Here is a 230,686-nt window from a genome sequence, read left to right as displayed (position 1 = left end):
ACTTCGGCGATGTCGTCGCCGGAGGTGCGCATCGCCGAGGTCCCCCACACCGAAAGGCCGACCGACGGCGGCCAGATCCCGTGGTCTGCGCGGTACCGGGCCAGCAGCGAATCGGCCAGGCCGACACCGGTTTCCCAGGCCAGCCGGGACGGCACCGCCTTGGGATCCACGGAGTAGAAGTTGCGCCCGGTCGGCAGCACGTTGACCAGACCGCGTAACGGGGAACCGGACGGCCCCGCCGGGATGTAGTGACCGTCCACGGCCCGCAGCACCGCCTCGATCTCCCCGTCGGTGCCCCGCAGCCTGGGCACCACCTCGGTGGCGGCGAAGCGCAGGATCTGCGCGATCACCGGGTCATCGGTGAGACCGTCGACGGCCCCGGCATCCCAGCCGCTGTCCTGCAGGCCGGCCACCAGCTTGCGGGCGGCCGTCTCCGCGGCGTCGACGGCGGTGCGTTCGTCGGCGCCGTCCTCGGCGAGTCCGAGGGCCTGACGCAGGCCGGGCACGGTGTGCTCACCGCCGAACAACTGGCGGGCGCGCAGGATGGCCAGCACCAGATCCAGTTCGGATTCCCCGACGGGCGCCTGCCCGAGGATGTGCAGGCCGTCGCGAATCTGTACGTCCTTGATCTCGCAGAGCCACCCGTCGACGTGCAGCAGCATGTCGTCGAAGGAATCCTCGTCGGGGCGATCCTCCAGGCCCAAGTCGTGGTCCATCTTCGCCGCGCGCATCAACGTCCAGATCTGCTGACGGATGGCGGGCAGTTTCGACGGGTCGAGCGCCGAGACATTCGAGTGCTCGTCGAGCAGCTGTTCCAGCCGGGCGATGTCACCGTAGGTCTCGGCACGTGCCATCGGCGGGATGAGATGGTCGACGAGTGTCGCGTGCGCGCGGCGTTTGGCCTGGGTGCCCTCGCCCGGATCGTTGACCAGGAACGGGTAGATCAGCGGCAGGTCGCCCAGCGCCGCATCGGTCCCGCAGTCCGCGCTCATGCCCAGCGTCTTGCCCGGCAGCCATTCCAGGTTGCCGTGCTTGCCCAGATGGATGACGGCGTCGGCCTTGAACGCGCGCGAGTCACCGAACTGCCCGTCCAGCCAGCGGTAGGCGGCCAGATAGTGATGGCTCGGCGGTAGATCGGGGTCGTGATAGATGGCGACCGGGTTCTCGCCGAACCCGCGCGGCGGCTGTACCAGGATCACCACGTTGCCGGACCTCATCCCGGCGATGACGATCTCGCCGTCGGGATCGTGGCTGCGGTCGACGAAAAGCTCGCCCGGCGGCGGTCCCCAGTGCCGCACCACCGCGTCGGCCAGTTCGGTGGGCACCGTGGCGAACCAGCGCCGGTAATCGGCGGCCGAGACCCGGATCGGGTTGCGCGCCAGCGTTTCCTCGGTGAGCCAGTCGGGGTCCTGTCCCCCGCGTTCGATCAGCGCGTGAATCAGCGCGTCGCCGTCTTCGGCATCGACACCGGGCACCTCGCCGATATCGATACCGTGCTCGCGCATGGCCCGCAGCAGGGCCACCGCCGAGGCCGGGGTATCCAGGCCGACGGCGTTACCGATGCGCGCGTGTTTGGTCGGGTAGGCCGAGAACACCAGCGCGACCTGCTTGTCGGCGGCCGGGACGTGGCGCAGCCGGGCGTGCCGCACGGCCAGACCGGCCACCCGGGCGCAGCGCTCCGGGTCGGCGTTGTACGTGATCAGCCCCTCGCCATCGATCTCCTTGAACGAGAACGGGACGGTGATGATCCGGCCGTCGAACTCCGGCACCGCCACCTGGGTGGCGACATCCAGCGGGGACATGCCGTCGTTGTTCTGCGACCAGGTGGACCGGGAACTGGTCAGGCACAGCCCCTGCAGGATCGGGACGTCCAGCGCGGCCAGATGCGCGACGTTCCAGCTGTCGTCGGTCCCACCGGCGCCCACGGTCGCCGGGGTGGCGCCACCGGCGGCGAGCACCGTGGTGATCAGCGCATCCGCTGTGCCCAGCAGCTCCAGCAGTTCGGGTTCGGCGGTCCGCAGCGAGGCGCAGTACACCGGCAGCGGCCGGCCGCCGGCCGCGACGATGGCGTCGCACAGCGCAGAGATGTAGCCGGTGTTGCCGGCCAGATGCTGGGCCCGGTAGTACAGCACCGCGACTGTCGGTCCAGTGACCTCTGTCTGCGGGCGTTCCAGCACGCCCCAGCCGGGAATGGAGACCGGCGGGTCGAAACCTTCGCCGGTCATGAGCAGGGTGTCGCTGAGGAAGGCGTGCAGGCCGCGCAGATTCTCCGTGCCGCCCTGCGCCAGATAGATGTGGGCCTGCAGTGCCACGCCGGCCGGGACGGTCGAATGCCGCATCAGCTCGGCGTCGGGCGCCTGCTCCCCGGACAGCACCACGGTGGGCACGCCGAGGCCGACCAATATGTCGATGCCGTCCTGCCAGGAGCGATACCCGCCGAGGATGCGGACGACGGCGATATCGACGCCGGCGATCAGCTCAGCGAGCTCGCGGTCGAGTTCGTCCTGCAGCAGCCGGGCCGGATTGGCCCATCGATAGTCGGCACCGCTGGCGCGCGCGGTGATCAGGTCGGTATCGGACGTAGACAGCAGCAGCACGGTCGGCACCGTTCAATCCTGCCTCACCACGCGCGTCGCGTGGTCTGCCGGTCAGCGGTCGGAGCGGCTCCAGCGGCCGTACCACGAGTCCTGGTACGGGACGGAGATGGCAGCGAAAACCAGGGCCACGCCGGCGGCGATGGCGATGAGTGAGGCCATGTCATGGCCTCCTTCCTGAAAAGGTACCGGCGGTACCGGGTTGATGATCGAAACGTAGCCCCCGCAGGCGCCGGCAGCGGCATTCTGTGCCTGAGCAGACAGGAGCCGGAAAAATGTGACACACGTCATATAAGTGCCGACGGCGGCGCCGCCAGCTGCGCATTCCGGACTTCGAATCCCGCGTGGTCGAACCGTTTACCGACGGGGCCACGGCTGGCGCAATGGATTCATGAGCACCCGCACCTCACTGGATGTCGTCAAACTCGGCGCCCATATCGGCGCCCGTCTCGACGGCGCACGGCTGACCGCCGATCTCGACGAGTCGACCGTGGCGGCGATCAACGACGCGCTGCTGACCCACAAGGTGATCTTCTTCCGCAATCAGAACGATCTCGACGACGACGGTCAGCTGGCATTCGCCCAACGCCTCGGCACCACGACCGCCGCCCACCCGACGGTGCTGTCGCGCGGCACCCGGGTGCTGCCCATCGACTCCCGCTACGACAAGGCCAACAGCTGGCACACCGACGTCACCTTCGTGGATCGCATCCCGAAAGCGTCTCTGCTACGCGCGGTGGCACTGCCGGAGTACGGCGGTACCACCGTGTGGGCCAACACCGAGACCGCCTACGCCCAGTTGCCTCCAGCGCTGCGGGCGCTTGCGGAGAACCTGTGGGCGGTGCACACCAACACCTATGACTACGCCGCCGACTATGACGGCCGGCACGAGCAGGTCGCCGCCACCGTGCGCGAACACCGCGAGGAGTTCGAGTCCGCCTACTTCGAGACCGAGCACCCCGTGGTGCGGGTCCATCCGGAAACCGGCGAGCGGGTGCTGTTGCTCGGTCACTTCGTCAAGCGGTTCGTTGGGCTGGGATCCACCGAGTCTGCTGCCCTTTTTGGATTGCTGCAGGCGCGGATCACCAAGCTGGAGAACACCGTTCGCTGGAGCTGGGAACCCGGCGATCTGGCCATCTGGGACAACCGGGCCACCCAGCACTATGCGGTCGCCGACTACGACGACCAGTTCCGGCGGCTCAGCCGGGTGACACTGGCCGGCGATATCCCTGTCGACGTGCAGGGCAGGCCCAGCCGCGTCGTCGCCGGGGATGCCTCGGGCTACTCGGTCGTGGTCGATCCGGTGCCGGGCCGGCACGCACGGGCGAGCTGAGTCGCGCCCATCGTTCACGGGCCGCTGAGTACCGTGGACACGTGAGCCGCACCCGTGATCAGGACGCCTGCCCCGGCGCCCTGCAGTTCCATCAGGCGGCCGACGGTGCGCTGATGCGGGTGCGGCTACCCGGTGGCGTCATCTCGGCCAGCGGTCTGGAGACCCTGGCCCACCTCGCCGCCGACCATGGCGGCGGAACGCTGGAACTGACATCGCGCGGCAGCCTGCAGATCCGCGGCATCACCGACCCGGGACGGGTGGCCGACGGACTCACCGGCGCCGGACTGCTGCCGTCGCGCACCCATGAACGGGTCCGCAACATCGTGTCCTCGCCGCTGTCGGGCCGCAGCGGCGGTCTGGCCGACGTGCGCGACTGGGTGGGCGCCCTGGACCGGGCGCTGCAGGGTGACGAGGCGCTGGCCGCCCTGCCGGGCCGATTCTGGTTCTCCATCGACGACGGCCGCGGCGATGTCTCCGGGCTGCGCGCCGACGTCGGCGTACAGATCGGTGACACAGGTATCGCCCTGCTGCTCGCCGGCGCGGACACCGGCGTCCGACTGTCCCCCAATGACGCGGTGGACACCATGGTCGAGATCGCCCGGCGATTTCAGGCCGTACGCGGAAAGCGTTGGCGTGTAAATGAACTCGACAATTCCAGCGAACTGATCGGCGACCTCGCCGTCACCGTGCCGGACCGGGCCGGCCGGTACCCGCACGACACCGGCCGGCCCCCGGTGGGCTGGATAGCGCAGACGCGCGACCCGGTCCCGGACCGGGTGGCACTCGGCGCGGCGGTACCGCTGGGCGTGCTACCGGCCCGCACCGCGGAGTTCGTCGCGGCCATCGAGTCACCGATCGTGGTGACGCCCTGGCGTTCGATCCTCGTCTGCGATCTCACCGAGGAGGTCGCTGACACCTCGCTGCGGGTGCTGGCGCCGCTGGGCCTCGTCTTCGACGCGAACTCCCCGTGGCTGACCGTGAGTGCCTGCACAGGAAGTCCGGGGTGTGACAAATCTCTCTCCGATGTCCGCGCCGACGCGCGGGCCGCACTGACCGAGGGCGCCGCGGGGGGCCATCGCCATTTTGTTGGCTGCCCACGGGCGTGCGGCAGCCCGCTGGGCGCCGATGTGCTGGTGGCCACCGGACACGGTTACCAGAGGCGTCACCCGTAGGGTGATCGGGTGCTCGAATACACCCGCGACGCTGCGGAAATATACCGGCAATCCTTCGCCACCATCCGGGATGAAGCGGACCTGACCCCCTTCCCCGATGACGTCTCACGCGTCGTGGTCCGGCTCATTCACACCTGCGGTCAGGTCGACGTCACCGGCCACGTCGCCTTCACCCCCGATGTGGTCGCCCGCACGCATGCGGCGCTGGCCGCGGGCGCACCGGTGCTCTGTGATTCGTCGATGGTCGCCGCGGGCATCACCCGCTCCCGGCTGCCCGTCGACAACGAGGTCGTCTCGCTGGTCGCCGACCCGCGCGCCGCCGAGCTGGCGTCCACATTGGGCAGCACTCGCTCCGCAGCAGGCGTCGACCTGTGGGCCGACCGGTTGGGTGGAGCCGTGCTCGCGATCGGCAATGCCCCCACCGCGCTGTTCCGGCTGCTGGAACTGCTCGACGAGGGCGCGCCGGTGCCCGCCGCGGTGCTGGGCGGGCCGGTCGGCTTCGTGGGCTCGGCACAGTCCAAGGATGAACTGATCGCCCGGCCACGCGGCATGTCGTATCTGGTGGTGAAGGGCCGGCGCGGGGGCAGCGCGATGGCGGCCGCCGCCGTGAATGCGATTGCGAGCGAACGCGAATGACTCTCACGGCAAAAGGCACCCTCTACGGCGTCGGCCTCGGTCCCGGTGATCCGGAACTGGTGACGGTCAAGGCCGCCCGGCTCATCGGCGAGGCCGATGTCGTCGCGTATCACAGCGCGCGGCACGGCCGCAGCATCGCGCGCGGGATCGCCGCGCAGTATCTGCGCGAGGGCCAGATCGAGGAGCATCTGGTCTATCCGGTCACCACGGAGACCACCGAGCATCCCGGTGGCTACGCCGGTGCAATGGAGGATTTCTATGCCGAATCCGCCGATCGCATCGCCGTACACCTGGAAGCCGGGCGCAATGTGGCGCTGCTGGCCGAGGGCGATCCGCTGTTCTACAGCTCCTACATGCACATGCACACCCGGCTCACCGCGCGGTTCGACGCCGTCATCGTGCCCGGTGTGACATCGGTGAGTGCCGCCTCGGCGGCCACCGGCACCCCGCTGGTGCAGGGCGACGAGGTACTGACGATCCTGCCCGGCACGCTGCCCACCGCCGAGCTGACCCGCCGCCTCGCCGATACCGACGCCGCCGTCATCATGAAACTGGGTAAGTCGTATCCGGAGGTGCGGCAGGCGCTTTCGGAAACCCATCGGCTGGACCGGGCGTTCTACGTGGAGCGCGCGAGCACCGATCAGCAGCGAGTACTCGCGGCAAGCGAAGTCGACGAGAACTCGGTCCCCTACTTCTCCATCGTGATGGTGCCCGGGGAGGCCGCCGTGCCACGCACCGGCGGCAGCGTCGCGGTGGTCGGGCTCGGTCCCGGTGACCTGGACTGGATCACCCCGCAAGCGCGCCGAGAACTGGCCGCCGCGACCGACCTGATCGGCTACTTCCCGTATCTCGACCGGGTCGGGGCCCGCGCCGGACAGACCCGGCACGCCAGTGACAACACCGATGAACCGGCGCGGGCCCGGCTGGCCTGTGAACTGGCCCGGCAGGGCCGCGCGGTGGTGGTGGTGTCATCCGGTGACCCCGGTGTGTTCGCGATGGCCACGGCCGTCCTCGAGGAGGCCGTCGACTGGCCCGATGTCGAGGTCCGGGTGGTTCCGGCGATGACCGCGGCGCAGGCGGTGGCCAGCCGGGTCGGCGCGCCACTGGGCCACGACTACGCCGTCATCTCGCTGTCAGACCGCCTCAAGCCATGGGAGATCATCGCCGCCCGGGTCAGTGCGGCGGCAGCCGCCGACATGGTCATCGCGGTGTACAACCCGGCGTCGAAAACGCGGACCTGGCAGGTCGGCGAGATGCAAAACCTGCTGCTGGAACACCGCGATCCCGCCACCCCGGTGGTGATCGGGCGCGACGTCGCGGGCCCGAACGAGACGGTGCGGGTGGTGGCACTCGGCGATCTGGATCCGGGTGAGGTCGACATGCGCTGCCTGCTGATCATCGGGTCCTCGCAGACCCGGTGGCACGGAGACACGGTGTTCACCCCCCGCAACTACCCGGGCTGACAACCGTCGAAAATCGTTGACAGTTGTCAGAAGCAGGGATACTGTCCGGCTGGTGCAGCGGGGCAACCATGTCGTCGAGCCGCCGGTGTCGGTTGCGCGCTCGGTGACCGACCGGCGCCAGCCGCAGCGCAGCGATCAGCGTCGCAGCGCCATCCTGGCCGCCTTCGACGAAGCCCTTCGGGCCCGGGGGTTCGAGGCCGTCAACATCGCCGATGTCGCCGCCGCCGCCGGTGTCGGCCGGTCGGCGTTCTACTTCTACTTCGAGAACAAGGCCGCGGCCGTGGCAGCCCTGCTGGAGTCGATGTACGACGACGTCTTCGCCGCCAGCGACATCGTGACCGCGTCCAGCGGCTCGCCGCGGTGGCGCATCCACGCCATGCTCGAAGCACTCATGGAAACCGGTGCGGCGCACCGATACCTGTTCACGGCAATGCTGGAGGCACGCGCGGCGAGCAGTGCGATCCGCGAGATCTGGGACAACTCCCGGGAGGCGTTCGTCCCGGCCATCGCGGCGATGATCGCGGCCGAGCGCGCCGCCGGTCGCGCGCCTGCTGGTCCCGCCCCCGAGGTGCTGGCCGGCCTGCTGCTGGAACTCAACGACCGCATTCTGGAGCGCTTCACCCTCGGTGGACCCCGGTCCCGTGATGAACTCGTCATCGGCGCGGAAACCATCTGGCTGCACACCATTTACGGCACGGCGATCGGAGTGGATGAAATGCGAGAGACGTCATGACCGACCCGATCCCGCGTAGCCCCGAGGACGTGACGCCGGCCTGGCTGGGCGGTGTACTCGACGCCGATGTGCGCAGCGTCGAGACCGTACCCATCGGCACGGGCCAGACCGGAGCCACCTACCGGTTGACGGTGCAGTACGGCACCGAGACCGACCTACCTGGCAGCTTCGCGATCAAGCTGCCGTCTCAGGACGACACGGTCCGCGACCGGGTCGCCATCGGCTACCGGTCCGAGCACGCGTTCTACCGCGATGTCGCCGACCTGGTGCAGGTTCCCATCCCGCGGAACTTCCACTGTGAGATCGGCGGTGAGGGAGCCGAATTCGTGCTGCTGCTGGCGGACATGGCGCCCGCCGAACAGGGTGACCAGATCGCCGGGTGCAGCGCCGAGGAGGCCCGGCTGGCCGTGCGCGCCCTTGCCGGGCTGCACGCACCAAGCTGGTGTGATCCGAAACTGACCGACTTTCCCGGTATCGCCATGCCCAAGCCGGACGCCGCAATGGCCTCTGGCATGGGCGATGTCGCCAAGATGGCCACCGACATCACCCTGGAGAAACTCGGCGACCGGATGACCGCCGAGGACCGGGCCACCCTGTCGGCGTCCATGGCGGTGGTGACGCCGTGGCTGTTGACCGAGCCCGACCGGTTCGCGCTGCTGCACGGGGACTACCGGCTCGACAACATGCTGTTCGATCCGGACCGCACGCGGGTCACCGTTGTGGACTGGCAGACACTGGGATCCGGCCTTCCGGCGCGGGATCTCGCGTACTTCACGGCAACCAGTCTGGACCCGGCGACCCGCGCGGCCGCCGAACGGGACCTGGTGGCCGAATACCACGCCGGCCTGGTGGCGCTCGGTGTCACCGGCTACGACGAACAGACCTGCTGGCGTGACTACCGACTGGGCATGCTGCAGGCGCCGCTGATCATCGTGTTCGGGGTGGCTTTCGCCAACGCCACCGAGCGCGGTGACGAGATGATGCTCGTGATGGCCGAACGTTCGTGCCGGGCGATCCGCGAGCTGGACACCCTCGCGCTCATCTGAGCCCGGTCAGCCAATCGACGGCTGCGTCCACGGTGTGCACGATGCGCACGTCGCCGGGCAATGCGGGTCTGCTGACCATGATGACGGGCACCCCCACCTCGGCGGCGGCATCCAGTTTCGCGTGCGTCATGGCGCCACCGCTGTTCTTGGTCACCAACGCATCGATACCGAACTCACGCAACAGATCACGCTCGCCCTCGACGCGGTAGGGGCCACGCGAGAGCAGCACTTCATGGTGCGCGGGCAACAGCTGGTCCTCCGGTGCGGTCACCGCACGGATCAGGAACCATGCATCGGAGTCCTTGAAGGCCGCGGTGCCCGAACGCCCGGTGGTCAGGAACACCCGCCGGTAGCCGCGGTGTCCGACCACCTCGGCGGCCTCGGTGTCGGAGGCCACCACAATCGCGTCACCGTCCGGCCAGGCCGGGCGCGCCAGCACCAGGTGGGGCAGACCGACAAGTGCGGCAGCCCGCGCGGCATTGGCGGTGATGGTCGCGGCGAACGGGTGGGTGGCATCCACCACGGCGCTGATGTCGTTGCCGCGCAGCCACTGCGCCAGTCCCTGGGCGCCGCCGAACCCGCCGATACGCACCTCGCCGACCGGTAGCGCCGGGTCGGGCACCCGTCCGGCCAGCGAGCTGATCACCGGGACATCGGGGTGCAGCCGGGCGGCCAGCGCCCGCGCCTCTCCGGTGCCGCCGAGGAGCAGGACCCGCACTAGTGCCGGCTTCCGCGCCGACGGCCCGACGAGTACAGGTAGCTGTCGGCGAAGCCCTCGGCCGCCAGCACGTCGCCCACGATGATGACCGCGGTGCGGGTGATCCCGGCCGCGTGCATCTGTCCGGCGATCTCGCCCAGCGAGCAGCGCAGCACCTGCTCCTTGGGCCAGCTCGCGAAGGCCACCACCGCACACGGGGTGTCGGCGGTGTAGCCGCCGGCGGTGAGTTGCTCGACGATGGTGTCGATCTGTGCCGCCGCCAGATGCAGCACCAGGGTGTTCCCGGGCGTGGACAACGCGGCCAGGGTTTCCTTTTCGGGCATCGCGGTGGACAGGGTGGCCACCCGGCTCAGCGTCACGGTCTGCGACACCCCCGGCACGGTCAGCTCACGGCCCACCGCCGCGGCGGCCGCCGCGAAAGCCGGTACGCCGGGCACGATCTCCCAGGCAACCCCCAGGGCGTCGAGCCTGCGACACTGTTCGGCCAGCGCGCTGTAGATCGACGGGTCACCGGAGTGCAGCCGCGCCACGTCCAGCCCGGCAGCGTCGGCGGCCCCGAGTTCGTCGATGATCTGTTCCAGGTTCAGCGGCCCGGTGTCGACGATCCTGGCGCCGTCCGGGCACTCGGCGAGCAGGTCCTCGGGCATGATCGAGCCGGCGTACAGGCACACCTGGCAACGGTTCAGCAGTCGCTGGCCGCGCACAGTGATCAGGTCGGCCGCACCCGGGCCCGCGCCGATGAAGTAGACCGTCACGGCTTGCCCAACACCCACTGGGTGACGGGGTAGGCCGGCCGGAATCCGGTGAATCCGCCGATCGGTTCGCCGTGGTAGTGCTGGAACCGGCGCAACTGGCCTCCTAGCGTCGAGTAGCGAGCGATGACCGCGGCCTCCGATTCTGCCGTGACGACATTGGCCACCAATCGGCCCCCGGCCGGTAACCGGTCGAAGCAGGCGTCGAGCAGACCCGGCTCGGTGATACCGCCACCGATGAAGATCACCGCGGGCTCCGCGGCGCCGTCGAAGTCGGTCGGGGCCGGGCCGCGCACCTCGACGTTCACCCCGAACGCCACGGTGTTGGCGGCGATACGCGACCGCCGTTGTTCGGAACGCTCGAAAGCCACGGCGTTACAACCCGGTGCGCTGCGGCACCATTCGATGGCGACGCTCCCCGAGCCCGAGCCCACATCCCACAGCCGTTCACCGGGGCGTGGCCCCAGCGCGGCCAGTGTCACCGCGCGGATGCTCTGCTTGGTGATCTGCCCGTCATGGAGAAAGTTGTCATCGGGCAGCGTGTGGTAGCGGCGCTCATCGGGCAGGTACTGCACCGCAACGACATTCAGGTCATCGATATCTTCCGCCCCGGCGCCGGCCCACTCACTGGCCAGAGCCGTACGGCGCCGCTCCCCCGGCCCGCCCAGCTGCTCGAGCACGGTCAGCTCGGATGCGCCGCGGCCGGTCTCGGTCAGCAGCGCGGCCAGCGCAGCCGGGCCGGTCGCGTCGCGGCTGAGCACCACCGCGCGCCCACCGCGGCGCACCGCGGTGTGCACCGGTGCGGTCACCAGGCTGATGACCTCGGTGTCCTGCACCGTCCAGCCCATCCGGGCGCAGGCCAGCGTCACCGAGGACACATGCGGCAGCACCCGCACCGCATCGGCGCCGAACCGGCGGATCAGGGTCGCGCCGATACCGTGCAACATCGGGTCACCGCTGGCCACCACGTGCACATCGCCGCCACCGGTCCCGACGAGTTCGTCGAGTGCCGGCAACAGCGGCGACGGCCACGTCCGGCGCTGCGCCCCCACGGTGTCGTCGAGCAGATCAAGCTGGCGGGGTGAACCGAAAATGACGGTGGCCGTGGCCAGTTCGGCCCGCGACAGCGCACCCAGACCCGGCATGCCGTCGGCTCCGATGCCGATCACGACGATCATCTGCGTCCTCTGCTCATCGCGGCAGCCTCCGCCAGATCGGGCCGGGAAGGACCCGGAACACCGCGGCGATGGCCCCGACCTGCCACGGCACCCACACCGTACGCCGCCCACTGGCCAGTGCCTTCGCCGCAGCGGTGGCGACCTGGGCGGGCGTGCTGGAGAACGGTGCCGGCGCCATGCCCTCGGTCATCCGGCCGATCACGAAACCCGGTCGCACCACCAGCAGCCGTACCCCTGAACCGTGCAACGCATCGGCGAGCCCGCTACAGAAACCGTCCAGACCCGCCTTGGCCGACCCGTAGACGTAGTTGGCCCGGCGCACCCGCACCCCGGCAATCGAGGAAAATGTCACCAGGTCGCCACCGCCACCCCGGCGCATCGAGTCCGCCAGCACGGTGAGCAGACTCACCTGGGCCACGTAGTCGGTGTGCACGACGGTGACTGCATGACCGGCATCGGTCTCGGCGCGCGCCTGATCACCGAGCACCCCGAAGCTCAGCACCGCGGTGGCGATCGGGCCGTGCGCAGTTTCGATGTCCTGGACCAGACCTCGGTGGGAACCCGTGTCGTCGGCGTCGAACTCGTGCACGTGAACCGCGGTCGCGCCGGCGGACCGGACCGCCTCGACGTGCTCGGTCAGTTCATGGGCGCGGCGCGCGGCCAGGACGACGGAGCGCCCACCTGCTATACGCCGCGCCAGTTCGACACCGATCTCGCTGCGCCCGCCGAATATGACGACGAGCCCCGTGTCCTCCATGGCTGTGATTATGTCCTGCGCTAGGTTGGACCCCGATGGCCAAGGCAACAACCCGACTCACCAACGACGCGCTGGCATTTCTGACAGAGCGCCATCTGGCGATGCTGACCACGCTGCGGGGTGACAATTCACCGCACGTCGTGGCGGTGGGTTTCACCTTCGATCCGACCACGCACATCGCCCGGGTGATCACCACCGGCGGTTCGCAGAAGGCCGTCAATGCCAAGGAGCGCGGGGTCGCGGTGCTCAGCCAGGTCGACGGCGCCCGCTGGCTGTCGCTGGAAGGCGCGGCCACCGTCAGCGGCGACGCCGATGACGTGCGCGATGCCGAGCTGCGGTATGCCCAGCGCTACCGCACGCCCCGGGCGAACCCGCGGCGCGTGGTGATCGAGGTGCGGATCGAGCGGGTGCTCGGATCCTCGACGCTGTTGGACCGCAGCGAGGCCTGAGCGGTCAGACCGGCACCACGACCAACTCGTGCGGGCGCTGGTTCACCGATTCCACACCGTCCTCGGTGACGATGACGATGTCCTCGATCCGGGCGCCCCACTGGCCCGGGAAGTAGATGCCGGGCTCCACCGAGAACGCCATGCCCGGCTCCAGGGTGATCTCGTTACCGGCGACGATGTAGGGCTCTTCGTGCACCGACAGGCCGATTCCGTGCCCGGTGCGGTGCACGAACACCTCGGCCAGCCCCTCGGCGGCCAGCACGTCGCGGGCGACCGCGTCGACCGAGCCGGCGGTGATACCGGGGCGCACCGCCCCGACCGCTTCGGCCTGGGCGCGTTGCAGCACCGCGTACCGGCGGGCGACCTCGGGGTCGGGCTCGCCGATGCTGTACGTGCGGGTCGAGTCGGAGTTGTAGCCCGGTGCATAGGGGCCGCCGATGTCGACGACGACGATATCGCCGACCCGTAGTTCGCGGTCCGAGCATTCGTGATGTGGGTCGGCACCGTTGGGTCCGGACCCGACGATGATGAACGCCACCTCCGAATGACCTTCGGCGACAATGGCTTCTGCGATATCGGCGGCGACATCGGCTTCGGTGCGGCCGGGCACCAGGAACTCCGGCACCCGGGCGTGCACCCGGTCGATGGCCGCGCCGGCCTTGCGCAGCGCGTCGACCTCGGCCGGGTCCTTGATCATCCGCAGTCTGCGCAGCACGTCGGTGGCCAGCACCGGCACCGCGCCCAGGACGTCGGCCAGCGGCAACAGGTGCAGGGCCGTCATCGAATCGGTGACGGCCACTGTCACCGGTGCGGCGACCGATCCGCGCAGTGCCTGCGCGACCAGCTCATAGGGATTCTCGCCGTCCACCCAATCCTGAACCGTCGCACCGATTTCGGTCACCGCCGACTCGCGCAGCGCGGCCAGCTCCAGACGCGGGACGACCACGGTGGGGGCCGACCCGTCGGCGGGCAGTACCAGCGCGGTGAGCCGCTCGAAGGTCTGCGCCCGCGAGCCCACCAGATAGCGCAGGTCGTAGCCGGGGGTGATCACCAGTCCGGCCAGCCCGGCGCTCGCCGCACCTTCGGCGGCCGCCCGGACGCGCTGGGCGTAGACCTCGGTGCTGAAAAGACTGCTCTCCATGGGCACGAGGCTAGTGGCTGGCCCGATAGGTGGCGACCTCGACCAGGTTGCCCTCGGGGTCGCGGCAGTAATGCGAGGTCATCGGGCCCAGCGCACCGGTCTTGGCGACCGGCCCTTCGATGATCCGCACGCCGCAGGCCCGCAGATGCGCGCCGACATGGGCCGGTGCGGCGTCGACGATGAAGCAAAGATCCAGCGAGCCCGGCACATCGGCGTCCGCGGTCACCCAGTTCGGTGCTCCGGTGGGCCGCACATTGAGCTTCTGCGCGCCGAAGGACAGGGCGATGCGGCCGGCGCCGAACTCCTCCCGGCGCATGTTGAGCACCCGGACGTACCAATCGATGGTGGTTTCGGTGTCATGGCAATTCAGCACGACGTGGTCGATGCGATCCACGGTGAAGGTCATACCCCACGCTACTGTCAGGCGATGCGCAGCGATATCCGGGAGCGGTCATGACAACGAATCCACCGGTGCTGCTGCTGGACGGCGCCAGCATGTGGTTCCGCTCGTTCTTCGGGGTGCCGTCCTCGATCACCGCCCCGGACGGCCGGCCGGTGAACGCGCTGCGCGGTTTCCTCGACGCCGTCTCCACCCTGGTCACCCAGCACCGGCCGTCCCGGCTGGTGGTCTGTCGTGACGACGACTGGCGACCGCAGTGGCGGGTGGACCGCATTCCGTCGTACAAGGCCCACCGCGTCGAGGAGGCGCGTCCCGACGGTGCCCCCGATGTGGAGGAGGTGCCCGACGAGCTGACCCCGCAGGTCGACATGATCATGGCGATCCTCGACGCATTCGGCATCGCCACCGCCGGCGCTCCGGGCTTCGAGGCCGACGACGTGCTGGGCACACTGGCCGCCGCGGAGCAGCGCGACCCCGTCATCGCGGTCAGCGGAGACCGCGATCTGCTGCAACTGGTCGGCGACGACCCGGTCGCGGTGCGGGTGTTCTACATCGGCCGGGGCCTGAGCAAGGCCATCCTGTTCGGGCCCACCGAGGTCGCCGACACCTACGGGGTGCCGGTGGACCGTGCCGGGCCGGCGTACGCCGAATTGGCGCTGCTGCGCGGTGATCCCTCGGACGGACTGCCCGGTGTGGCGGGCATCGGTGAGAAGACCGCGGCGACCCTGATGGGACAGCACGGATCCTTGGCCGCGATCGTCGCGGCCGCCGCCGACCCGTCGTCGAAAATGCCTGCCGCTCAGCGCAAGAAGCTGCTGGCCGCAGATGAGTACATCATCGCCGCCGAACCGGTGGTCCGGGTGGCCACCGACGCGCCCGTGACGCTGTCGCGGCCAGACGACGTGCTGCCACTGTCCGCCGCCGACCCGGCCCGGGTTGCGGCGTTGGCCGAGGAGTACGGCGTGCTGTCCTCGATCGGACGACTGCAGAAGGCTCTGGACAAGCTGCCCTGACAAGCGAATGCCCGCGATACGGCGTATCGCGGGCATTCATCTTCGGCTGGGTGCTACTTGGGACGGCCGACCTCGTAGGTGCCGTTGTCATCCTGGAACGTCACGGTGACCTGACGCTTGGTGCCGTCGATGCTGACCTGGCAGGTGAAGGTGTCGCCCTTCTTCACCTCAGGGCTGACGCCGTCATTGCACCGGACGTCCCTGACGTTCGTGGCGCCGTATCCGTTGGCCTCGTCGGTCAGGATCTGCTGCACACCGGTCTGCGCGGCATCGACATCCAGGGTGGTGGTGACAAAGAAGCCGGGTTTCCAGAACCCGAGGACCAGCACCACCGCGACGATCACCGCGACCAGCAGGCCGACCACGGTGCCGATCACGGCCAGCGATTTCTTCGAACCTTCTTCGGTGCCGGTGGGTCCGTAGGGCGAGTACTGCTGCTGGTCGTACTGACCGGGCTGGCCGTAGGGCTGCTGGGGCTGGCCGTACGGGGGTTGCCCGTAGGGCTGGCCCGGCTGCTGCTGACCGTACTGCTGCGGGTATCCCTGCGGCGCGTAGGCCGTGGGCTGTTGGCCGTACTGGTCGCCCTGCGGCGGCGGGTTGTACGCCGGCTGCTGGTACTGCGGATACTGCTGTGGCGCCTGCGGCTGCTGGTAGGCGGGTTGCTGCCAGGCCGGTGCGTCACCCGCGGGCTGCTCGGGCGTGGGCGGCGGCTGCCAGGCGGGCTGTTCACCCGGCGACGGGGCACCGCCGGACTGCGGCGGCTGACCTGACCACGCCTGCGTGGGGTCAGATCCCTGCGGTCCGCTCATCGTGTCTCCTTGATCCGGGCTCGTTCTACGCCGCCACACTACCCTGCATCAACTGCTACGACGCCTCGTCGAATGTCGGTGATGGCGCGTTTCGCGGCTGCCCGCAGGGCCGGTGTGGGCGCGGCGTTGCGGACCTGGTCCAGCAGATCGAGAACCTGGCGGCACCAGCGCACGAAATCTCCCGCCGACAGCGTGGATCCGCTGCCGCTGACATCCGATGCCGCCAGCGAGGACGCCAGGTCACCGGTGGTGGTCCACTGATGGATGGCCGCGACGAAGCCGTCATCGGGTTCGCGGCTGTACGCAATGCGTTGCCGCTGTTCATCACTGCGGATCTGGGCCCACAGCCGGCGGGTGTCCGCCAGTGCGCGCCGGATGCCTCCGGTGGGGATCTGCAGGCCCTGCGGGCCGGTCCCGTCGCCGCGCGATTCGAACTGCACCGCCGAGACGACAGCCGCCAGCTCGGCCGGTGCCAGGCCCTCCCAGACCCCCTGGCGCAGGCATTCGGCGACCAAAAGGTCACTCTCGCTGTAGATCCGCGCGAGAAGCCGGCCGTCCTCGGTGACCTTCGGCGTGTCGCCCGCGCGATCGATGAAGCCCCGCTCGGTGAGCAGCACCAGAATCTTGTCGAAAGTGCGCGCCAAGGAATTGGTGGCGGCGGCGACCTTCTGGCGGATCTGCTCATTGTCCCGTTCGATGCGCAGATAGCGCTCGGCGGCGCGGACCTGCGCCTCGCGGTCGGCCGCGCCGTGTGCGGGATGGCGGCGCAGTTGGTCGCGCAGGCCCGCCAGTTCCGGGTCCACATCGCGGTCACCGCCCTGGTCGCGGCGCCGGGACAGCACATCCAGGCCGGCGGCCGCAGACCGCAGGGCCGACGCCAGGTCCCGGCGCACCCGCGGCTGGCGGTGCTCGACCCGTTTGGGCAGGGTCATCGCCCCCAGTCGGGCGGACGCCCCGGAGTAGTCCGCCGACGAGATGCGCCCGGCCCAGCGGTGTTCGGTGAGGACGAGCGGCCGTGGATCGTCGCTGTCCTGGGCGGGTTCGAGCACCACCGCCAGACCACCGCGGCGGCCCTGGCTGATGGTGATGATATCGCCACGGCGCAACCCGGCCAGCGCTTCGTCGGCCGCGCGGCGCCGGTGCAGCCGAGACGCCCGAGACTGACTGCGTTCCCGGGCGCTGATATCGGCCCGCAGCCGGGCATATTCGAGCATTTCGGGGTCCAGCCCGGCGGCGATCTCGGCGAGCATCCGCTCGCCGCGCTCGATCCCGCGCACCAGTCCCACCACCGAGCGGTCGGCCTGGAACTGCGCGAAGGAACGCTCCAGCAGTTGGCGTGCCAGATCGGGCCCCATCTGCTGGACCAGATTGATCGTCATGTTGTACGACGGTGCGAAAGAACTCTTCAGCGGGAAGGTGCGGGTGGAGGCGAGCCCGGCCACCTCGGCGGGTTCGGCGGCGTTGTCGTCGGCGTGCCACAGCACCACTGCGTGGCCCTCGATGTCGATCCCGCGGCGGCCCGCTCGCCCGGTCAACTGGGTGTACTCCCCCGGTGTCAGCGGGGCGTGCTGCTCACCGTTGTATTTGACCAGCCGCTCCAGCACCACGGTGCGGGCCGGCATGTTGATGCCCAACGCCAGTGTCTCGGTGGCGAACACCGCCTTCACCAGCCCCGCGGTGAAGAGTTCCTCGACGGTGTGCCGGAACACCGGCAGCATGCCCGCATGATGGGCCGCCAGCCCACGCAACAGACCTTCGCGCCATTCGTAGTAGCCGAGCACCCCCAGATCGGACTGGGCAAGGTCGGTGCACCGCCGGTCGATCACCTCGGTGATGCGGGCCCGCTCGTCGTCGTCCGTCAGACGCAGGGGCGCGCGCAGGCACTGCTTCACCGCCGCATCGCAGCCGGCCCGGGAGAAGACGAAAGTGATTGCCGGAAGCAGCCCTTCGGCGTCGAGGGTGGCGATGACATCGGGTCGAGACGGCCCACGGTTCAGGCCCGGACGGCCCTGCCTGCCCCGGTTGCGGCCCCGCGGCTGCCAGTCCGCCAGCCGGTCGGCCTCGCGGCGGTGCGCGATGTGACGCAGCAGGTTCGGGTCGACCAGCGTGGTCTGCCCGCCGCCCTCGAACAGGTCGAAAAGCCGTTTGCCGACCATCATGTGCTGAGACAGCGGCACCGGCCGGTGCTCGTCGACCACCACCGTGGTGTCCCCGCGGACGGTCTGGATCCAGCCGCCGAACTCCTCGGCGTTGCTCACCGTCGCGGAGAGGCTGACCAGCCGCACCTCTTCGGGCAGATGCAGGATCACCTCCTCCCACACCGCGCCGCGCATGCGGTCGGCCAGGAAATGCACCTCGTCCATCACCACGTGCGAAAGTCCCTGCAGTGCCGGTGAGTCGGCGTAGAGCATGTTGCGCAGCACCTCGGTGGTCATGATGACCACCGGGGCGTCGGCGTTGATCGACTGGTCTCCGGTGAGCAAGCCGACCCGGTCGGCGCCGTAGCGGCGCACCAGGTCGAGGTGCTTCTGGTTGCTCAGCGCCTTGATCGGGGTGGTGTAGAAACATTTCCGACCGGCCGCCAGCGCCAGGTGCACCGCGAACTCACCGACGACGGTCTTGCCCGCGCCGGTCGGCGCGCAGACCAGCACCCCATGGCCGGACTCCAGCGCGGCGCAGGCACGTATCTGGAAGGGATCGAGGCCGAAGGGAAGTTGCGCGGCGAAGCCGAGCAGTTCCGGCCCGGACTCGGGTATCCCGGACTCAGGTGACATCGTCGTCGGACAACGCCTGGGAGGCCACCGCGGTCGGCGGGGCGATCGGTTCGGCCGCCGGAATCGGCGCCGCCTCGTCCTCGGGGACCTCGGCCAGCGCCTCCCGCCTGGCCTTGCGTCTGTCGTGTATCCGGGTGATCTGGATGGCGAACTCGAGCAGCAGCGTCAGCGCCAGCGCCAGCGCCAGCATCGAGAACGGGTCGGAGCCCGGGGTGGCGAACGCGGCGAACACGAACAGCGCGAAGATCAGGCCGCGGCGCCATTCCTTGAGCTTCGCGTAGGGCAGCACACCGATCACATTGAGCATGATGATCAGCAACGGGAACTCGAAGCTGATCCCGAACACCAACAGCAGGTTGATCAGGAAGCCGAAGTATTGATCACCCGACAGCGCGGTGACCTGCACGTCGCTGCCGACGGTGAGCAGGAAGCTCAGCGCGGTGGACAACACCACGTAAGCCAGCACAGCACCGCCGATGAACAGCACCGCACCGACGCCGACGAACGCCATCCCGAAGCGGCGTTCCTTGCGGTACAGCCCGGGGGTGATGAACGCCCAGAGCTGATACAGCCATACCGGGCAGGCCAGCACGATGCCGGCAGTGAGCGCGACCTTGAGCCGCAACATGAACTGATCGAACGGGCCCGTGGCCAGCAACCGGCACTGTCCGTCGGGGGCGATGGTGGCCCGCGCCGACTCCGGGAGCGAACAATACGGACCGCGCAGCCAATCGCCGAGGCTGTTCATGCCGAAGATGCCGTGGGTGTACCAGAGGAACCCGACAATGGTGGTCAGCACGACTGCCGCGGTGGCGATCAGCAGCCGGTTGCGTAGTTCGGCGAGGTGATCGACCAACGACATGGTGCCGTCGGGATTCGCCCGGGCGCGGCGTTGTCGCGGGTCGAATCTCTTGAAAAGTCCAGGGGTGTGCACGGGCAGCCTTAACGTCGATGCAGGCAGGCGCGCGCTATCGACGCGACATCACACCGCGATGGGACGGACTGGGCAGCTATCAGGCCGACCGCTTGTCGCCGGTGTGCTCGGGCGCCGACGTCTCCACGCGCTCCGAGGTGACCGGAGTGGCAGGAAGCGGCGCGGCTTCCGGCTTGTCGACGCCGTCGGACTGCATCTCCTTGATCTCGGACTTGAAGATGCGCATCGACTTACCCAGCGAACGCGCTGCGTCCGGGAGCTTCTTGGCGCCGAACAACAGAATGAAAGCCGCGATAACGATCAGCCAGTGCCACGGTTGAAGACCGCCCAATTCAAACACCTCCGCAAGTTGTGGTCGAGTCTACTCGTTTTCGTAAGCGCGCAGCGCAGCCGCAGCAGTCTCGCGGACCTTCTCGGCCAGCGAGTGTGGAGTCAACACCCGCACCGCCGATCCGAAGCCCAACACGAACCGCGCCATCCACTCATCGGAAGCGTAGGTCATGGCTGCTTCACACGCACCGTCGTCGAGTTCGGCGATCACCCGCAACGGGTAGTAATCGAACATCCATTCCGCGGATCGATCGATGAGCAACGTCGCCGACGGTAGCGAGGGGTCTGCATCGAACAACGCGGTGTCGGGGCCTGCCTGCACCGCCGGCGCCGGTGGCCGGGCGGGCTCGTCGAGCACCCGGGCATCCACGATGCGGTCGAACCGGAACAACCGCACCCCTTCGGCCGTGCGGCACCACGCTTCCAGGTAGCTGCGATCGCTGACGAGAACCACCCGGATGGGGTCGACGACGCGGCTGGACACCGTGTCGTGAGAGGCCGAGTGGTACTCCAGTGACAGCGCCTTGCCCGTGCGCGCGGCATCGCGCACAGCCGCCGCCGATGCACTCTCGGGTTCATCGCCGTCGAGTTCGTCCAGCTCGGTGTTTCCGACCGCCGCGACGGTGCCCGCGGCCGATTCGATCTTGGCGATGGCCGAGCGCGCCGCCCGAGGATCGACCATGCCCGGCACGTCGAGCAGCGCGCGCAGCGCGACCAGGATCCCGGTGGCCTCGGTCGAGGTCAGCCGAAGCGGGTGGTCCACCCCGGCGGCGAAGGTCACCTCGATGGTGTCACCGGTGAAATCGAAGTCGATGAGATCACCGGGGCCGTATCCGGGCAGCCCGCAGAGCCACAGCTGCTTGAGATCGGCATCCAGTTGCTTGCGCGTGACACCGAGGGCCGTGGCCGCCTCATCGCGGGTCACCCGGGGATTGGCCTTGAAATACGGGACCATGTTGAGCAGCCGGACCAACCGGCTCGAGACCTGACTCATCGAATCTCGGCCTGCCCGCGCAACCGCGCCACCACGTCGTCGCGCAACTGCGGCGGATCCAGTGCGACGGCATCGGTTCCATAGCTGGCGATCTCCCGGGCCAACCGGTCATACATCCCGATGTCGACGGTGATCTCCTCCCCGGCGCGCCCGCGCCAGACGCTCGGGGTGGCCGAGGCGGCCTGGCGGCGCAGAGCGGTCGCGCGGCCCTCGGCGATCCATATTCTTGCCCGCTCGCCGGTGGGCACATCGGCGACCACACGCTGCACGATCTGTCGCAGGTTCACGCCCTCCGGCGGGGTCACCGCCCCGGACGGGCCGACCGGTGTGGCACCCGCGATGCGCGAGAGCCGGAAGGTGCGGGTGTCCGCGCGGTCGCGGTCGTGCCCGACCAGATACCAGCGGCCACGATGGGTGACCACGCCCCACGGTTCCACCGTGCGGGTGCGGTACGGATCGTTGCGGGACGGACGGTGCTCGAACTGCACCACCCGGCCGGAGTTGCTGGCGGCCAACAGGACTCCGAGCACCTCCTCGGACCCGCGCAGGCCGGGCAGCGCGGCGGTCGAGGTGAACGCCACTCCGGCGTCTTCGGAATCGACGTCGACGCCGGCGGCACGCAGCTTGAGCAGGGCGCTCTGGGCGGCGGTGACCATCTCCGGGGACTGCCACAGCTGGGTCGCCACTGCGACGGAGGCCGATTCCTCCGCAGTCAGCTCGACCGGCGGCAGCGCGTAGGCCTTCTGGTTGATGCGGTAGCCCTCGGTGGCATCGAAGGAGGACATCTTGCCGGTCTCCAGCGGGATCCCCAGATCGCGCAGTTCGTTCTTGTCCCGCTCGAACATGCGCGAGAACGCCTCGTCACTGGCGCTGTCGGAGTATCCGGCCACGCTCTTGCGGATTTTCTCGGCGGTCAGGTACGAACTGGTGGACAGCAGTGCGATCACCAGGTTCATCAGTCTCTCGACCTTGGATGTCGGCACCAAAGCAGCTTAGGGTGTGCGACCGCCGCGATCCCGGCGCGACCCGCTCACATGCTCGCGATCAGCCGCTTCACCCGCTCGTCCACCGAGCGGAACGGGTCCTTGCACAGCACCGTGCGCTGGGCCTGGTCGTTGAGCTTGAGGTGCACCCAGTCGACGGTGAAGTCCCGGCCCGCTTCCTGTGCGGCGCTGATGAACTCGCCACGCAGCTTGGCCCTGGTGGTCTGGGGCGGCGTGTTGACCGCGGCTTCGATCTCCTCGTCGGTGGTGATCCGCGCCGCCAGCCCCTTGCGCTGCAGCAGATCGAACACGCCGCGGCCGCGCTTGATGTCGTGGTAGGCGAGATCGAGCTGCGCGATCTTGGGATCGGCGAGCTCCATGCTGTAGCGATCCTGGTAGCGCTGGAACAGCTTGCGTTTGATCACCCAGTCGATCTCGGTATCGACCTTCGCGAAGTCCTGGCTCTCCACCGCGTCGAGCTGGCGCCCCCACAGATCGACCACCTGCTCGATCTGGGTGTTCGGCTCGCGGGTCTGCAGGTACTCCACGGCGCGGCCGTAATACTCACGCTGGATGTCGAGCGCGCTGGCCTGCCGCCCGCCCGCCAGCCGCACCGGGCGGCGCCCGGTCAGATCGTGGCTCACCTCGCGGATCGCCCGGATCGGGTTGTCCAGGGAGAAGTCTCGGAACGCCACACCCGCCTCGATCATCTCCAGCACCAAGGATGCGGAGCCGACCTTGAGCATGGTGGTGGATTCGCTCATGTTGGAATCGCCGACGATGACGTGCAGCCTGCGGTACTTCTCGGCATCGGCATGCGGCTCGTCACGGGTGTTGATGATCGGCCGCGACCGGGTGGTGGCCGAAGAAACACCCTCCCAGATGTGCTCGGCACGCTGAGACAGACAGAAGGTGGCCGACTTCGGGGTCTGCAGCACCTTGCCTGCGCCACAGATCAGCTGGCGGGTCACCAGGAAGGGCAACAGGACATCGGAGATCCGGGAGAATTCACCGGCCCGCACGATCAGGTAGTTCTCGTGGCAGCCGTAGGAGTTGCCCGCCGAATCGGTGTTGTTCTTGAACAGGTAGATGTCACCGCCGATGCCCTCATCGGCCAGCCGCTGCTCGGCATCGATCAGCAGATCCTCGAGGACGCGTTCGCCGGCCCGGTCGTGCGTGACGAGCTGGGCGAGGTTGTCGCATTCGGCCGTCGCGTACTCCGGATGTGAGCCCACGTCGAGGTACAACCGGGCTCCATTGCGGAGAAAGACATTGGAGCTGCGCCCCCAGGACACCACCCGCCGGAACAGATAGCGGGCAACCTCGTCCGGACTGAGACGCCGGTGACCATGAAACGTGCAGGTCACACCGAATTCAGTCTCAATCCCCATGATCCGTCGCTGCACATGTTCGAGCTTACGGGTTGGGTATCGGTAACGGTGCGCAAGGTTGGTCGGCGGTTCGTTTCGTGCCGATTCGTTACGCGTTACTCCGCAGCGGGCTGATCCGGTTCCGCAGCGTCTTCCCCGTCGCTGCGCTCGCCCCCGGCGGGTAACAGGGCCTCCAGCGCGGCACCGGTGATGCGCCGGAACGCACGACGGGGCCGGCTCGCATCCAGGATGGCGACCTCCATGGAGGACGGTTCCAGGACGCGAGGTTCGCTGCCGTTGCCGCCGGCGCCCAGGGCGTTCACCGCGATCTTCACCGCGTCGGCCAAACTGGCGTTCTCGGTGAAGGACTCCTCCAGCGCCTTCGCGATGGGCTCGGTGGTGCCACCCATCACCACGAAATGCGGCTCGTCGGCGATCGAACCGTCGTAGGTGATGCGGTACAGCTCAGGGGCTTTCGACTCCCCGTGATGCGCCACCTCGGCCACGCACAATTCGACCTCGAACGGTTTGGCCTGTTCGGTGAAGATGGTGCCGAGCGCCTGGGCGTACACGTTCGCCAGTTGCCGCCCGGTGACGTCCCGGCGGTCATAGGCGTAGCCGCGGGTATCGGCGAACTGGATTCCGGCCACCCGCAGCTTGTCGAACTCGTTGAAGCGGCCGACGGCGGCGAAGCCGACCCGGTCGTAGAGCTCGCTGACCTTCTGCAACGAGCGTGACGGGTTCTCGGCCACGAACAGCACACCGCTGTCATAGGCCAGTACCACCACGCTGCGCCCACGCGAAATGCCTTTGCGCGCAAGCTCGGAACGCTCACGCATCGCCTGCTCGGGCGAGATGAAGTACGGGAAGCTCATCAGCCGTTACCGTCCGTACGTGTCCGGCGCTCGATGACCTCGCGTGCCAGACCGGCGATCCTCGCCTCGGTCACTTCCACGGCGCCGCCGGTCTCGATCAGCACGGCGGTCGGATAGATACCGCGCACCAGATCCGGTCCACCGGTGGCCGAGTCGTCGTCGGCGGCGTCATACAGCGCCTCGATCGCGGCCTTGAGCGCCGTGTCGGCATCGGTCACCTGCGGATACAGCTTCTTGATCGACGACTTGGCGAACAGCGATCCCGAACCCACTGCCTGGTAGCCCTCTTCCTCGATGTTCCAGCCACCGGCGGCGTCGAAGGACACGATGCGCCCGGCGTTGATCGGATCGGCGGCGTCCACATCGAAGGCGACCAGCAGCGGCAGCGCCACGAAACCCTGAAGGGCCGCACCGAGGTTGCCGCGCACCATGGTGGCCAGCCGGTTCACCTTGCCGCGGAAGGTCAACGGGACACCCTCGACCTTTTCGTAGTGCTCGAGTTCCACGGCATAGAGCCGGGCGAACTCGACGGCGATCGCCGCGGTGCCGGCGATGCCGGTGGCCGCATAATCGTCGGCGATGTGCACCTTCTGCACATCGCGACTGGCGATCATGTTGCCCTGGGTGGCACGCCGGTCACCGGCGATCAGCACCCCACCGGGATATCTGAGCGCCACGATCGTCGTGCCGTGGGGCAGGTCGACACCACCGCTCGGGACGGCATGCGTGACGCCGCCCGGAAGCAACTCCGGGGCCTGCCTGCTCAGGAAATCCGAGAAGGAGGACAGATTCAGATGCGATGACGTGAGATCGAGCGGATTGGTGAATGGCTTATTTGACCAGGCCGTCACTGGCCGCCCTTTTGGACATAGGCGCGCACGAAGTCCTCGGCGTTCTCTTCCAGGACGTCATCGATCTCATCGAGCAGGTCGTCGGTCTCCTCGGCGAGCTTCTCGCGGCGCTCTTGCCCGCCTGCCGAAGGCCCGCCGGCGTCATCGTCCTCGCCACCGCCGCCGCCACGCTTGGTCTGCTCCTGAGCCATCGCTGCCTCCTGATTGCTCGTTCGGTTCTTTCACCCTACCGGTCAACACCGGCAATGCCTGGGATAGCGCAGCTTATGTGGTGAGCTGCTCGACCAGTTCGGCGGCGCTGTCCACCGAGTCCAGCAGCGCACCGACGTGTGCCTTGCTACCGCGCAGTGGTTCCAGCGTCGGAATCCGGACCAGTGAATCGCCGCCGAGATCGAAGATGACCGAGTCCCAGCTGGCCGCGGCGATATCGGCGCCGAACCGGCGCAGGCATTCACCGCGGAAGTAGGCGCGGGTGTCGGTGGGCGGGTTGTCGACCGCGTCCAGGACCTGCTGTTCGGTGACCAGGCGCTGCATGGAACCTCGCGCGACCAGCCGGTTGTACAGACCCTTGTCGAGGCGCACATCGGAGTACTGCAGATCGACCAGATGCAGACGCGGGGCCGACCAGGTCAGGTTCTCGCGCTGCCGGAAACCCTCCAGCAGCCGCAGTTTGGCCGGCCAGTCCAGGATCTCGGCGCACTCCATCGGATCGCGTTCCAGCAGATCCAGCACATGCGCCCAGGTCTGGAGAACATGGTCGGCCCGCGGATCCGGATCTCGCGCGGCCACCAGTTTCGCCACCCGGTCCAGGTAGATCCGTTGCAGCGCAAGCGCGGTCAGTTCACGTCCGTCGGCCAGCGCCACGGTGGCGCGCAGCGACGGGTCGCGGCTGACCACGTGCACGGCGTGCACCGGGCGGGCCAGCGCCAGATCGGACAGGTCGATACCGTGCGCGGGGCCCTCTTCGATCAGGTCCAGCACCAGCGAGCTGGTGCCGACCTTGAGATAGGTCGACGTCTCGGCGAGGTTCGCGTCACCGATGATGACGTGCAGGCGCCGGTACTTGTCGGCATCGGCGTGCGGTTCGTCGCGGGTGTTGATGATGCCGCGTTTGAGGGTGGTCTCCAGACCGACCTCGACCTCGATGTAGTCGGCGCGCTGGGACAGCTGGAAGCCGGGCTCATCACCGGCCGCCCCGATACCGACGCGCCCCGACCCGGTGAAGACCTGACGGGACACCAGGAACGGGGTGAACCCGGCGATGACGGCGGAGAACGGGGTCTGGCGTGACATCAGGTAGTTCTCGTGCGTGCCGTAGGACGCACCCTTGCCGTCGACGTTGTTCTTGTAGAGCTGCAGCTTGGCCGCACCGGGCACGCTGGCGACGTGCCGGGCGGCGGCCTCCATGACGCGTTCGCCGGCCTTGTCCCAGATGACCGCGTCCATCGGGTCGGTGACCTCGGGCGCCGAGTACTCCGGGTGCGCGTGGTCGACATAGAGCCGGGCCCCGTTGGTCAGGATCATGTTCGCGGCGCCGACCTCGTCGGCGTCGATGATCGGCGCCGGCCCGGAGGTCCGGGACAGGTCGAAACCGCGGGCATCGCGCAGCGGGGACTCGACCTCGTAGTCCCAGCGGGTCCGTTTGGCCCGCTGCAGCCCGGCGGCGGCCGCATAGGCCAGCACCGCCTGCGTGGAGGTCAGGATCGGATTGGCCGTCGGGTCCGACGGCGAGGAGATGCCGTATTCGACCTCGGTGCCGATGATCCGTTGCATAGGGCCACCCTAGGGGACGTGCTGACGGCGGCTATCGGCAGCTCATGACGACGGGGCGGGGAGCCCGAGCGAGCGGGTCTGCCGGGCCGCCAGATACTCCGGCCGGATCCCGGCCGCCGCGTAGGGCGTGGTGAGCTGGTTGTCGACCGAGTTGAACACCAGGAAGATGTTCGAACGCGGCAGCGGGGTGATATTCGAGCCCGAGCCGTGCAGCAGGTTGCAGTCGAACCAGAGCGCCGATCCGGCCGCGCCGGTGAACTGATCGATACCGTCGCGGTCCACCGCCTTGGTCAGGGTGTTCTCGTCGGGCACCCCGATCTGCTGAGCGACCAGAGAGGACGCGTGGTTGTTGTCCGGCGTGGCACCCACACACGGATAGAAGGTCCGGTGCGATCCCGGAATCACCATCAGCGATCCGTTGTAGGGATAGTTGCGGGTCAGCGCGATCGAGCAGGACACCGCCCGCATCTGCGGCATGCCGTCCTCGGCGTGCCAGGTCTCGAAATCGGAGTGCCAGTAGAAACCGGTACCGGTGAACGCCGGCATCAGATTGATCCGGGCCTGGTGGATGTAGACGTCGCTGCCGAGCAGTTGGCGCGCCACCGGCAGCACGGTGTCGTACCGCACCACCTCGGCAACGAGCTCGCTGACCAGGTGCGGTGCGAAGATCGACCGGATCGACCCGCCGGGTTCGCGGATCACTCTCGGGTCGTCATCGCCCAGGTCGGCTGCCAGCCGCTCGAGTTCGTGCCCGAGCGGCGGCAGCGCGTCCTCGACGACGGTGTCGGGCCGGATCAGATAGCCCTGCGCGGCAAAGGCATCCAGGTCCGCGGCCGGTAACGGGCCGCTGCCGGCATCGCCCCAGACCGCGGGCTCGAGGCGTTCGATCGGTGCGATCGCGTGGTCCAGACGGGTCGGGTACGGGTCATGGAGACGATCCTGTGTCGGCGCGCTCATGCAACCTCCTGCGGGGCCGGGTAGGCGCCGGACTCGTCGTGGACCTCCTTGCCCGTCACCGGCGGATTGAACACGCACAACATGCGCAGCTGCTCATCGCAGGTGACCCGGTGGCGCTCGTGCCCGTTCAGCAGATACATGGTCCCCGGTGCCAGCGGGTGGACCTCACCGGTCTCCAGGTTGGTCAGCGTGCCACTGCCCTCGACGATCCACACCGCCTCGACGTGGTGCTGGTAGTGAAAGTCGTGGACCGAGGACGCGGCGATGGTCGTCTCGTGGAACGAGAATCCGACGCCGTCGCCGGCCAGGATGATCCGCTTGGAGCGCCAGGATTCGGCGGCCACGTCACGGTCGGTCCCGGTGATCTCGGCGGTGGTACGAACAATCATGGTTGCCCCTCTCCTCTTCGGCCTGTCGGCATCTAGACGGTGGCGGCGACGGACTCGGCCAGCATCTCCAGGCCGGACTCCAGATCGCTGCGCGATGTGGTGAGCGGCGGAAGCAGCTTCACGACCTCGTCGGACGGACCGCTGGTCTCCATCAGCGTGCCGCGATCGAACGCGGCGCGACACACGTCGGCGGCAAGGTCTGCATCGTCGAACTTCAGGCCCTGCGCCATGCCCCTGCCGCGGGCGGCGACGCCGTCGTGCGACAGCGCGATCCTGTCCAGCCCGTCGCGCAGCAGCGTGCCTTTCGCGGTGATCTCGGCCGCGAATTCCGGATTTTGCCAATATGTTTCGAGCGCCTTCGTGGCGGTGATGAACGCTGGATTATGTCCACGGAAGGTCCCGTTGTGCTCGCCGGGCGCCCAGACGTCAAGTTCCGGGCGGAACAGCGTCAGCGCCATCGGCAGGCCGTAGCCGCTGATCGACTTCGACAGTGTGACGATGTCCGGCACGATGCCCGCGGCTTCGAAGCTGAAGAACTCACCGGTGCGTCCACAACCCATCTGGACATCGTCGACGATCAGCAGGATCTCGCGCTTCTGGCACAGGTCCGCGAGTGCCTGCAGCCATTCCAGCCGCGCGACGTTCAGACCGCCCTCGCCCTGCACGGTTTCGACGATCACCGCCGCGGGACGGTTCAGCCCGCTGCCGGAATCATCGAGCACACGCTCGAACCAGTGGAAGTCCTCGGTGACGCCTCCGAAGTAGTTGTCATAGGGCATCGGAGTCGCATGCACCAAGGGGATTCCGGCTCCGGCCCGTTTCATCGAGTTCCCGGTCACCGACAGCGCACCCAACGTCATACCGTGGAATGCGTTGGTAAAGCTGATGATCGACTCACGTCCGGTCACCTTGCGCGCCAGTTTGAGCGCCGATTCCACCGCGTTCGCTCCGGTCGGACCGGGGAACTGAACCTTGTAGTCCAGATTTCGGGGCTTCAGGATGACCCGATCGAAGGTCTCCAGGAAGTTCTGTTTGGCCGTCGTCGCGATGTCCAGTGAATGCACGATCCCGTCCCCGCTCAGGTACTCCAGCAGTGCCCCTTTGAGCTGAGCATTGTTGTGCCCGTAGTTCAGTGCACCCGCGCCGGCGAAGAAATCGAGATAGCGGCGGCCCGCGGTATCGGTCACCCATGAGTCCTTGGCGGTCGCCAGAACGGTGGGCCAGCTCCGGCAGTAGCTGCGCACCTCCGACTCCACGGTGGCGAACACCGACGGCAGATCGGCCTCGGTGAGTGATAGTGCGGTTTCCTGCGCGGTGTCGAGCAGCAAGGTATTGTCCTCCAATAGGTTTCAGCAATAGAGCGGTGAGGCGAACACGGGTTGTCCGGACGCTTCAGTCGGCCTGCGGAGCGCCGATGGGCCCGATCCTCAGCAGCGGTTCGTCCTCATGGGCACCGTCGGGGTCGAGCTGATCGGCGGTGAAATGGGTATGCTCGCTCAGCGGCACGCCGTGACGGCGCGCAAAGGCGCCGAAGAACGCCCGCGAATGTGCGTTGCCCGGTGACACGGTCGCCTCGACGGTGACCGGTCCGCCGGCACCAGCGGAGCGCACCCGGTCCACCAGCGCATCCAGCATGGCGGCGGCCAAGCCGCCGCGCCGGACGGTCGGAGCGACGGCGACCTGCCAGACGAACAGCACGCCCGGCCGGGGTGGCGGTTGATATCCGGTGATGAAGCCCTGGAGTTGCCCATCGACGTCCGCGACGATGGATGTACGAGCGAAATCGGTACTCAGCAGCAGGTAGGCGTAGGTCGAATTGAGGTCCAGCACACCGGTTTCGGCCACCAGTTCGCGTATCGCGAGGGCATCAGATCCTCGTGGGGGCCGCAAAGACGCGGCCCAATTATATTTTCCGGCAACGCTTTTCGGAGCCGTTTGGACATCGTTCATCGTGAGTAAAAGTCACCACCGAGCAGTCATCGATCACAATTGGTTTCAAATCTTCGGTGTTTCGACGGTAGACACAGCCGAAGAATCCGATCAAGCCGCGACAGCTGGCGGGTGCCATGGGGCAACTCCGCTCGCCGCGCGCTCACCAGCACGAACACCGGACCCGCGGCACCATTGCCGCCGACAGCAACGTTATCAAATCGTTACCTGCGCAGTGACGTGGATCACGTGAATGCCGGAGTCGGGTGGCCTGTCGCATGGCGCCGACGGTTTCGGCGAATGTGGCACCAACCGGTCACCCCGAGGGCTAGCGTCACTGGATACGCAGGCCCAACAGACCGTCGGCGCGCCACGCACCAGCGCTTTTTGCCTTCATGCTCATCGTTGACTCCCTGGCATGTGGGTCCCACGCGCAGTGTGGCGTGCCGACCTCTGCGGTGAGCCGGTAGACATAGAGACGTTATGAAAGTTCTGATCGTCGAGGACGAACCCCGGTTGAGTTCCACTCTGGCAATCGGCCTGCGCGCCGAAGGGTTCGCCGTCGTGGAGGCCGCCAACGGCATCGACGGACTCTGGCAGGCCACCGAGAACGATTTCGATGTTGTGGTGCTCGACATCATGCTGCCCGGGCTCAACGGCTATGAGGTGCTGCGCCGGATGCGGGCCCGTTCGGTGTGGACGCCGGTGCTGATGTTGACAGCCAAGGACGGTGAATACGACCAGACCGACGCGTTCGATCTCGGCGCCGACGATTACCTGACGAAGCCGTTCTCCTTCATCGTGCTGGTGGCCCGGCTCCGCGCCCTGGTACGCCGGGCGGCACCGCACAAGCCGCCGATGCTGACCGCGGGCACCCTGACGGTGGATCCGGGTCGGCGCCTCGTGCAACGCGGCGACAAGGCGCTGTCGCTGACCCCGCGCGAGTACGGCGTGCTGGAGTACCTGATGCGCAACAAGAACGTCGCCGTCACCAAGGCGGATATCCTGCACAACGTCTGGGACGCGCACTATGACGGCCCGGACAACGTCGTCGAGGTGTATGTCGGTTACGTTCGCCGCAAGATCGACATCCCGTTCGGCACCAACACCATCGAGACCATCCGGGGTGTCGGTTACCGGCTGGCCGCCGACAACTGAACCACCGCCCGCGTACCGCCGCCGGGACGATCCTCGATGCGCACCTGCCCGTGATGGGCGGCGACGATCTCGGAAACGATCGCCAGACCGAGGCCGGTGCCACCTGCACCCCGAGACCGTCCCTCGTCCAACCGAACGAACCGGTCGAACACCCTAAGCCGGTCCCCCGCAGGTATTCCCGGTCCGTCATCGCCGATGATCAACACCGCATGCCCGTCGCTGCGCCGGACATCGACCTCGACCACCGAGCACGCGTGCCGGGCGGCATTGTCGAGCAGATTGCGTAGCACCCTGGCCAGCGCCGCCGGGTCGCCGGTGACCCGTACCGGTTCGATGCTCGCGGTCAACTCCAGGTCACTGGCCCGCCGCACGCGTTCGATCTCGCCGTTGGCGAGGTCGTCGAGATCCACGTCGTCACGACGGATGTTCCAGCCACGCTCGTCGGCGCGTGCGAGCAGCAATAGATCATCGATCAACGAGCGCATCCGCTGCGCCTCGGGCATCAGGGTGTGTTGGGCCAGTTCGGTGTTGAGCAGATCCGGATGTGCCTGCGCGACTTCGAGGGCCGAGATGATGGTGGCCAGCGGGCTACGCAACTCGTGCGAAGCGTCGCCGACGAACCGCTGTTGCGCGGCATGGCCCGCCTCGATGCGGGCCAGCATCTCGTTCATCGTCACCGCGAGCGCGGCGATCTCGTCGCGGCTGTCCGGAACCGGCACCCGCTCCGCCAGATCCGAGGTGGTGATATCGGCGACCCGGGAGCGGATGTCGTCCACCGATCGCATCGAGCGGCGCACCAGCAGGTAGGTCGCGGCCGCCGATACCGCGATCACCACGGGTGCGGCGATCGCCAGGGCGGTGACCACGGTTCCCACCGTCGAGAGCACCAGCGGGCTGCCCTCGCCGACGACGACGGTGTAGCGCGCCGCATCGGGGCCGATGACGGTCTGCGCACTGAAACGGATCTCGCCGAACGGTGAATCATGCTCGGGCATACCGATCCGCAGGCCCGCGCCGATATCTCCGACCGGAATCAACGGCGTGGCCGGCGCTCCCGGGGAGCGCTGCAGTACCGTCCCCTCGGCGTCGATGACCTGCACGGCCAGCACCCGCGTGTCGGTGGCGAGTAATTCGTCACTCATCGCCGCAGGGCCCCCGGCGGCGATCACCGCGGCGGCCCGGGCGACCCGCGCCGCCGCAGCGTTGTCGACCTCACTGAGCATCGAGCGGTACAGCACGCCCGCAAGCACCATCCCGGTGACCCCGAGTGCGACGAAGACGACGCTGGCCGCGACGAACGCGGACCGGGCCGAGATTCCCCAGTCGCCGGGCCGGGCCAGTCCACGTCGCATCTGTCCACTGTGCCTCATGCGGCCGATTGGGCGTGTGGCACACCATTTGCCCGCCGAACGCGCACAATGTTGCGGTGTCCGACAGCAGCCCGACCAGGAACGACGAGCAGGTGCACGAGTGGTTCCTGCACCGCGGTCTGCCGCTGGTACTGACCCGCCGGGTGCGCTCCCGCGGGCTGATCGAGCGCTCGGCACCGATGATCAGTTCGGTCGGCGCCCTGACTGCATTGACGATGCTGTTGGCCGAGGTCACCGGTGATGGCCCGAATTACGCGTATGCGTTGCGGCTAGGGATCATCGCGGCCGTGCTGCTGGCCGCCCCGTTCGTGCTCGTCGCGCTGCACCGGCGATCCACCGTGCTGGGCGAGGCTGCCCGGCGTTGGGGCGCCTGGGGCGTGATGGCGATCTTCGTGGTGGTGATGCCGGTGACGGTGAGCGGCTGGTCGGGCGCGGCGGCCGCCGAGGCGCCGCTGTTCGTGCTGATCTCACTGCTTGCGATCTGGCTGACCTACCTGGGTTTCGGGTCGATCGCGGCCTGGGCCTTCCGGTTCGCCTGGGTCCAGTTGGGAGCACTCGGCACCCTGATGAGCAGGGCGCTGCCCCTGCTGATGCTGACGGTGGTGGTGTATTTCACCGGCGAGCTCTGGCAGCTTTCTGCTCGTATGACGCGTCAGCGACTCTGGGAGACAGTCGGTTTCCTGGCCCTGGTGGCGCTGGTGTTCATGGTGACCACCATCCGGGACGAGGTACAGGCCCTGCGGGACGACCGTGCCGAACAGACCGATGCCGGCCGGCTGCTCGTCGATACGCCCTTCACCGAACCGGCCGGCACTCGCACACCGCTCTCGCGCGCCGAGCAGATCAATGTGGTCGCCGTGATGGTGGTGTCCCAGGCCATCCAGGTGGTGCTGTTCACCGCCGGGCTGTTCGCTTTCTTCCTGGCGCTGGGCATCATCGCCATCCCCTATGACGTCACCGTGTTGTGGGCCGGCGAAGAAACCTGCCAGGTCGGCCAACCCCCCTGTGCGGGAACCTGGTTCGGCGTGCACATCCCCATACCCCAGACGGTGGTGCACACCTCGTTGTTCGTCGCCGTGCTGTCCGGGCTCTACTTCACCGTCAGCACCAGCGTCGACCCGTTGTACCGGCAGCGCTTCTTCGATCCGCTGATCGCCGATGTCGCGGTCAGCCTCGCCGGACGCGACGCCTACCTGGAGATGGAAGCCAAGGTCTGAGTCTGTTCGATCACCGTGCACACGCTGTGAAGTGGCTTTACACTTCCTACGCTGCGCATCACCGGCCAATGTCCGGCGACTGGCATCCACCTGCGCAACACGGGATGAAGGGATGACCACCATGAGGAAGATGTTGCTGCCGGTTCTCGCGGCGACGTTCGCCGCGGGACTTGCCGTCGCGGCTCCGGCCAGCGCCGACGAAACCGGCTATTTCACCGAGCTGACCGATTACGGATACGGGGACACCTCCCAGGAGGTCGCCCTGAATCTCGGTTATTCGGTCTGCGAAGATCTCGCCAACGGTGTGCCCCAACAGGTCACGCTCGACGCGATCTACGAGAACACCAACGAGAACGTCGACGCCGCCGACGCGACGTTCCTGTACAAGGCTGCGATCCTGCACCTCTGCTGATCAGCACCTGCCCGGGAACGGCCCCGTCGTCGTGCCGCCGCGGGGACGTTCCCGCGCGTCCGGAGCCGGCGGCGAAATCATTGCGCTGTCAACGACTCTGCCCCAGTTCGTACCCGCCACGACCAGGACGGCGCCGAGTACCCCGAGCGCGGTGACCGGATCCCCGGCCAGCCCCACTCCGATGGCCGCCGCCCACAGCGGTTCGGTACCCAGCAGCAGGCTCATGCGCGCCGGCGTACTGGACCGCACCGCCCACGTCTGGATGCCGAAGGCGAAGACCGTGCACGCCAGCGCGAGATAGCCGGTCAGAGCCCAGTCGCGGCCGGACATCTGGGGCACCGCGGAGAACTGTCCGAGCACGCCCGCGGGCATCGCCGTCAGCACCGTCACGGTGGCCAACTGCACCAGCGTCACCGCCGCCGGATCCAGTCGGCGCGTTGCCGAGGTCCGTGACAGCACGGTGACGTGCACGGCCCGCAGCACCGCCGCGGCCACGATCAGGACGTCCCCCGCGCCGGGAAGCGCGAACCCACCCGACTGGGTCAGCGCAATGCAGCCGAGTACCACGATCGCCGCCGGTGCGTAGAACAGCGGTGCGACGGCGCCCCGGCCACCCAGCAGCGGGGTGATGACCACCGTCAACGCCATGATGAGCCCCGCATTGGACGCCGATGTGCCTGTCACACCGTATGTTTCACATACGCAGACGGCGGTGAGTATCGCGCCGAACAGCGATCCGGCGATCAGCTCGTCGCGACCGACGCGCGCGATCCGGCGCCCCAGCACCAGCCCGAGTGCTGCGGTGGCCAACCCGAATCGCAAGGCCAGGAAGGCCGGAACGCCGTCCGCGTCGACGACTTCCTTGGCGGCAAGGTAGCTCGATCCCCACACCAGCGCCACCGCCAGCAGTGCAAGGTCAACACGGGAGCGAGTCACGGGAGCAAGCGTGCCGCGGCACTGACCATTCAGTCCAGCTACTTTTTCTACTTCTGATGAGTAGTATCCCTACATGGATGCCCTCCGGTTGCGCATGTTGCGCGAGCTTGCCGACCACGGCACCGTCGCCGCGGTGGCCGACGTACTCGCGATGACTCCGTCGGCGGTCTCCCAACAGCTCAAGACCTTGCAGCGGGAGGCAGGTGTCGCACTGCTGGAGCCGGCGGGCCGGCGGGTACGGCTGACCGACGCCGGGCAGGTTCTGGTCGGGCATGCCGAGCGGGTGCTCGCCGCGCTGGACCGTGCGCAGGCCGATATGGACAGCTACCGGACCACCGCCCGCGGTCAGGTGACGGTGTCCTTCTTCCCGTCCGGTGCTGCGATGTTGTTGGCGCCCTTGATCGTGCATGCCGACCGGCAGGGAGTCCAGGTGATCGGCCGCGATGTCGACGTGCCGGCAGCGCGGGCTCCCCAGCAACTCGCCGATGTCGATGTGGTGGTCGTCCATCGCGATGAGCGTGACACCGAGGCCTGGGGGCCGCGATTCACCTCGACTGTCCTGCTGCGCGAGCCACTGGACGTGCTGCTGCCGCCGGCACACCCGCTGGCGGGCAGGGCGCGCCTAGAACTCTCCGAGCTCGCCGATCAGGACTGGATCGGCGTCGAGGGTGGGCTCATGGTCGATGACGTATTCAAGTCGATCGCCACCATCGCCGGGGTGGCGCCCCGAATCACCCAACGGGTCAATGACTTCCGGGTCCTCGAGGAGCTGGTGCAGGCCGGTATCGGGATAGCGCTGCTGCCCCGCTACGTCGTGCTCGCGCGCGACCTGGTGCGCCGCCCGATCGGCGATATCAAGCTCGCCCGGCGTATCGAGGCGGTGACGCGAACCGGGGCCGAGGCCCGGCCGGCGATCGCGCTGGTGCTCGAGGAACTGCGGGCGATCGCCGCCGCGGTTGCTCAGCAGGACAGCGAGTAGGTGTTGGCCAGGTCGTCCTGGGTCACGCAGGCGTCCTGGCCGACCGTGTCGATGACGATATCGGACTCCGGGATCCGCGTCTCGTAACGCCAGCCGGGCGGCGGGGTCAAACGCGCGGCCAGACCGGGCAGGTCGGCCGGGCTCAGCGCCGCATCGACCGTCTGGCTGTAGGTCTGCATGATCCACCGCCGACCATCCGGGTCGACCAATTCGTAGATCGGCCGGCCCGCGGCAAAGACGAACACCGCCTTCCGGTCGACCCTGTTCTGTTGGTACGGGCCGGGATTCAGCGACGCGAGCCGCACCGTGGCCTGCCGGGTCATCTCCAGGCCGCCGAACGTGGCCCGTGTGGTGAGCTGTTCGGCCGCCTTGACGATCCCGCTCATCAGCCAGTACCGCGGACCGTTGAGAATCGCGGCGACCGCACCGTGTTCGGCAGCGATCGCCACAGCGTCCAACCGATCCCACAGTTCGGCGGGGCAGTCGTTGAGCGGAAACGTGTTGTAGACCGTCGCCTCTAGGTCCGCGCCCATCGCGCGGATCAGCAGCACCTCTCCGTACCGCTTGCCGAACACATTCTCGCCGGACTTCGCCATCGCAGGATCGTAATGCCGGGTCGGCGCCTAGAGGTACTGCCCCAGATTGGACTCGGTGTCGATGGCGCGACTGGCCGACGAGGTCTTGCCGGTGACGAGCGTGCGGATGTAGACGATCCGCTCGCCCTTCTTACCCGAGATGCGGGCCCAGTCATCGGGGTTCGTCGTGTTCGGCAGGTCCTCGTTCTCGGCGAACTCGTCGACGATCGAATCCAGCAGGTGCTGGATGCGCAGACCCTTCGAACCGGTCTCCAGCACCGACTTGATCGCGTACTTCTTGGCCCGGTCCACCACGTTCTGGATCATCGCCCCGGAGTTGAAGTCCTTGAAGTACATGACTTCCTTGTCACCGTTGGCGTAGGTGACCTCAAGGAACCGGTTGTCGTCGATCTCGGCGTACATCCGGTCGACGACCTTCTCGATCATCGTCTTGATGGTCAGCCCGCGGTCGCCGGCGAACTCGTCCAGGTCGTCGGTGTTCACCGGCAGGTTCTCCGTCAGGTACTTGGAGAAGATGTCCTGCGCGGCTTCGGCGTCCGGTCGCTCGATCTTGATCTTCACGTCCAGGCGGCCGGGCCGCAGGATGGCCGGGTCGATCATGTCCTCGCGATTGGAGGCGCCGATGACGATGACGTTCTCCAGGCCCTCGACACCGTCGATCTCCGAGAGCAGCTGCGGGACGACAGTGGTCTCCACGTCCGAGCTCACCCCCGTGCCGCGGGTACGGAAGATCGAGTCCATCTCGTCGAAGAACACGATCACCGGGGTGCCCTCGGAGGCCTTTTCGCGGGCCCGCTGGAAGATCAGCCGGATATGGCGCTCCGTCTCACCGACGAACTTGTTGAGCAGCTCGGGACCCTTGATGTTGAGGAAGTAGCTCTTGGCTTCCCGGGAGTCCTCACCGCGCAACTCGGCCATCTTCTTGGCCAGTGAATTGGCGACGGCCTTGGCGATCAGCGTCTTACCGCATCCGGGCGGACCGTAGAGCAGCACGCCCTTGGGCGGCCGCAGCGAGTATTCGCGGTAGAGGTCCTTGTGCAGGAACGGCAGTTCGACCGCATCGCGGATCTGCTCGATCTGGCGGGTGAGGCCACCGATATCGCCGTAGCTGACATCGGGCACCTCTTCGAGGACCAGATCCTCGACCTCGGCCTTCGGGATTCGCTCGAAGGCGTAGCCGGCCTTGGTGTCGACCAGCAGCGAGTCGCCGGGGCGCAGCTTGCGCGGCGGCTCACCGTCGATATCGAGCGGGATCTCCACCCCTTCGGGCAGGTACTCCACGCCGACCAGCGGTTCGGCCAGCCACACGATGCGTTCCTCGTCGGCATGGCCGACGACCAGCGCGCGATGTCCGTCGTCCAGGATCTCGCGCAGCGTGCTGATCTCGCCGACCGCCTCGAAGGCGCCGGCCTCCACGACCGTGAGTGCCTCGTTCAGGCGCACCGTCTGGCCCTGCTTGAGTCCGCTGGTCTCGATGTTGGGCGACAGCGTGAGGCGCATCTTGCGGCCGGAGGTGAAGACGTCGACGGTCTCGTCCTCGTGGACCGCCAGCAGTACGCCGTAGCCGCTGGGCGGCTGCCCGAGCCGATCCACCTCTTCGCGCAAGGCCAGGAGTTGCTGGCGGGCTTCCTTGAGGGTGTCCATCAGCTTGGCGTTGCGGGCCGCCAGCGAGTCGATGCGCGCCTCGAGCTGCTGGACGTCGCGGGCCGTGCGCAATCCGCTGCCGGCGCCCACCGTCCCCTCGAGTTGTTCACGCAGGGCGGCCGCTTCCCGGCGCAGCCTCTCCAGTTCGGCGGCGTCCTCTGCGGACATGCTGGATTCGTGGGGTGTTCCGAAATTCTCAGAACGCTCGGACTCACTCATGCTGCGCTCCCTCCCGCACCGAATGTTGGTGCAGTAACAACTTCAACGCTACCGGCGATTCAGCCTTTGTGTGCGGTCTAGGAATTCGACACACCAGCAACGCTGTTAACCTCCTTGCTTAGCTTGCCCCATTGAAAGGACCACTGTGATCCTCAAAACCCTCGCAATCGGCTTCGTCACCAGCGCCGCGGCAGCCGGCCTGGTAACCGCTGCGGCGACGGGCGTGTCGTCGGTCGCCGCCGGCAGTGCCCCGGCGATCACCGCCGTGGTGTGGGACACACCGATGCCGCAGGCACCGGCGCCCGAGTTGCAGGCACCGTTGACGCAGACCCTGACCGTGCTCGCCGGACCCGGCTCGTTCTCCGGAAAGGCCGCCTACATCCAGGGCGGTATCGGCCGCATCGAGTCCATCGCCGCCGACCGCGCGTACAGCAACGCCGCGCGGGAAGGCAAGTTCCCGCTGACCTTCAACGTGCTCGACATCGACGTCAACGGCCCCGTCGCGACGGCCAACGTCACGGCCACCGCGGCCACCGGTGGCACCGCCACGCAACCCGTCACCTTCACGGCCGGCCCGAGCCCCACCGGCTGGCAGGTGTCCAGGCAGTCCGCTCTGGCGCTGCTCTCGGCGGCCGGCTGACTCACGCGCCGATGCGCCGCACGTCCGTAGCGGTCCCGAGCGCCACCGCGTTGGTGGTGGCGCTCGGGCTCTCGGGCTGCGGCGCCGAGCCGATTCCACCCGCCCCGCAAGCCTCGGTGTCCGCGCCCGCCGTCGCGGGCGCCCAAGCCGCGCCGCAGGCGCCCCTGCCGGCGCCCCAGGCCCTCACCGATGTCCTGGCCAAGCTGGCGGACCCGTTGGTCCCCGGTGAGCAGAAGGTCGCTCTGGTGCAGTACGCCACTGCGGAGGACGGCGCAGCGCTCGACCGTTTCGCCCAGGCCACCGTCGACGGTGGGCTGGCGCCGCTGACATTCCAGGCGGCCGACCTCACCTGGTCGCCGGCCGACTACGGCGATGTGGTCGCCACCGTCACGGTCGGCTCGGCCAACCCGGGCCCGGAAGCGCGGCCGTTCACCTTCCCCATGCAGTTCACCCTCGACGAGGGTGCCTGGCAATTGACGCGGGTGACCGCGGATCAGCTGCTCGAGCTCGGGCCGGTGCCCAGCGCCTCGTCGGCGGCGCCTCCCCCGGCTGATCCGCCGCGATAGCCGGCTCTAGACCTGCGGGCGTTTGCGGCGCAGCGGGGTCGGGGTCACCGTGCCCGGCGCCAATTTGCGGGCGCTGATCAGAAACGCGGTGTGCCCGCGCATGTTGTGCTGCGGCCGGACCGCCAGCCCGACGACATTCCAGCCGCGCTGCATGGTCTCCCACGACCTGGGCTCGGTCCAGCACTGCTGCTCGCGCAGCGCCTCCACGGTGCGCGACAGCTGGGTGACGGTGGCGACGTAGATCATCAGCACCCCGCCGGCCACCAGCGCCGCAGACACCGTGTCCAGGACATCCCATGGGGCCAGCATGTCCAGCACCACGCGGTCGACCTCTGTCTCCTCCGGAGCGGTCTCCCCCGTCGACCCCGCACGCCCCCCGGCCGGGTAGTCGTTGAGATCAGCGATCCGCAGATCCCAGTTGGCCGGGCGCTCACCGAAGAAGGTCTCGACATTGCGGATCGCGTGCACGGCGTGGTCGTCGCGTACCTCATAGGAGATGACCTGACCGGTCGGTCCGACGGCGCGCAGCAGGGAACAGGTCAGGGCGCCCGAGCCGGCACCGGCCTCCAGCACCCGCGCACCCGGGAAGATGTCGCCCTCGTGCACGATCTGCGCGGCGTCCTTGGGGTAGATGACCTGCGCGCCACGCGGCATGGACAGGACGTAGTCGATCAGCAGGGGCCTCAGCACCAGGAACGGGTCGCCGTTGGTGGACTTCACGACGCTGCCCTCGGGCTGGCCGATCACGGTGTCGTGGCCGATGGCACCGCGGTGGGTGTGGAACTCGCCACCCGGGCTGAGCACCATCGTGTAGTGCCGCCCCTTGGGATCGGTGAGTTGCACGCGATCGCCGATGACGAACGGACCAGTGATTTGCACGGGGTCAGCCTGCCAGACGCGCCGCCGGGGCTACGAATTGTTGTCGGTCTGCACGCCTAGGCTGCTCCTATGAGCGCGCCAGCAGCTGCCCGGACCGGTTGGCGCCCGGCGCTGTCGCCGTCACGGGCCAGTGATTTCAAGCAGTGCCCGTTGCTGTACCGCTTCCGGGCGATCGACCGGCTGCCCGAGCCGGTTTCCCCGGCACAGCTGCGGGGATCGGTCGTGCACGCCGCCCTCGAAGAGCTCTATGCGTTGCCCGCCGCCGAGCGCCTCCATGACACCGCGCTGACGTTGGTCGATCCTGCCCTGGACCGGGTGGTCGCCGAGGGCAGCAAAACAGGACTCGCGGTGGATTCCGATCTGCGCGCCGAGCTGCTGCGCGACGCACGCAAGCTGCTGTCGGGGTATTACCGCCTGGAGGATCCGACCCGTTTCGACCCGCACAGCTGCGAGCAGCGCGTCGAGGTGGAGTTGGAGGATGGCACGCTGCTGCGCGGTTTCGTCGACCGGATCGATATCGCCCCGACCGGTGAGATGCGGGTGGTCGATTACAAGACCGGTAAGTCGCCTTCGGAGCTGTGGGCGCTGGCCGAGGCCAAGGCGCTGTTCCAGATGAAGTTCTATGCCGTCGCGCTGTGGCGGTCGCGCGGTGTGCTGCCGGCCAAGCTCCGCCTGCTCTACCTGGCCGACGGTCAGGTGCTGGACTACTCCCCCGATCTGGACGAGCTGGTGCGCTTCGAGCGGACCCTGACCGCAATCTGGCGGGCGATCCAATCCGCGGGTAGCACAGGCGATTTCCGGTCCAAACGGTCGAAGCTGTGTGGTTGGTGCGCGCACCAGCAGCTCTGCCCGGAGTTCGGTGGCACGCCGCCGGTGTACCCGGGTTGGCCGCAGGAGCCCGCGCCGGAGAGCAGGAGCGACGCAGCGACGGCGGTCGAGTGAGCGACTGTCACTACCGGCGGCTGGCCGAGTCCGAGGGATTCCAGGTGTTCGAGTCGACGCCGGGCACGGCGAGCAACTGGGATTCCGCGATCCAGCACGGGTCACCGCCGCTGGCGCTGTTGACCCGTTCGATCGAGGAGCTCTATCCCGACCGTCCCGAACTGCGGGTGGGGCGGCTGGTGCTCGACATCCTGGGAGCCATCCCGGTCGCCCCGGTGAAGGTGCACGCCTGGGTGGAACGACCCGGCGCCCGGATCACCATGGCGGTTGCCGAGATGCGGACCGTTGCGGGCACGGATCGCGTGCTGGCTCGGGTGAGTGCCTGGTTGCTGGCCACCAGTGACACCGCCGACGCCGTGAGCGACCGTCATCGCCCGCTGGTGGAGGGCGCGGCGATGGACAATCCGCACGGTTGGATGGGCGCGCCCGGCTACCTGGAGACCGTCAGCTGGCGCAAGCAGCGGACCGACCCGGACCAGCCTGCCGTGGTGTGGATGAGTCCGCTGGTGCCGCTGGTCGCCTCGGAACCCACGACCGATCTGCAGCGGCTCGCGATGGTGGTCGATTCCGCCAATGGCGTGGGCGCCGCGCTCGATCCCGACGCGTTCGTGTTCATGAACACCGACACCGCGGTCCATCTGCACCGCGCGCCCAGCGGCAATGACTTCGCGTTGCGCGCCCGCGGCTCGATCGGCCCGGACGGCATCGGGGTGACGACCGCGGATATCTTCGATCGCGACGGATTCATCGGAACGTCGGCGCAGACGCTCCTCGTGCAGCGGAGGTAGAGCGGTGGCCGGACGTACGGTGGTCGGCAGTGACGGTGTGACCTGGACGGTGCGCCGGCGGTGGCTACCGTGGCGCGGACCGGTGTCATTTCGCGAGATGTGGCACAGCCCATCGGACAAGGCACCCGCGGCCGAGGACGCGACGACGGCCGAGGAACCACCCGGCGCCGCCCTACGGTTCCTGCAGTTGACGGTCGGTGTCGTGCTGTGGGTGATCATCTACGGGGGCAAGGCGATACTCATCGCCCTGGCGGCGGTGTTCATGGTGGCGGTCTGGCTCATCAATCTGGCGCTGCAACTGCTGGCGCTGCCGTTCGTGCTGCTGGCACGGGTGACCGGGCTGGCCCGCTGGCCGGTCCAGATCGAGCGTCAGTATGCACATTTCCGCACCGAGCATGCACCGGACTATGCGGCGGCGGCCACCCTGCGCGACGGTCTTGCCGCGCAGCTGGAGGCGGGCACCCTGGACGGCATGCACGAGGCGGCTGCTCCGGAGCCTGCCGCTTGACCGCATTCTTGCGCCAGTTCGATCTCGCGTGGGCGCTGACCGACCTGCATCTGTCGGCGCTGTCCGACGACGACTTCCTCTGGGAACCGACGAATCCGGTGTGGACGATGCATCGGGACGGGTGCGGGCGCTGGTATCCAGACTGGGCCGAGACGGAACCGGAACCCATCCCGGTGCCCTCCATCGGGTGGATCAGCTGGCACATCATCTTCTGGTGGTCGGCGGCGCTGGATGCATTGGCCGGACAGCCGGCGCGACCGCCCACCGAGATCACCTGGCCCGGCCCCGCCGCCGCGGTGCCCGCGATCAGGGCGCTGCACGACCGGTGGCGGGAGGTCCTGATGACGCTGAGCCCGGCCGACCTCGACGCGCCCTGCGCGTACCCCTGGGGTCCCGACGCGAGGCGGACCGTCGCCGACACCGTGCTGTGGCTGAACGTCGAACTCGCCAAGAATGGATCCGAGATCGGTCTGCTGCGGATGATCCGCGCCACCGGCTAGCTATATGCCGTTGCATCTATATAGATCAATTGCAATACTGAGGGCATGGACGTGTTCGAAGCCGTCGCGGAACCCAGTCGGCGCACCCTGCTCGATGCGCTGCGACACGGCGAGCGCACCGCGGGTGAACTGGTCGACACCCTGCCGGGGCTCACCCAGCCGACGGTGTCCCGCCATCTCCGGGTGCTGCGCGAGGTCGGTCTCGTCGAAGTCCGCTCCGACGCCCAGCGGCGCATCTACGCCCTGCGTGCCGACGGTCTCGCCGAGATGGACACCTGGATCGAGTCCTACCGGCACTTTTGGGCCGGTCACCTGGACGCGCTCGAAGGGCATCTGCAACAGACGTTCGGTGAACCGTCATGACCGCCCGTGACGGCCGGGTGGTCGTCGACGGTGACCGCGCGGCGCTGCACTTCGAACGACGACTGCCCTACCCGGTCGAGCAGGTGTGGACCGCGATCACAGATCCGGCGCATCGCGGAAAATGGATGGGCCGCACCGTGATCGACCCCCGCGAGGGCGGCACCATCGAGACCGTGGCCGCCGGCCCGCCGTTGCCGCCCGAGCGCAAGCGGATGACCGGCCGGATCCTGGTGTGGGATCCACCGCACGTGTTCGAACACGAATGGCTGCAGCCAATCGTCGAGCCCGGGGTGGTGCGCTATGAACTCACCTCCGATGGCAACGGCACGTTGTTGCGGCTCAGCCATCGAGGACTGAGCGTCCCGAACGCGAACGGCTTCCGCACCGGGACGCATGCCTATCTCGACCGGCTTGCCGCACTGCTCGCCGGTGAATCGTTGCCCAACTGGGCTCAACGCGTGCAAGCCATCTCGGGCTTCGCGCCGACAGGTGAGGAGTTCTCATGACCGACAACGACTTCGGGAAGCGGCCGGCGATCGTCATCGCCTACCACTCCGGATTCGGGCACACCGCGACGCTGGCCTCCGCGGTCGCCGACGGGGCGCACGCCGACGGGGCCGACGTCACCACGGTGGCCGTCGACACGATGACCGATGCGGACTGGGCGACATTGGACGGCGCCGACGCGATCATCTTCGGGACCGCGACCTACATGGGCAACGTCTCGGCCGGGTTCCAGGCCTTCGCGGAGCAGACCGGCCGGCGTTGCATCACCGGCGCGTGGCGGGACAAGGTTGCGGCGGGATTCGCCAATTCCGGCAGCAAGAGCGGGGACAAGCTGACCGCGCTGATCTCGCTGACGGTGTTCGCCGCCCAGCACCATATGCACTGGGTCAGTTTGGGTCTGGGGCCGGGCTGGAATTCCGCCGCGGGCAGTGAACACGACCTGAACCGGCTCGGATTCTGGCTCGGCGCCGGCGCGCAGACCGACGTCGACGCCGGACCCGAGAACGTCCACCCCGCCGATATCGCGACCTGCCGGCATCTCGGGCAACGCGTCGCTGCGGTGAGCGCCCAACTGATCGCCGGCCGGGCGGCTAGTTCAGCGGCTTGAGGTCCTGCAGCAGGGTGGGCACCAGTTCGCTGACGGTGGGATGGATGTGCATGGTGCGGGAGATCGCGGTGTAGGGCAGCTTGGCGGTCATCACATCCAGGATCGCGTGCACCACCTCGTCGCCGCCGACCCCGAGGATCGAGGCCCCCAGGATCTCCTCGGTGTCGGCATCGACCACGACCTTCATGAAGCCCTGGGTCTCGCCCTTTTCCACCGCGCGACCGACACGGGTCATCGGGCGCGTGCCCACGAGTGCCTTCCGGCCGCTGCGGCGCACTTCGTCTGCGGTCATCCCGGCTCGGCCCAGGGGTGGGTCGATGTAGAGCGCGTAGGTGGGTACGCGGTCGCTGACCCGGCGAGGATCATCGTCGAGCAGGTTGGCCGCCACGATCTCGAAATCGTTGTACGAGGTGTGGGTGAAGGCACCCTTGCCGTTGCAGTCCCCCATCGCCCAGATGTGCTCGACGTTGGTGCGCAGGGTGTCGTCGACCTCGATGTAGCCTCGGCCGTCGGTGCGCACACCGGCATTCTCCAGGCCGAGGTCGTCGGTATTGGGTACCCGCCCGACGGCGATCAGGGCATGGCTGCCGACAATCGGTGCGGCACCGGATCGCGTGGTCACCTCGAATCCGTTCTGCAACTTGGTGAACCGGATATCGTCGGCGCCGGTGTGAATCTCGATGCCCTCGGCTTCCAGGATGCCGCGGATGGCCGCCGAGACATCCTCGTCCTCGCGGGAGGTCAGTCGGGGCCCACGTTCGATCACCGTCACCCGCGCCCCGAACCGCCGGTACATCTGGGCGAACTCCAGGGCGATGTAACTGCCGCCGATGACGACGAGGTGTTCGGGCACCGAATCGAGTTCCAGCACCGACACATTGGTCAGATAGTCGATATCGGACAGGCCCGGCATGTCCGGCACCACGGCACGGCCACCGACGTTGAGGAAGATACGTTCGGCGCGCAACAGCCGGCCGTCGAGATCTATTGTGTGTGGGTCGGTGAACCGGGCATGCCCGCGTAACAGGGTGGCGCCATCCATCCCCTGGAGCCAGTTCTCGACACCGTTGCGGTCTGTCCGCACGATCTGATCCTTGCGTGCCTTGACTTTCGCCATGTCGACGGTCACCTCGCCGGTGCCGATGCCGAATTCGGCTCCGCGGCGGGCTATGTGGGCGGCATGCGCGCTGGCGACCAGCGTCTTGGTGGGGATACATCCGTAGTTGACGCAGGTGCCGCCGACCAGTTGGCGTTCGATGACCGCGACCCGCTGCCCGGCTTCGGTCAGCCTGCCGGCCAGCGGTGGTCCCGCCTGACCCGCGCCGACGATGATGGCGTCGAAGTCGGTCACCGGCCCGGCCATCAGACGAGGCTGACGAGGAACGCGACGAGGAATCCACCGCCCACGGCGATGGCATCTTCGATGAACGCGCCGGGACGGTCGTTTCCGTTGTTGGACGCCGACAATCTGCTGCGCAGTTCGGCACCTGCCAAGGTGCCGAGCACCGCGCCGACCATGCCCGCACCCGTGGCCGAGAACGTGTGGAAGAACGCGCTGCCGATGACCGCACCGGCGAAGCCGCCCGTGATCAGCCGGGCGATGAACTGCGGCGGTACCTTGCGGCTCGGCGTCTTCGGGAGCTGATCGGTGATGAGTTCGCCGACGAGCAGAATGCTGAGCACGGTGACCGTGATCGGATGCCCGACCCATTCCGACCACTTGTCGGTGACGTCGATCCAGCCGAGCATCGCACCCCACGCGACCACCGCCGGTGCCGTCATCGCACGCAGTCCGGCGATGACACCGATCAGTAGGGCCAGAACAAGAACGAGAACCTGCGTCATCGGACCTCCATACGCTGGACGGACATCCGGACGCTAACACGCGCGACGGCATCGCGCGTCACGATCAGAACCGGCAGAACCTGATGTCGGAGGCCAGGATTGCCTTGGCGCCGATGGCGGCGAGCTCGTCCATGATGGCGTTGACATCGCGTCGCGGCACCAGTGCGCGCACCGCCACCCAGTCGGGATCGGCCAGCGGTGCGATGGTGGGTGATTCGAGCCCGGGCGTTACTGCGCTGGCCTCTTCGAGCACGCTGCGCGGGCAGTCGTAGTCGAGCATCAGATACTGCTGGCCGAACACCACACCCTGCACCCGGGCGGTGAGTTGATCACGAGCGGGATCCGCCTCGGTGTCCGCGCGTTCGATCAGCACCGCCTCGGAATCGCACAGCGATTCACCGAAGGCCACCAGATTGTGCAGTCCCAGAGTGCGACCGGATCCGACGATATCGGCAATGACATCGGCGACACCGAGCTGGATGGAGATCTCCACGGCACCGTCGAGGCGGATGACGGTGGCCTCGATGCCCATGTCGGCCAGATTCTTACGGACCAGGTTCGGGTACGCGGTGGCGATCCGCTTACCTGCCAGCGCATCGACCGTCCAGTCCTGTCCCTTGGGCGCGGCGTACCGGAACGTCGACGAGCCGAAGCCGAGCGCCAGTCGTTCACGGACGGGGGCTTCGGACTCGGCGGCCAGGTCGCGGCCGGTGATACCGAGATCGAGTTCCCCGGAGCCCACGTAGATCGCGATGTCCTTGGGCCGCAGGAAGAAGAACTCGACATTGTTGGCCGGGTCGACGACGGTCAGATCCTTGGGATCGGTCCGCCGCCGGTAGCCGGCCTCGGACAGGATCTCGGCGGCCGATTCGCTCAGCGCCCCCTTGTTGGGTACGGCGACGCGCAGTGTTGTCATCACAGGTTCCGGTACACGTCGTCGAGGCTGAGACCGCGCGAGAGCATCAGCACCTGGGTCCAATACAGCAGCTGACTGATCTCGTCGGCGAGCGCTTCATCGCTCTCGTGCTCGGCGGCCAGCCATACCTCGCCGGCCTCTTCGAGGATCTTCTTGCCCAGGCCGTGCACGCCGGCGTCCAGCGCGGCCACGGTGCCGCTCCCGGCGGGCCGGGACTGCGCTTTTTCGCTGAGTTCGGCGAACAGGCCTTCGAAGGTCTTCACGGGCAGCGATTGTTTCACGTGTGCAGGAGAACACCCAAGACGCGGTGACTATCCCGTCGAACCGGAGGTGCCCAGTCTGCCGAGCAACGCGGGTACCTCGGCGGGTGTGACCGGGGTGCTGAAGAAGAAGCCCTGGCCGGTGTCACAGCCGTGTCGTATCAGCCAGTCGGCGGTATCGGCGTCCTCGACACCTTCGGCGACCACCGAGATCCCGAGGCTGTGGGTCAGGTTGATGACGGCGCTGACGACCGCGGCGGCCCGTGCGTCAGAGGTGACGTCGGCGACGAACTGGCGGTCGAGCTTCACTTCGTCGATGGCGAGGTCACGCAGGTACGACAGCGCCGAGTAGCCGCTGCCGAAGTCGTCGATGGCCACCCGCACGCCCCGTTCTCGCAACTCGCGAAGCACCGCTTTGACGGTGCCGACCTCGGTCAGGACGATGTCTTCGGTGATCTCCACGGTCAGCACGTCATGGTTGAGGCGACGGCTGTCGAGTTCCTGACAGAGGCGGTCGGGCAGTCGCGTGTCCCGCAGCATCGGCGCAAAAAAGTTGATCGCGACGGCGATGTCCAGATCCTGCGACTGCCAGTCGGCGGCGTCATCGAGCACCTTGCGGACCACAATTTCGGACACCGGGCCCATCAGGCCGTGTTGGCGCACGAGGGACAGGAAGGCGTCGGGACGCAGTGTGCCCAGGCGGGGATGTGGCCAGCGCAGCAGCGCCTCGACGCCGGTGACCCTTCCGCTGCGCAGATTCACCTTGGGTTGATAGGCCACCTCGATGGTGCCGCGATCGACCGCGTCGCGAAGCTCGCCCAGCAGCCGGATGCGCTCTGCTCCCCCGCCCGGGGCCCGGCGGGGACGGTGCTTGAGATCGACGGGGTCCACAGGTGCGGTGGGCAGGTCGGCGGCGAACGTCCGGACGTCCGCTGCCGACCGTTTGGCGGCGTACATCGCGAGGTCGGCGCGCCTCATCAAGATCTCCGCACTCAGGTCCGGCTCCTTCTCCGAGGCCGTCGCCACACCGAGGCTCGGTCGCAGGAACACCTCGTGGCCGTCGACATCGAACGGCCGCTCGAAAGCCTCGACGACCCGTTGCGCGACCATCTGGTGGTCATCGGCACCGCCCTCCAACAGCATCATGAACTCGTCACCGCCCAGGCGCGCGACGGTGTCGCCGGTCCGGACACAGTCCAGGAATCGTTGTCCGGCCCCGACCAGCAGGCGATCTGCAACCGGGTGGCCAAGGCTGTCGTTGACGAGCTTGAAGTCGTCGAGATCGATCGAGATGACCGTGATGGGCCGGGAATCGCGGACGCGCAACAGCATCGCGTGATCCAGACGTTCGTTGAACAATGTTCGATTTGCCAAGCCGGTCAACGGATCTCGTAGGGCCTGGTCGGCCGCTGCGGTCAGCAACTGCCGGTTGTCCCATGCCGAGAGGATTTGCCGTCCACACACGACGCAGACGATCAGCTGCACCAGCACGCTCTCGAATCCGCGCATCACCACCGGCGGACCGAGGACGCCCGCGAGCAACAACGGCACGTAGGGCAACCACAGCGAAGAATGGGACGGCACCGGCGCCGGGCGGTCGGGTGCCGGCTGTGGGAGCCGACTCAGGACCGCCGCGGCGGCGAACAAGGCCATCGCGGACGCCCACAGCAGATCGATGACATGCCCGGTGCGGTAGCTGCCGTCGACGATCAGGAACGTCAGGGTGACGTCGGCGATGGTGATCAAGGTGATGGCGACGGTGATCACCGCCAGCGCCACGGGCCTTCGGCGGCGCGAGCGGGCAAGGGCGAGAACCGCAATCGAGAGCACCACCACATCGGCCAATGGCGTGACCAGCGCCAGCGTCAACTCGACGTTGTGGTGACGCAGCGTGTCGAACACGCGGTTCAGGCTGAAGATCCACACCAGCAGAAACAGGCACAGTGAGACCGTCAGTGCGTCGAGTGCCAGGTGCAGCCGAGAGACCAGGGTGCCCCTGGCGAGCAGCTGGGACAGCCCGACCGCGACGAGCACACTGAATGCCAGGTAGAACAGATCAGCCGGCGAGGGCGACGGCGGCTCGCGCAGGATGACGTCGTAGACCAACCAGATCACGTCACCGATCGCCCATGTCGCCAGCGCCGTGCCCAGAAAGATCCAGGCGAGACGGGTAGGTCCGTCGGCAGCGCGAGCGGCCAGCGCAGCGCGCGCGGCCGCGAAAGCCGCCAGCAACAACGAGATGGCGTCATTGGCGACGGCGAGGTGAGCGGCGTCGCGTGCCAGCACCATCACCAGCGCCAGCACTGCCACCAACACCCACGGCACCGCGATCGCGGCGATGTCGTGCCCAGACAACCGGCCGGAGTCCAACGGCTCACCCCCCACTGACCATGGCGCTCCCGGCACTCAAGGTAATGCTGGAACGCACGTGCCGCAGATCACTCCGGACACATCCCGAGGGTCAGTTCGTGACGGGTTTGTCTTCGTGCAGCACCTCGGCGTGCATGTCCTCCAGGGATACTCCCTTGGTTTCACGGACCCACTTCGTCACGAACAGGAACGACAGCACCGCGCACAGCGCGTAGAACCCGTAGGCGAGTCCCAGGTTGTTGCGCAACTCCGGGAAGGTCACCGTGATCAACCAGTTGGCCGCCCACTGCCCGGCCGCGGCCAGGCCGAGTGCGGCCGCCCGGATGCGGTTGGGGAACATCTCACCGAGCAGGACCCACACCACCGGGCCCCAGGACATACCGAACGCCACGACGAACAGGTTGGCGGCGATCAGCGCGATCACGCCGGACGCGCCCGGCAGGCTGGGCGTCCCGTCGGGGTTCACGCTGGCGTTGGCGAAGATGACCGCCATGGTGGCCAGTGTGACCGCCATGCCGGCCGAACCGATGAGCAGCAGCGGCTTGCGACCGATCTTGTCGATCAGCGCGATCGCGATCAGGGTGGTGAGCACGTTGATCACCGAGGTGATCACCGTGTAGACGGCCGACTCGTCGGCGCTGAATCCAACCGCCTGCCACAGCACGTTGGAGTAGTAGAAGATCACGTTGATACCGACGAACTGCTGGAAGATCGACAGCCCCAGGCCCACCCAGACGATGCTGTAGATACCGCCGGTCGGCTTCTTGAGGTCGCGCCAGGACGGCTTGTCCTCGCGTTCCAGGGTGTCCCGGATCCTGGTGATCGTGATCTCCAGGTTCTTCTGGCCGAGCAACATGCTCAGCACCCGTCGCGCTTCCGGAATCTTGTGGCTGGCAACGAGATAGCGCGGCGACTCCGGGATGGTGAAGGCCAGCACGCCGTACAGCACGGCGGGAACGGCCATGGCCAGGAACATCCAGCGCCAGGCGTCCAGGCCCAGCCACAGCACCTCGTTGGGCCCGCCGGCCGCCCACTGCAGCAGCCAGTTGACGACGAAGGAGGCGAAGATGCCCAGCACGATGGCCAGTTGCTGCAGGGAGCCCAGCCGTCCGCGGATGTGCGGGGGTGAGGTCTCCGCGATGTAGGCCGGTGCGATGACCGATGCCACGCCGACACCGACACCGCCGACGATGCGGAACAGCACCACCGTCCAGACCTCGTGTGCCAGGCCGGTGCCGAAGGCGCTGATCAGGAACAACACGGCCGCGATCTTCATCACCGCGATGCGGCCGATCTTGTCCGCGATCCGGCCCGCGGTCATCGCGCCCGCCGCGGCGCCCAGCAGAGCCGAGGCCACCGCGAAGCCCAGCTCGGCGTTACCGATGCCGAAGTCTTCCTGGATCGAGGACACCGCGCCGTTGATCACGGCGCTGTCGTAGCCGAACAGCAGACCGCCCAGCGCTGCGACGGCCGCAATCCGCACCGCCGTGCGACCGGAACTGAACCCGGAATCGTCGTCGAGGAACGAGGCTTCGTCGCCTCCGACCGGACCGTGCGTCATGGATTGTCCTTCCACCCCGTGCCGTGATGCGTGTCACATCACAATCGCACAGTCGCGACCCGAAATGGTCTGGATCAGGCGGTGCGTTCGTCCAATTCGGCGCCCAGTTCGGCGTGCACATCGCGGAGCTGATTCACCGTCAGATCGGCCAGTGACTCCGCGTGGCGGCGCCGGGGACCCGCCGGAACCTCGATCTCGTTGGGGATCACCAGCACTGCGCATCCCGCGGCCTCGGCGGCCGCGGTGCCGGTGACCGAATCCTCGATCGCCAGGCAGTGCTGAGGGTCCAGGTCCAGCAGTGCGGCGGCCCGTAGATACGGGTCCGGAGACGGCTTGCCCGCGGGTACCTCGTCCCCGCACACCGTGACGCTGAAGTAGTGGCGGCCGATGCTGTTGAGGGCCTTTTCCGTGAGCCCACGACGGGTGTTGGTCACCAGGGCCATGGTGACGCCGGCGGCAGACAGTTCCTCAGCATCTCGCGCGCGCCCGCACACCACGGCAGTCCGGTCTCGAAAAGCTCACCGACGTAGTCGTGTAACCAATCGGCTGTCTGCGCGAGGTCCACCGGATCGGGTGCCAGGCCCAGGTCGGCGTACACGATCCGCATCACGATCTCGCTGGACCCGCCGATCGTGGTGGCGCGGACCTCTTCGCTGAGCTCCCGCCCGTGTCGGCGGTAGAACTCCTGGAGGCCGATATCCCAAAGCTTTTCGGAGTCGACGAGGGTGCCGTCCATATCCCACAGCACTGCACGCATGTCCCCGATTGTCTCACCGATCGCGGTGGGCCTGAAAACCCGAGGCTGTCGGCGGGCCCGGCTAGCGTGGTCGTCATGACGGTTCTTGTGACGGGTGCCACCGGCAATATCGGCCGCAGGGTCGTGGATCGACTTCTGGACCTGGGTGTCTCGGATATCCGTGCCCTGACATCGGACCCGGCGAAGGCGAATCTGCCCGCGGGTGTGGAAGTGGTCACAGGATTTCTGGGCAGGCCCGAGACCTTGTCGCCCGCGCTCGCCGATGTCGACCAGATCTACCTGGCGCCGTTCCCACGCACCATCGGCATCACCTGCGAGATGATCGCCGCGGCCCGGGTCAGCTATGTGGTGGCGCTGTCCGGTGCCGCACACTGGCAGGAACACGCCGACAGGATCTCCGCCACCCCGGTGCCCAGCACACAACTCGGGCCCGGCGAGTTCTGCGAGAACTTCGCGATGTGGGCACCGCAGATCACGACGGGCGTGGTGCGGGACGTGGCGCCCGAGGCGGTCCAGTCACCGGTGTCCATGGACGATATCGCCCGGGTGGCCGCACACCTGCTGGCCGACCCGGGGGACGCGCACCTGGGCCAGATGTACGAGTTGACGGGACCCGAGGCGATCACCCGTGCGGAGATCGCGCGTCAGATCGGCGATGGCCTCGGCACCCCCGTGCAGATGCAGCGGTGCGACCGGTCCGAAGCCGACGCGCTGCTGCGGCCGGTGATGGGTGACGGCGTGGACTGGTACCTGGACCTGTTCGATGGCGACACCGGGCCGCAGCACGCCAACGATCTGGTCGAGCAGGTGACCGGCGCGCCCGCGCTGTCGATGCGACAGTGGGCGGCCGGCAACCGAGAGCTGTTCGCGCCGAACTGATCTGGGCTGGGGTTCAGTCCTCCGGGTTGTAGCCGAGATTGGGGCCCAGCCAGCGCTCGGCTTCGGCCAGCGTCCAGCCCTTGCGCTTGGCGTAGTCGGCCACCTGGTCCTGGGCCATCCGGCCGACCACGAAGTACTGCGACTGCGGGTGCGAGAAGTACCAGCCGCTGACCGCAGCTCCTGGCCACATAGCCATCGACTCGGTGAGCTCGATGCCGGTGCGCTCCTTGACGTCCATCAGCTCCCACAGCGTCACCTTCTCGGTGTGCTCCGGGCAGGCCGGGTAGCCCGGCGCCGGGCGGATTCCGCGGTACTTCTCCGCGATGAGCGCCTCGTTGTCCAGCTGCTCGTCGGGCTGAAATCCCCAGAACTCCTTGCGGACCCGCTGATGCATCCGCTCGGCGAACGCCTCCGCCAACCGGTCGGCCAGCGATTCCAGCAGGATCGCACTGTAGTCGTCGTGGGCCGCCTTGAACTCGTCGATCTTGACATGGCTGCCGAGGCCCGTGGTGACGGCGAACGCGCCGACGTAATCCCGGAGACCCGTTTCCTTGGGCGCGATGAAGTCACCCAGTGACCGGTTCGGGATGCCATCGCGGTGCTCGCCCTGCTGGCGCAGGTTACGCAGCCTGGTCAACACCTCGGTCCGGGTCTCGTCGGTGTAGACCTCGAAGTCGTCGCCGACCGCGTTCGCCGGGAAGAAACCGATCACGCCGTTGGCCGTGAGCCACTTCTCCTTGATCAGGGTGTCGAGCATCTCCTGCGCGTCGTCGTACAGCTTGCGTGCCGTCTCACCCGAGACCGGGTTGTTGAGGATGTCGGGGAAGCGCCCCTTCATCTCCCAGGCGTTGAAGAACGGCTGCCAGTCGATGTACTCGCGCAATTCGGCGAGGTCGTAGTCCAGGAATTCCCGCACACCGAGGCCCTGGGCCGGCACCGGCGGCGTGTAGCCCTCCCACTCGATCGGGGTCCGGTTCGCCCGGGCCTTCTCCAGGGTGAGCATCGGGCGTTCGCTTTTCTGGGCGTGCCGTTCCCGAAGCGATGCGTAGTCCTTCTCGGTGGCTTCCAGCAGGGCAGGTCGCTGCTTGTCGTCGAGCAGCGCCGCGGCGACCGGCACCGAACGGGACGCGTCCTTGACCCAGACCACCGGACCGCTGCGACGCGGCGACACCTTCACGGCCGTATGTGCCCGCGAGGTGGTCGCCCCACCGATCAGCAGCGGGATCTCGAGGCCCTGACGCTCCATCTCGACGGCGAAGTTGACCATCTCGTCCAGCGACGGGGTGATCAGACCGGACAGCCCGATGATGTCGGCATCGTGCTCCTTGGCCGCGTCCAGGATCTTCTGGGCGGGCACCATCACACCGAGGTCGATGACCTCGTAGTTGTTGCACTGCAGGACGACCCCGACGATGTTCTTGCCGATGTCGTGGACGTCGCCCTTGACCGTCGCCATGATGATGGTGCCGTTGGTGTCCTTCGCCTGCGTAGCGCCGTTCTGCTCCTTCTCCGCCTCGATGTAGGGCAGCAGGTAGGCCACGGCCTTCTTCATCACCCGGGCCGACTTCACCACCTGGGGCAGGAACATCTTGCCCGCGCCGAAAAGGTCACCGACGACGTTCATGCCGTCCATCAGCGGGCCCTCGATCACCTCGATCGGCCGCCCGCCTGCGGCGGCGATCTCGGCCCGCAGTTCCTCGGTGTCGGCGTCGACGTCGGCGTCGATGCCCTTGACCAGGGCGTGCGTGATCCGTTCGCGGACCGGGAGAGATCGCCACTCGGCCGCCTTCGGGTCCTCGGCCTTCTCGGTCTTGTTGAACCGTTCGGCGATCTCGAGGAGCCGTTCGGCGGCGTCCTCGCGACGGTTGAGCACGACGTCCTCGATGCGGTCCCGCAGCTCGGGGTCGATCGAGTCGTACGGCACCAGCGCACCGGCGTTGACGATGCCCATGTCCAGGCCGGCCTTGATGGCGTGGAACAGGAACACCGCGTGGATCGCCTCGCGGACCGGGTTGTTACCGCGGAACGAGAACGACACGTTGGAGATGCCGCCAGAGATGTGCACTCCCGGCAGGTTCTCCTTGATCCAGGCGCAGGCCTCGATGAAGTCGATCCCGTAGGTCGCGTGCTCCTCGATGCCGGTGGCCAGCGCGAAGCAGTTCGGGTCGAAGATGATGTCCTCGGCCGGGAAGCCGACCTCTTCGGTCAGGATCCGGTAGGCCCGCCCGCAGATCTCCTTGCGGCGCTCCAGATTGTCGGCCTGGCCCTGCTCGTCGAAGGCCATCACCACGACGGCGGCGCCGTACTTGCGGCACAGCCGCGCCTCGCGGATGAACTTCTCCTCGCCCTCCTTCATGGAGATCGAGTTGACGATCGGCTTGCCCTGCACGTTCTTCAGGCCCGCCTCGATGACCTCCCACTTGGAGGAGTCGATCATCACCGGGACGCGGCTGATGTCCGGCTCGGCCGCGATCAGCTTGGTGAAGCGGTCCATCGCGGCGACGCCGTCGATCATGCCCTCGTCCATGTTGATGTCGATGACCTGCGCACCGACCTCGACCTGCTGCAGGGCCACCGACAGCGCGGTGTCGTAGTCCTCGGCCTTGATCAGGTTGCGGAACCGGGCCGAGCCGGTGATGTTGGTGCGTTCACCGATGTTCACGAACAGCGAGTCGTCACCGATATTGAGTGGCTCCAGACCCGACAGCCGGGTGGCCACCGGGATCTCCGGAAGCTCGCGCGGCGGCTTGCCCTCCACGACCTTGGCGATCTCGGCGATGTGCGGCGGCGCCGTCCCGCAACACCCACCGACCAGGTTGACCAGGCCGGCCTCGGCGAACTCGGCAATGTAGCCGGCCTGCGCCTCCGGGGACTCGTCGTACTCACCGAAGGCGTTGGGCAGCCCGGCGTTCGGGTAGCAGGAGACGAAGGTGTCCGCGATCCGCGCCACCTCGGCGATGTAGGGCCTCATCTCGGGCGCGCCCAGGGCGCAGTTGAGGCCGACGGCGATCGGCTTGGCGTGCCGGATCGCGTTCCAGAACGCCTCGGTGACCTGACCGGACAGCGTCCGCCCGGACGCGTCGGTGATGGTGCCCGAGATGATCACCGGCCAACGGCGTTCGCGCTGCTCGAACAGTGTCTCGACGGCGAACACCGCCGCCTTCGCGTTCAGGGAATCGAAGATCGTCTCGATGATGATGATGTCGGAGCCGCCGTCGACCAGTCCGTTGAGGGCTTCGAGGTAGGCGCCGACCAGCTGGTCGTAGGAGACGTTGCGGGCGCCGGGGTCGTTGACGTCCGGCGAGATCGACGCGGTGCGCGTCGTCGGTCCCAGCGCCCCGGCGACGTAGCGGGGCTTGTCCGGGGTGCTGAACTCGTCGCAGGCGGCGCGCGCCAGTGCAGCGCCGGCGTAGTTCAGTTCGTAGCTGAGGTCGGCCATGTCGTAGTCCGAGAGCGAGACCGCGTTCGCGTTGAACGTGTTCGTCTCCAGGATGTCGGCGCCCGCTTCGAGGTACTCGCGGTGAATACCCTCGATGATCTGCGGCTGCGTCAGGTTGAGCAGGTCATTGTTGCCCTGCAGCGCGGTCGGCCACTCGGTGAATCGCTCGCCCCGGTAACCGTCCTCGTCCGGACGGTCACGCTGGATCGCGGTGCCCATGGCACCGTCGATCACCATGATCCGCCGTCGCAGGGCCGCCGTCAGTTCGTCGGTGCAGTCGGGGCGGATGTTCGGCACAAAGGTGTCCGGTGCGCAGACTTCCGGCTTCGCGGCGTTCACAGGGCACTCCTTCCGTAGCGGAAGGCGTCCTTAACTCTGCCGAGCGTGGCGGATACCGAGGAGGGACCCTGTCCCCCCGAGTAGCCGTTGCAACGCCTCTCGACGGTGAAAAGTCTACGTCGTCATCCAACAGAGTTTCGGACGCCATCTCGTGGCTGTGTCGGCAATGTGGCGGTCGACACCATCAACCGGATTGCCCCCAGGCGTATTTCATGTGTACACGGTGGCCTTTCCGGAGCTGGGTACCCGGCCATGAAATCGCCGTGCGGGGCGCTGCGGCTCATCACCGCGATACAGGGCTTACGCTGGCAGAGTGACACCGTCGGATGCGAGCGTGCCCGGCCTACCGGACCTGCAGAACACAGTCGTCGTGGCCGCTTTCGAGGGCTGGAACGACGCCGGCGACGCGGCCAGCGGAGCACTGGAACACCTGGACTCCATCTGGGAGGCCGAAACCATCGTCGAGATCGATGACGAGAGTTACTACGACTACCAGGTCAATCGCCCGGTCATCCGGCAGATCGACGGGGTCACCCGCGAGCTGGTGTGGCCGTCGATGCGCATCTCGCACTGCCGCCCACCCGGCAGCGACCGTGACATCGTGCTGATGCACGGTGTCGAACCCAATATGCGGTGGCGCACCTTCTGTGCCGAGCTGCTAGCCATCGCGGACAAGCTGAACGTCGACACCGTCGTCATCCTGGGCGCGCTGCTGGCCGACACCCCGCACACCCGCCCCGTGCCGGTGTCCGGTGCCGCCTACTCGTCGGATTCGGCGAAGTTCTTCGGCCTGGAGGAGACCCGCTACGAGGGCCCGACCGGTATCGCCGGGGTGTTCCAGGACGCCTGCGTACAGGCCGGTATACCGGCGGTGACGTTCTGGGCGGCCGTCCCGCACTACGTCTCGCAACCGCCCAACCCGAAGGCCACCGTGGCGCTGCTGCGCCGGGTGGAGGATGTCCTCGACATCGAGGTTCCGCTGGCCGACCTGCCCACCGCGGCCGAGGAATGGGAGGAGGCGGTCACCGAGATGACCGCCGAGGACGAGGAGATCGCGGAGTATGTGCAGTCCCTCGAGGAACGCGGCGACGCCGAGGTCGACATGAACGAGGCCGTCGCCAAGATCGACGGCGACGCGCTGGCCGCCGAATTCGAGCGATACCTGCGCCGCCGAGGCCGGTAGCGGCGGCTATACCTTCTCGGGCAACGGAGCGGTCCAGGTGCCGTTGAGCGCGTCCGGCTTGGGCCAGTACAGCCGCAGCACCACCGTGAACGGCCCCTCCGGGGCGGGCAGCCAGTTGGACTCGAGGTCCGGACCGGGGGAATCGCGCTGAATGCGCACGGTGTAGCCACCGTCCGGATCGGCCTTCAGGCTGGGCAGCATCGCCGAATTGATCAGATACCGGTCGAGCGGATTGTTGACCAGTCGGCTGGCAGGCAGCTCGTACATGGTCAGCGACCAGAACGCGTTGACCGGCGGCAGCTGATCGGGCCCGAACCGGTAGGTGTACTCCCCCGCACCGGTCAGCGGTGCGCCCGCGGAATCGTTGGCTGCACTCGGGTAGATGGCCTCGGCAGCGGTGTTGCCGTAGATGCCCAGCGCCGCGCCGGCCATCCGGTACAGGTAGTTGCCCTTCAATTCCTGCCTGGTGCCGAACAACTGGGCGGAGGTGACCTTGCCGGTGTCGATCTCGTTCTGCTTGAACGCCGCGAGTTCGGCGTTGCCGTCGGCCATGCCGCCCACGATCGCCTCGCGCATCTCGGGGACAGCTCGTCGGCGTCGAAATCACCGTCCGCACCGATGCCGATCTGCGCGAACCGGTCCCGCAGTGCCCTCTCCTCGGGCAGCGCCGGGGCGAACCTCATGGCGAAGTTCAGGATCTCGAAGAACTGCGGGGATGTGCGCTGCTGTTCGGGAGTCAGCGGGGGTACGAAGTCGATCGCGGGCGCGGGTTCGGGCGACGGCTGGTTGAGGAACACCGATAACGGTGCCACCTGGTAGCCGCCCTGGATCTTCTTCACGTTCTCGATATCGGACGGCCCGAACAGCTGGGTGCGATACAGCACGAAGGCCAGCTCGGTGTCCGAACGGATCACCTCGTCGACGTCCGCAGGCTTTTCACCCTGCCAATCGGGACCGGCGAGCAGATATCTTCCGCCGCCGTTGCCGGTGGTCCGGCTGCCCACATAGGCGAAGTTGCTGGTGTACCCGTCGACGAACTGCAACGAGTAGTAGCGGTCCTGTTCGATCGGCGGCACCGTGAGGACCAGCGGTTCGGCGCGCAGATCGGCGCCGACGGCGGAGTACGGGGTGTCCGAGTTCGGTGTCTGGATCGCCGTGTCGGCCGGGGTGTAGACCCGGGCGGTGTTGTGGATCTCGTTCCACCCACCCTTGTACTCGGGGTTCTGCCTGTCCACGAAGTAGGCGTACTGAACCCGGTAGTTGTCCACCATCGGGAACCCGTAGATGTAGGCGTCCTTGGCGATGGCGCGGACCTGATCGAGCGGTACCGGCTGTTGCTGCGGGGCGGCGGTGTCCGGCGGCGCCGCTTCGGGTTCGCTGTCCTGGGTGCTGCAGCCCGCGAGGCAGGCGATCAGGGCCAGCACCCACAGCAGTCGGGTCACTGCTGTTCCAGGGATTCGATGCGGGCGCTGGTGGAGCGGCCCAGGGCGGCGACCTCGGCGTCGAGCTTCGGCAGGAGCTCCGGGGTGAAAGTGCGGATGTCGCGCTCGCCGATCGGCGTGGACACCAGCGGCCGGATCCAGCGGAAGGCGCCCACCCAGCGCGGGCAGTAGATGCGCTTCTTGCGTCCCTCGATGCCCTTGACGAATGCGGCGCCGCACACGGTCACCGTGGTCGTCCGGTTCAGCGGGGTCGGCAGCTTCGAGAGCATCTCGCGGAAGGCGGACAGATCGGCCTTGGCATCCTGCACCAGCGGGGTGTCGATCCAGCTCATGTGCGCCGACCCGACATCCACGCCGCGGTGGGCGACCTCCAGGCGCAAGGTGTTGGCGAAGTACTCCGCGCCGGCCTTGGAGGCGTGATATGCGGCCAGCCCGGGAGCCGAGGTGAAGGCCGCCAGCGAGGACACCACCAGCACGTAACCGCGGCGATCGATGACCGCGGGCAGCGTGGCGCGCACCGTGTTGAACACCCCGACGACGTTGATGTCGATGACCCGCCGAAATGCTTCGGGATCCACCTGCAGCACCGAACCGAAGCTGGCGATACCGGCGTTGGCCACCACGATGTCGATACCGCCGAACCGCGCGACGGCCGCATCGGCGGCGCGGTGCATCGCCGTCAGATCCCGCACATCGGCCAGTGCCGTCAGCACGTGCGCCTCGCCACCGAGTTCGTCGGCCAGTTCGGCGAGCGGCGCCGGGTCGAGGTCGGTGAGCACCAGCTTCGCGCCCTTGCGGCGCAACCGGCGGGCCACCTCCGCCCCGACACCGCGTGCACCGCCGGTGATGAAGACGACCTTGCCGTTCAGTGAGCTCATGGCGGTCAACGTACCCGCCGCGGCGATCAGAGGTCTATACCGAGCAGCGCGTCGACGATATCGGCCACCAACGCGGGCGCCGCCGCGTCCGAACCACCGTAGGTGAGCGCGTCGGTACACCAACCATCAAGAGCGGCAAGCGCTTTCGGAGTGTCCAGGTCGTCGGCCAGGTACCGGCGCACCCGGCTCAGTAGATCGGCGGCGTCCGGTCCGGCCGGCAGCGCCACCGCGGCGCGCCAGTGCTGCAGCCGAGTGTTGGCCGCATCGAGCACCGCCGGGCTCCAGAACCGGTCTTCGCGGTAATGCCCGGCGAACAGGCCAAGTCGTACCGCGCCGGGATCGACACCGTCGGCGCGCAGCCGGGACACCAGCACCAGGTTTCCGCGGCTCTTGCTCATCTTGTGGCCGTCCCAGCCGATCACGCCGGCATGCACATAGTGGCGGGCGAATCTGCGCTCCCCCGTGACGGATTCGGCGTGCGCGGCGGAGAACTCGTGGTGCGGGAAGATCAGATCGGAGCCCCCGCCCTGGATGTCGAGGCCGGTGCCGATGCGGTCGAGGGCGATCGCGGCGCACTCCACATGCCATCCCGGCCGGCCGGCACCGAACGGTGAGGGCCAGCTGGGTTCACCGGGACGCTCGGCGCGCCACAACAACGCGTCCAGCGGATCGGCCTTGCCCGCCCGGTCCGGATCGCCGCCTCGTTCGGCGAACAGTCGTGCCATGGTGTCGTGGTCATAGCCCGACTCGTAGCCGAACTGCGTCGTGGCGTCGGCGCGGTAATAGACATCGGGGTACTGCGCGTCATCGACGACATAGGCGGCCCCGGACGCCAGCATCTTCTCCACCAGCGCGATCACCTCGGCGATGGCGTCGGTGGCGGCCACGTAGTCGCGCGGCGGCAGCACCCGCAGCGCGGTCATGTCCTCGCGGAACAGCTGGGTCTCGCGGTCGCCGAGCTCGCGCCAGCCGATACCGTCGCGGGCTGCGCGTTCGAACAGTGGATCGTCCACGTCGGTGATGTTCTGTACGTAGTGCACATCGTGGCCGGCGTCCCGCCACACCCGGTTGATCAGGTCGAAGGTGAGATAGGTCGCCGCATGGCCCAGGTGAGTCGCGTCGTAGGGGGTGATCCCGCAGACGTACATGGTGGCGGTCTGACCAGTGGATACCGGTCGTACCTGACCATCGGCAGTGTCGAAGAGCCGCAGCGGCACACCCGCACCAGGCAACGTGGGAACGGTCGGCGCCGGCCAGGATTGCATGACGTCGACTCTAAGGTGTTCGGTCACCGATGCCTTTCGATGGTGTGGTCACTCGCGCCGGGGCGCTCACGGGAAACCGACAAGTTCGACGGCCATTCCATTCCCCCGGCGGCTCAGAATGCGGCGTGGATGGTCTCCAGCAGGAGCCCGGCCAGCTCGGCCCGGCACATCAGCAGGTCGGGCAGATAGGGGTCACGGCGGTTGTAGATCAGTGGTGCCCCGCCGAGCCGGGAGGCGTGCAGGCCGGCGGCCCGTACCACCCCTGCGGGCGCCGCAGAGTCCCACTCCCACTGTCCGCCGGCGTGGATGTAGGCGTCGACATCGCCACGCACCACCGCCATCGCCTTGGCACCCGCCGAACCGATCCGGACCACCTCGATATCGAGATGCTCACGCAGCCACCACAACACGGCCGGTGGCCGGTAGGTGCTCGCCGTGATGCGAATGGGACCCTCGCGGCGCGGTGGCGGTGATTGCACCGTGTCGGTCCGGTACACCTCGCCCACCGCGGGCAGCGCCACCGCGGCATCGGTGATGGACCCTTCCGATGTCCCGTTGCGCTGCCAGAGAGCGATGTGCACCGCCCAGTCGGCGTGGCCGGCCATCGAGAACTCGCGGGTGCCGTCGACGGGGTCGACGATCCACACCCGGTCGGCATGCACCCGGGAACGGTCGTCGACGGCCTCCTCGGAGAGCACCGCATCGCCGGGTCGCAGTTCGGCCAGACGTTTCAGGATGAGCACGTTGGCGCGGCGGTCCCCGGCGTCCCCGAGGTCATAGGAGTCATAGAAGCCGACCTCCTCGCGGACGGCCAACAGCAGTTCACCGGCTTCGGCGGCCACCATGGCGGCCACCGCGGCGTCGGTCTGCTCAGCGGGATTCACCGACACAGTATTGCGTGAGTGGGAAACGCCCCGCGGCACCGCCCGATGAATCAGGATGATGCCGGACACCGGAGGACAGAAAGGCCGCAGCACATGACCGCACCGGAAGCCGGCGAGCTCGCCGTCAGCTGGCAGCGCCGCTTCGCCTTCTTCGACCTCTACGGACTACCCAACTCCAGCCCGGCCGCCAAGGCGGCTTACCGGACGCTGCCGTTCTGGGACAAGGTGCGCCTGACGTCCAATGTGTGGGCGTTCCTGTTCGGTTTCCTCTACTTCTATGTGAAGGGAATGTGGCGCAAGGGGACCACGATCCTGGGCGCGGGTATCGGCATCGGCATCGTGTTGTCGGTGCTGCAGGCCCCCAATTTCCTGTCCCAGGCCGCCACGTTCGGGTTCGCCGGCGCCATCATGACGACCGCCAACTACGCCTACTACCTGCATGTCCGGGGCAGCCGGTCGTGGAACCCGTTCGAGGGATTCGGTCCGCGCGGTTAGAACGCCGGCCAGGGGATCGGACGGTGCCGATCCGGCGTCGGCATCACCGGATGATCAAGCAGGCAGGAGACTCTGGCACGAAGCGCGGCGACCTCGCCGGCGGTGATGTGCGCGGCCAGGTCAGCGGCCAACTCGCCGTTCAGCTTCTCCCGCAGTGTCGCGATCGCGGCCAGCGAGTCATCGTCGACGGGCTTACCGGCCCAGCCCCACAGCACGGTGCGCAGCTTGTCCTCGGCGTGCAGGCTCACACCGTGATCGACGCCACGGACGCTGCCGTCGACGCCGGCCAGGATGTGCCCGCCCTTGCGGTCCGCATTGTTGATCAGGACATCGAAGATCGCCATCCGGCGCAACCGGTCGTCGTCGGCATGCACCAGGGTCACCGGGTCGCCGGCGTAGTCGTAGGCCTGCAAGATGGCCAGGTAGCCGGGCGGTACGTCCCCGGCAGGCAGCAGATCGACGAGATCGGGACCGGAGGCTGATTCGTCGGCGTCCTGGAGTTCCTCGCCGTCGGTCAGCGCGTCACCGGGCTGGTCCACCCAGCGTTGCACCATGCCGGGGCCGGCCGGGCCTTCCCGGATGATGGTGTGCGGCACTACATCCCATCCCAGCGCCGCCGATACCAGATAGGCTCCCCGCTCGCGGCCGGCCAGGGTGCCGTCGGGGAAGTCCCACAGCGGAGCCTCGCCGGCGACCGGCTTGTAGACGCAGTGCACCTGCTGCTCCCCTACCTGTGCCTCACACAGGAAGGTCGCATTGCTCGCGGAGCGGATCCGGCCGATGACGGTGAGGGCGCCGTCGGTCAGCACCTGCTCCTCAGAAAGGGGGTTCATCTTCTTCCACGGCACCGAACGCTCCGCGGCGGTAGCCGTTGGTGCGTACGCAGATATGGCCCTCGGGGTCCAGTGGTTCATCACACAGCGGGCATGGCGGCCGGCCGGCCGAGATGACGCGGTTGGACCGGGTGGCGAATTCGCGCGCCGACTCCGGGCTCAGGAACACCCGGACCGCATCCGGGCCGTCTTCTGCGTCGTCGAGGACCACCGAGGCGTCGAACTCGGTGTCTGAGACGGCGAGCAGCTCGACAACCACGGTCTGTGCCTCCGAGTCCCAGCCCAGCCCCATGGTGCCGACCCGGAACTCCGAGTCGACCGGGGTCAGCAGCGGATGCAGGTCGCCGACCTCACCGGTTTCGGGCGGAATCGGGGTGCCGAATCGTCGGTTGATCTCCACCAGCAGCGCCGAGATCCGCTCGGCGAGCACCGCCACCTGCTGTTTTTCCAGCATCACCGAAACCACCCGCTTGTCGTGTACCGCCTGCAGGTAGAACGTTCGGTTCCCGGGCTGCCCGACAGTCCCGGCCACGAAACGGTCGGGTGTGCGGAAGACGTGGATTGCGCGGGGCATGGCACCTTTCAAAATACCGGTAGCGGGGCTACCTCAATCAGTGGAGCCGCCGACGACCGCATCGGTTTCGGGAGCGGCGGCGGGCTTGGCGCTCAACGCGGCGGTCAAACCACTGCCGGTGTGGTTGACGTGCAACACGAACGGACGGGTGTCGGTGTAGCGGATGACGCTCATGGAGGCGGGGTCGGCGGTGATGCGCTGGAAGGTATCCAGGTGGGTGCCGAGCGCGTCTGCCAGCACGGCCTTGATCACGTCACCGTGTGTGCACGCCACCCAGAGCACGTCACCGTCGTGCTCACCGGCCAACCTGCGGTCGTGCTCGCGGATCGCGGCCACCGCCCTGGCCTGAACCTGCGCCAGGCCCTCGCCGTCGGGGAAGACCGCTGCGCTGGGTTGCTGCTGAACCACCTTCCACAGCGGCTCCTTGACCAGTTCACCGATCGTGCGGCCGGTCCAGCTGCCGTAGTCGACCTCGATGATGCGGTCCTCGACCACCGGTTGCACGCCCAGCGCGGCCGCCAGTGGTGCCACGGTGCGTTCGCAGCGCAGCAGCGGTGATCGCACGATGGCCTTCACCGGCAGGTCACCGATCCGTGTGACCACGGTCTGCGCCTGTTCGCGGCCCCTGTCGTCCAGGTCGACGCCTTCGGAGCGTCCGGCCAGGGTGTGCGCGGTGTTCGATGTCGAGCGGCCGTGCCGCAGCAGGATGACGGTCATGGAGATCCTTTGGTCGTTACTGCGCGGCCAGCACGCCGGTGGCAAGCAGCACCAGGACGAGCGTGCCGAGGATGATCCGGTAACCGACGAACCAGTACATGCTGTGACGCACCAGGAATCGCAGGAACCAGGCGACCGCGGCATAGCCGACCACGAAGGCGATCAGTGTGCCCAGCACGATCTGCGGAACCGTCGCGCTCATTCCCGAGGCGCCGGGCTCGAAAACGTGGCGGAGTTCATAGAGTCCGGATCCGAGCACCGCCGGGATGGCCAGCAGGAACCCGAATCGCGCCGCGGCCTCGCGCTTCTGGCCGAGGAAGAGACCCGCACTGATGGTCACGCCGGAGCGTGAGACGCCGGGTATGAGGGCCAGTGCCTGGGCCGAGCCGATGATCAGGCTGTCGCGCCAGGTGAATTGCTGGATCTCGCGGGTCTGCTTGCCGAAGTATTCGGCGGCGGCGATGACGAACGAGAAGACGATGAGCGCCGTGGCGATGATCCACAGGTTCCTGATGTCATCGCGGATGAAGTGCTGCAAGGTGAAGCCGAAGACGCCGATCGGGACGGTGCCGATGATCACCCACCAGCCGAGCCAGTAGTCCGGGGTCCGCCGGACGGCGTCGGTGAGGCCGCCGAACCAGGCCGTGAGGATGCGGCCGATGTCTCCGGCGAAGTAGATGAGGACCGCGACTTCGGTGCCGATCTGCACGACGGCCGTGAAGGAGGCGCCCGCATCGCCGCCGAAGAAGGCCTCCGAAACGATCGCGAGATGGCCGGACGACGACACCGGCAGGAATTCGGTCAGCCCCTGCACCACGGCAAGTACGACGACCTGCAACCACGACATCTCCGCCACGCGGACGACCGTACCGTGGGGCTGTTGTCAGCGCGCTGTGCGCACCGGCTCGGCTCCGGCGACGGCATCGCGGACGGCGGCGGCTACGCTGCGCTCATCGGTGACGTCGATATCGGTCAGGCGGCGGGTGGCGGTGGCGACGATGTCCTCGTCCTGCGGGACCGGGCCGCTCAGCCGCGGCCGATACACCTCGACGACCAGTAATTGCCGGTCCTCGACGTGAAAGGAGAAGCTACGTCCGCCGCCGAGTGCGCCGAACCCGCTGGCATGCACGCCTGTGGAGATGTCCTCGATGGCAAACTCGTCTGCCATCAGATCCGCTCCCGGGGCACGAGTCATATCTCGCACCATACCGTCATATTTACGTCGGCGTTCGACTTGAGTTTCTTTGCCTAAAATTTGCAAACGGAATCAACGCCACAACGAAATCAGGAGTTTTTGGGGCCATTGCATACGAAATCCGGATTCCACCTCCTGACGGTAGGCGTATTGACACTGGTGACCGCATTCGCTTCGGGGTGCTCATCGAACCCTGCCGATTCGCCACCACCGACAATTCGCGTCGCAGAACCTGCACTGTCCCCGCCGGTCACCGGCGTGTCGGATGGTGTCGTGAAACCGCTTTCCGCACCGGGAACCGCAGCCTTCTTCGATATCCGTACCTCCGCGCTGGTCGTGCTCGGCCCGGCCGACCAGCTCACGGTGCTCCCGACCGACGGTCCGCCCCGCACCCTCGCCCTGCCCGCGGAGGCCACCGCGCTCACCGGTGACGGCAGCGGTGAGGTCTGGCTGTCCACTCGGGGCGGCTATCTGCGGGTCAACGTCGCCGCGGCCGCCGCCACCCCGGTGGAGATCGACGGGCACGCCGACACCGACTTCACCGCCATCGCCCGGCACGACGACGGCCGTCTGGTGCTCGGCAGTGCCGATGGCACCCTCTACACCCTGCGCTCGGACACCGAGGTCGGCGCCACACTGAAGAAATTCGCGCGGGTCGACGTCGTTGTCGCACAGGATGACTCGATGGTGGTCCTGGATCGTGGCCAGACCTCGGTCACCGAGATCGACGGGGACGGTACGGCCGCCGAACAGGCGCTGCGGGCGGGTGAGGGTGCGACGTCGATGGCGACCGATCCGGCCGGCCGGGTGCTGGTCACCGACACCCGGGGCGGTGCCCTGCTGGTCTACGGCACCGAGCCACTGATCCTTCGGCAGCGCTTCCCGGTGCACGACGCGCCGTACGGCGTCACCGGGTCGCCGGATCTGGCGTGGGTGTCACAGACGGCGACCAACACCGTCGTTGGTTACGATCTGGCCACCGGAATACCCGTCGAGAAGGTGCGTTATCGAACTGTGCAGCAACCCAACACCCTGGCCTTCGACGGCGCCACGAACACCCTCTATGTGGTGTCGGGTTCCGGTGCCGGAGTGCAGGTGATCACCGGAGCGGCGCCCCGATGATGCCCGCGGCGAGGAGGAGGATCTCATGAGCACGGTTCAGCGTGGACGGATGCCGGCCGGGTGGGCTGCCGACCTTTCCGACGAATACGACTGGGTTCCGCTGCGGCTTCCTCCCGATGTCACCCGGTTGTCGGCGTCGGTGCGGCTGTCGATCGAGGCGCAGTACCGGGGCTGGGAGCTGACCCGGGTGCGTCTCTACACCGACGGGAGTCGGCGGGTGCTGTTGCGCCGCAAGAAATCCGTGCTCGGCGATCAGCCCGCACTGTGATCTATCGACTGCTCCGGCAGGCCTTCTTCCAGGTCGACCCCGAACGCGTGCACACCTTCGTGTTCGCCGCGCTGCGCCTGGCCACCCGGACCGGTATCGCGCGGCGCCGGCTGGCCGCGACCCTGGCGCCGCACGATCCGGTGCTGGCCAGCACCGTCTGGGGAGTGCGCTTCCCCGGCCCGCTGGGGCTGGCCGCCGGTTTCGACAAGGACGGGCACGGGCTGGCGAGCTGGGGGGCGCTCGGGTTCGGGTACGCCGAGGTCGGCACGGTGACCGCGCAGGCACAGCCGGGAAACCCCAAACCCCGGCTGTTCCGGCTGGCACAGGATCGCGCCCTGCTCAACCGGATGGGTTTCAACAACCACGGCGCCGGCGCGCTGGCCGTGCAACTGACCCGGCACACCGCGGACGTCCCGATCGGTGTCAACATCGGCAAGACCAAGGTGACACCGGCCGAACGGGCCGTCGAGGATTACGCCGAGAGCGCCCGGCTGGTCGGCCCGCTGGCGTCGTATCTGGTGGTGAACGTGAGCTCGCCGAACACCCCGGGCCTGCGCGACCTACAGGCGGTGTCCTCGCTGCGACCCATCCTGGCCGCCGTCCGGAAAGCCACCTCGACCCCGGTGCTGGTCAAGATAGCGCCGGATCTCTCGGATGCCGATATCGACGAAATCGCCGATCTGGCAGTCGAATTGGATCTGGCGGGCATCGTGGCCACCAACACCACGGTATCCCGCGAGGGCCTGCGCACCCCCGGGGTCGCCGAACTCGGAACCGGTGGCGTGTCCGGCGCCCCGGTCGCCGCCCGGTCCCTGGAGGTGTTACGCCGCCTGTACGGGCGGGTCGGTGACCGGCTGGTGCTGATCAGCGTGGGCGGTATCGAGACCGCCGACGACGCCTGGGAGCGCGTCATCTCGGGCGCCACCCTGCTGCAGGGCTACACCGGGTTCATCTACGGCGGTGGGTTGTGGGCCAAGCAGATTCACGACGGCGTCGCCCGCAGGCTGCACGAGGGTGGTTTTGCGTCGCTGTCCGAGGCGGTCGGCGCCGCGACCCGCTAGCCATCCCCCGCGAACGTCGACTTGTTGTCGATGTTTGGCGCATATCTCGACAAGAAGTCGACGCTCGGCGAAGAGAGCTACTTCTGCTCGTAGGTGGCGTGGATGACCGCGCGGGCGATGGCCTGGCCGAACAGGTTGAAGCCGAGGTAGGCCGGGGTGGCGCCGTCGGGCAGTTCCAGGCTCTCGACGGGCAGCGCGTGCACCGCGATGTAGTAGCGGTGCGGGCCGTGCCCAGCCGGCGGCGCGGCACCGATGAATCGCTGCTGGCTCGCGTCGTTGGCCAGCGTGACCGCACCACCGCGCAATGGGTCGCCATTGCCGGCGTCGGCGGGCAGGGATGTCACATCGGCCGGCAGGTCGGCCACCGCCCAGTGCCAGAAGCCGGACGCCGTCGGGGCGTCCGGGTCATACATGGTGACCGCGAAGCTCCGGGTCTCCTCGGGGAAGCCCGACCAGCTCAGCTGCGGTGAGATGTCCTTACCGCCGGCGCCCATGATGCCGCTGACCTGATCGTTGCCGAACGGCTGTCCGTCGGTCACGGTCTCCGAGGTCAGCGTGAATGTCGGCAGTTCTGGCAGGTTGTCATACGGTGAGGCGCTCATTCTTGCCTTTCGCTCAGCAGTGGGTCAAAAAGTGTTCGAGAACCTTCGCCCCGAACTCTAGTGCGTCCACGGGTACCCGTTCGTCGACACCATGGAACAGCGATGCGAAATCCAGGTCGGCGGGCAGCCGTAGCGGCGCAAACCCGAAGCAGCGAATTCCCAACCGCTGGAACGACTTCGCGTCGGTACCCCCGGACATCATGTACGGCACGGTGCGTGCCTCCGGGTCGAGGGTCAACAGCGAGGCGTTCATCTGGTCCACCAGATCCCCGTCGAACGACGTCTCATAGGACGGCAGGTCCCGTTCCCAACTGCGCACCACATTCGGGCCGATGAGCTCGTCGACCTCACGCTCGAACGCCGCCCGCCGGCCGGGCAGCACCCGGCAGTCCAGTACCGCTTCGGCGGTGGCCGGGATGACGTTGGCCTTGTAACCGGCCTTGAGCATCGTCGGGTTGGCAGTGTCGCGCAGGGTGGCCCCGATGATGCGGGCGATGCCGCCGAGCTTGGCGATGGTGCCGTCCAGATCCGGCGAGTTCAGGTCGAACTCGTAGCCGGTCTCCTCGGAGATCGCGGCGAGGAACTGCTCGACGGGCTCGCTGAGCACCAGCGGGAACTGATGTCGGCCCAGCCGGGCGACCGCCTCGGCCACCTCGGTGACGGCGTTGTCATCGTGCACCATCGAGCCGTGTCCGGCCCGCCCGCGGGCCGTCAGCCGCATCCAGGCCAGACCCTTCTCCGCGGTTTCGATCAGGTAGAGCCTGCGCTCGCCGCCGTCGCGGCGCGGCACGGTCAGCGAGAACCCACCGACCTCGCCGATGGCCTCGGTGACCCCCGCGAAGAGGTCCGGTCGGTTGTCGACCAGCCACTGGGCGCCGTAGGTGCCACCGTGCTCCTCATCGGAGACGAAGGCGAACACCAGATCGCGCGGCGGCACGATGCCGTGGCGTTTGAAGTGCCTGGCGACGGCGATCATCATGCCGACCATGTCCTTCATGTCGACCGCGCCGCGTCCCCACACGTAGCCGTCCTTCACCGCCCCGGAGAACGGGTGCACGCTCCAGTCGGCGGGCTCGGCGGGCACCACGTCCAGGTGGCCGTGGATCAGCAGCGCGCCCCGCTCGGGATCGGACCCGGCCAGTCGCGCGAACAGATTGCCGCGCCCCGGGGCGCCCGCTTCGAGGTATTCGGTCTCGTATCCGACCTCACGCAACCGATCACCCACCCACTGCGCACAATCGGCCTCGCCCGCAGTGGTCGCCGGGTCACCGGTGTTGGACGTGTCGAATCGGATGAGGGCGCTGACGAGGTCGACGACCTCATCCGCGCTTGTGGGGGGAACGCTCACAGTCACCATTCGTACCACCGCACCGACTCCCCCGGGCGGGGTGGCGCACCGCCGGCGACGGTCTGGTTTGGGCCAGACCGCCCCCATCCGTTAGCCTTAGTCGCTCCGTGCCGATGGCACGGCGCAATGTCCGAGTGGCGGAATGGCAGACGCGCTAGCTTGAGGTGCTAGTGCCCTATTAACGGGCGTGGGGGTTCAAGTCCCCCCTCGGACACAAAACCCTCAGAAATGCTTCGCCAGGTAAGGCGCAGTACGGCTTCCCTTGGCCGCCGCGACCTGTCGGGGTGTGCCGGTGGCCACCACGGTGCCACCGTCGTCACCGCCGCCGGGCCCGAGATCGATCACATGATCCGCCCCGGCGACCACCCCCATATCGTGCTCGGCGACCACCACGGTGTTGCCGGCATCCACCAGGCGGTGCAGTTGCGCGACGAGCAATGCGACATCGGCGGGATGCAATCCGGTGGTCGGTTCGTCGAGCACGTACAACGTGTGTCCGCGGCGGGCGCGCTGCAACTCGGTGGCCAGCTTGATCCGCTGGGCCTCCCCGCCGGACAGTTCGGTGGCGGGTTGGCCCAACCGCAGGTAACCCAGGCCCACTTGGCGCAAGGTGGTCAGACTTCTTGCCGCGCTGGGGACCTCGGACAGGAACTCGGCCGCCTCGTCGACGGTCATGGCGAGCACCTCGGCGATGGTGCGCTCCCGGTAGCGCACCTGGAGTGTCTCCTCGGAGTAGCGGGCCCCGCCGCACGCCGGGCAGGAGGCGTAGGTGCCCGGCAGGAACAACAGTTCGACGGCCACGAAACCCTCGCCCTGGCAGGTGTCGCAGCGGCCCTCGGCGACATTGAAGGAGAACCGACCGGCACTCCAGCCACGCCGGCGCGCCTCCTCGGTATCGGCGAAGGCCCTGCGGACCGCGTCGAACATGCCGGTGTAGGTCGCCAGATTGGACCTCGGGGTGCGCCCGATCGGACGCTGGTCCACGGTGACCAGACGGTCGACGGCCTCGACGCCTGTCGCGATGACCCCGACGCTGGAATCCGTGTCGATGTCCAGCAGCTCGCTCTCTGCGTCGGTCGCCTCGGCGTCGGACGAGTCGGCTACACCCCCGCCGAGGTGGCGCGCCACCACATCGCCGAGCACCTTGCAGACCAGCGTGGATTTGCCCGAACCCGACACCCCGGTGACCGCGATGAAGCTGCCCAGCGGCAGAGCAACGTCCACATTCTGCAGATTGTGAAAAGAAATATGCTGCAGGCGTAGTACTTTCGACGACGTCCTGGGTGCGCGAGCGGCCGGGACGGCCACGTCGAACAGGTGGCGGCGGGTCACCGACGATTCGACATCGGCGAGTCCGGCCACCGGCCCGCTGTAGAGCACCTCACCGCCGAGCTCACCGGCGCCGGGTCCGACGTCGACGATCCAGTCCGCGCGCCGCACCACGTCCATATCGTGTTCGACGACGAACAACGAGTTGCCCGCCCGCCGGAGCCGGTCGAGGACCTCCAGCAGCGGCTCGGCATCGGCCGGGTGCAGGCCCGCCGACGGCTCGTCGAGCACGTAGAGCACGCCGAACAGGCCCGCCCGCAGCTGAGTGGCCAGCCGCAGCCGCTGCAACTCCCCCGGCGATACGGTCGGGGTGCGCCGGTTCAAGCTCAGGTACCCGAGCCCGAGGTCGACCAGGATGGCGATGCGCGCCACCAGATCGGCGGCGATCATGGTGGCGACCTCGGTGAACTCCCCGGATTCGGTGGACTCGTAGGCGGCGTCGAACTCGGTACGCGCGGCAGCGGGCGTCAGAACCTCGGCGAGCACGGTGAGCGGCATCGCCACCAACTCGGCGATGGTGCGGCCCGCGAAGGTCACCGCCAGCGCTTCGGGGCGCAGTCCCGAGCCCGCGCACACCGGGCAGTCGGTGCTGTCGACATACTGCAGCACCCGCCGCCGCATCATCGCGCTCTGTGAATTGGCCAGGGTGTGGCGGACGTGTCGTTCGGCGCTGGAGAACGTGCCGTTGTAGTAGTAGTCGGCGGTGACGGGGTGCTGGCTGGGATCGATCTCAACCGTCGGCTGCTCCTCGGTGAACAGGATCCAATTCCGTTGCCGTTTAGTGAGTTTGCGCCATGGCTTGTCGATGTCGTATCCGAGGGTAATGAGGATGTCGCGCAGGTTCTGGCCCTGCCAGGCACCGGGCCACGCGGCCACCGCACCCTCACGGATGGTCAGCGACGGGTCGGGCACCAGAGTGTCCTCGGTGACGCGGTGAATCCGGCCGAGCCCGTGGCATTCCGGGCACGCCCCCACCGTCGTGTTCGGGGAGAAGGCATCGGAGTCCAGCCGTACCGTCGCCCCCGGCGGGAACGTGCCGGCGCGGGAGAACAGCATCCGCAACAGATTCGACAAGGTGGTCACCGTGCCCACCGTCGACCGTGAGCTGGTCGACCCTCGGCGCTGCTGCAGCGCCACCGCCGGTGGCAATCCGGTGATGTCATCGACCTTCGGCGCGTCGCTGGGCAGCAGCAGCCGACGGGCATACGGGGCAACGGATTCGAAGTAGCGGCGTTGCGCCTCGGCATAGATGGTCCCGAACGCCAGCGAGGACTTCCCCGACCCCGACACCCCGGTGAACGCCACGAAGGAGTTGCGGGGTGCGGCCATGTCGACGGCCCGCAGGTTGTGCACCCGGGAGGCGTAGACGCGCACCTGCGGGTCGATCGCCTCGTCGGTCACGACTGTCCGATCAAGCGGGCCAGGCGTTCCGCCGCATCGCTATCCGGCAGCGGTAGGTACGCCACGATCTGTATCCCGGGCGCGTCCGCGGGCGTCAGCTGATGATGCTCGAGGAGCAGCTCGCCGACGCCCGGGTGGAAGAATCTGCGCTCCCGGGACGCGAACCGTTCGACACTGCTTGCCTGCCACTCCGCGCTGAAAAGCGCACTTCCTTCGCGGAGTCGTTCGACCAGCTGGATGTAGGAGGGTTCCCCCACCCGCGCCCCGGCCTCGGCACGGAACTCGGCCAGGAACCGTCGGCTGTCGGTTTCCCAGTCCGGCAACAGCTCCCGGATCGCGGGATCCATGAACACCAGCCAGAGCAGATTGCGATCGGGAGGATCGGTGACGGCGATGTTGGGGTACAGGGCGGCATACGCCGCGTTCCAGGCCGCGATGCTCCACGTGGGGCCGATCGCAAAGGCCGGGTAGCCGGCAAGCGCGTCCAGAAATCGTTGGATGTGTGGTGGTGTGGGGCCGCCGGAGACGGCCGGGTCGGACGTGTGGCCGCCGAGGGTGAGCACGTAGTCATGCTCGGCCAAGGTCAGTCGCAGCGCTCCGGAAATCGCATCGAGCACCTGTTTGGAGGGATTGATCTCGCGTCCCTGCTCCAGCCAGGTGTACCAGGTGACGCTCACCCCGGCGGACAGCGCGACTTCTTCGCGGCGCAGCCCGCTGGTGCGCATCCTGGGCACCGCGGGATACCCCAGCTCGTCGCGTTGCGCGGCCTCTCGGCGTGCACGGAGGAACGCACCGAGCGCGAGCCGCTGCTGCGCGCGCTTGTCCATGATCGCCAGCCTATTCCCGGGACCAGGCTGGTAGTACCGGTACTAGCATCAGCGCCGTCTTCTCTGTGGCCACGCTCGATGCGACTGTAGGTGCCATGCCCGAATTGAGGTCACGTACGGTCACCCACGGTCGCAACATGGCGGGGGCGCGCTCACTGCTGCGCGCCGCGGGCGTGGCCGGTTCGGATATCGGCAAGCCGATCGTCGCGGTGGCCAACAGCTTCACCGAGTTCGTACCCGGCCACACCCACCTGCAGCCCGTCGGCCGGATCGTGTCCGAGGCCATCTCGGCCGCCGGTGGTGTGCCGCGCGAGTTCAACACCATCGCCGTCGACGACGGTATCGCCATGGGGCACGGCGGCATGCTGTACTCGCTGCCCTCGCGCGAGCTGATCGCCGACTCGGTCGAATACATGGTGAACGCGCACTGCGCCGATGCCCTGGTGTGTATCTCCAACTGCGACAAGATCACTCCCGGCATGCTGATGGCCGCGCTGCGCCTCAACATCCCGACCGTCTTCGTCTCCGGCGGCCCGATGGAGGGCGGCACCGCCGTCCTGGTGGACGGCACGGTGAAGACCCGGCTGAACCTGGTGTCCGCCATCGCCGATGCCGTCAACACCGATGTCTCCGATGACGACATCGCCCGCATCGAGGAAGCCGCCTGCCCGACCTGTGGCTCGTGCTCGGGCATGTTCACCGCCAACTCGATGAACTGCCTGACCGAGGCGCTCGGCCTGGCACTGCCCGGCAACGGATCGGTGCTGGCCACTCACACCGCGCGTCGCGCCCTCTACGAGAAGGCCGGCAGCACCGTGATGGACATCGTCCGGGCCTACTACGAGCGCGATGACGCGAGCGTGCTGCCGCGCGCCATCGCCACCCGCGACGCGTTCGACAACGCCATGGCGCTGGACATCGCCATGGGCGGGTCCACCAACACGGTGCTGCACCTGCTCGCCGCCGCGCGCGAGGCGGAACTGGACTACACCCTCTCCGACATCGAGAAGCGCAGCCAGATGATCCCGTGCCTGTGCAAGGTCGCCCCCAACGGCCACTATCTGATGGAGGACGTGCACCGCGCCGGCGGTATCCCGGCGATCCTCGGCGAGTTGTGGCGCGGCGGGCACCTGCACGAGACCGTGCACACCGTGCACGCGGGTTCGATGGCGCAGTGGTTGCGCGACTGGGACATCCGCGGCGGATCACCATCAGCGGAGGCCGTCGAGCTGTTCCACGCCGCGCCGGGATGTGTGCGCTCGGCGACAGCGTTCTCGCAGTCCGAGCGCTGGGCGAGCCTGGACACAGACGCCGAGAACGGTTGCATCCGCGACCTGCAGAACGCCTACTCGGCCGACGGCGGGCTGGCGGTACTGCGCGGCAACCTGTCGGTGGACGGCTGCATCGTCAAGACCGCGGGTGTCGACGAGAGCATCTGGAAGTTCTCCGGCCCGGCCGTGGTGCTGGAATCCCAGGAGGACGCGGTCGACGCCATCCTCAACAAGCGGGTGCAGCCAGGCGATGTCATCGTCATCCGGTACGAGGGCCCCAAGGGCGGGCCCGGTATGCAGGAGATGCTCTATCCGACAGCCTATTTGAAGGGGCGCGGGCTCGGCGCGCAGTGTGCGCTCATCACCGACGGCCGGTTCTCCGGCGGGACGTCGGGCCTGTCGATCGGCCACGTGTCCCCCGAGGCGGCCGCCGGCGGCACCATTGCGCTGGTGGCCGACGGTGACCTCATCACCATCGACATCCCGCACCGCAGTGTCCAGATCGAGGTGCCCGACGAGGAACTTCAGCGCCGGCGTAGCGCCTTGGAGGCCTCGGGCGGCTACCGCCCGAAGAACCGCGAGCGCACGGTGTCCGCCGCACTGCGCGCGTACGCTGCGCTCGCGCTGTCCGCCGACAAGGGTGCGGTACGGGATGTCGACGCGGTCTAGCCTGCGAGCGCGACGTCTCCACGGCGCACGTGCACGCACGCGCGCTTGGGTCCCCACACGGTAGGAACGTCGAAGCAGACCACCTTGGGCTGCCCGAACAGCGTCGTCTCCTCGACCGTGCCGGCGGCACCCTCGGGAACGGTCTGAACGTCCATCTCGTCGATCTCGCGGCGGGCGGTCACAACGTCACCACTATGCCAAGCCATTTCTGTCGTCTCCCTGAACCACATCTGCCCATCAATTACGCCTGTGTAACGCGGTAGGAGCGACTTTTATTCGCGGAGATCAATACACGTCGCGGACATAGCGCTTGGTGGCGACGAGTTCCTTCTTGTAGTCGTGGGCGGCCTCGGCCGACATCGAGCCGTACGTGCGGATGATCTTCGTCAAGGCATCATCGACATCACGGGCCATCCTGGTGGCGTCACCGCACACATAGAAGTGCGCGCCATCCTCCATCCAGCGCCACAATTCGGCCCCGGCGTCGAGCATCTTGTGCTGCACGTAGATCCGGCTGGCCTGATCGCGGGAGAACGCCAGATCGAGATGGTTCAGCAGGCCGTCGGCCACCATGTGTTCCAGCTCGTCGCGATAATAGAAGTTCTCGGCGCGGTGTTGGTCGCCGAAGAACAGCCAGTTGCGCCCGGTGTGGCCCAGCGCGCGGCGCTCCTGCAGGAAGCCGCGGAACGGGGCGATCCCGGTGCCCGGGCCGACCATGATCATCGGGGTGGCCGATTCGGCGGGAGGCCGGAAGTTCGGCGAGCGCTGCACGAACACCGGCACCGAGGACGCTCGGTCGGCCAGATACGTCGATGCCACACCGCCGCGGTTTTCTCCGCGGGCGCTGCGGTAGCGCACCACCGACACCGTCAGCTGCACCTCGTGGGGGCTGACCAACGGACTCGAGGAGATCGAGTACTGCCGCGGCGTCAGGCGCACCAGCGCGTCCTGCCATTCCAGCGCATCGGCGCGCAGCGCGAATTCCTCGACGATATCGAGGCCGTTGCGCCCGGCCAGCCACGCGGTCTTGTCACCGGACTTGCGCAGCTTTTTGGCGTCCCGGCTGCGTTCGGCGACGAAGCCCAGCAGATTCGGGGTCACCCGGCAGATGTCATAGGAGAAGGTGAGCGCGCTGCGCAGGTCGGTGTCGGCGCCGTCGACCTCGATGATCTCGTTGCCGGACAACCCGGTGGCGGCCAGCCACACCGAGACCGACTCCTCGGAGTTGGTGACGAACACTCCGAGGGAATCGCCGACGGCGTAGCCGGCACCGTGCTCAGCGACATGCTCGGAGATGTCGAACCCGAACTGGCGCACCTCCTTCGCCGCCGACAGCGGGGTGAGCCGGGTGTTGCGGCACAGCGGTGCGTGCACCGGCGCGTTGCGGGTGAGGGCTACCGGGGATGTGGGTGTCGCCGGGGCGATCGGTGCGGGCGCGGCATCCAGTCCGGCGATCACCTCGTCGGCCCAGGCCGCCATCGGCGCCTCGTCGTAGATTTCGCAGTCGGCGCGGTCGACGGACCGGACGGCTCCCAGCTCCGCGAGCCGGGCATCCAAGGCCTTGGCATGCCCACAGAAATTGTCGTAGGACTGGTCGCCGATGCCCAGCACCGAGTACCGCACACCGTCGAGGGTGGGCGCGTCCGCGGACACCAACCGGTCCCAGAACTCGGCACCGTTGTCGGGCGGCCCACCGTCACCGAAGGTACTGGTGACGAACACCACGTCACCTGCCGCTGGGAGATCTTCCAGGACGGCATCGTTCATCGTGATCAGCCGGGCCCCGGACAACCGGGCGGCCAGTTGGGCGGCGAACTCCTCGGCGTTGCCGGTCTGGGAGGCCCACAAGACCATCGGCCCGGTCCCGGTGAGACGTTCGGGTTCCGCGCGTGAATAGGTCCCGGCCAGCAGGCCGTCCACCCACAGCCGGACCTGGGCGCGCACCGGGGCCGATGCCGGGAGCACCGGCACACCGGGTGTGCCGGCGTCCAGTCCGGCGAGAAAGCCGGACAGGTAGTACTTCTCGTCCTCGGTGAACTCCGGTGTCATCGACGCCAGCCCGAACGGGTCGGGGCGCTCCACCGGAATGGGACGCAGCCGTACCGCGCACACCTTGAGCTCGGGCTGCAGCGAATCGGCGTCGACGGCGTCATTGGTCAGGGCGTTGACCGTCAGGTATTCGCCGTGTTCGTCGTTCCAGTGGAACGGCACCCATACATTGCCCGGCTGCACCCGGTCGGTGATCTGCACGGGCAGCACGGCCCGCCCACGCCGCGAGGTCAGCTGCACCTGCTGCCCCTTGGTGATGCCCTGCGCGGCAGCGTCATCCGGGTGCACCTCCACAAAAGGTGCGGCGTTGAGCTTGTTGAGTTTGTCGACCCGGCCGGTCTTGGTCATGGTGTGCCACTGGTGCTGCAACCGGCCGGTGTTCAGCACCATCGGGTAGTCGTCGTCGGGCAGCTCGCGGGCGTCCATGTGCGGGCGGGCGAAGAACTGCGCCCGCCGGGTCGGTGTCGCGAAGGCCAGCCGCGGCCGGTGCCCGTTCTCCTCGACGTGCAGGGTCTGGGACACCCCGTCGTTCAGGTAGCGGATGGGATTCCGGCCATCTGTGGTCGTGGCCTCCCCCTCGGGCGGGCAGGGCCACTGCAGCGGGGTGTCCCGCAGCCGCTCATAACTGGCCCCACGCAGGTCATATCCGGTGCGGGGGTTGGCGAACCGGCGGATCTCGTCGAAGATCTCCGAGCCCGACTTGTAGGCGAAATCCTCACCGAAGCCCAGGTATTCGGCGACGCCGCAGATCAGTTCCCAGTCCGCCCGGGCGTCCCCGACGGGCGGGACCGACTGCTGCAGCAGTGTGAGGTTGCGCTCGGAGTTGACCATGACGGCATCGGTCTCGGCCCAGAGCGCGGCGGGCAGCATGATGTCGGCGTAGCGGTTGGTGGCCGTGTCGACGTAGGCGTCTTGGGTGATCACCAGTTCGGCCGTCTCGAGTCCGGTGATGACGGTCGCTCGATTCGGCACGGTGGCAACGGGATTGGTGCAGATGATCCAGCAGGCCTTGATCTCCCCGGCGGCCGCCTGCTCGAACATCGCGATGGTGCCGGGGCCGACATCGGAACGGATCGTGCCGGGGTCCAGCCCCCACTGCTGCTCGCAGAATTGCCGGTCCTCGGCCGACAGCACCGCACGCTGGCCGGGGAGCCCCGGTCCCATATAGCCCATCTCGCGACCACCCATGGCGTTGGGCTGTCCGGTCAGTGACATCGGACCGCTTCCGGGCCGACAGATCGCTCCGGTCGCGAGGTGCAGATTGCAGATGGCGTTGGTGTTCCAGGTGCCGTGTGTGCTCTGGTTGAGCCCCATGGTCCAGCAGGTCATCCACTCCCCCGATTCCGCGATCATCGCGGCGGCGGTGCGGATGTCGGCCTCGGGGATCCCGGTGATCTCGGCGACGCGCTCGGGCGGGTAGTCGGCCAGGAAGGCCGGCATCGCGTCCCAGCCCTCGGTGTGTTCGGCGATGAAATCGTGGTCGATGTCGCCGTTCTGGACGAGCAGGTGCAACAGTCCGTTGAGCAGCGCCAGATCGGTGCCGGGTTTGATCGCCAGGTACAGGTCGGCCTTGTCCGCGGTCGCGGTGCGCCGCGGGTCCACCACGATGAGCTTGGCACCGGATTTGATCCGGTCTGCCATCCGCAAGAACAGGATCGGATGGCAGTCGGCCATGTTCGCACCGATCACGAAGAACAGGTCGGCCGAGTCGAAATCGGTGTAGGACCCCGGCGGGCCGTCCGCACCGAGGGACTGCTTGTATCCGGTTCCTGCGCTCGCCATGCACAGCCGGGAGTTCGACTCGATGTGCACGGTGCGCAGATAGCCCTTGGCCAGTTTGGTCGCCAGATACTGCGCCTCGATGGACATCTGGCCGGACACGTACAACGCAACGGCATCGGGCCCGTGCTCGTCGACGATGGCCCGCAACCGCCGGCCCGCCTCGGCCACGGCCGCGTCCACCGGCACCGGCATGGCTTCGCCGCCGCGCGCCCCGCGCACCAGCGCAGTGGTCAGCCGGCCGTCGGTGGCGGCCATCATCTCGGCGTGGGTGGCGCCCTTGGTGCACAGCCTGCCGAAGTTGGTGGGATGCAGCCTGTCCCCGCTGACCCTGGCGATGACGGGGAGCCCGGTCACCGCATCCGGCGCCGTGGTGACCTCGATGCCGCATCCCACACCGCAGTACGAACACGCGGTACGCGTCGTCTCTCCCGCGGTCGGCGTCATCCGACCATCCTGCGCGGGCACTGTTCCGGTTCCTTTGAGCCGACGTTATCGCGAAGAAAACTCGACCTCACAGCGGGCTCACCCCCTCGGTGAGCCCGCTGTGAGGCGTCGTGTTGCCGATGGATCGGCAGGTCAAGCGGTGACTGCCTGCTCGGGCAGCAGGTCATCCTTCGCCGTCTGACGTGCGGCACCCATCCGCAGGAAGACGAACCAGGTGACGAACGCGCACACCACGTAGAAGCCGAGGAACACCCAGAACGCGTTGGTGGCCGATTTGGCGTCGCTGACATAGGACATCCGCAGCACGATGTTGATGAACACCCCGCCCAGGGCTCCCACCGCACCGGCAAACCCGATCAGGGCCCCGGACATGCTGCGCGACCAGGCGGCCTTCTCGTCCTTGCTCCACTCGTCGTGGTTCTGGGCCTTCGCCTCGAAGATCGACGGGATCATCTTGTAGGTGGATCCGTTGCCCAGCCCGGACAGGATGAACAGCAGTATGAAGCCGGCCACGTAGGCGCCCATCTGGGTGCCGGTGGGGGCGCCTGCGGCCGCATCGTCGAGCACACCGGCGGCCACCAGGATGCCGGCAGCGAAGATCATCGCAACGAACACATAGAGCGTGATCTTGCCGCCACCGATCTTGTCGGCGAGTTTGCCGCCGAAGGGTCGCGAGATCGAGCCCAGCAGCGGGCCCAGGAAGGCGATCTGCGCGGCGTGCAGCGAGGCCTGTGCGGCGGTGTCGCCGCCGGCCAGGAAGTTGATCTGCAGCACCTGACCAAAGGCGAACGAGAAGCCGATGAAGGAACCGAAGGTGCCGATGTACAGGAAGCTCATCACCCAGGAGTCCTTGTACCGCATGGCCTCGACCATGGCCCCCAGGTTGGATCGCTGATTGCCCAGGTTGTCCATGAACACGGCCGCACCCAGTGCGGCGAGCCCGACCAGCACCAGGTAGATGGCGCAGACCAGGTACGGGGCGGTGTTGCCGATGGTGGCGATCACCAGCAGACCGATGAGCTGGATGACCGGCACCCCGATGTTGCCGCCCCCGGCGTTCAGGCCGAGCGCCCAGCCCTTGAGCCGCTGCGGATAGAACGCGTTGATGTTCGTCATCGACGAGGCGAAGTTGCCGCCGCCCAGGCCGGCGAAGGCCGCGATGATCATGAACGTGGTGTAGGACGCGCCCGGTTGGGCCATCACCCACAGCGTCAGCACCAGCGGGATCAGCAACAGCAGCGCGCTGACGATGGTCCAGTTGCGGCCGCCGAACCGCGCGGGCGCAATGGTGTACGGAATGCGCATGAACGCGCCGATCAGCGTCGGGATCGCGACGAGGTAGAACTTTCCGGCGGGATCGATGCCGTACACGTCCTGCGGCATGAACAGCACCATCACCGACCAGATCGACCACACCGAGAAACCGACATGCTCGGCGAAGATCGACCAGATGAGGTTCCGTTTGGCGATCTCCTTCCCGGGGGTCGCACCGCCGGTCCCCTCCCAGGCGTCGACATCCTCGGCATCCCAGTGAGCGATGTCACGATTGCGGCTTGTATTTGGCACTAGTTCCTCCCAGCAGCGGAAACGGTTGAGGAGAAACTATGTTTCGGCCATTCCGCCTCCATTGCCCCACCGTGTCGGGTTTGTCAACACCTACTCACACCGGGCGTATCCCGCTTGGTGCGCCACGGTATTCACGGGCGACGCACTTCTGAAACGAATTCGAAACAATGGCCCCTTAGCTTCGCTGAAGCATGAGCGATGGCAGCACACCACAGTTCCTGCAGGGCGCCTTCCCCTTCGAAGGGGCCGGTTTGGACAAACCGGTGCCCATCCATGACACGTTGCGCTATGTGGTGCCGGCGGGCATCGTGACCCAGCCGGTGTACTTCCGCGGCGGCAACTCGACCAAACAGATGGTCTCGGTGGTGCTGATCCGCGACGGGGTTCCGATGCGCTACTTCCCCATTGCCGCCAAGGGCGCCACCCACGTCGCGTTGCGCGTCGTCGAAGATCTGCTCGCCGACACGGTGCTCGAGGTGCACATCGCCGCACCCGAGGGTTGCTCGGGCACCGTCATCCTCGATCTCGGTCTCGTCGAGGTCTAGATGACCGTCACCGAAGCGGTCGCTCGACCCGAACATCGGGCGTCCACCGCGAAGGCGCGCCTGGTGGTGGTCGGCAACGGGATGGCCGGTATCCGCGCCATCGAGGACGTGCTGGCCCGTGGCGGCGGCGAGAAGTTCGACATCACCGTGTTCGGGGACGAACCCTACGGCAACTACAACCGGATTCTGCTGTCGAATGTTCTTGCCGGCAAAGACGATCCGTCAGAAATCTATCTGAACGCACTGGGTTGGTACACCGACAATCACATCGACCTGCGGGCCGGGGTGCGCGTCGTCCGTATCGACACCTTCGGGCATGTGGTGCTCGCCGACGACGGCTCCCGGCTGCGGTACGACAAGCTGATCCTGGCCACCGGCAGCCGATCGTTCTTCCCGCCGATGACCGGCCTGTGGGCCGACGACAAAACCATGGCCGACGGCGTGTTCGGTTTCCGTACCCTCGACGACACCTCGGCGATGATCAGCGAGGCCGCCCACCGAACCAAGGCCGTCGTCATCGGTGGCGGATTGCTCGGACTCGAGGCCGCCCGCGGGTTGCAGAGTCGCGGAATGGCCGTCGACGTGGTGCATGCCGCATCGACGCTGATGAACGCGCAACTCGACGACCTCGCCGGCAACATTCTGCGCACATCGGTGGAGGGCCTCGGTATCGGGGTGCACACGTCGAAGAGAACCACCGAGGTGCTGGTGCAGGACGGCAAGCTCACCGGGATCGTGTTCGCCGACGGGGAGCGGCTGGACTGCGACATGCTGGTGATCGCGGCGGGCATCCGGCCCAATGTCGGACTGGCACAACGAGCCGGGCTCACCGTCGAGCGCGCCATCGTCACCGACGACCACATGCGCTCGGTCGACGATGACGACATCTACGTCGTCGGCGAGTGCGCACAACATCGCGGACAGGTCTACGGTCTGGTCGCACCGCTGTGGGAGCAGGCGAAGGTCCTTGCCGACCATCTGACCGGCACCGACAGCGGGGCTGCCTACCACGGTTCGCGGGTGGCCACCAAGCTGAAGGTGGCCGGTGTGGACGTCGCGTCGATGGGCGTCAAGGGCCCGGAACATCCCGACGACGAGTTCGTCCAGTACTCCGAGCCCAAGCACGGTGTGTACAAAACCATCGTCATCCGGGACGGGAAGCTGGTGGGCGCCACGCTGATCGGTGACGTCAGCAAGGTGTCGTTCCTGACCCAGGCCTTCGACAACGGGCTGCCCCTGCCGGACGAGCGGGTGGCGCTGATGTTCGACATCGGGACACCGGATGTGGCCGTCGGCGTCGCCGAGTTGGCCGATGATGCGCAGGTGTGCAACTGCAACGGCGTGTCCAAGGGCGCGCTGGTGGCGTGTGTGCGGGCCGGTGAGACGTCGGTGTCAGCAGTGATGGCAAAGACCAAGGCCGGCAAGGGCTGTGGATCCTGCAAGGAACTGGTCGGACAGGTCGTCGAATGGGCGGCGGGCGGTGCGGTCACCGAGGATCCGTCGGCCTCCTGGTACGTGCCTGGCGTGCCGTACGCCAAGCCGGAGCTGATGCGGTTGATCCGGGATCTGCAACTGCATTCGGTCTCTTCGGTATTCAACGCGCTCGCACCCGACGGCAAACACGACGCGGGATCGAAGATGGCGCTGGCGTCACTGCTGGAGATGATGTGGGCCGACGAGTTCGTCGACGAGAAGGATTCGCGGTTCATCAATGATCGGGTGCACGCCAACATCCAGCGGGACGGCACCTTCTCGGTGGTACCGCAGATGAAGGGCGGTGTGACGAGCGCGTGGCAGTTGCGGCGCATCGCCGATGTGGCCGACAAGTACTCGATCCCGATGATCAAATGTACCGGCGGACAACGCATCGACCTGCTCGGTATTCGCAAGGAAGATCTACCCGGGGTGTGGGCTGATCTGGAGATGCCGTCCGGCTATGCCTACGGCAAGAGTTTCCGCACCGTGAAAACCTGTGTGGGTAGCGACTTCTGCCGGTTCGGCGTGGGCGACTCCACCGCGTTGGGCATCGCCCTGGAGGAACGGTTCCAGGGTCTGGCCAGTCCGGCCAAGATGAAGCTCGCCGTCACCGGGTGCCCGCGTAACTGCGCCGAGTCGCTGTGCAAGGACCTCGGCGTGGTGGCCGTCGACGGTGGCCGCTGGGAGATCTACGTCGGCGGTGCCGCGGGCGCCCATATCCGCAAGGGTGACCTGATGGCCACCGTCGACTCGGCGGCGGAGGTGATGACGCTGACCGGCCGGTTCCTGCAGTACTACCGGGAAAGCGCCAACTGGCTGGAACGCACCTACGCGTGGGTGCCGCGGGTGGGCATCGAACACATCCGTGCGGTCGTGGTGCAGGACGCCGACGGGCTCGCCGAGGGACTGGATGCGCGGATGCAGAAATCGATTGATGCCTACCGGGATCCGTGGCTCGACGGACAAGAGCCGGCGACCGAGGGACAGTTCCGCACCTCGCTGCCACTGCTACCGCTGCCGCAGGTTCCGGTGCGATGAGCGACCTCGGGCCGGTCTCCCAGGTTCCCCTGGGTGAGGGCCGGACCTTCGCCGTGGAGGACAGCCAGATCGCGGTGTTCCGGCTGCGCGACGGATCGCTGCGGGCGCTGGATGCAGTGTGCCCGCACAAGGGTGGGCCGCTTGCCGATGGGCTGGCCGATGAATCCGTGGTGGTGTGCCCCCTGCACGGAGCGACCTACGACATGTGCACCGGAATCGAGGCCGGTGGTGGCGCACCGGTGCGCAGCTACCCGGTTTCCGAGGTCGACGGGCGGATCCAGATCACCACGTAGGTGTTGCGCGTACTCCCTGAAGCGGTTGCGCGCCAATACCTTTTGTGGAGCTGTGGATAGAACAGTTGCCTGTGGACAACTGATCTACGCGGCGCCTGTTTTCGATAAAATTCGAACATGCTCGCGAACGCGGTGTTGGATCGGGAGACCGTGTTGGCGGCTTTCGACGCCTTCGACTCGGTTTGCGAGCAGTTGGCCGCACTGAACGTCACGCGGTGCTGGAGCCCGAGCCGGCCGGTCAGCCGTTGCGGCGGAACCACCGGGGTTTGCGGAAGCGTTCACCGAGACTCTTTGCGTCCGTGCTGGATTCTGCGTCGGTGTGCACAGCGGGCGGCTCTTGGGAATCGGTCACAGCGTCATCAGCAGCGACAGGCTGCGCGGTCAAGACCTCGGACACCGCAGCTTCCGAGGTCACCTCCGCGGCGGTAGCCTCTTCGGCGTCGCCTGGTTCCTCAGTCGGGACAGACTCGTCGGTGGCTTCCGCCGTGTCCGCCGTGTCGGCCGCCTCGGCCTCGGGTGACTCCTCGTCTTCTGCGGGCCCAGCCTCGGCAACGGCTTCTCCGGTGTCGACTGGTTCCTCAGTCGGGACAGACTCGTCGGTGGCTTCCGCCGTGTCCGCCGCCTCAGCCTCGGGCGACTCCTCGTCATCTGCGGGCTCAGCCTCGGCAACGGCTTCTTCGGCGTCGACTGGTTCCTCAGTCGGGACAGACTCGTCGGTGGCTTCCGCCGTGTCCTCCGCCTCAGCCTCGGGCGACTCCTCGTCATCTGCGGGCTCAGCCTCGGCAACGGCTTCTTCGGCGTCGACTGGTTCCTCAGTCGGGACAGACTCGTCGGTGGCTTCCGCCGTGTCGGCCGCCTCGGCCTCGGGCGACTCCTCGTCATCTGCGGGCTCAGCCTCGGCAACGGCTTCTTCGGCGTCGACTGGTTCCTCGATAGCTACCTCGGCATCGCCGGAATCGCCTTCGGCCGCTTCCGCGTCGGCGGACTCGTCGGCGACAACCTCATCAGCCGGCGACTCCACCGGTTCTGCGGTCTCTGCCTCGGCCTCAGCCGCCTCGGCTTCGGCAGGCGATTCGTCGAGCTCGGCCGGATCTTCGACCTCGACAGATTCCACAGAGTCACCCACGGGCGCCGCGGCGACCTGGAGCACTTCCGTCTCGACAGGCTCCTCGACGTCGTCGGCCTCATCGGCAGCGTCAGCCACGCCGACTTCCTCAGCGGTGGCGGCCTCGTCGCCGGGTGGACTCGCGGTGCCCGTACCGTCGGCCGCACCCGCGACCTTGGCGGCGGCGACAACACCAGCGACGGCACCCACCTCGATCACCTCGGTGGCCGCCTCGTCGGCGACCGGTGTCTCACCGATGTCGGCGTTACCGCGCAGCGACGACGGATCCTCGCGCCCCCTGGGCGCGACCATCACGTAAACCACCGCCGCGATGAAGACGAACGTGGAGGTGAACGAGTTGACCCGGATACCGGCGATCAGCGTGGCGGTATCGCTGCGCAACAACTCGACCCAGAACCGGCCAAGACAGTAACCGGCGACATACAGCGCGAACACCTTGCCGTGACCGAGCTGGTAGCGCCGGTCAATCCAGATCAGCAGCGCAAAAATCAGCAGATTCCACAGCAGTTCGTACAGGAACGTGGGGTGGACGACACCGACCACCTCGCCCGTCGACACACCGTTGAGGGAGTCACGGAACCCGGCAGCATCACGGCGTTCGTAGATCTCCAGGCCCCACGGCAGGGTCGTCGCCCGGCCGTACAGCTCCTGGTTGAAATAGTTGCCCAACCGCCCGATCGCCTGCGCCAGGATGATGCCCGGCGCAACGGCATCTCCGAACGCGGGCAGCGGGATTCCTCGTCGCCTGCAGGCGATCCAGGCTCCGACCCCGCCGAGAGCCACCGCACCCCAGATGCCCAGACCGCCATCCCAGATCCGGAACGCCGCGCCCAACCCGGCGCCACCGCTCCCGAAGTAGGTGGGCCAGTCGGTCATCACGTGATAGATACGGCCACCGACCAGCCCGAACGGCACCGCCCACAAGGCGATGTCGTAGATCACGCCACGTTCGCCGCCGCGTGCCTCCCACCGCCGATCACCGATGACCAGCGCAGCGACGATGCCGATGATGATGCACAGCGCGTACGCGCGCAGCGGTACCGGACCGATGAACCAGACACCCTGCGCGGGGCTGGGGATGTAGGCCAGTGTGGTCACCGTCATGCCCGCACCGCCTGGCGCACACCCTCGGCGAGTTCGGCGGTCAGGGCGCGCAGCGCCGGCAGACCGTCGTCGAGAGCCGATACCAGCGCCGAGCCGACGATCACACCGTCTGCGTAGGCGCCGATCTCGGCGGCCTGCTGACGCGAGCGCACGCCGAGTCCGACGCCGACCGGGATATCCGATATCGCCTTGACCCGGCTCACCAGCTCGGGTGCGGCGTTCGACACGGCATCACGCGCACCCGTCACACCCATGGTCGACGCGGCGTAGACGAACCCGCGTGAGGCCTCGACCGTCGCAGCCAGCCGCTCCTGGGTCGATGACGGCGCCACCAGGAAAATCCGGTCGAGATCGTGTTGCTCCGACACCCGAATCCACTCATCGGCTTCATCCGGGATCAGATCCGGCGTGATGAGGCCCAGCCCACCCGCCGATGCCAGATCCCGTGCGAAGGTCTCTACGCCCTTGCACAGCACCGGATTCCAGTAGGTCATCACCACGGCGTGACCACCGGCGTTGCTGATGGCCTCGACGGCCCGCAAGGCGTCATACACCCGTACGCCGCCGGCCAGCGCGACCTCGGTGGCCCGTGCGATGGTCGGCCCGTCCATACCGGGATCGGAGTAGGCGACACCGACCTCGATGATGTCGGCGCCGGATTCGACCATGGCCGTCATCGCCGAGATGGATGTCTCGACATCCGGATAGCCGGTCGGCAGATAGCCGATGAGCGCCGAGCGCCCCTCAGCGCGGCAACCATCGAACAATCCGGCGAGCCGGCTCACGAATCACCGTCCAACAGTCCGAACCACTTTCCTGCGGTCTCCACGTCCTTGTCGCCGCGACCGGACAGGTTCACAACGATGATCGCGCCGGCCCCGAGTTCTGCGGCGAGCTTCATCCCGCCCGCCACCGCGTGCGCCGACTCGATGGCCGGGATGATGCCTTCGGTCCGGCACAGCAGCAGGAATGCATCCATCGCCTCGGTGTCGGTGATCGGTCGATACTCGGCACGGCCGGCGTCCTTGAGCAGCGCATGTTCGGGGCCGACGCCGGGATAGTCCAGACCGGCTGAGATCGAATGAGATTCGAGGGTCTGACCGTCCTCGTCCTGCAACAGATAGGAGAATGAGCCCTGGAAAGCGCCGGGCGAGCCACCGGTGAATGTTGCTGCGTGCCTACCGGTTTCAACTCCGTCACCGGCGGCCTCGAACCCGACCAGCCGAACGCCCGGGTCGTCGATGAAGGCGTGGAACATTCCGATCGCATTGGAACCGCCGCCGACACAGGCGGTCACCGCATCCGGTAGCCGGCCGGCCTGATCACGGATCTGCACCCGGGTCTCCATGCCGATGATGCGCTGGAAGTCACGGACCATGAGCGGGAACGGGTGCGGACCGGCCGCGGTGCCGAAGCAGTAGAAGGTGTCATCGGCGTTGGCGACCCAGTCACGGAAGGTCTCGTTGATGGCGTCCTTGAGCGTCTTCGATCCCGATTCCACCGCAACCACGCGGGCACCCAGCAGGCGCATCCGGGCCACATTGAGTGCCTGGCGGGCCGTGTCGACGGCTCCCATGTAGATGACGCAGTCCAACCCGAGCAGCGCGCAGGCGGTGGCGGTCGCGACGCCATGCTGGCCGGCGCCGGTCTCGGCGATGACCCTCGTCTTGCCCATCTGACGGGCGAGCATCGCCTGCCCCAGCACATTGTTGATCTTGTGAGATCCGGTGTGGTTGAGGTCTTCTCGCTTCAGGAAGATCCGGGCACCACCGACATGGCGGGTGAGCCGCTCCGCTTCGTACAGCGGGGACGGGCGGCCGCTGTAATGACGCTGCAGACGGTCGAGCTCGTCGAGGAAGGTCTGATCGCTGCGCGCCTTCTCGTAGGCAGCGGTCACCTCTTCGATGACGGCCATCAGAGCCTCGGGGACCAGGCGTCCGCCATAGGGTCCGAAATGTCCCTTGGCGTCCGGGTCGTGGCTGGTGGGTTCGGCGAGGGCTGCGCTGGTGTGGGGCAGCTCGGGGCCGGCGATATCGCCCATGTCTAACTCAGCGGGCGGGTTTCGGGCAGGACGGGTGAGCGCCTGCGGTGACAAGGTCGGATACGGCACTGCGCGGGTCGCCACTGGTGACCAGGCCCTCCCCGACGAGCACGGCATCGGCGCCCGCACCGGCGTAGGCCAGCAGGTCGGCCGTGCCGCGGATGCCGGACTCGGCAACGCGGATGACCTTTGACGGCAGTCCCGGCGCGATCCGCGCGAAGCAGTCGCGATCGACCTCCAGGGTCTTGAGATTGCGCGCGTTGACGCCGATGACGGAAGCTCCGGCCTGCAGGGCGCGGTCGGCCTCCTCCTCGGTGTGCACCTCGACCAAGGCGGTCATCCCGAGCGATTCGGTGCGGTCGAGCATCGACTCCAGGGCCTTTTGCTCCAGCGCCGCGACGATCAGCAGCAGCATGTCTGCGCCATGGGCTCGGGCCTCATGGATCTGGTACGGGCCGACGATGAAGTCCTTGCGCAGCACCGGAATCGACACCGCCGCACGCACACTGTCCAGATCGTCGAGCGATCCGTTGAAGCGGCGTTCCTCGGTGAGCACGCTGATGACGCGAGCGCCACCGTCCTCGTAGGCCTTCGCCAGCTTCGCGGGATCTGCGATCGACGCCAACTCACCACGTGAAGGGCTGGCACGCTTGACTTCGGCGATCACAGCGATGCCGGGCACCCGAAGCGCGGCCATCACATCCAGTGGCGGCCGCGCATCTTTGGCCCGTTGCTTGATGTCGGCGAAGCTCACGGCGGCTTCACGGGTGGCAACGTCGGCGCGGACTCCTTCGATGATGGAGTCGAGCACGGTCGCCGAACTCATTGGCCATCGTCCTTTTCCGTCGGCCGGGATCCTCCCGGAATGGTCTGCGTCGACCACATCGATGTCATGGACCCCGTTGTTTCTGAAAGGTTAGTCGCCAGCGCCACACCTTCTGTCACCGACCCTGGTTGTCCGGATCCGCCGTGTTCGGCTCGCTGGTCGGATCGCTGCCCCCGTCCAACGCGTCCCACATCATCCGCTCCGACATTCCCTCCGGGCCGCCGCCGTCGGCCGTTTCCGAGCGCACCGCGTCACGTCGTGCCGCCGGCGCGACGTAACGGGCCGTAGACGTCCGAGCGGTCGCCGCCGAACGCATCAACAATCCGGCCGCGACCAGCGCAATCACCGCGGCAGCCACCGCCACGCCGGCACCGGCGTAGAAGCGCTGTGAGCCGACCAGCGCGGAGACCGGGACCTCGGCAAGACCGGCCGCGCGTACCGCGACGTCATGGGTAACCCACTGGCTGATGCCCAGATAGGCGATCCCGGCTCCCGACACGGCCACCAGGACGGCCACCGCGCGCAACAGCAGGCCCCGGACGGCCAGCGCGGCCACCGCCGCCGCCAGCAGCACCAGGGCGAGCGGCACCAGCGCCGTCGACCAGGCCGCACCCGACAATGTCGAGGTCTTGGGCTGCCCGAGACCGTCGAACGTGCTCACCTCGACCCAAGGCAGGCGCGAGGCCCCCCATAGCGCCAACGCGCCGAGGGCCAGCAAAGCCTGCGCGATCCGGATCAAGGTTGCCCCAGCGTCTCGGCCGCCGCGATCGCGTTCAGCACCGCCTTGGCCTTGTTGGCGGACTCGTTGTACTCGTAGGGCCCGTTGGAGTCGGCCACGACTCCCCCGCCGGCCTGCACGTAGGCGGTGCCGTCGCGCATGAGGGCGGTCCGGATCGCGATCGCGAAATCAGCGTTGCCGGCGAAGTCCAGGTAGCCGAGCACGCCGCCATAGAGGCCGCGTCGGGTCAGCTCGACCTCCTCGATGAGTTCCATGGCGCGGACCTTGGGCGCACCGGACAGCGTGCCCGCCGGGAAACACGCGGTGACGGCGTCCAGCGCGGTCCTGCCGTCCGCGAGATGCCCGGTCACCGTCGACACCAGGTGCATGACGTGGCTGTAGCGCTCGATGTGGCTGTAGTCCTCCACCCGCACCGTCCCCGGCTGACACACCCGGCCCAGATCGTTGCGGCCCAGATCGACCAGCATCAGGTGCTCGGCGCGTTCCTTCTCGTCGGCCAGTAGCTCCTTCTCCAGGAGCACGTCCTCCTCCTCGGTGTCGCCGCGCCACCGGGTTCCGGCGATCGGATGCGTGGTCGCCTTGCCGTCCTTGACGGTGACCAGCGCCTCCGGGCTGGACCCGACGACGGAGAAATCAAGTCCCCCTTCGGCATCCGGGACGTTGAGCAGGTACATGTACGGGCTCGGATTGGTCGCCCGCAGCATCCGGTAGACATCCAGTGGATCGGCGGCGGTGCTGATCTCAAAACGCTGCGAGGGCACCACCTGGAATGCCTCACCGGCCTCGATATCTCCGACCAGCTTGTCCACGATCGCGCTGTACTCCTCGACGGTGCGCTGCGCGCGGAACTGCGGCTGCGGCCGGCTGAAGGTGGACACCGTGGAATGCAGCGGCTCGGCGAGGGCGGCCGTCATCACATCGAGGCGGGCCACCGCGTCGTCGTAGGCCTCGTCGACACGGTCGTCGGTACCGTTCCAGTTCACTGCATTGGCGATCAGGGTGATGGTGCCCTCGTGGTGGTCGACGGCGGCGATGTCGGTGGCCAGCAACAGCAGCATGTCGGGCAGCCCCAGATCATCCACGGCGATCTCCGGCAACCGTTCCAGCCTGCGCACCATGTCGTAGGCGAAGTACCCGACCAGCCCCGACGACAGCGGCGGCAGCCCGGGCAGCGCGGCGGTGGCCAGCAGATCCAGCGTGCTGCGCAGCGCGACGAGCGGGTCGCCACCGGACGGTGCGCCTTTCGGCGTGGCGCCCAGCCAGACCGCCTCGCCGTCGCGGACCGTCAGCGCCGACGGCGCGCCGGCACCGATGAACGACCACCGCGACCAGGACCGTCCGTTCTCGGCGGATTCCAGCAGGAACGTGCCCGGCCGGTTGGCGGCCAGCTTGCGGTACGCCGACAGCGGTGTCTCACTGTCGGCCAGCACCTTGCGGGTCACCGGAACCACCCGGTGCCCGGCGGCGAGTTCCCGGAAGTCCTCGCGAGGCGTGGTGACGGCCAGCGTGACGGTATTGGGTTGCACGGGCCCAATCCTCCCAGACGCCGGAAAGCCGTTCGGCGTAGCGTGGGCAGCCGTGACGCTTATCAAGACCGGTGACCGCGTAGCCGAGTTCGAACTGCCCGACCAGACAGGCACCATGCGCAGTCTGTCGGCACTGCTCGCCGACGGACCCGTGGTGTTGTTCTTCTACCCCGCCGCGATGACGCCCGGCTGTACCAAGGAGGCCTGTCATTTCCGCGACCTGGCCGCCGAGTTCGCCGCCGTCGGTGCCTCGCGGGTGGGCATCAGCACCGACGCGGTGGAGAAGCAGGCTAAGTTCGCCGATCAGCAGCGCTTCGATTACCCGCTGCTCTCGGACGCCGACGGCAAGGTCGCCACCGCGTTCGGGGTGAAACGCGGCCTGCTCGGCAAGCTGATGCCGGTCAAGCGGACGACGTTCGTGATCGACACCGACCGCACCGTGCTCGAGGTCATCTCCAGCGAGTTCAGCATGGACACCCACGCAGACAAGGCCCTCGAGGTGCTCAGGGCGCGTTGACGGTGACACCGGTACTGGAGATCACCGACGTCACCTTCCGCCGCGACGGCAAGCAGATCATCGACGGCATCTCGCTGACGGTGCAGGCCGGTGAACACTGGGCGCTGCTGGGACCCAACGGCGCCGGTAAGAGCACGCTGCTGGGCTTCTGCGCGGCGGTCACGTTTCCCAGCAGCGGCACGGTGCGCATCCTGGGCGGTCAGATGGGACGCACCGATCTGTCGGTGCTGCGCCGATCCATCGGCCATGTCAATCCGCGGCACCGGTTGCAGTACCCGCTGACCGTGCGTGAGGTGGTGCTCACCGGTTTCACCGCGACCGTGGACACCGCGGCGCGCTGGACCCCCAGCCCCGAGCAGGTGCGCCGGGCCGATGAACTGATCGACACCGTGGGCCTGTCGGCGCGCGCCGACGCCGTCTGGCCGACGCTGTCCCAAGGCGAGCGCGGACGGTCGCTGATCGCCCGCGCCCTGATCGCCGAACCGCGGCTGCTGCTGCTGGATGAACCCAGCACCGGCCTGGACGTGGCCGCCCGTGAGCAACTGCTGGAAACCATTGACACACTGGAGGTCACGCATCCCGAGATGGCCTCCATCCTGGTGACCCATCACCTGGAGGAACTGCCCACCAGCACCACCCATGCGCTGCTGATCGGTGCGGGCCGCACGGTGGCCATCGGTCCGGCCCAGAGCACCGTGACCACCGAGCACGTCAGCGCGGCGTTCCGGCATCCGGTGACGGTGGGGTTCGACGACGGCCGGTGGAGCGCACGGGCCAAGGCCAGTTCCAGGGTGGTTGGCTAACCGATCGGGGCCTGATCGCGGCGGCGGCGCGCCTCCCGGTGCCGGGTCACCGGCGAGGTGTCGATGACGCGGTTGGCCATGATGGCCAGAAACCTCGCCGGCTGCAACTGCGGCGGCACCACATCGTGGCGGATCGCGATGTCCGGCAGTGCGGCCAGCGCCTCGTCGACCGCGGCGGTCGCGACGTCGACGATCTCGAAAAGCAGTCCGGATTCCGCCTTTTCGACGCTGTCCACCTCATCCTCGGGTGACTCGACTCCGTCGGCCTCGTAGTCGATCATGACCAGCGCGGTGGCGTGATAGGCGTCGTCCTCGGTGCCCAGCTTGCCCAGCAGGTCGATCAGCCATTCGGCCTTGTCGGGCTCGGAGGTCAGGATCGTCGAACGCAGTCCGTAGACGAAGCCGAGCGCAGCCAGCGGGTGTCGCAGCCGCAGGTTCTTGGCGTCCCCGTAGCTCTCCTCGACGCGGTTGGCGGCGTTCTTTCCGAAACTGGAATCCATCCGCTTGGTGCTGATCAGCAATTCCGGACCGGTATCCCAGTCCGACATGACGACGTCGACCTGCTTCATGTAGTGCTTGCCGAGCACGCTGGCGCTGGAGCCGACGATGCCCTTCATCGAGCGTCCCAGCCGCGCCTCGATGAGCTGACGTTCCCGTTGCGGCAGCGCCTCGAGCAGACTGGCGATCGCACCCGGCATGATCCGCGGGTCGGTGGGCCGCGGCCACACCGCATCCGGTTCGAAGCCCGCGCGGCGCAACTCGTAGGACATCCACACGTCCAAGGCCAGCGCGGGCACCCCGGTGGTGGACGGGGCGTCCAGGTACAGCGGTACGCCGAGCAATTTGCGCAGCACCTTGAAGTCCGGGCGGAAGGTCAGCGTGTCAGCGGTCCGCAGCCACGGGTTGGTGTGCACCCCGGCGGGCGCGGCGTCGGCGACGATCCGGTCGAAGATGGCCCAGGCGGTGGCTTTGGCGGAGGGCTCAGCGGGCACGCCGCGACCTTACCGCTCTCCTGGAGGCCAGCGAATGGCGCGCGGCCTGAACCGATTCCAGGTCCGTCGCCAGGTCCAGCGCGTCGTCGATGACGCCGACCGCATCGAGCAGCTTGCCGCGACCCAGCAGCGCGGCGACGGTGCGCCGGGCGGCCCGCAATTCGGTGGCGCGGGCGGCGATCAGGTCCGGGGCCGGCACCAGCCAGCGATCCGCTTCGCGCGGTTCGATTTTCAGCACACCGCCGCCGTAGGCGCGGCCCACCATCTCCGCATGCAGCACGGTCACCGAGTTCAGCGCGGCCAGCGGCAACAGATCACGTCCCAGTGCGGCCACCTCGTCGCGCAGGTACACCCCGTGCACCGAATTGAGGTGGTGCGCGCCGGCCCGGTTGGTGACCAGCCGCGGCGTGTCGGCATTCATGCACGTCAGCAGCAGGTCGGCTGGTTTCACCAGCGGCACCAGGTACCAGGGTGTGCGGACCCGGCATTTATAGGCCAGGTGCACCCCGGCGGCATGGCCGGCGTCGATATAGCGCTGCGCCGGCGCCGAGAGACGGCCGGTAGGCCGGAAGAGGTACACCGAGCGCCCGTCGGCGCCCAGTGCCGCGAGTTGGTTCGTGGACAGGGCGAGCCCACGGAGGTGCCCGCTGCCCGGCGGGGACAGGGTCAGCAGATCGGCCGGTCGCAGCCTGAGCTCGGACACCCGGGCCGGGGACAACGCGAAGTAGCCGTTGTTGCCGGTCACCATGCCCAGCGTGGTGTCACCCCACTCTTCGAGCGTGCTGAACCGCCCGTCGTCGTGCAGGCCGTGCAGAATCTCGACGGGACGATTGCCGATGAGCCCGCTGACCCATTTGTCGGCCGGATCAACCGGGGACCAATGCCGTTGCACCAGTTCGGAAGTCAACGATTCGGCATTGCGGGCCCGGTGGATGACGGCGTGCCCGGACGGGCCCGCCCCGAAGCCATCGGCCAGCAGCAGCACCACATCGGCCTCGGCCCCCGGGAAGACCTGCTCGTCGAACATCACCAGCTCCACGCTGGCGAACCGGTCGAACAGGAACTTGCGCACCGCGGCGGCGTAGTTGACGCTGAGCAGCTCGGCGGGCAGCACCAGCGCCATCCGGCCGCCCGGACGCAGGAACAGTGCGGCGTGCACGGTGAATGCCGCCCAGCTCGACGCCAGCGCCGACAGTGTGACGCCGGCCTTGAGCGCGGCGCGCCGGGACTGGGCCCGCTGACTGCCACGGAAGTCCTGATAGCGGATGTAGGGCGGGTTGCCCAGCACCGCCGAATACGTCGGTGTGGGGGCGATGTCGAAGAAGTCCGCGGTGCGCACCCGCGCCCTGCCACCGGCCTCGGTCACCCGGCGCCGGGCCGTCGCGACGCTGGCGGGATGGATCTCGACCCCGTCGAGTTCGGGGTGTTCGGCGCCGAGCCGACGCAACCGTTCGGTGGCTGCGACCAGGAAGGCGGCGTCACCGGCCGACGGCTCGAACACCGCGTCATCGGGTGCGCGCACCGCCCAGTCGGCCAGATACCGGGTGATCTGCGGTGGGGTGAAGAACGCACCGCGGGCCTTGCGGGTGGCGGCGGTGTCTTCGGTCACCGGGCCATTGTCAACGATGCCACCGACAAATACGGTCAAGCGTCGCCGAGCAGCAGATCCGCGTCGAAGCAGCTGTGATCCCCGGTGTGGCAGGCCCCGCCGACCTGGTCGACCTCGAGCAGCACGCTGTCACCGTCGCAGTCCAGCCGCACCGAGCGCACGTACTGGGTGTGCCCGGAGGTGGCGCCCTTGACCCATTGTTCGCCGCGGGACCGCGAGAAGTAGGTGGCCTCGCGGGTTTCCAGGGTGCGGGCCAGCGCGTCATCGTCCATCCAGGCGACCATCAACACGTCGCCGCTGCCGTGTTCCTGCACCACCGCGGTGAACAGGCCGGCCTCATTGCGTTTGAGCCGTGCGGAGACGGCGGGGTCGAGAGCCATCACCGCACCTCTATGCCGTCGGCCGCCATCGCGGCCTTCACTTCACCGATGGTGAGTTCACCGAAGTGGAACACGCTGGCGGCCAGCACCGCATCGGCCCCGGCCTGCACGGCCGGGGCGAAATCGCCCACCGCGCCCGCGCCGCCGCTGGCGATCACCGGGACCGTGACCGCCGCGCGCACCGCGTGCAGCATCGGCAGGTCGAAACCGGCCTTGGTGCCGTCGGCGTCCATCGAGTTCAGCAGGATCTCCCCCACCCCGAGTTCGGCTCCGCGGCGGGCCCACTCGACGGCGTCGATGCCGGTGCCGCGACGGCCGCCGTGGGTGGTGACCTCCCAGCCCGACGGGGTCGGTTCCGACCCCGCGGGCACCGTGCGGGCATCGACGCTCAGCACGATGCACTGGGAACCGAACTGCCTGGACAGTTCGGCGAGCAGTTCCGGTCGCGCGATCGCGGCGGTGTTCACCGACACCTTGTCCGCACCGGCGCGCAGCAGGGTGTCCACATCGGCCACCGAGCGCACCCCGCCGCCGACGGTGAGCGGGATGAACACCTGCTCGGCGGTGCGGCGCACCACCTCGAGCATGGTGGACCGCCCCGCCGAGGAGGCGGTGACGTCCAGGAAGGTCAGCTCGTCGGCGCCGGCGGCGTCATAGGCTGCCGCCAGTTCGACGGGGTCACCTGCATCCCTGAGGTTCTCGAAGTTGACACCCTTGACGACCCGGCCGTCATCGACGTCCAGGCACGGGATGACCCTGACCGCGACACCCATCTCAGTAGTCCTCCGGGGAACCCGCGGCGGCGACCAGTTCCAGGATCTGCTCGTGGATGCCCGGGGCGGCGGCCAGCGCCGACTTCGATTCGGCCGTCCAGGGTTGCCCGGCGAGATCGGTGACGACGCCGCCGGCAGCGCGCACCAGCGCCACCCCGGCCGCGTGATCCCAGATGTGGTGACCGAAGCTGATCGCACCGCCGAGCACCCCGGCGGCCACGTACGCCAGGTCGACACCGGTGGCGCCGTGCATGCGTACCCGGGACGACACCCGGCTCAGGTTGGCCAGCACCTCGGCCCGGTAGCGGCCCGGAAAACGGCCGCGCGAGTCGATATTGTAGGTCTGGATGCCGACAATCGAATCGGTGAGAGTGGACCGTGCCAGGGCGGGAAGCTCTGTTCCGTTGTCCCGCAACGGTCCACCGGCCGCCGCGATATAGCGGTTGCCGGTGAACGGCAGCCAGGTCAGCCCGCCGACCGGCTCCCCCTTGGCGAGCAGACCGAGCAGGATCGCGGCCATCGGCGAACCGGCGGCGTAGTTGAAGGTGCCGTCGATCGGGTCGAGCACCCACACCAACTCGGAATCGATGGGCGCGCCGCCGAATTCCTCGCCGTGTACCCCGATGCCGGTCTGTTCGGTCAGGGCGGCCACCACGCGGCGCTCGATGGCGAGATCCACTTCGGTCGCGAAGTCGTTGCCCTGCTTGCGGACTGCGGAGTCGGCCCGGTGTCCGTCGATGAACGCCGCCGACACATCGTCGAGGACGTTTGCGGCGGTGGCGAGCAGTGCCGCGAGTTTCCCGGGCTCGACCATCAGCCGCTGACCGCGCTGAGCGCCTCGGGCAGCGTGAAACGCCCGGCGTACAGCGCCTTTCCGACGATGGCGCCCTCGACGCCGCGGTCGGTCAGGGTGGCGATGGCCCGCAGGTCGTCCAGGCTCGACACCCCGCCGGAGGCGATCACGGGCGCGTCGGTGCGCTCGGTGACCGAGGCCAGCAGCTCCAGGTTCGGCCCGTTCAGGGTGCCGTCCTTGGTGACATCGGTGACCACGAAGCGTGAGCAGCCCTCGCCGACAAGGCGATCCAGGACCGGCCAGAGGTCACCGCCGTCGGTCTCCCAGCCGCGGCCGCGCAAACGGTAGTCGCCGTTCTCCAGCTTTACATCCAGCCCGACGGCCACCTTGTCGCCGTGCTCGGCGATCGCTTCGGCGCACCACTGCGGATTCTCCAACGCCGCGGTGCCCAGGTTCACCCGGCGGCACCCGGTGGCCAGCGCGGCCTTCAGGCTCTCGTCGTCGCGGATACCGCCGGAGAGCTCCACCGCGACATCGAGTTGCCCGACCACATCGGCGAGCAGTTCGCGGTTGGAACCACGCCCGAACGCGGCGTCCAGGTCGACCAGATGGATCCATTCAGCACCGTCGCGCTGCCAGCCCAGGGCGGCGTCCAACGCGGAGCCGTACTCGGTTTCACTGCCGGCCACACCCTGAACCAGGCGTACGGCGCGGCCCTCGACGACGTCGACGGCGGGAAGAAGAATTAGGGACACGTGCGGTTACCTTACTTGCCTCGTCAGCCGAGGCTGTCGACCCAATTGCGCAGCAGCGTCGCACCGGCGTCGCCGCTCTTCTCGGGGTGGAACTGGGTGGCCGACAGCGGCCCGTTCTCCACGGCCGCCAGGAACGGCACCTGATGCGTCGCCCAGGTGAGCAGCGCGTCGGGATCACCCTCCCAGGTCTGAGCCGCATAGGAGTGCACGAAGTAGAACCGGGTGTCGGCCTCCAGTCCGCGGAACAGGGTGCTCTCGGCGGGTGCGTCGACGACATTCCAGCCCATGTGCGGGATCACCGGGGCATCGAGGCGGGTCACCGCTCCCGGCCACTGGGCGCAGCCCTCGGTCTGTACCCCGAACTCGACGCCCCGGGTGAACAGGATCTGCATACCGACGCAGACGCCGAGCACCGGACGGCCCGCCGCCAGGCGCTTGGCGATGATCTGTTCGCCGCCGATATCGCGCAGGCCCGTCATGCAGGCCTCGTACGCGCCGACGCCGGGAACCACCAGACCGTCGGCCTCGAACGCCACGCCCGGATCCGCGGTGACCTCGACGTCGGCACCGGTGCGCTCCAGGGCGCGCTGCGCCGAACGCAGGTTGCCGGACCCGTAGTCCAGCACGACAACTTTTCGCGAACTCTCCACGTCTACAGGGTGCCTTTGGTGGACGGCACACCGGACACCCGCGGATCGAATTCCACCGCCTGGCGCAGCGCGCGGGCCACGGCCTTGTACTCCGCCTCGGTGATGTGGTGCGGATCGCGGCCGTAGAGGGTGCGCACGTGCAGCGCGATGCGCGCGTTGTAGGCCAGTGATTCGAAGACGTGCCGGTTGATCACGGTGTGGTACGGCGTGCTGGAGCCGGCAATGGTGAACTCCACCATGTAATCCGGTTCGCCGGTGTGTACGAAGTAGGGGCGGCCGGAGACGTCGACGGCCGCGTGCGCCAGGGTCTCGTCCATCGGGATGTAGGCGTCACCGAACCGCCGGATGCCCTTCTTGTCCCCCAACGCCTGGCCGAGGGCCTGTCCGAGCACGATCGCGGTGTCCTCGACGGTGTGGTGACCCTCGATCTCGATATCGCCGCGGGCCTGCACGCTGAGATCGAAACTGGCGTGGCTGCCCAGCGCGGTGAGCATGTGATCGAAGAACGGCACGCCGGTATCGATGTCGACCTTGCCGGTGCCGTCGAGGTCGATCTCCACGACGATGTCGGACTCCCTGGTCTTGCGTTCGACTCTCGCTCGACGGGTCATGAGGCTCCTTGCAGGTGGGCTGTGGGTGCCGAGTCGGCGCCGAGGACGCCCGATTCGGCGATCGTGGCGCTGACGTCGAGCATTAGATCGTTCTCGTCGATCAGGCCGATGGTGGTGCGCAGGTACCCGGAGATGCCGACATCGCGGATGAGCACCCCCGCGTCCAGGTAGCGCTGCCAGACCGCGGGCGCATCGGCGAACCCCCCGAACAGCACGAAGTTCGCATCGCTGGGGATGACCCGGAAACCCATCCCGGTCAGCGCCGCGGCGACGCGCTCGCGCTCGGCGATCAGGGTGGCGACGCTGCCCAGGGTGTCATCGGCGTGCCGCAGCGCCGCGCGAGCGGCGGCCTGGGTGAGCACCGAGAGGTGATAGGGCAGCCGGACCAGCAGCAGGGCGTCGATCACCGCGGGATCGGCGATCAGGTAGCCCAGCCGCCCGCCGGCGAAGGCGAAGGCCTTGCTCATGGTGCGGGTGACGATGAGCTTGGCCGGGTAGTCGGCGATGAGGCGCACCGCGCTGGGCTGCGAGGAGAACTCGCCGTAGGCCTCGTCGACGATCACCACCCCGGTCGCGGCCTCGAGTACCCGGCGCAGGTCGTCGAGCGAAACACTCTGCCCCGACGGGTTGTTCGGGCTGGCCAGGAACACCACATCGGGCTTCTTGGTCGCCACCGCGGCGACGGCGACGTCGGTGTCCAGGCCGAAATCCTCGGCGCGCGCGGCTTCCAGCCACGATGTCTGGGTGCCGTCGGAGATGATCGGGTGCATCGAGTAGGACGGCACGAAACCCATCGCACTGCGCCCCGGCCCGCCGAACGCCTGCAGGATCTGCTGCAGAATCTCATTGGATCCGTTTGCCGCCCAGACATTTTCGACCGTGACGTCGACGCCGGTCTGGCCGCTCAGATAGGCGGCCAGGTCGGTCCGCAAGGCGATGGCATCCCGGTCCGGGTAGCGGTGCAGATCGGATGCGGCGTCCCGCACCGACTCGGCCACATCATCGATGAGCGCCTGGGTGGGCGGATGCGGGTTCTCGTTGGTGTTCAGCCGCACCGGCACCGACAGTTGCGGCGCGCCGTACGGCGTCTTACCGCGCAGGTTGTCCCGCAGCGGCAGATCGTCGAGCGTGATCTTGGCCATTCCTACCTTTCGAATCTAAGCCGGACCGCCTCGCCGTGGGCCGGCAGATTCTCTGCCTTGGACAGCGTGATCACATGACCGGCGACATCTTTGAGTGCGGCCTCGTCGTACTCGACGACATGGATACCGCGCAGGAAGGTCTGCACCGACAGTCCGCTGGAGTGTCGTGCGCAGCCGGCGGTGGGCAGCACGTGGTTGGAGCCGGCACAGTAGTCGCCGAGGCTGACCGGCGACCAGGCGCCGACGAATATCGCGCCCGCCGAACGGATTCGGCCCGCGACCGCCGCGGCGTCCTCGGTCTGGATCTCCAGGTGTTCGGCGGCGTAGGCGTTGACGACCCGGACCCCGGCGGCCACATCGTCGACCAGGACGATCGCGGACTGCCTGCCGGTGAGCGCGGCGGTCACCCGCTCGCGGTGCACGGTGGTCTCCAGCTGCGCGGCCACCTCCAGGTCGACCGCCTCGGCCAGCGCGACACTGTCGGTGACCAGCACGCTGGCGGCCATCTCGTCGTGTTCGGCCTGGCTGATCAGGTCGGCGGCGACGTGCCGCGGATCGGCGGTGTGGTCGGCCAGGATGGCGATCTCGGTGGGACCGGCCTCGGCATCGATGCCCACCTGGGACCGGCAGATGCGCTTGGCGGCGGTGACGTAGATGTTGCCCGGCCCGGTGATCATGTCCACCGGGGCGAGTTCGCTGCCGTTCCTCGTCGCTCCGCTCGCCCCAGCCCCGTCGGTGTCGGTGTCGGTGCCGCCATAGGCCAGCAGGGCGACCGCCTGGGCACCGCCGACGGCCCACACCTCATCGACACCCAGCAGCGCGGCCGCGGCCAGGATGGTCGGATGCGGCAGGCCGCCGAACTGGGCTTGGGGTGGGCTGGCGATCACCAGCGACTCGACCCCGGCGGTCTGGGCGGGCACCACATTCATCACGACGCTGGAGGGATACACGGCGTTGCCGCCCGGTACGTAGAGCCCGACCCGTTCCATCGGGACCCAGCGCTCGGTGACCGTGGCGCCCGGCGCCAGCGTCGTGGTGGTGTCGGTGCGGCGCTGATCGGCGTGCACGATGCGGGTCCGCTCGATCGCCACCTCGAGTGCGGCGCGGACAGCGGGATCCAGTAGACGGACAGCTTCACTCAACTTCTCGATGGGTACCCGTACCGTCTCGGGTCGCACACCGTCGAACTTCTCGCCGTACTCCAGGGCCGCGATCGCGCCGCGTGCGGCGATATCGTCGACGATGGGACGGACCTTCGGGACCACCGAGTCCACGTCGACACCGCCGCGCGGCAGCGTCGTCCGCAACCGGGCCGCGGACAGGTCCGCACCCCGCAGATCGATGCGGGCCATGAGGGATCGTGGTGACGTCACGGGTCTATTGTCCCAGAGCAGGCCAAATCGAATTCGGGAGCCGTCATGTCCGCGTCGCCGTCACGTAAGCAACATCCCAACAACGCCTCCGGCGTGCCGATGCTGGTACCGCCGGCGCTGGAGAACTTCCAGATCAAGTACATCAATCCCCTCATGACGCCGATCAGCAGGAAGCTGCCCGGGATGAGTGTGATCACCCATACCGGGCGCACCTCCGGGACCCGGTACGAGACCCCGGTCACCGCCTACCGCAAGGGCAACACCCTGGCCATCGGACTGATCCACGGCAAGACGAATTGGGTGAAGAACGTGCTGGCCGCCGGTGAGGCGGACATCCTGGTATCGCGCAAGGACCTGCACCTGGTGAATCCGCGGGTCCTGCCGGCGGGCACCAAAGATCCGTCGCTGCCCTTCATCGCTCGCGTGATGGCCCGCAGGACCGGGGTCTTCGTCGCCGATATCGCCTGAAATATCGGTTGACCGGACCTGCCACACTTTCTCCATGACCTGGCAGGTGTGGCTGGCTTTCCTCGGTGCGGCGATCGTGATCAGCGTGGCGCCGGGCCCCGGCGCGGTGCAGTCGATGGCCACCGGGATGACCGAGGGTCTGCGGCGCGGCTGGTGGAGCGTGTTCGGCCTGGAGATCGGTTTGATGCTGCAACTGGTGCTGGTGGCCGCCGGCGTCGGTGCGATCGTCGCGGCATCGGCGCTGGCCTTCACCGTGATCAAGTGGCTGGGGGTGGCCTACCTGGCGTACCTGGCAATCCGCCAGTGGCGCACCGCCCCGCGCGATCTGCGGGAACAGCTCGGCGCCCCGACCGGCAGCAGCCGCCGTGGTCTGGTGGCGCGCGGATTTCTGGTCAACGCCACCAACCCCAAGGGACTGGTGTTCTTCCTGGCGGCGCTGCCGCAGTTCGTGGTGCCGGCGGCGCCGCTGCTTCCGCAGTATCTGGCCATCGGGCTGACGATGATCGTCGTCGACATCGTGGTGATGGGCTTCTACACCGGGCTGGCCGGGCGGCTGATGAACTGGCTGCACAACGCGCGCCAGCAGACCATCCTGAACCGCGTCATCGCCACGATGTTCGCGGCGGCCGCCGTCGTGCTGTCCCTGGTGCGCCGCGGCGCTCCCGCTTAGGTGTCCAGGCCGATATCGAGCACCCGCACCGAGTGGGTCAGGGCACCGACGGCCAGGTAGTCGACACCGGTCCCGGCGTAGTCGGCTGCGGATTCCAGCGACAACCCGCCTGAGGATTCGAGCAAGGTCGCCGGTGCCCGGGTATCGCGGCGCTGCACCGCGATCTGGGTCTGCCACACCGGAAAGTTGTCCAGCAACACCAGTTCCACCCCGGCGCCCAGCACATCGTCGAGTTGCTCCAGCGAGTCCACCTCGACCTCGCACGGCAGGTCCGGTGCGAGCGCCCGCACCGCGTTCAGCGCGGCCAATACCGAGCCGGCCGCCGCGACATGGTTGTCCTTGATCAGCGCGGCGTCGCCGAGCCCCATCCGGTGGTTCACGCCGCCGCCGACCCGGACCGCGTACTTCTGCAGGAATCGCAACCCGGCCAATGTCTTGCGGGTGTCCCGGATCTTGGCGCCGGTGCCCTCGACGGCATCCACCCACCGGGCCGTCGCGGTCGCGATACCGGACAGATGGCAGACCAGGTTGAGCATGGTGCGCTCGGCGGTCAGCAGTCCCTGCGCGGGCGCGGTCAGACGCAACAGCGACTGACCGGCCTCCAGGCGGGCACCGTCATACACCCGGTCCAGGACGGTGTAGCCATCGGCTCCGAGCACCTCGTCGAGCACCATCAGGGCCAGATCCACACCGGCGGCGACGCCCGGTTCACGGGTCGCCATCGAGGCCGTCGTGATGGCGTCGGCGGGCACCGTCGCCAGGGTGGTGACATCCGGCCCGTAGCGCAGATCCTCTTCCAGGGCGCGGGCGATGACAGCCCTGGCTTCGACGAGTTCGCCTGCCGACAAAGCTGTTGACATCACCTGCGCTCCTTGGGTCATATGCGTCATCAGCCGGCCCCGACCGGTGCGACGACGGCGGGATCAGCGGCGTCATTCATGCGTACCGAGATGCTGACCGCCTGTGCGGCATCTGTTTCCGGGTGATCACCACGGTGATGACAACCACGCGATTCGGTGCGCGCGAGGGCGGCCGCGACGATGGCCCGCGCCGCACACGTGAGCGCGGCGTCCTCGGCGGTGTCGCGATCGGTGACGGTGCGCTGCGGCGCGTCCGCCAGCACGGCGGCCAGTTGCCCCAGGCCATCGGCGTCACGGACCACGGAGGCGTGCCGGCTCATGGCGCGCTGCAGCACATTTCGGTCCAGCGCGGGCAGTCGCACGGCCGCGGGCGCGGCCGCCGTGGCCGGCCCGGCCTGCCGGGCGTGCGCGGATGCCGCGCGGCCGGCCCGGCCGCCGACGACAAGACCTTCTAGCAAGCTGTTGGACGCCAACCGGTTTGCGCCGTGCATACCGGTGCGCGCGACCTCACCGGCGGCGAACAACCCCGGCAGTTCGGTGCGCCCGTGCACGTCGGTGCGCACGCCGCCGCAGCTGTAGTGCGCGCCCGGCACCACCGGAATCGGCCGGGTGGCCGGATCGATACCGGCGGCCAGGCACGCCGCGGTGACGGTCGGGAACCGCCGGTGTACATCGTCGATACCGGTGGCATCGAGATACACGCAGGCTTCGCCGGTCGCCCGCAGGCGTGCGTCGATGGCGGCCGCGACCACGTCGCGCGGCGCCAGGTCGCCCAGTGGGTGCACCCCCGCGGTGACGGAGTTGCCTCGGCTGTCGACGAGTACGGCTCCTTCACCACGCAGTGCCTCGGAGATCAGCGGGCGGCGCCCACCGGCCGGCCCGGTGTACAACATCGTCGGATGGAACTGGATGAACTCGATATCGGTGACGCTGAGCCCGGCCTGCAGCGCGAGCGCGACACCGTCACCGGTGGATCCGTCGGGGTTGGTGGTGGCGGCGTACAGATGCCCCAGCCCGCCGGTGGCCAGGATGACCGACGGGGCATGCACGAGGCCCGGCCCGTCGTCGCTGTGCACCAGCACCCCGGTCACCCGGTCCCCGTCATGACAGATCTGCAGGGCCACATGATTGCGCCGGATATCGAGGTGGGTGGCAGCGTGATCGAGCGCGCGCTGCACCTCCGCACCGGTGGCATCCCCGCCGGCGTGGATGATCCGGCGCCGGCTGTGGCCACCCTCGCGGGTCAGCGACCAGTGTCCCGGTGTGGACTCGTCGAATCGGGCTCCGGCGTCGACGAGGTCGGCAACCGCCGGGTAGCCGTCGGCGACGATGGAGCGCACGGCGTCCACATCACACAACCCGCCACCGGCTGCGAGCGTGTCGGCGACGTGCGCCTCCACGGAATCGCCGCCCGCACAGAACGCGTCGGGCAGGACGACGGCGATGCCGCCCTGGGCGTAGAACGTCGCGGTCTCGGCGATCTTGCTGAGCACGATGACCTTGCGGCCCTCGCGCACCGCGGCCAGTGCGGCCACCAGACCGGCCACTCCGGTGCCGATGACGACGACGTCGGCGCGCTGCTGCCAGTACCCGGCTCCCCCGCAGGATGCCGAGACGGCGTTCATTCCCCGCCGCCGGGCTGCCCGATCTCGATCATGCGCTGCACACTGGCCTGCGCCAGCTCGGCAGTCTCCAGATCGACATGCACCTCGTCGGCGCCTTCGACCAGGCAGCGCAGCAGCGCGGCCGGGGTGATCATCTTCATGTAGCCGCAGGACGCGCGATCGTTGACCGCCAGGAAATCGACATCCGGTGCGGCGCGGCGCAACTGGTGCAGCATGCCGACCTCGGTGGCGACCAGCACCTGGCGGGCCTTGGTCTCGCGGGCGGCGTCGAGCATGCCGCCGGTGGACAAGATCTTCACCCGGTCCTCGGGTACCGCTCCCTCACCGGCCAAGTACAGAGCCGATGTGGCGCAACCGCATTCGGGGTGCACGAACAGCTCGGCATCGGGGTGGGCGCGGGCCTGATCGGCGAGTTCGTCACCGTTGATCCCGGCGTGCACATGGCATTCGCCGGCCCAGATGTGCAGGTTCTTGCGGCCGGTGACGCGCCGGACGTGGGCGCCGAGGAACTGGTCCGGGCAGAACAGCACGGTGCGGTCCTCGGGGATGGAGGCGACCACCTCGACTGCGTTGGACGAGGTGCAGCAGATATCGGTGAGCGCCTTCACCGCTGCGGTGGTGTTCACGTAGGACACCACGACGGCGTCGGGGAACTCGTCCTTCCACTCGCGAAGCTGGTCGGCGGTGATCGAGTCGGCCAGTGAGCAGCCGGCCCGCTGGTCCGGGATCAGCACCGTCTTGGCGGGCGCCAGGATCTTCGCGGTCTCGGCCATGAAGTGCACACCGCAGAACACGATGGTGTCCTCGGGCGCCTCGGCGGCGATGCGGGACAGCGCCAGCGAATCGCCCACATGGTCGGCGACATCCTGGATGGCGGGCAACTGGTAGTTGTGCGCGAGCAGCGTGGCATTGCGCAGGTCCGCCAGCCGGCGAACCTCGGCCGCCCACTGCCCGTCGCCCACCACTCCGGCGTAACCGCCGGGGCCGTCGACGATGCGCGAGGCGAGAACGCTGTCGTGCGCTGCTGTGCGATCCAGGACCGTCATGGCAGTCTCCTTTGTGCCAACGAGGTTTTCGACTTACAATCGAAAACATGCCATATGGTAGCACCGACCATGAAGTGCTTGCTGTCGTCCTCCAGGTTCGCCAGCTGCCCACGAAAAACCCGCAGCTCAGCGTGCTGCTGTGGGAACGGGCCATGGACCCGCAGCGCGGCGCCTGGGCACTGCCCGGCGGGCAGCTGAGACACGACGAGGACATGATCAGTTCAGTTCGGCGTCAACTCGCCGAGAAGGTCGACCTGCGCGAACTGACCCATCTCGAACAATTGGCGGTGTTCTCCGACCCGCAGCGGGTACCGGGTCCGCGCACCATCGCCTCCACCTTCCTCGGACTGGTGCCCTCCCCCGCCACCCCGGAGCTACCGCCGGACACCCGCTGGCACCCGGTGTCGGCGCTGCCCCCGATGGCGTTCGACCACGGCACGATGGTGGTCAACGCATGCTCCCGGCTGATCGCGAAACTGTCCTATACGAATATCGGATTCGCTTTGGCGCCCAAGGAATTCGCGCTGTCGGCGCTGCGTGACATCTACAGCGCGGCGCTCGGGCACCCGGTGGACGCCACCAATCTGCAACGTGTGCTGGAACGCCGCAACGTCATCACCAGGACCGGGACCACCGCGCGCTCGGGACGCAGCGGAGGCCGGCCGGCGGCGCTGTACCGGTTCACCGAGTCGCGTTACCGCGTCACCGACGAATTCGCCGCACTACGTCCGCCGGGGTGAGTCGGGCTGGCTTCTTAGACCATTCTTAGGCAACAATGCCCGGATGGACTTTGGCAGCACTGCGGCCGCGCCCGACGCCGAATGGATCGGAGCCGTCCCGCACGAGGCGCTGGACCGCTCCGCGCGTCCCCGGCTGCCCAAGGACGATCCGTTCTACGTCGCCCCGGCCGGCTTCCAGCACGCCACGCCGGGCACCGTGCTGCGCAGCCGGGACGTCGAACTGGCCTTTCTCGGACTGATTCCCCAGCAGGTGCGGGCCGTGCAGCTGCTCTACCGGACGACGGACATGAACGGTAAGCCCGAGGCGGCCGCCACCACCGTGGTCATTCCGGCCGAACGGGGCCCCGAGCGCGTCTGTCCGCTGGTGTCCTACCAGTGCGCCATCGATGCCATCTCCTCGCGCTGCTTCCCGTCCTATGCCCTGCGTCGCCATGCGGTGGCCCCGGGTGCGGTGCCGCAGTTCGAGATGCTGCTCGTCGCCGCGGCCGTCGCCGAGGGCTGGGCAGTGTCCGTACCCGACCACGAGGGCGTCAACGGCAACTGGGGCACCCCGTACGAACCCGGGTACCGCGTGCTCGATGGGCTGCGTGCGGCGCTGAGCTCGGAGCAGCTGACGCTCTCGGACACCGCGCCGATCGGGTTGTGGGGCTACTCCGGTGGCGGTCTGGCCAGCGCGTGGGCCGCCGAGATGAGCGGTACCTACGCTCCCGAGCTCAATATCGTCGGCGCCGTCCTCGGCTCACCGGTCGGCGACCTGGGCCGCACCTTCCGCAAGCTCAACGGCACCTTCGCCTCGGCGCTGCCCGCGCTGGTCGTCGCGGCGCTCGCCGACGTCTACCCCGGACTGCAGCGGATCATCGCCGAACATGCCAGCGAGAAGGGCCGCGCCCTGCTGGACAGGTTGCACCACATGACCACCGTCGAGGCCATGGTCCGGCTGTTCCGCACCGATATGGGCGACATGCTGGACCAGCCACTGGAACAGATCCTGTCCACCCCCGAGGTGCAGCACGTCTTCGCCGATATCAAGCTCGGTGTCGCGGTGCCCACACCGCCGGTGCTCATCATCCAGGCCGTGCACGACGAGATCATCTCCGTCGACGGCATCGATGAGCTCGCCGAGACCTATTCCTCGGGCGGCGCCCACGTCACCTATCACCGCGACATGTTCAGCGAGCATCTGCTGCTGCACCCGATGTCGGCGCCGATGGCGCTGCGCTGGCTCTCGGACCGCTTCGCCGGACGCCCGCTCGGCGAGCACCTGCTGCGCACCAAGTGGCCGACCATGTTCAACCCGTCGACCTACACGGGGATGGCGCGGCTGGCCGTCATCACGGCCAAGGTGCTGACCGGGCGCAAGGTGCATCGTCTGCCGCTGTCGGAGCTCGACCGGTAGCGATCCGGTGCTCGGTCGGGCTCAGGGCCGGCCGCGCTGCACCTCGGCCAGAGTCGGCAGCTTCCACTGAAGGCCCTGCTCAAGGTCGAAGCTCATCGGTTTGTAGCGCAGCAAGCCACTGCCCGGGTACGGGGTGTACTCGCCGAACCAGACATCGCCGTCGACGGCATACAGGTCGACCCGGATGAAATCCCAGTCGGCACCGAGTGTGGAGGCGATCTCCATCATCTTGTCCAGTTCGGCGGGCCGCTGCTCATCGGCCACCGGCTGAATCCGCCAGCGCACCGGCAGTTGCCGCCAGTCGGCGTCCAGGAAGGTCGCGGTCTGGTGCTTGCCGAACCTGCCGCGGTTCACCTGAATCAGCTCGATGCGGCCGTCGAAGACGAAGAACTTGTAGTCCACGGGTGCCCGCCCGTCCGGAGTCGGGATGCACTCCTCCAGCAGCAGATGCGGGCGGGCTTCGCTGTAGCCCCACTCGCCGAGTTCCAGGGGCGTCTCGTGGAACCAGGTGCTGGTCTGCCGGACCAGGTTGGCCAGATCCGTCTGCGGATCGGGCCCGAACAGCGCTCGCCCACTGCTGGCGTTGGGTTTGAGTACCCAGGGCGGAAGCGACGTCAGATCGGGGGCCTCGCGCAGGTCGGTGCCGGACCAGTAGGTGGCCGGGATGCGCAGATCGGGACTCGGGTAGGCCTCCCGGGCCATCTCCTTCATCCACATCTTGTCGCAGGCCTTGATGATCCGGTCCCGGCGGTCGTTGAAGATCCGCCAGTTCACCTTCTCGTTGAAGGTCTTCGGGTCGGTGAAATTGCCCCGCTTACGGATCATCGAGAGGTAGAGGAACTGCCGCATGGTCGTGACCGGAATCCGGTCGACCATCTTGCGCCGGGAGGCCTGCAACCACGCGGGCGTCGACTTGTACTCCAACATCGGCATGGCGGGACCTCACTCGCAGGTAATTATCGCAGCTGCCATTTTGCTGTGATGCAGCTGTGCGCGCGTCAATCTACCTGGGTGCGCGCGATCTGTGCGGGCTACGTTTGCGCGGGATCGGCAACCCCGGTGGACGGCGCCGCCGCCACCGGAATCGGCGGGTACACGCCCGCGTACTCCACCGGCGGCCAGGCGCCGAGGTCATCGCGTGAGGTCGAGGCCGTCAGCAGGGCGTAGGTCAAGGCGGCGACCGCGGCGGGCAGCAGGATGCCGGCGGCGATCACCAACGGCCCGTGCCCGAAGAACACCGCAGGAGCTTCCGACACGTAATGCACGCGGTTGGTCTCGGTGACCGGCGCGGCGTCGACGTCGATACTGCCGTAGCGCCAATGCACAAGTGCCGCACCGACGCCGGCCGCAGCGCCGGCAGCGGCGGCCATACCTGCCGCCAGTGCCACCACCTGAGCCGGACCACGGTGTGCCCGCCACTGCCACACCAGCACGGTCGCCACCACGGCGAGCACGCCGAGCAGACCGGCTTGCAGAAATGCGCCGAGGAAGAAATGGTCGGAGTCATTGCCCAGATAGGCCCGCACCCGCTCGCCGGCCCGGGTCAGCGCGACGACGCCCTGTATCGGCGGCGCCAGCCACGCCCACAGCGCGCCGATGAGCACGCCCGCCACGAGCAGGCCCAGAAACACCCGCAGTGACGCGGCGCGCCGGGAAACACCAGGTGCACCCCAAGGGCTCGTCATCGCCGGGGGTCCAGGTCGGTGGAATCGACATGACCGTGCCGCGAACACTTCGCCCACCACCCCGTGGGGCGGACCTGGACGATCATCCGGCGGCCGCATGCGGCGCAGAACCGTGGCGGCTCCAAGCCGAGCTGAGCCGCCGTCGGGATGACCGTCCCCGCCGCGGCGCCGGTGTAGACGTTGAAGACACCGGCACCGACGGGCGCGGGCAAGGCCGCAAGCTCGCTACTCATCACACTGTCAGTCTTACCGCGCGGGCTACAGCGTCGCGTTCAGGGCCTTGATCGGCATCTGCAGATCGTCGAGCAGTTCCAGATCCGCCTCGGCCGGCCGGCCCAGGGTGGTGAGGTAGTTGCCGACGATGACGGCATTGATACCGCCCAGGATGCCCTGCTTGGCGCCCAGATCGCCGAGGGTGATCTCGCGGCCACCGGCGAAGCGCAGCATGGTGCGCGGCAGCGCCAGCCGGAACGCCGCGACTGCTCGCAGGGCGTCGGCGGCCGGCAGCACCTTGAGGTCGCCGAACGGTGTGCCCGGGCGCGGGTTCAGAAAGTTCAGCGGGACCTCGTGCGGGTTCAGCTCGGCCAGGTTGGCGGCGAATTCGGCGCGCTGCTCCAGCGTCTCGCCCATGCCCAGGATGCCGCCACAGCAGACCTCCATACCGGCCTCGCGGACCATGCGCAGGGTGTCCCAGCGTTCCTCCCAGGTGTGGGTGGTCACGACATTGGTGAAGAACGAGCGCGCCGTCTCCAGGTTGTGGTTGTAGCGGTGCACGCCCATATCGGCGAGCCGCTGCACCTGCTCCTCGGTCAGCATGCCCAACGAGCACGCGATCTGGATGTCGACCTCGTTGCGGATGGCCTCGATGCCCGCGGCGACCTGTGACAGCAACCGCTCGTCCGGGCCACGCACCGCGGCGACGATGCAGAACTCGGTGGCACCGGTCTTGGCGGTCTGCTTGGCGGCCTCGACGAGGCTCGGGATATCGAGCCACGCGCTGCGCACCGGGGAGGCGAAAAGACCTGATTGCGAACAGAAGTGGCAGTCCTCGGGGCAACCGCCGGTCTTGAGGCTGATGATGCCCTCGACCTCGACATCGGGACCGCACCACTTCATCCGGACTTCGTGGGCCAGTTCGAGCAGTGCGTCGAGCTGATCGTCGGGCAGCTGCAGCACCTGCAGGGTCTGCTCCTGATCGAGACCGACGCCGCGTTCCAAGACCTGCTCGCGCGCCTGAACCAGAATGTCCGTCACCGGTATGTCTCCCTCACTGCTGACCATTGAACGGTGTTCAGGTTAGGCTACCTCCGTGCAGCTGCACAAACGTGACCTCGTCGACGCCGCCACGGCGATCCTGGACAACTTCGGGATCGCCGATCTGACCATGCGCCGGCTCGCGCGCGAACTCAGCGTCAGCCCCGGCGCGTTGTACTGGCATTTCGCCAACAAGCAACAACTGCTCGGCGCGGTGGCCGACCGGATCCTGCAGCCCGCGCTGCAACCGGATCCGTCCGGAACCTGGCGGGAGCAGGTCTCCGGGGACTGTCACCGGCTGCGGGACGCGCTGCTGTCGCACACCGACGGCGCCGAACTGGTCTCGGCCAGCTTCGCCGCCGGGCAGTCCGAGGCGATGACGCGGGTCGTCGACCGCTTGTCGGCGGCGGTGGCCGAAGCCGGCGTCGACGAACAGCATTGCGCGCTGGCCGCCCGCACCGTCGTCTACTACGTGCTGGGGTTCACCGTCGATGAACAGTCCCGGCTGCAATGGGACGCCGCAGGCGCCGATCTACCGGAAGGCCAATCGACGCTCACCGAGGACGCCGGCCGCCGGTTCGCGTTCGGGCTCGAGCTGTTGATCGGCGGGCTGACCGTGCACTCGGTCGGGCATCGGGCCTGACGAGTAGTCACCCGTCATCGACGAGCGGGATGTGCCGCGCGACCATGCGTTCAGGGTGATGGTGCAGGTTGATGCGGGGCTGTCCGGTGTCGAGTGGCGGTGGCGGATGCCAGTGGACGGTCCCGTCGGCTCCGATGGTGGTGGTCCAGCCGCCGTGGGTGATCAGGCGGTTGTGGGGCCCGCAGGCCAACGCGAGTTCGTTGATGTTGGTGCGGCCGTCCTTGGCGAAGTCGGCCAGGGCATGGTGGACCTGGCAGTGGTACGCCGGGGCGGTGCAACCCGGGAACGTACAGCCGCGCTGCAGATACGCCAGCACGAGGCGTTGATCGACGGTGGCGCACCGTTTGGTCCGGCCGAAGTCCAGCACCTTGCCGGTGAACTCGTCGAAGACGGTCAGGCACAGATACGCGTGTGAGGCGAGCCGGATCACATCACGCATCGGAACGCTGGAACCCCCGGCAGTGCGCCCGGTCCCGGTGCAGGCGTCGAGCTCACCGGCCTTCACGCCGACGACGACCGTGACCGGCAGCCCATTGTGGTCGCCCAACTCCCCGGACATCAAGGTGCCCCTGGTCAGCGTCATCATGGCGTCGTGTTGACGTTGCCCGGTGGTGCGTTTGTCCGCGTCGATGGCGTCCTGCGTGGGAGTGCCCATGGTGCACGGGGTTTCGTCCTCGGGATTACCCATACCCTTGGCCGCGAACTTGGCGAAGATCGGTTCCAGGTAGGCGCGGAACTCGGGCGTGATGCACAGGTGCAGCTCGGACATGCCGTCGGAGTCCTGTTCACCCAGGTTGCAGTCCCGGCGGTCCCGGCGGCGTTGGTCGAGCTCGTCATCGTTGGGTTCGGGACCGTCCGGGTCGAGAATCTCCAACAGGAATCGGGCAGCGGTGCGCAGCGCTTCGGGAGTCTGCTCGCAGGCCACCATCGCCAGCCGCTGTTCGACATCGATAGTGGTCTCGAGATCGACATGGTCGGGGATCTTGGCCATGGTGTCGAGGATGATCCGGACATGTTCGGCGGTGATCCGGCCACACTCGCGGGCTGCCGCGGTCGCCGGGTAGGCCGGTTCCAGTGGCTGGCCGGTCAATGAACAGCGGGGACCCAACAGTTCGGCTTCCCGGACGCGACGGTTGGCATCGCGGGTGGACAACAGCATCCGGGTCCGCATGACACCGGCCCAGTTCTTGGCCCCCAACTCGGAGGGGCTGGTCTGTGTCTTCAGCGCCGCCAGCAGCCGATGTTCCATGGCGGGGATGCGACGCGCCAGCGATTCCAGGCTGGACTGCGCGTTCAGCAGTTCGGTCGGGGTGGCGTCACCGAACCCCGTACCGGTGACCTTGTCGAACAAGGCCACCAGGTCGGTGAACAGGCCGCCATCCATACATCGAACGCTAGTTCGAAACACCGACAAAGAACCCCAAAAATGTGACTGATGGGACCACAGCGCTCAAAGAAACTTCTGGGGCATCAGATGATCGTTACCTCACGCTTGGCATCTCCGTCCCAGTGCCGCAGCCCCGCGAACGAGCCCTCGATATCGGTTCCGGTGCCCGCCACCGCCAGCGCCTGCTCCACCAGGTCGGCACCGAGCCGCCGCGCCAACGTGACATGCGGAGTCCACTGCCCGGGCAGGGTATGCCGCAGTGGTCCGGACTCCATGTGCGGCAGGCAGATACGGTTCACCTGCGCGTGCAGGTCCAGTAGCCCGGCGGACGGGATCACCAGCAACGCCAGCGTGTAGGGACCGCGCCCGAAGATCATCGGCGCACCGATCCGGCAGGACAGCGGCAGCCGCGCCAGCAGTGCAGCCAGGTCGGACTCCACGGCGCCGGACATCCGGGCGGCGACCGTGACGGTCACGTGCGGGCGGTTGCTCGGCGAGCGGTGAGCCGCCTGGCTGGGGATCCCGGCGACGGCGAGGGCCTGCCAGATATCGCGGACGGCGGCATCGGCGCCAGCATCGAGAGTCAACTCGACCGAGTGCACCATGGCTACACCAGGCTCGCGATCCAGTTCCGGTCGAAGGCCTCGACGCTGAGCGCCTGAAAGTCCTCCGAGGTGAGTGCCGAGGCTCCCGCGGGCAACACCGCACGCACATCGGCCAGCGCCGCCAGCGCGTCCCGGTTGCCCTGCTCGGCGACGCCGGGTTCGGACGGCCACGCGCCGATCACCAGTCCGGCCGTTGCAATGCCTTGTCCGGCAAGTGATTCCAACGTCAGCGCGGTGTGATTGAGGGTGCCCAGCCCGGGCGACACCACCACCAGAACCGGCGCGGACACCTCGGCGGCGATATCGCGCAGCGTCACCCCGCCGGCACCCATCTCGACGAGTAGACCACCGGCACCTTCCACGATCGTCAACCGTCCCGGCCCGTCGGCGGCCCGTACCGAAGCCACCAGCTCATCGCGGCCAGGCAACGGCAGCCCGGCCCTGACGGCGGCCGCGACCGGTGCCAGCGCCTCGGGATATCGCCAGCCCCCGTGCAGCGCGTCGACCCCGGAGAGCCTGCGTACCTCACCCAGATCGTCGTCACCGTCCGCAGATCCGGTCTGCACCGGTTTGCACACCGCCACATCGACACCGGCAAGCCGGGCGGCCGCGGCCAGAGCCGCCGTCGTGATCGTCTTTCCGACCCCGGTATCGGTGCCGGTCACCACCAGGACGGTCATCGCTGCAGGCCGAGAACCTCGGTGAGAACCCCTGCCGCCACTGCGATCTCGTCGTCGGTGAGCGCGGCGCGGGCGGTCAGCCGTAGTCGCGAGGTGCCGGCCGGGACGGAGGGCGGCCGGAAACAGCCCACCCGCACCCCGCGTTCCAGGCAGGCCGCGGCCGCGGCGGCGGCCACCCCGGGGTCACCCAGAATCACCGAGACGACCGCCGAGGTGGGCGTCTCGGCCACGTCGCAGATCCGGGCGAGTTCGGCGGCGCGCGCCAGCACCGCGGCGGCCAGCTGCGGCTGGCCCTCCAGCACGCGCAGTGCGGCCAGCGCGGCGCCGACGGCCGCCGGCGCGAGCCCGGTGTCGAAGATGAACGTGCGGGCGGTATCGATGAGATGGGCACGCACCGCGGCCGGTCCGAGCACCGCACCGCCCTGGCTGCCCAGCGCCTTGGACAGCGTCGTGGTCATGACGACGTCCGGCGCGCCGCCCAGACCGACCTCGTGCAGCAGGCCCTGGCCGCCGGTGCCGCGGACACCGAGCCCGTGCGCCTCGTCGACCAGCAGCAGCGCACCGAACCGGCGGCACACCTCGTGCAGTTCACGCAGCGGGGCCAGGCCACCGTCGGTGCTGAACACCGATTCGGTGGCCACCACCGCGCGTTCCTCGGCGCGCCCGGACAGCGCCGCTTCGACGGCGGCGACGTCGAGATGCGGTGTCACCGCGACCCTGGCCCGCGACAGCCGGCAGGCATCCACGATCGAGGCGTGGGTGAGCGCATCGGAGACCAGCAACGAGCCGGGACCGGTGAGTGCCACGACGGCGCCGATGTTGGCGGTGTACCCCGACGAGAACACCAATGCCGACTCGGCGCCGGTGAACGACGCCAACTCGGCTTCGAATTCCTCGTGCAGCTCGGTGTTCCCGGTGACCAGCCGCGAGCCGCCGGCGCCGGCGCCCCAGGTGCGCAGCGCCTCGACGCCACCTTCGAGCACGGCGGGGTGCTGGGACAACCCGAGATAGTCGTTGGAGGCCAGATCGAGCTCGGCGCCCACCGGCGGGCGCACCCGCAGGGATCGGCGCAGCCCTTGCGCACGGCGTTGCGCCTCGACCTCGGCGAGCCAGGCCAGCGGGGAAAGACCGGTGCGCGTCACTGGACGTCCTTTCGACACTTGAACACCGTTCAGGTTAGTGCACGCGCGACGCCGACCATGCCGGCACCGATCGCGGCGATCTCGTCGGGGGTACATATGAAGGGCGGCATCGCGTAGACCAGCCTGCCGAACGGTCGCAGCCACAGACCGTGCTCGATCGCGGTGCGGGTGGCGACCGCCATGTCGACGGGCTCGCGCATCTCGATGACGCCGATGGCACCGAGCACCCGCACATCGGCCACACCGGGCAGTGATCGCGCCGGTTCGAGCCCGGCCCGTAACCCCGCTTCGATCTCACGAACCCGGGCCCGCCAGTCACCCTCCAGCAGCAGTTCCACCGCGGCCACCGACACCGCACAGGCCAGCGCGTTGGCCATGAAGGTCGGGCCGTGCATCAAAGCGCCCGGCGCCCCCGCACTGATCGTCGCCGCGACATGACCCGTGCACAGGGTGGCGGCCAGCGTCACATACCCACCGGTGAGCGCCTTGCCCACGCACATGATGTCGGGGGTGACGCCGGCGTGATCGGCGGCGAACAGTTCCCCGGTACGTCCGAATCCGGTGGCGATCTCGTCGAAGATGAGCAGCACACCGTGCTCATCGCACAGCCGTCGGAGGTCGGTGAGATAGCGCGGGTCGTGAAAACGCATACCGCCGGCCCCCTGGACGACCGGCTCGACGATCACCGCGGCCAGCTCGCCGGCATGCTCGGCGAGCTGCCGCTCGAAGGCCGCCACGTAGGAGGGGTCGTACTTCCCGGGCACCTGCGGTGCGAACACCTGCCGGGCCAGGACATCGGTCCAGATCGAATGCATGCCGCCGTCGGGGTCACAGACACTCATCGGGGTGAACGTGTCGCCGTGATAGCCGCCGCGCCACGTCATCAGCCGGTGCTTGGTCGGCCTTCCACGGCTGCGCCAGTACTGCAGTGCCATCTTGGCGGCCACCTCCACCGACACCGAGCCCGAATCACTGAAGAACACCGACTCCAGGCCCGCCGGGGTGATCTCGACGAGCAGCTGGGCCAGCCGGGCGGCCGGCTCATGGGTCAGGCCGCCGAACATGACGTGGTTCATGGTGGCCAGCTGGGCGCTCATCGCGGCATCGAGTCGCGGGTGACCGTGCCCGTGCACCGCCGTCCACCACGAACTCATGGCGTCGAGCACATCGACGGACCTGCCGTCATGCACGAGGGTGAGCCAGGCACCCTTGGCTGCCACTGCCACCACCGGTGGCAGTGCCTGGGAACCGATGGTGCTGTAGGGGTGCCAGATGTGCGCGGTGTCGATCGCGCTGATCTCATCCGGTGTCAACGCGGGCATGGCACCGGACACTATCGCTTTGCTCAGCTGGTGTGACGTCACGCCCGTGGCCTGAGACCCCCAGGGTTCTTAGGTAGATTAACTCCCCGACCATGATGACCCTCGCTCCCGCCCGACCCTCCACCCGCGGTACATCCACAGCCGGTCCGGCGTCGACCGCCGGCTCGCAGATGGGTACCCGCGCATCGGGCTTTTACCGGCACGACCTCGACGGACTCCGTGGGGTCGCGATCGCCCTCGTGGCGATCTTCCACGTCTGGTTCGGCCGGGTCTCCGGTGGTGTGGACGTCTTCCTGGCGCTGTCCGGGTTCTTCTTCGGCGGCCGGTTGCTGCGCGCCGCAATCGACCCGGCCACCGCGTTGCGTCCGATTCCAGAGGTCGTGCGACTGGTTCGCCGGCTGCTGCCTGCGCTGATCGTGGTGCTGGCGGCGGCCGCGGTGCTGACCATCCTGATCCAGCCGGAAACCCGCTGGGAAACGTTTGCTGACCAGAGCCTGGCCAGCCTCGGGTACTACCAGAACTGGGAACTGGCCAACACCGCCGCGGACTATCTGCGCGCCGGTGAGACCGTCAGCCCGCTGCAGCACATCTGGTCGATGTCGGTGCAGGGCCAGTTCTACATCGCACTGCTGGCGATCATCTTCGCCCTCGCCTACCTGCTGCGCAGACCGCTGGGCAGGCATGTGCGGTGGGTGTTCATCGTGCTGCTGAGCGCGCTGACCATCGCCTCGTTCGTGTACGCCATCATCGCGCACAACGCCGATCAGGCCGTGGCCTACTACAACAGTTTCGCCCGGGCCTGGGAGCTCACCCTGGGCGCACTGATCGGCGCCCTGGTCCCCTATGTGCGTTGGCCCATGTGGGTGCGCACCATCGTGGCGACCATATCGCTGATCGCCATCCTGCTGTGCGGCTGGCTCATCGACGGGGTACGCGAGTTCCCGGGCCCGTGGACGCTGATACCCGTCGGCGCCACCGTGCTGTTCATCTTGTCGGCAGCCAACCGCGTTGCCGATCCGCACACCGGCGGCAAGCTGCCCGCGCCGAACCGGCTGCTGGCCACCAAGCCGTTCGTTGCGCTGGGGTCGATGGCCTATTCGCTGTACCTGTGGCACTGGCCGCTGCTGATCTTCTGGCTGGCCTACAGCGGCCGCGACCATGCGGGTTTCACCGACGGCGCGATCGTGCTGCTGGTGTCCGGCGTACTAGCCTGGCTGACAACCAGATACGTCGAGACCCCGCTGCGCTACCGGGCACCGGCACAGCGACCCACCGGTGTGCCGTGGCGCACCCGGTTGCGCCGCCCGACGATCGTGCTGGGCTCGGTCGTGACCCTGCTGGGCGTCACGTTGACCGCGACATCCTTCACCTGGCGCGAGCACGTCACCGTCGAACGGGCCAGCGGCAAGGAGCTGTCCGGGCTCTCGGCCCGCGACTACCCCGGTTCGCGCGCCCTGACCAACAACGCCAAGGTGCCCAAGCTGCCGATGCGGCCCACCGTGCTGGAGGCAAAGGACGACATCCCGGAGTCCACCAACGCGGGCTGCATCAGCGACTTCGACAACGTCGACGTCATCAACTGCACCTACGGCGACAAAGACGCACAGCGCACCATCGCACTGGCCGGCGGATCTCATGCCGAACACTGGATCACCGCGCTGGACCTGCTCGGCCGGCTACACAACTTCAAGGTGGTCACCTATCTGAAGATGGGCTGCCCGTTGACCACCGAACAGAAACCCCTCGTGATGGGCGACAACCGGCCGTACCCCAAGTGCCGGGAGTGGAACGAAGTGGTGATGCCGAAGCTGCTCGCGGACAGGCCCGACTTCGTGTTCACCACCTCCACCCGGCCCTGGAACATCAAACCCGGTGATGTCATGCCCAGCTCGTATCTCGGTATCTGGCAAGAGTTCTCGGACGCCGGCATCAATGTTCTGGCGATGCGGGACACCCCCTGGCTGGTCCGCAACAACAAGCCATACTTCCCGGCCGACTGCCTGGCCAGCGGCGGGGATGCCATCTCGTGCGGCGTCAAGCGCTCTACGGTACTGTCCGACGACAACCCGACTTTGGATTATCTGCAACGGTTCCCGAATCTGAAGCCACTCGACATGACCGACGCGGTGTGTCGACCGGACTTCTGCCGAGTAGTAGAGGGAAATGTGTTGATGTATCACGATTCTCACCACCTGTCGACGACATACGTTCGTACCATGACGAACGAACTGGGGCGTCAGCTCGCAGCCGCCACCGGCTGGTGGTGAGATGGACATCACGGTCTGGCCCGGCACCGCGTATCCGCTCGGCGCCACCTACGACGGGGCCGGTACCAACTTCTCGTTGTTCTCCGAGGTCGCCGACAAGGTCGAGCTCTGCCTGATCGCCAAAGATGGCACCGAACAACGGGTTCCGCTCGACGAGGTGGACGGCTACGTCTGGCATGCCTACCTGCCCACGGTGAACCCCGGGCAGCGCTACGGCTTCCGGGTGTACGGGCCGTGGGACCCCGTGGCCGGACACCGGTGTGACCCCAGCAAGCTGCTGCTGGACCCGTACGGGAAGTCCTTCCACGGTGACTTCGAGTTCACCCAGGCACTGTTCTCCTACGACCTGGAGTCCGAGGACCCCGCCGTCACCCCCGCCGACCCCGCGGTGGACTCCCTGGGCCACACCATGACCAGTGTCGTGATCAACCCGTTTTTCGACTGGGGTTCGGATCGGGCGCCGCGCACGCCGTACCACGAGACCATCATCTACGAAGCCCATGTCAAGGGCCTGACCCAGCTGCACCCGGACATCCCCGAACAACTGCGCGGTACCTACGCCGGGCTCGCGCACCCGGTGATCGTCGAGCATCTGAAGTCGTTGAACGTGACGGCCATCGAGCTCATGCCGGTTCACCAGTTCCTGCACGACCACCGGCTCCTGGAGTTGGGACTGCGAAACTACTGGGGTTACAACACTTTCGGTTTCCTGGCCCCGCATGCCCAGTACGCGGCCAGCCGCCATGCCGGCGGTGCCGTGGCCGAGTTCAAAGCCATGGTGCGGTCCTTCCACGACGCCGGCATCGAGGTCATCCTCGATGTCGTCTACAACCACACCGCCGAGGGCAACCACCTCGGCCCGACACTGAACTTCCGGGGTATCGACAACGCGGCGTACTACCGGCTGCTCGACGGCGAGGAGCAGTTCTACAAGGACTTCACCGGAACCGGCAACAGCCTCAACGCCCGGCACCCACACACCCTGCAGCTGATCATGGATTCGTTGCGGTACTGGGTGCTGGAGATGCACGTCGACGGCTTCCGCTTCGACTTGGCCTCCACCCTGGCCCGCGAGTTCTACGATGTGGACCGCCTGTCGGCCTTCTTCGACCTGGTGCAGCAGGACCCGGTGGTCAGCCAGGTCAAGCTGATCGCCGAACCGTGGGATGTCGGCGAGGGCGGCTATCAGGTCGGCAACTTCCCGGGCCTGTGGACGGAGTGGAACGGCAAGTACCGCGACACCGTGCGCGACTACTGGCGCGGTGAGCCGGCAACGCTCGGCGAGTTCGCGTCCCGGCTGACCGGTTCCTCGGACCTCTACGAGAACACCGGCCGGCGGCCCGGGGCGAGCATCAACTTCGTCACCTGCCATGACGGATTCACCCTGGCCGACCTGGTGTCCTACAACGAGAAACACAACGAGGCCAACGGCGAGGACAACCGCGACGGCGAAAGTCACAACCGGTCGTGGAACTGCGGCGCCGAAGGCCCGACCGACGACCCGGACATCAACGCGCTGCGGGCGCGGCAGATGCGCAATGTGATCGGCACCCTGATGATCTCGCAGGGCACACCGATGATCAGCCACGGTGACGAGATCGGACGCACGCAGGGCGGCAACAACAACGCCTACTGCCAGGATTCCCCGATCGCCTGGGTGGACTGGTCCAAGCTCGAGGACAACGCCGACATGCTGGAGTTCACCCGCAAAGCGGTGGCCCTGCGCAAGAAGCACCCGGTGTTCCGGCGTCGCCGCTTCCTGGCAGGCAATCCGATTCGCAGTGGCGAGCAGGAGCGTGACATCGCCTGGCTGACCCCGGCCGGAGTCGAGATGACCCCGGAGGACTGGGGTTCGGGTTTCGGCAAGAGTGTTGCGGTGTTCCTCAACGGGGACGCCATCCCGGAACCCAACGCCCGCGGCGAACGCGTCCGGGACGATTCGTTCCTGCTGTGCTTCAACGCACACGACGAATCGCTGGATTTCGTGCTGCCCCCCGATGATTACGCCGAAAAGTGGGTAACCGCGTTGGACACCGGCGATCCCGCCGGTGCCCACGAGGTGACGATTTCTGCCGGTGAGAAGATGCCGCTGCAGCCGCGTTCGCTTCGGGTGCTCCGGAAAACGACATAGGCGGTAACGGCTGATGGGTGTCCCGCTCTCCACGTATCGGCTCCAGATGCGCGGTGATTCCTGCACCTTCGCCGACGCGGTCGACCTGCTGGACTATCTGGATGATCTGGGGGTCTCGCACCTCTACCTCTCCCCGATCCTGACCGCGGCCGCCGGTTCCAGCCACGGCTATGACGTCACCGACCCGACCACGGTGTCCGACGAACTCGGCGGACCCGACGGCCTGGCCGAATTGTCCGCCCGGGCCCGGGCCCGCGGCATGGGCCTGATCGTCGATATCGTGCCCAACCACGTCGGCGTCGATGATCCCGCACAGAATGCCTGGTGGTGGGATGTGCTCACGCATGGCCGAGATTCCGCCTACAGCAGCTACTTCGACATCGACTGGGATCTCGACGAAGGCCGGATCGTGTTGCCGGTGCTGGGGTCAGATGACGACGTCTCCGAGCTCAGGGTGGACGGCGAACTGCTGCGGCTCGGCGACCGGGCCTGGCCGATCGCCCCGGGCACCGCGCGCGACGGCGCGCCGGGTGCCGAGGTGCACGACCGTCAGCACTACAAACTCATCGGTTGGAGGAACAATCTCTGCGGCTACCGCCGGTTCTTCTCCATCACGTCCCTGGCCGGCCTGCGCCAGGAGGACCCCGCGGTGTTCGCCGCATCCCATGCCGAGGTGGGCCGGTGGTTCACCGAGGGCCTCGTCGACGGTTTGCGCATCGACCATCCCGACGGGCTCGCCGAACCCGCCGCCTACGTCACCGACCTTCGCGAGTTGATCGGCCCGGCGGCCTGGATCGTCATCGAGAAGATCCTGGCCCCCGACGAGCCGCTCGACACCGGGCTGCCGGTGGACGGCACCACCGGGTATGACGCGCTGCGCGAGATCGGCGGCCTGTTCGTCGACCCGGCGGGCGAGCCTGCGCTGACCGCGCTCTACGAGAGCAGCGGCACCGACCGCGGCGCCATCGAGCACCAGACCTCGGAGTTGAAGACAGTCGCCGCCACCGACACCCTGAGCAGCGAGCTGGCCCGGGTGTGCCGGTCCATCGTCGCCGACATCGGCGCTGACCATGTCCTGCTGCCGGATGCGGTCACCGCGCTGCTGACCCACGTGCATGTCTACCGGTTCGACTACCTGAACCTGACCGCGGTGGGGCCCACCGCCATCGCCGCGGCTGTCCGCACGCGGCCCGAACTGGCCGAACCGCTGCAACTGGTCGCCACGGCCCTCGCGCACGACGGCGAGGCCGCGGTGCGCATCCAGCAGCTGTGCGGCGCGGTGACCGCCAAGTCCGTCGAGGATTGCCTGTTCTACCGGGATGCCCGGCTGGTCACCCTCAACGAGGTCGGCGGCGAGCCGTCGCTCTTCGGGGTGAGCGCCGCCGAGTTCCACGAGCGTTCGGCCACCAGGGCCCGGCTCTGGCCACACGCCATGGTGACGTTGTCCACCCACGACACCAAGCGCAGCGAGGATGTGCGAACCCGCATCGGTGTGTTGTCCCAGCTGGCCGACGAGTGGGCAGAACGCGTCGAACGCTGGTCTCAGATCGTGTTGAGCCCGGACCCGGCGACCACACTCTTTCTGTGGCAGAACGTCTTCGGGGTGTGGCCTGTCGGCGGCGAGGTGTCCGATGCCTTGCGCGTCCGCCTGCATGCGTACGCCGAGAAGGCGATCAGGGAGGCCGCCCTGCACACGTCGTGGAACGACCCGGACACCGAATTCGAATCGGCGGTGCATGATTGGGTCGACGCCATCATCGACGGGCCGGTGTCCAAGGAACTGACCGCGCTGGTGGCCCGCGCCGATGCGCACGCCCACAGTGACAGTCTCGGCCAGAAACTGTTGGCGCTCACCGTGCCCGGCATCCCGGATGTGTACCAGGGCACCGAACTGTTCGACGACAGTCTGGTCGATCCGGATAATCGCCGACCGGTGGACTACGCGGCGCGCCGCGCGGCACTGGAGGCCCGCACCGATCCCAAGATCCGGGTGGTGGGCGCCGCGCTGCGGCTGCGCAGGGAATTGCCCGACACCTTCCTCGAAGGCGACTACCGGCCGGTGCCGGCATCGGGTTCCGCGGCCGCGCACCTGGTCGCCTTCCTGCGGGGCGATGACGTGCTGGTGGCGGTGTCGCGGTGGACGGTCAAGCTCGCCGAGATCGGCTGGGGAGACACCACCATCACACTGCCAGAAGGCATCTGGACCGACCGGCTGAGCGGGCGGACGCACGCGGGCACCCCGGCAGCGATCGAACTCTTCGCCGAACTGCCGGTGGTATTGCTGGAGCGCACCGATGTCTGAGCGCGAATTCGCGGTGTGGGCGCCGCGTCCCGACCGGGTGCAACTGGACATCGACGGAACCCTGCACGCCATGGAGCGCGGCGCCGACGACTGGTGGCGGGCCACGGTGGCGGCAGGTCCGGACAGTCGCTACGGGTTCGTCCTCGATGACGACGACACCGTGCTGCCCGACCCCCGCTCGCCCCGCCAGCCCGACGGCGTGCACGCACGTTCGCAACTGTGGACGCCCACCGCGCCACCGCAAGACTGGACCGGACGCTCCATCGAGGGCGCCACCATCTACGAGTTGCATGTCGGGACCTTCACCCCGGCGGGCACCTTCGACGCCGCCATCGAGAAGCTGCAGTATCTGGTCGATCTCGGTGTGGACTTCGTCGAACTGATGCCGGTGAACGCCTTCAGCGGAACCCACGGCTGGGGTTATGACGGTGTGCTCTGGTACGCGGTGCACGAACCCTACGGCGGCCCGGATGCCCTGCTGCGCCTCATCGACGCCTGTCACGCTCTCGGTCTGGGCGTGCTGATCGACGCGGTGTTCAACCACCTCGGGCCGTCCGGGAACTACCTGCCCAGGTTCGGGCCGTATCTGTCCAGCGGCAGCAACCCGTGGGGCGAATCGGTCAACATCGGGGATGCCGGGGCTGACGAGGTGCGCCGCTACATCATCGACTGCGCACTGCGCTGGATGCGAGATTTCGGCGCCGACGGGCTGCGCCTGGACGCCGTGCACGCGCTGGTGGACACCACCGCCATCCACATACTCGAAGAGTTGAGTACCGAAACCGATGCCCTGGCAGCCGAATTGGGACGGCCACTGTCCCTCATCGCCGAGAGCGACATGAACGACCCCCGGCTGATCACCCCGCGCGAGCAGGGTGGCCTCGGCCTCACCGCGCAGTGGGATGACGATATCCACCACGCCATCCACACCGCGGTGTCCGGTGAACGGCAGGGTTACTACGGCGATTTCGGCAGCCTGGAGACGCTGGCGCAGACCCTGACGCACGGCTACTTCCACGCCGGAACCTTCTCGTCGTTCCGGGGCCGTCGGCACGGTCGCCCCTTGGACACCGCAACGATTCCGGCGACCCGGCTGCTTGCCTACACCCTCACCCACGATCAGGTGGGCAACCGCGCGACCGGTGACCGGCCGTCACAGAACCTGACGACCGGCCAGCTGGCGGTGAAGGCCGCGCTGGCTCTCGGATCTCCCTATACGGCAATGCTGTTCATGGGCGAGGAATGGGGATCGAGCAGCCCGTTCCAGTTCTTCACCTCGCATCCGGAGCCGGAGCTGGGCCGGGCCACCGCGGAAGGCCGCAAGGCCGAGTTCGCCGCCCACGGCTGGGATGCCGACGAGATCCCGGATCCGCAGGACCCCGAGACCTTCACCCGGTCCAAGCTCGACTGGACCGAGGTCACCGAGAATGGGCATGGGCGGCTGCTGCAGGCCTACCGCCAACTGATCGCGTTGCGGCACAACGAACCCGACTTCGCCGACCCGTGGCTGGACCACCTGCGGGTGGACTACGACGAAGACGCGCGCTGGATCGTTCTGCATCGCGGCACGCTTGCGGTGGCGTGCAATCTGGGCGACTCCGCGGTGACGGTCCCAGTGACCGGCGAGGTGGTGCTGGCGTGGGACGACCCGTCGACCGACGGTGCAGGCACCGTCGTGCCCGGGCATTCTTTCGCGATCTTCCGGGCCAACGACGATGCGGTGACCGAAGTACCGCCGGCGTGAGGATCAGGTCAGATAACGGTAGGTCGGCGAGCCCGGTTCGAGCAGTTCGACATGCGCCTCGGATTCGTGCATCCGTTGCAGCAGCCCGTCGAGATCGGTCGAGGAGCCCAGCTCGATACCGACCAGCGCCTCACCGGTTTCGCGGTTGTTGCGCTTGACGTACTCGAAAAGCGTGATGTCGTCGTTGGGTCCGAGCACGCTGTCCAGGAAACCGCGTAGCGCACCGGGCTCCTGCGGAAAGTCGACCAGAAAGTAGTGCTTGAGACCGCGGTGCACCAGTGACCGTTCGAGGATCTCGCCATACCGCGACACGTCGTTGTTGCCGCCGGAGATGATGCAGACCACGGTGGAGCCGGGTGCGATGTCGGCTTCCATCAACGCGGCCACCGACAACGCCCCCGCCGGCTCGGCGATGATGCCTTCGCTCTGATAGAGGTCGAGCATCGCCGAGCAGACCGCGCCCTCGTCGACCGAGGTGATCGACAGCATGTCACCGGCCGCGGCCAGCGCCGCGTACGGGTTCGCGCCGGCCTTGGCGACGGCGGCCCCGTCGACGAACTGATCGACATGCTCGAGCGTCACCGGCGTGCCGGCGGCCAAGGCGGCCATCATCGATGCCGCGCCCGCCGGCTCGGCGCCGAGCACCGCAGTGTTGGCGGTGCGCTCGGACAGGTAGGTGGTGATACCGGCGATGCATCCGCCGCCGCCGACCGGGACGATCACCACATCGGGCTCACCGGGCAGTTGCTCGAGCAGTTCGACCGCGATGGTGCCCTGCCCGGCCATGGTGCGCGGATCGTCATAGGGCGGCACCAGGGTGGCTCCGGTGCGAGCCACATCATCGAGTGCGGCCTGCGCGGCCAGATCGTAGGTCTTGCCGCCGACGATCAGCTCGATGAACTCGCCTCCGTGATAGCGGATCCGGTCGCGTTTCTGTTTCGGCGTCTTGGCCGGCACATAGACCCGGCCGTGCACGCCCATGGACCGGCAGGCCAGCGCGAAGCCCTGAGCGTGGTTGCCCGCCGAGGAACAGACCACACCGGCCGCCAGCTCGGCGGGGGTCAGCTGCATCAGCAGGTTGTAGGCACCGCGAAGCTTGTAGGAGCGCACCGCCTGCAGGTCCTCGCGCTTGAGGTAGACCTGGGTGCCCGTCGCGTGCGACAGCCGGTCGCAGAACTGCAATGGGCTCTGGGTGACGACGCCGGCGATTCGCGCTGCGGCCTCATCGATGTCGGCCGCGGTCAGCGGCGATACCTGGGGGCCTCGAATCAGATCAGCGGACACCGCTCAATGGTGCCATCACCTGCTCTCCAGGCGAAAACGGATAATCCGACACATCCAGGGTTTCGGTTGCCCGAACTCTAGGTTGCGAGTTATCGTGTACCCGTGACCACGCCCACCGAAATCAGCGTCGCCGGCGTTCCCTGGCCCACGTACAAGGCACTCGCGCTGATTATCGGCGCCCTGGTGCTCGTGGTCGTCGGTCTCGCCACCGCCAGCCTCGGCCCCGCCGTGCTCACCGCCGCGGGCACGGCGACACTGGTGTGGCTGGCCGGCGGTATTTCCGCCCGGCGCTAGCCCTTGATCAGGCACGAAGTGTGTGGTGGATACCGCACGTGCAATCGTCGATCGATGGACATTCGCAACTCATCCCCCACTGGATGACCTGCCTGGCGCGGAGCAGGCTTGCCATCTGCGCATCGATCTCGTCGAGTTTCGCCTCGGCCAACGCGCGGGCCACCGGCTTGCCCGGTGAATCATCACCCATCAGAGCCGTGATCTCGTCGAGGGTGAAGCCCGCAGCCTTGCACGCGCGGATCACCTCCAGCCGGATCAACGTCGACTCCCGGTAACGACGCTGGCCGCCGACGCGAACCGGTGCAGGCAACAGGCCGACCTGCTCGTAATAGCGCAACGTCGTCTGAACGACCCCGGTACGCCGCGAGACCTCACCGATGCTCAGCAATGCGGTCACGTGCGCGCCCCCTTGACTTAGAGCCAACTCTAAGTAGTTCACTGCGATCATGTCACCTACCGCCACCGACCTTGTCGCCCTGAGCCACTCTCGCTACGCCATGCTGCGCACCTACCGCCGCGACGGCACCCCGGTCGACACCCCGATATGGTTCGTCATCGATGGCCGGAGCGCGCTGTTCCGCACCAAGGTCGGACCCAAGACCCGGCGCCTGCAGGCGCGAGGAGACGTTCAGCTGGCGGCGTGTGATCACCGTGGCAACCGCCGAGGCACCCCCATGCCCGGCCGGGCCAGGATTCTCTCCGGTGACGCAGCGCAGCGCGGCAATGCGGAGCTGCACCGACGCTACCGCTGGCAGTGGAACATCGTGCCGCTACTGAAGATCCCCGGTGTCACCAACGTGCACCGGGATCTGCCACTGCGCGAGAAGTTGCGCCGGGCGCGAGACCGCAGCCTGTGGCCCGACAGCGCGATTGTCGCGATCGACCTCTAGGAACCGGCCGACGCCGTGCCGGGCAGCCAGGCCAGTCTGGTCCGTTCGGCGATGGCGTCGTTCGCGGTGCCTTTACCGTCCCACAGACCCCTGCCCGCCGCGATGGGCATCGCCCACCACAGCACAGAGGTGTCACGGACCTGCCGGATCGGGACGCCGGTGGCCACCGCCGCGTAGTGCAACCAGAAATCGTCGGCGAACGGGCAGATATCAGCGAACTCGTCGCCGCGGTCGCGGAGCGTGTCGAGCAGCCTCGGCGGGTAGGCCACCCCGGACACCCCGGTGGCGAACACCCGCTCCGAGGGCTCCGTCGTCGCACAGGTCAGCCACGAACGGTACGGCGCGTTGGTGCGGATTCGCGCCCGGAAAGCCGTGACCTCGTCGGGCCGGTGCGCCGCCAGCAGTTCTTCCAACCAGTTCGGCGGATAGAAGACATCATCGTCCGCGGTCACCAGGGTGCGCTCGGATTCGTCAGGAAAGATCTCGCAGACGTACGGGAAGTACTTCTTATGCGGTCCGTAGTCCCGGCAGGAGCGAATTTCCAGCCCGCGGGCACAGAGTCGCTTGAGACTTGCCGGCGGATCCACGAGCGCGGCGGCGTCATCCAGCCACAGGATGATCCGGCGTGGCTTGAGGTTCCCGGCGCCGATGGTCTCGATCGTCTTCCACACCGTGGCGATCCGCTTGCCGTAGCTGGTGAGTGAGACGTTGGCGTCGCCGTCGCCGACGATCGGCGACGTGGTCCGGTGGTTCGTCACGACAAGCTTCGGCTCCAGAGCGAGAAACTCGGTGAGCGCCAGCAGATATTTGATTGGGTTCTTCGGAATAGCACCCGTGTTACGCATAGCGAGGCCCCCCCAGGCCAGTCCCCCGCGGGAACAATACGGCTCGGCCAGCACCGCAATGATTAACGGCACTAACCAGATTGGTCGGCCGCTGCCCCGCGGCTGTATTCAGGAAACTCCGGCCGACCTCGGCACAGTCTAGCGAACAGAACGGCTTCCGGAGGCCCGAACGACACCGCTCGGCGGGAGATTCGGCGAATGCCGAACAACGGACAGCCACGACGATCAAGATCATAAGTTGCTGAAGCACAACATAATCCAACGCGCAAATCGGGGCGCGCAGTTGGTGATACTCGATAGCCTGCACCGTTCCAGCCACCAGGCCCGTTCGATCATCGACCATCTGCACGTGCACTTGTTTGCAGAAGCTGCACCGCGCGGGCCACCGCGCACGGTTCGCCGAACTCGGTAGCTGCCGATAGCGCAGTCGACGAGCCGATCGCAACAGGCAAATCGAATATTCAACGGGCGGTTGGCAAACCGCAACACTCCGTACACAGCCAAGACCTGATGGCGCATCGTGCGACGTTGCTCTAGCCTGACGCGCGGGGGCAGGTGGCGATCGGTTCTTCGGGACCGGTTGCCCAAACAGGCACAACGAAAAGTACCGGGGGAACTGTGGAAGCCGAAGGAACCTTGCGACAGCTCATTCGCCGGGCCGGTTATGTGATCAGAGGGAACAAGACATTCCGGACGTCGGGCGAGTACTGGGAGCAACGGTATCGGAATGGCGGCACCTCCGGTGCCGGCTCGTACAGCAGGCTGGCCGGCTTCAAAGCCGCAGTACTGAACGACTTCGTTGCGTCGCATCGCGTCACCACCGTCATCGAGATCGGGTCCGGTGACGGCGCGCAACTGACTCTTGCCGAGTACCCCGACTACACCGGGGTCGACGTATCGCACGTCGCCCTGGAATCGACGCGACGCCTGTTCGCGGGCGATTCGTCGAAGCGTTTCCTGCACACCAGCGAAGTGACGACGACGGACCGAGCCGAGCTCGCGCTCTCGCTCGACGTGATCTACCACCTGGTGGAAGACGCCGTGTACGACAGCTATATGGGGCAACTGTTCGACGCGGCGACCAAGTATGTGATCGTCTACTCCAGCAACAGTGAGAAGTCGTGGTCGAGTCCGCACGTCCGACACCGTGAGTTCACACGTTGGGTCCAGGATCACCGGCACGACTTCGAACTCGTCGAGACCATTCCGAACCAATACCCCTACGACAAGGCGGATCCCGACAACACCAGCTTCGCCGATTTCTTCATCTTCGAGCGGGTCGGAGACTGATCTGCTCAGCCACCCAGGCAGCCGGGTCCCAGCAGCGCCTTGAGGTCGCCCATCAACGCCGATGACGGCGTCACCCGCAACGACTGATCCAGTTCCAGGGTGGTGATGCGTTCCCCGCTGATCAGCCTCAGATGCACCTGCGAGGTACCGGGATGGCGAGCCAGTACCTGCTTGAGCGCGGTCACCTTGTCGACCGTGCACTGTCGGGTGGGCAGGCTGACCGCGACGGGACGGTTACCCTGGGCAGTCGAGAAGTCCGGCACCACAAGGTCATTGGCGATCAGCGAGATCCGGTCATCGCGGATGGCCACCTTGGCGCCGACCACCACCACCGCGTCATCGGCGATGTCGGCACCGAACGCGGTGTAGGTCTGCGGGAAGAACAGCACCTCGATCCCGCCGGTGAGATCCTCCACTTGAGCTGAGGCCCAAGGCAATCCGTTCTTGTTGACGCGACGGTTCACCGAGGCGAGGATGCCACCGATGCGCACCTGGGTGTCATTGCCGATATCGCCTTCCAGGATCGCCGGGATCTGGGTGTCGACATGAGCGGCCAACAGATGCGCCACACCGTCGAGCGGATGCCCGGACACGTAGAGCCCCAGCATCTCCCGCTCCAGGGCGAGCTTGTGTTTGTCCTCCCACTCGCCCTCGGGCACCGGGATGGTGAAGACCGACTCCATTCCCGAGTCGGCGTCCCCGCCGCCGAACAGATCGAACTGACCGATGGCCTCGGCTTTCTTGGTGCCGAGCACCGAGTCCACCGCGTCGGCATGCACGAGGAACAGGCCCTTGCGGGGATGGCCGAGCGAATCGAAGGCGCCGGCCTTGACCAGCGATTCGGTCACCTTCTTGTTGCAGGCCCCGATGTCGATCTTGTTGAGGTAGTCCGAGAAGTCGGTGTACTTGCCCTTCTCATTGCGCGCGTTGATGATCGACTGCACGACATTGGCACCGACGTTGCGCACACCACCGAGGCCGTACCGGATGTCCTGGCCGACCGAGGCGAAGTTGTGCACCGATTCGTTGACATCCGGTGGCAGCACCGTGATCCCGAGCCGGCGGCAGTCCGACAGATAGATCGCGGCCTTGTCCTTGTCATCGCCCACCGAGGTCAGCAGACCGGCCATGTACTCGGCCTGGTAGTTGGCCTTGAGATAGGCCGTCCAGAACGACACCAGCCCGTAGCCGGCGGCATGCGATTTGTTGAACGCATATCCGGCGAACGGAAGGATGGTGTCCCACAGCGCCTTGACCGCGGCCTCGGAGAAACCGTTGGCGGTCATCCCCTCCTTGAAGCCCTTGTACTCGGCCTCGAGTACCTCAAGCTTCTTCTTGCCCATGGCCTTTCGCAGCGCATCGGCCTTACCCATCGAGTAGCCGGCGACCTTCTGGGCGATGAACATGATCTGCTCTTGGTAGACGATCAGACCGTAGGTCTCGGCCAGGATCTCCTTGAGCGGCTCTTCGAGCTCCGGGTGGATCGGCTTGATGGCCTGGCGGCCGTTCTTGCGATCGGCATAGTCGTTGTGGGCGTTCATGCCCATCGGGCCGGGGCGGTACAGCGCGAGCACCGCCACGATGTCGTTGAAACCGGTGGGCTGCATCCGGCGCAGCAGGTCACGCATGGGCCCGCCGTCGAGCTGGAACACCCCCAGCGTGTCACCGCGGGAGAGGAGCTCGTAGGTCGCCGGGTCCTCCAGCGGGAGGTGGTCCATGTCCAGGTCGATACCGCGGTTGGCCTTGATGTTCTCCAGCGCGTCACCGATCACGGTGAGGTTGCGCAGGCCCAGGAAGTCCATCTTGAGCAGGCCGATGGCCTCACACGACGGGTAATCCCAGCCGGTGATGATGGCGCCGTCCTGCGGACGCTTCCACAGCGGAATCGCGTCGACCAGCGGCTCGGAGCTCATGATCACCGCGCAGGCATGGACGCCCGCGTTGCGGACCAGGCCTTCCAGTCCGCGCGCGGTCTCGTAGATGGTGCGGACATCGGGATCGGTGTCCAGCAGGCCGCGCACCTCGGCGGCTTCCTTGTAGCGCTCGTGCTTGGGGTCGGTGATACCCGACAGCGGGATGTCCTTGGCCATGATCGGCGGCGGCAGCGCCTTGGTGATCCGATCGGCGATGGCGAAGCCGGGCTGGCCGTAGTTGACGCGGGCCGAGTCCTTGAGCGCGGCCTTGGTCTTGATGGTGCCGAAGGTGATGACCTGAGCGACGCGGTCACTGCCCCACTTTTCCGACGCGTAGCGCACCATCTCACCGCGGCGGCGGTCGTCGAAGTCGATATCGATATCCGGTGCCGACGGGCGCTCCGGGTTCAGGAACCGCTCGAAGAGCAGCCCGTGCGGGATCGGGTCGATATTGGTGATGCCCATCGCGTAGGCGACCAGCGAGCCGGCCGCCGAGCCACGGCCGGGGCCGACCCTGATGTTCACCGAGCGGGCGTAGTTGATGAGGTCCGCGACGATCAGGAAGTAGGCCGGGAAGCCCTTGTCGCAGATGACCTTGATCTCATAGTCGGCGCGGTCGTGATAGTCCTGTGTCGCGCCACCGGGGAAGCGGCGTTTGAGGCCCTCCTCGACCTCGTGGCGCAACCAGGTCTCCTGGTTGTGCCCATCGGGTACCGGGAAGACCGGCATCCGGTCGCGCGGAGCCCACACATCGGCGTAGGACTGCACCCGCTCGCCGATCAGCAGTGTCGAGTCGCACGCACCCGGCACCTGGGGGTCCCACAGCGCGCGCATGTCGGCGGCCGACTTCAGGTAGTAGCCGTCACCGTCGAACTTGAACCGGGCCGGATCCGACAGCGTCTTGCCGGTCTGCACACACAGCAGCGCCTCGTGGGCGTGTGAGGCTTCCCGCGTCACATAGTGGCAGTCGTTGGTCGCCAGCGGCGGAATGCCGAGCTTGCGGCCCACTTCCAGCAGGCCGTCCCGGACCCGGCGCTCGATCTCGATGCCGTGGTCCATCAGCTCCAGGAAGAAGTTCTCCTTGCCGAAGATGTCCTGCCACTTGGCGGCGGCGGCCACCGCCTCATCGAGGTGACCCAGTCGCAGCCGGGTCTGCACCTCACCGGAGGGGCAGCCGGTGGTGGCGATGATGCCCTCGGCGTGTTCTGCGATCAGTTCGGCGTCCATGCGCGACCACTTGCCGAGCTGACCCTCGAACGAGGCCATCGACGACAGCTTGAACAGGTTGCGCAACCCGGTCGCGTTCTCGGCGACCATCGTCATATGGGTATAGGCGCCGCTGCCGGAGACATCATCGCTCTTCTGGCTGCGATCGCCCCACAGCACGCGCTTGGTGTCGAAGCGCGATGCGGGAGCGATGTAGGCCTCGATACCGATGATCGGCTTGATCCCGGCGTCGGTGGCGACGTTGTAGAACTCGCTGGCCCCGAACATGTTGCCGTGGTCGGTCATACCGATGGCCGGCATCTCCAGGCGCTGGGCCTCGGCCACCATCGGTTTGACCTTCGCGGCACCGTCCAGCATCGAGTATTCGGTGTGGTTGTGCAGGTGCACGAACGAGGCGCTCATAGGGTGGCCAGTCTATTGGTGCGCTCCGACAGTTCCGGGCGTGTCGCGTGACGTGTCTTCCCACCCGCCCCGCAAGCCCACCACAGACCCGGCGTGACCCCGCGACCGTAGGTCTCACATAAACGAAAGCGGCTGTATCGTATGACTCCGTGATCGAGCTCAATAATGTCGCCAAGACATTCGGCGGCAACGTCCCCGCCCTGCGCGACGTGAGCTTTTCCGTTCCGACCGGGTCCGTGTTGGCGTTGCTGGGACACAACGGGGCAGGCAAGACCACGACGGTCAAGATCCTGTCGACACTCCTGACCCCCACGTCCGGCCAGGCCCTCGTCGCCGGCTATGACGTGGCCCGCGAACCCGCCAAGGTGCGCCGCAACATCGGGGTCACCGGTCAGGACGCCGCGCTGGATCCGCGCCTCACCGGCCGGGAGAACCTGGTGCTCTTCGGGCGGCTACGCGGCCTGCGTCGCGCCGAGGCCCGCGCCCGTGCCGAGGAACTCATCACCCAGTTCGACATGGGCCATGCGGCCGACCGCCAGGTCAACGGCTACTCCGGCGGTATGCGGCGGCGCATCGACATCGCCATCTCGCTGGTGATCCTGCCCAAGGTGCTCTTCCTCGACGAGCCGACCACCGGGCTGGATCCCCGCAGCCGCCGCGACGTGTGGAACCTGGTGTCGTCGTTGAAGGCTCAGGACATCACCGTGCTGCTGACGACCCAATACCTGGAGGAGGCGGACATCCTCAGCGACTCCATCGTCATCCTCAACGCCGGACAGATCGTCGCCAAGGGCACCGCGGACGAACTCAAGCGCCAGACCGGTTCCAGCTACTGCGAGATGACACCGCTGAACCCCGACGATCTGCCGCGGATCGCCGCCGCGCTGTCGGACTTCGACGAGGTCGAGGTCGACACCGACGCGACGACGGTGTCGGTGCCTGCGCCCAAGGGTGTGGCGACGCTGACCGAGGTGTTCCGGCGGATGGACGAGATCGGCGTCGAACTCATCGACATCTCCCTGCGCAGGCCGTCCCTGGACGAGGTGTTCCTGCATCTCACCACCCCGGTCACCGCGACGTGACGGCGGTAGCGATCCTCGCGGCACGCATCCTGCGGAAGGGCCGAGTCGACCTCGCTTTCGCCGCACTCGTGCCGATCGCGGGATTGATCGGTCTCACGCTCCTGCTGCGCGACATCATCTCGACCGGCGAGATGAGCTACGCGCAGTATGTCCTGCCGGCGATCGTCGTCCAGGCCATGTTGTTCGGCGCACTCACCACCACCGACCGGGCGGCCTGGGAGAAGGTCAGCGGGATCGGCGCGCGGATGCGCACCCTGCCCATCTCGCCCTACGCGCCGCTGATGGCCCGGATGACCTACTGCCTGGTGCGGGGTGTGCTGGCGCTGGCCGCCTCGTTCCTGGCCGCGTACCTGTTCGGGTTCCGGCTGACCGCCGGAATCGGCTACGCCATCGCCTTTGTCGTGATGGCGCTCGTCCTCACCCTGGCCCTGTCCTTCGGGGCGGACGCCACCGGCAGCAAGGCCGGCCGGACCGAAGTGGCCAGCCAACTGCTGCTGGTTCCCCAGCTGCTGCTCGTGCTGCTGTCGACCGGGATCGCACCGCTGGACGCCTTTCCCACCTGGCTGGCACCCTTCGTGCAGTACCAGCCGATCTCGCAGATCACCGAGACGCTGCGCGGTTTCACCAGCGGCCACATCGTGATGGGAAACCTGTACGCCAGCCTGGCCTGGTGTATCGGGATGTTGGTCGTCTTCGGCACCATCGCCATCCGGATTCAGGGGCGCCGATCATGACCACGAGCTCACAGCACCACCATTCGCTGCTGGCCGAAAGCTGGATCTTCGCCAGTCGCCTCTTCATCCAGTGGCGCCGCTACCCGATGGTGCCGCTGCAGGCGCTGCTGTTCCCCACCGGCCTGCTGATCATCTACGGCCTGCTGGTCGGCAAGTCGATGACCCGGATCACCGGCAACAGCGGAATCGATCTGCTGATCCCGGTCTGTGCACTGGCCGGCGCGATGTCCGCCGCTGTCGGCGCAGGCCTGGCCGTGCCGTATGACCGGGACAGCGGCCTGCTCACCCGGCTGTGGATCATGCCGGTGCACCGCACCGCGCCACTGACCGGCGCGCTGCTGGCCGAGGCGGTCCGCACCCTGGCCGGGACAGTGCTGGTCGTGCTGGCCGCGTACGCCATGGGCTTTCATTTCGAGAGCGGCTGGATCGGGATGGTGGTCTACCTGCTGATCCCGGTCGTCATCGTCATCGTCTTCGCGACAATCGTCATCACACTCGCGCTGCGGCCGCAGGGCCGGATCATTCTCACCTGGACGCAGAGCGCATGCATGGGTCTGGCCTTCGCGACGCTCATTCCCGTCGACCGGATTCCGGCGGTGCTGCGCCCGTTCGCCGAGTACCAGCCGATCGCGCCGCCGGCGGCGGCCATGCGGGCGCTGTCCTCGGGCGGCGATCTATGGCAACCGCTGCTGCTGACCGCGCTGTGGGCGGTGGTGCTCGGCGCGCTGTTCGTGCCCGCCACCGTGCGCGGCTACCGGGCAGCGGTCGAAGGCGGCAAGCTCGACGGTTAGTCCTGGCTCGGGGTCACCTCGAACCGGGCAGGCATCTCGAACTCCGAGCGCTTCAGCCAGGCCGAGATGAAGCCGTACTGGAATGCCAGCCCGACCACCGCGTTCGCGGCGAGTTCACCGACCGGTCTGCGCATCTCGGCGCGCAGCGTGGTCCAGGCCTCGACCGGCGACAGCTTCGCGGGCGCATGTGCGCCGTCGGCTCCGCCGCTCTCCTGGCGATGCGCCCACCGCAGGTAGGCATTGCTGTGGCCATACCGCTTCCACTGGCTGCCCATGTCACGCATCGAGGCCCGCGGCTCCCACTCCATCAGCACCCGGGTGTCGGTCGCGATGGTGGCGCCGGTCTGCTCCTGGATCCGCCAGCAGATATCGAGATCGCCCCCACCGCGCATCGCCCGGAATCCGCCGACCTCGGCGAACGCGGCGCGGTCGATACCGAGATTCGCGGTGGGATAGTAGTCCGGCTTGGGCGGCACCATCCCGATGGTCGCCTTCATCGCCCCACCGCCGCGCGGCAGCATGAACGGTTGCATCTTGGCCGCCATCCGGGCCGCGAGCGTGGGCCCGGTGACGGTGCGAACATTCGTGCAGGACAACGCGACTCCAGGTTGAGCCTGAAGCGTGCGATGGGCGTCGAGCAGGCCCGGCAGCGGTCGGCAGCGGCCGTCGATGAACAACAGGATGTCGGCGGCAGACCGGCTGGCGGCAAGCTGGCGGGCGTAGTACGGACCGCGGCTGTCGGTCACCGTCACCACATTGGCGCCCAGCGACCGTGCCACCGCTTCGGTGGCATCGGTGGAGGCGTCGTTGACGACGGTGACGCGATCCCCTGACGACAGCTGATCGAGCAGGGGCTGCAACAACTTGGGCAGATGATCGGCCATGTCCCGGACCGGGATGATCACCTCGATGGTCGGCTCCGCCATGGATCAGCCGTTCAACCCACCGCGGCCGAGGCTGTACACCTGCCATCCGGCGCCGGACCAGTAATCACGGTCGACCGCGTTGCGGGTGTCGAGCAGGCGTGGCTCCCTGACCACCGACCGGAACGCGGTGGGGTCGATATTGCAGTACTCGTCCCATTCGGTCGCCAGCACGATGAGATCGACGTTGCGGCAGGCATCTTCGGCGCTGTCGAAATAGCCGAGCGTCGGGAACCGGGCCTTGGCGTTCTCGATCGCCTTCGGATCGTGGACGCGCACATCGGCACCCTTCAGATGCATGGCCGCGGCGACGTTGAGAGCCGGCGAGTCACGCACATCATCACTGTTCGGCTTGAAGGCGGCACCCAGCACGGCGATGCTCTTGCCCAGGAAATCGCCGCCGACCACGGCACGCGCGACCGCGACGGCCTTCTCGCGCCGGCGCAGGTTGATCTTGTCGACCTCGTGCAGGAATCGCAGCGCGTCGGAGGCACCCAGCTCACCGGCCCGCGCGCTGAATGCACGAATGTCCTTCGGTAGGCAGCCGCCGCCGAATCCCAGGCCCGCGTTGAGGAACCGCTTGCCGATCCGGTCGTCGTAGCCCAGCGCCCGGCTCAGCGTCACCACGTCCGCGTCGACGATCTCACACACCTCGGCCATCGCGTTGATGAACGAGATCTTGGTTGCCAGAAAGGCATTGGCGGCGACCTTGACCAGCTCCGAGGTCGGAAGATCCGCGCTCAGGTGCGGAGTTCCGGCCTCGATGATGGAGTCGTACACCTCCTGCAGGGTCTTCTCCGCGTATTCGGAGGTGACCCCGAAGACCAGGCGGTCCGGCCGCAAGGTGTCCTCGATCGCCTTGCCCTCCCGCAGGAACTCGGGATTCCAGGCCACCTCGAGGCGATGCGCCGACGGCGTGTTCGCCACCTCGGCGGCCAGACGCTGCGCGGTGCCCACCGGCACGGTCGACTTGCCGACGATCAACCCGTCGCCATCGGCATGTGCGGCGACGGACCGAAAGGCGCTGTCCACGTACTCGATGTTGGCCGCATCCGAACCGGCCAACTGCGGCGTGCCCACACAGACGAAGTGCACCGAGGCACCGGAAACCGCTTCTTCGACGGACTGGGTGAACTTCAGCCGTCCGGTGGCGAGCACCTCGCCGAGCAGTTCATCGAACCCCGGTTCGAAGAAGGGCGACCTGCCGGTGGACAGCGTGGCGATCTTGGCAGCATCGGTGTCGTACGCGACGACCTCGTGGCCGATCTGCGCCATGCAGGCGGCATGAACGGCGCCCAGATAGCCCGTTCCGATCACACTGATTTTCATCTGACTGAACTCCAGGCTCGTGGGTGACGTTCAGAAGGCGGAGTTGATATGACGACGCTGTCACTCGCGGCCGAATCGAGTCTGCCCGCCAAGAATCTCTCCTTGCCTCACGGTGTCTGCTGCACGTCGACTCCCACGCCACCGATGGCAGGCTTGCTGGCGACGCCGGGTCGTCGCCGCTAAGTACACCACACCCCACCGCGGTTGCCGCGGCCACTCGTAGCTGCCGGACACCCTGGACACCGGCGGCATCGATGGGGTGCTCGACACTCCGCGAGACGTTGAATCTGCAAATGAACTTCTCTAGCGGTGCGCGAGAGCCAGCTACCGGAGATCACCGACAAGCCTGGCGCGACGGTTTGTGCGGCAAACCATCACCACAATCCGTTGGGAAATTCAGCAATACAGGAATGTTAACTGACAGTCCCTGCCACAAAATCGCGGTAATGTCCGCGCCGTGCCCCGTTCTCTCACCCGCACGGTCAGGCCGACCGCGACGAGGGCCGCCGACCGCCCCGTCCGGGTACTGGAGTGGCCGCACTGGATGAGCACCAACTATCTGCCCAAGGTCGTCGAGGTACTGCGTGACGAAGGCCTCGAGGTGTCGACGCCCCGCGTTCTCGGCGGCGGGTCGAATCGCCTGCGGTCGGGCGACTGGCTGCACGTGCACTGGTCGACGGAGGCCCATATCCACCGCTTCCGGTGGCTGTACCTGGCCCGCGCCGCGTCATTCCGCCGCCGGATGCGCCTGCTGAAACGGCGCGGGGTTCGCATCGCGTGGACGGCACACAATCTGGTGCCCCACGATGACCCGTATCCGGAACTCGGACGCCGGTTCCGCAACGATCTGCTGGCACACGCCGATCACGTATTCGTGCATTTCCCGGGCGCCACGGCGACTCTCGCCGAGGAGTTCGGGTACACCGGCCCGTGCACGGTCATCCACCATCCGCACTATGTCGACAGGCATCCGGTACCGCCACCGCGAGCGGAGGCGCGCGCCGAGCTCGGACTACCCGCCGACGGTTTCGTCGCGCTGTCGTTCGGAATGATCCGACCGTACAAGGGCACCGGCGACATCATCCGGGCGTTCCAACAGATGGCCGGTGAGCACGATCGCCTCGTGCTGGCCGGCAGCCCGCAGGGCGACGTGTCGGCCGAACTCGCGCCGTGTCGCGCCGACCCACGAATCATCCTGCACGCGTGGCGGATTCCTGATGCCGACGTGTCCACATACTTCGCGGCCGCCGATGTTGCCGTGGTGGCACATCACGAGTTCTTCACCTCGGGAAGCGCGTTGCTGTCGCTGAGCATGGGATGTCCGCTGGTGGGCCCCGAGATTCACCACCTCGCCCATCTGGCCGGCGGCCGGCGACTGTTCCCATCCGGCCCGGGAATCGACGGCCTGGCCGAAGCCCTGGTCGCGGCGCGGGACAGCGCGCACGAGATCGACCGTGAGGCGTTGCGCACCTGGACCACCGGCCACGGCAGCTGGCGCGACGTCGGCTCCCGCACCGCGGCGGTGTTTCGCGGACCGCTCTAGCGGGTCCGCCAGGCCGCACTGACCATCGAGGCCTTGGCCACCGCCACGCCGTAACCCACCTCGGTGTCATCGTCGTCCGGGTCGTCGTCGACGGCGAAGGTCATCGGCTTCGCCTTGTCCCCGGGCGTTTCCCGCTTTGGGACGGGGATGCGCCTCTTCAGATCGCTCGGCACCGTCGAGGGCCACCAGTTCTTCTCCCCCAGCATCACCGCCAGGGCCGGCACGGTGATGGTGCGCACCACGAACGTGTCCAGCAGCAGACCGACGCCGATGATGAAGCCGAGCTGCACGATCGCGGCGATCGAGCTCACCGTCATGGCCAGCATGGAGGCCGCGAAAATCAGGCCCGCCGAGGTGATGACGCCGCCGGTGGCCCCGATGGTGCGGATCACCGCCACCTTCGTCCCGCGATGGGCCTCCTCCCGTATTCGGGATATCAGCAGCAGGTTGTAGTCCGCGCCGACGGCCACCAGGACGAGGAAGGTGAATCCTGGTGTGTTCCAGAAGATGGGTTGGTCGAGGATGATCTGGAAGAAGACCACGGCGATGCCCAGCGCGGACATGTAGGACAGCACCACCGAGAGCACCAGATAGATGGGCGCCACGATCGCTCTGAGCAGCAGCGCGAGGATCAGGAACACCACGATCAGGGTCACCAGCACGATGTAGCGGATATCACCGTTGTAGTAGTCGCGGATCTCGCTCTGGTACACGCTGGTGCCCACCATCGCGATATCGGCGTCTTCGAGGGCGGTGTTGGGCATCGCACTGCGGGCGGCTTCGATGATGTCGTCGACCTGGTCCATCGCGGGTGCGCCGAAGGGGTCGTGCGCGGTCTGCACCATGTACCGGGCGGTATGCCCGTCCGGGGAGATGAAAAGGCCCGCGGCTTTCTCGAACTCGGGCCGGGTCAGGATCTGCGGCGGGATGTAGAACCCCGACATCGAGGGATCGGCGGCGTCCCGTTTCATCGCCAGCAGGAAGTCGGAGGCCTGGCTGAGGCCGCCGCCCATCTGCCGGGTCTGGTCCACCAACAGCTGGACGCCCTGGGCGAGAGCCGCACTGGAATCGGCCAGCGTGTTCACGCCGGTGAGCAGCTCGTCCATCTGGGCTTCGACGTCCTCTGGCCGGTCCAGCCCGAGCTGATCGGCGGCCCCCAAGGCCTGCTCCAGGTTGTCGGTGACTCCGCCGACCGAGCGCTGCAGGCTGTCCCCCTCCTGGGTGGTTTCCATCTGCTTGGACAGCTCGTAGAGCTGCTGGATGGTGCCGTCGTCGTAGGCGATCACGATGCGCTTCATGTCGACCCGCACCGCGTTGCACGCCGGGTCCAGGGTGCAGATCGGGCTGTTGTCCAGGACCGCCACCATGGGCGCCATCCAGGTGTAGTTGAGGACGACCTGTTCCAGTCCGACACCCATGGAGCGGCCCAGGTTGCGCATCACCGTGACCAGCCGGGCGCCGACGTCGATGTCGTTCAGGGTGGCTGCGCCGCCGTACTCCTGCTCGATCTCGACCAGCGAGGTGAGGATGGTGCGCACCGAGGGCGCGGCGGCCATCACCTGATCGCGGATCTTGTCGAGGGCGGCGGCCAGGGTGTGCGCACCCTCCGACAGCTGCGTCAGCCGGGAGTCGTTCTCATCGATGAGAGTTGTGGCCTCGCCCAGCTTGTCGCCCACCTCGCCGGCCTGGTGGGTGGCCCGCGCCTCGGTGAGCATCTCGCCGTTCGGCCGGGTGATACCGCGGACGGCCGCGATATCGGGCAGCTGGCTGATCCGGTTGGCCATCTGCTCCATGTCGGCCAGCGCCCGTGGTGACCGCAGATCCTGGGTTTCGGAGTGCACCACGATGAACTGCTGGATGGACGCGCTGGCCGGAAAGTGCGCGTTCATGGTCTTGTAGGAGTTGTTGCTCTCGGACTCGGTGGGCAGGTTCTTGCGATCGTCGTAGTTGAAGTCGACCAGCAGCGCGCACCCGGCCAGCGCGACGAGCACCACCAAGCTGCCGAAGAGGTTGAGCTTGGGCTTGCGGACGATGCTGACGCCCATGCGGCGCCACATCGGGCCGGTGATGTCCTTGCGGGGATTCACCCAGCCCCGGCGCCCGGCGAGGGTGATGAAGGCCGGCAGCAGGGTGATCGATCCCATGAAGCCGATGAAGATGGTCGCCGCCAGCGCAGGCCCCACGCTGGAGAACACGCTGAGTGTGGCAAAGGACAACGCCGAGAAGGTGATTGCCACCGTGCCCGCGGATCCCGCGATCACCTCGCCGATGGTCACCATGGCCGAGACGATCGCCTCGTCGGTGGGCACGCCCCGTCTGATGAATTCCTGATATCGGCTGAAGAAGAAGACGGCATAGTCCACCCCTGCGCCGAGCATCATGCCGGTGATCAGCACGATCGTCTGCGGTGCCAAACCCAGGCCCAGCAGGCCGAGGCCGGCCACCACCTGCTGCGCGACGGCCAGTGAAATGCCGATGCTCAGCAGCGGTATGACCATCGCGACGAGATTGCGGTAGACGATGATCAGGATGAGCAGCACGGTGACGACCGTGGAGACCTCGATCAGCAGCTGATCGCGCAGCGCGATGCCGGTGACGTCCTCCATCGTTGCCGCGGCGCCGACGATGGAGGCCGACAGCGTCGTGCCGGCCGTCGTCTCCTCGATGATCTTGACGGCGTCCCGGTAGGCCGCCTGACCGACTCCGGTGCCCATGGTGCCGTTGAGGCTGACCGGCAGGTTCCATGCCTTGCCGTCTTTGCTCGACATCGCCGGGCGGATTTCTTTGATGCTGATGAAATCCTGCATCGACACTACGATGTCGGTGCGCGCGCGCAGGTTCTCGACGATTTTGCGATAGGTGTCCTCGTCCTGCTCGGTCAACCCGTTCTCGTTGACCAGAATGACCGCTATCAGGTTGGTCGCGTCGGCCTCGTTGAAGGCATCCTTCATTTGCTGGCTGGTCTGAAGGACCGCCGCGTCCCTGGGCATGAAGTCCGGAGGGTTGCGCTGGGCCACCGTGATCAGCGGTGGCAGCGCCGCGAACAGGGAACCGGCAATGACCAGCCACGCGGCAATGATGAGCACGGGATGACGAACGATCATGCGACCGTTTGAGGCGAGAAGGCCGCGTGCGGTCACCTTCGAACGTCTGGACATTGGCGACAAGGCTACATGGTGTTGCTGTTAACTCTGTCAGCTACAACTGACCAGCGCACCGGGGTGTCGGGGCGCTCACGGCAGGGCTGTGCTCACCGGGTTACGCGCGGAAGCGGCGCGGGCCGACCGGGAGCGGATCACGGCGTCGACGGTGAAGACCGCCAGAGCCACCCAGATCAGCCCAAATCCCAGCCAGCGTGCCGGCGGCATCGGCTCGTGTCCCACCAGAACGCCCCAGGACAACTGCATGATGGGCGTCATGTAGAACAGCAGCCCCATCGTCACCAATGGCAACCGGTGTGCGGCGGCGGCGAAGAGCAGCAGCGGCACCGCCGTCAGCACTCCGGCCAGCATCAGCAGCACCACGTGTCCGGCGCCGTACCCGACGAACGCGGCATCCCCACCGGTCTGCAGCACGATCAGATATCCCAGCGCGAACGGGGCGGCCAGCGCCGTCTCGATGCCGACGCTCACCCGGGGATCGACCGGCACCACCTTCTTGACCGCGCCGTACAGGCCGAACGACAACGCCAGACCGAGGCCGATGTAGGGCGGTGCGCCGACCTGCACCGTCAACACCACCACCGCGGCGACCGCGATGGCCAGGGCGGTCCCCTGCGCGCGGTTGAGCCGCTCCCGGAACACCACCAGCCCGAGCAGGACCGTCACGAGCGGATTGATGAAGTATCCGAGCGCCGCGTCGACGACGTGGCCGTTGTTGACCGCGTACACGTAGATCAGCCAGTTGACCGATATCAGCGCCGAAGCCAGCGCCAGCAGCATCCAGGTGCGGCCGCTGATCGCCCGCAGATCCCGCAGCCGGTGCACCGCGGCGACGACCACGAAGAGAAAGAGGAAGCCCCACACGATGCGGTGCGACAGGATCTCGACCGCACCCGCCGGTTTGAGCAGCGGGAAGAACGCCGGGAACAGCCCCCACGAGCCGTACGCGCCGATACCGAAGAGCAGACCGGACCGTTTCACTGGTCGTGACGGCGTAACTGGTCCAGGGCGTGCTGTAGATCGGCGGGGTAGGGACTGGTGATCTCGATCCGTCTGCCATCCGCGGGATGCGCGAACGCCAGCGACCGGGCGTGCAACCACTGCCGCTCCAGTCCGAGTTTCTTGGCCAACGTCGGATCCGCACCGTAGGTGAGGTCCCCGCAGCACGGATGGTGCAGTGCCGAGAAATGCACCCTGATCTGATGGGTGCGGCCGGTTTCCAGATGGATGTCGAGCAGGCTGGCCGCGACGTGCGCCTCGAGGGTGTCGTAGTGAGTGACGCTGTCGCGGCCGTTCTCGGTCACCGCGAACTTCCAGTCCTGGCCACGGTGGCGGCCGATCGGCGCGTCGATGGTGCCGCTGGACGGATCGGGATGCCCCTGCACCAGTGCGTGGTAGCGCTTCTCCACGGTGCGCTCCTTGAACGCCCGCTTGAGCAACGTGTAAGCCCGCTCGGAGATCGCGACCACCATCACACCCGAGGTCCCCACATCCAGGCGGGACACGATGCCCTTGCGCTCGGCCACACCGGAGGTGGTGATCCGGAAGCCCGCGGCGGCCAGCCCACCGAGCACGGTGGGCCCGGTCCAGCCGACCGACGCGTGCGCGGCCACACCCGCCGGTTTGTCGACGGCGACGATGTCGTCGTCGGCATACAGGATGTTCATGCCCTCGATCTCGACGGGCGTATTCTCCACGGGCGCAGCCGGTTCCGGTAAACGGACCTCGAGCCAGGCGCCGGCGACGAGTTTGTCGGATTTGCCGGCGGCCGCGCCGTCGAGCTCGACACCGCCCTCTTCGGCAATCGCGGCGGCGACGGTACGCGACAACCCGAGCAGCCGGGCCAGGCCGGCGTCGACGCGCATGCCTTCCAGTCCCTCGGGGACGGGCATCGAGCGGGTGGTCATCAGGTGGTCGCGCCCGGCTGGTCGTCCGCGGCCGGTTCCGGCAGGGGTTGCTTCGCGGGCTCGGTTTCGGTCTTGCTCTCGGTCTTGGTCTCCGGCTGGCGCCTCCCAGCGGGGTCGGATGCGCTGTCCGGCTGGCGCCTCCCAGCGGTGTCGAAGTCGAAACCGAACAGCGACAACACCACCAGCAGGATCGCACCGCCGACCACCGCCGGGTCCGCCACATTGAACACCGGCCACCAGCCGACCGACAGGAAATCCACCACATGCCCGCGCAGCGGCCCCGGCGACCGGAAGAAGCGGTCGGCCAGATTGCCGAGCGCACCACCGAGGATCATGCCCAGCCCCAGCGCCCACCACGGCGACACCAGCCGGCGTCCCATCCAGATGATGCCGATCACCACGCCGGTCGCGATCAGGGTCAGCACCCAGGTGTAGCCGGTGGCCATCGAGAACGCCGCCCCGGAGTTACGCACCAATGTCCAGGTCACGGTGTCACCGATGATCGACACCGGCTGGCCGGGCACCAGAAGGCGGACCGCCAGCACCTTGGTGACGATGTCGAGCGCCAGCACCACACCGGCGATCGAGAGCAGCAGGCGCAGGCGCTTGCGGGGCTGCGGTTGCGCTTCTTGGTCCGCGGCCACCGGCTCGGCCGAGCCTGTTGATTCCTCAGTCACCTGCCCATCATCCCAAACTCCTCGGGCGGCTTCCGCGCAGCCGCCCGGGTGGGTGAACAATTGCGGGCATGCATCGCCTCGTCGTGATCAGCACCGGCGGCACCATTGCCACCAGTTCCGGACCCGATGGCGTGGCCCGGCCGACCCGCAGCGGCGCCGACCTCACCAGCGGTCTGGACGTCTCGGTGGTCGAGCTGATGGCCGTGGACAGCTCGGCGCTCGGACCTGCCGAGTGGGACCGGATGGGCGCCGCCGTCGCCGCCGCCGTGGCCGACGGCGCGACCGGCATAGTCATCACCCACGGCACCGACACCATGGAGGAGACGGCGCTGTGGCTGCAGCTGACCTATGCCGGCGCGGTTCCGGTGGTGCTCACCGGCGCGCAGCGCAGCGCCGACGCTTCCGATGCGGACGGCCCGGGCAATCTGCGCGACGCGCTGACGGTGGCGGCCGACCCGCAGGCCCGTGACGCCGGTGTGCTGCTGAGTTTCGCGGGCACCATCTGGGAACCGCTGGGCCTGCACAAGGTGGCCACCGATGACCTGCGCGGTTTCGCCGGATCGGCGGTCGGGTCGGTAGGTCGGGGCGTCGTGCGCTTCGACATGTCGCCGCGCCGGCCGCGGCTCGGCGCGCTGCACGCCGCCGGCGCGCCGCGGGTCGACATCATCGCTGCCTACCCCGGCGCCGATGCCGTCGCGCTCGACGCCTGTGTGGCCGCCGGCGCGCGCGGACTGGTGCTCGAAGCCCTCGGATCGGGCAATGCCGGGCAGGCCATCATCGACGGTGCGCGGCGCGCCTGCGCGGCCGGCGTGAGCGTGGCGGTGTCCACCCGGGTGCCCGGCGGGCGGGTGCGCCCCGCCTACGGTCCGGGCCGCGCGCTCGTCGACGCCGGAGCGGTGGTGGTAGCGACGCTGCGACCGGCCCAGGCCAGGGTGCTGCTGATGGCGGCATTGGCCGCGGGCTCCCCTGCCGCCGATGTCTTCGCCGAGTGGGGCTGACCGGTGGGCGGCTACTCGCCGCTGCGGTAGAGCGCATCCAGGTACTCCGGCCAATCCAGGCTGTCGATCGGGTTGGCCCGGGTGATCTCGGGAAGGTCGGCGCGGAACGTGCGCGCGATACCCGGCCCCGACGCCCTGGTCTCGAACCTGATCGTCATCACGCCGTGCCCGGCACCCTGCACCCAGCCGTGACCGTGTTCGGGGTGGGTGACGTCGTCGCCGATCCGCCACACAGCCGCACCGGCAACCACCGGCGCGGGCACGGGACCGTCGGCCGCGGCGACCGGAACGTCCTCGGCGCCTTGGTCCAGGTCGGGGAACAGCGATTCCTGCCGGACATCGGAGAGGCCGGAAAAGCCCACGCCCACAAGACGAATCGGCCCGATCTCGATGGGGTCGAGCAGCAATCGGCGTGCGGTGGAGATGAGTAGGACCACATCGGTCGAGGCGTAGGGCAGCGTCGCCGAGCGGGTCAGGGTGCTCATATCCGATCTCTTCAACTTCACCGTCACCGTCCGCGCGCCGCGCCCGTCCTTGAGCAGGCGGCGGTGCGCGTGCTCACCGATCGTCGCGGCCGCATCACGCAACTGCTCCAGCGTGCGCAGATCCTCGGCGAACGTCGACTCGGCGCTGATCTGTTTGGCGTCGGCGCGTTCGGCCACCGGGCGGTCGTCGATACCGCGCGCCAACCGGTGCAGCGCGGGCCCGATGGTCCCGCCGAGCACGTCGGCGACCTCGTTGTCGGTCAGTGCCGCCAGTGCCCCGATGGTCTCGATACCGAGGCGGCGCAATTTGTCCTCGGCCACCGGCCCGATTCCCCACAGCGCGCGCACCGGCAGCCCCGCCAGCAGGTCGCGTTCCTCCTCGCGGCCGACCACCCGGACCCCATCCGGTTTGGCCAACCCGGAGGCGATCTTGGCCACCTGCTTGCCGGATCCGGCCCCGACCGAGGACACCAACCCCGTCTCGGCCAAAACCCTTGCGCGCAGGGCTTCACAGAAGTCCACCACCTCGGCGGTGCTCGAACCGGCAAGTTCGGCGGGTTCGCCGAACGCCTCGTCGAAGGACAGCTGCTCCAGCACCGGGACCACGGTGCGGATCGTCTCGAACACCCGCCCACTGGCCGCGCCGTAGACCACCCCGCGCGGGGGCAGCACCACCGCGGCCGCGCCCACCATCCGCCGGGCCTGGTGCATCGGCATCGCCGACCGCGCGCCGAACACCCTGGCCTCGTAACTGGCCCCGGCGACCACGCCGCGCCCCCCGAGGCCGCCGACCAGCACCGGTCGGCCGCGCAGCGTGGGGCGGGTCAACTGTTCCACGGACGCGAAGAACGCGTCCATGTCCAGATGCAGCACCCAGCGCTCCACCCCGGAGATGTTAGGTGGCTACTCTGACGGACATGGATGACGTGCCCATTCGCGACGAATCGATCCGGCTCGGGCAGTTCCTCAAGCTCGCCGGACTGATCGATTCCGGTGCCGACGCCAAGGCCGTGATCGCCGACGGGCAGGTCAGCGTCAACGGCGATGTCGACCTGCGCCGCGGACGCCAGCTGCACCCGGGCGACGAGGTGTCCATCGCCGGACTGTCCGCGCGGGTGGTCACCGGCTGAGTTCAGGCCTTCGCGATGGTCACCCGCACGCCGTCCCCGATATCCGAACCCTGCGCAACGCTGCCGAATTCGAACGATGTGGCCAGCACCTCGCCGGAGATCAGGCCGGCATGGGTCTGCGCCCACTCCAGCTTCTCCACCGGAACATCGATCACCACGCTGATCCGGTCGGACACCTCCAGCCCGGTGGTCTTGCGCAACTCCTGCAGTTCCCGGATGCGGTCCTTGGCCCAGCCCTCGGCCTCCAGCTCCGGTGTGACCTGCCCGTCGAGCACCACCAGACCGGCGCCGTCGTCCAGCGCCGCGGTCCATTCCGGATCGGCGGCAACGAGTTTGGACGTGTATTCGGTAGGCAGCAGCGTCGTCGGACCGGCGGTCAGCGTGCCGTCGGGATTGACCACTCCCTCGCCGGCCTTGACCGCCTTGATCGCCGCCTGCACGTCCTTACCGATGCGCGGGCCGGCGGCCCGGGCGTTCACCGCCAGTTCGAACCGGCCGTAGCTGTCCACGTCATCGGACAGTTCGACCGCCTTGACGTTGAGCTCGTCGGCGATCAGGTCGGCGAAGGGCCGCAGACTCTGTGGGTTGCTCACCGCCACGGTCAGTTTCGGCAGCGGCAGCCGCACCCGGAGCTTCTTTGCCTTGCGCAGCGACGAGCCCGCCGAGCAGACCTCGCGCACTTGGTCCATGGCCGCCACCAGATCCGGATCGGCGGGCAGGTCGGCGGCCTCGGGCCAGTCGGTCAGATGTACCGAGCGCTGCCCCGTGACACCGCGCCAGACCACTTCGGAGACCAGCGGCAGCAGCGGCGCGGCGAGCCGGCCGGTCACCTCCAACACGGTGTGCAGGGTGTCGATGGCATCGCGGTCCTCTTCCCAGAAGCGCGAACGTGACCGCCGCACATACCAGTTCGTCAGAGCCTCGGTGAACTGGCGCAGCTGATCACATGCTCCGGAGATGTCGCAGGTGTCCAGCGAGAGCGTCAGATCGTCGCGCAACGCGGCCAGCTTGGCCAGGATGTAGCGGTCCAGCACGTGCGCCGAATCGGTACGCCAGGTGCCCTTCCGCGGCGCGTACAGCGTGAGGAAGGTGTAGGCGTTCCAGAACGGGAGCTGCACCTGCCGGACACCCTCGCGGATGCCCTGTTCGGTGACGATCAGGTTGCCGCCGCGCAAGATCGGCGAGGCCATCAGGAACCACCGCATGGCGTCGGACCCGTCGCGGTCGAACACCTCCGACACGTCCGGGTAGTTGCGCAGCGACTTGCTCATCTTCTGGCCGTCGTTGCCGAGGACAATACCGTGTGCGACACAGGTTTTGAACGCCGGTTTGTCGAACAGCGCAGTGGACAGCACGTGCATGGTGTAGAACCAGCCGCGGGTCTGGCCGATGTACTCGACGATGAAATCGCCGGGAAAATGCGCCTCTGCGCCACCATCGCCACTCACGCCATCGAACCACTTCTGGTTCTCGAACGGATAATGCACCTGCGCGTACGGCATCGATCCGGAGTCGAACCACACGTCGAGCACGTCCTCGATGCGCCGCATGGTCGAGTTCCCGGTCGGGTCATCGGGATTGGGGCGGGTCAGCTCGTCGATGAACGGCCGGTGCAGATTGTCGGGCCGCACCCCGAAATCGCGTTCCAGTTCGTCCAGGCTGCCGTAAACATCGGTGCGCGGGTAGGCCGGATCGTCGGACACCCACACCGGGATCGGGGTGCCCCAGTAGCGGTTTCGTGAGATCGACCAGTCACGGGCGTTCGACAGCCATTTGCCGAACTGGCCGTCCTTGACATGCTCGGGATACCAGGTGATGTCCTGATTGAGTTCGACCATCCGGTCCCTGAACTGGCTGACCTTGACGAACCAGGACGATACGGCGCGGTAGATCAACGGGTTTCGGCAGCGCCAGCAGTGCGGATAGGAGTGTTCGTAGGTCTCATGGCGCAGCAGCACCGGGGCATTCACCGCGGCCGGGCCGGTGCCGTTCTTGAGATCCCGGATGATCTGCTGGTTCGCGTCGAACACCTGCTGGCCGGCGTAATCGGGCACCGTCGCATCGAAGCGGCCCTTGGAGTCCACCGGCGTGACGGCGACGATATCGGCGGTGTCGGCGGTCGCCTTGTCGTCCTCGCCGTAGGCCGGCGCCATATGCACGATCCCGGTGCCGTCCTCGGTGCTGACGAAGTCCGCCCCGAGCACCTGGAATGAGTTGACCGCGTCCGCGAAGTACGGGAACGGCGGCAGGTAGTGCATGCCGAGCAGCTGCTCACCGAGGTGGGTCGCGACCACGACCGGTTCCTCGCCGAGTTCGCGTGCATAGGCGCCCAGGCGGGCCTCGGCGAGCACGAACCGGTGCCCGTCCGGGCCTTCGACGGTGACGTAGGAGACCGCCGGATTGACCGCGACGGCCTGGTTCGACGGCAGCGTCCACGGTGTCGTGGTCCAGATCAGCAGGTAGCTGCCGGCCAGGGGGCCGTCGGTCGCCTTGAATCCCACCGTGAGTGCAGGATCCTGCCGGCTCTTGTAGACATCGTCATCCATCCGCAGCTCGTGATTGGACAGCGGTGTCTCGTCATTCCAGCAGTACGGCAGCACCCGGTTGCCCTCATAGGCCAGGCCCTTGTCCCAGAGCTGCTTGAAGGCCCAGATGGTGGACTCCATGAAGTCCAGATCCAGTGTCTTGTAATCATTTTCGAAGTCGACCCAACGCGCCTGGCGGGTCACGTAGGCGCGCCATTCACCGGCGTATTTCATCACCGAGGCGCGGCAGGCATCGTTGAACTTCTCGATGCCGAGTTCTTCGATCTGTGCCTTGTCGGTGATCCCGAGCTGACGCTGAACCTCGAGCTCGGCGGGCAGACCGTGGGTGTCCCAACCGAACCGGCGCTCCACCTTGTATCCGCGCATGGTGCGGTAGCGGGGAACGATGTCCTTGACGTATCCGGTGAGCAGATGCCCGTAGTGCGGCAGGCCGTTGGCGAACGGCGGGCCGTCGTAGAACACGTACTCGGGCGCGTCGTCGCGCCGCGCGATACTGGCACGGAAGGTGTCGTCGGCACCCCAGTAGTCGAGGACCTCGGCTTCCAGCGCCGGGAAGTCAGGTGCTCCGGCGGCCGGCTTCGGGTAGACGGCCGGCTCGGGAGGTGGGGTCACTGTGTCGTCTCCTGTGCCCAGAGATTCAGGCACGGGGACGAACATCGCGACCGGTGCGCGAGCCCGCGGTACCACCCCGCTTGCACACCGCGCTGGGGTCAGCATGGTGCGCCGCTCATCTGGGCGATGACGAGCCCGACCGTCCGGTTCTACTGAGCGCCGAAACGCCGTTCTTCCGGAGGCTCCCCGGTGATGGCCGGATCAACGCCTGTGCAAAGGAGTCTAACGGTCAGGCGGCGTCGGTGAATCCGGGGATCGCCTCGGAGGTGATCTCGATCAGCGCCTGCGGGAACTGCTCGGCCAGTTCCTCGATGGTGTAGGCCTCGAACCGGCGGGCGTCGAACCACAGGTCCACCGCCACCAGGCCGTTGCTGCGGTAGGCACGCAACTCCAGCGCGTGCCCCTGCAGAGGTTCATCGGACGAGACCGGGCCTGCGCACCGGAACGCCAGCTCGGCCAGGGCCTGCCCGGGGGCCCGGACGGTGCAGCCGGCGAGCGCCGAGCACACATGTGCGAGTAGCTGGGTGGCGTCCAGGTCGGTCGGCATGACGCAGTCCAGGGCGATGATGTGCGAGTCGACGTCGACCGCCACCACACCGGTGCCGATGGTGCGGGCCACGGCCCGACCGAGCGCGGCCAGCAGGATCTTGCCGTTGAGAACGCCCAGGTGGGCGGCGGCGCCGTCGAGTTCGGCGCTGAGCAATGCCGACATCGGCACGGACATCTGGTGCAGGTCCGACCCGGCGGGAACACCGTCGACGTCGTGGTCGGCCAGCGCCAGAGAGGAGGCGATGTCGTGCGCCTGCCCGACAACGAGGTCGAAGCCCGACGCCGCGAAGTCGTCGACGTAGATCCGGTCCTGGAATAGCGGAGCAACCATGCAGCCGAGAATACAATGCGTGTCCCAAAATTGGGACATCACTCCCGAAAGTCTGACACCCCTGTCAATTAAGAAGATGGTGTCCGCTGTTCGGTTGCTAGCGCCCAAAGCCGGGATAACGCTATTGTTTGTGGGTGCCACGGACAGATGAGAACGGCAGACAGCTGAAAGCCCTGCTCGACTACCTCCTGGACGGGGACGTCGAAGCCAAGGACATCTACGACGCGCTGGACATCTCCAGCAGCACCTACTACCGGCGGATCAAAGAGAGCAGCTATCCCGACGCGGAGGAGTTGCGCCAGGTTGCCGACCGCTTCGCCTTGAGCTACCCCGATCTTCAGATCCGATTCGGCCTCATGAGCAGGCAAGAGGTGTGGAACTACATCGAATCCACGCCCTTCACCGTGACCGCCGTCCAGGATGCGGTCCGCGTGCAGACCGAACCGCAGCAACAGACCAGGCGTCCGAAACTCTCCGAATTGACGCCACGTAGCGACGCGCCGCCGCTGTAAGCAGTACTATTTGCTGGCAGGAAGTCAGCTCACAGGCCTCGAAGGCGACGCACGATGGAACTCACCGTACTGATTGCGATCACACTGTTGTGTATCGCGTGGAGTCTGTGGATTCGCCGTGTGACGTGGTCGTGCCGCTGGGAGGTCGCGGCCACCCTGAACATCGCGCTGCAGGGCGGTGCGATCCTGCTGATGTCGCCGTTGGCCTCGGAAACCCTGGGCAAGGCGCTGCACTCGGTGACCGGGATGTGGAATCTCGAAGACTTCGTCGGCCACGACATGTACATCGTCGCGGCCTCGGCCATCGTCTACAACGCTGTCGGCCGCCTGCAGGACGATCACCAGATGCAGCGCGCCTTCCGGCAGTACGTCGAGCTGCCCGCCACCCTGTGCATCCCGCTGCTGCTCGCCGCCTTCTCGCTGAGCAGCGCGCACGACGTGTACGCCCGGGACTTCTTCGCCTCCCCCACCGACAGCTGGCTGAGCCTCTACTGGGTGATGCTGTGCGGCATGCTGATCTATCTGCTCGGCTACGGTGCGCGCGCCCTGCTGGTGCTCCGCAAGGACCCGCGCTCGCGGCGGATCGCCAACGTCTACCTGGTCGCCTGCGCCAGCGGCATCATCGCGTGCATCATCAGGATCATGTCGGCGATCTTCCCGGCATTCCTGGCATGGGAACGCGGCGTCTTCGTGTGGATCTTCGCGTGCGCCTGCGGCGCCGGTTTCGCGCTGTCCTCGGCGCACTCCTGGCGGATCAAGACGAGATGGTTCTCCAAGGTCGACCGCTGAGACGTCCCAGCCCGTCCGGGACCACATACACTGCGACCTGATGAAAATCGTTGTGGCAGTCCACGGCACACGTGGCGATGTCGAACCCTGCACCGCTGTCGCCCGCGAACTCCGCGACCGCGGCCATCAGGTGCAGATGGCGGTCCCGCCGAACCTGATCGGCTTCGTCGCGTCCATCGGCTTCACCGATGCGGTGCCCTACGGCGTCGACTCCCAGAAACAGGTCGAAAGCGACGCATTCCAGAACTACTGGCAGTTCCACAACCCGCTGACCGTCGCCCGCAAGGCCATCGACTACTACACCGCGGGTTGGACCGAGATGAACGCGGCGCTGACCGACCTGGCCGCCGATGCCGACATCATCCTCACCGGCACCACCTATCAGGAGGTGGCCGCCAATGTCGCCGAACGCTACGGCATCCCCCTGGCGGCCCTGCACTACTTCCCGAACCGGCCCAACAGCCAGCTCATCCCGGTGCCGGCCCCGCGCTGGGTCGCGAAATCCGGGTTCGCGGTCATCGAGTGGGGTTTGTGGCGCGTCTCCAAGAAGGCCGAGGACGAGCAGCGCGCCACGCTAGGCCTACCCAAGACCGGCGTCCGGTCCGCCAAGCGCGTCGTCGACAACGGGACACTGGAGATCCAGGCCTACGACGAGATGTTCTACCCGGGGCTCTCCGCGGAATGGAACGGCAGCCGGGCCTTCACCGGCGCCATCACGCTGGGCCTGCAGACCGAGACCGATGACGAGGTGACCTCGTGGATCGCCTCGGGCAAGCCGCCCATCTACTTCGGCTTCGGCAGCATGCCGGTGCGATCCCCGGTCGAAGCGGTCACCATGATCACCGAGGTGTGTGCCGAACTCGGTGAACGCGCGCTGATCAGTTCGGGGGTCTGGGAACTCGACGCCATGCCCCACGCCGAACACGTCAAGCTGGTCGGTGCGGTGAACCATGCCGCGGTGTTCCCGACCTGCCGCGCGGTCGTCCACCACGGCGGCGCGGGCACCACCGCCGCGGGCGCACGCGCCGGCGTGCCGACCCTGGTGCTGTGGGTGTCCGCCGACCAGCCCGTCTGGGCGCGGCAGGTCAAGAAGCTGAGAATCGGTACGTCCCAGCGCTTCACCAGGATCACGAAGAAATCGCTGACCGAGGCGCTGCGCACCGTACTGGACCCCGAGGTGGTGGCGCGGGCCCGCGATTTCGCGACCCGGCTGGCCACTCCCGAGCAGAGCGTCACCATGGCCGCCGATCTGATCGAGCAGAAGGTGAAGGCCGGGGCGGTCTAGTTCGCGGGACCCTCGACGGTGCCCGCCAGCCCGAAATCGGCGAGCACCTTGAACACCACCTCGCGCAGGGCCTCCTTGGAGTTGTGCCGGCCCACCGACCACGAGCTGACCGACACCGCCACCCGGCCGCGTGACCGGCAGCCACCCAGCACCAACTGCCCGCCGATCCGGTTCAGCACCCGGCTGGTGATCTGCGGTTCCGCACCGCGCATCATCACGTAGTCGGCATCGGTCCCGTCGGGCCGGCTGAACGCCGGGCCCAGCTCACCCATGTTGGAGCAGCCGATGGGGCTGTTCACCGACAGCACCATGCCCTCCAGCCGGCGCAGCACCACGCGCGGGGTCAGCGGGGTCAACGGCAGCGGGCCGGTCATCCGTACCGAGGTTTCGGCCGACTCCGACAACGCCTTCTTCATGTCCGATCGCACCACGCTCAGATCCGTCAGAACCTGGTCGGGGTCGGCCGTCATCGTCGCCGCCACCAGCGCATTGGCCCGGGTGTCGCCCTCGGATCGCTCGCTGACCGGCCAGGACAGGTTCACCCGGCCGTCGGCACCGACGCGGCCCAGCAGCTGACCCAACCGGGCGGCCATCCCACAGAACAGCGAATTGCTGGTGCCGCCGAGGCGCTGGGCGCAGTCATCCCAGTGCTGCGCATCGACGAACACGACGACCGACGGGGCGACCATCGGCACGTCGTCGCCCGGCGGAACATCGCCGGCGGCCTTGAACGAGGTCGCCAACTCTTCGCGCTCGGCCCGTGCCACCCGCACCGATGCCGCCACCGCGGCGGCCATCTCCGGGACCGCGGCCAGCGTCTGCCGGGCATCCTGGGCCAGCGCCGCACGCCGTGTCCGGGATCGCGGTGGCGGATATCCGAGGTCGCGGTCGACACCGTTGACGGCATCGGTGACCGCGATGACCAGACCGTGGCCGTCGGCGATCGAATGCGAGACGACCAGGCTGACCGCCGCCGCTCCGTCGGTCAATGGCTGTACCGCCAGCCGCCAGCCGGGGCCGTGTTCCGGATCGATCGGTGTGCCCAGGCACTTGTCGGCCCAGTTCCACACGTCGGCGCGCGGACGTTCCTGCGCCGAGAGGTCGAGGGACTGCGGGTCGGCGTCGGCCACCCAGCGGTGCCGGCCGAACGGCAGCGCCGACCGCTCGATCCGACGTCCGAACAGTCCCTTGGCCAGATTGCGGCGGAATCGGCGCAATCCGTCCATATCGACCCCGCGGTCATACACCCAGACGGCCTGCACGATGGGCCCACGACCGAGTGCCCGTAGGCCGAGGAAGGACCCCTGGTCGATGTAGGCGAGGGTGTTGTCCACCCCCACATCGTAATTGCGCTCGTTCACCCGATCAGCCGGCGCGCACGTCAGGCCGTGGGCACCTTGTCGTCCAGCCGCGAGAACTCCTGCTTGTTGTACTTCTCCACACAGGATTGCCTGCGGATCTTGCCGCTGGTCGTGATCGGGATGGCGCCGCGTGGCACCAGCACCAGGTCGGCCGCGGCGATACCGTGCGTCTGCGAGACCGCGGAGGCGACATCCCGCTTGATCGTGAGCAGGTTCTCCACCACGGCCTCTTCGGTCTCGCCGCGCTTCTTGACCTCGATGATCGCCACCAGCTGCTCGCTGCGGTGCCCGTCGACCGCGATCGCCGCGACCCGGCCACCGGTGATCTCCTGGATGGTGGCCTCGATATCGTCGGGATAGTGGTTGCTGCCGCGCACGATCAGCAGATCTTTGATCCGACCGATGATGAACAGCTCGCCGTCGGAAAGGAAGCCGAGATCGCCGGTCCGCAGCCACGGACCCTCCGGCGTGCCCGCGGTCGGATTCTCGATGCGCCCGCCGAAAGTGTGCTCGGTCTGCTCGTCCTTCTCCCAGTAGCCCAGGCAGTTGTTCTCACCATAGGACCAGATCTCCCCGATACCGCCGGCCGGCACCTCCAGGCGGGTCTCGGCGTCGACGATACGCACCACCGGGTCCTCCGGGTGGCCGTACCCGACCAGCTTGGTACCGCTGCCGTCGGTGGTGCGCTCGGCCAGCCCGGCGGACAGCTTGTCCGGGTCGAAGGCCACCACGCTCGGCGGGCCGGGCACGCCGGTGCCGACGAACAGCGTCGCCTCGGCCAGCCCGTAGGAGGGCCGGATGACCCCCTCGTCGAAGTTGAACTTGGCGAACCGCTGGGAGAAACGCTTCAGGGTGGCCTCGTGCACGCGCTCGGCCCCGCTGTACACCGCGATGACATCGCCGAGGTCGATACCTTCGAGATCCTCGTCGGTGGTCCGGCCGGCCGCCAGTTCGAACGCGAAGTTCGGCCCACCGGTGACCACCCGCGGGAAGCTGCCCATCAGCTGGATCCAGCGCGCGGGCCGGGCCAGGAACGACAGCGGTGTGGTGAACACGGTGCTCCAGCCGCCCAGGATCGGTGCGACGATACCGAGCAGCAGACCCATGTCGTGGTAGAAGGGCAACCAGGACACCACGTGGGCGCCCGAGGGCGGGACCTTGCCGAAATGCGGGAAGAACGCGCACATCATCTGCTCGAAGTTCGAGGTCAGATTCCGGTTGGTCACCATGACGCCGGCCGGGGTGCGGGTGGACCCGGAGGTGTACTGCAGGTACGCAGTCTCCGGCTTCTCCTCGCGGCTGGACAGCGACTTGCGCCGAGCGTCCAGATCCAGGGCGTCGACCTCGATGACCGCGGCCGCCGCCGCGCCATCGTCGGTTTTCGCGTACTCGGCGACGGTCGCGGCGACCGCGGAGGTGGTCAGGATGATCGACGGGGCCGAGTCCTTGATCACCGCGGAGACCCGCTCATCGTGCTGGCCGACCATCGGTACCGACAGCGGCACCGCGATGATGCCTGCCTCCAGCGCGGCCAGGAAGCCGATGACATACTCCATGCCCTGCGGTGCCAGGATGACGGCGCGATCGCCGAGCTGGCCGATGGCGCGCATCTCGACGGCCAGGCTGCGCACGCGCCGGTTCAGCTGCGCCCAGGTCAGGGTGGTGGCCACCCCGTCCCACTCGTGGTCGTAATCCATGAAGGTGTACGCAATGTCCTCGGGCTGGAGGCTCGCGCGTTCGCGGAGCACGCCAATGAGGGAGGTATCGGACATCGGGTATGTGCCTTTCTCAGCCGTGCAAATCGAAATGCAGTATTAAACGAACACGCCGGTCAGATTGAATTCGGCCAGTGTCTCCGCGGTCAGTTCCCGCAGCCGGGTCTTCGTGTTCTCGGCGCCGGACTGATAGGCGACGATGCCGATGATGATCTTGCCACTGATACGTCCAGATACCACGACCAGCTGTCCGTCGCCCTGTTCCAGTTCGCCGCGCGGGGTGGCCTGATCGACGCCGTAGAACGACGTGTACTCGGCTTCGGTGCCGTCCACGCTGGTCAGTACCGGTGGGAGATCACCCATGTTCGAGCACACCACCGGCATGTCATCGGAGGCGATCATCATGTCCGCGACCTTCTTGACCAGACGCTTGGGCACCAGCGGCGTCAGCGGCATCAATTCCAGGATCTCGTCGGGCTGATCCTTGGCCGACTTCAGTGCGTTGCGCAGGATCACCCGGGTGGCGCTGAGATCCTTGGTCACATCGGTCGGATCGACCTTGGCGTTGACCAACGTCATCGCGTTGGCGCGGACGTCGGTTTCGGAGGTGCGGTCGCTGATGGCGATCAGCAGCGACACGTTGCCGTCCGGATTTCGGCGGCCCATCCGCTCACCCAGCTTGGCGCTGATGGCCGCCAGCAGCGAGTAGCCGTTACCGCCCAGTGCCGCGGCGCGGGCATCCCACTCGGCCAGATCGACGTAGGTGGTGATCGCCGGGACGATGACCCGCTCGTCGGGGTTGGCGACCGGCGGGCGTACCGGCTTCGGGGTCGCGGCAGCCTCCTGCCCACCGGCGCGCAGCACTTTGACCGCCTTGCGCGCCGCGCGGCCGATCTCGGGCAGACCGCGAACGGTCTCGCGCAGGTCGGCGGCGATCGCCCGCCCGGTGCGCCGCGACAGCGGCGGCGGGTATCCGATGTCGATGTTGGCGCCCGCCACCGCGGTGCCGACCGCGAGCAGGGCAGCGACACCGTCACCGAGGCAGTGCGAACCCACCACCGAGATGGCGGTCACCCCTTCGGTGAACGACTGCACGGCCATCTGCCAGCCGGGCCCGGTCTCCGGATCGATCGGGACCTGCGCCCACTGGTCGGCCCAGTCACTGATCTGCTCGCGCGGCAACGGGTCGGTGTTGATGTGCAGCGGGGCCGCCGGCCCCAGCGCGGACACCCAGCGGTAGCGCCCGAACGGCAGCGGCGAGCGCTCGACACGGCGGCCGGCCATCCCGTAACCGAAGTTGCGGTGGAACCGCCGCACCGCGTCCATGTCGACGGGATGCTCGTAGACCCACACCACCTTGATCAGCTGAACCCGGCCGGTGGCCCGGTTCGCACGCACCAGCGCCTCGTCCCACAGCGTCAGCCGGTTGCCCACGGCGTCGCCGTTAGTGAACTCCAAAAGACCTGTCCCCCATCACTATTCGATCATGCCGGACAGCTCGAAGGCTGCGAGCGTCTGCCCGAGCTCGGCCTTCAGCCAGGCGGTGGTGTTCTCCGCACCCGGCGCGTAGGCGGCGAAGGTGAGCGTCTCCGTGCCGTTGATCCTGCCCGCGACCACGGTCAGCAGACCACAGCGCTCCTCCAGGGCGTGCCTGGTTGCGACGCGGTCGATACCGCGCAGGAAGACGAAGTCGGCCTCGGTCCCGTCGAGATTGGGCAGGCCCTCGGGAACGTCACCCATATTTGAGCAGGACACCGGCAGCTCGGTGCTGAAGCCGAACGCCACATCGGCCATCTTCCTGACGACCCGTTTCGGGATGAACGGCGTCAGCGGCAGCAGCGCCAGATTCTCGTCGGGCACCTCGCGGGCAACCCGCAGCCCTTCCTTCATCGCCGCGCGCGCCTTGGTGAGATCGGTGGTCACCTTCATAGGGTCGATGGCCAGGTTGACCAGCACCACCGCGTTGGCGCGGGTGTCGCCGTCGCCGGGCAATCTGTCGCCCTGCGGGATGTTGAGCGTCACCATGCCGTCGGGTCCCACGCGCCCGATCTGCCGGGCGAGCGTGGCGACGAACCCGGCGACCAGCGAATGCCCGTTGCCGCCGAGCTCGGCCGCGCGCCGGTCCCAGTCGTCGAGCTTGACGCACACGGTGGCCGACGGGGTGAACACCTGATGATCCGGTCCACTGACGACGGGCTTGGTACCACCGGCCTTCGACAGTTCACCGCGCCGGCGGACCGCCTGCTTGGCGGCCTCGACCAGCGTGCGGCCCACCTCGGGCAGTCCGCGGACGGTGTCGCGCAGATCTGCGCGCAGCGCCTGCCCGCGGGTCCGCGACGCCGGTGGCGGATAGCCGTAGTCGAGGGTACGGCCGTGGATGGCGTTGACCATCGAGGCGAGCGCACCCCCACCGTCGCTCACACAATGCGAGATCACGATGCTGATCGCCGTCGAGCCGTCGATCATCGGGAGCACCCCGACATGCCATGCCGGGCCGAACTCCGGATCCAGCGGCATCGTGGCGCGCTCGTCGATCCAGCGTCCGAGCTCGCTGCGTTCGCGGGGCTCGTCGAAATCCAGGTCCGATTGCGGGCCCAGCGCGGAGACCCAGCGGTGCCTCCCGAAGGGCAGCGCTGAACGCTCGATACGCCGACCGAGCAGACCGTGCCCGATGCACTGGTGGAATCGCCGGACACCATCGAGGTCGACGGGCCGCTCGTAGATCCACACCACCTGCATCACGGCCTCCTGGCCGGTGGCGCGCAGCCCGAGGAACATCGCCTGATCGGTGAAATCGAGCCGGTTATCGGCACGGGTCATCGCTTCGGTACCTCCGATAACGACAACGGCGGTCAGGCCGTCTTGAGGTCCAGGTCGACGGCATCCGCGGCGATGGCGGCGACCGCGACGCTCCGGCCCTCGACGACGCTCAAATACACCGACTTCATTGCCTGGAGGTAGCGCAGCACCGACTCCCGGGCAATCGGGTTGCTCGGGAAGGCGGCGGTCACCGTGGTTTCCTGCTCGACCCGGTTCACCCACATCCCGACCTGATAGGCCGACCGCGAATCGCTGTAGATGGTGCCGTTGAGGCGCTGCCATTCGGCGATCACACCGGGTGACAGCAGACCGGCGTCCAGGTAGGACAGCATCGGCACACCGGATTCCGGCGGGCGCAGGCCGTGCGATTCGGCACCCAGCTCCAGTACCCGCTCGACCGGCACATGGGCCAGGTCCAGACCGCCGTCGAACGACTCCTGGGCAGCGCGAGCGGTGTCGCCGAACGCATCTACCTCGACGGGCACGGTGATCGGGACCAGGCCGGTGAACCAGCCGGTGGTCATGAACTCCGCCGGAGTGCGACGCGTCGTGGTCGGGGTGATGACCCGGTAGGTGTCCGCCCCTGTCAGCGCGGCGTTGGCGATGGCACCGCAGGCGAATACGCCGCCGCTGAAGCGGGCGCCGGCGGTGATGCAGGCCTGCTCGAACTTGTCGCCCTGCTCCTTGTCGAGCAGCTGCACGGTGATGACGTCACCGGTGTAGGCCACCGACGGGTCGCCGAGCGGCAACGGGAACGTGGGCAGGGTGCCGCCGTTGTGCTGCAGGAACTCGATCCAGCTGCGGACCTCCGGCGAGTCGGTGGTCAGCGCGGACACGTATGCGTGCTGCTCGCGGCAGTAGGTGTCATAGCTGCCCGGCTCGGGCAGCTTCAGCGGCGCCGCGCCCTCGACCAGCGTGTTGTACATCATGTGGATCTCGACGAAGGCCAGTCCCATGAACATGGCGTCGGTGTGCACATGGTCGACGCTGATGTAGATGGTGAAGTGATCCTCGCGCTGGATCATCCCGATGTGGAAGCAGTCCCACACCCACGGGCTGGCGGTGGCCAGCACGTGATCGCGCCACTGTGACGCGGTCATCTGGCCGTGCTCGACGGCGGCGAACTTGATGTCCCGCGGGTTGGTCAGGGTGTGGCGCACGATGTTGCCGCTGCCGGCGGCCGCGCCGGCGTCCGTTTCGACGTACTCGAACCAGCTGTGGAAGGTGTCATGCCTGCGCAGGTACGCGTTGATGACATGGGTCATCGCCCGCACATCGCAGCGCCCCGGGATGTCCCAGGAAGGGATGTTCAGTCGGGCCATATCGGTGCCGGAGGACTCGTGCTTCCGATAGGCGAGCAGGTGCTGAGCCTGCTGATAACTCACCGGCACATCGCTGACCGGCGCGTCCTTGACCTTGGCGAGCGTTGACCGGGTCGGATGCCAGGAAGTGACGGCACCGGGTTCGCCGACCCAGTCGTGGATCGGTTTCATCGCAACCACTATTCATCTCCTGCTTCGACGACGTCGGACCGCGGATCGCGCGACGCTGCGCAACCCCTGGTCATGACGGAACCGATACTTCGTCAGGTGCCAGCACATCGCACAGGCGATCGGCCAGCACCCTGATCGTGGAAATATCTGTCGATCCGATACGAATACCTGTCTCCGCTTCGATGCGGGTGCGTACTTCGAGCGTGCCGAGCGAATCCAGTCCGTACTCGGCGAGCGGACGGTCCGGGTCGACCGACCGGCGCAGGATCAAGCTGATCTGCTCGGCGATCATCCGGCGCATCCGCGCCGGCCACTCGTCCCGCGGCAGCTCATGCAACTCTGCAAGGAATGCGCTGCCGGTGTTGCGCTGCCCGGACGATTGGAACGCCTCGGCGAACTTGCTCGTCTGGGCGAACGCGGCCAGCCACGGTGTGCCGACCACGGGCGCGTAACCGCTGTAGGCACGATCGTGCCGCAGGAGGGTCTCGAACGCAAAGGCACCTTCCTCCGGCTCGATGGCGGCCTCGCTACTTTCGGCCAGGGCCGCGCCCGCGCCGATCTCGGCCCACGGGCCCCAGGCGATCGACGTGCTGGGCAGGCTCTGGCTGCGCCGCCAGTGCGTGAACGCGTCCAGCCAGCTGTTGGCCGCGGCGTAGGCGCCCTGGCCCGGTGAACCGACCAGCGCGGCCGCCGAGGAGAACACGCAGAACCAGTCCAGGGTCTGCTTGGCGGTCGCGCGGTGCAGGTTCAGCGCGCCGTATACCTTGGGCGCCCAGTCGCGTTCCACCAGGTCATCGGTGATGTTCGGGATTGCGGCGTCCTCGATGACGGCCGCGCCGTGCAGCACACCACGCAGCGGCAGGCCGGTGGCGCAGGCCGCCACCACCAGTCGTTCGGCGGTATCCGGCTCGGCGATGTCCCCGAGTTCGACCTCGACTTCGGTGCCGGAGTGACGGATCCGCTCGACGACCTCCTTGGCGGCGGTCGAAGGAGCCGACCGGCCGTTCAGGATGATCCGGCCGGCGCCGGAGTCGGCGAGCTTCTCGGCCAGGAACAGACCGAGGCCACCCAGACCGCCGGTGACGACGTAGGCGCCGTCGCGACGGACCGCCTGCGCCTCCTCGGGCGGCACGACCGCGTTGATCTGACCGCCGTGCGGGATATCGAGGACCAGCTTGCCGGTGTGCTCGGCGGCGCCCATCACGCGGATGGCGGTGGCGCCGTCCTCGAGCGGGTAGTGCGTCGTCTCGGGCAACGGCAGCACTCCGTCGGCGATCTGCTGGTAGCAGACCTCCAGCAGGCGTCGAAGGGTGTCCGAATTGGTCAGCGACAGCAGCGCCAGATCCACCGCGTAGAACGACAGATTGCGCCGGAACGGGAACAGCCCCATCCGGGTGTCGCCGTAGATGTCACGCTTGCCGATCTCGACGAACCGGCCGCCGAAGGACAGCAGTTCCAGGCCGGCCTTCTGCGCCGCTCCGGTCAGCGAGTTCAGCACGATGTCCACGCCGTATCCGTCGGTGTCCCGACGGATCTCATCGGCGAAATCGGTGCTGCGCGAATCGTAGACGTGCTCGATCCCCATGCCCCGCAACAGTTCCCGCCGAGCCTCACTACCGGCGGTGGCGTAGATCTCGGCGCCGGCGGCACGCGCGATGGCGATCGCCGCCTGCCCGACCCCGCCGGTGGCGGAGTGGATGAGCACCTTGTCGCCGGCGCTGACGCGGGCCAGGTCGTGCAGGCTGTACCAGGCGGTGGCGTGCGCGCTGGGCACCGCGGCCGCCCGATTCGTCGGCAATCCCGGCGGCAGCGTGACCGCCAGATTGGCATCGCAGGTCACGAAGGTCGCCCAGGCGCCGTCGGCGGAGATGCCGCCGACCCGGTCGCCCACCTTGTGGCCGGTGACACCCGGGCCGACGGCGGTGACCACACCGGCGAAGTCCGCCCCCAGCTTGGGCATCCGGCCCTCGAAGCTGGGGTACTTGCCGAACGCCACCAGGACGTCGGCGAAATTCAGGTTGGATGCGGTGACCGAGACCTCGATCTGGCCGGGCCCGGGCGCGACCCGCTCGAAGGCGGCCAGCTCAAGGGACTGGATGTCACCGGGTACGCGGATCTGCAGCCGCATACCGTCGCGCGCCGGGTTGACGACCGTGGTGCGCCGTTCCTCCGGGCGCAGCGGGCCGGGAACCAGGCGGGCGACGTACCACTCGCTGCCGCGCCATGCCGTCTCGTCCTCATCACTGCCGGACACCAGCTGCGCGGCGATCTGCGCGGCGTCGGTGTAGTCGTCGACGTCGATCTGAGCGGTCTTCAGCTGCGGGAACTCGGTGCCGATGACCCGCACCAGACCCCGCAGACCGGCTTCGTCGAGGTTGGCGGAGTCATCGGAGAGCACGGTCTGGGCGTTGCGGGTCAGCACATGCAGCCGCGGCGCCTCCCCCGGCGTCTCGGGCAGCTCGCGCACGATCTTCACCAGGTGGCGCACATTGTCGCCGCCCCGCACACCGGACTGCTCATCGGTGACACCGTGCCGCGGCGGGGTGACCACCAGGACGTCGCCGAACTGCTGCGCCGCCAACTGCTCACGCAGCCGCGCGGCGTGCGCATCGTGGTCGGAGTGCTGGGGCCACACCATGGTGGTGACATCGATGTCGTGGCTCTTGAGCGCGTCGGCCAGCTTGGTGGCCAACAGATCAGCCGCATCGGAGGTACTGATCAGCAGCCAGCGACCGGCGTCGCGGTAATCCACCTCGGGCAGATCCTGCTGGCGCCACTCGATGGTCAGCAGCCGGTCACTGAAGGTGCGGTCGCGCTGGCCGCTGTCGGAGACACCGGTGCCGACCCGCAGGCCACCGACGGACAGCAGCACAGCCCCGTTCTCGTCGAGCAGGTCGAGGTCCACCTCGACGGCGGCCGCGGTGACGCTGACGATGCGGGCGTAGCAGTAATGCGCGTTGCGGGTGGAAGCGTAGGTGCGCAACCGCCGCACACCGAGCGGCAGCATCAGGGTGCCGGTGGTGTCGCTGCGCAGCACCGGATGGGCACCGACGGCCTGGAAGCAGGCGTCCAGGAGCGCGGGGTGCACCCCGTAGGCGCCCTGCTGGGAGCGGATCGATCCGGGCAGCGCCACCTCGGCGAGCACCGAGTCCGACGGACCGTCGGATTGGTCACGGTCGCTGTCGTCGCTGACGTTGACGGCCACCAGACCGGCGAAGGCCGGGCCGTACTGGACGCCGCGCTGGTTGTACCAGCCGCGCATCTCGGCACCGTCCACCCGCAGCGGGTGGGCCGCGATGACGGCGTCGATGTCCAGCGTGGCGGGCGCGCTCTCGTCCTCGCCGGCGCGCAGCGTGGCGGAGGCCCGCTTGACCTGCTCGCCCTCCAGGTAGGTCTCCACGGCGAAGTCCGCACTTCCGGTCCCGGTGACCGTGGCGGCCGCGGAGACCTCGGTGTTCTCCTCCAGGAGCAGGAGTTGATCGAAGGTGATGTCGTGCACCTCGCCGGTATCGCCGTGGACGGTACGCGCGGCGGCCAGCGCCATCTCGCAGTACGCGGCACCGGGCAGGGCGGCGACGTTGTGCACCTGATGGTCGCCCAGCCAGGGCTGAGTCTCCGTGCCGACATCTGCCTGCCAGGCGTGACGTTCGGGCTCCTCGGGCAGCCGCACGTGCGCACCCAGCAGCGGATGCACGGCGATGGTGGCGCCGCCGGGCGCCAGCTCGTGCGGATCGCGCACCAGCATGAGCTCGCGGTGCGTCCAGCTCGGCAGCGGTGCGTCGACCAGGTTGCCGGACGGGTACAGGACCGAGAAATCGATGTGGGCACCCGCGTTGTGCAGGTCGGCGAGCACGGCGCGCAGCCCGTACGGCAGTTCCTGTTCGCGGCGCACACTGGCCAGCGCGGCATGGCTGATGTCCAGGCTGCTGGCCGTCTGGTCGACGGCGTGGGTCAGCAGCGGGTGCGGGGACAGCTCGGTGAACACCCGGTAGCCGTCTTCGAGTGCGGCCTGCACGGCGGCCGCGAAGCGCACCGCGTGGCGCAGGTTGTCGACCCAGTAGTCGGCATCCCAGTCGGCGATGTCGCGGGGGTCGTACAGCGTTGCCGAGTAGTACTCGACGTTCGGCTCGGACGGCTCCAGATCCTCCAGCGCGTCGGCCAGGTCATCGAGGATCGGATCCACCTGCGGCGAATGCGAGGCCACGTCCACGGCGACCTCGCGCGCCATCACGTCGCGGCTCTCCCAGTCGGCAACCAGCTCGCGGATCGACTCCTTGGCGCCACCCACGACGGTCGACTTGGGCGACGCGACCACCGACAGCACCACGTCGTTGATACCGCGTGCGGCCAGCTCCGAGAGCACCTGCTGGGCGGGCAACTCCACCGAGGCCATCGCACCGGAACCGGCGATGGTGGCCATCAGCTTGGAGCGCCGGCAGATCACCTTGACACCGTCTTCGAGGGTGAGCACGCCGGAGACCACGGCTGCGGCGACCTCGCCCATCGAGTGGCCGATCACCGCGCCGGGCAGCACGCCGTAGGCCTTCAACGTCGCGGCCAGCGCCACCTGCATGGTGAACACGGTCGGCTGCACCTTGTCGATACCGGTGACGGTGACCGAGGCGCGCAGCTCCTCGGTGACCGAGAAGCCGGACTCGGCGGCGATCAGCGGTTCGATCTCGGCGACGGCCGCCGCGAAGGCGGGTTCGCTCGTGAGCAGTCCGGCGCCCATGGCCGCCCACTGCGAGCCCTGGCCGGAGAACACCATCACCGGGCCGCGGTCGTCCTTGGCCACCGCGCCCTGATACGGCGTCTCGCCGTCGGCGACCTCGCGCAGTGCCGCGACGAGGGTGGCGTGATCGTGGGCCAGCACCGTGGTGCGCACCGGGCGGTGCGCACGGCGCCGGGCCAGGGTGTAGGCCAGGTCGTGCAGATTCAGGGTGTCGGCGCGCTCGGTGACCCAGTCGGCCAGCCGGCCGGCGGTGCTACGCAGGCCCTCCGCCGACGTCGACGACAGCACGAAGATCTGCGGGCCGTCGGCCCCGGTGTCCGCCGCGGCGGCGACGGGGGCCTCTTCGAGGATCGCGTGCACATTCGTGCCGGACAGACCGTAGGCGGACACCGCGGCGCGCCGGGGCTGCTCGCCGGCCGGCCACGCGGTGGCGGCCGTGGGCACGTACAGGTCGGTCTTGATGCTCGCCAGCTCGTCGGGCAGCCGGCTGAAGTGGATGTTGGGCGGCACGGTGGCGTGCTGCAGCGCAAGCACGCTCTTGATCAGTCCGATGGCTCCCGAGGCGGACTGGGAGTGGCCGAAGTTGGTCTTGCACGAGCCCAGTGCGACCGGGCCGGCGCCGCCGTAGACCGCGGCGAGGCTGGAGTACTCGATCGGGTCACCGACCGGGGTGCCGGTGCCGTGCGCCTCGATCAGGCCGACGGTCTGCGCATCCACCGCGCCGACCGCCAGCGCCTCCTGGTAGACGGCGACCTGCGCGTCACGGGACGGGGTCGCGATGTTGACGGTGTGGCCGTCCTGGTTGGCGGCGGTGCCGCGGACGACCGCGAGAACCCGGTCACCGTCGCGCTGGGCATCGGCGAGCCGCTTGAGCAGCACCACTCCGACGGCCTCACCGGGGACGAATCCGTCGGCTGCGGCGTCGAAGGCATGGCAGTGTCCGGTGGGCGAGAGCATGCCCTGGGCCGAACCCGAGGACAATTTGCGGGGCTCCAGCACGATCGTCACGCCACCGGCGAGCACCAGATCGCTCTCGCCCTCGTGCAGGCTTCTGGCTCCCATGTGCAGCGCCAGCAGGCCCGAGGAGCAGGCGGAGTCCACCGAGGAGGCCGGGCCACGCAGACCGAGGTGATACGAGATACGCCCGGAGGCCAGGCTGAAGTTGTTGCCGGTGAAGCCGTAGGGACCCTCGATGGCATGGGCGTCGGCGGCGACCAGTTGGTAATCGCCATGGGTCAGGCCCATGAACACACCGGTGCGCGAACCCTCCAGGGACGCCGGATCGACGCCGGCGTGCTCGATCGCTTCCCACGCCGTTTCCAGCAGCAGCCGGTGCTGCGGATCGACGGCGGTGGCCTCCCGATCGCTGATACCGAAGAAGTCGGCGTCGAAGCCCGCTACGTCGTCGAGGAAGGCGCCCCATTTGGACACCGAGCGACCGGGGACTCCGGGCTCGGGGTCGTAGTACTCGTCGGCATCCCAGCGGCTCTCCGGGATCGTGGTGACGAGGTCCTGACCCTTGAGCAGCGCCTGCCACATCTGGTCAGGTGAGTCGATTCCGCCAGGCAATCGGCACGCCATCCCGATGACGGCGACCGCTGTGACAGGTGTCTCAACCACGTAGTTCAAACCTCTTCCAGGCGGGTACTGCAAGACTGAGCAAGCAAATCTGCGGCGTGTGGACTACCTTGGGCGCCTTTGCGCGCAGGCCCTGTTTCCTTTCCCGCACCTCGCTGAGACTCGTCCGTGAGTCGGTAGCGTAGTCGTCTCCGTTGACGATGGCGTTAAAAACTGAGCAAATCCACTGAGGACTCTACAGCTTCTAGTGCCGCGAGGCGCAGGCTACACCAGCTACATCCTCGACATCCAGCAACTTCCCGATAGTGCCGCAACCTGCGGATCCATTGTCTTATTGACGTTTTAGTAAATGTGATGCGGCTCACCTTGTCAAGCCGGGTATTAGCCAGAGCTCAGTTCAGCAAACAAGTTCGGCAAACTTATCAATTGCCGCGACGGCGCACTCGAGGCGCGCCGAGACGTCCAGCCAACTCACAAATTGATCCACATAGGGCCTCTAGCACTGGAAACACCCGTAACAACTACCCCAGAGTAAGTACGGACACGGGCCCGGTGGGCGCTCAGGCGGCGCCGGCGGCCGGTCGGAAAACTCCTATGGCAATTCAAAGACGTGTAACGGAAACCGCACACGCGGGCGCGTTGACCATTCCCGGCGTGGTCGGCTGGATTTCGGGTTCGGGACACCTTCCACATGATTGGCACAGCCAACGTTCAGGGGCCGTAGCAATATCATGCGACCGGCGGTACCACCTGCATATTTGCGGGAGCAAGCAAAACTTCGGGCAACCGAAATCGCCCTCGGCGCAGCCCGTCAGACGGCCGCGGCGGAGGGCCCCGCGAAGGCCGTTCCGAGCCGCGGGATGGCCTCGAATCCGCGGTCCCGAGCACGCGCCGCGCCGCGCCGGATGAGCGCGGCGGTGGCCACGAAGCCCGCCTGGTCAGCCAACACGAGCGGGGTCAGCAGGCGGTTGTGCACGTACCCGAAGGCCAATCCGGTGGCCGGATCGGCCCAGCCGAGCGAGCCTCCCAGGCCGACGTGCCCGAAGCCCGGCAGCATGCCGGGAAAGGGCAGCGAGTGGTAGCCGAGATGGAAGGCCATCGGTAGCACGATCGAGCCGTCCGGATGCAGACTGCGCGGCCCGGTCAGGCCGGCCACCAGCTCTCGGGAGAGGAACCGGTTGCCGTCGAGGTCTCCCCCGTTGGCGATCGCGCCGTACATCCGGGCCAGGGCGCGCGCCGTCGCGACACCGTTGGCCGATGCCATCTCGCTGTCCAGCAGTGGCGTATCGCCCTGCACCATCGACTTCATCCCCGGGAAGTACAGCGCTCCCAGACCGCCGGACCACGGCAGCGCGGCCAGATGCGGCGCCACCGCGTTGAAGATCGGGTTCTGCAGGTGCCGCTGCGGGCCGATGATCTGCGCCGGCTGCGTCGGCGCCGCCACCGGCGGACGGCCGAGATGCACACCGTCGACGTCGAGCGGTGCCGCCAGTTCCCGGCGGAACAGCTCCCGCATGCCGAGGCCGGTCACCGACCGGGCCAGGCCGGAGACCAGCCAGCCGTAGGTCACCGCGTGGTAGGCCGGGCGCCCCCGCAGCAGACCGGCCGGTGCGGCGGCGATTCGCTCCTCCATCCCGGTGTGGTCGAGCAGATCCGCTCTGCTGACTCCGTTGAGCTGGGACAGGCCGGCCCGGTGCCGTAACACCTCGCGCACCGTGATGGCGGCCTTACCGTTGGCGCCGAATTCGGGCCAGTACTCCGCCATGGGGGCGTCGTAGTCGATGAGCCCGCGGTCCACGAGCCGGTGGATGACGGTCGAGGCCATCCCCTTCGTCGCGGAGAACACCATCGCGCCGGTGTCCGCGCTCCAGTGCTGCCTGCCCTTCCGATCGGCCCACCCGGTCCACACGTCGACGACGGGGACGCCGTCCAGATAGACCGACAGCGCACCGCCACCGAATCGGGGATGCCCGAAGAGCTTGCCGAACGCCGATACCGCGCATGCGAAGTTGGGGTCCGCCGCACCCTGGATCCCGCGGGGCAACGCATTGCCATCGGGGATCGCCGCGCTATTGCCGATCTCGGTGGGCGCCGCGCTGCGCTCACCATCTATCGCGTAGGTCACAGTCAAACCAATTTACCTCGCCGTCTGGCTAACTAGCGAGGGGCGTTACCTATCCGTAAGACCAGGGGGGTTCCCAAAACGGTAACCTTGCCCAGCTCACCCGTCTGCGGCGTCGAGGATCTGCTGGGCCGCCAGCGCCGGGGTCAGCTCGCCATCGCGCACCTGACGCTCCAGCTCGGAACGGATGCGCTTGACCTCGGGATTGCCGAGCACCCGGTCCAGCACCGTGTCGCGGACCATTGCCCACGTCCAGTTCACCTGCTGCTGACGACGACGAGCGTCGAACTCCCCCGCATCGGTCAGTACCTTGCGGTGCTTCTCGACGGTCTCCCACAGCTCGGCCAAACCATCGCCGGTCAAGGCGCTCATGGTGAGAACCGGTGGCCGCCAAAGAGTTTCGCGCGGGTAGATGAGGCGCAGCGCGCCCGTCAGTTCACGCGCGGCGGCCTTCGCCTCGACGGCATGCTCGCCGTCGGCCTTGTTGACCACCACCACATCGGCGAGCTCGAGAACGCCCTTCTTGATGCCCTGCAGCTGATCGCCGGTCCGGGCCAGGGTCAGGAACACGAAGGTGTCCACCATGTCGGACACCGTCACCTCGGACTGCCCCACCCCCACCGTCTCGACGAGGATCACATCGAAGCCGGCCGCCTCCAGCAGCACGATCGTCTCCCGCGTCGCGCGGGCCACACCGCCCAGGGTGCCCGAGGTCGGCGACGGTCGGATATAGGCGTCCGGGTGCACAGCAAGCTTGGCCATCCGGGTTTTGTCGCCGAGGATCGATCCGCCGGTGCGGGTCGAGGAGGGATCGACCGCCAGCACGGCCACCCGGTGCCCGGCCTCGATCAGGTGCATACCGAGCGCCTCGATGGTCGTCGACTTCCCGACACCCGGCACACCGGTGATGCCGACGTGGACGGCACCACCCGCTTCGGGCATCAGCTCCAGCAGCAGCTCCTGGGCCTGCCGCCGGTGATCGGCGCGCGTCGACTCGACGAGGGTGATCGCCCGCGCCAGGCCGGAACGGTCACCGCCGCGCACCGCCGCGGCCAGTTCGGCCACTGAAGGGCTCATCTAGCTCAGGGTGTAGCCGAGTCGGTCGGCGAGCTTGTGCAGCAGACCGATGGCGGCATCGGCGATCACGGTGCCCGGCGGGAAGATCGCGGTCGCGCCGGCCGCGTAGAGCTCGTCGAAGTCACCAGGGGGGATCACGCCGCCGACGACCACCATGATGTCGGGACGACCGACCTCGGCCAGTGCGTCGCGCAGGGCAGGCACCAGCGTCAGGTGGCCGGCGGCCAGCGAGGACACCCCGACGACGTGCACGTCGTTGTCGGCGGCCTGGCGCGCCACCTCGTCGGGGGTGGAGAACAGCGAGCCGACGTCCACGTCGAAACCGATGTCGGCGAAGGCGGTGGCGATCACCTTCTGGCCGCGGTCGTGACCGTCCTGGCCCATCTTGGCGACCAGGATGCGGGGCCGGCGGCCATCGGCGTCGGCGAAACGCTCCACCAGATCCGTTGCGGTAGCCACATTCCCAGCCTTCCCGACCTCATCGCGGTAGACCCCGGCAATGGTGCGGATCTCGGCCTGATGCCGGCCGTACACCTTCTCCAGGGCGTCGGAGATCTCGCCGACGGTGGCGTGCACGCGGGCGGCGTTGATGGCCAGCGCCATCAGATTGTTGTCCAGCCCGTCGGCGCCCGCGACACCGGTGGCCGCTGCGGCACGGGTCAGTTCGGCCAGTGCCGCCTGGGTCGCCGCCTCGTCGCGGTCGGCGCGCAGTTGCGCCAGCTTGGCCAGCTGCTCGCTGCGCACCCGGCTGTTCTCGACCTTGAGGACCTCGATCTCCTGATCCTCGGCCACCGCGTACTTGTTGATGCCGATGACCGGCTGCGCACCGGAATCGATGCGCGCCTGGGTGCGCGCAGCTGCCTCTTCGATGCGCAGCTTCGGGATGCCCTCACCGATGGCCTGGGCCATGCCGCCGTACTCGGCGACCTCCTTGAGGTGGGCGCGGGCCTTCTCGGCGAGCTGATGGGTCAGCCACTCCACGTAGTACGAACCGCCCCACGGGTCGATCGGCCGGGTGGTGCCGGACTCCTGCTGCAGCAGCAGCTGGGTGTTGCGGGCGATGCGCGCCGAGAAGTCGGTCGGCAGCGCCAGCGCCTCGTCGAGGGCGTTGGTGTGCAGCGACTGGGTGTGGCCCTGGGTGGCGGCCATCGCCTCGATACAGGTGCGTGCCACGTTGTTGAACGGGTCCTGAGCGGTCAGCGACCAGCCCGAGGTCTGCGAATGGGTGCGCAGGGACTGGGATTTGGCGCTCTTCGGGTCGAACTGCGCGACCAGCTCGCTCCACAGCAGCCGGCCGGCGCGCAGTTTGGCGACCTCCATGAAGAAGTTCATCCCGATGCCCCAGAAGAAGGACAGCCGGGGCGCGAACTTGTCGATGTCCAGCCCGGCGTCCAGCCCGGCCTTGATGTACTCGACACCGTCGGCCAGCGTGTAGGCGAGTTCCAGATCGGCCGTGGCACCGGCCTCCTGGATGTGATAGCCCGAGATCGAGATGCTGTTGTACTTCGGCATCTTGGCGCTGGTGTAGCCGAAGATGTCGGAGATGATCCGCATGGAAGGTTTCGGCGGATAGATGTAGGTGTTGCGGACCATGAACTCCTTGAGGATGTCGTTCTGGATGGTCCCGGCCAGCTTCTCCGGCGGTACGCCCTGTTCCTCGGCGGCGGCGACGTAGAGCGCGAGGATCGGCAGCACCGCACCGTTCATCGTCATCGACACCGAGACGCTGCCCAGATCGATCCCGTCGAACAGCTGGCGCATGTCCAGGATCGAGTCGATGGCCACACCGGCCATCCCGACATCGCCGGCGACCCGGGGATGGTCGGAGTCATAGCCGCGGTGGGTGGCCAGGTCGAAGGCCACCGACAGACCCTTCTGGCCGGCGGCCAGGTTACGCCGGTAGAACGCATTCGACTCGGCGGCGGTGGAGAACCCGGCGTACTGCCGGATGGTCCACGGCTGGTTGACATACATCGTCGGATACGGACCTCGGATGAACGGCGGCTCGCCCGGGAAGCTGTCCAGCGGGTAACCGGCCGCCACCGCATCATCGCGATCGGCACCGATGAACACCGGTTTGACGTCGATGCCCTCCGGGGTCGACCACACCAGCTGCTCGGCGGTGTAGCCGTGCGCGGCCGCGGCGATGCCGATCTGCTCGGTCACCGCACCGGGCGTCGGTGTCGGGCCGGTGCCGCCGTGCAGCGGTACGTCGGCGAAGCTACCGAGGACGGGTTTCGTGGCGGTCATATCAGGCCCCCAAACGGGTGAGCAGGGTCGCCAGCGCCTCGACGGCGTTGATCTTCGCGGTCAGGTATTCGTCGGGGCGGGCGGCAGCATCACCGATCGCCTTCTCCGGCCCGGCGAGATAGATGTGTGCCACCCCGGCATCGCGTGCTGCGGCGACGACGGCTTCCGCCTCGCTGCCGTACCGGGCGTCGGTGCCGCAGACCACCACCGCGCGGCGGCCGTCGACGGCCGCCGCGACCGCGGCCGCGTCCACCGTGCCGGGGTTGACGGTGTCGATGCCGCCGGAGGCCAGCAGGTTCGACGCGAAGGTGGTCCGGATGTTGTGTTCGGCGAGCGGGCCCAGCGGGAGCAGCACCGCCTCGGGCCGTTTCCCGTGCTCGGCCAGGTAGGCATCCGACCGGTCCCGCAATGCCTCGAAACCGGACGCGTAGCGCACGATGCCTGCGGCTTCGCCGGTGTGCGGCAGCGGCTTCTCCCCCAGGTTCGGGAACTCGTTGACACCGGTGAGCGAGGTACGGCGGTGCGCGATGTCGTCGGCGCGCTGGTCCCGCACCGCGGCGATCTGCTCGGCGAGGTGATCGCGGGCCGCCTCGAATCCGCCACGCGACTCAAGCTCTTGGAAATGCGCCCAGGCCTGTTCTGCCAGCTGCGCCGTCAGGTCCTCGACGAACCACGAACCGGCCGACGGGTCGAGCACCCGGCCCAGGTGGGATTCCTCCAGCAACAACAGCTGGGTGTTGCGGGCCATGCGTCGGGTGAAACTGGTTGCGGTACCGGGCAGTCCACCGGGAATGGCGGCATCGAATGGCGCCACCAGGACGGTGTCGGCACCACCGACACCGGCGGCGAACGCGGCCAGCGTGGTGCGCAGCATGTTCACCCACGGATCGCGCTGGCTCATCATCGGCGCCGAGGAGACCGCGTGCACCACTGCGGCACCCGCCGCACCGTCACCGGCGACCTCGGCCACCCGAGCCCACAGCCGGCGCGCGGCGCGCAGTTTGGCGATCGTCATGAACTGGTCGTCGTCGGCGGCGAAGCGGAAGCTGACATGGCGCAGGGCGTCGGACACCGGCACACCGGCCTCCGTCAGCAGGCGCAGGTAACTCACGCCGGCCGCGACGGCCCCGGCGAGCTCCCAGGACGCGCTGGCACCGAGGTTGTGCAGGGCGGGGCCGTCGACCGTGACGGCCCGCACCCCGGTCTGACCGGCCGTACGCACGGCGATCGCGGTGACATCGTCGACACTCGCCGCCGCCCGTCCGCTCAGCGGCGCGGTCAGCGGGTCGGCGCCCAGATCCAGCGACAACCGGCCGCGCTGTTCGTCGTCGAAATCGGAGATCAGCGCCAGCACGGCGTCGGCGGCGGCGACGTATTCGGCACCCGCGTCCAGCACCACCGGCACGAGATCGAGGTACACGCCGTCGAGCAGCCGGTCCAGCTCGGCCGGTGCCACCCCAGCGGGCTCGCCCACCCGCAGCACCAACGCGCTGGTGCCCTCGGTCAAGGCCAGCAACAGCGCTCCGTTGGCCTCCGAGGTTCCGGAAGCCGTCACCGGGAACTGCTCGGCGACCTTCCAGCCGCTCAGCACATCGCGGCGCGCATCCCCGCCCCGGGCGAACGGCCACTGCCCGGGCAACGGCGACTCGGGTACCGCGTCGAGTGCGGTGTAGAGCGGCCGGACCGGGAAGCCCTCGTAGGTCGGCGAGTCGAGCAGCCGTTCCGGTTCGGCAGGCAGATCCGCGGCGTCGCGCCGCAGACTCTTCGCCAGCACGCCGGCCACGCCGGAGCGCCAGCGCTCGCGATCCGATTCAATGACGCTCGAGGACACTCGCCGCTCCTGGGTTAAAAAGCGTTGTCTGACTTAGTTAGATTAGCCAGCTGTGACTGGCCTCTTTCACCTGAGGCTAAATGATCGGTATCACGGCAGCGTACGGCGGGCAAAAGCTACTGAGCAGTAGCGTTGTCGGCGGCACCGGCCCCCGCCCCGTAGGGTTGGGAGACGTGAAACCCGTCGTCACCACGTTGCGCACGGTCTGGACCGCAGTGACGTCGACGGCCACCCAATTGCCCCGGCGTCGTGTGGTGGGCATCGCCGCCACAATTGTGATCCTCGTCGCAGTCGCGATTCTGGTGCCGCTGCCGAGTGCGATCCAGCTGCGCGACTGGGCGAGGGCGGCCGGCCCGTGGTTTCCGCTCGCGTTCTTCGCCGCCCACATCGTGATGACGGTTTTCCCGTTTCCCCGGACCGCGTTCACACTCGCGGCCGGCCTGCTCTTCGGGCCGCTGGTGGGCGTCAGCATCGCGGTCGCCGCGAGCACCCTCAGCGCCGTGCTGGCCGTGATCCTGGTGCGGGCGGCCGGCTGGCAACTCAGCCGACTGACCCTGCATCCCCGCGTCGAATCACTGGACGCCCGGCTGCGCGACCGTGGTTGGGTGACGGTGTTGTCGATGCGGATGATTCCGGCGGTGCCGTTCGCGGTGCTCAACTATGCGGCGGGTGCGTCCGCGGTGCGACTGCTGCCCTATTCGGTGGCCACGCTGATCGGCGTGTTTCCCGGGACGGCGGCGGTGGTGATCCTCGGCGATGCCCTCACCGGCAATATCAGCCCGCTGTTGTTCCTGGTGTCGGCGTGTACCGCCGGCGTGGGACTCGCCGGGCTGGTCTACGAGATCCGGGTGCACCGCCGGTCGCAGGGCGAACGCTCGACCGGCGACGAACCCGCCGTCAACGGATAGCGCTCAGGCGGCCTGTTCGAAGGAGCTGTCCACCAGACGCAGCCGGCCGGCCGTACGGGCCGCCGCGGGGCGCTTGGTGTGCAGCGTGATCATCGAGCCCGAGCGCACCACGCCCATCGGGCCCGACCCGGCGAAGCGCGCAATGCCCGCCACGCGGATGGCCCATCCGGCCTTGGCCTGGCGGTACCCGATCCGGATGCCGAGCGCGCAGATGACCAGCAGCCCGCCCACGCCGGGCAGCGCCACTGCGGCGAGCGTCGCGATCGAGATCGGGACCAGCAGCGTGCTGACCGCACGATCGAGGAATGACTCGGGCGCACCCGAGGCCGTCAGGCCGCTCACACCCAGCGGCGCGGTGGTGACCGCGGACATCTGCTCGACGCTGACCGGGGTGACCGGGGACGGCGCGGGCGCGGCCGGGGCAGATGCGACGGCACCGGCGCCGAGTGACGTGGCCGGCGCCTGCGGCAGCAGCAGCCCGGGCAGATCGATCGGTCCGGTCGGCGCCGTCATCGGCCGCGCGGCCGGCGCCACGCCGATCGGGGTGACGGGCGGGGTACTGACGTCCATCAGGGCGCCGAGCTCGCCGGGCAGCGCCGCGATGGTGCCGACCGACGTACTCACCGAGGTCAGCATGAACTCGATAGTGTTGATGACGTCGGAGACCGGTGTGGTGGAGCCGGGCAGTCCGGCCAGCAGGGTGGGCACCGCCGTGGCCGTCTGCTGCGTCGAATTGAGCACCGAGACAACGGTGTTACCCACCGTGTGCGCCACCTCGGGCAGCTTGTCGTAGCTCAGCGGAGCCTTGACCGACACCGGACGCGCCGGCGGCGGGCCGGCCGGTTTGGCGGGCTCGGGGGCGGTCGAGTTGTCGGCCACCGGCGCGGTCTGCTGTCCGGGAGTACCCGCCCCGGTATCGGTGCCGGCCGTCTCGGGCGCCACCAGCTCGAGGTCGGTCGGGCCGGTGGAAGAGTCCGGAACGGTCGGGATGGTGGTGCGCGGGCGGCTACCGAAGCCGGGTTGGGGTCGCTGTGCCCTCCACGGGCTGATCACACTGCGCACGCCGGTCATCGACTGCCGCATCGTGGTGCGCAGACCTGCGCCGAGGTCGTTGCCGGGTTTCGCGGTACCGCTGTTCGTGCCGGAACTCTCGCCCTGCCCGGCGCCGGTCGAACCCGAGGTGCCGGTCCCGGAATCGGTGTCGGCCACCGCCACGGCCACGGGACCACCGATCAACAGCATGGTGGAGAGCATGCCGGCGCCCACCGCGCTCCGCACGCACGCCTTGCTCATCGCGTCCCCGTCATCACGTCGCCATTTCGTTTTCGCACCGGCAAAAGACCCTGCCCACGGCCAGCAAATCACCGATATGCCATTAGAACATGCAATAAGTCCTTGCGGCAGGAAAAAATGTTCGACCCCGTCAATCCATCAGGAAAATCTCAGGCGTCGACCACGCAATCACGTGGTGTATCGCCGCACGCGGTGCGTGCGTTACGGGGCGCGGTGGGTGCCACCGGGCATGCCGGGTGTCCCGGGAGCTCCCGGCGGACTCGTCGGGGCGTTCAACGCCTGCGACTGGGTCGGCGCCTCGACGGATGCCCGGGATTCCGATCCCATCGGCGCAATGGGCTTACGCGCCTCGGCCTCGGCGCGTGCCACCGCCTGGGCGATCTCCGGATCGGTTTGCGTGTTGAACCAGTCCGCAACCTCTTCGGCGTCGTCCGCCGCGGACGACGGCGAGTCCTCGACCGGCGACGGGGTGTAGCGGAACACACCGTCCTCGCCCGGCGCCCCCAGCAGCTTGGTGAAACCCTGCAGCGCCGAACCGAAATCGCTGGGCACCAGCCAGACCTTGTTGGCCTCGCCCTTGGCCATCAGCGGCAGCGTCTGCAGGTACTGGTAGGCCAGCATCTCCGGGGTAGGCCGGCCGTTCTTGATCGCCGCGAAGGTTTTCTCGATGGCCTTGGCCTGGCCCTGGGCCTGGAGGTAGGCCGCGGCGCGTTCGCCCTGGGCCCGCAGCATGCGGGACTGCCGGTCCGCCTCGGCCGCCAGGATCGCGGCCTGCTTGGCGCCTTCGGCCGACAGGATCTGGGCCTGCTTCTGTCCCTCGGCCGCCTTGATCGCCGCCTCCCGGCTGCCCTCGGCGGTCAGGATCATGGCGCGCTTCTCGCGATCGGCGCGCATCTGTTTTTCCATCGAGTCCTGGATCGACGGCGGCGGGTCGATGCTGCGCAGCTCGACCCGGGCCACCCGCAGGCCCCACCGGCCGGTCGCCTCGTCGAGCACCCCGCGCAACTGGCCGTTGATGGAATCGCGCGACGTCAGCGTCTGCTCGAGGGTCATCCCGCCGACGACATTGCGCAGTGTGGTGGTGGCCAGCTGCTCGACGCCGACGATGTAGTTGCTGATCTGGTACACCGCCTTGGCCGGGTCGGTGACCTGGAAGTAGACGACCGTGTCGATATTGACCGTCAGGTTGTCCTCGGTGATCACCGGCTGCGGCGGGAAGGACACCACCCGCTCCCGCAGATCCACCCGGGCACGGATCTTGTCGACGAACGGCAGCAGCAACGTCAGTTGCCCGGACACCGTCTTGCTGTACCGGCCGAGGCGCTCGATCACCGCCGCCTCGGCCTGCGGGATGAGCGCCACCGACTTGGCGACCACCACCACGGCGAAAATGACAAAGACCACGAGCAGCACGAGACCTACGTATGTACCGTCCATGACGACTCCCTCCAGATCCAGTTCGACTGCTGTAGCTCACATGGCGCGGTAGACCACCGCGGTGGCCCCGTCGATGTGCACGACGGTGACCTGATCGCCCGGTTCGAACACATCGTCGTCGTTGAGTGGGCGTGCCGTCCACACTTCGCCGTCGAGCTTCACCTGGCCGTCGTGCCGGGACACCTGCGAGAGCACCAGCGCGCCCTTGCCCTCCAGCGCCTTGGCCGGGTCCGGCAGGCCGGTGCTCGATGACATCCGCCGGCGCAGCACCGGCCGCACGAGGACGAGCAACAGCACCGAGATGACCAGGAACACCGCGCCGTCGGCCCAGATCGGCCAGTCGAAAACGAATGCCGCACCGGCAGCCGCGAGCGCGCCACCACTGAGCATCAGCAGGAAGAGGTCACCGGTCAGCGCCTCGGCGCCTGCCAGTCCCAACGCTGCGACCAGCCAGATCCATGGGGGCATGGGTGTCAGCGTAGCGAATCCGGCCGTATGAGCGACCGACAACTACACTCCCAGAACTATGTGGTGTCCGAGCGCTTCGCTGACGGTCTGGGTCAACGCCTGGCTTGCGGGCGTTGCCGCGCCCGACGACGTGCTCGACGCGCTATCTCAATGGGCACCAAAGCATTCCGTCACCGCCTACGATTCGGTGGCAGCGGGCTCCACCGGCCTGCCTTGGCCGGACCTGTTTCACTCCGGAACGATGTCGCTGTTGCAGACGATGCGGACCGCCGCAGGCCCGCCGCAGGGCGCTCCGCCGCTGACGCTGGTGTTGCCGGTCCCCGGCGATGTGCGCGGCCTACCACCGGACACGCAGTTCCAGCGCGACGCCATCACCATGGGCGAGGCGATCATCGTCGGCCAGGATCCGCGTCGGTCGGTCGGCATGGTCCCCGAGTATGACTACGAGGACGTCGACGATCCGGACTTCGATCCCGACCCGGTCTCGCTGGCGTGGACGGTGTATTCGGCCGGGACCGCGGCCGTTGTCGAGCACAGCGATCTCGGCGACGCCGAGTACACGCTGAGGTCCGCGGTGCGTTCGGCCGCCGATGCACTCGGCGCATTGAGCGCCGGCATCGGCGCCGCGGACATCGATGACCCGCGCGGCATGGTCGAACAGCTGCTGGAGGCAACCAGATTGCACCGGCTGCCCGATCATGCCCCCGAACGCGCGTTGCGGGTGCTGGAGAACGCCGCGCACGTGGACGCGATCATCACCGCCAGCTCCGGGCTGATGCCGATCGGGCTTCAGACCAGCTCGGAGATCCGCATCGCCTCGGACACCCTGCGGCCGTTGGCCTCGGTGGTGCGCACCGCCAGGCTGGCCGCGATCAGCGCCATCATGTACTCGGCCTGGGAGCGCTGACCGGCTCGCAGGCCGGTGTGCAGAACGCGCCGTTCACGCTGCTCCCCTGACCCGGAACCGGTTGCGCGCCGGCAACTCTGACGGCCTCGCCACCCATACGGAGTTCGTCGATCAGCCCGACGACCAGTTCGGCGAAACGTCGTTGGGCGTTGGGCGTGCTGGCCCGCGCCAGTGCCACGCCGGCAGCGTCGGCCTGTTCGGCGAGTTCGTTGTCGAGATCCCACACCACCTCGATATGGTCGGCGACGAACCCGATCGGACACGCGATGACGGCCTTGATGCCCTGCCCGGCGAGGACGTCGAGGTGGTCGCCGACATCGGGTTCCAGCCAGGGCACCTGCGGCGGGCCGGATCGGGACTGCCACACCACGTCGAAATCCTGGTAGCCGGCCGCGGCGGCCACCAACCGTGACGCGTAGCGGACCTGACGCTCATAGAGGTCGGTGCCGCAGCGCGCGGCGGCCCGCAGCGGTATCGAGTGCGCGGTGAACACCAGCCGCGCCCCGGGGCGCAGGTCCTCCGGAAGCGTCTGTGCGGCATCGGAAATGGCGTCGGCGAACATCTCCACGAACAGCGGATGGTCGAAATACTGGCGCAGCTTCACCAGTTCCGGCGCGGACTCCCCGACCGCCAGACGCGCTCGGGTGATGTCCTCCTGGTACTGCGCACACCCGGAGTACCCACCCCAGGCCGAGGTGGAGAACACCGCGGCGCGCCGAACACCGTTGTCGCGCATGGCCGCAACGGTGTCCTCGACGTAGGGCTCCCAGTTGCGGTTGCCGAAGTACACCGGCAGGTCGGTGACCGCCTCGATCTGTTCGATGAGCGCGCGGTTGATCCCGTTGATCGGCGAGACTCCACCGAAGTGCTGATAGTGCTCGGCCACCGCTTCGAGGCGCTCGCGCGGGATACCCCGGCCCCGGGTGACGTTCTCCAGAAAAGGCATCACCTGCTCGGGGCCCTCCGGCCCTCCGAAGGAGAGCAGCAGCAGGGCATCGAATTCCACGGCCGACCCCGCTATAGCAGCTGGGTGTGGGCGCCGCCGTCGGCGTAGATGATGGTGCCGGTGGTGGCGGGCAGCCAGTCCGACAGCAGTGCACAGACCGTCTTGGCGACCGGGGTCGGATCCTTCATGTTCCAGCCGACCGGCGCGCGCTGATCCCAGCCTTCCTCGAGCAGACGCATCTGGTCGCCGGCCTCCGCGCCCAGTGCGCCACCGACGATGGCACTCATGGCCAGGGTCCGGATGGGTCCGGCGGCAACGAGATTGGAGCGCACGCCGAACGGTCCGGCCTCACGGGCGACAAAGCGGTTCACCGACTCCAGTGCGCTCTTGGCGACCGTCATCCAGTTGTAGGCGGGCATCGCCCGGGTCGGGTCGAAGTCCATGCCGACGATGCTGCCGCCGCTGTTGAGCACCGGCAGGGTCGCCTTGGCCAGCGAGGCGTAGGAGTACGCCGAGATGTGGATGCCCTTGGCGACATCCTCGTACGGCGCGTCGAAGAACGGGTTCACACCCATTCCGGTCTGCGGCATGAAACCGATGGAGTGCACTACGCCATCGAGTTTGTTGCCCTCACCGATCACCTCGGTGATGCGACCCGCCAACGAGTCGAGGTGCTCGGAATTCTGCACATCGAGCTCGAGCAGCGGCGCCGGGTTGGGCAGCCGGTCGGCGATGCGCTGGATCAGCTTCATCCGGTCGAAACCGGTCAGCACCAGTTCGGCGCCGGCCTCCTGGGCCTGCTTGGCGATGTGGAACGCGATCGAGCTGTCGGTGATGATCCCCGTGACGAGGATCCGTTTGCCTTCGAGAAAGCCTGTCATGTGAAAGTCCCTATCTCTTCTAGTGGCCCATGCCCATACCGCCGTCGACGGGGATGACCGCGCCGGCGATGTAGCTTGCGTCTTCGGATGCCAGGAAGCTGACCGCCCCGGCCACGTCCTCGGCGGTGCCGACCCGCTTGGCGGGGATGAACTCCAGTGCACCTTCCTGGATCCGCTCGTCGAGCGCGCGGGTCATCTCGGTGTCGATGTAGCCGGGGGCCACGACGTTGGCGGTGACGCCGGCCTTGGACAGCTCACGCGAGATGGACCGCGCCATGCCGATCAGACCGGCCTTGGCGGCCGCGTAGTTGGCCTGGTTGCCGATACCCCACATACCCGAGACCGAGCCGATGAAGATGATCCGGCCGAAACGCTTGCGCTGCATGCTCCGCGAGGCCCGCTGGGCGACCCGGAACGCACCGGTGAGGTTGGCGTTGATGACGTTCTCGAACCGTTCCTCGGTCATCCGGATGAGGAACGCGTCCTGGGAGATGCCGGCGTTGGACACCAGCACCTCGACCGGCCCCTGGTGTTCCTCGACCTCTTTGAACGCGCGGTCGACTGCCTCGCTGTCGGTGACATCACAGACGACGCCGAACAGACCCTCGGGTGCCCCGGAGCCGCGGTGGGTCACCGCGACCTTGTGCCCGTCGGCGGCCAGCCGCTGCGCGATGGCCAGGCCGATCCCCCGGTTCCCCCCGGTGACCAGCACCGAACGGGACACGAAGGACGGACGGCCTGCGGGTGCTGCGGCGGCACTTTCCGTGGCGGCAGTATCACTCATGACCGCCAACTTATCGTCTGACCGGCGCGGTCCCGAAATCGCATCGCCGCGAGCTCACGGAAGATGGGCCGCGGTCATACCGTGGGCGGCGCTCAGGCGCGCCGCGTCCCGGCCGGGTGGCGCACCGAACATCCGGCGGTACTCCCGGCTGAACTGGGTGGGGCTGTCATACCCGACGAGGTGGCCGATACCCGCGATATCGCCGGGTTCGGCCACCAGCAGCGCACGGGCCTCCTGCAGCCTGATGTGCTTCTGGAACTGCAGTGGGCTCATCGCAGTGACGGCGCGGAAGTGCCGGTGATACGCCGACGGACTCATTCCGGCCATCGCGGCGAGGTCGGCGATGCGCAGCGGTTCCGCGTAGTTTTCCCTGATCCACCGGATCGTCGGGTTGATGTGGGCCAGACCGCTTCCCGCCGAACCGATCTGGGCCACCACCTCGGCGTGCGTACCGCGCAGCAGCCGCCACAGGATCTCCTGCTCGATCAGCGGGGCCAGGACCACGGCGTCGGCGGGACTGTCCAGCAACCGCACCAGCCGCAGCACCGCGTCCAGCAGGTCAGGATCGGCGCGGCCGGTCGCCATGGCGCTCTGCGTGCCGGGCCGGCGCCGGGCGCCGCTGCCGCGCAGCAACAACTCCGCGATGGCCGGCGGCCGCAACACCAGTCCCACCGCCAGTGCCGGTGCCTGTGCGGAGCACTCGATGAAGTGTCCGCTGACCGGGAGTTGCGCGGTGACCACCAGAATCTCCCCGCCGCGGTACTCGAAGACGCGGTCCCCGAGCAGCAGACGCTTGCCGCCCTGGACCATCACCACCAGCAGCGGTTCGGTCAGCGAGTACTCCGGCGCGGTGTCGGCGACGCTGGACACCAACAGTCCGTCGATCGCGGTGGTCATATCCGGCCGCGCGTGTGCGGTGATGAGCGCGGCCAACTCGGCCAGCGGGTTGCCTGACACAGCCCGATAGTGTCAAAGTTGGCAGGATCAGGCAAGAGTTGAGCAGGATCGGTCTACCGAGCCGGCGGCGCGCAGGGTTGCATGGGAGCAGTACATCCCACACTTCCAAGGAGCACCCATGACACTCGAAACCTATGTCACCCTCGGTCGGTCCGGGCTGCGTGTCAGCCCATTCGCGTTGGGAGCCATGACCTTCGGGGAGGATCCCGGGGGCGCCGGCTGCGATGTCGCCGAAGCGGAGGCCATCCTGGACACCTACCTCGGTCGCGGCGGGAACTTCGTCGACACCGCCAACTTCTACACCAACGGGCACTCCGAGAAGATCCTCGGTGACTACTTTCACCGGCACCCGCTGCGGCGCGATCGTGTCGTCATGGCCACCAAGTTCTTCACCAACATGACCCCCGGCGATCCCAACGGTGGCGGGGCCGGGCGACGATCGATCATCACCCAGCTCAAGCAGAGCCTGCGCCGGCTGCGGACCGACCACATCGACCTGTACTGGCTGCACAACTGGGACCGGCACACACCGATCGAAGAGACCATGCGCACCCTCGACGACCTGGTCCGCGCCGGCAAGATCCGCTATCTCGGGTTCTCCAACATCCCGGCCTGGGTCACCGCGCAGGCCCAGACCATGGCGGCGCTGAGATCCTGGACCCCGCTGATCGCCCTGCAACTCGAATACTCGCTGCTGGCCCGCGATGTCGAGGGCGAGGCAGTGCCGCTGGCGCTGGACCAGGACCTCGCCCTGGTGACCTGGAGCCCGCTGCGCAACGGCTTCCTGTCCGGCAAGTACCGCCGTGGCAGCGATGTCGGCGATTCCGCGCGTGCCGCCTTTGTGGGCGCACCGAGCGACGCCGAGTACGACGTCATCGACGCGGTGGCCGCCGTCGCCGAAGAGCTCGGCACCACGGCCGCCGCGGTCGCGCTGGCCTGGCTGCGGTCGCGGCCCGGCACCGTGGTGCCCATCGTCGGCGCCCGCCGACTGGCCCATCTGGAGAGCAACCTGGCCGGCCTGGACGTGGAGTTGGACGCCGATCAGTTGCACCGCCTCGATGCGGTGTCCCGTTTCGCCATGACCCATCACCCCGCCATCGAGGACTCGCTGCGGATGGCACTGCAGTTCGCCGGCACCACGATCGACGGCGCGCCGACCGGCGAGTACCCGCCGCTCCAGGCCGGGACCGCGCGGTATTAGCCCGGGGGTATGGACCGTCGAACCTCGAGGCGCTAAAAGCGGCAGCCAGACCCGCAACGAGCTTCGCGGCCGTTCGTCGCGCATTTCCGATGAGTCAACGCGGCCAAACTTCCGTTTTCCGATGTCGGGGTCGCGAGTAGTATAGAACACATGTTCGAAGGTTTGGATCGTGGCGCACTCGCCGGGTTGAGCGATGAGGCGCTCATCTCCGCGGTCACCACCATGACCCAGACCGAGGCTATGGCCGCCGCGCAGCGGCTGGCCCTGATTGGCGAAGTGATCGCCCGCCAGTGCGATGACGAGGATGACACTGTTGCTCATCAGGTGATCGATGGCTGGGCGTGGGCGCAGGCCGCGGTCGCGGCGGCCTGCAACCTCAATCCGTATGCGGCGTCCAAGCAGATGCGCATCGCCCAAGCGTTGCGTGACCGGCTACCCCGCACCGCGGCCCTGTTCGCCACGGGAGTCATCTCGGCGTCGGTGATCGATGCGATCACCTGGCGCACGCATCTGGTCGTCGACGAGGACGCGCTCGGGTTGATCGACGCCGCGATTGCCGGTGAAGCGGGCGAGTACGGGGCGCATTCGGAGAAGCAGTTGATCGGGGCGGTGGATCTGTGGGTGGAGAAGTTCGACCCCGAAGCCGTCGTGCGCTCCCGGCGGGCCGCCAAGGACCTCTACGTCGAGTTCGACGACAAGGACGACCCCAACGGTGTGGCCTCGTTCTGGGGACGGCTGCGCATCACCGACAAAAAGATCCTGGAACAACGCCTCAACGCCCTGGCCGACACCGTCTGCTCGAATGATCCGCGCCGCCGCGGGGAGCTGCGTGCCGCGGCCCTGGCTGCACTGGGTGTGGTGGGGCCTGCGCTGGAGCGCCTCACGTGCCTGTGCGGGGACGCCGGCTGTGCGGGCAGCGGGAAGGACCCGCGCGCCGGCGCGATCACCATCTACGCGCTCACCGACCAGGAGCCCGCCGCCAGTGAGAACACCCCGCGGCAGACCAGGCCCGGCGCTGCGGGCACCCCAGACTCCGAGCCCGCGGAGACCGAGCCGCCTGAGACCAAGGAGACCGAACCCGCTGCACCGGAACACGAGCCGCAGACCCCCGCGGCGTCGGGTGATGAAAAGGCACCCGCGGCGTGCAACCCGAGCCCCGGGGTGATGCTCGATGGCGACATCATCCCGGCCGCCATGCTCGCCGAACTCGTCGCCGGCGGCGCCACCATCAAACCCCTCGCCGAGATCGCCGATCTACCCGCCGAACCCCGATACCGGCCGTCGGCCTCTCTGACCGCGTTCGTCCGGATGCGCTCGATGACCTGCAGCTTCCCCGGCTGCAACCGGGCCGCACACCGCTGCGACCTCGACCACCTGACCCCGTGGCCGGCGGGAGCCACCCATCCGGGCAACCTCGGGCCGCTGTGCCGTCTGCACCATTTGGTCAAGACTTTCGGTGGTTGGGAGCCCACCGCGAAACCCGACGGCAGCATCCACTGGACTGCACCCACCGGGCACAGCTACCAGAAAGCCCCCGGAGCGGCAATCTTGTTCCCGCACTGGAACATTGACACACCCATCCCCCGAAAACGCGCGATCACCCTCATCGACGACAACGACCGCGACACCAAGATGCCGCTCCGACAACGCACCCGCGCCCAAGACCGCGCCCAACGCATCAACACCGAACGCGCACGCAACCAACTCCAACGCGCCCTCGAACGCGCGGAAAGTGACAGCGACCCGCCCTTTTAGACAGGACTAGCCCGGCAGTCGACGGTTGATCAGCAGCGCGGCCAGCGCGGCCAACGCCAACACCAGCGCTCCGAGGCGCAGCCAGCCGACGCTGGCGTCGCCCTTGATGGTCTCGTAGCCGATCTGCTGCTGCAGCGAGCTGAAGACCTCTTTGAGCTGTTCAAGGCTGGACGCGGTGAACGCCTCACCGCCGGAGAGGTCGGCGATCTTCTTCAGCATCTCGTCGTCGACGGGCACCGGCTGACGCTGTTCGTTGATCTCGACGTAGCCGTACGGGGTGCCGAAGGACACCGTCGAGATGGGCACGCCCTGGTCCTTGGCGGTTCGGGCCGCGGTGTAGGCGCCCTTGGGGTTGTCCGGGTTAGACGGCACCGTCTCCTTACCGTCGGACATCAGCACGATGCGGGCCGGCGGGGGCTCGTCACCGCCGCCGATCACCGCACCGACGGTGGCGACCGCCTGCAACGCGGTGAAGATGCCTTCACCGGTGGCGGTGCGGTCGGCGAGCTGCAGCTTGTCGATACCGTTCTTGGTGGCCTCACGGTTGGTCGTCGGCGAGACGAGCACGGTGGCGGTGCCGGCGTAGGCGATCAAGCCGAGGTTGATCCCCGGGGTCAGCTGGTCGGCGAACTGCTTGGCGGCCTCCTGGGCGGCGACCAGCCGGCTCGGGGCGACATCGGTGGCCCGCATCGACTGGGAGACGTCGATGACCAGCATCACCACGGCCCGGTTGCGCGGCACCCGCACATCGTTGGTCGGTCCGGCCATCGCCACGGTCAGCAGGACCAGGGCGGACACCAGCAGGATCGCCGGCAGGTGCCGCCACCGGGTGGGCTGTTTGGGCGCGACCTTCTCCAACAGCTCCATGTTGGCGAAGCGCAGGATCCGCTTCTGGCGGGCCCGTTGGACGACAACGTAGAGGCCGACCAGTCCCAGGACAGCCAGCAGGAAGAGGAAGAACCACTTGTGTTCGAAGCCCGACAGGCTCATCGGTCCGAGCAACGGCAAAGTCATGTGCAGCTTGTCATTTCGGTGTCGTAGTCATCAAGCACTCATCGGCTCTGTTCGCTCTTCGCGCAAGCGCTCATCGGAACTTTCTCCTCTTCGCGCAAGCGCTCATCGGCCGCCCGCCAGGGCGCCCCGGCGGCGATTGGCCACGAACCGGACCACATCGGCGATCCAGTCCCCGTCGGTGCGCAGGGTCAGCAGCGGCGCGCCGCAGCGCCGCAGTGTGCGGGCGACCTCGTCACGGTGCGCCGCGGAGGCGCGCGCGAAATCGTCGCGCAACTTCTCGTCGATGGTGAACTCGCGAGTCACCCCGGTCTCGGTGTCCTGCAGGATCACATCGCCGATATCGGGCAGTTCGACATCGCGCGGGTCGATGATCTCGATGCCCAACACCTCGTGGCGTCCGGCGATCGCCCGCAACGGCCGCATCCAGTCGATCGGCCCCAGGAAATCGCTGATGATGACGGCCATCCCGCGCCGGCGTTCCGGGCGGCGCAGCGCGTCGATGGTCGCGGCCAGGTCACCCCGCACCCCGGGGGGCGCCTGCGGGGTGGTGGCAATGGCCCGCAGCAGTTCCTGTTCGTGCAGCCGGCCCGACAGCGCAGGCACCCGCCGCAGGGTGTCGCCGTTGGAGATCAGCGCGCCGATCCGGTTGCCGCCGCCGCTGTTGAGGAAGGTGATCGCCGCAGCGGCGGCCACCGCCAGATCCCGCTTCTCACAACCCGCGGTGCCGAAATCGAGACTGGCCGAGACATCGACCACCAGCCAGGTTTCCAGCTCGCGGTCGGCGATCATCTGCCGGACATGCGGATGGGTCGTGCGCGCGGTCACCGACCAGTCCATCCGGCGCACATCGTCGCCGGGCTGATACATCCGCGATTCTCCCGACTCCGAACCGGGACCGGGTATCAGGCCGAGGTGATCGCCGTGCAGCACCCCGTCGAGCTTGCGGCGCACCGTCAGCTCGAGCTTGCGCAAGGCCGCGGTCAGGGCAGGGTCGCGGATCTCACCACGCTTGAGCGAGGGGAGGTCGACCGCGCGGCGGCCGGAGCTGGTCACCGACCGCCGGCCGCCGCCGCGGCGGGCACCCCGGGAGGCGCCGAATGACCCTGCTGCGGAATCGCATTCACCTGCGGCAGACCGACGGTCTGCATGATGCGGTTGATCACCGTCTCCGCGGAGACCTCATCGGCCAGCGCGTCGTAGGTGAGCACCAGACGGTGCCGCAGCACGTCCGGGATGACCTCCACGACATCCTGGGGCACGACGTAGTCACGCCCGCGCACCAGCGCCAGCGCGCGGGAGGCGGCGATGATGCCCAGCGAGGCACGCGGCGACGCGCCGTAGGCGATCCACGACTTGGCGTCGGGCATACCGAACTTCTCCGGCTCGCGGGTCGCGGTGACGATGCGCACCACGTAGTCGACCAGCGCGTGGTGCACGAAATTGTTGGCCGCGACCTCCTGCAGGCGCAGCAGGTCACCGGTGTTCAGGATCTGCTTGGGCTCCGGCGGTTTGACGCCCATCCGGTAGATGATCTCGCGCTCTTCCTCCGGCGACGGGTAGTCGACGTTGAGCTTGAACAGGAAGCGGTCACGCTGCGCCTCGGGCAGCTGGTAGACACCCTCCTGCTCGATCGGGTTCTGGGTGGCCATCACCAGGAACGGCGACGGCAACGGGAACGTCTTGCCACCGATGGAGATCTTGCGCTCGGCCATGACCTCCAGCAGCGCGGACTGCACCTTGGCCGGGGCGCGGTTGATCTCGTCGGCGAGCAGGAAGTTGACGACGACGGGGCCGAGTTCGATATCGAACTCTTCCTGGCCCTGCCGGTAGATACGGGTACCGACGATGTCGGTGGGCACCAGGTCGGGGGTGAACTGGATGCGGGCGAAGGTGCCGCCGACCACCTTGGCGAAGGTCTCGACCGCCAGGGTCTTGGCGACGCCGGGCACACCTTCGAGCAGGACGTGGCCCTTGGCGAGCAGACCGACCAGCATGCGCTCGAGCAACAGGTCCTGACCGACGATGATGCGCTTGACCTCGAAGAGGGCCCGCTCGAGGGTATGGACCTCGTTCTGCAGGTTCGCATTGGCGGGCGGAGCGCTCTGCGTGCCGGGCGGGTAACCCTGCGTCGGGGCCGGGCCTGCGTAGCCTCCGGCGCCCTGCGGCGGCCCACTCGGTGACGTCATCTAGCTTCCTCCCACGATGGTTGTCGTACAAACTCGCTGGTATTCGCCGACGTCCGCCGAGGCGGCGGGGCGTCCGCCGTCAACTATTCCAGGCAGTTCGGAATCCGTCGACGTCGCCCGCCCGCCCGCCGTGGCGTCAGGACTCGATGATACGAACCAGGTGCGGCGACATCCCCGCGGTGCGCAGCGGGCTGACGGTCACCTTCTCGGCGCTGCCGGAGGCCTCCAGCATCTTGCCGCCGCCCAGATAGATGGCCACGTGCTGGCTCCCGCCGGGGCCCCAGAAGATGAGGTCGCCGCGCTTGGCCTGAGACGGTTGGATCGGGCGGCCGGTGTTGTACTGGTCGCCGGAGTACTTCGGGATCTGCACGCCGACGCCGGCGAAGGCGTACCGGGTGAAGCCCGAGCAGTCGTAGCCCATCTTCCCGGCGTCGTAGTCCACGCCGGGTCCGGGGCCGGTCAGTGTGCCGCCGCCCCACGAGTAGGGCACCCCGATCTGGGATCCGCCGCGGCGGATGACGTACTCGATGGCGGCCGGGCCGCGCACGCGGGCACCGGTGGGCAGACCACCCGCGGCCGGTGTGGGCGCCAGCCCGATGGTCTGCAGGAACTTCGAACCCAGGCTCTGCGTGGTCTCCAGCGCGATCTTGCTCACCTGGAACGACGCGTTCGCGATGGCCACCGGGTCGCCGGGAGCACCGGAACTGGGGACGGCGGGCAATGTCGGATCCCACTCCGGGGCAGCCGCGGCCGGGGACGCCGCGCCGAGCGCCATCGCACCGGCGACCGCCAGTGCGGCCAGCACACGGGTGAGGCTTCTGAAGCGTTTGGAAGTCAAGGCGTTCAAGGATTTCCCTACGGTTAATACTCGATGTATCGGACGGCGTGCGGGGTCATGCCGCTGGTGCGCACCGGCGAGATCTTGACGTGCGAGCCGGTGTAGGGGGCTTCGATCATCTGGTTGTTGCCGAGATAGATCGCCACATGCTGGCTGCCGCCCGGGCCCCAGAACAGGACATCGCCACGACGCATCTGCGATGTCGGGACCTTGCGCCCCATGTCGTACTGCGATCCCGAATAGTGCGGCAGTTTGATACCCACCCCGGCGAAGGCGTAGAGCACCAGCCCCGAGCAGTCGAAACCGACTGTGCCGGAGCCCTGGTCGATCCCGTTGCTCTTTCCTGCGGCGTTTCCGCCGCCCCACGAGTAGGGCACGCCGATTTGCGACATGGCGCGCTTGATGACGAATTCCGAGGCGGCCTGGCCGTGCACCCGCGGGATCGCGCCGTTGTTGGTGTATCCGGTCGGGGTCGGCAGGATGCCCAGCTTCTGCAGGAAGTTGCGGCCCATGTCCGCCGTCAGCTGCGCCGAGGTCTGCATGATGCCAAGAATCGCGTTGATGATCGCGATCGGATCGCCACTGACGAATGCACTCGGGATCGCGGGCAGCGTCAGGTCCCACTGGCTGGACTGCGCCCCCGGTGCGGCCGCGCCCGGTGTGCGGTCCCAGTCCGCAGCCGCGGGGGTGGCCGCGGGGCCGGCACCGGCATTCGGCGCCGCGGCCGCGGGTGCGGCGGCGGGCGCCTGGGCCGGCCGTGCGGCGGCCAATTTCGCTTGCGCCGCACTGCGTTCGGCGCTAAGGCGATCCAGTTCGGACTGCTGAGAACCGAAGACCTGCTGCGCTTCGGTGAGGCTGGCCACCGCGGCGTCCTGGCTCGATTGTGCGGCGGCGGCGGCGTTGTCGGCGTTCTGTTTGGCCAGCCGGGCTGCCGATTCACGGTTGACCTGATCGGTGCGGGCCCGCTGCAGATCGGACATCACCTGCTGCGAACTGATGGCCATCGCCTGGCCGGCCGCGGCGGTGCGCAACGCGTCGGCCGGATCCGCGGCGGTGAGGTAGGAGGCGGCGGGCCCATTGACATAGGCCGCGACGGCGTAGGTGTCGAACCGCTTCTGCGCGTCGGCAATTGCGGCGTTGGCATCCGCCACGCTGCGCTGGCTCGCGTCGACCTGCTGCTGGGCCGCGAGCGCGGCATCGCGGGCATCCTGCACTCCGACGAGCGCCTTGTTGACGCTCTCCTGCTGGGCCTGCACGGCCGCGCCGAGGTCCTGGAGCCGCTGGTTGGCATCGGCGACGGCGGCGACGAGGGCGGCCACGCCCTCCGGGCCGACCGGCTCGGCGATCGCGACCGGCCCGGTGATCGGGCCATCGGGCACGGCGCCCGCGAACAGAATCCCCAACGACAGCGGGATCGCGCAGACTCGCCCGTAGTTCCGGGAGGCGGAGGCGCCAGGGGTGCGTCTCATTCGACTCAAGTCTCCTAGGGCTCAACGCGAACAGTGTCGGCACAACATCACTTGCGTGCCGTGAGTCACAGGAATCACACCTGCATCACGAGCACTGTTTGCACCGTACGTCACATCACGCGCTAAAGAAACTTTAGTAACAAATTACATGAATGTAATTGAATCGAGCGTTATCGAATGGTGATATTCGAATTCGCGACCAAATGTTCGATGATTAGTCGGCAGTCGACGTGGGGGCCTCGTCAGCAACGCCGCGCTTCGCGCGAACCTGCAGCATACGAGTGAATACCGCAGCGACCGCAACGCCGAGAACAAGCACGATGGTAAACGGCATCCAGGGAAAGTCGGGGGTCTGCAACTCGGCAACGAAATTCTTCGAAGATTGCACCGGATCGCCTGTTTTCGCCAGATCCTGACCGGCTTCCAGAGTGACACGGTCATATACCGGACTGAACGTTCCGGCATAGGACGGACTGATGGCCAGCACCGTCGAACCCGGATGGGCCGCACCCACCTCGGTGGCGATATCGCGCAACGGGGTGTCGATGGGCGGGTTGTTGGCGATGACGACGATCTTGAGGTCGATACCGTCCTGGTTGGCCTCGGCCACGACCTGTTGCAATGCGGTGATGTCGGTGCCCGCGGGGGCGCTCACGCCACCCTCGCCGGTCTGCTCCTTGACCAGGTTCATGTCCACGTCGGGCGGAATGTAGCCCGGCAGGTGCGGGAGTACGTGCGGTCCGGTCACACAGGCACCGTACCGTCGCGCCAACCGTGCGGCCGCACCCGACTCACGACTCGTCATCGCGAAGTGATTCCCGCGTGATCACCGCGGCGATCCCACGATCTGGCCATCCGGGTCGCATCGAACGGGCAACTGGAGAAGACTGGACCCGACCCGCAGCGCCTTGCAGGACAAGCGTACTGTTAGGATCAGCAACGCCGTCGACACAGCCCGTCGCGGCAAGATCTAGCCGGGAGTTGATGTGAGCAGCACAGATTCGGTCAATTCGTTTGGAGCCCGCGACACGCTGACTGTCGGGGACAACAGTTATGAGATCTACCGCCTCGACGCGGTACCCGGAACCGAGAAACTTCCCTACAGCCTCAAGGTGCTGGCCGAGAACCTGCTGCGCACCGAGGACGGCGCCAACATCACCAAGGAACACATCGAGGCCATCGCCAACTGGGATCCCTCGGCCGACCCGAGCATCGAGATCCAGTTCACCCCGGCCCGCGTGGTGATGCAGGACTTCACCGGGGTGCCCTGCGTCGTGGACCTGGCCACCATGCGCGAGGCCGTCGCCGCGCTCGGCGGCGACCCGGACAAGGTGAACCCGCTGTCCCCCGCCGAACTCGTGATCGACCACTCGGTCATCCTCGACGTGTTCGGTAATGCCGGCGCCTTCGAGCGCAACGTCGAACTCGAATACGAGCGCAACGGCGAGCGTTACCAGTTCCTGCGGTGGGGCCAGGGTGCCTTCGACGACTTCAAGGTGGTGCCGCCCGGCACCGGCATCGTGCACCAGGTCAACATCGAATACCTGGCGCCGACGGTCATGGTGCGTAACGGCAAGGCCTACCCGGACACCTGCGTCGGCACCGACAGCCACACCACCATGGTCAACGGCCTGGGCGTGCTGGGCTGGGGCGTCGGCGGCATCGAGGCCGAGGCCGCCATGCTCGGGCAGCCCGTCTCGATGCTCATCCCCCGCGTGGTCGGGTTCAAGCTGACCGGCGAGATCAAGCCCGGCGTGACCGCCACCGACGTGGTGCTGACCGCCACCGACATGCTGCGCAAGCACGGCGTCGTCGGCAAGTTCGTCGAGTTCTACGGCAAGGGCGTGGCCGAGGTGCCGCTGGCCAACCGCGCCACCCTCGGCAACATGAGCCCCGAATTCGGTTCCACCGCCGCGATTTTCCCGATCGACGAAGAGACCATCAAATACCTGCGCCTCACCGGGCGCACCGATGAGCAACTCGCCCTTGTCGAGGCCTATGCCAAGGAACAGGGCATGTGGCACAACCCGGACAAAGAGCCCGTCTTCTCCGAGTACATCGAGCTGGACCTGTCCACCGTGGTGCCGTCGATCTCGGGCCCCAAGCGTCCGCAGGACCGCATCGAACTCACCGATGCCAAGAACGCGTTCCGCAAGGACATCCACAACTACGTCGAGGAAAACCACCCGGCGCCGGAGACCAAGCTGGACGAGGCTGTCGACGAGTCCTTCCCGGCAAGTGATTCCGTCTCGCTGTCCTTCGCTGAGGACGATGCGGTCGACGTGACGCCCAGCGCGGCCAACGGCGCCGAGGGCAGGCCCTCCAAGCCGGTCAAGGTGCACTCTGAGGAACGCGGCGACTTCGTGCTCGACCACGGTGCCGTCGTCGTCGCGGGCATCACCTCATGCACCAACACCTCCAATCCCACCGTCATGCTCGGCGCCGCGCTGCTGGCCAAGAAGGCCGTCGAGAAGGGCCTGACCTCCAAGCCCTGGGTCAAGACCAATATGGCTCCTGGCTCGCAGGTCGTCACCGACTACTACAACAAGGCCGGCCTGTGGCCCTACCTGGAGAAGCTGGGCTACTACCTGGGCGGCTACGGATGCACCACCTGCATCGGCAACACCGGCCCGCTGCCCGACGAGATCTCGGCGGCCATCAACGAGAACGACCTGTCGGTGACCGCGGTGCTCTCGGGCAACCGCAACTTCGAGGGCCGCATCTCCCCCGACGTCAAGATGAACTACCTCGCCTCACCGCCGCTGGTGATCGCCTACGGCATCGCAGGCACCATGGACTTCGACTTCGAGTCCGACCCGCTGGGCACCGATCACGACGGCAATGACGTGTTCCTCAAGGACATCTGGCCGACCGCCGCGGAGATCCAGGAGACCATCGCGTCCTCGATCGACCGGAAGATGTTCGTGGACTCCTACGCCGATGTGTTCAAGGGTGACGAGCGCTGGCGTTCGCTGCCGACACCGGAGGGCAACACCTTCGAGTGGGACGACAACTCCACCTATGTCCGCAAGCCTCCCTACTTCGACGGCATGCCCGCCGAACCGCAGCCAGTCAAGGACATCACCGGCGCCAGAGTCCTTGCCCTGCTTGGCGATTCGGTGACCACCGACCACATCAGCCCGGCCGGCGCCATCAAACCGGGCACCCCGGCCGCGCAGTACCTGGACTCCCACGGCGTGCAGCGCAAGGATTACAACTCGCTGGGTTCGCGGCGCGGCAACCACGAGGTGATGATCCGCGGCACCTTCGCCAACATCCGGTTGAAGAATCAGCTGCTCGATGACGTCTCCGGTGGGTACACCCGCGACTTCACCCAGGATGGCGGCCCGCAGGCGTTCATCTACGACGCGTCGGAGAACTACCAGGCCGCGGGTATCCCACTGGTCGTGCTGGGCGGCAAGGAGTATGGCTCCGGGTCCTCGCGGGACTGGGCCGCCAAGGGCACCAGCCTGCTGGGTGTGCGTGCGGTGATCACCGAGTCGTTCGAGCGCATCCACCGGTCGAACCTGATCGGCATGGGCGTCATCCCGCTGCAGTTCCCCGCCGGCGAGTCGGCGGCATCGCTGAAGCTCGACGGCACCGAGACCTACGACATCGCGGGCATCACCGAGCTCAACGAGGGCAAGACACCCAAGACGGTCAAGGTGACGGCCACCAAGGAGGATGGCAGCACGGTGGAATTCGACGCGGTCGTCCGTATCGACACCCCCGGCGAGGCCGACTACTACCGCAACGGCGGCATCCTGCAGTACGTGCTGCGCAACATGCTCAAGGCGAACTAGGCGACGGGCGGCAGGACTCGGGATATACAGGCAGCGGACGCACCGTGCCACGGGTAACCGACGACCATCTGGCCGCACGGCGCCGCCAGATCCTCGACGGCGCCCGCCGCTGCTTCGCCGAGTACGGATACGAGAAGGCGACCGTGCGACGGCTCGAACACACCATCGGGCTGTCGCGCGGCGCCATCTTCCACCACTTCCGCGACAAGGACACGCTGTTCTTCGAGTTGGCGCGCGAAGACGCCGAGCGGATGGCCGATGTGGCCGCCCGCGAAGGATTGATCCAGGTGATGCGCGATCTTCTTGCCGCACCCGATCAATTCGACTGGTTGGTCACCCGGCTGGAGATCGCCCGCAAGCTCCGTAATGACCCTGCGTTCCATCAGGGTTGGGCCGAGCGGTCGGCCGAGTTGTCGGCGGCGACCACCGAACGTCTGCGCAAGCAGAAACAGGCCGGACGCCTGCGCGATGACGTGCCGGGCGCGGTGCTGCAGACCTATCTGGATCTGGTGCTCGATGGTCTGGTGGCACGCCTTGCCTCCGGCGAGGATACCGAAAACCTCAGCGCGGTCTTGGACCTCGTCGAGGATTCGGTGCGCCAGCCCGCCGGCGGCTAACTTGCGCGGCGGTGGTTCGGTCCCCCACGGCTGCGCATTCGGGTTCCGGACTCGCGCAACATGCTGTGCACGGACCCATACGAGCGGCCGGTCTCGGCCACCAGCGACCTGATGCTGGCCCCCCGCTCGTACGCGCTGCGCAGCTCGGTCAGGATCTGCTCACGGGACCTACTGGTTTCACTCATCCTGGTTTCACTCATCGACATCTCCCCACTTCCCGGTGCAACGTCGCGGATACCCAGACTAGGAACCGAGCAAACACGGCGCGGGGGAACGCGCGAATTGTCTTGCAGCCAGCCCTATGCCAGCTCGATGAGGTCCCGGTACTCGGTGGACCAGAAGTCCTCGGTGCCATCCGGCAGCAACACCACACGCTGGGGATCCAGCGCCTCGGCTGCTCCCGGGTCGTGGGTCACCAGCACCACTGCGCCCTGGTAGCTGCGCAGCGCGTCGAGGACCTGCTCACGCGAGGCCGGATCGAGGTTGTTGGTGGGCTCGTCGAGCAGCAACACGTTGGCAGTCGACGCCACCAATCCCGCCAGTGCCAGCCGGGTTTTCTCACCACCGGACAACGTGCCCGCCGGCTGGTCGAGTTGCGGACCGGTGAACATGAACGCGCCCAACAGACCTCGCAGATCCTGCTCCCCTGTGTCGGGCGCCGCGTGCCGGATGTTCTCCCAGACGGTGGCGTCGTTCTCCAAGGTGTCGTGTTCCTGGGCGAAGTACCCGATCTTGAGCCCGTGCCCCGGCTCCAGCGCCCCGGCGTCCGCGGATTCGGTCCCGGCAAGCAATCGCAGCAGCGTGGTCTTTCCGGCGCCGTTGAGGCCGAGCACGACGACCCGGGAGCCGCGGTCGATCGCCAGGTCGACGCCGGTGAAGATTTCCAGCGAACCGTAGGTTTTCGTCAGCCCCTTGGCCACCAGCGGAGTCTTGCCGCACGGCGCGGGGGTGGGAAACTTGATCCGGGCCACCTTGTCGGCCACCCGCTCCGCGTCGAGTTCGGCGATCATCCGCTCGGCACGGCGCAACATGTTCTGAGCGGCAACGGCTTTGGTGGCCTTGGCGCCCATCTTGGCGGCCTGCGTACGCAGTGCGGACGCCTTCTTCTCGGCGTTGGCGCGTTCCCGGCGGCGGCGTTGCTCATCGGTGGAGCGGGCATCGAGATACTTCTGCCAGCCCATGTTGTAGACGTCGGCCTCACCGCGCACCGCGTCCAGGAACCAGACCCGGTTCACCACATCGGCGAGCAACTCGACATCGTGGCTGATCACCACCAGCCCACCGGTGTGGTTCTGCAGGAAGGAGCGCAACCACCCGATCGAGTCGGCGTCGAGGTGGTTGGTCGGTTCGTCGAGCAGCAGGGTGGTGGCCGAGCCGGATCCGGTGTCGCTGGCGGCGAACAGGATGCGCGACAGCTCCACCCGGCGGCGCTGACCACCGGACAGGGTGCGCAGCGGCTGGGTCAGCACCCGGTCGGGCAACCCGAGGCTGGCGCAGATCCGGCCGGCCTCGCTCTCGGCGGCGTACCCGCCGAGGGCGGAGAACCGTTCCTCCAGCTCGCCGTAACGGCGCACCGCCTTGTCCCGGGCGGCGTCGTCGGCGACCTCGGCCATCAGGGTCTGTTGTTTCTCCAGATCCGACAGCAGGGTGTCCAGACCCCGGGCGGAAAGCACCCGGTCGCGGGCCAGCACATCGAGATCGCCCTCGCGCGGATCCTGCGGCAGGTAGCCGATGTCACCGGTGGATTCCACCGAGCCGGCGTAGGGCTCGCCCTCGCCGGCAAGGATGCGCATGGTGGTGGTCTTGCCTGCGCCGTTGCGGCCGACCAGGCCGATCCGGTCGCCGGGCTGGATCCGCAGCGCGGAGCCCTCGATGGACAGCAGTGTGCGCGCCCCGGCGCGGACCTCCAGGTCCGTTGCGGTGATCACGCAACTACCTCCTCATGTTGACTACGTGTCGTCGGTACCCCGGTCATCAGAAAACACCGGCGACCGCTTATCTTTGCGCGCAGCGACCGCTTCTTCAAAGTTGGCGGTGAGTAGACGCACATAGAGCTGACCGAGACCCTCGGCCTGCATATGGCCTTCCAGGCTACCGGCGTCCAGTCCACTCCACAGTGTGCGCTTGGTCAATTCGGTTCCCGGCCGGGAGAACGCCGCGATCCCCCGCGCCATCTCCAGGCAATGCGACAGCAGGTCGTCCTGAGCGGTGACGGCGGAGACCAGCCCGATCCGCTCGGCCTCAGCGGCGTCGACATCGCGGCCGGTGAGCATGATCTCGAAGGCGCGTGACGCGCCGATGGCGCGGGGCAGCAGATAGGACAGACCGAGCTCGCTGGCGGTCAGCCCGTTGTTGATGCCGGCCGCGCGAAAATACGCCCCAGCTGCGGCGACACGGATATCGCAGGCCAAGGCCAGACACAGACCGCCGCCGATGGCGGCACCATTAACGGCGGCGATCACCGGCTGGTGCAGCTTGCGCAGCCCCAGGATGACGTCATCGAGCACCTCCATGGAGCGCAACGCGAACGACGGCCGGGTCAGGCCCTCGACGTGCGGTACCGAACCCGCCGACTTGTGGTCGGCACCCGAGGAGAACCCGCGGCCGGCGCCGGTCAACACGACGACCCGCACCCCGTTGTCATGATGCAGATCACCGATCACCGCGCGCAGCGGCACCATGACGTCGAAGGCCATCGAGTTCATCCGCTCGGGCCGGTTCAGGGTGACCAACGCCACGCCGGGCTCGGGACGGTCGACGAGGACGAACTCGCTGTGCTCAGCCACGCCGAGCACGTTAGCGCGTGGTTCAGTTCTCCTGTGACGCGACGGCCGCGTCGATGTCGAATTCCTTGATCTTGGCGATGAGCTCCTCGAGCTGGGCGGCACCCAGTGCGCCGGACTGCCGGAACACCTGGTGGCCCTTCTTGAAGGCCATCAAGGTCGGGATCGCCTGAATCTCGGCGGCCTGCGCCAGCTCGGGTTCGGCCTCGGTGTCGACCTTCGCGTGCACGATATCGGGATGTTTGTCCGCGGACGCGCCGAACGTGGGGGCGAACGCGCGACATGGACCGCACCACGACGCCCAGAAGTCGACGAGGACGATGTCGTTCTCGTCGACGATCGCCTTGAACTCAGCTGCGGTGATGTCCTGTGTAGTCACGTTCTTCCTAACGTCTCGGCTGGTCTACAGATTCCCAGTATGTCCCCGGGCCAACCGATACCGGGTCAGACGGTGAAGCCGAGCGCGCGCAACTGCTCGCGACCGTCGTCGGTGATCTTGTCCGGACCCCACGGCGGGTTCCACACCCAGTTCAGCTTGATCTCGTTGACCAGCCCGGCGCCGATCAGCGCGGTGCGGGTCTGGTCCTCGATCACATCGGTGAGCGGACAGGCCGCCGAGGTGAGCGTCATGTCGATGAGCGCGACGGTGCCCGCCTCACCCTCTTCCAGGTTCAGGCCGTACACCAGGCCGAGGTCGACGACGTTGATGCCGAGTTCGGGGTCCACCACGTCACGCATGGCCTCCTCGAGGTCGGCGAGCAGTTCCTCGTTCACGGGGTCGGTATTGACGGTGTCGCTCATCGTTTGTCCTCCACATCATGGCTGGCCTCGGACAGAGCAGCCTTGAAGGCCGTCCAGCCGAGCAGGGCACATTTCACCCGCGCGGGATACTTCGCCACACCGGCGAAGGCGATTCCGTCGCCGATCACATCCTCATCCCCCTCAACGTTCCCACGCGAGGAGATCATCTCGGTGAACGCGGCCACCGTCTTGAGGGCATCGCCGACGCTCTGCCCGATCACCTGATCGGTGAGCACCGAGGTCGCGGCCTGGCTGATCGAACAGCCCTGGCCGTCATAGGAGATGTCCTCGACCGTCTCGCCGTCGGCGGACAGCGCCACCCGCAGGGTCACCTCGTCACCGCAGGTGGGATTGACGTGATGCACCTCGGCGCCGAACGGCTCGCGCAGTCCGCGGTGATGCGGGTGTTTGTAATGGTCCAGGATCACTTCCTGGTACATCTGTTCCATTCTCATCCAACACCCCCGGTCGCTGCGCTCGTGCCCGCCGTCACGCGAAGAACTCCACCGCCCGCTTGACGCCCGCGACCAGCCGGTCCACCTCGTCGAGCGTGTTGTACACCGCGAACGAGGCGCGCGCGGTGGCGCTGATGCCGAACCTGCGGTGCAGCGGGGCCGCGCAGTGATGGCCGACCCGCACCGCCACACCCTCGTCATCGAGCACCTGACCGACATCGTGGGCGTGCACACCGTCGAGCACGAAACTCACCGGGGAGGCCCGCCGCTGCGTGGTCTGCGGACCGATGATCCGCACCTGGGGCACCTCGGCAAGCCCTGCCAGCGCGGCGGCCACCAGGGTCTGCTCGTGGGCCTGCACGGCGGGCATACCGATCTCATCCAGATACCGTGCGGCGGCGGCCAGTCCGACCACCTGGGAGGTCATCGGAGTGCCCGCCTCGAACCGTTGCGGTGCGGGCGCGAAGGTGGTGGCCTCCATGGTGACGGTCTCGATCATCGAGCCACCCGTGATGAACGGGGGCAGCGCGTTCAGCAGCTCGCGGCGGCCGTAGAGCGCTCCGATCCCGGTCGGACCGAGCATCTTGTGCCCGGAGAACGCCGCGAAATCGACACCGAGCGCGTGGAAGTCGACCGGCTGGTGCGGCACCGACTGGCAGGCGTCCAGCAGGGTGAGCGCGCCGACCGCCTTGGCCCGGGCCACCAGTTCGCCCACCGGCGCCAGCGCGCCGGTGACATTGGAATGGTGGGTGAAGGCGACGATCTTGACCCGCTCGTCGAGCTGCAGCGAGTCCAGGTCGATGCGACCGTCATCGGTGACCCCGTACCACTGCAGGGTGGCGCCGGTGCGCCGCGCCAGCTCCTGCCACGGCACCAGGTTGGCGTGGTGCTCCAGTTCGGTGGTGACGATGACGTCGCCGGGGCCGACCGCGCCCTCGAAGCGGTTGTCCCCCAACGCATAGGCCACCAGGTTGATCGCCTCGGTCGCGTTCTTGGTGAACACCAGCTCGTCGACGTCCGCGCCGACGAAGGCCGCGATATCCGCGCGGCCCTGCTCATAGGCGTCGGTGGATTCCTCCATCAACTGGTGTGCACCGCGGTGCACCGCGCCGTTGGAGGTGGTCAGGAACGCCCGCTCGGCGTCCAGCACCGCCAGCGGTTTCTGCGATGTCGCCCCGGAATCCAGATATGCCAACTGACACCCGCCCCGCATCACCCGGTTCAGGATGGGGAAATCAGCCCGGATGCGGGCGATCCCCTCCAGATCCAGTGCGCGGTCGACGGATGTCGTTGTCATGGTCGGGCTCCTCCTACGCGGTGGATGTGGCTAGGTTGATGCTGCCTGAGTGAATCGCTCGTAGCCGTTCTCTTCGAGCTGATCGGCGAGCTCGGGACCGCCGGACTCGATGATCCGGCCGTCGAAGAACACGTGCACGAACTGCGGCCGGATGTAGCGCAGGATCCGGGTGTAGTGCGTGATCAGCAGCAGGCCACCGTTCTCGGCCTCGGCGTAGCGGTTCACGCCCTCGCTCACGATGCGCAGCGCATCGACGTCGAGACCGGAGTCGGTTTCGTCCAGGATGGCGATCTTCGGCTTGAGGAGCGACAGCTGCAGGATCTCGTGGCGCTTCTTCTCACCACCGGAGAAGCCCTCGTTGACGCTGCGCTCGCTGAACGTCGGATCGATGTCCAGGTCGGTCATCGCGCCCTTGACCTCTTTGACCCAGTGCCGCAGCTTCGGGGCCTCGCCGCGTACCGCGGTGGCCGCGGTCCGCAGGAAGTTCGACATGGACACACCGGGGACCTCGACCGGGTACTGCATGGCCAGGAACAGGCCGGCACGGGCGCGTTCGTCGACGCTCATCTCGAGCACGTCGGCACCGTCGATGGTGATCGAGCCGGAGGTGACCTTGTACTTGGGATGGCCGGCAATGGCATAGGACAGGGTGGACTTGCCGGATCCGTTGGGACCCATCACCGCGTGGGTCTCCCCCGACTTCACGGTCAGGTTGACGCCCTTGAGGATGGGAGTGTCGTCGCCACCTTCAGGATTGGCGACGGAGACGTGCAGGTCTTTGACTTCGAGCGTGGTCATTCTTGGGTCGCTTTCGATTCCGTGATGGCTAGTTCTCGTTCGATGGCTTCGGTCAGGCGCTCGCGCACGGCGGGCACGGCGATCTTGGCGATGATCTCGCCGAAGAAGCCGCGGACCACCAGGCGGCGGGCCGCCTCCTCGGGAATGCCCCGGGCGCGCAGATAGAACAACTGCTCGTCATCGAAACGGCCGGTGGCACTGGCGTGTCCGGCGCCGGCGATCTCACCGGTCTCTATCTCCAGGTTGGGCACCGAGTCGGCGCGGGCGCCGTCGGTGAGCACCAGGTTGCGGTTCGCCTCGTAGGTGTCGGTGCCGGTGGCCTCGGCGCGGATCAGCACATCACCGATCCACACGGTGTGCGCATCCGGCTTGTCGGAGGCCGGATCACCTTGCAGCGCACCCTTGTAGAGCACATCGGACTTGCAATTCGGTACCGCATGGTCGACGAGCAACCGGGACTCGAAGTGCTGGCCGTCGTCGGCGAAGTAGGTACCGAGCAGCTGAGCCTCGCCGCCCTGGGCGGTGAATCGCACGGTGGCCGTGGTGCGCACCACATCGCCACCGAGGGTGACGTTGACGTGGCCAAGCACCGAATCCTTGCCCAGGCGGGCATGGTGCGAACTGACGTGCACCATGTCATCGGCCCAGTCGGCGATCCAGATGACGCCGAGTCCGGCCGAGTCGCCGACGATGATCTCGACGTTGTCGGCGTAGGTGCCGCTGCCGCGCAGGTCGACCACCACGATCGCCCGGGACAGCTCTTCCACCCGGATCTGCAGGTGCCCGTAGGCGACGTTGCCCGCACCGGGGCCGGTGACGACGATCTCGATGGGCTCGCCGACCTCGGTGTCTCGGGCCACGGTCACCACGGTCGCGTTGCCGAACGACGAGTACGCCTGGGCCGCAACGCGGTCCGACGGCACACCGCCCTGGCCGAGGCGCGGATCGTCGCGCTGGACGGTCTCGACGGTCACCCCGGGGCGCTCGGTCACCTCGATCAGTGCCGAACCCGTCGCCGGCGCCGTACCGTCGTGCAGGCCGCGCAGACGCTTGAGCGGGGTGAACCGCCACAGCTCGTCGCGACCACCGGGCACCTCGAACGCGTCGACGTCGAACGAGGCGAACTGCTCGCCCTTGTTGGCATTCAGAGCCGAACCGGTTTTACGGCCGCCTTCGACCGCGGTAGTCAGCTCGCCCGTCACCCGACCGCACCTTCCATCTGGAGTTCGATGAGCCGGTTGAGTTCCAGCGCGTACTCCATCGGGAGTTCCTTGGCGATGGGCTCGACGAAGCCACGTACCACCATGGCCATCGCCTCGTCCTCGGTCATGCCGCGGCTCATCAGATAGAACATCTGGTCCTCGCTGACCTTCGACACGGTGGCCTCATGGCCCATCGTGACGTCGTCCTCGCGGATGTCGACATAGGGGTAGGTGTCGCTGCGGCTGATCGTATCGACCAGTAGCGCATCGCATTTCACGCTCGACTTCGAGCCGTGTGCGCCCTTGTTCACCTGAACCAGCCCGCGGTAGGAGGCACGGCCACCGCCGCGCGCCACCGACTTGGACACGATGTTGCTCGAGGTGTTCGGAGCCAGGTGCAGCATCTTGGCGCCGGTGTCCTGGTGCTGACCCTCACCGGCGAACGCCACCGAGAGCACCTCACCCTTGGCGTACTCACCGGTCATCCACACGGCCGGGTACTTCATCGTCACCTTGGACCCGATGTTGCCGTCGACCCACTCCATGGTGGCGCCGGCTTCGGCGCGGGCACGCTTGGTGACCAGGTTGTAGACGTTGTTCGACCAGTTCTGGATGGTCGTGTAGCGCACCCGGGCGCCCGGCTTGACCACGATCTCGACGACCGCCGAGTGCAGCGAGTCGGACTTGTAGATCGGCGCCGTGCAGCCTTCGACGTAGTGCACGTAGGAGCCCTCATCGGCGATGATCAGGGTGCGCTCGAACTGGCCCATGTTCTCGGTGTTGATCCGGAAGTAGGCCTGCAGCGGGATGTCGACGTGCACGCCCGGCGGCACGTAGATGAATGACCCGCCCGACCACACCGCGGTGTTCAGCGCGGAGAACTTGTTGTCCCCGGCCGGGATCACGGTGCCGAAGTACTTCTTGAACAGCTCGGGATGCTCGCGCAGACCGGAGTCGGTGTCCAGGAAGATGACGCCCTGCGCCTCCAGATCCTCACGGATCGAGTGGTAGACCACCTCGGACTCGTACTGGGCGGCGACACCGGAGACCAGGCGCTGCTTCTCCGCCTCCGGGATGCCGAGCTTGTCGTAGGTGTTCTTGATGTCGGCGGGCAGGTCGTCCCAGGTGGCGGCCTGCTTCTCGCTGGAGCGCACGAAGTATTTGATGTTGTCGAAGAAGATGCCGTCCAGGTCGGAACCCCAGTTGGGCATCGGCTTCTTGTCGAACGTGCGCAGCGCCTTGAGCCGGACGTCGAGCATCCACTCGGGCTCGCTCTTCTTCGACGAGATGTCGCGCACGACAGCCTCGCTCAGGCCGCGCTGGGCACTGGCGCCGGCGACGTCGGAATCCGACCAGCCATAGCCGTACGTACCCAGCGACGCGATGGTCTCTTCCTGGGTCAGCGGGGTCTCCGGGGTGAGGGTCATGGCGACACTCCTTGTGTGGTGGTGGATTCGGCGCAGGCTGTGGGCCGAACAGGTAGGGACTTGTCAGGTCCCAGTGGAACGTGGGTGGTGCACGCGAAATCACCGTTGACGATGGTGGCCAGCCGCTGCACGTGGGTGCCCAGGATCTCGGCGAACGCCTCTTGTTCAGCGTCACACAGCTCGGGAAATTCCTCGGCAACGTGTGACACCGGGCAATGATGCTGGCAGATCTGCACACCGGACAACGGACCGGCCACCGGTGTGGTGGTGGTCGCGTACCCGGCGTCGGTCAGTGCGGCGGCCATCTGGTCGGCGGTCTGCTCGACCGCGTCCGGATCGCTCACCTCGGAGATCCCCGCCAGGATGGTGTCGATACGGCGACGGGCGAAGGTGCGCACCGCGTCGTCGCCGCCGATCTCGCGGAGTTGACGCATCGCGGCCACCGCCAGGTCGTCATAGGCGTGCGAGAGCTTTGCACGTCCGGCCGCGGTCAGGCGATACCGTTTGGCCGGCCTGCCCCGCCCGTTGTGCTGCCAGGCCGCCGCCGCGCTGGCCTGTGCGTCTCCGGCGTCGATCAGGGCGTCGAGATGCCGACGGATGCCGGCGGCCGAGATACCGAGGCGCTGGCCGATGTCACCCGCGGTGACCGGGCCCTCCAGCAGTAACTGCACGATCGCGCTACGGGTGTGACCGTCCGGAGACACCAAGGTGGGCGCGGTTGCCGCCGCGCCCGGTGCCTCCGGATTTATTTTCACAACATCATTGTGTCGGAATTCGACCTAGGGTTCCAGCAAGGTAACCCTAACCAGGGCGGGACACCCCGGCCCGACCCCGCCGGGCCGCCGGTCCTAACCGTGGCGGGCCACAAAAGCCCGGCCGCTACGCTGCTCGCATGACCGCCCTTGGGTCCTTCAGCTCGGCGGTCGCCCGATGGCACGCCGACGAACGGTCGGTCGGGTCACCCCTCACCGGCGCTGAGGTCGTCTCACTGCGTCGCACCAGGGTATTCGGCGCGACCGGAACCGTCCTCATGGCGATCGGCGCGCTCGGCGCCGGCGCCCGGCCGGTCGTCCAGGACCCCACGTTCGGCGTCCGTCTGCTCAACCTGCCCTCACGCATCCAGACCGTATCCCTGACGATGACCACCACCGGCGCGGTGATGATGGCGCTGGCCTGGCTGATGCTGGGCCGGTTCGCCCTCGGACCGCACCGGATGTCCCGCAGCCAACTGGATCGCACGCTCATGCTGTGGCTGCTGCCGCTGCTGATCGCCCCGCCGATGTACAGCAAGGACGTCTACTCCTACCTGGCGCAGAGCCAGATCGCCCGGCTCGGTCTGGACCCGTATCTGGTCGGCCCGGCGCCCGGGCTCGGCCTGGATCACGTCTTCACCCTGTCGGTGCCCAGCCTGTGGCGCGAGACCCCGGCCCCGTACGGTCCGCTTTTCCTGTGGATCGGCGAGGGCATATCGGTGCTCACCGGTGACAACATCGTCGCCGCCGTGCTGTGCCACCGGCTGGTGGTGCTCGTCGGTGTCGGACTCATCGTCTGGGCCACCCCGCGTTTGGCGCAGCGGTGCGGTGTACACGAGGTGAGCGCACTGTGGCTGGGTCCGTGTAATCCGCTGCTGTTCATGCATCTGGTGGCCGGTATCCACAACGAGGCGTTGATGCTCGGCCTGATGCTGGCGGGCACCGAGTTCGCGCTGCGCGGTATCGACGGCGTCCGCGACGGGCAGTGGCGGATCCCGCCCCGAGCCACCGCGATGCTGGTCGCCGGCACCGTGCTGGTCACGATGTCCTCCCAGGTCAAATTGCCCTCGCTGCTGGCGATGGGCTTCATCGTGATGGCGCTGGCGTGGCGCTGGGGCGGCACCTTCAGGGCACTGCTGGCTGCCGGGTTCTCCCTGGGCGCACTGTCGTTGGCGGTGATGGCCGTGATCGGCTGGGCCAGCGGCCTGGGCTTCGGCTGGCTGTTCACCCTGGGCACCGCGAACGTGGTGCGGTCCTGGATGTCACCGCCCACCCTGATCGCGCTGGGCACCGGGCAGGTCGGCATCCTGCTCGGCCTCGGTGACCACACCACCTCCGTACTGGGGCTCACCCGTGGCATCGGTGTGATCATCATCGCAATCCTGGTGACCTGGCTGCTGCTGGCGGTCTTCCGCGGCCGGCTGCACCCCGTCGGCGGCCTCGGTGTCGCGCTCGGCGCCACGGTTCTGCTGTTCCCGGTGGTCCAGCCCTGGTACCTGCTGTGGGCCATCATCCCGCTGGCCACGTGGGCCACCCGACCCGGATTCCGCGGCTCCGCCATCGCGATGACGCTGGTGGTGGGCATATTCGGGCCGACCGCCAACGGCGACCGGTTCGCCCTGTTCCAGATCGTCGACGCCACGCTGGCCAGCGCCGTGATCGTGGCACTCTTGATCGCGCTCACCTACCGTCGGCTGCCGTGGCGCCCGCTGCCCGATCCAGGGCCCGATGACCGCCGACCCGGACCGGAGCCACCGGCTGCCAGACCCGACGCTTACGCTGAATCTCCGTGACCACCGGTTCTGAGCCCGTCGTGCGGCTGCGCGGCCTGACCAAGCGCTACGGAGCGACGATCGCGGTGAACAATCTCGACCTCGAGGTGCACCGCGCCGAGGTGTTCGCGTTGCTCGGGCCCAACGGCGCGGGCAAGACCACCACCATCGAGATGTGCGAGGGCTTCCTGCGTCCCGACGCGGGCAGCATCGAGATCCTCGGCCTCGACCCGACCACCGACAACGCCAAACTGCGTGAGCGCATCGGCGTGATGCTGCAGGGCGGCGGCGGCTACCCCGCGGCCCGCGCCGGCGAGATGCTCGATCTGGTGGCCGCCTACGCCGCCAATCCCCTCGACCCGCAGTGGCTGCTGGACACGCTCGGCCTCGCCGATGCCGCACGCACGACCTATCGCCGGCTCTCCGGCGGCCAGCAGCAGCGCCTGGCCCTGGCCTGCGCGGTCGTCGGCCGCCCGGATCTGGTGTTCCTGGACGAGCCGACGGCCGGTATGGACGCACATGCGCGCATCGTGGTGTGGGAGCTGATCGACGCGTTGCGCCGCGACGGCGTGACGGTCGTGCTGACCACCCATCAACTCACCGAGGCCGAGGAGCTGGCCGACCGGCTGGTCATCATCGACCACGGCGCGACGGTGGCCGCGGGCACGCCGGCAGAGTTGATGCGCAACGGCGCAGAGAACCAGCTGCGCTTCACCGCCCCACCGAAACTCGATCTCACCCTGCTGATCTCGGCGCTTCCGGAGGATTACCGGGCCACCGAGGCCACGCCCGGGGAGTATCTGGTGGAAGGACACATCGATCCACAGGTGCTGGCCACGGTGACCGCGTGGTGCGCGCGGGTGAACGTGCTGGCCACCGACATGCGGGTGGAACAGCGCAGCCTGGAACAAGTCTTCCTCGATCTGACCGGCAGGGAGTTGAGATCGTGAGCAATCGTTTCGCCGCGGGCACCTTCACCCCCGACCCGCGCCCGGCCGGGGTGCGCCAGATGCTGATCGCGCAGTTCGGCCTGGAGCTGCGGTTGCTGCTGCGCAACGGTGAGCAGCTGCTGCTCACCATGTTCATCCCGATCACCCTGCTGATCGGCCTGACCCTGTTGCCGCTCGGCGACTTCGGTGCCAACCGGGCGGCCACCTTCACCCCCGCGATCATGGCGCTGGCGGTCATCTCGACGGCCTTCACCGGGCAGGCCATCGCGGTGGCCTTCGACCGCCGTTACGGCGCGCTGAAACGGCTCGGCGCCACCGCACTTCCGGTGTGGGGCATCGTCGCCGGCAAGTCGCTGGCCGTCGTGGCCGTGGTGTTCCTGCAGTCGATCCTGCTGGGCGGCATCGGCATCGCCCTGGGGTGGCGCCCCGAGGTGGGCGCCCTGGCACTGGGCGCGGTGGTGATCGCGCTCGGCACCGCGACCTTCGCCGCACTGGGACTGCTGCTCGGCGGGACACTGCGCTCGGAGATCGTGCTGGCCCTGGCAAACCTGCTGTGGTTCGTCTTCGCCGGACTGGGCGCCCTGACGCTCGACGGCGGTCCGGTGCCCGCGGCGCTGCGCTGGGTGGCGCGGCTGACACCGTCGGGTGCGCTGACCGAGTCGCTGACGCAGGCGATGACGCTGTCGGCGGACTGGTTCGGCATCGCCGTGCTGGCGGCCTGGGGGGTGCTCTCGGCGTTGGCCGCGCTGCGCTGGTTCCGCTTCACGTGAGCACGGTGCTCGGGGTCGACGGCTGGAAGCACGGCTGGGTCGGCATCGAGCTCCGGGACGGGCGTTATGCCGGCGCCCATGTGGACGAGACGCTGGGCGGTCTGGTGGCCGCCGCACCCGACGCGGTCGCCATCGGCGTCGACATACCGCTGGGCCTGCTGGACTCCGAGGTGCGCGCCTCGGACCGGGCCGCCCGACGCCGTCTCGGTGCCCGGTCGTCGAGTCTGTTCGCGATGCCGCCCCGCCCGGTGTTCGACGCGCCCGACCATGCGGCGGCCACCGCCGCGGCGAAAGCCCTCACCGGCACCGGCATCAGCATCCAGACCTGGGGTCTGCGGCGAAAGTTCCTGGAGGCCGAGGCTCTGCACGACGAGACCGGGCTGCCCCTGCACGAGGTGCACCCCGAGCTGTCCTTTCACGAAATGGGTCTGCTGGCCGCCGACGGCAAGAAGAAGAGCTGGCGTGGCCAGCGCGCCCGGCTCCGGATGCTGACCTCGCATGGCATCGACATCCCCGAGGACCTGGGCCGCGCCGTCGCGGCGGTACCCGCCGATGACGTGCTCGATGCGGGCGCCGCGGCGTGGAGTGCGCACCGTATCGCCACCGGGGCGGCGTTCAGCCTGCCGGATCCGCCGCAGGTCGACGGTCGCGGCCGGCAGCTGGCGATCTGGTGTTGAGGCCGGGCAGCAGAAACTCCAACTGGCCGACCTCCTCGATGTTGTGCCGAACCCAGGCGCGCGCCATGTGATCCGGGAACTTTCGGCAGAGATGGGCGTTCACCGGCCGGAAAAGCGGTGTGCGGGCCCCGACGTCGAGGACGCTCACGTAGTGGGTGCCGTCGTCGCCCGCAGACCAGGTGTGCTCCAGGCTGAACACCATCACCCCGGCCACCCGCTGCACCAGCCGGATCCCGGTCTCGTCGAGTTTCTCCACCCGGTCGACGACGTCGACGCGGTATTCCGGTCGCCCGCCGAAGGCCTCCACGATCCGGAACCGGGCACCCTCGGCCGCGTGCTCGCCGGCGGCCAGTTCCCATCTGATGTGGTCGATGGGATGCCAGGCCAGGTATCGGTCGATCACCTCACCGCCGTAGTCCATCGTCCCGCCGAGCCCGGAGAACCAGTCCAGCAGCATCGACGGCGTCACCCCGCGCAGCGGACGGTGGTCGATGGTCACCCTTCGGCGACGGTGTGGCGCGGCCGTATAGCGCACCGTGGCCGAGTCGACGGTGCGCAGCGGATAGAGCACGGGACGGCTCATCAGACCTCCAAGATACGATTGCGTTTCTTATATCCTGCGGCGCGCGCGTAAGATACGCAAGCGTTTCCTATGAGGAGGTTTCATGCGGCGCCGTGGCGACGAACTCGATACCGCGATCCACGGCGCCGTCGTCGCCCTGTTGACCGAACACGGCCCGGCCGCCGTGACGATGGAGGCGGTCGCCGCCACCGCGCGTACCAGCAAGCCGGTGCTCTACCGCCGCTGGGCGGACGGACGAGAACTGTTGCGTGACACCCTGTTGCGCACCGCGAAGGCGGCCATCCCGCACCAGGACACCGGCAGCTATCGCACCGACATGCTGGCCGTGCTGCGCGGGTGGGCGGCGCTGTTCACCGGCCCGCAGGGCGCCGCCATGCGGGCCGCCGTGGCCGCCATGGCCGGCGACGCGACGCTGGCCACCGCGTTTCGCGCCGACGTGATCGGGTGGCGCAAGCAAGAGATGGCCGCACTGCTGGCCCGCGGCATCGAACGCGGTGACGTCCGCCCGGACGTGCCGGTACACATCGCCCGGGAACTCGGACAGAGCGTGCTGTGGCATCGCCTGCTGGTCACCGGCGACCCCATCACCGATGACCTGGTGGTCGAACTCGTCGACGAGGTGCTGGTGCCGTTCGTCGCGCCGCGCCGGACAGGCCCTACTACAACCCGTAGTTAGCGCTGCTCTACGATCGGGCCGTGGCTGTCGGACGACTTTTCCTCAGACTCGTCGACACGCTGCCCGTGCCCAGCCTGCGTGCGCAGCGCATCGTCGCGGCGCTGGTCATCCTCACCCAGGGCGGTATCGCCGTCACCGGAGCCATCGTGCGCGTCACGGCCTCCGGGCTCGGCTGCCCCACCTGGCCGCAGTGCTTCCCCGGCAGTTTCACCCCGGTCCCGCACGCCGAGGTCGCCGGCATCCATCAGGCCGTCGAATTCGGCAACCGGATGCTGACCTTCCTGGTCGTGCTCACCGCGGCGGCCGCGGTCATCGCCGTCACCCGGGCCCGGCGGCGGCGCGAGATACTGGCCTACGCCTGGCTGATGCCGGCCTCGACCGTCGCACAGGCGGTCATCGGCGGGATCACGGTGCTCACCGGCCTGCTCTGGTGGACCGTCGCCATCCACCTGTTGGTATCCATGGCGATGGTGTGGCTGTCGGTGCTGCTGTACGCCAAGATCGGCGAGCCCGACGACGGCGAACCGGCGACCGTGGTGCCCACACCGTTGCGCCAGTTGACCGCTCTGAGCGGGATCGCCCTGTCGGCCGTTCTGGTGACCGGCACCATGGTGACCGGCGCGGGACCGCACGCGGGCGACAAGAGCCTGCAGCGTCCAGTGCCCCGCCTGGAGGTCGAGATCACCACCCTGGTGCACATGCACTCGACGCTGCTGATCTCCTATCTCTCACTGCTGGTGGCACTCGGCTTCGCGCTGCTGGCGGTCCGCGCGCCCCGGCCGGTGCTGACACGGCTGGGCGTGGTCGTTGGCCTGGCCGCCGCCCAGGGTGCGCTCGGCGCCGTGCAGTTCTTCACCGGCGTGCCCGAGGCGTTGGTGGCGTTACACGTCGCCGGGGCGGGCGCATGCACCGCGGCCACTGCAGCACTGTGGGCATCGATGCGAGAACGCAACACCATCACGGTGTGATTGTTGTGATTAATTCACAACTTTGACCTAGGCTGTCGGAATGACCCCCGGCCTGAACGCGCACGCGCGCCGAGCAGCGATCGCCGCGCGGATCCATACCGACCGCGAGGTCGACTTCGCCACCCTGGCCGATGAATTCGACGTGTCCGAGATGACCATCCGTCGCGATATCGAGCGGCTCGAGGAGCAGGGCGTCGCGCGCCGGGTACTCGGTGGCGCGATCGCATTCGGCGGCAAGTCGACCGAGCCGTCCTTCGACGCGCGCGCCGCCGACTCCGCCGATGAGAAACTGCACATCGCGCACGCGGTGGCCGACCTGCTGACCCCGCGCGAGACCGTCATCCTGGACAGCGGCAGCACGGTGCTGGCGGTTGCGCGGGCCGTCAAGGGCCGCGATCTGGGGCTGACCGTGATCACCCCCAGCGTGCTGGTCGCCATCGAACTCGCCGACGAACCGGACACCACGATCCTGCTGACCGGCGGCAAGGTCCGGCCCGGTGAGCTGAGCCTGATCGGCGCCGAGGCCGAGGACTTCTACCTGCGGTACAACTGCGACACCTACGTGATGGGCATCGCCGGGGTGGACGGTAAGCGCGGCGCCTCGGAGTACCACCGCGAGGAAGGCAACGTGAAACAGGCGGCAATGCGGGCGGCGGACCGGGTGATCGTGGCCGCCGACGCCTCCAAACTCGGCCGGGTGCAGTTGATCAACGTGGCACCGGTGTCGGCGATTTCGATCCTGGTCACCGATGGGCCGGCCACCCATCCGGCGGTCGAGGCGCTGCGTGCGGCGGGTGTCTCGGTGGTGTGTGTCAACGCAGATCGGTCAGGGCGCGAGCGCGCACCGCGCGACCAGTCACCGCCAGCGCGCTGACGCCCCGGCGCTTTCGGAGCGCGTCACCACCGCGCCGGCCTCCTCGGCGATCAGCGCGCCCGCCGCCCAGTCGTGCACGGCGAGATCATCCTCGAAGAAGGCATCCAGGCTGCGCTGCGCCACCAGGCAGAGATCCAGTGCGGCCGCCCCGAATCGGCGCATATCGGTGTATTCGGCCATCGCGGTGCCGAGTTCGCGCAACTGTCTGCGCCGGTGGCCGGGATCGTAGGACAGCCCGGTGCCCACCAATCGCACCGACGACTCCATCAGCGCCAGCGGCAGCCGCACCTCCCCGGATCCTGAGTCAAGTTGAGCACCAAGACCTTTGGCGGCACTCCAGGTCATCCCCAGGGCCGGCGCGCACACCGCACCGGCCAGCCAGCTGCCGTCGGCCGTCGACCGGGCCGCCACCGAGGTACCGAAATGCGGCAGGCGCCGGATGTAGTTCGTGGTGCCGTCGAGCGGGTCGACGACCCACTGCACCGAGCCGGTGCCGATCCGCTCGGGCAGCTCCTCGCCGAGCACACCGTCATCGGGTCTGGCCTCCAGCAGCGCCGCACGCACGGCCTCCTCGGCGGCACGGTCCACCGCCGTCACCACATCGCCGGCGGCGCTCTTGGTGGCGAGGTGCATTGTCTCGCCCCAGTGCCGCAGGCACACCGCGGCCCCGAGCCGGGCGGCCTCGATCGCCAGCAGGCGCAATTGCTCGGTCATAACGTCGTGCGGAATTCCTTCACCGCGTCCATCAGTTCCGCGGCCCGGGAGGCCACGGCACGGTTCTCGAACACCCCGTCCTGCTTGAAATAGGTGCCGACGACCGCTCCGTCGGCGATGGACAGCTGTTCGGCCGCATTGTGTGCGCGCACACCGGTGTTCACGAACACCGGCACCGCGCCGGCATTGTCCTTGACCACCCGCAGCGCCTGGGCGTCGGTGGATGCCCCCGCGGTCAGACCGGACACGCAGATGGCATCGGGTTTCGTCGCGAAGACCGTGGTGGCGGTGACCGAGGCCAGATCACGGTCGGCCAGATAGACCGCCGACTCCGGGACGATGTTGAACAGCAGCTTCACCCCGGCACCCCCGACGCGGTGCCGGTGCCGCGCGACCTCGCCGACGTTGGTGTCCCACAGGCCGAAATCGCTGGCGTAGACGCCGGTGAAGATCTCGCGCACCCACTGGGCACCGGTGGCCACCGCCAGGTCGATCGAGGCGCGACCATCCCACAGCACGTTCACGCCGTAGGGCACGGTGAAATCGGGCAGCAACTCACCGATCACCCGGGCCATGGTGATGGCGGTGATCGGCTCGGTCTTGGTCAGGTACGGCAGGCTGAACTCGTTGGAGACCATGACGCCGTCGACACCGCCTTCCTGCAGCGCGGCCAATTCCTCCTTGGCGCGGTCCACGACCGCCCGGACGCCCGCGGCCGAGTCGAAGCCGGGATCGCCCGGAAGTGCCGCCAGATGCAGCATCGCGATCACGGGCTTCTGCACGGCAAATACATCATCGAGCCAACTGGTCATGGGGGCGCCTCTCCGCGTCGTCTGGGTCTTTCCGAGCTGTGCTGCGTTAACCGTATGTTACTAAATCACAGTAATCCAGGAGGTTCTCGTGAGTTAACGTGACTATCGCACATGTCTTGTGAGAATATAACAGAGTAAGTATGGTGGTCCCACCGCAACGACCACATGGCGGACATCAACCGAAGGGATGGCATGCCGGAGTTCACCATCGGCATTGATATCGGCACCACCGGTACCAAGACCGTGCTCGTCGATATCGGCCGAGCCCGCATCGTCGCCCAGGCCACCCACGACGCTCAGCTGTTCTCCGATGCCCCCGGCCACGCCGAGGCCGATCCGACCCAATGGCTGCGCAACGTGCACGCCGGCATCCGCGACGTGCTGGCCACCTCCGGCGTCACCCCCGACCGGATCGGCGCACTGTCCACCACCGGTATGGTCCCGGCCGTCGTGCCGGTGGACGGTACCGGCGCCCCGGTCCGGCGCGCCCTGCTCCAGAACGACGCCCGCGCGACCGCCGAGATCACCGAACTCCAGCGCGCGCTCGACGACGAGACCGTGCTGCGCGCAACCGGTTCCGCGGTGACCCAACAATCGGTGGGCCCGACCGCGTTGTGGCTGCAACGCCACGAACCCGAGACCTGGAGCCGCACGACACACCTGGTCGGCTCCTACGACTGGGTGCTGATGGCCCTCGGCGCGCCCGCGCATGTGGAGCTGAACTGGGCACTGGAAGCCGGGCTCGGCACGATCACCGGTGAACGCTTCGAGCCGATGTACGCCGCGGCAGGCCTGTCCGCGGAACTGGTGCCCGGCGCACTCGCCCCCGGCGCCCAAGCCGGCGCGCTCAGCGTCGCGGCCGCCGAGGCCACCGGACTGACCGCCGGCCTGCCGCTGATCGTCGGCGGGGCCGACCATGTGCTCTCGGCCTACGCCGCAGGCATCAACGCCGAGGGTGACTGGTTGGTGAAACTCGGTGGCGCCGGGGACATCCTGGTCGCCGCCGATCAGCCGGTCATCGATGCCCGGCTCTATCTCGACGCGCACCCCGTGCCCGGACGGTGGCTGCCCAACGGCTGCATGGCCACCAGCGGCAGCCTGATCCGCTGGTTCCAGACCCTGTCCGGCGGTATCGACCTGGTGGACCTCGACGATGAGGCCGACACCCGCAACCCGGGCGAAATCCTCTGTCTGCCCTACTTTCTCGGCGAGAAGAGCCCCCTGCACGACCCCGATCTACGCGGCGCCTTCGTCGGACTCGACCTCGCCCACAACCGCGCGGACATGTACCGGTCCGTGCTGGAAGCGATCGCCTACGGTTTCCGGCACCACACCGAGGTGTTCGCCTCGATGGGTGTGCCATTGCACCGGGCGCTGGTCACCAACGGAGGCAGCCGGTCGGTGCTGTGGAAGCAGATCCTCGCCGATGTGCTGGGCACCCCGCTGTCCCCGATCGTCGGTCACCCGGGCGCCTCACTGGGTGCCGCGGTGATCGCCGCGGTCGGCACCGGGCTGCTCGACGGCTGGGACAACACCGCGATGTTCCAGACCGTCGGCGAACCTGTCGTGCCCAACCCGCAGAACGTCGACCGCTACGCCGAGGCCTACGCCCAGTGGCGCGAACTCGGCGACGTGCTGACCCCCATCTCCCACCGCATCGCCCGAAAGGCACGGCCATGACCACCCCCGACACCACCGCCAGCACCCAGACCGCCGTCGTCACCGGCGCGGGTTCGGGCATCGGACGCGCCATCGCCGCCACCCTCGCCGAGCGGGGCTGGCGGGTCATCGTCACCGATATCGACGCCGAGGCCGCCGAGCAGACCCGTGCGGTGCTGAGCGGGACCGGGCACGAGGCCGCCCGACTCGATGTCACCGACGCCGCCGGATCAGCGCAACTCGCCGACGACGTGGCCGATCGGGTGGGACTGCACGCCTGGGTGAGCAACGCGGGGATTTCGGCGATGGCGCGCTTCGTCGACGTGTCCACCGACCAACTGGACCGCAGCCTCGACATCAACCTCAAGGGTGTCTTTCTGTGCGGCCAGGCCGCCGCGCGGGCAATGATCCGCACCGGAGTGCGCGGCACCATCGTCAACACCGCGTCCATGGCGGCCAAACAGGGCCGGGTGCCATTCCTGGCGGACTACGTGGCCTCCAAGTTCGGCGTCCTCGGGCTCACTCAGGCGATGGCCTTCGAGCTTGCCCCCCAGGGCATCACGGTCAACAGCGTGTGCCCCGGTTTCGTGGCCACTCCGATGCAGTCCCGCGAGCTGGAGTGGGAGGCGTTGCTCACCGGATCCACTCCCGACGGTGTGCGCAAGTCCTGGGTCGACGCCACTCCCCTGGGTCGCCTGCAGACCCCCGACGACGTCGCCCGTGCGGTGGCGTTCCTGGTCTCCGAAGATGCCCGGTTCATCACCGGAGAAGCACTGTCGGTCAACGGCGGTGCCTACATGGATTGAGTCCACCATCGCCCGCACACGCTCGATCCACCCGGACAAAGAGAAGAGGACCATGAAAATCCCAACCTTGCGCTGGTTGCCCGCGATCATCGCCGCCACCAGCCTGACCCTCGCCGGCTGCGCAGGCAGCGGCGGATCCGGCGAGCAGAGCTCGTCGGGTCTCGGTGAGATTCCCACCGACACCAACGCCACGGTGCGGGTGTTGATGGAGAACGTCCCCGACACCGACATCGTCAAAGGCCTTGTCGGGCAGTTCAATCAGAAGTATCCCGATATCAAGGTCGAGATCGAGACGATGACCTTCGACCAGATGCGGGACCGCCTGGTGTCCTCGTTCCAGGCCTCGCAGCCCGCCTACGACCTCATCGTGGTGGACAACCCCTGGATGGACGATTTCGCCGACGCCGGCTTCCTGCAGCCGCTGGGCGACCGGATCGCGGCCACCCCGGACTACCAGCCGGAAGATTTCTTCGACTCGCTGACGGCGATCACCGACGTCGAGGGCACCACCTACGGCGTCCCGTTCTACAACTACGCGCTGGGCTACATCTACAACACCGGTGATCTGACATCGGCGGGGCAGAGTGTCCCCACCGATCTGGACGCGTTGGTGTCCACCTCGCAGCGGCTCAAGACCGCCGACCGCGCCGGCATCGCGATGCAGCCCCAGCGCGGCTACAAGATCTTCGAGGAATGGGCCAACTGGCTGTTCGCCGCAGGCGGATCGATCTACGGCGAGGACGGCAAGCCCTCGCTGGACACGCCGGAAGCCGCCCGCGCCCTGGACGCCTATATCGAGACCTATAAGACCGCGGCGCCGGCGAACAGCCTGTCCTGGGGTTTCGACGAGGCGTTCCGCTCCGTCTCCGGCGGTATGGCCGCCTCGATGATCGGCTACAACTGGAACCTGCCCGCGCTCAACGATCCCGAGGGCGCTTCGGCAGAACGTGCCGGACAGTTTGCGCTTGCCCCCATCCCCGGCGGCAAATCCGCTCTGGGGTCCTGGAGTTGGGCGATTCCCGCCAACTCCGGGGCCGCCGACGCCGCCTGGGCGTTCGCCTCGTGGGTGACCTCACCCGAGATCGACGCGCAGCGGGTCGCCGATGGTGGTGCCGTGATCCGGGAGAGCTCGCTGAACAACCCGCAGGTGCTCGCCGACGGGTACGGCGCCGACTACTACAAGACGGTCGGCGAGATCCTGGCCGACGCGGCCCCGCTCACCCAGGGCAAGGGCGGCGAAGAGATGATCCAGGCGGTCGGCACCGAGCTCAACGATGCCGCCGCAGGCAACAAGAGCGTCGCCGACGCACTGCGTGATGCGCAGGCAGCTGCGGAGCGGATCCAGCAGTGACCCTCGGGAATCCGACGGCCACCTGGCGCACAGGACGGATGGGGTGTCCGCGATGACGTTCAAGTACGGCATGCTCACGCCGCTGCTCGCCCTGTTCGCCGTGGCCGTCGGATTCCCGCTCTGCTACGCGGCGTATCTGTCAGTGACCGACTACAAGCTGACCGATCGCACGCAACCGGATTTCGTGGGTGCGGCCAATTTCACCAGCGCGCTGACCAATCCGGCGTTCTGGGAGGCCTTCGCGACCACCGCCATGTATGTGGTGATCGCGGTGAGCCTCGAACTGGTTCTCGGCTTCGCGCTCGCCCTTGCCCTGCATCAGCAACGCTGGGCCAAGGACCTGTCCCGGGCGATCGTGCTCGCGCCCATGTTCATCACCCCGATTGCGGTCGGGCTGATCTTCCGCTTCCTGCTCAACGATCAGATCGGCGCAGTGCCGGCGCTGCTGCACGCGGTGGGCGCCGATTACGACTTCTTCGGCGCCGGAAAGGCCTTGCTGACGCTGGCCTTCATCGATGTCTGGCAGTGGACGCCGTTCATGGTGCTGCTGATCTTGGCCGGCCTGGAGTCCATGCCCAAACAACCCATGGAGGCCGCCCGCGTCGACGGCGCCGGCCCGGTGTACCGGTTGCGCCGGGTGCTCATCCCGATGCTGGCCCCGGTGCTCACCGTCGCGGTGCTGCTGCGCGGCCTGGATGCCCTTCGGGTCTTCGAGTACATCTACGCCACCACCCGAGGCGGCCCGGGCACCGACACCCAGACCCTGCAGTACTTCATGTATCTCGAAGGCATCCAGTTCTTCCGGCTCGCCCAGGCCAGCGCCATGGCCTTCATCGTGCTGGCGCTCGTACTGGTCGTGATCGTGGCGGCGTTCCGCGCCATGGAGCGCAACCGCGCCGGGTCGACGCAGAAGGGTGCCCTCCGATGAGCCGGCCCCGCCCCCTCGAGGTCCTGCGCCTCGCGGTGCTCACCGCGGCGTTCGTCTTCGTGCTGTTCCCCATCGTCTGGGTGGCGCTCGCGAGCTTCAAGACACCCCAACAGATGTCGGAACCGTTCCTGTTCGCCTTCGTTCCCAGCCTGGCGAACTGGCAGGCCGTGGTCGAGTCCGGGGTGTTCGCCGCCGCCGGTCGCAGCGCACTCGTCGGCGTCATCACGGTGGCGATCAGCCTGGTGGTCGGCAGCATGGGCGCCTATGTGATCGCCAAGTACCGGGCCGGCGGATCGCTGACCCGATTCGGCATGCTTGCCGCGCAGGTGGTTCCGCCGGCGGTGATGGTGTTCCCGTTCCTGACCATGGCGCAGGCGCTGCGGATGACCGACACCCTGGCACCGGTGATCTTCGCGCACCTGTCCTTCGTGCTGCCGCTGGTCACCTGGTTCCTGATCGGCTTCTTCGAGGCGGTGCCCGCCTCACTGGAGGAGCAGGCGAGGGTGGACGGATTCACCCGGTGGCAGGCGTTCCGGATGGTGGTGCTGCCGCAGGTGTACCCCGGTATCGGCGCCGCCGGCATCTTCGGGTTCACGCTGTCGTGGAACGACCTGTTCTATGGGCTGATCCTGGCCCCCGGAAACGCGGCGATCCTGCCGGTGGCCATCGCGAACTTCAACACCTTCCGCGGAGTGCAGATCGGCACCATGAGCGCGGCGATCATGATCGCGATCATCCCCGTCGTCATCGCCAGCTTCTTCATCCAGCGACGCCTGGTCCAGGGGATCAGCGGCGGCGCGGTCAAGTACTAGACAAGCGAGGTTGTACAAGAATGGCATCGGTCACTTTCTCCAAGGTCGGCAAATCGTTCGGGTCGGCCAGCGTGGTGTCGGACCTGGACCTGGAACTCGCCGACGGCAGCATGACGGTGCTGGTCGGACCGTCCGGCTGCGGTAAGACCACCTCGCTACGCATGCTGGCCGGGCTCGAAGCGGTCAGCGCCGGCACCATCCGGATCGGTGATCGCGATGTGACCGCGCTGGAACCCAAGGACCGCGATATCGCGATGGTGTTCCAGAACTACGCGCTCTATCCGCATCTTTCGGTGCGGGAGAACATCGCCTTTCCGTTGCGGGCCAAGAAGATTCCCCGCACCGAGGCACTCCGGCGGGCCGACGAGATCGCCGAATCGCTGGGCCTGGGCGCGCTCGTCGAACGCAAGCCCAAGGATCTCTCCGGCGGGCAGCAGCAGCGGGTGGCGATCGGACGGGCCATCATCCGCGAACCCGCGGTCTTCCTCTTCGATGAACCGCTGAGCAACCTGGACGCCAAGTTGCGCGTCGAGACCCGTACCGAACTCCTGCGGCTGCAACGCCGACTGGGCATCACCTCGCTCTATGTCACCCACGACCAGGAAGAGGCGATGACGCTGTCGGACCGGATCGTGGTGATGCGCGAGGGTCGCATCGCCCAGGCCGGCCCACCCGAGGAGGTCTACCGCCGACCGGCCGACACCTTCGTGGCCACCTTCGTCGGCAGCCCGAAGATGAACCTGATCGACGGCGCGGTCACCGGCGGTGAATTGCGTACCGAATCCGGCGTGCGGATCACGGTGGGCGGCCCCGATGCGGGTGCGGTCACGATCGGGGTGCGTGCCGACGACCTGATCCTCACCCCGTCCCCGGACGGGGCCACGGTGGTCGAACTCGTCGAACTGCTCGGGCCGCGGGCCATCATCACGGTCCGCTCGGCCGATCAGCAGCTGACCAGCGTCGTCGAGGCGGCGGCACTGTCCGATGTCACCGTTGGCGCCACGGTCGAACTGTCGGCGCGTGATGTGCACCGGTTCGATGTACGCACCGGGGTGCGCCTCGTCGACCCGGTCTAGTCAGGAGTCCTCGAGGTCGGTGAGCCTGCTCGGGGCCGCCTGCCGCCAGGAGTCCAGCAGAATGTCGTGCAGTTCCCGCGCGTCTTCCAGGGCGTCGAGCCGAACCCGCACCCACGCCGATGGCGCTTCGTGTGGGGGCACCCAGAACTTGTGCGGCTCGGCGGCGATCAGCTCCTCGCGATCAAATCTCGGGCAGCGCACCGCAATCGACGTCTGGTCGTCGGGCACAGTGAGGAACATCTTGCCCGCCACGTCGAAGGTCGGATGCCCCCAGCGCTCCTTCTCCCTGGTCTCGGGTAGCGACAGTGCGATGCGCTGGACATCATCGGCATCGAGCACTGCGATCACGCCCCGCGGTGTGACAGCGGGCCGAGCCCCAGCCGGATCAGGGCCGCTTCCACGCCGAGCGCGTACTCACGTTCGGCGCGCCGCTTATCGGTCGCGCCGAGCTGGCGGAACCCCAGCGACGGTTCGACGAGTTCCAATTCCAGCAGCCGCGGGTCATCGGCCCCGCCGATGACGTCGACGCGCGCGTAGAGCAGATCGCGTGCCGGGATGCCGAACCGTGTCGTCGCCGCGGCCACCGCGGCGTGACCGACCTCCCACACCTCGTCGGCGGGGTCGGCGGCGCCGAGTTTCTCGGCGGCGAACGTCCCGGTCTGCTCGAACTCCGGTCCGCGCCCGGCCGGCGGCAGGATCGGACCCTTGGTGAAGGCGTGGGAGGGTTCACCGTTGAGGAACACCAGCGCGGTCTCCCCGCCGGAGATCCGCGGGTCATAGGGCTGCACCAACACCGCGCGGTCGTCGGCCTGCAGCGCTTGCGCGTGGGCCACCGCCGCACGGGGGTCGACGAACCGTTGCGCGCCCACCGATCCGGCGCCGACGGCGGGTTTGACCACCACCTCGCACTGGGGCGCCCGCACCGTATCGCCGACCGCGTAGTACCGGGTGGGCACGATCGGCAGACCGTCCTGCGCCAGATCCAGCAGATAGTGCTTATCGGTGCTCCATGCCACCACGTCCGGCGGATTCAGCAGGTTGCGCACCGCTCGCGTCCAGGCCAGGAACTCGTCGAGACGCTCGCTGTAGTCCCACGTGGCGCGCAACACCACCAGGTCGGCCTCCAGGGTGGCCGGGTCGTCCCAGGACTTCCAGCTGACCGGCAGGCCGCGCGTGCGCAGGGCCTCGACCAGGCCCTCGTCATCGCTGTCGCCTTCGGGAAGTGCCGCGCAACTGGCGAACACGATGCGGGGATGGAACACGTCGGGGCGGGCCAGCTTCACATATGGATGATAGAGATATGCATGCCATCGAAGTTGCCCAGACCGGCGGACCCGAGGTCCTGAACTACGTCGAGAAGGATGCGCCGTCGCCCGGCCCCGGTGAGGTGCTGATCAAGGCCGAGGCTATCGGCGTGAACTTCATCGACACCTACTTCCGCTCGGGGCAGTACCCGCGCGAACTGCCGTTCGTCTCGGGCAGCGAGGTGTGCGGCACCGTCGCCGCCGTGGGTGAGGATGTCGCGGCGCTGACCGTCGGGGACCGGGTGGTCACCGCCAACGCCGTCGGCGCGTACGCCGATTTCTCCGTCGCCCCAGCCGATTACGTCGCCTACGTGCCAGACGGGGTTGCCCCGGACGCGGTGGCATCGGCGCTGCTGAAGGGGATGACGGCGCATTACCTGCTGAAGTCCGTGTACGCCGTGCAGTCCAACGACACGATTCTGGTGCACGCAGGTGCCGGAGGGGTGGGTCTGATCCTGACCCAGTGGGCCACCAGCATGGGGACCCGGGTGATCACCACCGCGTCCACCCCGGAGAAGGCCGAACTGTCCCGGCAGGCCGGTGCGGTCGAGGTGCTGGAGTACCCGGAGGACGCCGAGGAGTTCGGCGCCACCGTCAAACGGCTGAGCAACGGCGGGGTCGCCGCGGTGTACGACGGGGTGGGAGCCTCCACCTTCGAGGCCAGCCTGGCCAGCCTCGCGGTGCGCGGCACGCTTGCCCTGTTCGGCGCCGCCAGCGGGCCGGTGCCCGCGTTCGATCCGCAGCGGCTCAATACGGCGGGGTCGGTGTTCCTGACCCGGCCCAGCCTGGGCGCCTACACCCGCACCGCCGACGAGTTCGCTTGGCGGGCAGGCGAAGTGATCAATGCCATCGCCGACGGGTCGATCACCATCACGGTCAGCGAGCGTTACCCGCTGGCCGAGGCCGCGCGGGCGCACACCGATCTGCAGGGCCGCCGGACCGTCGGCTCCGTCGTGCTGGTGCCTTAACGGCGCGCGCGCACCAGCCGGTACAGACCGAACAGCAGGGCAAGCCCCACCACCGCGGCGCCGACCCAGGGCAGCAGCAGACCGACGAGCAGCAACAGGTTCGACCCGGTGTCGACCAGCGCATCCCAGCCGCGTTCCATCTGGCCGAGGAAGCCCCGGTATTCCTCGGGTGCCGGACCGCCGGTCGCACCGGCGACCAGGTCGACGGTGACCGTGCTGTAGCTGATCTGCTCCCCCAGCGCGGCGCGTTGCGCGCGCAGGCTGTCCAGATCCGCCTGGCGCTGCGACAGGGCGCTTTCCGCCTCGATCAGCGCCGACGGGTCACGGGCATCGCGCATGATCGCCAGCAGGCGGTCCACCGAGGTCTGCAGCGCCTTGATGCGGGCATCCAGGTCGACGCGCTGGCTGGTGACGTCCTCGGCCTGCATGTCCAACGACTCGACCTTGCCCAGACCTTTCAGGCCGTCGATGACACCGTCGAGCTTGTCGGCGGGCACCCGCAGGGTGAGGGTGATCCGGGCCCGGTCCAGTGCCGACCCGCCGTACTCCGTGCGACCGTCCACCCGCCCACCGGCTTCGGTCGCGAGCGCCGACGCGCGGTCCGCCGCGGCCGGCGGGTCGTCGGCGGTGACCGAGATGGTGGCCGTCTTGACGACGTCGCGTTGCACCTGCGGCGGCGCCTTCGGCGCATCCTGCGGTGCCGGGCCGGTGAGCGGCATGGTCTCCGCGGCGGAGCCACCACCGGCCGTGAGATCCTCGGCCGTTCCCGGTGGACCGGGTGGGGATCCGGCCGAGCAGGCCGCAAGGGCGAACACCACGACGAGGCCCGCCATGGCCCGGAACAGCCACCCGATGATCATGATCGTCATGGTAGACATTCGTCACACCGGAACCGCTGCTTATGGCCGGGAAGCGGTCCGGCCTCAGACGGGCTGCGCCGCCGGAAAGCTCCAGGTTCCGTCCAGGATCTCCGGTCGCGGCCGGTACATCCGCACGATGTAGTTCCAGCCCTCGGTGATCGGCAGCAGATTGGGCCCCTGCTCGCCACCGAAACCGATGATGGTGCTCCCGTCGGCTTCCCGCACGGCGGTGATGTTGTTCACCGAGTAGGCGTTCTGCGGGTTCGGCGCGAAATAGCCGCTCTTGTCGTAGACGGTGACCGACCAGAAACCATCCACCGGAACGTCTTTGACGACGAGTCTGTGCACGGTGGCGCCGTCGTTCGCGACCGGGACGACCGAGAGGTAGAACGCATCGCGCTCGGGGTTCCCGCCCCACGCGTAGGCCGTCCCGATGAGATGGCGCACCGGGTCGACCGCCGATTTCTCCCCGAAGGTGCGCAAGCTGTCGGGCACCGTCGTCGACAACGTGATCAGCGCGTCGCGCACCGTCTTCTGGCTGACCGGATCCCAGTCCGGCACCGCGAAGCTGCCCGGTCCACCGGGCTGAGAGACGGCGATGGCGTCCTGCAGTGCGTGTACCGCGGCGAGGTCTGCGGCATCGTCGGGGTCGACCAGAGTGCGCAAGGCCGTGGCAATGTACCGGGTGCCGGCGTCCGCCCGGGTGATGGTGAGTTCGGCCGGCGCATAGACGACGGCCGGCACGTAGTGGTCCTCGGTGATGACCTGCAGGGACATGAAGCGTCCGGCGCTGTCGGGCAGCGTGACGGTCACGGGACCGGCATCGAGGTCGAACACCCCGGCCGAGTACAGCGTGTCGCGGTTCTGCCGGATCACCAGCTGTTCGTCGACCGGGCTCAGTTCCCGGAAGTGGTGCAGCGCGCCGAAGCCGTCACCTCCGACGATATTGCCGAAGTACAGGTCGGACTCCGCGCGGGCGAAATTATCGGGACTGACAGGCAAGGTCATACACGGACCGTACTGGTCAGAACAGCTGCGGCAGGGCCATTGCGGAATCCACGGCCAGCGCACAGAACACGACGGCGAGGTAGTTGTTGGACTGCAGGAACAGCCGCAGCGGCTTCACCGGCTCCCCACGTTTCACGCCCGCGTAGAGCTGATGGGCCATCACCAGGAACCAGACACCGGCAAGCAGTGCCACCGACGCATACAACCACCCGGTGGCCAGTGCCAGGCTCAGCGTGGTCAGCACCGTCAGCCAGGTATAGATCAAGATTTGGCGGGTGACCTGGCGTTCGGTGGCCACCACGGGCAGCATCGGCACCCCGGCGGCTTTGTAGTCTTCCTTGTAGCGCATGGCCAACGCCCAGGTGTGCGGCGGCGTCCAGAAGAAGATGATCAGGAACATCACCAGCGCCGGCCACTGGATCGTGCCGGTGACCGCCGACCAGCCGATCATCACCGGCATGCACCCGGCGGCACCACCCCACACGACGTTCTGCGAGGTGCGCCGTTTGAGCAGCAGGGTGTAGACGAACACGTAGAAGGCGATGGTCGCCAGCGCCAGCACGCCGGAGAGCAGATTGGTGCTCCACCACAGCCACGCAAACGATCCCGCGGTCAGCACCAGCCCGAAGATCAGCGCATGCCGGGTCGGCACCGACGCCTTGGCCAGCGGCCGCAGAGCGGTGCGCTTCATCACCTTGTCGATGTCGGCGTCGGCGACGCAGTTCAGGGTGTTGGCACCGGCGGCGGCCATCATGCCGCCGATCAGGGTGTTCAGGATGAGCAGCGGGTCAACGGTGCCGCGATCGGCCAGCAGCATGGCCGGGATCGTCGTGACCAGCAACAGCTCGATCACACGCGGCTTCGTCAACGCCAGGTACGAAAGGACCGTGGTTCGTATCCGATTCGGTGCGCCACTGACCGGCCGGCGCTCGCGAATGCTCACGCAAATAACTCCTCGGGCGACGGTCACGCGGGCTTCTACTACAGACGATGGTAGACCGCACCGCAGTCCGCCCCGCACCGCAGGGTGGGTGTGGCGAGTTTGTTCAGCGTGAACAGACACCTAAACCTGCACCAACCGGTCTGCGGTGGATGACTCCGCCGCACTAGGGTGTTTGAGGTAGCGAAGTCCGCAGCGCAGAGAATTTAGGAGTGAAGGTAGTGACCACCGCCGAAGAGATAACTGCCCTCACACAACCGAACCACCCCGACGACTGGTCCGACCTCGACACGGTCGCGGTGGACACGGTGCGCGTGCTGGCCGCCGATGCGGTCCAGAAGGTCGGCAACGGCCACCCCGGTACCGCGATGAGCCTCGCCCCGCTGGCATACACCCTGTTCCAGCGCCAGCTGCAGCACGACCCGTCCGACACCCACTGGCTGGGCCGCGACCGTTTCGTGTTGTCCTGTGGGCATTCCAGCCTCACCATCTACCTGCAACTGTTCCTGGGCGGCTTCGGTCTGGAAATCGAAGACATCGAGGCGCTGCGGACCTGGAAGTCCAAGACCCCGGGGCACCCCGAGTTCCGGCACACCAAGGGCGTCGAGATCACCACCGGCCCGCTGGGCCAGGGACTCGCCTCCGCCGTCGGGATGGCCATGGCCGCCCGCTACGAGCGCGGCCTGTTCGACCCCGATGCCCCCGCCGGCGAGAGCCCGTTCGACCACCACATCTACGTCATCGCCTCCGACGGCGACATCGAAGAGGGCGTGACCAGCGAGGCCTCCTCGCTGGCCGGCACCCAGCAGCTGGGCAACCTGATCGTCTTCTATGACAAGAACCACATCTCCATCGAG

General features: G+C 67.8%; 207 protein-coding genes, 1 tRNA gene and 2 pseudogenes (2 of these 210 cut by a window edge). 76 read left to right on the top strand and 134 right to left on the bottom strand.

Annotation, left to right across the window (positions count from 1 at the left end; genetic code table 11):
- Positions 1-2,606 carry the 5' portion of a cobaltochelatase subunit CobN gene (cobN, locus tag C6A86_RS13975; RefSeq protein WP_105366321.1) on the bottom strand. The gene continues 991 nt to the left of window position 1, outside the view, so only the first 2,606 of its 3,597 coding nucleotides appear in the window; its start codon is at positions 2,604-2,606; its stop codon lies off the left edge, out of view.
- Positions 2,607-2,985: 379 nt separating this feature from the next.
- On the opposite strand from cobN, the gene C6A86_RS13970 reads away from it, so the two are divergent.
- From C6A86_RS13970 to C6A86_RS13945, 6 genes are read left to right on the top strand one after another with little or no spacing between them, the layout of a single operon-like run.
- Positions 2,986-3,927, top strand: a complete 942-nt coding sequence (locus C6A86_RS13970) for a TauD/TfdA family dioxygenase (RefSeq protein ID WP_105366322.1) — start codon at positions 2,986-2,988, stop codon at positions 3,925-3,927.
- Between the two features lie 41 nt (positions 3,928-3,968).
- Positions 3,969-5,099: a precorrin-3B synthase gene (gene cobG, locus C6A86_RS13965; protein WP_105366323.1), complete on the top strand. Its 1,131-nt coding sequence runs from the start codon at positions 3,969-3,971 to the stop codon at positions 5,097-5,099.
- A 9-nt stretch (positions 5,100-5,108) separates the two neighbouring features.
- Positions 5,109-5,735, top strand: a complete 627-nt coding sequence (locus tag C6A86_RS13960) for a precorrin-8X methylmutase (RefSeq protein WP_105366324.1) — start codon at positions 5,109-5,111, stop codon at positions 5,733-5,735.
- On the top strand, positions 5,732-7,198 hold the full coding sequence (locus C6A86_RS13955; protein ID WP_105366325.1) for a precorrin-2 C(20)-methyltransferase: 1,467 nt from the start codon (positions 5,732-5,734) through the stop codon (positions 7,196-7,198). The genes C6A86_RS13960 and C6A86_RS13955 overlap by 4 nt, the downstream gene beginning before the upstream one ends.
- Positions 7,199-7,250: 52 nt before the next feature.
- Positions 7,251-7,931, top strand: a complete 681-nt coding sequence (locus C6A86_RS13950; RefSeq protein ID WP_233213266.1) for a TetR/AcrR family transcriptional regulator — start codon at positions 7,251-7,253, stop codon at positions 7,929-7,931.
- Positions 7,928-8,977: a phosphotransferase family protein gene (locus C6A86_RS13945; protein ID WP_105366326.1), complete on the top strand. Its 1,050-nt coding sequence runs from the start codon at positions 7,928-7,930 to the stop codon at positions 8,975-8,977. The genes C6A86_RS13950 and C6A86_RS13945 overlap by 4 nt, the downstream gene beginning before the upstream one ends.
- Here the strand turns inward: C6A86_RS13945 and C6A86_RS13940 are convergent.
- From C6A86_RS13940 to C6A86_RS13925, 4 genes are read right to left on the bottom strand one after another with little or no spacing between them, the layout of a single operon-like run.
- Entirely contained in the window at positions 8,970-9,695 is a 726-nt protein-coding gene (locus C6A86_RS13940; RefSeq protein ID WP_105366327.1) for a cobalt-precorrin-6A reductase, read from the bottom strand. The two genes, C6A86_RS13945 and C6A86_RS13940, sit on opposite strands and share 8 nt — an antisense overlap.
- Complete coding sequence (gene cobM / locus C6A86_RS13935; RefSeq protein WP_105366328.1) at positions 9,695-10,450, bottom strand: precorrin-4 C(11)-methyltransferase; 756 nt, start codon at positions 10,448-10,450, stop codon at positions 9,695-9,697. Before cobM ends, C6A86_RS13940 begins: the two co-directional genes overlap by 1 nt.
- Positions 10,447-11,625, bottom strand: a complete 1,179-nt coding sequence (cbiE, locus tag C6A86_RS13930) for a precorrin-6y C5,15-methyltransferase (decarboxylating) subunit CbiE (protein WP_105366329.1) — start codon at positions 11,623-11,625, stop codon at positions 10,447-10,449. Before cbiE ends, cobM begins: the two co-directional genes overlap by 4 nt.
- Positions 11,626-11,638: 13 nt before the next feature.
- Complete coding sequence (locus tag C6A86_RS13925) at positions 11,639-12,382, bottom strand: SDR family NAD(P)-dependent oxidoreductase (RefSeq protein WP_105366330.1); 744 nt, start codon at positions 12,380-12,382, stop codon at positions 11,639-11,641.
- Positions 12,383-12,417: 35 nt separating this feature from the next.
- On the opposite strand from C6A86_RS13925, the gene C6A86_RS13920 reads away from it, so the two are divergent.
- Positions 12,418-12,831, top strand: coding sequence for a F420-dependent biliverdin reductase (locus C6A86_RS13920; protein WP_105366331.1), 414 nt, complete (start codon positions 12,418-12,420; stop codon positions 12,829-12,831).
- Positions 12,832-12,835: 4 nt separating this feature from the next.
- Here C6A86_RS13920 and C6A86_RS13915 read toward each other — a convergent pair whose 3' ends face one another.
- A complete protein-coding gene (locus C6A86_RS13915) occupies positions 12,836-13,972 on the bottom strand; it encodes a Xaa-Pro peptidase family protein (protein ID WP_105366332.1) in 1,137 nt (378 codons plus the stop codon).
- 10 nt (positions 13,973-13,982) lie between these two features.
- Positions 13,983-14,378, bottom strand: a complete 396-nt coding sequence (locus C6A86_RS13910) for a VOC family protein (RefSeq protein ID WP_105366333.1) — start codon at positions 14,376-14,378, stop codon at positions 13,983-13,985.
- Positions 14,379-14,425: 47 nt separating this feature from the next.
- On the opposite strand from C6A86_RS13910, the gene C6A86_RS13905 reads away from it, so the two are divergent.
- Positions 14,426-15,385: a 5'-3' exonuclease gene (locus C6A86_RS13905; RefSeq protein WP_105366334.1), complete on the top strand. Its 960-nt coding sequence runs from the start codon at positions 14,426-14,428 to the stop codon at positions 15,383-15,385.
- Between the two features lie 53 nt (positions 15,386-15,438).
- On the opposite strand, the gene C6A86_RS13900 is transcribed toward C6A86_RS13905, so the two are convergent.
- The 15 genes from C6A86_RS13900 to ectA form a co-directional block, all read right to left on the bottom strand.
- A complete protein-coding gene (locus C6A86_RS13900) occupies positions 15,439-16,194 on the bottom strand; it encodes a DUF4333 domain-containing protein (protein ID WP_105366335.1) in 756 nt (251 codons plus the stop codon).
- Positions 16,195-16,232: 38 nt separating this feature from the next.
- Positions 16,233-18,968, bottom strand: a complete 2,736-nt coding sequence (locus C6A86_RS13895; RefSeq protein ID WP_105366336.1) for an RNA helicase — start codon at positions 18,966-18,968, stop codon at positions 16,233-16,235.
- Entirely contained in the window at positions 18,958-19,902 is a 945-nt protein-coding gene (tatC, locus tag C6A86_RS13890) for a twin-arginine translocase subunit TatC (protein WP_105366337.1), read from the bottom strand. The genes C6A86_RS13895 and tatC overlap by 11 nt, the downstream gene beginning before the upstream one ends.
- 79 nt (positions 19,903-19,981) lie before the next feature.
- A complete protein-coding gene (gene tatA, locus C6A86_RS13885) occupies positions 19,982-20,233 on the bottom strand; it encodes a Sec-independent protein translocase subunit TatA (RefSeq protein WP_105366376.1) in 252 nt (83 codons plus the stop codon).
- Positions 20,234-20,263: 30 nt separating this feature from the next.
- The gene (locus C6A86_RS13880; protein WP_311101195.1) at positions 20,264-21,226 is read right to left on the bottom strand and encodes a YafY family protein; all 963 of its coding nucleotides are present in this window, start codon (positions 21,224-21,226) and stop codon (positions 20,264-20,266) included.
- On the bottom strand, positions 21,223-22,209 hold the full coding sequence (locus tag C6A86_RS13875) for a YafY family protein (RefSeq protein ID WP_105366339.1): 987 nt from the start codon (positions 22,207-22,209) through the stop codon (positions 21,223-21,225). The genes C6A86_RS13880 and C6A86_RS13875 overlap by 4 nt, the downstream gene beginning before the upstream one ends.
- Positions 22,210-22,256: 47 nt before the next feature.
- Positions 22,257-23,615: a Pup--protein ligase gene (gene pafA, locus C6A86_RS13870; protein ID WP_105366340.1), complete on the bottom strand. Its 1,359-nt coding sequence runs from the start codon at positions 23,613-23,615 to the stop codon at positions 22,257-22,259.
- Positions 23,616-23,695: 80 nt separating this feature from the next.
- Positions 23,696-24,454: a proteasome subunit alpha gene (prcA, locus tag C6A86_RS13865; protein WP_105366341.1), complete on the bottom strand. Its 759-nt coding sequence runs from the start codon at positions 24,452-24,454 to the stop codon at positions 23,696-23,698.
- Positions 24,454-25,305, bottom strand: a complete 852-nt coding sequence (gene prcB, locus C6A86_RS13860; RefSeq protein ID WP_233213267.1) for a proteasome subunit beta — start codon at positions 25,303-25,305, stop codon at positions 24,454-24,456. The genes prcA and prcB overlap by 1 nt, the downstream gene beginning before the upstream one ends.
- Entirely contained in the window at positions 25,302-25,496 is a 195-nt protein-coding gene (locus tag C6A86_RS13855) for a ubiquitin-like protein Pup (protein ID WP_105366342.1), read from the bottom strand. The genes prcB and C6A86_RS13855 overlap by 4 nt, the downstream gene beginning before the upstream one ends.
- Positions 25,497-25,569: 73 nt before the next feature.
- On the bottom strand, positions 25,570-27,078 hold the full coding sequence (gene dop / locus C6A86_RS13850; protein ID WP_105366343.1) for a depupylase/deamidase Dop: 1,509 nt from the start codon (positions 27,076-27,078) through the stop codon (positions 25,570-25,572).
- Positions 27,079-27,120: 42 nt separating this feature from the next.
- Complete coding sequence (gene thpD / locus C6A86_RS13845; protein ID WP_105366344.1) at positions 27,121-28,035, bottom strand: ectoine hydroxylase; 915 nt, start codon at positions 28,033-28,035, stop codon at positions 27,121-27,123.
- A complete protein-coding gene (locus tag C6A86_RS13840) occupies positions 28,032-28,424 on the bottom strand; it encodes an ectoine synthase (RefSeq protein ID WP_105366345.1) in 393 nt (130 codons plus the stop codon). Before C6A86_RS13840 ends, thpD begins: the two co-directional genes overlap by 4 nt.
- 32 nt (positions 28,425-28,456) lie before the next feature.
- On the bottom strand, positions 28,457-29,752 hold the full coding sequence (ectB, locus tag C6A86_RS13835) for a diaminobutyrate--2-oxoglutarate transaminase (protein ID WP_233213268.1): 1,296 nt from the start codon (positions 29,750-29,752) through the stop codon (positions 28,457-28,459).
- A 64-nt stretch (positions 29,753-29,816) separates the two neighbouring features.
- Complete coding sequence (gene ectA, locus C6A86_RS13830) at positions 29,817-30,374, bottom strand: diaminobutyrate acetyltransferase (protein WP_105366346.1); 558 nt, start codon at positions 30,372-30,374, stop codon at positions 29,817-29,819.
- Between the two features lie 462 nt (positions 30,375-30,836).
- Between ectA and C6A86_RS13825 the strand changes: the two genes are divergently transcribed.
- A complete protein-coding gene (locus C6A86_RS13825; protein ID WP_105366347.1) occupies positions 30,837-31,511 on the top strand; it encodes a response regulator transcription factor in 675 nt (224 codons plus the stop codon).
- Here C6A86_RS13825 and C6A86_RS13820 read toward each other — a convergent pair.
- Positions 31,487-32,863 (bottom strand): HAMP domain-containing sensor histidine kinase, encoded by a 1,377-nt coding sequence (locus C6A86_RS13820; RefSeq protein WP_105366348.1) that lies wholly within the window; start codon positions 32,861-32,863, stop codon positions 31,487-31,489. The two genes, C6A86_RS13825 and C6A86_RS13820, sit on opposite strands and share 25 nt — an antisense overlap.
- Before the next feature lie 74 nt (positions 32,864-32,937).
- On the opposite strand from C6A86_RS13820, the gene C6A86_RS13815 reads away from it, so the two are divergent.
- Both C6A86_RS13815 and C6A86_RS13810 read left to right on the top strand, forming a co-directional pair.
- Positions 32,938-34,098, top strand: coding sequence for a hypothetical protein (locus C6A86_RS13815; RefSeq protein ID WP_199196446.1), 1,161 nt, complete (start codon positions 32,938-32,940; stop codon positions 34,096-34,098).
- A gap of 121 nt (positions 34,099-34,219) precedes the next feature.
- The gene (locus tag C6A86_RS13810; protein WP_168144918.1) at positions 34,220-34,510 is read left to right on the top strand and encodes a DUF732 domain-containing protein; all 291 of its coding nucleotides are present in this window, start codon (positions 34,220-34,222) and stop codon (positions 34,508-34,510) included.
- On the opposite strand, the gene C6A86_RS13805 is transcribed toward C6A86_RS13810, so the two are convergent.
- Complete coding sequence (locus C6A86_RS13805; RefSeq protein WP_105366350.1) at positions 34,511-35,446, bottom strand: DMT family transporter; 936 nt, start codon at positions 35,444-35,446, stop codon at positions 34,511-34,513.
- Positions 35,447-35,519: 73 nt separating this feature from the next.
- On the opposite strand from C6A86_RS13805, the gene C6A86_RS13800 reads away from it, so the two are divergent.
- On the top strand, positions 35,520-36,425 hold the full coding sequence (locus tag C6A86_RS13800) for a LysR family transcriptional regulator (RefSeq protein WP_105366351.1): 906 nt from the start codon (positions 35,520-35,522) through the stop codon (positions 36,423-36,425).
- On the opposite strand, the gene C6A86_RS13795 is transcribed toward C6A86_RS13800, so the two are convergent.
- Together C6A86_RS13795 and arc are read right to left on the bottom strand one after the other, a co-directional pair.
- Positions 36,407-37,021 (bottom strand): hypothetical protein, encoded by a 615-nt coding sequence (locus C6A86_RS13795; protein WP_105366352.1) that lies wholly within the window; start codon positions 37,019-37,021, stop codon positions 36,407-36,409. The two genes, C6A86_RS13800 and C6A86_RS13795, sit on opposite strands and share 19 nt — an antisense overlap.
- Positions 37,022-37,048: 27 nt before the next feature.
- Positions 37,049-38,884 carry a proteasome ATPase gene (gene arc / locus C6A86_RS13790; protein ID WP_105366353.1) on the bottom strand — a complete coding sequence of 612 codons (1,836 nt, stop codon included), beginning with the start codon at positions 38,882-38,884 and terminating at the stop codon, positions 37,049-37,051.
- A 145-nt stretch (positions 38,885-39,029) separates the two neighbouring features.
- On the opposite strand from arc, the gene C6A86_RS13785 reads away from it, so the two are divergent.
- Together C6A86_RS13785 and C6A86_RS13780 are read left to right on the top strand one after the other, a co-directional pair.
- Positions 39,030-39,524 carry a hypothetical protein gene (locus C6A86_RS13785; RefSeq protein ID WP_105366354.1) on the top strand — a complete coding sequence of 165 codons (495 nt, stop codon included), beginning with the start codon at positions 39,030-39,032 and terminating at the stop codon, positions 39,522-39,524.
- A gap of 11 nt (positions 39,525-39,535) precedes the next feature.
- A complete protein-coding gene (locus tag C6A86_RS13780) occupies positions 39,536-40,090 on the top strand; it encodes a hypothetical protein (protein WP_105366355.1) in 555 nt (184 codons plus the stop codon).
- A gap of 6 nt (positions 40,091-40,096) precedes the next feature.
- Here C6A86_RS13780 and C6A86_RS13775 read toward each other — a convergent pair whose 3' ends face one another.
- Positions 40,097-40,969 carry a tRNA (adenine-N1)-methyltransferase gene (locus C6A86_RS13775; protein WP_105366356.1) on the bottom strand — a complete coding sequence of 291 codons (873 nt, stop codon included), beginning with the start codon at positions 40,967-40,969 and terminating at the stop codon, positions 40,097-40,099.
- A 69-nt stretch (positions 40,970-41,038) separates the two neighbouring features.
- Here C6A86_RS13775 and C6A86_RS13770 point away from each other — a divergent pair, with 69 nt between their 5' ends.
- Genes C6A86_RS13770 through C6A86_RS13740 form a run of 7 tightly spaced genes read left to right on the top strand, consistent with a single transcriptional unit; the run spans position 41,039 to position 45,184 of the window.
- On the top strand, positions 41,039-41,911 hold the full coding sequence (locus C6A86_RS13770; RefSeq protein ID WP_105366357.1) for a RecB family exonuclease: 873 nt from the start codon (positions 41,039-41,041) through the stop codon (positions 41,909-41,911).
- Entirely contained in the window at positions 41,908-42,699 is a 792-nt protein-coding gene (locus C6A86_RS13765; RefSeq protein WP_105366358.1) for a thioesterase family protein, read from the top strand. Before C6A86_RS13770 ends, C6A86_RS13765 begins: the two co-directional genes overlap by 4 nt.
- A gap of 4 nt (positions 42,700-42,703) precedes the next feature.
- Entirely contained in the window at positions 42,704-43,207 is a 504-nt protein-coding gene (locus C6A86_RS13760) for a hypothetical protein (protein ID WP_105366359.1), read from the top strand.
- A complete protein-coding gene (locus C6A86_RS13755) occupies positions 43,204-43,707 on the top strand; it encodes a DinB family protein (protein ID WP_105366360.1) in 504 nt (167 codons plus the stop codon). The genes C6A86_RS13760 and C6A86_RS13755 overlap by 4 nt, the downstream gene beginning before the upstream one ends.
- 45 nt (positions 43,708-43,752) lie before the next feature.
- Positions 43,753-44,070 carry a helix-turn-helix transcriptional regulator gene (locus C6A86_RS13750; protein ID WP_105366361.1) on the top strand — a complete coding sequence of 106 codons (318 nt, stop codon included), beginning with the start codon at positions 43,753-43,755 and terminating at the stop codon, positions 44,068-44,070.
- Entirely contained in the window at positions 44,067-44,576 is a 510-nt protein-coding gene (locus C6A86_RS13745; protein ID WP_105366362.1) for an SRPBCC family protein, read from the top strand. Before C6A86_RS13750 ends, C6A86_RS13745 begins: the two co-directional genes overlap by 4 nt.
- On the top strand, positions 44,573-45,184 hold the full coding sequence (locus C6A86_RS13740) for a flavodoxin family protein (protein ID WP_105366363.1): 612 nt from the start codon (positions 44,573-44,575) through the stop codon (positions 45,182-45,184). Before C6A86_RS13745 ends, C6A86_RS13740 begins: the two co-directional genes overlap by 4 nt.
- Here the strand turns inward: C6A86_RS13740 and C6A86_RS13735 are convergent.
- From C6A86_RS13735 to C6A86_RS13705, 7 genes and pseudogenes are all read right to left on the bottom strand, one after another.
- A complete protein-coding gene (locus tag C6A86_RS13735; RefSeq protein WP_105366364.1) occupies positions 45,168-46,547 on the bottom strand; it encodes an FAD-containing oxidoreductase in 1,380 nt (459 codons plus the stop codon). The genes C6A86_RS13740 and C6A86_RS13735 overlap by 17 nt on opposite strands.
- Positions 46,547-47,029 (bottom strand): DUF4126 family protein, encoded by a 483-nt coding sequence (locus C6A86_RS13730; RefSeq protein ID WP_105366365.1) that lies wholly within the window; start codon positions 47,027-47,029, stop codon positions 46,547-46,549. Before C6A86_RS13730 ends, C6A86_RS13735 begins: the two co-directional genes overlap by 1 nt.
- A gap of 64 nt (positions 47,030-47,093) precedes the next feature.
- A complete protein-coding gene (gene hisG / locus C6A86_RS13725) occupies positions 47,094-47,945 on the bottom strand; it encodes an ATP phosphoribosyltransferase (RefSeq protein ID WP_105366366.1) in 852 nt (283 codons plus the stop codon).
- Positions 47,945-48,226 (bottom strand): phosphoribosyl-ATP diphosphatase, encoded by a 282-nt coding sequence (locus C6A86_RS13720; RefSeq protein ID WP_105366367.1) that lies wholly within the window; start codon positions 48,224-48,226, stop codon positions 47,945-47,947. The genes hisG and C6A86_RS13720 overlap by 1 nt, the downstream gene beginning before the upstream one ends.
- 30 nt (positions 48,227-48,256) lie before the next feature.
- Entirely contained in the window at positions 48,257-50,560 is a 2,304-nt protein-coding gene (locus tag C6A86_RS13715) for a bifunctional diguanylate cyclase/phosphodiesterase (protein ID WP_233213269.1), read from the bottom strand.
- A gap of 106 nt (positions 50,561-50,666) precedes the next feature.
- Positions 50,667-52,136: a sugar porter family MFS transporter gene (locus C6A86_RS13710; protein WP_105366368.1), complete on the bottom strand. Its 1,470-nt coding sequence runs from the start codon at positions 52,134-52,136 to the stop codon at positions 50,667-50,669.
- A 74-nt stretch (positions 52,137-52,210) separates the two neighbouring features.
- Positions 52,211-52,893 (bottom strand): annotated as a pseudogene (locus C6A86_RS13705) (HAD family hydrolase).
- A 75-nt stretch (positions 52,894-52,968) separates the two neighbouring features.
- On the opposite strand from C6A86_RS13705, the gene C6A86_RS13700 reads away from it, so the two are divergent.
- The gene (locus C6A86_RS13700; RefSeq protein ID WP_311101192.1) at positions 52,969-53,772 is read left to right on the top strand and encodes an NAD(P)H-binding protein; all 804 of its coding nucleotides are present in this window, start codon (positions 52,969-52,971) and stop codon (positions 53,770-53,772) included.
- A 13-nt stretch (positions 53,773-53,785) separates the two neighbouring features.
- On the opposite strand, the gene metH is transcribed toward C6A86_RS13700, so the two are convergent.
- Positions 53,786-57,448, bottom strand: coding sequence for a methionine synthase (gene metH / locus C6A86_RS13695; RefSeq protein ID WP_233213038.1), 3,663 nt, complete (start codon positions 57,446-57,448; stop codon positions 53,786-53,788).
- Between the two features lie 415 nt (positions 57,449-57,863).
- Here metH and C6A86_RS13690 point away from each other — a divergent pair, with 415 nt between their 5' ends.
- Complete coding sequence (locus C6A86_RS13690; RefSeq protein ID WP_057165232.1) at positions 57,864-58,733, top strand: PAC2 family protein; 870 nt, start codon at positions 57,864-57,866, stop codon at positions 58,731-58,733.
- A gap of 6 nt (positions 58,734-58,739) precedes the next feature.
- Here the strand turns inward: C6A86_RS13690 and C6A86_RS13685 are convergent.
- The 4 genes and pseudogenes from C6A86_RS13685 to C6A86_RS13670 all read right to left on the bottom strand — a co-directional run bounded on the left by C6A86_RS13685 (position 58,740) and on the right by C6A86_RS13670 (position 63,163).
- Positions 58,740-60,175 (bottom strand): annotated as a pseudogene (locus tag C6A86_RS13685) (DUF1254 domain-containing protein).
- Positions 60,172-61,053, bottom strand: coding sequence for an SDR family oxidoreductase (locus C6A86_RS13680; RefSeq protein ID WP_105363781.1), 882 nt, complete (start codon positions 61,051-61,053; stop codon positions 60,172-60,174). Before C6A86_RS13680 ends, C6A86_RS13685 begins: the two are co-directional and overlap by 4 nt.
- A gap of 26 nt (positions 61,054-61,079) precedes the next feature.
- Positions 61,080-62,318, bottom strand: coding sequence for a cysteine--1-D-myo-inosityl 2-amino-2-deoxy-alpha-D-glucopyranoside ligase (gene mshC, locus C6A86_RS13675; RefSeq protein ID WP_105363782.1), 1,239 nt, complete (start codon positions 62,316-62,318; stop codon positions 61,080-61,082).
- Between the two features lie 113 nt (positions 62,319-62,431).
- Entirely contained in the window at positions 62,432-63,163 is a 732-nt protein-coding gene (locus C6A86_RS13670; RefSeq protein WP_105363794.1) for a 3'(2'),5'-bisphosphate nucleotidase CysQ, read from the bottom strand.
- A 132-nt stretch (positions 63,164-63,295) separates the two neighbouring features.
- Here C6A86_RS13670 and C6A86_RS13665 point away from each other — a divergent pair, with 132 nt between their 5' ends.
- The gene (locus C6A86_RS13665; RefSeq protein ID WP_105363783.1) at positions 63,296-63,697 is read left to right on the top strand and encodes a DUF2628 domain-containing protein; all 402 of its coding nucleotides are present in this window, start codon (positions 63,296-63,298) and stop codon (positions 63,695-63,697) included.
- Here C6A86_RS13665 and C6A86_RS13660 read toward each other — a convergent pair.
- From C6A86_RS13660 to C6A86_RS13640, 5 genes are read right to left on the bottom strand one after another with little or no spacing between them, the layout of a single operon-like run.
- Positions 63,694-64,530: an SCO1664 family protein gene (locus C6A86_RS13660; protein WP_105363784.1), complete on the bottom strand. Its 837-nt coding sequence runs from the start codon at positions 64,528-64,530 to the stop codon at positions 63,694-63,696. The genes C6A86_RS13665 and C6A86_RS13660 overlap by 4 nt on opposite strands.
- On the bottom strand, positions 64,514-65,104 hold the full coding sequence (locus tag C6A86_RS13655; protein WP_105363785.1) for a DUF3090 domain-containing protein: 591 nt from the start codon (positions 65,102-65,104) through the stop codon (positions 64,514-64,516). Before C6A86_RS13655 ends, C6A86_RS13660 begins: the two co-directional genes overlap by 17 nt.
- A gap of 33 nt (positions 65,105-65,137) precedes the next feature.
- Positions 65,138-65,821 carry a histidine phosphatase family protein gene (locus C6A86_RS13650; protein WP_105363786.1) on the bottom strand — a complete coding sequence of 228 codons (684 nt, stop codon included), beginning with the start codon at positions 65,819-65,821 and terminating at the stop codon, positions 65,138-65,140.
- 16 nt (positions 65,822-65,837) lie between these two features.
- Positions 65,838-66,668 (bottom strand): undecaprenyl-diphosphate phosphatase, encoded by an 831-nt coding sequence (locus tag C6A86_RS13645; protein WP_105363795.1) that lies wholly within the window; start codon positions 66,666-66,668, stop codon positions 65,838-65,840.
- Positions 66,669-66,704: 36 nt separating this feature from the next.
- Positions 66,705-67,016 (bottom strand): hypothetical protein, encoded by a 312-nt coding sequence (locus C6A86_RS13640; protein ID WP_105363787.1) that lies wholly within the window; start codon positions 67,014-67,016, stop codon positions 66,705-66,707.
- Positions 67,017-67,124: 108 nt separating this feature from the next.
- On the opposite strand from C6A86_RS13640, the gene C6A86_RS13635 reads away from it, so the two are divergent.
- Genes C6A86_RS13635 through C6A86_RS13625 form a run of 3 tightly spaced genes read left to right on the top strand, consistent with a single transcriptional unit; the run spans position 67,125 to position 69,467 of the window.
- On the top strand, positions 67,125-68,138 hold the full coding sequence (locus C6A86_RS13635; RefSeq protein ID WP_199196227.1) for a hypothetical protein: 1,014 nt from the start codon (positions 67,125-67,127) through the stop codon (positions 68,136-68,138).
- Positions 68,139-68,163: 25 nt separating this feature from the next.
- The gene (locus C6A86_RS13630) at positions 68,164-68,406 is read left to right on the top strand and encodes a DUF5703 family protein (RefSeq protein WP_105363789.1); all 243 of its coding nucleotides are present in this window, start codon (positions 68,164-68,166) and stop codon (positions 68,404-68,406) included.
- Positions 68,406-69,467 carry a quinone-dependent dihydroorotate dehydrogenase gene (locus C6A86_RS13625; protein ID WP_105363796.1) on the top strand — a complete coding sequence of 354 codons (1,062 nt, stop codon included), beginning with the start codon at positions 68,406-68,408 and terminating at the stop codon, positions 69,465-69,467. Before C6A86_RS13630 ends, C6A86_RS13625 begins: the two co-directional genes overlap by 1 nt.
- A 77-nt stretch (positions 69,468-69,544) precedes the next feature.
- On the opposite strand, the gene C6A86_RS13620 is transcribed toward C6A86_RS13625, so the two are convergent.
- Together C6A86_RS13620 and C6A86_RS13615 are read right to left on the bottom strand one after the other, a co-directional pair.
- Positions 69,545-70,069 carry a YbhB/YbcL family Raf kinase inhibitor-like protein gene (locus tag C6A86_RS13620; RefSeq protein ID WP_105363790.1) on the bottom strand — a complete coding sequence of 175 codons (525 nt, stop codon included), beginning with the start codon at positions 70,067-70,069 and terminating at the stop codon, positions 69,545-69,547.
- 13 nt (positions 70,070-70,082) lie between these two features.
- Entirely contained in the window at positions 70,083-71,426 is a 1,344-nt protein-coding gene (locus tag C6A86_RS13615) for a M20/M25/M40 family metallo-hydrolase (protein ID WP_199196228.1), read from the bottom strand.
- A gap of 119 nt (positions 71,427-71,545) precedes the next feature.
- Here C6A86_RS13615 and C6A86_RS13610 point away from each other — a divergent pair.
- A tRNA-Leu gene (locus C6A86_RS13610) sits at positions 71,546-71,631 on the top strand.
- A gap of 8 nt (positions 71,632-71,639) precedes the next feature.
- Here C6A86_RS13610 and C6A86_RS13605 read toward each other — a convergent pair.
- Entirely contained in the window at positions 71,640-74,147 is a 2,508-nt protein-coding gene (locus tag C6A86_RS13605) for an excinuclease ABC subunit UvrA (protein ID WP_233213037.1), read from the bottom strand.
- Positions 74,144-74,974, bottom strand: a complete 831-nt coding sequence (locus tag C6A86_RS13600) for a helix-turn-helix transcriptional regulator (protein ID WP_105363791.1) — start codon at positions 74,972-74,974, stop codon at positions 74,144-74,146. Before C6A86_RS13600 ends, C6A86_RS13605 begins: the two co-directional genes overlap by 4 nt.
- A gap of 95 nt (positions 74,975-75,069) precedes the next feature.
- Here C6A86_RS13600 and ilvD point away from each other — a divergent pair, with 95 nt between their 5' ends.
- Entirely contained in the window at positions 75,070-76,914 is a 1,845-nt protein-coding gene (ilvD, locus tag C6A86_RS13595) for a dihydroxy-acid dehydratase (protein WP_105363792.1), read from the top strand.
- Here ilvD and C6A86_RS13590 read toward each other — a convergent pair.
- The 3 genes from C6A86_RS13590 to C6A86_RS13580 form a co-directional block, all read right to left on the bottom strand.
- A complete protein-coding gene (locus C6A86_RS13590; RefSeq protein ID WP_142406999.1) occupies positions 76,911-77,096 on the bottom strand; it encodes a hypothetical protein in 186 nt (61 codons plus the stop codon). The genes ilvD and C6A86_RS13590 overlap by 4 nt on opposite strands.
- Positions 77,097-77,199: 103 nt before the next feature.
- Complete coding sequence (locus tag C6A86_RS13585) at positions 77,200-81,189, bottom strand: bifunctional nitrate reductase/sulfite reductase flavoprotein subunit alpha (RefSeq protein WP_311101190.1); 3,990 nt, start codon at positions 81,187-81,189, stop codon at positions 77,200-77,202.
- Between the two features lie 132 nt (positions 81,190-81,321).
- Complete coding sequence (locus C6A86_RS13580) at positions 81,322-82,755, bottom strand: NarK/NasA family nitrate transporter (RefSeq protein WP_105362280.1); 1,434 nt, start codon at positions 82,753-82,755, stop codon at positions 81,322-81,324.
- A 191-nt stretch (positions 82,756-82,946) separates the two neighbouring features.
- On the opposite strand from C6A86_RS13580, the gene C6A86_RS13575 reads away from it, so the two are divergent.
- The 3 genes from C6A86_RS13575 to C6A86_RS13565 are packed head-to-tail and all read left to right on the top strand — an operon-like array spanning position 82,947 to position 86,107.
- The gene (locus C6A86_RS13575) at positions 82,947-83,300 is read left to right on the top strand and encodes a molybdopterin oxidoreductase (protein WP_105362279.1); all 354 of its coding nucleotides are present in this window, start codon (positions 82,947-82,949) and stop codon (positions 83,298-83,300) included.
- On the top strand, positions 83,301-85,814 hold the full coding sequence (gene nirB / locus C6A86_RS13570) for a nitrite reductase large subunit NirB (protein WP_105362278.1): 2,514 nt from the start codon (positions 83,301-83,303) through the stop codon (positions 85,812-85,814).
- Positions 85,811-86,107 (top strand): Rieske (2Fe-2S) protein, encoded by a 297-nt coding sequence (locus C6A86_RS13565; protein WP_105362277.1) that lies wholly within the window; start codon positions 85,811-85,813, stop codon positions 86,105-86,107. The genes nirB and C6A86_RS13565 overlap by 4 nt, the downstream gene beginning before the upstream one ends.
- Before the next feature lie 238 nt (positions 86,108-86,345).
- On the opposite strand, the gene lgt is transcribed toward C6A86_RS13565, so the two are convergent.
- From lgt to C6A86_RS13535, 6 genes are all read right to left on the bottom strand, one after another.
- Positions 86,346-88,337 (bottom strand): prolipoprotein diacylglyceryl transferase, encoded by a 1,992-nt coding sequence (lgt, locus tag C6A86_RS13560; protein WP_105362276.1) that lies wholly within the window; start codon positions 88,335-88,337, stop codon positions 86,346-86,348.
- Positions 88,334-89,122, bottom strand: a complete 789-nt coding sequence (gene trpA / locus C6A86_RS13555; protein ID WP_105362275.1) for a tryptophan synthase subunit alpha — start codon at positions 89,120-89,122, stop codon at positions 88,334-88,336. Before trpA ends, lgt begins: the two co-directional genes overlap by 4 nt.
- Positions 89,119-90,378 carry a tryptophan synthase subunit beta gene (gene trpB / locus C6A86_RS13550; protein ID WP_105362274.1) on the bottom strand — a complete coding sequence of 420 codons (1,260 nt, stop codon included), beginning with the start codon at positions 90,376-90,378 and terminating at the stop codon, positions 89,119-89,121. The genes trpA and trpB overlap by 4 nt, the downstream gene beginning before the upstream one ends.
- A gap of 7 nt (positions 90,379-90,385) precedes the next feature.
- Positions 90,386-91,204 carry an indole-3-glycerol phosphate synthase TrpC gene (trpC, locus tag C6A86_RS13545; protein ID WP_105362273.1) on the bottom strand — a complete coding sequence of 273 codons (819 nt, stop codon included), beginning with the start codon at positions 91,202-91,204 and terminating at the stop codon, positions 90,386-90,388.
- Positions 91,205-91,319: 115 nt separating this feature from the next.
- Positions 91,320-91,943 (bottom strand): TIGR02234 family membrane protein, encoded by a 624-nt coding sequence (locus C6A86_RS13540; RefSeq protein ID WP_105362272.1) that lies wholly within the window; start codon positions 91,941-91,943, stop codon positions 91,320-91,322.
- The gene (locus tag C6A86_RS13535) at positions 91,940-93,469 is read right to left on the bottom strand and encodes an anthranilate synthase component I (protein ID WP_396835206.1); all 1,530 of its coding nucleotides are present in this window, start codon (positions 93,467-93,469) and stop codon (positions 91,940-91,942) included. The genes C6A86_RS13540 and C6A86_RS13535 overlap by 4 nt, the downstream gene beginning before the upstream one ends.
- Before the next feature lie 61 nt (positions 93,470-93,530).
- Between C6A86_RS13535 and C6A86_RS13530 the strand changes: the two genes are divergently transcribed.
- The gene (locus C6A86_RS13530) at positions 93,531-93,986 is read left to right on the top strand and encodes a peroxiredoxin (RefSeq protein ID WP_199196085.1); all 456 of its coding nucleotides are present in this window, start codon (positions 93,531-93,533) and stop codon (positions 93,984-93,986) included.
- Between the two features lie 2 nt (positions 93,987-93,988).
- Complete coding sequence (locus tag C6A86_RS13525; protein WP_105362157.1) at positions 93,989-94,789, top strand: ABC transporter ATP-binding protein; 801 nt, start codon at positions 93,989-93,991, stop codon at positions 94,787-94,789.
- Here the strand turns inward: C6A86_RS13525 and C6A86_RS13520 are convergent.
- Genes C6A86_RS13520 through hisD form a run of 10 tightly spaced genes read right to left on the bottom strand, consistent with a single transcriptional unit; the run spans position 94,786 to position 103,846 of the window.
- Positions 94,786-95,781 (bottom strand): hypothetical protein, encoded by a 996-nt coding sequence (locus C6A86_RS13520; protein WP_105362158.1) that lies wholly within the window; start codon positions 95,779-95,781, stop codon positions 94,786-94,788. The two genes, C6A86_RS13525 and C6A86_RS13520, sit on opposite strands and share 4 nt — an antisense overlap.
- Entirely contained in the window at positions 95,771-97,390 is a 1,620-nt protein-coding gene (locus tag C6A86_RS13515) for a class I SAM-dependent DNA methyltransferase (protein WP_199196083.1), read from the bottom strand. Before C6A86_RS13515 ends, C6A86_RS13520 begins: the two co-directional genes overlap by 11 nt.
- A 35-nt stretch (positions 97,391-97,425) precedes the next feature.
- A complete protein-coding gene (gene hisI / locus C6A86_RS13510; RefSeq protein WP_105362160.1) occupies positions 97,426-97,770 on the bottom strand; it encodes a phosphoribosyl-AMP cyclohydrolase in 345 nt (114 codons plus the stop codon).
- Positions 97,770-98,543: an imidazole glycerol phosphate synthase subunit HisF gene (gene hisF, locus C6A86_RS13505; protein ID WP_105362161.1), complete on the bottom strand. Its 774-nt coding sequence runs from the start codon at positions 98,541-98,543 to the stop codon at positions 97,770-97,772. Before hisF ends, hisI begins: the two co-directional genes overlap by 1 nt.
- Position 98,544: 1 nt before the next feature.
- Positions 98,545-99,357: an inositol monophosphatase gene (locus tag C6A86_RS13500; protein ID WP_105362162.1), complete on the bottom strand. Its 813-nt coding sequence runs from the start codon at positions 99,355-99,357 to the stop codon at positions 98,545-98,547.
- Positions 99,357-100,091, bottom strand: coding sequence for a bifunctional 1-(5-phosphoribosyl)-5-((5-phosphoribosylamino)methylideneamino)imidazole-4-carboxamide isomerase/phosphoribosylanthranilate isomerase PriA (gene priA, locus C6A86_RS13495; RefSeq protein WP_105362163.1), 735 nt, complete (start codon positions 100,089-100,091; stop codon positions 99,357-99,359). Before priA ends, C6A86_RS13500 begins: the two co-directional genes overlap by 1 nt.
- Before the next feature lie 23 nt (positions 100,092-100,114).
- Positions 100,115-100,741: an imidazole glycerol phosphate synthase subunit HisH gene (gene hisH / locus C6A86_RS13490; protein ID WP_105362164.1), complete on the bottom strand. Its 627-nt coding sequence runs from the start codon at positions 100,739-100,741 to the stop codon at positions 100,115-100,117.
- Between the two features lie 2 nt (positions 100,742-100,743).
- On the bottom strand, positions 100,744-101,352 hold the full coding sequence (gene hisB, locus C6A86_RS13485; protein WP_105362165.1) for an imidazoleglycerol-phosphate dehydratase HisB: 609 nt from the start codon (positions 101,350-101,352) through the stop codon (positions 100,744-100,746).
- On the bottom strand, positions 101,349-102,494 hold the full coding sequence (locus C6A86_RS13480; RefSeq protein WP_105362166.1) for a histidinol-phosphate transaminase: 1,146 nt from the start codon (positions 102,492-102,494) through the stop codon (positions 101,349-101,351). The genes hisB and C6A86_RS13480 overlap by 4 nt, the downstream gene beginning before the upstream one ends.
- A gap of 2 nt (positions 102,495-102,496) precedes the next feature.
- Positions 102,497-103,846, bottom strand: a complete 1,350-nt coding sequence (gene hisD / locus C6A86_RS13475; protein WP_105362167.1) for a histidinol dehydrogenase — start codon at positions 103,844-103,846, stop codon at positions 102,497-102,499.
- A gap of 66 nt (positions 103,847-103,912) precedes the next feature.
- Between hisD and C6A86_RS13470 the strand changes: the two genes are divergently transcribed.
- Entirely contained in the window at positions 103,913-104,335 is a 423-nt protein-coding gene (locus tag C6A86_RS13470; RefSeq protein WP_311101188.1) for a nitroreductase family deazaflavin-dependent oxidoreductase, read from the top strand.
- A 34-nt stretch (positions 104,336-104,369) separates the two neighbouring features.
- On the top strand, positions 104,370-105,005 hold the full coding sequence (locus tag C6A86_RS13465; protein ID WP_105363716.1) for a LysE family transporter: 636 nt from the start codon (positions 104,370-104,372) through the stop codon (positions 105,003-105,005).
- Here the strand turns inward: C6A86_RS13465 and nadC are convergent.
- The 3 genes from nadC to nadA are packed head-to-tail and all read right to left on the bottom strand — an operon-like array spanning position 105,002 to position 108,536.
- Positions 105,002-105,865, bottom strand: coding sequence for a carboxylating nicotinate-nucleotide diphosphorylase (gene nadC, locus C6A86_RS13460; protein WP_199196221.1), 864 nt, complete (start codon positions 105,863-105,865; stop codon positions 105,002-105,004). The genes C6A86_RS13465 and nadC overlap by 4 nt on opposite strands.
- Before the next feature lie 29 nt (positions 105,866-105,894).
- Complete coding sequence (locus C6A86_RS13455; RefSeq protein WP_105363717.1) at positions 105,895-107,490, bottom strand: L-aspartate oxidase; 1,596 nt, start codon at positions 107,488-107,490, stop codon at positions 105,895-105,897.
- The gene (gene nadA, locus C6A86_RS13450; protein WP_105363718.1) at positions 107,487-108,536 is read right to left on the bottom strand and encodes a quinolinate synthase NadA; all 1,050 of its coding nucleotides are present in this window, start codon (positions 108,534-108,536) and stop codon (positions 107,487-107,489) included. Before nadA ends, C6A86_RS13455 begins: the two co-directional genes overlap by 4 nt.
- Positions 108,537-108,583: 47 nt before the next feature.
- Here nadA and C6A86_RS13445 point away from each other — a divergent pair, with 47 nt between their 5' ends.
- Together C6A86_RS13445 and C6A86_RS13440 are read left to right on the top strand one after the other, a co-directional pair.
- On the top strand, positions 108,584-109,276 hold the full coding sequence (locus C6A86_RS13445) for an NrtR DNA-binding winged helix domain-containing protein (protein ID WP_105363719.1): 693 nt from the start codon (positions 108,584-108,586) through the stop codon (positions 109,274-109,276).
- 43 nt (positions 109,277-109,319) lie between these two features.
- Positions 109,320-110,672, top strand: coding sequence for a lipase family protein (locus C6A86_RS13440; protein WP_105363720.1), 1,353 nt, complete (start codon positions 109,320-109,322; stop codon positions 110,670-110,672).
- Between the two features lie 21 nt (positions 110,673-110,693).
- Here the strand turns inward: C6A86_RS13440 and C6A86_RS13435 are convergent, their stop codons facing one another.
- From C6A86_RS13435 to bioB, 4 genes are all read right to left on the bottom strand, one after another.
- Positions 110,694-111,605, bottom strand: coding sequence for an ATP-grasp fold amidoligase family protein (locus C6A86_RS13435; protein ID WP_105363721.1), 912 nt, complete (start codon positions 111,603-111,605; stop codon positions 110,694-110,696).
- A gap of 98 nt (positions 111,606-111,703) precedes the next feature.
- The gene (locus C6A86_RS13430) at positions 111,704-112,357 is read right to left on the bottom strand and encodes a DUF2567 domain-containing protein (RefSeq protein ID WP_199196222.1); all 654 of its coding nucleotides are present in this window, start codon (positions 112,355-112,357) and stop codon (positions 111,704-111,706) included.
- On the bottom strand, positions 112,354-112,590 hold the full coding sequence (locus tag C6A86_RS13425) for a hypothetical protein (protein ID WP_105363732.1): 237 nt from the start codon (positions 112,588-112,590) through the stop codon (positions 112,354-112,356). The genes C6A86_RS13430 and C6A86_RS13425 overlap by 4 nt, the downstream gene beginning before the upstream one ends.
- Before the next feature lie 25 nt (positions 112,591-112,615).
- Positions 112,616-113,611 (bottom strand): biotin synthase BioB, encoded by a 996-nt coding sequence (gene bioB / locus C6A86_RS13420; protein WP_311101187.1) that lies wholly within the window; start codon positions 113,609-113,611, stop codon positions 112,616-112,618.
- 55 nt (positions 113,612-113,666) lie between these two features.
- Here bioB and C6A86_RS13415 point away from each other — a divergent pair, with 55 nt between their 5' ends.
- Positions 113,667-114,254, top strand: a complete 588-nt coding sequence (locus tag C6A86_RS13415) for a TetR/AcrR family transcriptional regulator C-terminal domain-containing protein (protein ID WP_105363723.1) — start codon at positions 113,667-113,669, stop codon at positions 114,252-114,254.
- Between the two features lie 7 nt (positions 114,255-114,261).
- Here the strand turns inward: C6A86_RS13415 and C6A86_RS13410 are convergent, their stop codons facing one another.
- From C6A86_RS13410 to C6A86_RS13390, 5 genes are all read right to left on the bottom strand, one after another.
- A complete protein-coding gene (locus C6A86_RS13410; RefSeq protein WP_105363724.1) occupies positions 114,262-115,638 on the bottom strand; it encodes an HNH endonuclease signature motif containing protein in 1,377 nt (458 codons plus the stop codon).
- An 86-nt stretch (positions 115,639-115,724) separates the two neighbouring features.
- Positions 115,725-116,246: a 2'-5' RNA ligase family protein gene (locus tag C6A86_RS13405; RefSeq protein WP_105363725.1), complete on the bottom strand. Its 522-nt coding sequence runs from the start codon at positions 116,244-116,246 to the stop codon at positions 115,725-115,727.
- Positions 116,247-116,248: 2 nt separating this feature from the next.
- Complete coding sequence (gene bioD / locus C6A86_RS13400) at positions 116,249-116,926, bottom strand: dethiobiotin synthase (protein ID WP_105363726.1); 678 nt, start codon at positions 116,924-116,926, stop codon at positions 116,249-116,251.
- Entirely contained in the window at positions 116,923-118,068 is a 1,146-nt protein-coding gene (locus C6A86_RS13395) for an 8-amino-7-oxononanoate synthase (RefSeq protein ID WP_105363727.1), read from the bottom strand. The genes bioD and C6A86_RS13395 overlap by 4 nt, the downstream gene beginning before the upstream one ends.
- A 29-nt stretch (positions 118,069-118,097) precedes the next feature.
- Positions 118,098-119,390: an adenosylmethionine--8-amino-7-oxononanoate transaminase gene (locus tag C6A86_RS13390; RefSeq protein WP_105363734.1), complete on the bottom strand. Its 1,293-nt coding sequence runs from the start codon at positions 119,388-119,390 to the stop codon at positions 118,098-118,100.
- A gap of 92 nt (positions 119,391-119,482) precedes the next feature.
- Between C6A86_RS13390 and C6A86_RS13385 the strand changes: the two genes are divergently transcribed.
- The 4 genes from C6A86_RS13385 to treZ are packed head-to-tail and all read left to right on the top strand — an operon-like array spanning position 119,483 to position 127,834.
- The gene (locus C6A86_RS13385; RefSeq protein ID WP_199196223.1) at positions 119,483-121,657 is read left to right on the top strand and encodes an acyltransferase family protein; all 2,175 of its coding nucleotides are present in this window, start codon (positions 119,483-119,485) and stop codon (positions 121,655-121,657) included.
- Between the two features lies 1 nt (position 121,658).
- Positions 121,659-123,788: a glycogen debranching protein GlgX gene (glgX, locus tag C6A86_RS13380; protein WP_105363728.1), complete on the top strand. Its 2,130-nt coding sequence runs from the start codon at positions 121,659-121,661 to the stop codon at positions 123,786-123,788.
- A gap of 13 nt (positions 123,789-123,801) precedes the next feature.
- A complete protein-coding gene (gene treY / locus C6A86_RS13375; RefSeq protein WP_105363729.1) occupies positions 123,802-126,090 on the top strand; it encodes a malto-oligosyltrehalose synthase in 2,289 nt (762 codons plus the stop codon).
- Positions 126,083-127,834 carry a malto-oligosyltrehalose trehalohydrolase gene (gene treZ / locus C6A86_RS13370; RefSeq protein ID WP_105363730.1) on the top strand — a complete coding sequence of 584 codons (1,752 nt, stop codon included), beginning with the start codon at positions 126,083-126,085 and terminating at the stop codon, positions 127,832-127,834. Before treY ends, treZ begins: the two co-directional genes overlap by 8 nt.
- Before the next feature lie 3 nt (positions 127,835-127,837).
- Here the strand turns inward: treZ and ilvA are convergent, their stop codons facing one another.
- Entirely contained in the window at positions 127,838-129,118 is a 1,281-nt protein-coding gene (gene ilvA, locus C6A86_RS13365) for a threonine ammonia-lyase IlvA (RefSeq protein WP_311101186.1), read from the bottom strand.
- A gap of 102 nt (positions 129,119-129,220) precedes the next feature.
- On the opposite strand from ilvA, the gene C6A86_RS13360 reads away from it, so the two are divergent.
- Positions 129,221-129,412, top strand: a complete 192-nt coding sequence (locus C6A86_RS13360) for a hypothetical protein (RefSeq protein ID WP_105362884.1) — start codon at positions 129,221-129,223, stop codon at positions 129,410-129,412.
- Between the two features lie 7 nt (positions 129,413-129,419).
- Here C6A86_RS13360 and C6A86_RS13355 read toward each other — a convergent pair whose 3' ends face one another.
- Complete coding sequence (locus C6A86_RS13355) at positions 129,420-129,800, bottom strand: MerR family transcriptional regulator (protein ID WP_199196149.1); 381 nt, start codon at positions 129,798-129,800, stop codon at positions 129,420-129,422.
- A 58-nt stretch (positions 129,801-129,858) separates the two neighbouring features.
- Between C6A86_RS13355 and C6A86_RS13350 the strand changes: the two genes are divergently transcribed.
- On the top strand, positions 129,859-130,302 hold the full coding sequence (locus C6A86_RS13350; RefSeq protein ID WP_105362885.1) for a PPOX class F420-dependent oxidoreductase: 444 nt from the start codon (positions 129,859-129,861) through the stop codon (positions 130,300-130,302).
- Here C6A86_RS13350 and C6A86_RS13345 read toward each other — a convergent pair.
- Positions 130,299-131,060, bottom strand: a complete 762-nt coding sequence (locus C6A86_RS13345) for a hypothetical protein (protein WP_142406955.1) — start codon at positions 131,058-131,060, stop codon at positions 130,299-130,301. The two genes, C6A86_RS13350 and C6A86_RS13345, sit on opposite strands and share 4 nt — an antisense overlap.
- A 723-nt stretch (positions 131,061-131,783) precedes the next feature.
- Here C6A86_RS13345 and C6A86_RS13340 point away from each other — a divergent pair.
- On the top strand, positions 131,784-132,437 hold the full coding sequence (locus C6A86_RS13340; protein ID WP_311101185.1) for a hypothetical protein: 654 nt from the start codon (positions 131,784-131,786) through the stop codon (positions 132,435-132,437).
- 5 nt (positions 132,438-132,442) lie between these two features.
- Here the strand turns inward: C6A86_RS13340 and dnaE are convergent, their stop codons facing one another.
- Positions 132,443-135,979 carry a DNA polymerase III subunit alpha gene (gene dnaE, locus C6A86_RS13335; protein ID WP_105362888.1) on the bottom strand — a complete coding sequence of 1,179 codons (3,537 nt, stop codon included), beginning with the start codon at positions 135,977-135,979 and terminating at the stop codon, positions 132,443-132,445.
- A 149-nt stretch (positions 135,980-136,128) separates the two neighbouring features.
- Here dnaE and C6A86_RS13330 point away from each other — a divergent pair, with 149 nt between their 5' ends.
- The 3 genes from C6A86_RS13330 to C6A86_RS13320 are packed head-to-tail and all read left to right on the top strand — an operon-like array spanning position 136,129 to position 138,586.
- Positions 136,129-137,061: an ATP-binding cassette domain-containing protein gene (locus C6A86_RS13330; RefSeq protein WP_105362889.1), complete on the top strand. Its 933-nt coding sequence runs from the start codon at positions 136,129-136,131 to the stop codon at positions 137,059-137,061.
- Positions 137,058-137,795 carry an ABC transporter permease gene (locus C6A86_RS13325; RefSeq protein WP_105362890.1) on the top strand — a complete coding sequence of 246 codons (738 nt, stop codon included), beginning with the start codon at positions 137,058-137,060 and terminating at the stop codon, positions 137,793-137,795. The genes C6A86_RS13330 and C6A86_RS13325 overlap by 4 nt, the downstream gene beginning before the upstream one ends.
- On the top strand, positions 137,792-138,586 hold the full coding sequence (locus tag C6A86_RS13320; protein WP_105362891.1) for an ABC transporter permease: 795 nt from the start codon (positions 137,792-137,794) through the stop codon (positions 138,584-138,586). Before C6A86_RS13325 ends, C6A86_RS13320 begins: the two co-directional genes overlap by 4 nt.
- Here C6A86_RS13320 and C6A86_RS13315 read toward each other — a convergent pair.
- On the bottom strand, positions 138,583-139,512 hold the full coding sequence (locus C6A86_RS13315; RefSeq protein WP_105362892.1) for a glycosyltransferase family 2 protein: 930 nt from the start codon (positions 139,510-139,512) through the stop codon (positions 138,583-138,585). The two genes, C6A86_RS13320 and C6A86_RS13315, sit on opposite strands and share 4 nt — an antisense overlap.
- A 3-nt stretch (positions 139,513-139,515) precedes the next feature.
- Positions 139,516-140,838, bottom strand: coding sequence for a UDP-glucose/GDP-mannose dehydrogenase family protein (locus C6A86_RS13310; RefSeq protein ID WP_105362893.1), 1,323 nt, complete (start codon positions 140,836-140,838; stop codon positions 139,516-139,518).
- Between the two features lie 457 nt (positions 140,839-141,295).
- Between C6A86_RS13310 and C6A86_RS13305 the strand changes: the two genes are divergently transcribed.
- The gene (locus tag C6A86_RS13305) at positions 141,296-142,381 is read left to right on the top strand and encodes a glycosyltransferase (protein ID WP_142406956.1); all 1,086 of its coding nucleotides are present in this window, start codon (positions 141,296-141,298) and stop codon (positions 142,379-142,381) included.
- Here C6A86_RS13305 and C6A86_RS13300 read toward each other — a convergent pair.
- From C6A86_RS13300 to lspA, 4 genes are all read right to left on the bottom strand, one after another.
- A complete protein-coding gene (locus tag C6A86_RS13300) occupies positions 142,378-145,485 on the bottom strand; it encodes an RND family transporter (protein ID WP_233212958.1) in 3,108 nt (1,035 codons plus the stop codon). The two genes, C6A86_RS13305 and C6A86_RS13300, sit on opposite strands and share 4 nt — an antisense overlap.
- 129 nt (positions 145,486-145,614) lie before the next feature.
- Entirely contained in the window at positions 145,615-146,523 is a 909-nt protein-coding gene (gene rarD / locus C6A86_RS13295; RefSeq protein WP_311101183.1) for an EamA family transporter RarD, read from the bottom strand.
- Positions 146,520-147,449, bottom strand: a complete 930-nt coding sequence (locus tag C6A86_RS13290; RefSeq protein ID WP_105362379.1) for an RluA family pseudouridine synthase — start codon at positions 147,447-147,449, stop codon at positions 146,520-146,522. Before C6A86_RS13290 ends, rarD begins: the two co-directional genes overlap by 4 nt.
- Positions 147,449-148,126: a signal peptidase II gene (lspA, locus tag C6A86_RS13285; RefSeq protein ID WP_199196109.1), complete on the bottom strand. Its 678-nt coding sequence runs from the start codon at positions 148,124-148,126 to the stop codon at positions 147,449-147,451. Before lspA ends, C6A86_RS13290 begins: the two co-directional genes overlap by 1 nt.
- A gap of 68 nt (positions 148,127-148,194) precedes the next feature.
- Between lspA and C6A86_RS13280 the strand changes: the two genes are divergently transcribed.
- Positions 148,195-149,124, top strand: a complete 930-nt coding sequence (locus C6A86_RS13280; protein ID WP_105362381.1) for an asparaginase — start codon at positions 148,195-148,197, stop codon at positions 149,122-149,124.
- A gap of 11 nt (positions 149,125-149,135) precedes the next feature.
- On the opposite strand, the gene C6A86_RS13275 is transcribed toward C6A86_RS13280, so the two are convergent.
- A complete protein-coding gene (locus C6A86_RS13275; RefSeq protein WP_105362388.1) occupies positions 149,136-150,467 on the bottom strand; it encodes a DNA polymerase IV in 1,332 nt (443 codons plus the stop codon).
- 59 nt (positions 150,468-150,526) lie between these two features.
- On the opposite strand from C6A86_RS13275, the gene C6A86_RS13270 reads away from it, so the two are divergent.
- A complete protein-coding gene (locus C6A86_RS13270) occupies positions 150,527-150,739 on the top strand; it encodes an RNA-binding S4 domain-containing protein (RefSeq protein WP_105362382.1) in 213 nt (70 codons plus the stop codon).
- Between the two features lie 2 nt (positions 150,740-150,741).
- Here the strand turns inward: C6A86_RS13270 and ileS are convergent, their stop codons facing one another.
- On the bottom strand, positions 150,742-153,897 hold the full coding sequence (gene ileS, locus C6A86_RS13265) for an isoleucine--tRNA ligase (RefSeq protein WP_105362383.1): 3,156 nt from the start codon (positions 153,895-153,897) through the stop codon (positions 150,742-150,744).
- A gap of 229 nt (positions 153,898-154,126) precedes the next feature.
- Positions 154,127-154,777 (bottom strand): hypothetical protein, encoded by a 651-nt coding sequence (locus C6A86_RS13260; protein ID WP_105362384.1) that lies wholly within the window; start codon positions 154,775-154,777, stop codon positions 154,127-154,129.
- Positions 154,778-154,911: 134 nt separating this feature from the next.
- On the opposite strand from C6A86_RS13260, the gene C6A86_RS13255 reads away from it, so the two are divergent.
- Genes C6A86_RS13255 through C6A86_RS13245 form a run of 3 tightly spaced genes read left to right on the top strand, consistent with a single transcriptional unit; the run spans position 154,912 to position 157,363 of the window.
- Positions 154,912-155,289 (top strand): transcriptional regulator, encoded by a 378-nt coding sequence (locus C6A86_RS13255; RefSeq protein ID WP_105362385.1) that lies wholly within the window; start codon positions 154,912-154,914, stop codon positions 155,287-155,289.
- A 54-nt stretch (positions 155,290-155,343) separates the two neighbouring features.
- Complete coding sequence (locus C6A86_RS13250) at positions 155,344-156,078, top strand: hypothetical protein (RefSeq protein ID WP_105362386.1); 735 nt, start codon at positions 155,344-155,346, stop codon at positions 156,076-156,078.
- Positions 156,079-156,118: 40 nt separating this feature from the next.
- Positions 156,119-157,363 carry a glycosyltransferase gene (locus C6A86_RS13245; RefSeq protein ID WP_105362387.1) on the top strand — a complete coding sequence of 415 codons (1,245 nt, stop codon included), beginning with the start codon at positions 156,119-156,121 and terminating at the stop codon, positions 157,361-157,363.
- Here C6A86_RS13245 and C6A86_RS13240 read toward each other — a convergent pair.
- The 10 genes from C6A86_RS13240 to mutA form a co-directional block, all read right to left on the bottom strand.
- Positions 157,360-158,697 carry a wax ester/triacylglycerol synthase family O-acyltransferase gene (locus tag C6A86_RS13240; protein ID WP_233212921.1) on the bottom strand — a complete coding sequence of 446 codons (1,338 nt, stop codon included), beginning with the start codon at positions 158,695-158,697 and terminating at the stop codon, positions 157,360-157,362. The genes C6A86_RS13245 and C6A86_RS13240 overlap by 4 nt on opposite strands.
- A 47-nt stretch (positions 158,698-158,744) precedes the next feature.
- Positions 158,745-160,496, bottom strand: coding sequence for an AMP-binding protein (locus C6A86_RS13235; protein WP_311101179.1), 1,752 nt, complete (start codon positions 160,494-160,496; stop codon positions 158,745-158,747).
- 42 nt (positions 160,497-160,538) lie between these two features.
- Complete coding sequence (locus C6A86_RS13230; RefSeq protein ID WP_233213065.1) at positions 160,539-161,873, bottom strand: hypothetical protein; 1,335 nt, start codon at positions 161,871-161,873, stop codon at positions 160,539-160,541.
- A gap of 42 nt (positions 161,874-161,915) precedes the next feature.
- Positions 161,916-163,259, bottom strand: a complete 1,344-nt coding sequence (locus tag C6A86_RS13225; RefSeq protein WP_105364130.1) for a hypothetical protein — start codon at positions 163,257-163,259, stop codon at positions 161,916-161,918.
- 32 nt (positions 163,260-163,291) lie between these two features.
- Positions 163,292-164,761: a condensation domain-containing protein gene (locus C6A86_RS13220; protein ID WP_168145021.1), complete on the bottom strand. Its 1,470-nt coding sequence runs from the start codon at positions 164,759-164,761 to the stop codon at positions 163,292-163,294.
- Between the two features lie 61 nt (positions 164,762-164,822).
- Positions 164,823-171,104 (bottom strand): sulfolipid-1 biosynthesis phthioceranic/hydroxyphthioceranic acid synthase, encoded by a 6,282-nt coding sequence (gene pks2 / locus C6A86_RS13215; protein ID WP_105364135.1) that lies wholly within the window; start codon positions 171,102-171,104, stop codon positions 164,823-164,825.
- A gap of 769 nt (positions 171,105-171,873) precedes the next feature.
- Entirely contained in the window at positions 171,874-173,187 is a 1,314-nt protein-coding gene (locus C6A86_RS13210; protein ID WP_396835190.1) for a serine hydrolase domain-containing protein, read from the bottom strand.
- Between the two features lie 96 nt (positions 173,188-173,283).
- Positions 173,284-174,261 carry a methylmalonyl Co-A mutase-associated GTPase MeaB gene (gene meaB / locus C6A86_RS13205; RefSeq protein ID WP_105364128.1) on the bottom strand — a complete coding sequence of 326 codons (978 nt, stop codon included), beginning with the start codon at positions 174,259-174,261 and terminating at the stop codon, positions 173,284-173,286.
- Positions 174,262-176,511, bottom strand: a complete 2,250-nt coding sequence (scpA, locus tag C6A86_RS13200; protein WP_105364127.1) for a methylmalonyl-CoA mutase — start codon at positions 176,509-176,511, stop codon at positions 174,262-174,264.
- 1 nt (position 176,512) lies between these two features.
- Positions 176,513-178,342 carry a methylmalonyl-CoA mutase small subunit gene (gene mutA / locus C6A86_RS13195; RefSeq protein ID WP_233213064.1) on the bottom strand — a complete coding sequence of 610 codons (1,830 nt, stop codon included), beginning with the start codon at positions 178,340-178,342 and terminating at the stop codon, positions 176,513-176,515.
- Positions 178,343-178,515: 173 nt separating this feature from the next.
- Between mutA and C6A86_RS13190 the strand changes: the two genes are divergently transcribed.
- Positions 178,516-179,250, top strand: coding sequence for a TVP38/TMEM64 family protein (locus C6A86_RS13190; protein ID WP_199196256.1), 735 nt, complete (start codon positions 178,516-178,518; stop codon positions 179,248-179,250).
- Between the two features lie 3 nt (positions 179,251-179,253).
- On the opposite strand, the gene C6A86_RS13185 is transcribed toward C6A86_RS13190, so the two are convergent.
- From C6A86_RS13185 to C6A86_RS13175, 3 genes are all read right to left on the bottom strand, one after another.
- Complete coding sequence (locus C6A86_RS13185) at positions 179,254-180,543, bottom strand: hypothetical protein (protein WP_105364125.1); 1,290 nt, start codon at positions 180,541-180,543, stop codon at positions 179,254-179,256.
- A 201-nt stretch (positions 180,544-180,744) separates the two neighbouring features.
- The gene (locus tag C6A86_RS13180; protein ID WP_233213063.1) at positions 180,745-181,980 is read right to left on the bottom strand and encodes an SPFH domain-containing protein; all 1,236 of its coding nucleotides are present in this window, start codon (positions 181,978-181,980) and stop codon (positions 180,745-180,747) included.
- Between the two features lie 36 nt (positions 181,981-182,016).
- A complete protein-coding gene (locus C6A86_RS13175) occupies positions 182,017-182,448 on the bottom strand; it encodes an NfeD family protein (protein WP_105364124.1) in 432 nt (143 codons plus the stop codon).
- A 58-nt stretch (positions 182,449-182,506) separates the two neighbouring features.
- On the opposite strand from C6A86_RS13175, the gene C6A86_RS13170 reads away from it, so the two are divergent.
- Complete coding sequence (locus C6A86_RS13170) at positions 182,507-183,355, top strand: hypothetical protein (RefSeq protein WP_105364123.1); 849 nt, start codon at positions 182,507-182,509, stop codon at positions 183,353-183,355.
- Here the strand turns inward: C6A86_RS13170 and C6A86_RS13165 are convergent.
- Genes C6A86_RS13165 through C6A86_RS13150 form a run of 4 tightly spaced genes read right to left on the bottom strand, consistent with a single transcriptional unit; the run spans position 183,330 to position 186,923 of the window.
- The gene (locus C6A86_RS13165; protein WP_105364122.1) at positions 183,330-184,361 is read right to left on the bottom strand and encodes a ferrochelatase; all 1,032 of its coding nucleotides are present in this window, start codon (positions 184,359-184,361) and stop codon (positions 183,330-183,332) included. The two genes, C6A86_RS13170 and C6A86_RS13165, sit on opposite strands and share 26 nt — an antisense overlap.
- 11 nt (positions 184,362-184,372) lie before the next feature.
- Entirely contained in the window at positions 184,373-185,182 is an 810-nt protein-coding gene (inhA, locus tag C6A86_RS13160) for an NADH-dependent enoyl-ACP reductase InhA (RefSeq protein ID WP_105364121.1), read from the bottom strand.
- 19 nt (positions 185,183-185,201) lie between these two features.
- Positions 185,202-185,966, bottom strand: a complete 765-nt coding sequence (gene fabG1, locus C6A86_RS13155; protein WP_105364120.1) for a 3-oxoacyl-ACP reductase FabG1 — start codon at positions 185,964-185,966, stop codon at positions 185,202-185,204.
- A 54-nt stretch (positions 185,967-186,020) separates the two neighbouring features.
- A complete protein-coding gene (locus C6A86_RS13150; RefSeq protein WP_199196255.1) occupies positions 186,021-186,923 on the bottom strand; it encodes an AraC family transcriptional regulator in 903 nt (300 codons plus the stop codon).
- A 118-nt stretch (positions 186,924-187,041) separates the two neighbouring features.
- Here C6A86_RS13150 and C6A86_RS13145 point away from each other — a divergent pair, with 118 nt between their 5' ends.
- Together C6A86_RS13145 and C6A86_RS13140 are read left to right on the top strand one after the other, a co-directional pair.
- Positions 187,042-188,124, top strand: coding sequence for an aldo/keto reductase (locus C6A86_RS13145; protein ID WP_311101178.1), 1,083 nt, complete (start codon positions 187,042-187,044; stop codon positions 188,122-188,124).
- Positions 188,125-188,274: 150 nt separating this feature from the next.
- Positions 188,275-189,879, top strand: a complete 1,605-nt coding sequence (locus C6A86_RS13140) for a DUF222 domain-containing protein (protein WP_311101177.1) — start codon at positions 188,275-188,277, stop codon at positions 189,877-189,879.
- A 6-nt stretch (positions 189,880-189,885) separates the two neighbouring features.
- On the opposite strand, the gene C6A86_RS13135 is transcribed toward C6A86_RS13140, so the two are convergent.
- The 6 genes from C6A86_RS13135 to C6A86_RS13110 all read right to left on the bottom strand — a co-directional run bounded on the left by C6A86_RS13135 (position 189,886) and on the right by C6A86_RS13110 (position 196,134).
- A complete protein-coding gene (locus C6A86_RS13135; RefSeq protein ID WP_105362050.1) occupies positions 189,886-190,893 on the bottom strand; it encodes a VWA domain-containing protein in 1,008 nt (335 codons plus the stop codon).
- A gap of 102 nt (positions 190,894-190,995) precedes the next feature.
- On the bottom strand, positions 190,996-191,946 hold the full coding sequence (locus tag C6A86_RS13130) for a DUF58 domain-containing protein (RefSeq protein WP_105362049.1): 951 nt from the start codon (positions 191,944-191,946) through the stop codon (positions 190,996-190,998).
- Positions 191,943-193,079 carry a MoxR family ATPase gene (locus tag C6A86_RS13125; protein WP_105362048.1) on the bottom strand — a complete coding sequence of 379 codons (1,137 nt, stop codon included), beginning with the start codon at positions 193,077-193,079 and terminating at the stop codon, positions 191,943-191,945. Before C6A86_RS13125 ends, C6A86_RS13130 begins: the two co-directional genes overlap by 4 nt.
- 136 nt (positions 193,080-193,215) lie before the next feature.
- The gene (ripB, locus tag C6A86_RS13120) at positions 193,216-193,854 is read right to left on the bottom strand and encodes an NlpC/P60 family peptidoglycan endopeptidase RipB (protein ID WP_105362052.1); all 639 of its coding nucleotides are present in this window, start codon (positions 193,852-193,854) and stop codon (positions 193,216-193,218) included.
- An 86-nt stretch (positions 193,855-193,940) separates the two neighbouring features.
- A complete protein-coding gene (ripA, locus tag C6A86_RS13115) occupies positions 193,941-195,386 on the bottom strand; it encodes an NlpC/P60 family peptidoglycan endopeptidase RipA (protein ID WP_105362047.1) in 1,446 nt (481 codons plus the stop codon).
- A gap of 214 nt (positions 195,387-195,600) precedes the next feature.
- Complete coding sequence (locus C6A86_RS13110) at positions 195,601-196,134, bottom strand: DUF6676 family protein (protein WP_199196076.1); 534 nt, start codon at positions 196,132-196,134, stop codon at positions 195,601-195,603.
- 238 nt (positions 196,135-196,372) lie between these two features.
- Between C6A86_RS13110 and acnA the strand changes: the two genes are divergently transcribed.
- Together acnA and C6A86_RS13100 are read left to right on the top strand one after the other, a co-directional pair.
- Entirely contained in the window at positions 196,373-199,189 is a 2,817-nt protein-coding gene (acnA, locus tag C6A86_RS13105; RefSeq protein WP_105362046.1) for an aconitate hydratase AcnA, read from the top strand.
- 44 nt (positions 199,190-199,233) lie between these two features.
- Positions 199,234-199,806, top strand: coding sequence for a TetR/AcrR family transcriptional regulator (locus C6A86_RS13100; RefSeq protein ID WP_105362045.1), 573 nt, complete (start codon positions 199,234-199,236; stop codon positions 199,804-199,806).
- On the opposite strand, the gene C6A86_RS13095 is transcribed toward C6A86_RS13100, so the two are convergent.
- The 11 genes from C6A86_RS13095 to C6A86_RS13045 form a co-directional block, all read right to left on the bottom strand.
- Complete coding sequence (locus C6A86_RS13095) at positions 199,803-199,991, bottom strand: helix-turn-helix domain-containing protein (protein ID WP_302033561.1); 189 nt, start codon at positions 199,989-199,991, stop codon at positions 199,803-199,805. The two genes, C6A86_RS13100 and C6A86_RS13095, sit on opposite strands and share 4 nt — an antisense overlap.
- A gap of 114 nt (positions 199,992-200,105) precedes the next feature.
- A complete protein-coding gene (locus C6A86_RS13090; RefSeq protein ID WP_311101176.1) occupies positions 200,106-201,734 on the bottom strand; it encodes an ABC-F family ATP-binding cassette domain-containing protein in 1,629 nt (542 codons plus the stop codon).
- A gap of 21 nt (positions 201,735-201,755) precedes the next feature.
- Positions 201,756-202,601, bottom strand: coding sequence for an enoyl-CoA hydratase (locus C6A86_RS13085; RefSeq protein WP_199196180.1), 846 nt, complete (start codon positions 202,599-202,601; stop codon positions 201,756-201,758).
- A gap of 13 nt (positions 202,602-202,614) precedes the next feature.
- On the bottom strand, positions 202,615-202,968 hold the full coding sequence (trxA, locus tag C6A86_RS13080) for a thioredoxin (protein WP_105363284.1): 354 nt from the start codon (positions 202,966-202,968) through the stop codon (positions 202,615-202,617).
- A gap of 65 nt (positions 202,969-203,033) precedes the next feature.
- Complete coding sequence (locus tag C6A86_RS13075) at positions 203,034-203,390, bottom strand: metal-sulfur cluster assembly factor (RefSeq protein WP_105363283.1); 357 nt, start codon at positions 203,388-203,390, stop codon at positions 203,034-203,036.
- Positions 203,387-203,845, bottom strand: coding sequence for a Fe-S cluster assembly sulfur transfer protein SufU (sufU, locus tag C6A86_RS13070; protein WP_105363282.1), 459 nt, complete (start codon positions 203,843-203,845; stop codon positions 203,387-203,389). Before sufU ends, C6A86_RS13075 begins: the two co-directional genes overlap by 4 nt.
- Positions 203,846-203,879: 34 nt before the next feature.
- The gene (locus C6A86_RS13065; protein ID WP_105363281.1) at positions 203,880-205,142 is read right to left on the bottom strand and encodes a cysteine desulfurase; all 1,263 of its coding nucleotides are present in this window, start codon (positions 205,140-205,142) and stop codon (positions 203,880-203,882) included.
- Between the two features lie 30 nt (positions 205,143-205,172).
- Positions 205,173-205,940: a Fe-S cluster assembly ATPase SufC gene (sufC, locus tag C6A86_RS13060; protein WP_105363280.1), complete on the bottom strand. Its 768-nt coding sequence runs from the start codon at positions 205,938-205,940 to the stop codon at positions 205,173-205,175.
- The gene (gene sufD / locus C6A86_RS13055; RefSeq protein WP_105363279.1) at positions 205,937-207,142 is read right to left on the bottom strand and encodes a Fe-S cluster assembly protein SufD; all 1,206 of its coding nucleotides are present in this window, start codon (positions 207,140-207,142) and stop codon (positions 205,937-205,939) included. Before sufD ends, sufC begins: the two co-directional genes overlap by 4 nt.
- Positions 207,139-208,569, bottom strand: a complete 1,431-nt coding sequence (gene sufB / locus C6A86_RS13050; protein WP_105363278.1) for a Fe-S cluster assembly protein SufB — start codon at positions 208,567-208,569, stop codon at positions 207,139-207,141. Before sufB ends, sufD begins: the two co-directional genes overlap by 4 nt.
- Positions 208,566-209,324 (bottom strand): metalloregulator ArsR/SmtB family transcription factor, encoded by a 759-nt coding sequence (locus tag C6A86_RS13045; protein ID WP_105363277.1) that lies wholly within the window; start codon positions 209,322-209,324, stop codon positions 208,566-208,568. Before C6A86_RS13045 ends, sufB begins: the two co-directional genes overlap by 4 nt.
- 137 nt (positions 209,325-209,461) lie before the next feature.
- Between C6A86_RS13045 and mptB the strand changes: the two genes are divergently transcribed.
- Genes mptB through C6A86_RS13025 form a run of 4 tightly spaced genes read left to right on the top strand, consistent with a single transcriptional unit; the run spans position 209,462 to position 213,490 of the window.
- Positions 209,462-211,114, top strand: coding sequence for a polyprenol phosphomannose-dependent alpha 1,6 mannosyltransferase MptB (gene mptB / locus C6A86_RS13040; RefSeq protein WP_105363276.1), 1,653 nt, complete (start codon positions 209,462-209,464; stop codon positions 211,112-211,114).
- The gene (locus tag C6A86_RS13035; RefSeq protein ID WP_105363275.1) at positions 211,111-212,043 is read left to right on the top strand and encodes an ABC transporter ATP-binding protein; all 933 of its coding nucleotides are present in this window, start codon (positions 211,111-211,113) and stop codon (positions 212,041-212,043) included. The genes mptB and C6A86_RS13035 overlap by 4 nt, the downstream gene beginning before the upstream one ends.
- Entirely contained in the window at positions 212,037-212,813 is a 777-nt protein-coding gene (locus tag C6A86_RS13030; protein ID WP_199196181.1) for an ABC transporter permease, read from the top strand. The genes C6A86_RS13035 and C6A86_RS13030 overlap by 7 nt, the downstream gene beginning before the upstream one ends.
- A complete protein-coding gene (locus tag C6A86_RS13025) occupies positions 212,810-213,490 on the top strand; it encodes a DUF429 domain-containing protein (RefSeq protein WP_199196179.1) in 681 nt (226 codons plus the stop codon). The genes C6A86_RS13030 and C6A86_RS13025 overlap by 4 nt, the downstream gene beginning before the upstream one ends.
- Here the strand turns inward: C6A86_RS13025 and C6A86_RS13020 are convergent.
- On the bottom strand, positions 213,429-214,073 hold the full coding sequence (locus C6A86_RS13020) for a hypothetical protein (protein ID WP_105363273.1): 645 nt from the start codon (positions 214,071-214,073) through the stop codon (positions 213,429-213,431). The genes C6A86_RS13025 and C6A86_RS13020 overlap by 62 nt on opposite strands.
- Before the next feature lie 82 nt (positions 214,074-214,155).
- Between C6A86_RS13020 and C6A86_RS13015 the strand changes: the two genes are divergently transcribed.
- The 3 genes from C6A86_RS13015 to C6A86_RS13005 are packed head-to-tail and all read left to right on the top strand — an operon-like array spanning position 214,156 to position 216,591.
- Complete coding sequence (locus C6A86_RS13015) at positions 214,156-214,749, top strand: TetR/AcrR family transcriptional regulator (protein WP_105363272.1); 594 nt, start codon at positions 214,156-214,158, stop codon at positions 214,747-214,749.
- Positions 214,750-214,769: 20 nt separating this feature from the next.
- Positions 214,770-215,717 carry a heme A synthase gene (locus tag C6A86_RS13010; RefSeq protein ID WP_105363271.1) on the top strand — a complete coding sequence of 316 codons (948 nt, stop codon included), beginning with the start codon at positions 214,770-214,772 and terminating at the stop codon, positions 215,715-215,717.
- Positions 215,718-215,757: 40 nt separating this feature from the next.
- Positions 215,758-216,591, top strand: coding sequence for a DeoR/GlpR family DNA-binding transcription regulator (locus C6A86_RS13005; protein WP_105363270.1), 834 nt, complete (start codon positions 215,758-215,760; stop codon positions 216,589-216,591).
- Here C6A86_RS13005 and C6A86_RS13000 read toward each other — a convergent pair.
- Together C6A86_RS13000 and C6A86_RS12995 are read right to left on the bottom strand one after the other, a co-directional pair.
- Positions 216,574-217,305: an inositol monophosphatase family protein gene (locus C6A86_RS13000; protein ID WP_105363269.1), complete on the bottom strand. Its 732-nt coding sequence runs from the start codon at positions 217,303-217,305 to the stop codon at positions 216,574-216,576. The two genes, C6A86_RS13005 and C6A86_RS13000, sit on opposite strands and share 18 nt — an antisense overlap.
- Positions 217,302-218,117, bottom strand: a complete 816-nt coding sequence (locus tag C6A86_RS12995; RefSeq protein WP_105363268.1) for a BtpA/SgcQ family protein — start codon at positions 218,115-218,117, stop codon at positions 217,302-217,304. Before C6A86_RS12995 ends, C6A86_RS13000 begins: the two co-directional genes overlap by 4 nt.
- A 192-nt stretch (positions 218,118-218,309) precedes the next feature.
- On the opposite strand from C6A86_RS12995, the gene C6A86_RS12990 reads away from it, so the two are divergent.
- The 6 genes from C6A86_RS12990 to C6A86_RS12965 are packed head-to-tail and all read left to right on the top strand — an operon-like array spanning position 218,310 to position 224,749.
- Positions 218,310-219,797, top strand: a complete 1,488-nt coding sequence (locus tag C6A86_RS12990; RefSeq protein WP_105363285.1) for an FGGY-family carbohydrate kinase — start codon at positions 218,310-218,312, stop codon at positions 219,795-219,797.
- The gene (locus C6A86_RS12985) at positions 219,794-220,582 is read left to right on the top strand and encodes an SDR family NAD(P)-dependent oxidoreductase (protein ID WP_105363267.1); all 789 of its coding nucleotides are present in this window, start codon (positions 219,794-219,796) and stop codon (positions 220,580-220,582) included. The genes C6A86_RS12990 and C6A86_RS12985 overlap by 4 nt, the downstream gene beginning before the upstream one ends.
- A gap of 52 nt (positions 220,583-220,634) precedes the next feature.
- Positions 220,635-221,933 carry an ABC transporter substrate-binding protein gene (locus tag C6A86_RS12980; protein ID WP_105363266.1) on the top strand — a complete coding sequence of 433 codons (1,299 nt, stop codon included), beginning with the start codon at positions 220,635-220,637 and terminating at the stop codon, positions 221,931-221,933.
- Positions 221,934-221,985: 52 nt separating this feature from the next.
- On the top strand, positions 221,986-222,861 hold the full coding sequence (locus C6A86_RS12975; RefSeq protein WP_311101174.1) for a sugar ABC transporter permease: 876 nt from the start codon (positions 221,986-221,988) through the stop codon (positions 222,859-222,861).
- Positions 222,858-223,673, top strand: coding sequence for a carbohydrate ABC transporter permease (locus C6A86_RS12970; protein WP_105365074.1), 816 nt, complete (start codon positions 222,858-222,860; stop codon positions 223,671-223,673). The genes C6A86_RS12975 and C6A86_RS12970 overlap by 4 nt, the downstream gene beginning before the upstream one ends.
- A 20-nt stretch (positions 223,674-223,693) precedes the next feature.
- Complete coding sequence (locus C6A86_RS12965; protein WP_105365075.1) at positions 223,694-224,749, top strand: ABC transporter ATP-binding protein; 1,056 nt, start codon at positions 223,694-223,696, stop codon at positions 224,747-224,749.
- Here C6A86_RS12965 and C6A86_RS12960 read toward each other — a convergent pair whose 3' ends face one another.
- Both C6A86_RS12960 and C6A86_RS12955 read right to left on the bottom strand, forming a co-directional pair.
- Positions 224,750-225,097 carry an MmcQ/YjbR family DNA-binding protein gene (locus C6A86_RS12960; RefSeq protein WP_311101173.1) on the bottom strand — a complete coding sequence of 116 codons (348 nt, stop codon included), beginning with the start codon at positions 225,095-225,097 and terminating at the stop codon, positions 224,750-224,752.
- Positions 225,094-226,032, bottom strand: a complete 939-nt coding sequence (locus tag C6A86_RS12955) for a RimK family alpha-L-glutamate ligase (RefSeq protein WP_105365076.1) — start codon at positions 226,030-226,032, stop codon at positions 225,094-225,096. Before C6A86_RS12955 ends, C6A86_RS12960 begins: the two co-directional genes overlap by 4 nt.
- 17 nt (positions 226,033-226,049) lie before the next feature.
- Here C6A86_RS12955 and C6A86_RS12950 point away from each other — a divergent pair, with 17 nt between their 5' ends.
- Entirely contained in the window at positions 226,050-227,021 is a 972-nt protein-coding gene (locus tag C6A86_RS12950) for a quinone oxidoreductase (protein ID WP_105365077.1), read from the top strand.
- On the opposite strand, the gene C6A86_RS12945 is transcribed toward C6A86_RS12950, so the two are convergent.
- The 3 genes from C6A86_RS12945 to C6A86_RS12935 all read right to left on the bottom strand — a co-directional run bounded on the left by C6A86_RS12945 (position 227,018) and on the right by C6A86_RS12935 (position 229,832).
- Positions 227,018-227,881 carry a DUF4349 domain-containing protein gene (locus C6A86_RS12945; RefSeq protein ID WP_105365105.1) on the bottom strand — a complete coding sequence of 288 codons (864 nt, stop codon included), beginning with the start codon at positions 227,879-227,881 and terminating at the stop codon, positions 227,018-227,020. The genes C6A86_RS12950 and C6A86_RS12945 overlap by 4 nt on opposite strands.
- Positions 227,882-227,944: 63 nt before the next feature.
- On the bottom strand, positions 227,945-228,889 hold the full coding sequence (locus C6A86_RS12940; RefSeq protein WP_105365078.1) for a DUF1254 domain-containing protein: 945 nt from the start codon (positions 228,887-228,889) through the stop codon (positions 227,945-227,947).
- A gap of 16 nt (positions 228,890-228,905) precedes the next feature.
- Positions 228,906-229,832: a heme o synthase gene (locus C6A86_RS12935; protein WP_105365079.1), complete on the bottom strand. Its 927-nt coding sequence runs from the start codon at positions 229,830-229,832 to the stop codon at positions 228,906-228,908.
- Between the two features lie 218 nt (positions 229,833-230,050).
- On the opposite strand from C6A86_RS12935, the gene tkt reads away from it, so the two are divergent.
- Positions 230,051-230,686: the beginning of a transketolase gene (gene tkt, locus C6A86_RS12930; RefSeq protein ID WP_105365080.1), read on the top strand. The gene runs 1,455 nt beyond the window's last position; 636 of the gene's 2,091 nt are visible here — the first part of the coding sequence; it begins with the start codon at positions 230,051-230,053; the stop codon falls past the right edge of the window.

Origin of the sequence: Mycobacterium sp. ITM-2016-00316, assembly GCF_002968335.2 — a bacterium.
GTDB lineage: Bacteria > Actinomycetota > Actinomycetes > Mycobacteriales > Mycobacteriaceae > Mycobacterium.
Note: the sequence above shows the minus strand (reverse complement) of the source record. Positions and strands in the feature narration are given on the sequence as shown.

Excerpts from the sequence above, each read along its gene's own strand:
- C6A86_RS13970 (WP_105366322.1), top strand. The coding sequence starts at position 2,986 with ATGAGCACCCGCACCTCACTGGATGTCGTCAAACTCGGCGCCCATATC.
- C6A86_RS13955 (WP_105366325.1), top strand. The coding sequence starts at position 5,732 with ATGACTCTCACGGCAAAAGGCACCCTCTACGGCGTCGGCCTCGGTCCC.
- C6A86_RS13945 (WP_105366326.1), top strand. The coding sequence starts at position 7,928 with ATGACCGACCCGATCCCGCGTAGCCCCGAGGACGTGACGCCGGCCTGG.
- cbiE (WP_105366329.1), bottom strand. The coding sequence starts at position 11,625 with ATGATCGTCGTGATCGGCATCGGAGCCGACGGCATGCCGGGTCTGGGT.
- C6A86_RS13925 (WP_105366330.1), bottom strand. The coding sequence starts at position 12,382 with ATGGAGGACACGGGGCTCGTCGTCATATTCGGCGGGCGCAGCGAGATC.
- C6A86_RS13920 (WP_105366331.1), top strand. The coding sequence starts at position 12,418 with ATGGCCAAGGCAACAACCCGACTCACCAACGACGCGCTGGCATTTCTG.
- C6A86_RS13915 (WP_105366332.1), bottom strand. The coding sequence starts at position 13,972 with ATGGAGAGCAGTCTTTTCAGCACCGAGGTCTACGCCCAGCGCGTCCGG.
- C6A86_RS13910 (WP_105366333.1), bottom strand. The coding sequence starts at position 14,378 with ATGACCTTCACCGTGGATCGCATCGACCACGTCGTGCTGAATTGCCAT.
- C6A86_RS13905 (WP_105366334.1), top strand. The coding sequence starts at position 14,426 with ATGACAACGAATCCACCGGTGCTGCTGCTGGACGGCGCCAGCATGTGG.
- C6A86_RS13900 (WP_105366335.1), bottom strand. The coding sequence starts at position 16,194 with ATGAGCGGACCGCAGGGATCTGACCCCACGCAGGCGTGGTCAGGTCAG.
- C6A86_RS13895 (WP_105366336.1), bottom strand. The coding sequence starts at position 18,968 with ATGTCACCTGAGTCCGGGATACCCGAGTCCGGGCCGGAACTGCTCGGC.
- C6A86_RS13880 (WP_311101195.1), bottom strand. The coding sequence starts at position 21,226 with ATGAGTCAGGTCTCGAGCCGGTTGGTCCGGCTGCTCAACATGGTCCCG.
- prcA (WP_105366341.1), bottom strand. The coding sequence starts at position 24,454 with ATGAGCTTCCCGTACTTCATCTCGCCCGAGCAGGCGATGCGTGAGCGT.
- C6A86_RS13855 (WP_105366342.1), bottom strand. The coding sequence starts at position 25,496 with ATGGCTCAGGAGCAGACCAAGCGTGGCGGCGGCGGTGGCGAGGACGAT.
- dop (WP_105366343.1), bottom strand. The coding sequence starts at position 27,078 with ATGCAACGGATCATCGGCACCGAGGTCGAATACGGCATCTCCTCGCCG.
- thpD (WP_105366344.1), bottom strand. The coding sequence starts at position 28,035 with ATGAGCGCGCCGACACAGGATCGTCTCCATGACCCGTACCCGACCCGT.
- C6A86_RS13840 (WP_105366345.1), bottom strand. The coding sequence starts at position 28,424 with ATGATTGTTCGTACCACCGCCGAGATCACCGGGACCGACCGTGACGTG.
- ectA (WP_105366346.1), bottom strand. The coding sequence starts at position 30,374 with ATGAACGATGTCCAAACGGCTCCGAAAAGCGTTGCCGGAAAATATAAT.
- C6A86_RS13825 (WP_105366347.1), top strand. The coding sequence starts at position 30,837 with ATGAAAGTTCTGATCGTCGAGGACGAACCCCGGTTGAGTTCCACTCTG.
- C6A86_RS13820 (WP_105366348.1), bottom strand. The coding sequence starts at position 32,863 with ATGCGACGTGGACTGGCCCGGCCCGGCGACTGGGGAATCTCGGCCCGG.
- C6A86_RS13810 (WP_168144918.1), top strand. The coding sequence starts at position 34,220 with ATGAGGAAGATGTTGCTGCCGGTTCTCGCGGCGACGTTCGCCGCGGGA.
- C6A86_RS13800 (WP_105366351.1), top strand. The coding sequence starts at position 35,520 with ATGGATGCCCTCCGGTTGCGCATGTTGCGCGAGCTTGCCGACCACGGC.
- C6A86_RS13795 (WP_105366352.1), bottom strand. The coding sequence starts at position 37,021 with ATGGCGAAGTCCGGCGAGAATGTGTTCGGCAAGCGGTACGGAGAGGTG.
- arc (WP_105366353.1), bottom strand. The coding sequence starts at position 38,884 with ATGAGTGAGTCCGAGCGTTCTGAGAATTTCGGAACACCCCACGAATCC.
- C6A86_RS13780 (WP_105366355.1), top strand. The coding sequence starts at position 39,536 with ATGCGCCGCACGTCCGTAGCGGTCCCGAGCGCCACCGCGTTGGTGGTG.
- C6A86_RS13770 (WP_105366357.1), top strand. The coding sequence starts at position 41,039 with ATGAGCGCGCCAGCAGCTGCCCGGACCGGTTGGCGCCCGGCGCTGTCG.
- C6A86_RS13750 (WP_105366361.1), top strand. The coding sequence starts at position 43,753 with ATGGACGTGTTCGAAGCCGTCGCGGAACCCAGTCGGCGCACCCTGCTC.
- C6A86_RS13745 (WP_105366362.1), top strand. The coding sequence starts at position 44,067 with ATGACCGCCCGTGACGGCCGGGTGGTCGTCGACGGTGACCGCGCGGCG.
- C6A86_RS13740 (WP_105366363.1), top strand. The coding sequence starts at position 44,573 with ATGACCGACAACGACTTCGGGAAGCGGCCGGCGATCGTCATCGCCTAC.
- C6A86_RS13735 (WP_105366364.1), bottom strand. The coding sequence starts at position 46,547 with ATGGCCGGGCCGGTGACCGACTTCGACGCCATCATCGTCGGCGCGGGT.
- C6A86_RS13730 (WP_105366365.1), bottom strand. The coding sequence starts at position 47,029 with ATGACGCAGGTTCTCGTTCTTGTTCTGGCCCTACTGATCGGTGTCATC.
- hisG (WP_105366366.1), bottom strand. The coding sequence starts at position 47,945 with ATGACAACACTGCGCGTCGCCGTACCCAACAAGGGGGCGCTGAGCGAA.
- C6A86_RS13710 (WP_105366368.1), bottom strand. The coding sequence starts at position 52,136 with ATGACGCACGGTCCGGTCGGAGGCGACGAAGCCTCGTTCCTCGACGAC.
- C6A86_RS13700 (WP_311101192.1), top strand. The coding sequence starts at position 52,969 with ATGACGGTTCTTGTGACGGGTGCCACCGGCAATATCGGCCGCAGGGTC.
- metH (WP_233213038.1), bottom strand. The coding sequence starts at position 57,448 with ATGGTGATCGACGGTGCCATGGGCACCGCGATCCAGCGTGACCGTCCG.
- C6A86_RS13680 (WP_105363781.1), bottom strand. The coding sequence starts at position 61,053 with ATGAGCTCACTGAACGGCAAGGTCGTCTTCATCACCGGCGGTGCACGC.
- mshC (WP_105363782.1), bottom strand. The coding sequence starts at position 62,318 with ATGCAATCCTGGCCGGCGCCGACCGTTCCCACGTTGCCTGGTGCGGGT.
- C6A86_RS13670 (WP_105363794.1), bottom strand. The coding sequence starts at position 63,163 with ATGGTGGCCGCCGAAGCCGGTGAACTGCTGTTGGCCGTCCGCGAGGAG.
- C6A86_RS13665 (WP_105363783.1), top strand. The coding sequence starts at position 63,296 with ATGACCGCACCGGAAGCCGGCGAGCTCGCCGTCAGCTGGCAGCGCCGC.
- C6A86_RS13660 (WP_105363784.1), bottom strand. The coding sequence starts at position 64,530 with ATGAACCCCCTTTCTGAGGAGCAGGTGCTGACCGACGGCGCCCTCACC.
- C6A86_RS13655 (WP_105363785.1), bottom strand. The coding sequence starts at position 65,104 with ATGCCCCGCGCAATCCACGTCTTCCGCACACCCGACCGTTTCGTGGCC.
- C6A86_RS13650 (WP_105363786.1), bottom strand. The coding sequence starts at position 65,821 with ATGACCGTCATCCTGCTGCGGCACGGCCGCTCGACATCGAACACCGCG.
- C6A86_RS13645 (WP_105363795.1), bottom strand. The coding sequence starts at position 66,668 with ATGTCGTGGTTGCAGGTCGTCGTACTTGCCGTGGTGCAGGGGCTGACC.
- C6A86_RS13640 (WP_105363787.1), bottom strand. The coding sequence starts at position 67,016 with ATGACTCGTGCCCCGGGAGCGGATCTGATGGCAGACGAGTTTGCCATC.
- C6A86_RS13630 (WP_105363789.1), top strand. The coding sequence starts at position 68,164 with ATGAGCACGGTTCAGCGTGGACGGATGCCGGCCGGGTGGGCTGCCGAC.
- C6A86_RS13620 (WP_105363790.1), bottom strand. The coding sequence starts at position 70,069 with ATGAGCGCCTCACCGTATGACAACCTGCCAGAACTGCCGACATTCACG.
- C6A86_RS13615 (WP_199196228.1), bottom strand. The coding sequence starts at position 71,426 with ATGGTGACTGTGAGCGTTCCCCCCACAAGCGCGGATGAGGTCGTCGAC.
- C6A86_RS13600 (WP_105363791.1), bottom strand. The coding sequence starts at position 74,974 with ATGGACAAGCGCGCGCAGCAGCGGCTCGCGCTCGGTGCGTTCCTCCGT.
- ilvD (WP_105363792.1), top strand. The coding sequence starts at position 75,070 with ATGCCCGAATTGAGGTCACGTACGGTCACCCACGGTCGCAACATGGCG.
- C6A86_RS13585 (WP_311101190.1), bottom strand. The coding sequence starts at position 81,189 with ATGACGCCGACCGCGGGAGAGACGACGCGTACCGCGTGTTCGTACTGC.
- C6A86_RS13575 (WP_105362279.1), top strand. The coding sequence starts at position 82,947 with ATGAGCGATGGCAGCACACCACAGTTCCTGCAGGGCGCCTTCCCCTTC.
- nirB (WP_105362278.1), top strand. The coding sequence starts at position 83,301 with ATGACCGTCACCGAAGCGGTCGCTCGACCCGAACATCGGGCGTCCACC.
- C6A86_RS13565 (WP_105362277.1), top strand. The coding sequence starts at position 85,811 with ATGAGCGACCTCGGGCCGGTCTCCCAGGTTCCCCTGGGTGAGGGCCGG.
- lgt (WP_105362276.1), bottom strand. The coding sequence starts at position 88,337 with ATGACGGTGACCACACTGGCCTACATCCCCAGCCCCGCGCAGGGTGTC.
- trpB (WP_105362274.1), bottom strand. The coding sequence starts at position 90,378 with ATGGGCGATATCGCCGGCCCCGAGCTGCCCCACACCAGCGCAGCCCTC.
- trpC (WP_105362273.1), bottom strand. The coding sequence starts at position 91,204 with ATGAGTTCGGCGACCGTGCTCGACTCCATCATCGAAGGAGTCCGCGCC.
- hisI (WP_105362160.1), bottom strand. The coding sequence starts at position 97,770 with ATGGCTCTCGACCCCGCCGTCTCCGCACGGCTCAAACGCAATGAGGCC.
- hisF (WP_105362161.1), bottom strand. The coding sequence starts at position 98,543 with ATGGGTGTCGCGGTCAGGGTCATCCCGTGCCTGGACGTCGATGACGGC.
- C6A86_RS13500 (WP_105362162.1), bottom strand. The coding sequence starts at position 99,357 with ATGGTCGAGCCCGGGAAACTCGCGGCACTGCTCGCCACCGCCGCAAAC.
- hisB (WP_105362165.1), bottom strand. The coding sequence starts at position 101,352 with ATGACCCGTCGAGCGAGAGTCGAACGCAAGACCAGGGAGTCCGACATC.
- C6A86_RS13480 (WP_105362166.1), bottom strand. The coding sequence starts at position 102,494 with ATGGCCAAGATCACGCTCGACGATCTGCCGCTGCGGGACAACCTGCGC.
- hisD (WP_105362167.1), bottom strand. The coding sequence starts at position 103,846 with ATGGCCCGCATCGATCTGCGGGGTGCGGACCTGTCCGCGGCCCGGTTG.
- C6A86_RS13470 (WP_311101188.1), top strand. The coding sequence starts at position 103,913 with ATGTCCGCGTCGCCGTCACGTAAGCAACATCCCAACAACGCCTCCGGC.
- C6A86_RS13465 (WP_105363716.1), top strand. The coding sequence starts at position 104,370 with ATGACCTGGCAGGTGTGGCTGGCTTTCCTCGGTGCGGCGATCGTGATC.
- nadC (WP_199196221.1), bottom strand. The coding sequence starts at position 105,865 with ATGTCAACAGCTTTGTCGGCAGGCGAACTCGTCGAAGCCAGGGCTGTC.
- C6A86_RS13455 (WP_105363717.1), bottom strand. The coding sequence starts at position 107,490 with ATGAACGCCGTCTCGGCATCCTGCGGGGGAGCCGGGTACTGGCAGCAG.
- nadA (WP_105363718.1), bottom strand. The coding sequence starts at position 108,536 with ATGACGGTCCTGGATCGCACAGCAGCGCACGACAGCGTTCTCGCCTCG.
- C6A86_RS13445 (WP_105363719.1), top strand. The coding sequence starts at position 108,584 with ATGCCATATGGTAGCACCGACCATGAAGTGCTTGCTGTCGTCCTCCAG.
- C6A86_RS13440 (WP_105363720.1), top strand. The coding sequence starts at position 109,320 with ATGGACTTTGGCAGCACTGCGGCCGCGCCCGACGCCGAATGGATCGGA.
- C6A86_RS13435 (WP_105363721.1), bottom strand. The coding sequence starts at position 111,605 with ATGCCGATGTTGGAGTACAAGTCGACGCCCGCGTGGTTGCAGGCCTCC.
- C6A86_RS13430 (WP_199196222.1), bottom strand. The coding sequence starts at position 112,357 with ATGACGAGCCCTTGGGGTGCACCTGGTGTTTCCCGGCGCGCCGCGTCA.
- C6A86_RS13425 (WP_105363732.1), bottom strand. The coding sequence starts at position 112,590 with ATGAGTAGCGAGCTTGCGGCCTTGCCCGCGCCCGTCGGTGCCGGTGTC.
- C6A86_RS13410 (WP_105363724.1), bottom strand. The coding sequence starts at position 115,638 with ATGGATGGCGGCCTGTTCACCGACCTGGTGGCCTTGTTCGACAAGGTC.
- C6A86_RS13405 (WP_105363725.1), bottom strand. The coding sequence starts at position 116,246 with ATGGTGCACTCGGTCGAGTTGACTCTCGATGCTGGCGCCGATGCCGCC.
- bioD (WP_105363726.1), bottom strand. The coding sequence starts at position 116,926 with ATGACCGTCCTGGTGGTGACCGGCACCGATACCGGGGTCGGAAAGACG.
- C6A86_RS13390 (WP_105363734.1), bottom strand. The coding sequence starts at position 119,390 with ATGCCCGCGTTGACACCGGATGAGATCAGCGCGATCGACACCGCGCAC.
- C6A86_RS13385 (WP_199196223.1), top strand. The coding sequence starts at position 119,483 with ATGATGACCCTCGCTCCCGCCCGACCCTCCACCCGCGGTACATCCACA.
- glgX (WP_105363728.1), top strand. The coding sequence starts at position 121,659 with ATGGACATCACGGTCTGGCCCGGCACCGCGTATCCGCTCGGCGCCACC.
- treY (WP_105363729.1), top strand. The coding sequence starts at position 123,802 with ATGGGTGTCCCGCTCTCCACGTATCGGCTCCAGATGCGCGGTGATTCC.
- treZ (WP_105363730.1), top strand. The coding sequence starts at position 126,083 with ATGTCTGAGCGCGAATTCGCGGTGTGGGCGCCGCGTCCCGACCGGGTG.
- C6A86_RS13350 (WP_105362885.1), top strand. The coding sequence starts at position 129,859 with ATGTCACCTACCGCCACCGACCTTGTCGCCCTGAGCCACTCTCGCTAC.
- dnaE (WP_105362888.1), bottom strand. The coding sequence starts at position 135,979 with ATGAGCGCCTCGTTCGTGCACCTGCACAACCACACCGAATACTCGATG.
- C6A86_RS13320 (WP_105362891.1), top strand. The coding sequence starts at position 137,792 with ATGACCACGAGCTCACAGCACCACCATTCGCTGCTGGCCGAAAGCTGG.
- C6A86_RS13315 (WP_105362892.1), bottom strand. The coding sequence starts at position 139,512 with ATGGCGGAGCCGACCATCGAGGTGATCATCCCGGTCCGGGACATGGCC.
- C6A86_RS13310 (WP_105362893.1), bottom strand. The coding sequence starts at position 140,838 with ATGAAAATCAGTGTGATCGGAACGGGCTATCTGGGCGCCGTTCATGCC.
- C6A86_RS13300 (WP_233212958.1), bottom strand. The coding sequence starts at position 145,485 with ATGATCGTTCGTCATCCCGTGCTCATCATTGCCGCGTGGCTGGTCATT.
- C6A86_RS13290 (WP_105362379.1), bottom strand. The coding sequence starts at position 147,449 with ATGACCACCCGCTCGATGCCCGTCCCCGAGGGACTGGAAGGCATGCGC.
- C6A86_RS13280 (WP_105362381.1), top strand. The coding sequence starts at position 148,195 with ATGCATCGCCTCGTCGTGATCAGCACCGGCGGCACCATTGCCACCAGT.
- C6A86_RS13275 (WP_105362388.1), bottom strand. The coding sequence starts at position 150,467 with ATGGACGCGTTCTTCGCGTCCGTGGAACAGTTGACCCGCCCCACGCTG.
- C6A86_RS13270 (WP_105362382.1), top strand. The coding sequence starts at position 150,527 with ATGGATGACGTGCCCATTCGCGACGAATCGATCCGGCTCGGGCAGTTC.
- C6A86_RS13260 (WP_105362384.1), bottom strand. The coding sequence starts at position 154,777 with ATGGTTGCTCCGCTATTCCAGGACCGGATCTACGTCGACGACTTCGCG.
- C6A86_RS13250 (WP_105362386.1), top strand. The coding sequence starts at position 155,344 with ATGGAACTCACCGTACTGATTGCGATCACACTGTTGTGTATCGCGTGG.
- C6A86_RS13245 (WP_105362387.1), top strand. The coding sequence starts at position 156,119 with ATGAAAATCGTTGTGGCAGTCCACGGCACACGTGGCGATGTCGAACCC.
- C6A86_RS13235 (WP_311101179.1), bottom strand. The coding sequence starts at position 160,496 with ATGTCCGATACCTCCCTCATTGGCGTGCTCCGCGAACGCGCGAGCCTC.
- C6A86_RS13225 (WP_105364130.1), bottom strand. The coding sequence starts at position 163,259 with ATGACCCGTGCCGATAACCGGCTCGATTTCACCGATCAGGCGATGTTC.
- meaB (WP_105364128.1), bottom strand. The coding sequence starts at position 174,261 with ATGAGCCCTTCAGTGGCCGAACTGGCCGCGGCGGTGCGCGGCGGTGAC.
- scpA (WP_105364127.1), bottom strand. The coding sequence starts at position 176,511 with ATGACCGCCACGAAACCCGTCCTCGGTAGCTTCGCCGACGTACCGCTG.
- C6A86_RS13185 (WP_105364125.1), bottom strand. The coding sequence starts at position 180,543 with ATGAGCAAGGCGTGCGTGCGGAGCGCGGTGGGCGCCGGCATGCTCTCC.
- C6A86_RS13180 (WP_233213063.1), bottom strand. The coding sequence starts at position 181,980 with ATGGACGGTACATACGTAGGTCTCGTGCTGCTCGTGGTCTTTGTCATT.
- C6A86_RS13175 (WP_105364124.1), bottom strand. The coding sequence starts at position 182,448 with ATGCCCCCATGGATCTGGCTGGTCGCAGCGTTGGGACTGGCAGGCGCC.
- C6A86_RS13170 (WP_105364123.1), top strand. The coding sequence starts at position 182,507 with ATGTGGTGTCCGAGCGCTTCGCTGACGGTCTGGGTCAACGCCTGGCTT.
- inhA (WP_105364121.1), bottom strand. The coding sequence starts at position 185,182 with ATGACAGGCTTTCTCGAAGGCAAACGGATCCTCGTCACGGGGATCATC.
- fabG1 (WP_105364120.1), bottom strand. The coding sequence starts at position 185,966 with ATGAGTGATACTGCCGCCACGGAAAGTGCCGCCGCAGCACCCGCAGGC.
- C6A86_RS13145 (WP_311101178.1), top strand. The coding sequence starts at position 187,042 with ATGACACTCGAAACCTATGTCACCCTCGGTCGGTCCGGGCTGCGTGTC.
- C6A86_RS13140 (WP_311101177.1), top strand. The coding sequence starts at position 188,275 with ATGTTCGAAGGTTTGGATCGTGGCGCACTCGCCGGGTTGAGCGATGAG.
- C6A86_RS13135 (WP_105362050.1), bottom strand. The coding sequence starts at position 190,893 with ATGACTTTGCCGTTGCTCGGACCGATGAGCCTGTCGGGCTTCGAACAC.
- C6A86_RS13125 (WP_105362048.1), bottom strand. The coding sequence starts at position 193,079 with ATGACGTCACCGAGTGGGCCGCCGCAGGGCGCCGGAGGCTACGCAGGC.
- ripB (WP_105362052.1), bottom strand. The coding sequence starts at position 193,854 with ATGGCGCTCGGCGCGGCGTCCCCGGCCGCGGCTGCCCCGGAGTGGGAT.
- ripA (WP_105362047.1), bottom strand. The coding sequence starts at position 195,386 with ATGAGACGCACCCCTGGCGCCTCCGCCTCCCGGAACTACGGGCGAGTC.
- C6A86_RS13095 (WP_302033561.1), bottom strand. The coding sequence starts at position 199,991 with ATGAGTGAAACCAGTAGGTCCCGTGAGCAGATCCTGACCGAGCTGCGC.
- C6A86_RS13075 (WP_105363283.1), bottom strand. The coding sequence starts at position 203,390 with ATGAGCGACACCGTCAATACCGACCCCGTGAACGAGGAACTGCTCGCC.
- sufU (WP_105363282.1), bottom strand. The coding sequence starts at position 203,845 with ATGAGAATGGAACAGATGTACCAGGAAGTGATCCTGGACCATTACAAA.
- C6A86_RS13065 (WP_105363281.1), bottom strand. The coding sequence starts at position 205,142 with ATGACAACGACATCCGTCGACCGCGCACTGGATCTGGAGGGGATCGCC.
- sufC (WP_105363280.1), bottom strand. The coding sequence starts at position 205,940 with ATGACCACGCTCGAAGTCAAAGACCTGCACGTCTCCGTCGCCAATCCT.
- sufB (WP_105363278.1), bottom strand. The coding sequence starts at position 208,569 with ATGACCCTCACCCCGGAGACCCCGCTGACCCAGGAAGAGACCATCGCG.
- mptB (WP_105363276.1), top strand. The coding sequence starts at position 209,462 with ATGACCGCCCTTGGGTCCTTCAGCTCGGCGGTCGCCCGATGGCACGCC.
- C6A86_RS13020 (WP_105363273.1), bottom strand. The coding sequence starts at position 214,073 with ATGAGCCGTCCCGTGCTCTATCCGCTGCGCACCGTCGACTCGGCCACG.
- C6A86_RS13015 (WP_105363272.1), top strand. The coding sequence starts at position 214,156 with ATGCGGCGCCGTGGCGACGAACTCGATACCGCGATCCACGGCGCCGTC.
- C6A86_RS13005 (WP_105363270.1), top strand. The coding sequence starts at position 215,758 with ATGACCCCCGGCCTGAACGCGCACGCGCGCCGAGCAGCGATCGCCGCG.
- C6A86_RS13000 (WP_105363269.1), bottom strand. The coding sequence starts at position 217,305 with ATGACCGAGCAATTGCGCCTGCTGGCGATCGAGGCCGCCCGGCTCGGG.
- C6A86_RS12995 (WP_105363268.1), bottom strand. The coding sequence starts at position 218,117 with ATGACCAGTTGGCTCGATGATGTATTTGCCGTGCAGAAGCCCGTGATC.
- C6A86_RS12990 (WP_105363285.1), top strand. The coding sequence starts at position 218,310 with ATGCCGGAGTTCACCATCGGCATTGATATCGGCACCACCGGTACCAAG.
- C6A86_RS12985 (WP_105363267.1), top strand. The coding sequence starts at position 219,794 with ATGACCACCCCCGACACCACCGCCAGCACCCAGACCGCCGTCGTCACC.
- C6A86_RS12980 (WP_105363266.1), top strand. The coding sequence starts at position 220,635 with ATGAAAATCCCAACCTTGCGCTGGTTGCCCGCGATCATCGCCGCCACC.
- C6A86_RS12975 (WP_311101174.1), top strand. The coding sequence starts at position 221,986 with ATGACGTTCAAGTACGGCATGCTCACGCCGCTGCTCGCCCTGTTCGCC.
- C6A86_RS12970 (WP_105365074.1), top strand. The coding sequence starts at position 222,858 with ATGAGCCGGCCCCGCCCCCTCGAGGTCCTGCGCCTCGCGGTGCTCACC.
- C6A86_RS12965 (WP_105365075.1), top strand. The coding sequence starts at position 223,694 with ATGGCATCGGTCACTTTCTCCAAGGTCGGCAAATCGTTCGGGTCGGCC.
- C6A86_RS12950 (WP_105365077.1), top strand. The coding sequence starts at position 226,050 with ATGCATGCCATCGAAGTTGCCCAGACCGGCGGACCCGAGGTCCTGAAC.
- C6A86_RS12945 (WP_105365105.1), bottom strand. The coding sequence starts at position 227,881 with ATGATCATCGGGTGGCTGTTCCGGGCCATGGCGGGCCTCGTCGTGGTG.
- C6A86_RS12940 (WP_105365078.1), bottom strand. The coding sequence starts at position 228,889 with ATGACCTTGCCTGTCAGTCCCGATAATTTCGCCCGCGCGGAGTCCGAC.